The organism is Aeromonas sp. RU39B (assembly GCF_900156095.1).
Taxonomy (GTDB): domain Bacteria; phylum Pseudomonadota; class Gammaproteobacteria; order Enterobacterales; family Aeromonadaceae; genus Aeromonas.
In genome coordinates this window covers 1-201,188 of the sequence record NZ_FTMJ01000007.1, presented here as the reverse complement: position 1 = coordinate 201,188, position 201,188 = coordinate 1, and the positions used below count along the sequence as shown (strand labels likewise).

193 protein-coding genes, 2 pseudogenes and 1 riboswitch are annotated in these 201,188 nt (G+C 59.0%); of the genes and pseudogenes, 103 read left to right on the top strand and 92 right to left on the bottom strand.

What is annotated here, in order from left to right; genetic code table 11:
• Nucleotides 1-476 precede the first annotated feature (476 nt).
• Both rapA and BW958_RS11840 read left to right on the top strand, forming a co-directional pair.
• Entirely contained in the window at nucleotides 477-3,344 is a 2,868-nt protein-coding gene (gene rapA / locus BW958_RS11845) for an RNA polymerase-associated protein RapA (RefSeq protein ID WP_076575940.1), read from the top strand.
• Between the two features lie 13 nt (nucleotides 3,345-3,357).
• Nucleotides 3,358-4,017 carry a pseudouridine synthase gene (locus BW958_RS11840; protein WP_076575939.1) on the top strand — a complete coding sequence of 220 codons (660 nt, stop codon included), beginning with the start codon at nucleotides 3,358-3,360 and terminating at the stop codon, nucleotides 4,015-4,017.
• A 66-nt stretch (nucleotides 4,018-4,083) separates the two neighbouring features.
• Here the strand turns inward: BW958_RS11840 and BW958_RS11835 are convergent, their stop codons facing one another.
• From BW958_RS11835 to BW958_RS11825, 3 genes are all read right to left on the bottom strand, one after another.
• Nucleotides 4,084-4,269, bottom strand: a complete 186-nt coding sequence (locus BW958_RS11835) for a hypothetical protein (protein WP_076575938.1) — start codon at nucleotides 4,267-4,269, stop codon at nucleotides 4,084-4,086.
• 155 nt (nucleotides 4,270-4,424) lie between these two features.
• Nucleotides 4,425-6,062 carry a chaperonin GroEL gene (groL, locus tag BW958_RS11830; RefSeq protein ID WP_076575937.1) on the bottom strand — a complete coding sequence of 546 codons (1,638 nt, stop codon included), beginning with the start codon at nucleotides 6,060-6,062 and terminating at the stop codon, nucleotides 4,425-4,427.
• A 39-nt stretch (nucleotides 6,063-6,101) separates the two neighbouring features.
• Entirely contained in the window at nucleotides 6,102-6,395 is a 294-nt protein-coding gene (locus BW958_RS11825; RefSeq protein WP_005340573.1) for a co-chaperone GroES, read from the bottom strand.
• A gap of 172 nt (nucleotides 6,396-6,567) precedes the next feature.
• Between BW958_RS11825 and BW958_RS11820 the strand changes: the two genes are divergently transcribed.
• The gene (locus BW958_RS11820; protein WP_076575936.1) at nucleotides 6,568-7,926 is read left to right on the top strand and encodes an MATE family efflux transporter; all 1,359 of its coding nucleotides are present in this window, start codon (nucleotides 6,568-6,570) and stop codon (nucleotides 7,924-7,926) included.
• 28 nt (nucleotides 7,927-7,954) lie between these two features.
• Here BW958_RS11820 and BW958_RS11815 read toward each other — a convergent pair whose 3' ends face one another.
• Nucleotides 7,955-8,398, bottom strand: a complete 444-nt coding sequence (locus BW958_RS11815; RefSeq protein ID WP_076575935.1) for an FxsA family protein — start codon at nucleotides 8,396-8,398, stop codon at nucleotides 7,955-7,957.
• 393 nt (nucleotides 8,399-8,791) lie between these two features.
• On the opposite strand from BW958_RS11815, the gene aspA reads away from it, so the two are divergent.
• Nucleotides 8,792-10,231, top strand: a complete 1,440-nt coding sequence (gene aspA, locus BW958_RS11810) for an aspartate ammonia-lyase (RefSeq protein WP_076575934.1) — start codon at nucleotides 8,792-8,794, stop codon at nucleotides 10,229-10,231.
• Nucleotides 10,232-10,366: 135 nt separating this feature from the next.
• A complete protein-coding gene (locus BW958_RS11805; protein ID WP_076575933.1) occupies nucleotides 10,367-11,686 on the top strand; it encodes an anaerobic C4-dicarboxylate transporter in 1,320 nt (439 codons plus the stop codon).
• Nucleotides 11,687-11,751: 65 nt separating this feature from the next.
• Here BW958_RS11805 and mdtH read toward each other — a convergent pair whose 3' ends face one another.
• Nucleotides 11,752-12,948: a multidrug efflux MFS transporter MdtH gene (mdtH, locus tag BW958_RS11800; RefSeq protein WP_076575932.1), complete on the bottom strand. Its 1,197-nt coding sequence runs from the start codon at nucleotides 12,946-12,948 to the stop codon at nucleotides 11,752-11,754.
• 89 nt (nucleotides 12,949-13,037) lie between these two features.
• Between mdtH and BW958_RS11795 the strand changes: the two genes are divergently transcribed.
• From BW958_RS11795 to rimJ, 3 genes are all read left to right on the top strand, one after another.
• Complete coding sequence (locus BW958_RS11795; protein ID WP_076575931.1) at nucleotides 13,038-13,961, top strand: LysR family transcriptional regulator; 924 nt, start codon at nucleotides 13,038-13,040, stop codon at nucleotides 13,959-13,961.
• A gap of 71 nt (nucleotides 13,962-14,032) precedes the next feature.
• Nucleotides 14,033-14,587: a GNAT family N-acetyltransferase gene (locus BW958_RS11790; protein ID WP_076575930.1), complete on the top strand. Its 555-nt coding sequence runs from the start codon at nucleotides 14,033-14,035 to the stop codon at nucleotides 14,585-14,587.
• Nucleotides 14,587-15,150 carry a ribosomal protein S5-alanine N-acetyltransferase gene (rimJ, locus tag BW958_RS11785; protein ID WP_076575929.1) on the top strand — a complete coding sequence of 188 codons (564 nt, stop codon included), beginning with the start codon at nucleotides 14,587-14,589 and terminating at the stop codon, nucleotides 15,148-15,150. The genes BW958_RS11790 and rimJ overlap by 1 nt, the downstream gene beginning before the upstream one ends.
• A 43-nt stretch (nucleotides 15,151-15,193) precedes the next feature.
• On the opposite strand, the gene BW958_RS11780 is transcribed toward rimJ, so the two are convergent.
• Both BW958_RS11780 and BW958_RS11775 read right to left on the bottom strand, forming a co-directional pair.
• A complete protein-coding gene (locus tag BW958_RS11780) occupies nucleotides 15,194-15,439 on the bottom strand; it encodes a hypothetical protein (protein ID WP_076575928.1) in 246 nt (81 codons plus the stop codon).
• 321 nt (nucleotides 15,440-15,760) lie between these two features.
• Nucleotides 15,761-16,930 carry a multidrug effflux MFS transporter gene (locus BW958_RS11775; RefSeq protein WP_076575927.1) on the bottom strand — a complete coding sequence of 390 codons (1,170 nt, stop codon included), beginning with the start codon at nucleotides 16,928-16,930 and terminating at the stop codon, nucleotides 15,761-15,763.
• A 168-nt stretch (nucleotides 16,931-17,098) separates the two neighbouring features.
• Here BW958_RS11775 and BW958_RS11770 point away from each other — a divergent pair, with 168 nt between their 5' ends.
• The 5 genes from BW958_RS11770 to hemW all read left to right on the top strand — a co-directional run bounded on the left by BW958_RS11770 (nucleotide 17,099) and on the right by hemW (nucleotide 22,839).
• Nucleotides 17,099-17,800: a metallophosphoesterase gene (locus tag BW958_RS11770; RefSeq protein WP_076575926.1), complete on the top strand. Its 702-nt coding sequence runs from the start codon at nucleotides 17,099-17,101 to the stop codon at nucleotides 17,798-17,800.
• Between the two features lie 290 nt (nucleotides 17,801-18,090).
• The gene (locus tag BW958_RS11765) at nucleotides 18,091-18,978 is read left to right on the top strand and encodes a hypothetical protein (protein ID WP_076575925.1); all 888 of its coding nucleotides are present in this window, start codon (nucleotides 18,091-18,093) and stop codon (nucleotides 18,976-18,978) included.
• 9 nt (nucleotides 18,979-18,987) lie between these two features.
• On the top strand, nucleotides 18,988-20,931 hold the full coding sequence (locus BW958_RS11760) for a methyl-accepting chemotaxis protein (RefSeq protein WP_076575924.1): 1,944 nt from the start codon (nucleotides 18,988-18,990) through the stop codon (nucleotides 20,929-20,931).
• A 101-nt stretch (nucleotides 20,932-21,032) separates the two neighbouring features.
• Nucleotides 21,033-21,626, top strand: coding sequence for an XTP/dITP diphosphatase (locus tag BW958_RS11755; protein ID WP_076575923.1), 594 nt, complete (start codon nucleotides 21,033-21,035; stop codon nucleotides 21,624-21,626).
• Nucleotides 21,627-21,693: 67 nt separating this feature from the next.
• The gene (gene hemW, locus BW958_RS11750) at nucleotides 21,694-22,839 is read left to right on the top strand and encodes a radical SAM family heme chaperone HemW (RefSeq protein ID WP_076575922.1); all 1,146 of its coding nucleotides are present in this window, start codon (nucleotides 21,694-21,696) and stop codon (nucleotides 22,837-22,839) included.
• A gap of 16 nt (nucleotides 22,840-22,855) precedes the next feature.
• Here hemW and BW958_RS11745 read toward each other — a convergent pair whose 3' ends face one another.
• Nucleotides 22,856-23,071: an alternative ribosome-rescue factor A gene (locus BW958_RS11745; RefSeq protein ID WP_076575921.1), complete on the bottom strand. Its 216-nt coding sequence runs from the start codon at nucleotides 23,069-23,071 to the stop codon at nucleotides 22,856-22,858.
• Nucleotides 23,072-23,175: 104 nt separating this feature from the next.
• Complete coding sequence (gene zntR / locus BW958_RS11740; RefSeq protein ID WP_076575920.1) at nucleotides 23,176-23,613, bottom strand: Zn(2+)-responsive transcriptional regulator; 438 nt, start codon at nucleotides 23,611-23,613, stop codon at nucleotides 23,176-23,178.
• Between the two features lie 336 nt (nucleotides 23,614-23,949).
• Between zntR and purH the strand changes: the two genes are divergently transcribed.
• The 3 genes from purH (at nucleotide 23,950) to BW958_RS11725 (ending at nucleotide 28,386) form a co-directional block, all read left to right on the top strand.
• A complete protein-coding gene (purH, locus tag BW958_RS11735; RefSeq protein WP_076575919.1) occupies nucleotides 23,950-25,542 on the top strand; it encodes a bifunctional phosphoribosylaminoimidazolecarboxamide formyltransferase/IMP cyclohydrolase in 1,593 nt (530 codons plus the stop codon).
• A 69-nt stretch (nucleotides 25,543-25,611) separates the two neighbouring features.
• Nucleotides 25,612-26,904: a phosphoribosylamine--glycine ligase gene (gene purD / locus BW958_RS11730; protein WP_076575918.1), complete on the top strand. Its 1,293-nt coding sequence runs from the start codon at nucleotides 25,612-25,614 to the stop codon at nucleotides 26,902-26,904.
• A 117-nt stretch (nucleotides 26,905-27,021) separates the two neighbouring features.
• Nucleotides 27,022-28,386 carry a nucleobase:cation symporter-2 family protein gene (locus BW958_RS11725; RefSeq protein ID WP_076575917.1) on the top strand — a complete coding sequence of 455 codons (1,365 nt, stop codon included), beginning with the start codon at nucleotides 27,022-27,024 and terminating at the stop codon, nucleotides 28,384-28,386.
• A gap of 48 nt (nucleotides 28,387-28,434) precedes the next feature.
• Here the strand turns inward: BW958_RS11725 and BW958_RS11720 are convergent, their stop codons facing one another.
• Nucleotides 28,435-29,313 (bottom strand): KPN_02809 family neutral zinc metallopeptidase, encoded by an 879-nt coding sequence (locus BW958_RS11720; protein ID WP_076575916.1) that lies wholly within the window; start codon nucleotides 29,311-29,313, stop codon nucleotides 28,435-28,437.
• Between the two features lie 585 nt (nucleotides 29,314-29,898).
• Here BW958_RS11720 and BW958_RS11715 point away from each other — a divergent pair.
• The 5 genes from BW958_RS11715 to BW958_RS11700 all read left to right on the top strand — a co-directional run bounded on the left by BW958_RS11715 (nucleotide 29,899) and on the right by BW958_RS11700 (nucleotide 33,168).
• Complete coding sequence (locus BW958_RS11715; RefSeq protein ID WP_076575915.1) at nucleotides 29,899-31,146, top strand: L-lactate MFS transporter; 1,248 nt, start codon at nucleotides 29,899-29,901, stop codon at nucleotides 31,144-31,146.
• Between the two features lie 249 nt (nucleotides 31,147-31,395).
• The gene (locus BW958_RS20510; RefSeq protein ID WP_179078849.1) at nucleotides 31,396-31,569 is read left to right on the top strand and encodes a hypothetical protein; all 174 of its coding nucleotides are present in this window, start codon (nucleotides 31,396-31,398) and stop codon (nucleotides 31,567-31,569) included.
• Between the two features lie 170 nt (nucleotides 31,570-31,739).
• Nucleotides 31,740-32,114, top strand: coding sequence for a cytochrome b562 (locus tag BW958_RS11710; RefSeq protein ID WP_076575914.1), 375 nt, complete (start codon nucleotides 31,740-31,742; stop codon nucleotides 32,112-32,114).
• Nucleotides 32,095-32,619: a cytochrome b/b6 domain-containing protein gene (locus BW958_RS11705; protein WP_076575913.1), complete on the top strand. Its 525-nt coding sequence runs from the start codon at nucleotides 32,095-32,097 to the stop codon at nucleotides 32,617-32,619. The genes BW958_RS11710 and BW958_RS11705 overlap by 20 nt, the downstream gene beginning before the upstream one ends.
• A gap of 57 nt (nucleotides 32,620-32,676) precedes the next feature.
• Nucleotides 32,677-33,168 (top strand): NUDIX hydrolase, encoded by a 492-nt coding sequence (locus BW958_RS11700; RefSeq protein ID WP_076575959.1) that lies wholly within the window; start codon nucleotides 32,677-32,679, stop codon nucleotides 33,166-33,168.
• Here BW958_RS11700 and BW958_RS11695 read toward each other — a convergent pair.
• The gene (locus BW958_RS11695) at nucleotides 33,165-33,821 is read right to left on the bottom strand and encodes a ribonuclease T2 family protein (RefSeq protein WP_143233075.1); all 657 of its coding nucleotides are present in this window, start codon (nucleotides 33,819-33,821) and stop codon (nucleotides 33,165-33,167) included. The genes BW958_RS11700 and BW958_RS11695 overlap by 4 nt on opposite strands.
• A 78-nt stretch (nucleotides 33,822-33,899) precedes the next feature.
• On the bottom strand, nucleotides 33,900-34,808 hold the full coding sequence (locus BW958_RS11690; RefSeq protein ID WP_076575912.1) for an SAM hydrolase/SAM-dependent halogenase family protein: 909 nt from the start codon (nucleotides 34,806-34,808) through the stop codon (nucleotides 33,900-33,902).
• Between the two features lie 151 nt (nucleotides 34,809-34,959).
• Here BW958_RS11690 and BW958_RS11685 point away from each other — a divergent pair, with 151 nt between their 5' ends.
• The gene (locus tag BW958_RS11685; protein ID WP_076575911.1) at nucleotides 34,960-35,394 is read left to right on the top strand and encodes a hypothetical protein; all 435 of its coding nucleotides are present in this window, start codon (nucleotides 34,960-34,962) and stop codon (nucleotides 35,392-35,394) included.
• A gap of 42 nt (nucleotides 35,395-35,436) precedes the next feature.
• Here the strand turns inward: BW958_RS11685 and tpx are convergent, their stop codons facing one another.
• A complete protein-coding gene (tpx, locus tag BW958_RS11680) occupies nucleotides 35,437-35,940 on the bottom strand; it encodes a thiol peroxidase (protein WP_076575910.1) in 504 nt (167 codons plus the stop codon).
• A 422-nt stretch (nucleotides 35,941-36,362) separates the two neighbouring features.
• On the opposite strand from tpx, the gene BW958_RS11675 reads away from it, so the two are divergent.
• The 7 genes and pseudogenes from BW958_RS11675 to BW958_RS11645 form a co-directional block, all read left to right on the top strand.
• Nucleotides 36,363-37,874: a histidine kinase N-terminal 7TM domain-containing diguanylate cyclase gene (locus BW958_RS11675; RefSeq protein WP_076575909.1), complete on the top strand. Its 1,512-nt coding sequence runs from the start codon at nucleotides 36,363-36,365 to the stop codon at nucleotides 37,872-37,874.
• A gap of 184 nt (nucleotides 37,875-38,058) precedes the next feature.
• The gene (locus tag BW958_RS11670) at nucleotides 38,059-38,349 is read left to right on the top strand and encodes a YciI family protein (RefSeq protein ID WP_076575908.1); all 291 of its coding nucleotides are present in this window, start codon (nucleotides 38,059-38,061) and stop codon (nucleotides 38,347-38,349) included.
• A gap of 231 nt (nucleotides 38,350-38,580) precedes the next feature.
• Nucleotides 38,581-38,865 (top strand): hypothetical protein, encoded by a 285-nt coding sequence (locus BW958_RS11665; protein ID WP_076575907.1) that lies wholly within the window; start codon nucleotides 38,581-38,583, stop codon nucleotides 38,863-38,865.
• Between the two features lie 364 nt (nucleotides 38,866-39,229).
• Nucleotides 39,230-41,320, top strand: coding sequence for a pyruvate/proton symporter CstA (cstA, locus tag BW958_RS11660; RefSeq protein WP_076575906.1), 2,091 nt, complete (start codon nucleotides 39,230-39,232; stop codon nucleotides 41,318-41,320).
• Between the two features lie 45 nt (nucleotides 41,321-41,365).
• Nucleotides 41,366-41,563: a YbdD/YjiX family protein gene (locus tag BW958_RS11655; protein ID WP_076575905.1), complete on the top strand. Its 198-nt coding sequence runs from the start codon at nucleotides 41,366-41,368 to the stop codon at nucleotides 41,561-41,563.
• A gap of 12 nt (nucleotides 41,564-41,575) precedes the next feature.
• A complete protein-coding gene (locus BW958_RS11650; RefSeq protein WP_076575904.1) occupies nucleotides 41,576-42,583 on the top strand; it encodes a CobW family GTP-binding protein in 1,008 nt (335 codons plus the stop codon).
• Between the two features lie 7 nt (nucleotides 42,584-42,590).
• A pseudogene (locus tag BW958_RS11645) lies at nucleotides 42,591-42,698 on the top strand (SMR family transporter); the annotation flags it as partial.
• Nucleotides 42,699-42,818: 120 nt separating this feature from the next.
• Here the strand turns inward: BW958_RS11645 and dbpA are convergent.
• Entirely contained in the window at nucleotides 42,819-44,198 is a 1,380-nt protein-coding gene (dbpA, locus tag BW958_RS11640; protein ID WP_076575903.1) for an ATP-dependent RNA helicase DbpA, read from the bottom strand.
• 154 nt (nucleotides 44,199-44,352) lie between these two features.
• Nucleotides 44,353-44,925, bottom strand: a complete 573-nt coding sequence (locus BW958_RS11635) for a penicillin-binding protein activator LpoB (RefSeq protein WP_076575902.1) — start codon at nucleotides 44,923-44,925, stop codon at nucleotides 44,353-44,355.
• Between the two features lie 259 nt (nucleotides 44,926-45,184).
• Between BW958_RS11635 and BW958_RS11630 the strand changes: the two genes are divergently transcribed.
• Entirely contained in the window at nucleotides 45,185-45,676 is a 492-nt protein-coding gene (locus BW958_RS11630; protein WP_083687317.1) for a GNAT family N-acetyltransferase, read from the top strand.
• Nucleotides 45,677-46,397: 721 nt separating this feature from the next.
• Here BW958_RS11630 and BW958_RS11625 read toward each other — a convergent pair.
• The 8 genes from BW958_RS11625 to BW958_RS11590 all read right to left on the bottom strand — a co-directional run bounded on the left by BW958_RS11625 (nucleotide 46,398) and on the right by BW958_RS11590 (nucleotide 54,336).
• On the bottom strand, nucleotides 46,398-46,928 hold the full coding sequence (locus BW958_RS11625) for an REP-associated tyrosine transposase (protein ID WP_076575901.1): 531 nt from the start codon (nucleotides 46,926-46,928) through the stop codon (nucleotides 46,398-46,400).
• Between the two features lie 141 nt (nucleotides 46,929-47,069).
• Nucleotides 47,070-48,215: a 2-iminoacetate synthase ThiH gene (thiH, locus tag BW958_RS11620; RefSeq protein ID WP_076575900.1), complete on the bottom strand. Its 1,146-nt coding sequence runs from the start codon at nucleotides 48,213-48,215 to the stop codon at nucleotides 47,070-47,072.
• On the bottom strand, nucleotides 48,212-48,979 hold the full coding sequence (locus BW958_RS11615) for a thiazole synthase (protein WP_076575899.1): 768 nt from the start codon (nucleotides 48,977-48,979) through the stop codon (nucleotides 48,212-48,214). Before BW958_RS11615 ends, thiH begins: the two co-directional genes overlap by 4 nt.
• 1 nt (nucleotide 48,980) lies before the next feature.
• Nucleotides 48,981-49,181, bottom strand: a complete 201-nt coding sequence (gene thiS / locus BW958_RS11610) for a sulfur carrier protein ThiS (protein ID WP_076575898.1) — start codon at nucleotides 49,179-49,181, stop codon at nucleotides 48,981-48,983.
• Nucleotides 49,178-49,936 (bottom strand): HesA/MoeB/ThiF family protein, encoded by a 759-nt coding sequence (locus BW958_RS11605; RefSeq protein WP_076575897.1) that lies wholly within the window; start codon nucleotides 49,934-49,936, stop codon nucleotides 49,178-49,180. The genes thiS and BW958_RS11605 overlap by 4 nt, the downstream gene beginning before the upstream one ends.
• Nucleotides 49,926-51,491, bottom strand: coding sequence for a thiamine phosphate synthase (gene thiE / locus BW958_RS11600; protein ID WP_076575896.1), 1,566 nt, complete (start codon nucleotides 51,489-51,491; stop codon nucleotides 49,926-49,928). The genes BW958_RS11605 and thiE overlap by 11 nt, the downstream gene beginning before the upstream one ends.
• On the bottom strand, nucleotides 51,488-53,464 hold the full coding sequence (thiC, locus tag BW958_RS11595) for a phosphomethylpyrimidine synthase ThiC (protein ID WP_076575895.1): 1,977 nt from the start codon (nucleotides 53,462-53,464) through the stop codon (nucleotides 51,488-51,490). The genes thiE and thiC overlap by 4 nt, the downstream gene beginning before the upstream one ends.
• 199 nt (nucleotides 53,465-53,663) lie before the next feature.
• Nucleotides 53,664-53,776, bottom strand: a riboswitch (TPP riboswitch).
• Between the two features lie 47 nt (nucleotides 53,777-53,823).
• Complete coding sequence (locus BW958_RS11590; RefSeq protein ID WP_076575894.1) at nucleotides 53,824-54,336, bottom strand: hypothetical protein; 513 nt, start codon at nucleotides 54,334-54,336, stop codon at nucleotides 53,824-53,826.
• A 190-nt stretch (nucleotides 54,337-54,526) separates the two neighbouring features.
• On the opposite strand from BW958_RS11590, the gene BW958_RS11585 reads away from it, so the two are divergent.
• From BW958_RS11585 to BW958_RS11555, 7 genes are all read left to right on the top strand, one after another.
• A complete protein-coding gene (locus BW958_RS11585) occupies nucleotides 54,527-55,774 on the top strand; it encodes an MgtC/SapB family protein (protein WP_076575893.1) in 1,248 nt (415 codons plus the stop codon).
• 53 nt (nucleotides 55,775-55,827) lie between these two features.
• Nucleotides 55,828-56,421 (top strand): sugar O-acetyltransferase, encoded by a 594-nt coding sequence (locus BW958_RS11580; RefSeq protein ID WP_076575892.1) that lies wholly within the window; start codon nucleotides 55,828-55,830, stop codon nucleotides 56,419-56,421.
• 19 nt (nucleotides 56,422-56,440) lie between these two features.
• On the top strand, nucleotides 56,441-56,647 hold the full coding sequence (locus BW958_RS11575) for a hypothetical protein (RefSeq protein ID WP_076575891.1): 207 nt from the start codon (nucleotides 56,441-56,443) through the stop codon (nucleotides 56,645-56,647).
• Nucleotides 56,648-56,988: 341 nt separating this feature from the next.
• On the top strand, nucleotides 56,989-57,987 hold the full coding sequence (locus BW958_RS11570; protein ID WP_076575890.1) for a BMP family lipoprotein: 999 nt from the start codon (nucleotides 56,989-56,991) through the stop codon (nucleotides 57,985-57,987).
• 71 nt (nucleotides 57,988-58,058) lie between these two features.
• Nucleotides 58,059-59,615, top strand: a complete 1,557-nt coding sequence (locus BW958_RS11565; protein ID WP_076575889.1) for an ABC transporter ATP-binding protein — start codon at nucleotides 58,059-58,061, stop codon at nucleotides 59,613-59,615.
• Complete coding sequence (locus tag BW958_RS11560) at nucleotides 59,612-60,715, top strand: ABC transporter permease (RefSeq protein ID WP_076575888.1); 1,104 nt, start codon at nucleotides 59,612-59,614, stop codon at nucleotides 60,713-60,715. Before BW958_RS11565 ends, BW958_RS11560 begins: the two co-directional genes overlap by 4 nt.
• A 3-nt stretch (nucleotides 60,716-60,718) precedes the next feature.
• Entirely contained in the window at nucleotides 60,719-61,684 is a 966-nt protein-coding gene (locus tag BW958_RS11555; RefSeq protein ID WP_076575887.1) for an ABC transporter permease, read from the top strand.
• 63 nt (nucleotides 61,685-61,747) lie between these two features.
• Here BW958_RS11555 and ompA read toward each other — a convergent pair whose 3' ends face one another.
• Both ompA and yihA read right to left on the bottom strand, forming a co-directional pair.
• Complete coding sequence (gene ompA / locus BW958_RS11550; protein WP_076575886.1) at nucleotides 61,748-62,839, bottom strand: porin OmpA; 1,092 nt, start codon at nucleotides 62,837-62,839, stop codon at nucleotides 61,748-61,750.
• Between the two features lie 165 nt (nucleotides 62,840-63,004).
• Nucleotides 63,005-63,670 carry a ribosome biogenesis GTP-binding protein YihA/YsxC gene (gene yihA / locus BW958_RS11545; protein WP_076575885.1) on the bottom strand — a complete coding sequence of 222 codons (666 nt, stop codon included), beginning with the start codon at nucleotides 63,668-63,670 and terminating at the stop codon, nucleotides 63,005-63,007.
• Between the two features lie 139 nt (nucleotides 63,671-63,809).
• Here yihA and BW958_RS11540 point away from each other — a divergent pair, with 139 nt between their 5' ends.
• Nucleotides 63,810-64,427, top strand: a complete 618-nt coding sequence (locus BW958_RS11540; RefSeq protein WP_076575884.1) for a c-type cytochrome — start codon at nucleotides 63,810-63,812, stop codon at nucleotides 64,425-64,427.
• A 34-nt stretch (nucleotides 64,428-64,461) separates the two neighbouring features.
• Here the strand turns inward: BW958_RS11540 and BW958_RS11535 are convergent, their stop codons facing one another.
• Together BW958_RS11535 and BW958_RS11530 are read right to left on the bottom strand one after the other, a co-directional pair.
• Nucleotides 64,462-65,607, bottom strand: a complete 1,146-nt coding sequence (locus tag BW958_RS11535; RefSeq protein ID WP_076575883.1) for a molybdopterin-binding protein — start codon at nucleotides 65,605-65,607, stop codon at nucleotides 64,462-64,464.
• Between the two features lie 8 nt (nucleotides 65,608-65,615).
• Nucleotides 65,616-66,866 (bottom strand): HD-GYP domain-containing protein, encoded by a 1,251-nt coding sequence (locus tag BW958_RS11530; protein ID WP_076575882.1) that lies wholly within the window; start codon nucleotides 66,864-66,866, stop codon nucleotides 65,616-65,618.
• A 141-nt stretch (nucleotides 66,867-67,007) separates the two neighbouring features.
• On the opposite strand from BW958_RS11530, the gene metA reads away from it, so the two are divergent.
• Both metA and dtd read left to right on the top strand, forming a co-directional pair.
• Nucleotides 67,008-67,952 carry a homoserine O-acetyltransferase MetA gene (metA, locus tag BW958_RS11525; RefSeq protein ID WP_076575881.1) on the top strand — a complete coding sequence of 315 codons (945 nt, stop codon included), beginning with the start codon at nucleotides 67,008-67,010 and terminating at the stop codon, nucleotides 67,950-67,952.
• Nucleotides 67,953-68,023: 71 nt separating this feature from the next.
• Entirely contained in the window at nucleotides 68,024-68,461 is a 438-nt protein-coding gene (dtd, locus tag BW958_RS11520; RefSeq protein WP_076575880.1) for a D-aminoacyl-tRNA deacylase, read from the top strand.
• 6 nt (nucleotides 68,462-68,467) lie between these two features.
• On the opposite strand, the gene BW958_RS11515 is transcribed toward dtd, so the two are convergent.
• Nucleotides 68,468-69,124, bottom strand: coding sequence for a spermidine synthase (locus BW958_RS11515; protein ID WP_076575879.1), 657 nt, complete (start codon nucleotides 69,122-69,124; stop codon nucleotides 68,468-68,470).
• 52 nt (nucleotides 69,125-69,176) lie between these two features.
• Here BW958_RS11515 and BW958_RS11510 point away from each other — a divergent pair, with 52 nt between their 5' ends.
• Entirely contained in the window at nucleotides 69,177-70,079 is a 903-nt protein-coding gene (locus BW958_RS11510; RefSeq protein WP_076575878.1) for a bifunctional GNAT family N-acetyltransferase/hotdog fold thioesterase, read from the top strand.
• Between the two features lie 6 nt (nucleotides 70,080-70,085).
• Here the strand turns inward: BW958_RS11510 and BW958_RS11505 are convergent, their stop codons facing one another.
• The 4 genes from BW958_RS11505 to BW958_RS11490 form a co-directional block, all read right to left on the bottom strand.
• Nucleotides 70,086-72,212, bottom strand: coding sequence for an AsmA family protein (locus BW958_RS11505; RefSeq protein ID WP_076575877.1), 2,127 nt, complete (start codon nucleotides 72,210-72,212; stop codon nucleotides 70,086-70,088).
• A gap of 29 nt (nucleotides 72,213-72,241) precedes the next feature.
• Complete coding sequence (gene recG / locus BW958_RS11500; protein WP_076575876.1) at nucleotides 72,242-74,311, bottom strand: ATP-dependent DNA helicase RecG; 2,070 nt, start codon at nucleotides 74,309-74,311, stop codon at nucleotides 72,242-72,244.
• Nucleotides 74,312-74,415: 104 nt separating this feature from the next.
• Entirely contained in the window at nucleotides 74,416-75,765 is a 1,350-nt protein-coding gene (pssA, locus tag BW958_RS11495) for a CDP-diacylglycerol--serine O-phosphatidyltransferase (RefSeq protein WP_076575875.1), read from the bottom strand.
• A gap of 158 nt (nucleotides 75,766-75,923) precedes the next feature.
• On the bottom strand, nucleotides 75,924-77,285 hold the full coding sequence (locus BW958_RS11490; RefSeq protein WP_256701990.1) for a GntP family permease: 1,362 nt from the start codon (nucleotides 77,283-77,285) through the stop codon (nucleotides 75,924-75,926).
• Nucleotides 77,286-77,450: 165 nt separating this feature from the next.
• On the opposite strand from BW958_RS11490, the gene BW958_RS11485 reads away from it, so the two are divergent.
• Genes BW958_RS11485 through BW958_RS11475 form a run of 3 tightly spaced genes read left to right on the top strand, consistent with a single transcriptional unit; the run spans nucleotide 77,451 to nucleotide 80,415 of the window.
• The gene (locus tag BW958_RS11485; protein WP_076575873.1) at nucleotides 77,451-77,960 is read left to right on the top strand and encodes a gluconokinase; all 510 of its coding nucleotides are present in this window, start codon (nucleotides 77,451-77,453) and stop codon (nucleotides 77,958-77,960) included.
• The gene (gene edd, locus BW958_RS11480; protein ID WP_076575872.1) at nucleotides 77,957-79,753 is read left to right on the top strand and encodes a phosphogluconate dehydratase; all 1,797 of its coding nucleotides are present in this window, start codon (nucleotides 77,957-77,959) and stop codon (nucleotides 79,751-79,753) included. Before BW958_RS11485 ends, edd begins: the two co-directional genes overlap by 4 nt.
• Before the next feature lie 20 nt (nucleotides 79,754-79,773).
• A complete protein-coding gene (locus BW958_RS11475) occupies nucleotides 79,774-80,415 on the top strand; it encodes a bifunctional 4-hydroxy-2-oxoglutarate aldolase/2-dehydro-3-deoxy-phosphogluconate aldolase (protein ID WP_076575871.1) in 642 nt (213 codons plus the stop codon).
• A 66-nt stretch (nucleotides 80,416-80,481) separates the two neighbouring features.
• Here the strand turns inward: BW958_RS11475 and BW958_RS11470 are convergent, their stop codons facing one another.
• The 4 genes from BW958_RS11470 to gpmM all read right to left on the bottom strand — a co-directional run bounded on the left by BW958_RS11470 (nucleotide 80,482) and on the right by gpmM (nucleotide 85,779).
• Entirely contained in the window at nucleotides 80,482-81,489 is a 1,008-nt protein-coding gene (locus BW958_RS11470; protein ID WP_076575870.1) for a substrate-binding domain-containing protein, read from the bottom strand.
• Between the two features lie 60 nt (nucleotides 81,490-81,549).
• Nucleotides 81,550-82,770 carry an ammonium transporter gene (locus BW958_RS11465; protein ID WP_218641762.1) on the bottom strand — a complete coding sequence of 407 codons (1,221 nt, stop codon included), beginning with the start codon at nucleotides 82,768-82,770 and terminating at the stop codon, nucleotides 81,550-81,552.
• Between the two features lie 177 nt (nucleotides 82,771-82,947).
• Entirely contained in the window at nucleotides 82,948-84,240 is a 1,293-nt protein-coding gene (envC, locus tag BW958_RS11460) for a murein hydrolase activator EnvC (RefSeq protein WP_076575869.1), read from the bottom strand.
• A gap of 9 nt (nucleotides 84,241-84,249) precedes the next feature.
• A complete protein-coding gene (gpmM, locus tag BW958_RS11455) occupies nucleotides 84,250-85,779 on the bottom strand; it encodes a 2,3-bisphosphoglycerate-independent phosphoglycerate mutase (protein WP_076575868.1) in 1,530 nt (509 codons plus the stop codon).
• Nucleotides 85,780-85,991: 212 nt separating this feature from the next.
• Here gpmM and BW958_RS11450 point away from each other — a divergent pair, with 212 nt between their 5' ends.
• From BW958_RS11450 to gpsA, 3 genes are read left to right on the top strand one after another with little or no spacing between them, the layout of a single operon-like run.
• Nucleotides 85,992-86,423, top strand: coding sequence for a rhodanese-like domain-containing protein (locus BW958_RS11450; protein WP_076575867.1), 432 nt, complete (start codon nucleotides 85,992-85,994; stop codon nucleotides 86,421-86,423).
• A 51-nt stretch (nucleotides 86,424-86,474) separates the two neighbouring features.
• Complete coding sequence (secB, locus tag BW958_RS11445; RefSeq protein WP_076575866.1) at nucleotides 86,475-86,945, top strand: protein-export chaperone SecB; 471 nt, start codon at nucleotides 86,475-86,477, stop codon at nucleotides 86,943-86,945.
• A gap of 1 nt (nucleotide 86,946) precedes the next feature.
• Nucleotides 86,947-87,951, top strand: coding sequence for an NAD(P)H-dependent glycerol-3-phosphate dehydrogenase (gene gpsA / locus BW958_RS11440; protein WP_076575865.1), 1,005 nt, complete (start codon nucleotides 86,947-86,949; stop codon nucleotides 87,949-87,951).
• 62 nt (nucleotides 87,952-88,013) lie between these two features.
• On the opposite strand, the gene nfuA is transcribed toward gpsA, so the two are convergent.
• Entirely contained in the window at nucleotides 88,014-88,592 is a 579-nt protein-coding gene (nfuA, locus tag BW958_RS11435) for a Fe-S biogenesis protein NfuA (protein WP_076575864.1), read from the bottom strand.
• 93 nt (nucleotides 88,593-88,685) lie between these two features.
• A complete protein-coding gene (locus BW958_RS11430) occupies nucleotides 88,686-89,411 on the bottom strand; it encodes a ComF family protein (RefSeq protein WP_076575863.1) in 726 nt (241 codons plus the stop codon).
• Between the two features lie 38 nt (nucleotides 89,412-89,449).
• Between BW958_RS11430 and bioH the strand changes: the two genes are divergently transcribed.
• The 4 genes from bioH to BW958_RS11410 all read left to right on the top strand — a co-directional run bounded on the left by bioH (nucleotide 89,450) and on the right by BW958_RS11410 (nucleotide 91,662).
• Nucleotides 89,450-90,214: a pimeloyl-ACP methyl ester esterase BioH gene (gene bioH, locus BW958_RS11425; protein ID WP_076575862.1), complete on the top strand. Its 765-nt coding sequence runs from the start codon at nucleotides 89,450-89,452 to the stop codon at nucleotides 90,212-90,214.
• A gap of 72 nt (nucleotides 90,215-90,286) precedes the next feature.
• On the top strand, nucleotides 90,287-90,520 hold the full coding sequence (locus BW958_RS11420) for a flagellar basal body rod C-terminal domain-containing protein (protein ID WP_076575861.1): 234 nt from the start codon (nucleotides 90,287-90,289) through the stop codon (nucleotides 90,518-90,520).
• A 1-nt stretch (nucleotide 90,521) separates the two neighbouring features.
• Nucleotides 90,522-91,307 carry a putative metalloprotease CJM1_0395 family protein gene (locus tag BW958_RS11415; RefSeq protein ID WP_076575860.1) on the top strand — a complete coding sequence of 262 codons (786 nt, stop codon included), beginning with the start codon at nucleotides 90,522-90,524 and terminating at the stop codon, nucleotides 91,305-91,307.
• A 67-nt stretch (nucleotides 91,308-91,374) separates the two neighbouring features.
• Nucleotides 91,375-91,662 carry a hypothetical protein gene (locus BW958_RS11410; protein ID WP_076575955.1) on the top strand — a complete coding sequence of 96 codons (288 nt, stop codon included), beginning with the start codon at nucleotides 91,375-91,377 and terminating at the stop codon, nucleotides 91,660-91,662.
• 668 nt (nucleotides 91,663-92,330) lie between these two features.
• Here BW958_RS11410 and sgrR read toward each other — a convergent pair.
• The gene (gene sgrR, locus BW958_RS11405; RefSeq protein WP_076575859.1) at nucleotides 92,331-94,013 is read right to left on the bottom strand and encodes an HTH-type transcriptional regulator SgrR; all 1,683 of its coding nucleotides are present in this window, start codon (nucleotides 94,011-94,013) and stop codon (nucleotides 92,331-92,333) included.
• An 87-nt stretch (nucleotides 94,014-94,100) separates the two neighbouring features.
• Here sgrR and BW958_RS20505 point away from each other — a divergent pair, with 87 nt between their 5' ends.
• The 3 genes from BW958_RS20505 (at nucleotide 94,101) to BW958_RS11395 (ending at nucleotide 97,470) form a co-directional block, all read left to right on the top strand.
• Nucleotides 94,101-94,259, top strand: coding sequence for a hypothetical protein (locus BW958_RS20505; protein ID WP_179078848.1), 159 nt, complete (start codon nucleotides 94,101-94,103; stop codon nucleotides 94,257-94,259).
• 85 nt (nucleotides 94,260-94,344) lie between these two features.
• Nucleotides 94,345-95,613 carry an O-acetylhomoserine aminocarboxypropyltransferase/cysteine synthase family protein gene (locus tag BW958_RS11400; RefSeq protein ID WP_076575858.1) on the top strand — a complete coding sequence of 423 codons (1,269 nt, stop codon included), beginning with the start codon at nucleotides 94,345-94,347 and terminating at the stop codon, nucleotides 95,611-95,613.
• A 177-nt stretch (nucleotides 95,614-95,790) separates the two neighbouring features.
• Nucleotides 95,791-97,470, top strand: a complete 1,680-nt coding sequence (locus BW958_RS11395) for a methyl-accepting chemotaxis protein (protein WP_076575857.1) — start codon at nucleotides 95,791-95,793, stop codon at nucleotides 97,468-97,470.
• A 54-nt stretch (nucleotides 97,471-97,524) separates the two neighbouring features.
• Here BW958_RS11395 and BW958_RS11390 read toward each other — a convergent pair whose 3' ends face one another.
• From BW958_RS11390 to BW958_RS11285, 22 genes and pseudogenes are all read right to left on the bottom strand, one after another.
• A complete protein-coding gene (locus BW958_RS11390; RefSeq protein WP_076575954.1) occupies nucleotides 97,525-98,676 on the bottom strand; it encodes an iron-containing alcohol dehydrogenase in 1,152 nt (383 codons plus the stop codon).
• A gap of 147 nt (nucleotides 98,677-98,823) precedes the next feature.
• The gene (locus BW958_RS11385) at nucleotides 98,824-99,570 is read right to left on the bottom strand and encodes an SDR family oxidoreductase (RefSeq protein ID WP_076575856.1); all 747 of its coding nucleotides are present in this window, start codon (nucleotides 99,568-99,570) and stop codon (nucleotides 98,824-98,826) included.
• A gap of 30 nt (nucleotides 99,571-99,600) precedes the next feature.
• Nucleotides 99,601-99,840 carry a DUF3624 domain-containing protein gene (locus tag BW958_RS11380; protein ID WP_076575855.1) on the bottom strand — a complete coding sequence of 80 codons (240 nt, stop codon included), beginning with the start codon at nucleotides 99,838-99,840 and terminating at the stop codon, nucleotides 99,601-99,603.
• Nucleotides 99,837-100,313 (bottom strand): GNAT family N-acetyltransferase, encoded by a 477-nt coding sequence (locus BW958_RS11375; protein ID WP_143233069.1) that lies wholly within the window; start codon nucleotides 100,311-100,313, stop codon nucleotides 99,837-99,839. The genes BW958_RS11380 and BW958_RS11375 overlap by 4 nt, the downstream gene beginning before the upstream one ends.
• 107 nt (nucleotides 100,314-100,420) lie before the next feature.
• Nucleotides 100,421-101,371: an HTH-type transcriptional regulator Cbl gene (gene cbl / locus BW958_RS11370; RefSeq protein WP_076575854.1), complete on the bottom strand. Its 951-nt coding sequence runs from the start codon at nucleotides 101,369-101,371 to the stop codon at nucleotides 100,421-100,423.
• A gap of 9 nt (nucleotides 101,372-101,380) precedes the next feature.
• Nucleotides 101,381-102,448, bottom strand: a complete 1,068-nt coding sequence (locus BW958_RS11365; RefSeq protein WP_076575853.1) for a sulfate/molybdate ABC transporter ATP-binding protein — start codon at nucleotides 102,446-102,448, stop codon at nucleotides 101,381-101,383.
• Nucleotides 102,449-102,475: 27 nt separating this feature from the next.
• Nucleotides 102,476-103,354, bottom strand: a complete 879-nt coding sequence (gene cysW / locus BW958_RS11360) for a sulfate ABC transporter permease subunit CysW (protein WP_076575852.1) — start codon at nucleotides 103,352-103,354, stop codon at nucleotides 102,476-102,478.
• Nucleotides 103,351-104,190, bottom strand: coding sequence for a sulfate ABC transporter permease subunit CysT (gene cysT, locus BW958_RS11355; RefSeq protein ID WP_076575851.1), 840 nt, complete (start codon nucleotides 104,188-104,190; stop codon nucleotides 103,351-103,353). The genes cysW and cysT overlap by 4 nt, the downstream gene beginning before the upstream one ends.
• A gap of 158 nt (nucleotides 104,191-104,348) precedes the next feature.
• Nucleotides 104,349-104,927, bottom strand: coding sequence for an RBBP9/YdeN family alpha/beta hydrolase (locus BW958_RS11350; RefSeq protein WP_076575850.1), 579 nt, complete (start codon nucleotides 104,925-104,927; stop codon nucleotides 104,349-104,351).
• Between the two features lie 22 nt (nucleotides 104,928-104,949).
• Nucleotides 104,950-105,948, bottom strand: coding sequence for a sulfate ABC transporter substrate-binding protein (locus BW958_RS11345; protein WP_076575849.1), 999 nt, complete (start codon nucleotides 105,946-105,948; stop codon nucleotides 104,950-104,952).
• 130 nt (nucleotides 105,949-106,078) lie between these two features.
• On the bottom strand, nucleotides 106,079-107,452 hold the full coding sequence (gene hemN, locus BW958_RS11340) for an oxygen-independent coproporphyrinogen III oxidase (RefSeq protein WP_076575848.1): 1,374 nt from the start codon (nucleotides 107,450-107,452) through the stop codon (nucleotides 106,079-106,081).
• Nucleotides 107,453-107,473: 21 nt separating this feature from the next.
• Entirely contained in the window at nucleotides 107,474-107,920 is a 447-nt protein-coding gene (locus BW958_RS11335) for a DUF2489 domain-containing protein (RefSeq protein ID WP_076575847.1), read from the bottom strand.
• Nucleotides 107,920-108,462, bottom strand: coding sequence for a Der GTPase-activating protein YihI (gene yihI, locus BW958_RS11330; RefSeq protein ID WP_076575846.1), 543 nt, complete (start codon nucleotides 108,460-108,462; stop codon nucleotides 107,920-107,922). Before yihI ends, BW958_RS11335 begins: the two co-directional genes overlap by 1 nt.
• A 693-nt stretch (nucleotides 108,463-109,155) precedes the next feature.
• Nucleotides 109,156-109,449 carry a DUF1488 family protein gene (locus BW958_RS11325; RefSeq protein WP_076575845.1) on the bottom strand — a complete coding sequence of 98 codons (294 nt, stop codon included), beginning with the start codon at nucleotides 109,447-109,449 and terminating at the stop codon, nucleotides 109,156-109,158.
• A 24-nt stretch (nucleotides 109,450-109,473) separates the two neighbouring features.
• On the bottom strand, nucleotides 109,474-110,289 hold the full coding sequence (gene aroE / locus BW958_RS11320; RefSeq protein ID WP_076575844.1) for a shikimate dehydrogenase: 816 nt from the start codon (nucleotides 110,287-110,289) through the stop codon (nucleotides 109,474-109,476).
• A gap of 90 nt (nucleotides 110,290-110,379) precedes the next feature.
• Complete coding sequence (gene hemF, locus BW958_RS11315) at nucleotides 110,380-111,282, bottom strand: oxygen-dependent coproporphyrinogen oxidase (RefSeq protein ID WP_076575843.1); 903 nt, start codon at nucleotides 111,280-111,282, stop codon at nucleotides 110,380-110,382.
• 8 nt (nucleotides 111,283-111,290) lie between these two features.
• Nucleotides 111,291-111,848, bottom strand: a complete 558-nt coding sequence (locus tag BW958_RS11310) for an L-threonylcarbamoyladenylate synthase type 1 TsaC (RefSeq protein WP_076575952.1) — start codon at nucleotides 111,846-111,848, stop codon at nucleotides 111,291-111,293.
• Nucleotides 111,849-111,960: 112 nt separating this feature from the next.
• Nucleotides 111,961-112,467, bottom strand: coding sequence for a 5-(carboxyamino)imidazole ribonucleotide mutase (gene purE / locus BW958_RS11305; protein ID WP_076575842.1), 507 nt, complete (start codon nucleotides 112,465-112,467; stop codon nucleotides 111,961-111,963).
• A 68-nt stretch (nucleotides 112,468-112,535) separates the two neighbouring features.
• The gene (locus tag BW958_RS11300; RefSeq protein ID WP_076575841.1) at nucleotides 112,536-113,093 is read right to left on the bottom strand and encodes a DNA topoisomerase family protein; all 558 of its coding nucleotides are present in this window, start codon (nucleotides 113,091-113,093) and stop codon (nucleotides 112,536-112,538) included.
• 59 nt (nucleotides 113,094-113,152) lie between these two features.
• Nucleotides 113,153-113,626, bottom strand: a complete 474-nt coding sequence (locus tag BW958_RS11295) for a DUF494 family protein (protein ID WP_076575840.1) — start codon at nucleotides 113,624-113,626, stop codon at nucleotides 113,153-113,155.
• Nucleotides 113,619-114,736: pseudogene (dprA, locus tag BW958_RS11290) on the bottom strand (DNA-processing protein DprA). The gene BW958_RS11295 and the pseudogene dprA overlap by 8 nt, the downstream one beginning before the upstream one ends.
• On the bottom strand, nucleotides 114,717-115,787 hold the full coding sequence (locus BW958_RS11285) for a LysM peptidoglycan-binding domain-containing protein (RefSeq protein WP_076575838.1): 1,071 nt from the start codon (nucleotides 115,785-115,787) through the stop codon (nucleotides 114,717-114,719). Before BW958_RS11285 ends, dprA begins: the two are co-directional and overlap by 20 nt.
• Nucleotides 115,788-115,896: 109 nt before the next feature.
• Here BW958_RS11285 and def point away from each other — a divergent pair, with 109 nt between their 5' ends.
• From def to BW958_RS11260, 5 genes are all read left to right on the top strand, one after another.
• Entirely contained in the window at nucleotides 115,897-116,409 is a 513-nt protein-coding gene (gene def / locus BW958_RS11280; RefSeq protein WP_076575837.1) for a peptide deformylase, read from the top strand.
• Nucleotides 116,410-116,420: 11 nt separating this feature from the next.
• A complete protein-coding gene (fmt, locus tag BW958_RS11275; RefSeq protein WP_076575836.1) occupies nucleotides 116,421-117,365 on the top strand; it encodes a methionyl-tRNA formyltransferase in 945 nt (314 codons plus the stop codon).
• A 54-nt stretch (nucleotides 117,366-117,419) separates the two neighbouring features.
• A complete protein-coding gene (gene rsmB / locus BW958_RS11270) occupies nucleotides 117,420-118,712 on the top strand; it encodes a 16S rRNA (cytosine(967)-C(5))-methyltransferase RsmB (protein WP_076575835.1) in 1,293 nt (430 codons plus the stop codon).
• Nucleotides 118,713-118,719: 7 nt separating this feature from the next.
• Nucleotides 118,720-120,096, top strand: a complete 1,377-nt coding sequence (gene trkA / locus BW958_RS11265) for a Trk system potassium transporter TrkA (protein ID WP_076575834.1) — start codon at nucleotides 118,720-118,722, stop codon at nucleotides 120,094-120,096.
• A 96-nt stretch (nucleotides 120,097-120,192) separates the two neighbouring features.
• Nucleotides 120,193-121,635, top strand: coding sequence for a TrkH family potassium uptake protein (locus BW958_RS11260; protein WP_076575833.1), 1,443 nt, complete (start codon nucleotides 120,193-120,195; stop codon nucleotides 121,633-121,635).
• A gap of 49 nt (nucleotides 121,636-121,684) precedes the next feature.
• Here the strand turns inward: BW958_RS11260 and rmuC are convergent, their stop codons facing one another.
• Together rmuC and BW958_RS11250 are read right to left on the bottom strand one after the other, a co-directional pair.
• Entirely contained in the window at nucleotides 121,685-123,040 is a 1,356-nt protein-coding gene (rmuC, locus tag BW958_RS11255) for a DNA recombination protein RmuC (RefSeq protein ID WP_076575832.1), read from the bottom strand.
• On the bottom strand, nucleotides 123,037-123,252 hold the full coding sequence (locus BW958_RS11250; protein WP_076575831.1) for a hypothetical protein: 216 nt from the start codon (nucleotides 123,250-123,252) through the stop codon (nucleotides 123,037-123,039). Before BW958_RS11250 ends, rmuC begins: the two co-directional genes overlap by 4 nt.
• A 140-nt stretch (nucleotides 123,253-123,392) precedes the next feature.
• Between BW958_RS11250 and BW958_RS11245 the strand changes: the two genes are divergently transcribed.
• A complete protein-coding gene (locus BW958_RS11245) occupies nucleotides 123,393-123,902 on the top strand; it encodes a ferredoxin-type protein NapF (protein WP_076575830.1) in 510 nt (169 codons plus the stop codon).
• Between the two features lie 53 nt (nucleotides 123,903-123,955).
• Here BW958_RS11245 and BW958_RS11240 read toward each other — a convergent pair whose 3' ends face one another.
• The 6 genes from BW958_RS11240 to BW958_RS11215 form a co-directional block, all read right to left on the bottom strand.
• Nucleotides 123,956-124,414, bottom strand: a complete 459-nt coding sequence (locus tag BW958_RS11240) for an Rrf2 family transcriptional regulator (RefSeq protein WP_076575829.1) — start codon at nucleotides 124,412-124,414, stop codon at nucleotides 123,956-123,958.
• A 166-nt stretch (nucleotides 124,415-124,580) separates the two neighbouring features.
• Complete coding sequence (locus tag BW958_RS11235) at nucleotides 124,581-125,423, bottom strand: PfkB family carbohydrate kinase (protein WP_076575828.1); 843 nt, start codon at nucleotides 125,421-125,423, stop codon at nucleotides 124,581-124,583.
• Nucleotides 125,424-125,459: 36 nt separating this feature from the next.
• Nucleotides 125,460-126,431, bottom strand: coding sequence for a LysR substrate-binding domain-containing protein (locus BW958_RS11230; protein ID WP_076575951.1), 972 nt, complete (start codon nucleotides 126,429-126,431; stop codon nucleotides 125,460-125,462).
• Nucleotides 126,432-126,586: 155 nt separating this feature from the next.
• Nucleotides 126,587-127,318, bottom strand: a complete 732-nt coding sequence (locus tag BW958_RS11225) for a glutamine amidotransferase-related protein (protein ID WP_076575827.1) — start codon at nucleotides 127,316-127,318, stop codon at nucleotides 126,587-126,589.
• A gap of 23 nt (nucleotides 127,319-127,341) precedes the next feature.
• Nucleotides 127,342-128,835, bottom strand: a complete 1,494-nt coding sequence (locus BW958_RS11220; protein ID WP_076575826.1) for a CoA-acylating methylmalonate-semialdehyde dehydrogenase — start codon at nucleotides 128,833-128,835, stop codon at nucleotides 127,342-127,344.
• Nucleotides 128,836-128,852: 17 nt separating this feature from the next.
• Entirely contained in the window at nucleotides 128,853-130,184 is a 1,332-nt protein-coding gene (locus tag BW958_RS11215) for an omega-aminotransferase AptA (protein ID WP_076575825.1), read from the bottom strand.
• A 189-nt stretch (nucleotides 130,185-130,373) separates the two neighbouring features.
• Between BW958_RS11215 and BW958_RS11210 the strand changes: the two genes are divergently transcribed.
• The 7 genes from BW958_RS11210 (at nucleotide 130,374) to BW958_RS11185 (ending at nucleotide 135,973) form a co-directional block, all read left to right on the top strand.
• Nucleotides 130,374-130,916, top strand: a complete 543-nt coding sequence (locus BW958_RS11210) for a cupin domain-containing protein (protein WP_076575824.1) — start codon at nucleotides 130,374-130,376, stop codon at nucleotides 130,914-130,916.
• A 93-nt stretch (nucleotides 130,917-131,009) separates the two neighbouring features.
• Entirely contained in the window at nucleotides 131,010-132,506 is a 1,497-nt protein-coding gene (locus tag BW958_RS11205) for an aldehyde dehydrogenase (RefSeq protein ID WP_076575823.1), read from the top strand.
• A 135-nt stretch (nucleotides 132,507-132,641) separates the two neighbouring features.
• Nucleotides 132,642-132,812, top strand: a complete 171-nt coding sequence (locus BW958_RS20500; protein ID WP_179078847.1) for a hypothetical protein — start codon at nucleotides 132,642-132,644, stop codon at nucleotides 132,810-132,812.
• Between the two features lie 72 nt (nucleotides 132,813-132,884).
• The gene (gene rarD, locus BW958_RS11200; protein WP_076575822.1) at nucleotides 132,885-133,781 is read left to right on the top strand and encodes an EamA family transporter RarD; all 897 of its coding nucleotides are present in this window, start codon (nucleotides 132,885-132,887) and stop codon (nucleotides 133,779-133,781) included.
• Nucleotides 133,782-133,821: 40 nt separating this feature from the next.
• Nucleotides 133,822-134,625 (top strand): AraC family transcriptional regulator, encoded by an 804-nt coding sequence (locus BW958_RS11195; protein WP_076575950.1) that lies wholly within the window; start codon nucleotides 133,822-133,824, stop codon nucleotides 134,623-134,625.
• A gap of 66 nt (nucleotides 134,626-134,691) precedes the next feature.
• Nucleotides 134,692-135,270 carry a cysteine hydrolase family protein gene (locus BW958_RS11190; protein WP_076575821.1) on the top strand — a complete coding sequence of 193 codons (579 nt, stop codon included), beginning with the start codon at nucleotides 134,692-134,694 and terminating at the stop codon, nucleotides 135,268-135,270.
• A 70-nt stretch (nucleotides 135,271-135,340) separates the two neighbouring features.
• Complete coding sequence (locus BW958_RS11185) at nucleotides 135,341-135,973, top strand: LysE family translocator (protein WP_076575820.1); 633 nt, start codon at nucleotides 135,341-135,343, stop codon at nucleotides 135,971-135,973.
• A gap of 13 nt (nucleotides 135,974-135,986) precedes the next feature.
• Here the strand turns inward: BW958_RS11185 and BW958_RS11180 are convergent, their stop codons facing one another.
• On the bottom strand, nucleotides 135,987-136,586 hold the full coding sequence (locus BW958_RS11180) for a chromophore lyase CpcT/CpeT (protein WP_256701984.1): 600 nt from the start codon (nucleotides 136,584-136,586) through the stop codon (nucleotides 135,987-135,989).
• A gap of 172 nt (nucleotides 136,587-136,758) precedes the next feature.
• Between BW958_RS11180 and BW958_RS11175 the strand changes: the two genes are divergently transcribed.
• From BW958_RS11175 to BW958_RS11165, 3 genes are all read left to right on the top strand, one after another.
• A complete protein-coding gene (locus tag BW958_RS11175; protein WP_076575819.1) occupies nucleotides 136,759-138,054 on the top strand; it encodes a methyl-accepting chemotaxis protein in 1,296 nt (431 codons plus the stop codon).
• A 95-nt stretch (nucleotides 138,055-138,149) separates the two neighbouring features.
• The gene (locus BW958_RS11170; protein ID WP_083687316.1) at nucleotides 138,150-139,265 is read left to right on the top strand and encodes a YeeE/YedE family protein; all 1,116 of its coding nucleotides are present in this window, start codon (nucleotides 138,150-138,152) and stop codon (nucleotides 139,263-139,265) included.
• A 141-nt stretch (nucleotides 139,266-139,406) separates the two neighbouring features.
• Entirely contained in the window at nucleotides 139,407-139,793 is a 387-nt protein-coding gene (locus tag BW958_RS11165; protein WP_076575818.1) for a hypothetical protein, read from the top strand.
• A gap of 78 nt (nucleotides 139,794-139,871) precedes the next feature.
• Here the strand turns inward: BW958_RS11165 and BW958_RS11160 are convergent, their stop codons facing one another.
• Together BW958_RS11160 and BW958_RS11155 are read right to left on the bottom strand one after the other, a co-directional pair.
• A complete protein-coding gene (locus tag BW958_RS11160) occupies nucleotides 139,872-142,028 on the bottom strand; it encodes a hypothetical protein (protein ID WP_256701983.1) in 2,157 nt (718 codons plus the stop codon).
• A gap of 192 nt (nucleotides 142,029-142,220) precedes the next feature.
• Nucleotides 142,221-143,141 (bottom strand): DMT family transporter, encoded by a 921-nt coding sequence (locus BW958_RS11155; RefSeq protein ID WP_076575817.1) that lies wholly within the window; start codon nucleotides 143,139-143,141, stop codon nucleotides 142,221-142,223.
• A gap of 170 nt (nucleotides 143,142-143,311) precedes the next feature.
• Between BW958_RS11155 and BW958_RS11150 the strand changes: the two genes are divergently transcribed.
• A complete protein-coding gene (locus BW958_RS11150; protein WP_076575816.1) occupies nucleotides 143,312-144,175 on the top strand; it encodes a helix-turn-helix domain-containing protein in 864 nt (287 codons plus the stop codon).
• 213 nt (nucleotides 144,176-144,388) lie between these two features.
• Here the strand turns inward: BW958_RS11150 and BW958_RS11145 are convergent, their stop codons facing one another.
• Nucleotides 144,389-144,889, bottom strand: a complete 501-nt coding sequence (locus BW958_RS11145) for a DUF1993 domain-containing protein (RefSeq protein WP_076575815.1) — start codon at nucleotides 144,887-144,889, stop codon at nucleotides 144,389-144,391.
• A gap of 235 nt (nucleotides 144,890-145,124) precedes the next feature.
• Between BW958_RS11145 and ydfZ the strand changes: the two genes are divergently transcribed.
• Nucleotides 145,125-145,322, top strand: a complete 198-nt coding sequence (gene ydfZ, locus BW958_RS11140; protein ID WP_076575814.1) for a putative selenium delivery protein YdfZ — start codon at nucleotides 145,125-145,127, stop codon at nucleotides 145,320-145,322.
• 240 nt (nucleotides 145,323-145,562) lie between these two features.
• On the top strand, nucleotides 145,563-147,017 hold the full coding sequence (locus BW958_RS11135; protein WP_076575813.1) for a sensor domain-containing diguanylate cyclase: 1,455 nt from the start codon (nucleotides 145,563-145,565) through the stop codon (nucleotides 147,015-147,017).
• 356 nt (nucleotides 147,018-147,373) lie between these two features.
• Here the strand turns inward: BW958_RS11135 and BW958_RS11130 are convergent, their stop codons facing one another.
• Nucleotides 147,374-148,267, bottom strand: a complete 894-nt coding sequence (locus tag BW958_RS11130; RefSeq protein ID WP_218641761.1) for a LysR family transcriptional regulator — start codon at nucleotides 148,265-148,267, stop codon at nucleotides 147,374-147,376.
• Nucleotides 148,268-148,406: 139 nt separating this feature from the next.
• Here BW958_RS11130 and BW958_RS11125 point away from each other — a divergent pair, with 139 nt between their 5' ends.
• The 3 genes from BW958_RS11125 (at nucleotide 148,407) to BW958_RS11115 (ending at nucleotide 150,360) form a co-directional block, all read left to right on the top strand.
• Entirely contained in the window at nucleotides 148,407-149,030 is a 624-nt protein-coding gene (locus BW958_RS11125) for an NADPH-dependent F420 reductase (protein WP_076575812.1), read from the top strand.
• A gap of 107 nt (nucleotides 149,031-149,137) precedes the next feature.
• The gene (locus BW958_RS11120; RefSeq protein WP_076575811.1) at nucleotides 149,138-149,716 is read left to right on the top strand and encodes an ester cyclase; all 579 of its coding nucleotides are present in this window, start codon (nucleotides 149,138-149,140) and stop codon (nucleotides 149,714-149,716) included.
• Between the two features lie 173 nt (nucleotides 149,717-149,889).
• On the top strand, nucleotides 149,890-150,360 hold the full coding sequence (locus tag BW958_RS11115; protein ID WP_076575810.1) for a GNAT family N-acetyltransferase: 471 nt from the start codon (nucleotides 149,890-149,892) through the stop codon (nucleotides 150,358-150,360).
• A 148-nt stretch (nucleotides 150,361-150,508) separates the two neighbouring features.
• On the opposite strand, the gene BW958_RS11110 is transcribed toward BW958_RS11115, so the two are convergent.
• The 4 genes from BW958_RS11110 to uvrD all read right to left on the bottom strand — a co-directional run bounded on the left by BW958_RS11110 (nucleotide 150,509) and on the right by uvrD (nucleotide 156,197).
• A complete protein-coding gene (locus tag BW958_RS11110; RefSeq protein ID WP_076575809.1) occupies nucleotides 150,509-150,877 on the bottom strand; it encodes a hypothetical protein in 369 nt (122 codons plus the stop codon).
• A gap of 337 nt (nucleotides 150,878-151,214) precedes the next feature.
• Nucleotides 151,215-151,856 carry an STM2766 family helicase-associated protein gene (locus tag BW958_RS11105; protein WP_076575808.1) on the bottom strand — a complete coding sequence of 214 codons (642 nt, stop codon included), beginning with the start codon at nucleotides 151,854-151,856 and terminating at the stop codon, nucleotides 151,215-151,217.
• Entirely contained in the window at nucleotides 151,853-153,835 is a 1,983-nt protein-coding gene (locus BW958_RS11100) for an STM2767 family DEAD/DEAH box helicase (RefSeq protein WP_076575807.1), read from the bottom strand. The genes BW958_RS11105 and BW958_RS11100 overlap by 4 nt, the downstream gene beginning before the upstream one ends.
• Nucleotides 153,836-154,025: 190 nt before the next feature.
• A complete protein-coding gene (uvrD, locus tag BW958_RS11095) occupies nucleotides 154,026-156,197 on the bottom strand; it encodes a DNA helicase II (RefSeq protein ID WP_076575806.1) in 2,172 nt (723 codons plus the stop codon).
• A 178-nt stretch (nucleotides 156,198-156,375) separates the two neighbouring features.
• On the opposite strand from uvrD, the gene BW958_RS11090 reads away from it, so the two are divergent.
• The 9 genes from BW958_RS11090 to BW958_RS11050 all read left to right on the top strand — a co-directional run bounded on the left by BW958_RS11090 (nucleotide 156,376) and on the right by BW958_RS11050 (nucleotide 166,106).
• The gene (locus tag BW958_RS11090; protein WP_076575946.1) at nucleotides 156,376-158,358 is read left to right on the top strand and encodes a bifunctional 2',3'-cyclic-nucleotide 2'-phosphodiesterase/3'-nucleotidase; all 1,983 of its coding nucleotides are present in this window, start codon (nucleotides 156,376-156,378) and stop codon (nucleotides 158,356-158,358) included.
• A 206-nt stretch (nucleotides 158,359-158,564) separates the two neighbouring features.
• Nucleotides 158,565-159,725, top strand: a complete 1,161-nt coding sequence (locus BW958_RS11085) for a methionine aminotransferase (RefSeq protein ID WP_076575805.1) — start codon at nucleotides 158,565-158,567, stop codon at nucleotides 159,723-159,725.
• 8 nt (nucleotides 159,726-159,733) lie between these two features.
• Nucleotides 159,734-160,546: a carbon-nitrogen hydrolase family protein gene (locus BW958_RS11080; RefSeq protein WP_076575804.1), complete on the top strand. Its 813-nt coding sequence runs from the start codon at nucleotides 159,734-159,736 to the stop codon at nucleotides 160,544-160,546.
• Between the two features lie 33 nt (nucleotides 160,547-160,579).
• Nucleotides 160,580-161,353 carry an ABC transporter substrate-binding protein gene (locus tag BW958_RS11075; RefSeq protein WP_076575803.1) on the top strand — a complete coding sequence of 258 codons (774 nt, stop codon included), beginning with the start codon at nucleotides 160,580-160,582 and terminating at the stop codon, nucleotides 161,351-161,353.
• 467 nt (nucleotides 161,354-161,820) lie between these two features.
• The gene (locus BW958_RS11070; protein ID WP_076575802.1) at nucleotides 161,821-162,507 is read left to right on the top strand and encodes an ABC transporter permease; all 687 of its coding nucleotides are present in this window, start codon (nucleotides 161,821-161,823) and stop codon (nucleotides 162,505-162,507) included.
• Entirely contained in the window at nucleotides 162,504-163,223 is a 720-nt protein-coding gene (locus BW958_RS11065) for an ABC transporter permease (RefSeq protein WP_076575801.1), read from the top strand. Before BW958_RS11070 ends, BW958_RS11065 begins: the two co-directional genes overlap by 4 nt.
• Before the next feature lie 12 nt (nucleotides 163,224-163,235).
• Nucleotides 163,236-164,012, top strand: a complete 777-nt coding sequence (hisP, locus tag BW958_RS11060) for a histidine ABC transporter ATP-binding protein HisP (protein ID WP_076575800.1) — start codon at nucleotides 163,236-163,238, stop codon at nucleotides 164,010-164,012.
• A 60-nt stretch (nucleotides 164,013-164,072) separates the two neighbouring features.
• The gene (locus tag BW958_RS11055; protein ID WP_076575799.1) at nucleotides 164,073-165,005 is read left to right on the top strand and encodes an L-lactate dehydrogenase; all 933 of its coding nucleotides are present in this window, start codon (nucleotides 164,073-164,075) and stop codon (nucleotides 165,003-165,005) included.
• 30 nt (nucleotides 165,006-165,035) lie between these two features.
• Entirely contained in the window at nucleotides 165,036-166,106 is a 1,071-nt protein-coding gene (locus BW958_RS11050) for an iron-containing alcohol dehydrogenase family protein (protein ID WP_076575798.1), read from the top strand.
• Here the strand turns inward: BW958_RS11050 and BW958_RS11045 are convergent.
• Both BW958_RS11045 and BW958_RS11040 read right to left on the bottom strand, forming a co-directional pair.
• The gene (locus tag BW958_RS11045; RefSeq protein WP_076575797.1) at nucleotides 166,081-166,965 is read right to left on the bottom strand and encodes a LysR substrate-binding domain-containing protein; all 885 of its coding nucleotides are present in this window, start codon (nucleotides 166,963-166,965) and stop codon (nucleotides 166,081-166,083) included. The two genes, BW958_RS11050 and BW958_RS11045, sit on opposite strands and share 26 nt — an antisense overlap.
• A gap of 77 nt (nucleotides 166,966-167,042) precedes the next feature.
• The gene (locus BW958_RS11040) at nucleotides 167,043-167,933 is read right to left on the bottom strand and encodes a helix-turn-helix transcriptional regulator (RefSeq protein WP_083687315.1); all 891 of its coding nucleotides are present in this window, start codon (nucleotides 167,931-167,933) and stop codon (nucleotides 167,043-167,045) included.
• A 100-nt stretch (nucleotides 167,934-168,033) separates the two neighbouring features.
• Between BW958_RS11040 and BW958_RS11035 the strand changes: the two genes are divergently transcribed.
• Nucleotides 168,034-169,446: an MFS transporter gene (locus BW958_RS11035; RefSeq protein WP_076575796.1), complete on the top strand. Its 1,413-nt coding sequence runs from the start codon at nucleotides 168,034-168,036 to the stop codon at nucleotides 169,444-169,446.
• A gap of 50 nt (nucleotides 169,447-169,496) precedes the next feature.
• Here BW958_RS11035 and ascB read toward each other — a convergent pair whose 3' ends face one another.
• From ascB to BW958_RS11015, 4 genes are all read right to left on the bottom strand, one after another.
• Nucleotides 169,497-170,903, bottom strand: a complete 1,407-nt coding sequence (gene ascB / locus BW958_RS11030) for a 6-phospho-beta-glucosidase (protein ID WP_076575795.1) — start codon at nucleotides 170,901-170,903, stop codon at nucleotides 169,497-169,499.
• 17 nt (nucleotides 170,904-170,920) lie between these two features.
• Entirely contained in the window at nucleotides 170,921-172,795 is a 1,875-nt protein-coding gene (gene bglF / locus BW958_RS11025) for a PTS beta-glucoside transporter subunit IIABC (protein WP_076575794.1), read from the bottom strand.
• 157 nt (nucleotides 172,796-172,952) lie between these two features.
• On the bottom strand, nucleotides 172,953-173,801 hold the full coding sequence (gene licT / locus BW958_RS11020) for a BglG family transcription antiterminator LicT (RefSeq protein WP_076575793.1): 849 nt from the start codon (nucleotides 173,799-173,801) through the stop codon (nucleotides 172,953-172,955).
• A 150-nt stretch (nucleotides 173,802-173,951) separates the two neighbouring features.
• Nucleotides 173,952-175,895, bottom strand: coding sequence for an LTA synthase family protein (locus BW958_RS11015; RefSeq protein WP_076575792.1), 1,944 nt, complete (start codon nucleotides 175,893-175,895; stop codon nucleotides 173,952-173,954).
• Between the two features lie 705 nt (nucleotides 175,896-176,600).
• Here BW958_RS11015 and rbsK point away from each other — a divergent pair.
• The 6 genes from rbsK (at nucleotide 176,601) to BW958_RS10985 (ending at nucleotide 181,602) form a co-directional block, all read left to right on the top strand.
• Nucleotides 176,601-177,803: a ribokinase gene (gene rbsK / locus BW958_RS11010; RefSeq protein ID WP_076575791.1), complete on the top strand. Its 1,203-nt coding sequence runs from the start codon at nucleotides 176,601-176,603 to the stop codon at nucleotides 177,801-177,803.
• Nucleotides 177,804-177,848: 45 nt separating this feature from the next.
• On the top strand, nucleotides 177,849-178,772 hold the full coding sequence (locus tag BW958_RS11005) for a dihydrodipicolinate synthase family protein (RefSeq protein WP_076575790.1): 924 nt from the start codon (nucleotides 177,849-177,851) through the stop codon (nucleotides 178,770-178,772).
• A 48-nt stretch (nucleotides 178,773-178,820) separates the two neighbouring features.
• On the top strand, nucleotides 178,821-179,303 hold the full coding sequence (locus tag BW958_RS11000; protein ID WP_076575789.1) for a NanQ anomerase/TabA/YiaL family protein: 483 nt from the start codon (nucleotides 178,821-178,823) through the stop codon (nucleotides 179,301-179,303).
• Between the two features lie 5 nt (nucleotides 179,304-179,308).
• Complete coding sequence (locus BW958_RS10995) at nucleotides 179,309-180,607, top strand: MFS transporter (protein ID WP_076575788.1); 1,299 nt, start codon at nucleotides 179,309-179,311, stop codon at nucleotides 180,605-180,607.
• A 92-nt stretch (nucleotides 180,608-180,699) separates the two neighbouring features.
• The gene (locus BW958_RS10990) at nucleotides 180,700-181,278 is read left to right on the top strand and encodes a DNA-J related domain-containing protein (protein ID WP_076575787.1); all 579 of its coding nucleotides are present in this window, start codon (nucleotides 180,700-180,702) and stop codon (nucleotides 181,276-181,278) included.
• Nucleotides 181,279-181,353: 75 nt separating this feature from the next.
• On the top strand, nucleotides 181,354-181,602 hold the full coding sequence (locus tag BW958_RS10985) for a hypothetical protein (RefSeq protein WP_076575786.1): 249 nt from the start codon (nucleotides 181,354-181,356) through the stop codon (nucleotides 181,600-181,602).
• 31 nt (nucleotides 181,603-181,633) lie between these two features.
• On the opposite strand, the gene BW958_RS10980 is transcribed toward BW958_RS10985, so the two are convergent.
• Together BW958_RS10980 and zntB are read right to left on the bottom strand one after the other, a co-directional pair.
• Nucleotides 181,634-182,149, bottom strand: coding sequence for a mechanosensitive ion channel domain-containing protein (locus tag BW958_RS10980; RefSeq protein WP_076575785.1), 516 nt, complete (start codon nucleotides 182,147-182,149; stop codon nucleotides 181,634-181,636).
• A gap of 8 nt (nucleotides 182,150-182,157) precedes the next feature.
• A complete protein-coding gene (zntB, locus tag BW958_RS10975) occupies nucleotides 182,158-183,123 on the bottom strand; it encodes a zinc transporter ZntB (protein ID WP_076575784.1) in 966 nt (321 codons plus the stop codon).
• A gap of 95 nt (nucleotides 183,124-183,218) precedes the next feature.
• Here zntB and BW958_RS10970 point away from each other — a divergent pair, with 95 nt between their 5' ends.
• From BW958_RS10970 to BW958_RS10960, 3 genes are all read left to right on the top strand, one after another.
• Nucleotides 183,219-183,671, top strand: a complete 453-nt coding sequence (locus BW958_RS10970; RefSeq protein ID WP_076575783.1) for a YaiI/YqxD family protein — start codon at nucleotides 183,219-183,221, stop codon at nucleotides 183,669-183,671.
• A gap of 69 nt (nucleotides 183,672-183,740) precedes the next feature.
• Nucleotides 183,741-184,010, top strand: a complete 270-nt coding sequence (locus BW958_RS10965; protein WP_256701979.1) for a PepSY domain-containing protein — start codon at nucleotides 183,741-183,743, stop codon at nucleotides 184,008-184,010.
• The gene (locus BW958_RS10960) at nucleotides 184,003-184,581 is read left to right on the top strand and encodes a cytochrome b/b6 domain-containing protein (protein ID WP_256701978.1); all 579 of its coding nucleotides are present in this window, start codon (nucleotides 184,003-184,005) and stop codon (nucleotides 184,579-184,581) included. The genes BW958_RS10965 and BW958_RS10960 overlap by 8 nt, the downstream gene beginning before the upstream one ends.
• A gap of 80 nt (nucleotides 184,582-184,661) precedes the next feature.
• Here the strand turns inward: BW958_RS10960 and BW958_RS10955 are convergent, their stop codons facing one another.
• The 3 genes from BW958_RS10955 to BW958_RS10945 form a co-directional block, all read right to left on the bottom strand.
• Complete coding sequence (locus BW958_RS10955; protein WP_076575782.1) at nucleotides 184,662-185,867, bottom strand: NupC/NupG family nucleoside CNT transporter; 1,206 nt, start codon at nucleotides 185,865-185,867, stop codon at nucleotides 184,662-184,664.
• A 369-nt stretch (nucleotides 185,868-186,236) separates the two neighbouring features.
• Entirely contained in the window at nucleotides 186,237-187,415 is a 1,179-nt protein-coding gene (gene pncB, locus BW958_RS10950) for a nicotinate phosphoribosyltransferase (RefSeq protein WP_076575781.1), read from the bottom strand.
• A gap of 1 nt (nucleotide 187,416) precedes the next feature.
• On the bottom strand, nucleotides 187,417-188,052 hold the full coding sequence (locus BW958_RS10945; protein WP_076575780.1) for a nicotinamidase: 636 nt from the start codon (nucleotides 188,050-188,052) through the stop codon (nucleotides 187,417-187,419).
• 76 nt (nucleotides 188,053-188,128) lie between these two features.
• On the opposite strand from BW958_RS10945, the gene BW958_RS10940 reads away from it, so the two are divergent.
• Nucleotides 188,129-188,779 carry an NUDIX hydrolase gene (locus BW958_RS10940; RefSeq protein WP_076575942.1) on the top strand — a complete coding sequence of 217 codons (651 nt, stop codon included), beginning with the start codon at nucleotides 188,129-188,131 and terminating at the stop codon, nucleotides 188,777-188,779.
• A complete protein-coding gene (locus BW958_RS10935) occupies nucleotides 188,776-189,240 on the top strand; it encodes a 2-thiouracil desulfurase family protein (protein WP_076575779.1) in 465 nt (154 codons plus the stop codon). The genes BW958_RS10940 and BW958_RS10935 overlap by 4 nt, the downstream gene beginning before the upstream one ends.
• Here BW958_RS10935 and BW958_RS10930 read toward each other — a convergent pair.
• The 3 genes from BW958_RS10930 to BW958_RS10920 form a co-directional block, all read right to left on the bottom strand.
• The gene (locus tag BW958_RS10930) at nucleotides 189,237-190,187 is read right to left on the bottom strand and encodes an acyltransferase (RefSeq protein WP_076575778.1); all 951 of its coding nucleotides are present in this window, start codon (nucleotides 190,185-190,187) and stop codon (nucleotides 189,237-189,239) included. The genes BW958_RS10935 and BW958_RS10930 overlap by 4 nt on opposite strands.
• An 8-nt stretch (nucleotides 190,188-190,195) precedes the next feature.
• Nucleotides 190,196-191,092, bottom strand: a complete 897-nt coding sequence (locus BW958_RS10925) for an acyltransferase (protein WP_076575777.1) — start codon at nucleotides 191,090-191,092, stop codon at nucleotides 190,196-190,198.
• Nucleotides 191,093-191,161: 69 nt separating this feature from the next.
• Nucleotides 191,162-192,676: a YifB family Mg chelatase-like AAA ATPase gene (locus tag BW958_RS10920; protein WP_076575776.1), complete on the bottom strand. Its 1,515-nt coding sequence runs from the start codon at nucleotides 192,674-192,676 to the stop codon at nucleotides 191,162-191,164.
• A 399-nt stretch (nucleotides 192,677-193,075) separates the two neighbouring features.
• Between BW958_RS10920 and ilvG the strand changes: the two genes are divergently transcribed.
• The 6 genes from ilvG to BW958_RS10890 all read left to right on the top strand — a co-directional run bounded on the left by ilvG (nucleotide 193,076) and on the right by BW958_RS10890 (nucleotide 200,775).
• The gene (gene ilvG, locus BW958_RS10915; protein ID WP_076575941.1) at nucleotides 193,076-194,722 is read left to right on the top strand and encodes an acetolactate synthase 2 catalytic subunit; all 1,647 of its coding nucleotides are present in this window, start codon (nucleotides 193,076-193,078) and stop codon (nucleotides 194,720-194,722) included.
• The gene (gene ilvM / locus BW958_RS10910) at nucleotides 194,719-194,982 is read left to right on the top strand and encodes an acetolactate synthase 2 small subunit (RefSeq protein ID WP_076575775.1); all 264 of its coding nucleotides are present in this window, start codon (nucleotides 194,719-194,721) and stop codon (nucleotides 194,980-194,982) included. The genes ilvG and ilvM overlap by 4 nt, the downstream gene beginning before the upstream one ends.
• Nucleotides 194,983-194,993: 11 nt before the next feature.
• Nucleotides 194,994-195,917 (top strand): branched-chain amino acid transaminase, encoded by a 924-nt coding sequence (locus BW958_RS10905; protein ID WP_076575774.1) that lies wholly within the window; start codon nucleotides 194,994-194,996, stop codon nucleotides 195,915-195,917.
• Between the two features lie 133 nt (nucleotides 195,918-196,050).
• On the top strand, nucleotides 196,051-197,901 hold the full coding sequence (ilvD, locus tag BW958_RS10900) for a dihydroxy-acid dehydratase (RefSeq protein WP_076575773.1): 1,851 nt from the start codon (nucleotides 196,051-196,053) through the stop codon (nucleotides 197,899-197,901).
• Nucleotides 197,902-197,903: 2 nt separating this feature from the next.
• Nucleotides 197,904-199,430, top strand: coding sequence for a threonine ammonia-lyase, biosynthetic (gene ilvA / locus BW958_RS10895; protein ID WP_076575772.1), 1,527 nt, complete (start codon nucleotides 197,904-197,906; stop codon nucleotides 199,428-199,430).
• A gap of 121 nt (nucleotides 199,431-199,551) precedes the next feature.
• The gene (locus BW958_RS10890; RefSeq protein WP_076575771.1) at nucleotides 199,552-200,775 is read left to right on the top strand and encodes an MDR family MFS transporter; all 1,224 of its coding nucleotides are present in this window, start codon (nucleotides 199,552-199,554) and stop codon (nucleotides 200,773-200,775) included.
• Nucleotides 200,776-201,188 lie beyond the last annotated feature (413 nt).

Sequence of the window (201,188 nt, the reverse complement as noted above, 5' to 3'; positions counted from 1 at the left end):
TGGTCACTTCATCAGACATTGAAAATCAAAAATTGTTTTTGATGCTTCAATCCTGCGAGTGCCCACACAGATTGCTTGATTCAATTTGTTAAAGAGCTGCGCGATTCTCATCGCGACGGGAGTGGCATTCTACGCACATCCCGGTGTGAGTCAAGCCTTATTTCACAAGGCTTTTTCTCACTTCGACCGGCTCGCTGCCTGTGCGGCGTTGCCCTGTCGACGGAGGCGCATTATAGGGAGTGAGCCGGATTTGGCAACAGGGAATTTGAGAAAAATCACACATCGCAGTTCGTTCGCTCAAATTGCCAGCAATGCGCCGCAAATCTAAGCTAAAACGTCCCTACACAGCCGATATAGCGTGATGAGACATAACCTGCCGGTGCCAGCGTCAACTCCCTGATGATCAGCTGCGCCCCTTCGGGTAACATAGCGCCCCTTTACGTTTTCACCTCTATTACTGGGCTTTGGAGAGTTTGATGCCTTTTGCACTTGGCCAACGTTGGATTAGTGATACAGAAACTGATCTCGGTTTGGGGACGGTGGTGGCCGTCGAGGGTCGGATGGTGACTCTGTTGTTCCCTGCCTCCGGCGAGAACCGTATGTATGCCAAGGATGATGCCCCGGTGACGCGAGTCCGCTTCAACGAAGGAGACCAGATCGCCAGCCACGAAGAGTGGACCATGGTGATTGAAGCGGTTCATGAGAAAGACGGCCTTCTTATATATGCAGGGATCCGCACTGACACCGAGGAGCAGGTTCTGCTCAAAGAGGTGTTTCTCAGCAACTTTATCAAGTTCAACAAACCGCAGGATCGCCTGTTTGCCGGTCAGATCGATCGCATGTCGCGCTTCACCCTGCGTTATGAATCCCTGATCAATCAACATCAACGCCGTCTTAACCCCACTCGTGGTCTGGCCGGTGGCCGTGTCAGCCTGATCCCGCACCAACTCTATATTGCCCACGAAGTGGGGCACCGCTATGCACCACGTGTATTGCTGGCCGATGAGGTGGGTTTGGGTAAAACCATCGAAGCGGGCATGATCATCCATCAACAGCTACTTTCCGGTCGCGCCAAGCGAGTGCTGATCCTGCTGCCCGAAACGCTGCAGCACCAGTGGCTGGTTGAGATGATGCGTCGTTTTAGCCTGCACTTTTCCCTGTTTGATGAAGAGCGCTGCGTTGAGGCGTTTGCCGAAGCAGAGAATCCCTTCGAGACCGAGCAGTTGGTACTGTGCAGCATCGATTTCCTGCGCAAAAAACGTCGCCGCTTCGAACAGGTCTGCGAAGCCGAGTGGGATCTACTGGTCGTGGATGAAGCCCATCACCTGGAGTGGAGTGTCGATGCCCCCAGCCGTGCCTATGAAATGGTTGAAGCGCTGGCAGGCCAGGTCCCGGGCGTACTGCTGCTGACCGCGACCCCCGACCAACTGGGTCACCAGAGCCACTTTGCCCGGCTGCGTCTACTCGACCCGGAACGCTTCTATGATTACGACGCGTTCCTCGCCGAGGAGCAGGAATACGGAGCCATTGCCACTGCAGCTCAAGCGCTATTGGATGGCAGTGAGCTCAGCGGCGAAGCTAAAGCGTTGCTGGCCGAACAACTCGATGGTGTGGATCTGTCAGACATGGCGAGCCGCCAGCAGGCGGTAGGCAAACTGCTCGATCGTCATGGCACTGGCCGCGTGCTGTTTCGTAACAGCCGCGCCACGATTCAGGGCTTCCCCGAGCGCCATCTGAATGTTTATCCGATGGCACTACCGGAGCAGTACAAGACAGCGATCAAGGTGATGGGCATGATGGGCGGCAACACCGGCGATCTGCAGACCCGTGCCCTGCGCTATCTCTACCCCGAGAAGATTTTCCAGCAGTTTGAAGGCGATAGCGCCAGCTGGACCCAGTTTGATCCCCGCATCGACTGGTTGCTCGAATTGCTGTTGTCGGCGCGCCAACAAAAGGTCCTGGTGATCTGCTCCGAAGCCGCCACCGCCATCGCGCTAGAAGAGGCAGTACGCACCCGTGAAGGGATCCGCGCTGCAGTGTTCCACGAAGGGATGTCCCTGATCGAGCGGGACAAGGCGGCAGCCTATTTTGCCCAGCAAGAGGGCGGCGCCCAGGTATTGCTCTGCTCCGAGATTGGCTCGGAAGGCCGCAACTTCCAGTTTGCCAGCCATTTGGTGCTGTTTGATCTGCCGCTTAACCCGGATCTGCTGGAACAGCGTATCGGTCGTCTCGACCGGATTGGTCAACGCAACACCGTCGAGATTCATGTCCCCTATCTCGACGAGACCTCCCAACATGCCCTGCTGCGCTGGTATCACGACGGTCTGGATGCGTTTGAACAAACCTGCCCGACCGCGCGGCCGGTGTTTGAAGAGGTGCGTGACGACCTGTTCACCGTTTTGGCCGCTAACGACAGCAGTGACGAAGCGCTGCAGACGCTGCTTGATCGCACCCGCGCCATCCACGAACCGCTCAAGACCAAACTCGAATCCGGTCGGGATCGCCTGCTGGAAATCCACTCCAGTGGCGGCGATAAGGCCACGGCGCTTGTTACCCAGCTCGAAGCCGAGGATGACGATACCGGCATGGTGTCGTTTGCCCTGAAGATGTTCGACGAGATCGGTATCAACCAGGATGATCGCGGCGAGAATGCGCTGGTGCTCACTCCGGGCGATCATATGCTGGTTCCCTCGTTCCCTGGCTTGCCGCAAGATGGCATGACCGTCACCTTCGAGCGTGAGACCGCCCTCTCCCGTGACGACATGGCGTTCATCTCCTGGGATCACCCCATGCTGCGCGGTGGTATCGACCTGATTCTTGGCTCCGAGATTGGCTCTACCTCAGTCGCTCTGCTTAAGAACAAAGCACTGCCGGTGGGCTCCATTCTGCTGGAGCTGATCTTTGTGGCCGAGTCTGCCATGCATCCGCAACTCTATCGCTTTATGCCGCCGACACCGATCCGTCTGCTGCTCGATAAAGGCGGTAACGATCTCGGTGACAAGGTACCTTTCGATACCTTCAACCGCCAGCTGACGCCGGTCAATCGCCACCTCGGCAGCAAGCTGGTTACCGCTTCCCAGCCGCAGATCCATGCCCTGATTGGTAAAGGACAAGCGCTGGCAGAAACGCGCAAGGCAGATATCATGGCGCAGGCCTACGAACGGATGACCCGCACCCTTGGCGACGAACTGGCTCGTCTGACCGAGCTCAAGGCGGTCAACCCCAATGTGCGTGACAGCGAACTGGCCTATCTGCAGCAACTGCAGGCAGAATTGCAGCACCTGATCGCGCAGACCCAACTCAAGCTGGATGCTATCCGCTTTATCGTGGTCGCCCACCAGTAACAGAGTGAGAGAGATGATCGACTACCATCCGCCCAAAGAGCCATGGCTCGAGATCCTGCACAAGGATCGCGACATCATGGTGGTGAACAAACCAACCGGTCTGCTGAGTGTGCCCGGCCGTGGTGCCGAGTATGAAGACAGCGTGCTGTGGCGCGTCCAGCAGGAGGGATTTCCCCGGGCGGCGGCAGCCCATCGTCTCGATATGGCCACCAGCGGTGTCATCGTGATCCCGCTCAACCCCAACGCTCACCGCGAGTTGAGCCGTCAGTTCCGCGAGCGGGAGACCGACAAACACTATCTGGCTTGGGTGTGGGGCGAGATGAGTGAAGAGTGCGGTCAGGTCGACCTGCCTCTGTGTGTCGACTGGCCGAACCGGCCAAAGCAGAAGGTCGATTTTACGGAAGGCCGGCATGCCCTCACCCTGTGGCAAAAACTGAAAGTGGACAATGGCTGCACCCTGGTCAAGCTGACTCCGATCACCGGGCGCTCGCACCAGCTACGGGTGCATATGCTGGAGCTTGGCCATCCGATCCTGGGTGACAATCTCTATGCGCATCCACAGGCCCTGGCTGCCGCGCCGCATCTCTATCTGCACGCAGCCAGGCTGGCGTTTACCCACCCACGCAGCGGCGAGCGAGTCGCCTTCGAAGCTGCTCCACCGTTTGCACTCTGAGTGACGCCTGAATGCTCGAAAAAAAAGCCTCGGCCATGCCGAGGCTTTTTATGTTGCAGTACGTTATCAGACACGAATGTCGATATTGCTGCCCAGCGAACCACCGGCCGACTTGGGCGCCGGGGTGGATTGAGCCGCAGTTTCTAGCAGACTGAGCGCTGCTTGACCCTGTTGCTCCTGCTGTTTCTTGGCCAGGCTGGCAACCAGCGCTTCTTGGCCATAGCTGGCAGAGACGGACCCTGATATTTCCATGGTTTACCTCCTGTCCAAACCAAGTATCGGCCACTCACCCCATTCCATGACCCTTTTTTGGCCACATACGGGGAATTAGTTCATAACTGACTGTTTATAAAAACGAAAAAGGCCCTCATTCGAGGGCCTTTCAAGACAGGCTGGTTAGCGGGGCATTACATCATGCCGCCCATGCCACCCATACCGCCCATGTCCGGCATGGCCGGAGCGTCTTTCTTCGGCAGTTCGCTGACCATGCACTCGGTGGTGATCATCAGACCGGCGATGGACGCGGCGAATTGCAGGGCAGAGCGGGTCACCTTGGTCGGATCCAGGATACCCATCTCCAGCATGTCACCATACTGTTCGGTGTAAGCGTTGTAACCGAAGTTACCTTCGCCAGCCTTGACGTTGTTGGCAATCACGGAGGCTTCTTCACCAGCGTTATCAACGATTTGACGCAGCGGAGATTCCATGGCGCGCAGGGCAACCTTGATACCGACGTTTTGGTCTTCGTTGTCACCACGCAGGTTAGCCAGCTTGCCGGCTACGCGAACCAGGGCCACACCACCACCGGCAACCACACCTTCCTCAACGGCAGCGCGAGTTGCATGCAGGGCGTCTTCCACGCGTGCTTTCTTCTCTTTCATTTCGACTTCGGTGGCAGCGCCAACCTTGATCACGGCTACACCGCCAGCCAGCTTGGCCACGCGCTCTTGCAGCTTCTCGCGATCATAGTCAGAAGAGGTCTCTTCGATCTGTTGACGGATCTGGGCAACACGACCTTCGATAGCAGAGGCTTCGCCCACGCCGTCGATGATGGTGGTGTTTTCCTTGGTGATCACAACGCGCTTGGCACGGCCCAGATCTTCCAGAGCAGCCTTCTCGAGCTCAAGACCAACTTCTTCGGAGATAACAGTACCGCCAGTCAGGATGGCGATGTCTTGCAGCATGGCCTTGCGACGGTCACCAAAGCCCGGAGCCTTAACGGCAGCGACCTTGACGATACCACGCATGGTGTTGACGACCAGCGTCGCCAGAGCTTCACCTTCCACGTCTTCAGCAACGATAATCAGCGGCTTGCCAGACTTGGCCACGCCTTCCAGTACCGGCAGCATTTCGCGGATGTTGGAAACCTTCTTGTCTACCAGCAGGATGAACGGATCATCCAGTTCAACAGCGCCGGCTTCCGGCTTGTTGATGAAGTACGGAGACAGGTAGCCACGATCGAACTGCATACCTTCTACAACAGCCAGCTCATCTTCCAGACCTTGGCCATCTTCAACGGTGATAACGCCATCACGGCCCACCTTGTCCATGGCTTCAGCAATCAGCTTGCCGACCTTCTCGTCAGAGTTGGCAGAGATAGTACCAACCTGAGCGATGGCATTGTTGTCAGCGCAGGGGGTGGACAGCGCTTGCAGTTCAACCACAGCAGCAGTCACGGCCTTGTCGATACCGCGCTTCAGATCCATCGGGTTCATGCCGGCAGCAACAGCCTTCAGACCTTCGTTAACGATGGATTGGGCCAGTACGGTGGCGGTAGTGGTACCGTCACCGGCAGCGTCGTTAGCCTTGGAAGCGACTTCCTTGACCATCTGGGCGCCCATGTTCATGAACTTGTCTTCCAGCTCGATTTCACGAGCTACGGACACGCCATCCTTGGTGATGGTCGGTGCGCCGAAGGACTTGTCCAGCACCACATTACGACCCTTCGGGCCCAGGGTGACCTTGACCGCGTTGGCCAGGATGTTGACACCCTCGAGCATCTTTACACGAGCGTCGTTACCAAATTTAACGTCTTTAGCAGCCATCTTGTTCAATCCTTATCAATGAGTCGGTTAAGGGGTGAATTACTCTTCGACAATCGCCAGGATGTCGGTTTCAGACAGGATCAGTACGTCCTGACCATCCAGCTTCTCGGTCTTCACACCGTAGCCTTCGTTGAAAATCACCTTGTCACCAACCTTCACAGCCAGCGCTTTCACTTCGCCATTATCCAGAATTCGACCAGTGCCCACGGCCAGAACTTCACCACGGGTGGACTTCTGGGCCGCAGTACCAGTCAGCACGATGCCGCCAGCAGATTTGGCTTCGGCTTCGATGCGCTTGATGATGACGCGGTCATGCAGTGGACGAATTTTCATCGATAACTCTCCCAAAATGAGTTTTCTATGTTTGTTTACGAGTAGTGGCCATACCTGGCCAAGCTCTTCTAGATGTCTCAGATGTGGGGGCAGGGCTGCGACCTTCAAGGGTCGATGCAAAAAAAATTTTTTCACGTACCATTGAATCGCTTTATCGACTCAGGAGTTCCCCTTGTCTCTCGCCAATCCGTTGCACCACGCCCCCATACCGACGCTGCTGGCACGGATGACGATTCCCATGACCGTCGGCATCATTGCCATTCTTGCGTTTAGTCTGGTCGATACCTTTTTCATCGGGCTGCTCGGCACTGACGCTCTGGCTGCCGTCAGCTTCACATTCCCGGTCACGCTGCTGGTCACCTCGCTCATCATGGGACTGGGAACCGGGCTTTCCGCCGTGCTGGGACACACGCTCGGCCAGGGGAAACACCATGAGGCGGCGCTGCTGACCAGCGACACCCTGCTGTTGACCCTGCTGCTGATTGCCGGTTTGGGCGTGGTGGGCGCCTTGACGATTCACCCTCTCTTTACCCTGATGGGGGCGGCACCGGCGCTTATCGAGCTGATCCACGACTACATGCTGATCTGGTATCTGACGGTGCCGCTGCTGGCCATCCCCATGGTAGGGAATGCAGCAACGCGCGCCACCGGGGATACCCGAACCCCGAGCCTGGTGATGGCCGTCTCCGGCTTGGTCAACGGCATGCTCGATCCTCTGCTGATCTTTGGTTGGGGACCGGTGCCGGCCTATGGCATCAAGGGTGCAGCCATCGCCACCTCCATCTCCTGGTTGATGGCCATGCTGGTCAGTTTGCGGATCCTGCGCCGCCGTGACCGCTTGCTGGAGTGGCACGGCCATGGTTGGCAGGTGCGCTGGCAGCACTGGCGGCGGGTGCTCCAGATTGCGATTCCGGCGGCGCTCACCAATCTGCTCACACCACTGGCAACTGCGCTGCTACTGATGATCCTGGCCAGTCTCGGCACCGAGGTGATCGCCGCCTATGGCGCGGCTTCGCGGGTAGAATCTTTGCTGCTCATCGTCATGATGGCGCTTTCGTCGGTGTTAGCGCCGTTTGTCTCGCAAAATCTCGGCGCCGGTCAGCCGGCCAGAGCCCGCTCAGCGCTGCTGATTGCCATGCATTTTGCCCTTTTCTGGCAGGGAGGCATCGCCCTGCTGGTCTGGCTGTTGGCGCGGCCAATCGCAACCCTGTTTAGCGATCAGGCCACCGTCATTGATGCCATCAGCGACTACCTGCACTTGCTGCCGTTTGGCTATGGCGCCCAGGCGTTGGTGATGCTGCTGGCGTCGGCGCTTAACGGGATGCGCGCTCCGCTGATATCCCTGCTGTTCGGTGGTATCCGGCTGTTTGTACTACTTCTACCACTAGCCTGGCTCGGTGAGTGCGCCTTCGGTCTGCATGGCGTGTATGGCGGAATGCTGCTGGCCAATCTCACTGCCGGTGCGCTGGCCTATCTGTTTGCCCGCCGCCATGTCGATGCGCTCTGTCAGCGGCGCCTGGCCCAGATATGACAAGGGGACCGACCGGTCCCCTTGCTGCTTATTCCTTACGCTCATACTCACCCTCGATGGTGTTACCACCGGATGAGTTGCCTGGCGCTCTCGACCCACCAAAACCACCACCACTCGAGACAAAGCGGGTTGAGCCCAGCAGTTTGCCGGCAACCCAGTTGCGCAGCGCCGGTTGCAGCAACAGCACCGCCACCATGTCGGTGACAAAACCGGGGATGATCAACAGCAGTCCGGCCAAGGCGAGCAGCAGGCCGCTCAACATTTCACGCCCTGGTAAAATCCCTTGCTGCATCTTGCTCTGGGCCTCCAGCAGGGTTCGCACGCCTTGGCTACGCACCAGCGACGAGCCAACCACGGCGGTCAGGATCACCAGCGCGATGGTAGGGAGCGCCCCAATCACACCGCCCACCTTGATCAGGACCAGCATTTCCAGCAGAGCCAGACCGACCAGCCCGGCGAACAGTTTTCCCATGATGACCTCAGTGTTGACCTAGCCGGAGCATCTCTCCGGGCTCTTATCCATAAAATGGGGACGATTTAGCCACTTTCAATATGGAATGAGAGTTCAAAAAATCACGGTTTACCCCAATTATTTCGTCAAAATAAGAAGTAGTTAAAAAATATTTTATATAATTTCTGTTGATATTTTTGATAAGACTAAAAAAACGTGCCTGATTATCAAATTTAGTGATCAACGTCTGATTTCAATTTACCTCTGATGGGATAAGATGAGTCCAGTTTCAGGGGCCATTGCCCCACCTCCTGTCCCACACGACGTGAATAGCTTCAGGATGATCATTGCGCAAGGAACACGCAGCCACTCGGTGAGGAATGTTCAAACTGCTTTGATTTCTGAGGCAACAGAATGAGCGACAATAAGAACGTCCGCATTGAAGAAGACCTGCTGGGTACCAAAGAAGTATCTAACGATGTTTACTACGGTGTGCATACACTGCGAGCCATCGAGAACTTCAAGATCAGCACCCAGAAAATCTCCGACGTCCCCGAATTCGTTCGTGGCATGGTACTGACCAAAAAGGCAGCAGCCCTCGCCAACAGTGAACTCGGCACCATCCGTCCTGAGATCGCGGACAAAATCATCGAAGCCTGTGACCTGATGCTCAGCACCGGTAAATGCTTTGAGCAATTCCCGGTTGACGTCTTCCAAGGCGGCGCCGGTACCTCCGTCAACATGAACACCAACGAAGTGCTGGCCAACATCGCGCTTGAGCTGATGGGTCTGGAGAAGGGACGTTACGACGTCATCAACCCCAATGACCACGTCAACAAGTGCCAGTCCACCAACGACGCCTACCCGACCGGTTTCCGCGTTGCCGTGGTCAACAGCACCGACATCACCCTGTTTGCGCTGGAGTCCTTGATTACGGCCTTCGAGCAGAAGGCTCAAGAGTTCCGCAGCATTCTGAAGATGGGTCGTACCCAGCTGCAAGACGCCGTGCCGATGACCCTGGGCCAAGAGTTCCACGCCTTTGCCGTCACCCTGCGCGAAGAGATCAAGTCTATCAAGCGCTGCCAGGAGCTGCTGCTGGAAGTGAACCTGGGTGCCACCGCTATCGGTACCGGTCTGAACACCCCACCCGAGTACTCCAAGCTGGCGATTCAACGCCTGGCCGAGATCACCGGTCGTGCCTACGTTCCAGCAGAAGATCTGATCGAAGCCACCTCCGACTGCGGCGCCTACGTGATGCTGCACGGCGCACTGAAGCGCATGGCGGTCAAGCTCTCCAAGATCTGTAACGACCTGCGTCTGCTCTCCTCCGGTCCGCGTACCGCACTCAAGGAGATCAACCTGCCGGAGCTGCAAGCTGGCTCGTCCATCATGCCGGCCAAGGTCAACCCGGTTATTCCGGAAGTGGTCAACCAGGCTTGCTTCAAGGTCGTGGGTAACGACATCACCATCACCATGGCTGCCGAAGCGGGTCAGCTGCAGCTGAACGTTATGGAGCCGGTGATTGCACAGGCACTTTTCGAATCCCTGAGCCTGCTGGAGAAATCCTGTATCTCCCTGCGCACCAAGTGCGTGGAAGGGATCACTGCCAACCCGGAAATCTGCCGTAACCACGTGCTGAACTCCATCGGCATCGTCACTTACCTCAACCCCTTCATTGGTCACCATGAAGGTGATGTAGTCGGGAAGATCTGCGCCCAGACCGGCAAGAGCGTGCGTGAAGTCGTGCTCGAGCGTGGTCTGCTGACCGCCGAACAACTCGACGAAATTCTCTCCATCGACAACCTGATGAACCCGCAGTACACCGCCAAGCGTTACACCCGCGCAACGGTCTGACGGATAAAACGGGGTGGGCACCAGCCCACCCCGCAGAGCCGTTTCCCGGGATTCCTGTCTGCCATGCAGGGGACTCGGGAGTCGGCTTTTGCAGCACACAGCGTCATCAAAAACTAAAAAACATGGAGTCTATGTATGATTGGGATTGAGCTACTTGTCGTCCTCGCGGCGATCTATCTGGGGGCCAGAATTGGCAGTATCGGGATCGGCTTTGCCGGCGGTCTCGGTGTGCTGGTTCTGACTTGGGGTCTGGGCGTCAGCATCCCCAGCGACCAACTGGTTTCATACATCCCTTGGGATGTCATCATGATCATCGCCTCGGTGATCTGCGCTATCGCCTGCATGCAGCTGGCCGGTGGTATGGATTACCTGGTGCATCTGGCCGAGAAGGCTCTGCGTAAGAATCCCAAGCAGATCACCTTCGTGGCACCGGTTGTCACCTATCTGATGACCATGCTGGCCGGTACTGGCCACACCGCCTTCTCCACCCTGCCGGTGATTGCCGAAGTGGCCAAGGAGCAGGGCATCCGTCCGTCCCGTCCACTCTCCATCGCCGTTGTTGCCTCCCAGATTGCCATCACCGCCTCGCCGATCTCGGCCGCCGTGGTTGCCTTCTCCGGTATGCTTGAGCCGCTGGGTGTCGACTATCTGACCCTGCTGGCCATCTGCATCCCCTCCACCTTCATTGCCTGCATCCTGGGCGCCTTTGTTGCCAACATGCTGGGCAAGCCGCTGGAGCTGGACGAAGTTTATCTGGATCGCAAGGCCAAAGGTCTTATCAAACTGCGTGGCACTGCCCAAGTTGAAATCAAGCCGTATGCCAAGCTGTCGGTCTGGATCTTCATCGCTGCCATCGTTGCAGTCATGGCTTACGCCACCGCCATCTCTGGCAAGGTGGGTCTCATCACCAACCCGCCGATCCCGCGTGACGGTGCCATCATGGGCATCATGCTGGCTGCGGCCACCATCATGGCCCTGGTCTGCAAGCTCGACCCGACCCAAGTGACCAACATGCCGACCTTCAAGTCCGGTATGTCTGCCTGCATCTGCGTTCTTGGTGTCGCCTGGCTGGGTAACGTCTTCGTGAAGGGCAACATGGATACCATCCAGCACTTCGCCGGCGACCTGCTCAACCAATACTCCTGGCTGCTGGCCGTGGTGCTGTTCTTCGCTGCCATGCTGCTCTACTCCCAAGGCGCGACCACCAAGGCCCTGATGCCGGCTGCACTGGCTCTGGGTGTGAGCCCGCTGACTGCTATCGCCTCGTTCGCAGCCGTTAGCGCCCTGTTCGTTCTGCCGACCTACCCGACCCTGTTGGCCGCAGTCGAAATGGACGATACCGGTTCAACGCGTATCGGCAAGGCGGTGTTCAACCACCCCTTCTTTATTCCGGGTGTTGCGACCATCGCCATGGCGGTTGCACTGGGCTTCTTCTTCGGCGGCATGATGCTCTAATCCTGCCCCGACCAAACGAAACGAGCCGGCACATGGTTGCCGGCTCGTTTTTTTATCTGTATTTATCAGGCCATTGCCCGTATCCCCAGCTCAGGGCGTCTGGCAAAGCAGTGGATCAGCAGCAACAACGTCAACACACCGACCGTCCCCAATACCAGCCAGGGTAAGGCCGGCTGACCCTGTGCCAGTGCAAAGTCATAAAGCGACCCGCCACCGACATACCCGGTCATGCCACCGAGCGCCAGTCCAAGGCGGCTGAATCCCATGTAGCTACCCCGCGCTGCAGGATTGGCCAACTTGGTCATCAGCGTCTCACGGGCCGGTTCACAGATGATAATGCCCAGATAGAAGAAGGCCAGCAGCGTAAAGACGCCCGGCAGAGTGTTCACAAAGGCCACCAAGCCGATACCTATCGTCATCAGCAAGACCCCGGCCGTCACCCGGCTCTCCAGCTTGAAATGGCGCTCACCATAACGAGCCAGCGGATAGAGCAGCGCCAGTGACAGGGCCGTCTCCAGGCTATACATCCAGCCGACTGCCGTGGTCGTTCCCGCCATCTGTTTGACCAGGATCGGGAAAATCAGCATCACCTGAACCCACAGCATGTAGTAGCCGCTTAAGATCAGCACCAACCGGCAGAAGGCGCGGTCGGCCAGCACCTGGCTGAGCCCTTCAAACATCGGCGTTGGCTTAACCGAGATGCGATAAGCCGGCAGCAGCAGGGCGTTGCACAGGGCCGCTGCGACAAACAGGGCGGCGCCCAGCAAGCAGACATAGGTAAAATCAAAGCGCAGCAGCCAACTGCCAAGCAGCGCGCCCAGCACGGCGCCGGCACTTTCCAGCATCATCAGCAGCGAGATAAAACGGCCGCGCTCACGTGGACGGGTAAACTTGATCACCAGCGCCGCCCGCGGCGGGTCAAACAAGCAACCGCCGAGCCCGGAGAGGATACACGAAACCAGCAGCAGCATGCCGTTATCGGCCCAGGCCAGCGAGGCAAAGCCGGCAGCACGCAGCAGCATGCCGGTCACGATCAGCGGGCGGGCACCAAAACGGTCGGCCAGTGAGCCACCGAAAATACCCAGTCCCTGCTGGGTTAACTGACGCAGCCCCAGCGCCAGACCGACCAGGCCTGCCGCCCAACCGAGTTGGTCAACAAACCGCAAACTGATCATCGGCATCACCACACAGAACCCCAGAATCACCAGAGTTGTGTCCAATGCCAGAAACCAGCGCCCCCAATACCTTGCCCGCTCAACCATGATCCACCTCACATTAGAGGGGTTATTCTCGAGTATCATCAGATATAGTGGTAGCCAGGAACTGGTTATATTTCCTATAGGACAATCTTATGTCTATGGATCTCGATGACCTGCAGCTGTTGCTGGACGTGGCTCAGCTTGGCAGTTTCAGTCAGGCCGCAGCGATTCGCGGTTGGTCACAGCCTGTCGTCAGTCAGCGCATTGCTCTGCTGGAGCATCAGCTGGGCTCGCCGCTGTTTCGTCGCCATCGCCGTGGCGTGACGCCAACACCGGCCTGCGAGCAGTTTCTGCCGGCCGCTCGAACCGCCCTCACCGCCCTGTCTGAAGGGCGCTTGGCCATGCAGGGTGCGCCGGCCATGCCGCGTATCCAGTTAGCCAGCCTGCCTTCGCTCACCTCGGTGGTATTTAGCCCGTTATTGATGGAACTGGTCGATGGACCGTTCGAGATCCGCTGCGATAGCGACCACTCGGGCGGCATTATGCAGGCGCTGCTCAATGGCGGCTGCGACATTGGCTTCGTGCTCAAATGCCCACCGGTCGCCGGCATCCAGATGGAGTTACTCTGTCGCTCGCCGATCATCGTGGTGGCATCACCGCTGCATGAGCTGGCCGGGTGCCGCAATCTCACCCTGCACCACCTGGCGGACCAGCGTCTTGCGCCGCAGCAGTGGGGCGTGGCTTGTGATGTATTTATCCAGCAGTTGCGACGCTTGCGCCGCGCCACCAGCCCGCTGCACGCCATTCAGCCCGCCAGTGCGGCCCGTGAGTTGGCGCTCGAACACGGCTTTATCACCCTGATGCCGGCGCTGGCAGTGGCGCGCGACCTTGAGCTGGGCCGGCTGGTACGCCTCGATGTGGAGGGCTTACCGCAGGATCACTGGGACGTGATGATGGCCTGGCGCGGCGGCAAACGCCCCAATCCAGCCAAAGAGACAGTGCTGACCATCGCCCGCAAAATGGCCGAGCGTTGGCGTAACGATCCCCTGCGCAGCGCCACAGCAACCACCCCATAGTGCTTGCAGCCACGATTCCGGATTGGCTAAAGTGACTCGAAAGACGACCTCGCGAGGAACAAGGAGAGAGGATGTTCACCTGGCAACTCGATGACGAGCTGGCATTGCTGTTCCTGCAACCCGACATGACCAGTGAGCTGTTCAATCTGTGTCATGACAACCGTGACTATCTCAGTCAGTGGCTGCCCTGGCCGCCCTTTATTCGTAGCAGCGATGACACGGCACTCTTTATTCGCCGCGCTGTCGAGGGATTTGCCCGCGGCGAAAGCATGGCCTGTGCCATGGAATATCAGGGAGAAATGGTTGGCATCATCGGATACAACCAGATCGACCGCCAGCTGGGTCTGGTCAAGATTGGCTACTGGCTGGCAGAGCGCTGGCAGGGTAACGGCATCGTCACCCGCGCTTGCCGCGCCCTGATCCATCACGCCTTTGAAGAGATGGGCATGGAGAAAGTCGAGATACATGCCGCCGTCGAAAATGATGCGAGCCGCGCCGTCTGCGAGCGCCTTGGCATGCCGCTCGAAGGCATCATCCGGCGCAGTGAAAAACTAGCCCAAGGCGTAGTGGATCACGCCTGTTACGGGCTATTGCGCTGCGAATGGACCAGAGAGAGGGAGTTCTGATGCAACGGCTGCCTCATCTTGTTACCCCGCACGCCGAGTTGACGGTGCTACCTCCCGAGCGGGCCGAACTGGTACTCGACTATTACCTGCGCAATCGCGATCATCTGGAGCCCTGGGAGCCACTGCGCCCAGCCGGTTTCTATACCCTGACCTACTGGAACCACCGGCTGCGTGACAGCTATCAGCAGTGCTTCAATGGTTCGGCCATCAATCTGGCGGCCCTTGATGGCTCAGGCAACATGATTGCCAGCTGCAACTTCACCAACATCATCCACGGGGTATTCCAGGCCTGTTATCTGGGCTATTCCATCGATCAGCGCTATCAGGGCAAGGGGTTGATGCAAGAGCTGCTGACCAGCGCCATCGACTATATGTTCACCGACCAGCAGTTACACCGGATCATGGCCAGCTATATGCCGCGCAATGAACGCAGCGGCCGCTTGCTGGAAAAACTGGGATTCGAGAAAGAGGGTCTGGCGCGCGACTATCTGATGATCAATGGCCGCTGGGAAGATCATGTGATGACGGCGCTGATCAACCCCGCCAGCCGTCAGCGCAAATAGAAACGGGCCCTGCGGGCCCGTTTCTATCGACAGAATCGCCTGATTACTTCTTGGCTTCTTCGGTCTTGGCAGCATCGCTGGCTGCAGGAGCCGCGTCAGCAGCCGGAGCAGCTTCGGTCTTGGCGGCGTCAGCGGCAGGAGCAGCGGCTTCAGTCTTAGCAGCATCAGCGGCAGGAGCGGTTTGAGTTGCAGCCGGAGCCGGCTCAGCGGCCGGAGCCTTGGCTTCTTCTTTCTGGCCACATGCAGTCAACATCAAACCCAGGATACCGGCTACCAGTACTTTGTTCATTACTCATTCCTCAAACTTGGTTGAGAGAAGGGGGAAACCACCCTCTCTGTGGTCCGGATCACATCCGGCTTAGCACCCGTGCAATATATCTCTATGAAAAAAAGAGTAAAACGTGTCTTTCAATGAGATTTTTTGCTGCGCTGGATAAAAAATAGAGCTGATTGAGTATTCTTTAACAACTAACGTCGATTTATCGCGCAAAAGTCACAATAAATCACCATTAACGTTGACCAAATTAACAAAAAACACTCTTTCTAACTCTATTGTTATTAGTGTCTGCTGACAACATCAAAGACAGAATCTGACCTCACTGACCACCGGTTAGGCTTCTGCAACAGACAAACGTCGCCCGAACCGGGTCAATGACAGAACAAATGCCGGCACCAGCAGCCACATATGCAGCTCCAGTTGCTCAATCGTCGCGCCCGACACGATGGCGGTGAGCGAGACCAGTGCGCCGGCACCGCTCATCTGTAGCAATCCCAGCAAAGCCGATGCGGTCCCAGCACAATGCCCGAAGGGTGCCAACGCCATCCCCGCAGCCGAACCGAGCACCATGGCAAACCCGATGCTGGAGATAAACACCGGCCCCATCATCGCCAGCGGAGTCTGCATCCCTTTGAGCAGGGTCAGCAGCAGCGCCGAACTGCACAGCACCAGCAAGCCGGCGCGCAATGTGCGGCGGGCACCGAAGCGGCCAATCAGGCGCGGCGCCAGAAAGCAGGCCAGTATGTTGAGCACGGCGTTGCCGGTAAACCAGTGAGTAAACCCTGCCATATCCAGCCCCAGACGCACCATCAATTGCAGCGGCGCCACGGTGACATAAGCCAGGATCACCGCCATAGCCAGCATACAGAGCAGCGCATTAAACAGAAAACGCGGGTCAACCAGCACAGGGCGGTAGCGCTGCCAGCTGATCAGTGCCCCGTCGCTAAGCGTGTCAGCCGGTCGGGTCTCCGGCATGCGCAGGGCCAGCCAGGCACCGACCAGTAGCGCATAACCGGCCATCATCCAGAAGCTCGACGGCCAGCCAAAGTGGGCGGTCAGCCAACCGCCCAGCAGGGGCGCCAGCGCGGGGATAAAGCAGATCGCGCCATTGAGATAGGAGATCATCTGGCCGCTGCGCTTGGGACCATAGTGGTCACGCACCACCGCAAAGGCCGCCACCGAGGTCGCGCAAGCGCCCAATCCTTGCAGGATGCGGGCAACCATCAATTCGCCAAACGAGCTGGCAAGCGCGGCCAGCAGAGCACTGATGCCATAGAGCAGGATACCGGTCAGCGCCACCGGACGGCGGCCATAACGATCGGCCAGCGGGCCCGAGAGCAGTTGCCCAAGCCCCATACTAAACAGAAAGCCGGTGATGGTTCCCTGCATCTGTTGCACCGGCGCATGCAGCGCCTCTGCCATCTGCGGGATTGCCGGCAGATAGATGTCGATGGCCAGGGGACTGAACAGTACCAGCAAAACAAGCAGACTCAATAAGTGCACGGCAATGCTCCTCAACTAGCCGAACCGGAAACCGGGCAGTGTAATGGTTAAAAAGTGTGAGCTGAAATGGTCTTTTGTCATTACGGTAATTCCTGGAAGGAAACACCCCCTGCAACCTATTGTGCTTTGCGTTTATAGTGGCGACATCGGCACAAGGGGTGAAAACAGATGCTGCACCAGACGCTCAGGATTCAAGGTCGTGCCTGGTTTATGGGCGATTTGCACGGTTGCTTTGGCCAGCTGCGCGAGCAGTTGTTCGAGGTGGGTTTCAACCCCGGTCGCGGCGATGTGCTGATCGGCGTCGGCGATCTTATTGACCGTGGGCCGGATAATCTGGCTTGTCTCAACCTGCTACAACATAGCTGGTTTCACACTGTGCTCGGCAATCATGAAGATATGATGCTCGATGCCCTGCAAAGTGACGATCCTGACGCCAAACTGCTGTGGCAGCGCAACGGGGGCGGCTGGTTTTATCGACTGGCGGCCGACGAGCGTCAGCAGGTGCGTGACCTGCTGCCCAAGATGGCCACCCTGCCGCTGGTGCTGACCGTGGAGACCCCGGCCGGGCGCATCGGTGTGGTGCATGCCGATCCCGCCACCCACGACTGGCGAGAACTCGATGACACATTTTGCCAGCAGCATCGGCGCACCCTGCTCTGGGAGCGCAACCGCATCATGGAACTATTGCTCGGCGGCCGTTGCAATTCGGTGATCAGCGGCATCGATCGGGTGGTGCTCGGCCACACGCCGATGCGCGGCGACTGGTTGCAGCAGGGAAATCTGTGCTGGCTCGATACCGGCGCTACCTATCACGGCCATCTGACTTTACTGTGCGATGAGGAGCTACTGGCAAGCCAACCTTTCACATAATCTGCGGCGGGTTAACGCTGCACCCCATTCTTATATTTCTGCCCGGGCAACCCTTTCCTTCTTTTATCCTAAAGTGGCCGTTTTGCCGCGCCGATACCTATTATTAACAGCACAGCCTGTTGACTGCTTACTGCGAAGCGGCGCCTGACAAGGAGCCATTTGATGGCGCAAATGAATGAAATATAAACAAATTTGCCGATTTATAGGCAGTGCTGTATAAATCGGTCATCAGTCACAGGAAGTCGGCTGATCTATTTTGAGTGCGCGTATTACCATTTAGGAAGGACCCGATGAAAGGATGTCATTGGCCCGGATGGGCATTACTGGTCTGGTTTTTGGCACTGCCTCTGCATGCTGCGATCGTCAATCCCAACCACCTGTACCAAGAGACCGAACGCCTGCAGCAACGCCTCGCACTGCTACGGCAAAAGGCCGGATTACCCGCCGAGATCCCCCAACCCGGCATTCAGGACAACAAGCTTCCCATCCATCTCTATATCAAGGCCGGTGAAGTGCATGATTACGCCGCCGCCCTGCAACAGGCCCGCGGCCTCACTCCCTCTGCCCCGTTGCCACTACCCGATGCCTCCGTGCGCCCCAACATGGTGATGGACCCGCTGCAGCAGATTGAGCAGCAACTCGACTCACTACTGACCGCCAGTCAGATTCCGCTTCCCAGCGATGAGCCCGAGATGCCACTTGGCAAGAGCACCAACGATGTCTACCGCGCCCTGTGGCAACTGGCCAACGGCTTTGATGGCCTGGTCCCCGCCGCAGGAAACGCGCAAATCATCGCAGCCCTGACTCAGGTACAAAGCGGATTGGCACCGCTGGCTAAACAGCTTGGCAAAACCCTGCCCACCCCGTCTGCCGAGGCGGCGAGTGACAAGACTCCGCTCGATAACAATCTGGTGGCTTATCAGTGCTTGCACTTGATGGGCCGGCTGCTGCGCCAGCTCAATATCGAGCCGACCGCGCCCAGCCACTTCCCGGTGGGGAGCATCAGCCATCAGCAGGTCTACGACTCGGCCCTCAATCTGTTGGCCGAAGTGCAAAAGGCTCGCGCCTCACTAGGTATCACCGATGCGCTGCCTGCGGCTGCGCCACATCAGGCCGATGACAACCAGATCTATGCCCAACTGGGTCAGCTGCGTGCCACGCTGCTTGCTCTGCTGTAAGGAGGCGTCATGTTCAAACACCTTTCCCTGAGCAAGAAAATCGGCCTCATCCCGTTGGTCATTCTGCTGCTGATGGGGCTACTGCTCGGTTTTAGCGGCTATTGGCAACAACTGATTGGCAACAAGGCTCGCGCCTTTACCAGTGAAATTGCCCCGGTCGCGCGACTGTCCGGCGAGCTGGCCAACAATGCGCTGGAGCGCCAGGTCAGCCTGCGCGCTTACGTCGAGACCCATTCAGCCGACGATCTGGCCGCCTATCAGGCGCTGGCCAAGGCTAACCAAGCCTTGCTGGCCCGCCCCGAAAGCAGCCAGTTGCCCACTCGCAGCCAACTGGAGAGTTCGAGCCGCCAGCTCGATGATCTGTTCCTCAAGCAGCTAGTGCCGATGCAGCAGACACTCGCCCAGGATGAGGATCGGATCCTCAACCAATTGGTGCCCCAGGCACTGGCCGGCGCCTCAGATTTGTTAGCCAGTCTCGATGCCAGCACTGCCGGTGCGCTGCCCACCGTCACCGTCGCCTTTATGAATCACCTGCAGGCGTCCCTGATTGCCCTGCTCGGAAACCTCAATACTCCGTCGGCCACCCAGCTGGACCGTTTCTTGATGGAGCTGTATGGCGCTGAAAATGCACTGTTAGATCTGCAGCACAACATCCACAAAGAGGATCAGCAGGCGCTGCTCGGCCAGATTGCCAGCCAGCTCAAGACCTATCACGAACAGGGCCAGGCCCTGTTTACGCGCGATGCCGAGTTGCACCGTCTGCTCACCGAGCAGGTTGCCCCCACCACCCAGCAGATTGTCAGCCTCTCGACTGATTCCCAGCAGGGAATGTGGCAACGCCTTAACAGCGAAAGTCAGGCCATTGTCGAGGATCTCGGACAGATCCAGACCACCAGCCTGCTGTTCGGTCTGTTTGTGGTCGGGTTATCGCTGCTCAGTTATTGGGTGATCCTGGGATTGATCCGCCAGCCCATCAACCAGATGGTGCATGCCATGGAGGACATTGCCGAAGGTGAAGGGGACCTGACCCGCCGCCTCGACGTGGATGCCCGCGACGAACTGGGCCAGATGGCAGGCGCCTTCAACCGCTTTGTGGCCCGTTTGCAAGAGACGGTGCAGACCATTCATCGCAACGTCACCAGCCTCAACCAATCTGCCTCGACCTTGACCGGACTGGCCAGCCAGTCGGAGCAACAAGCCGACCATCAACGCAGCGAGTTCGGCCATCTGCGCGAGCAGATTGACCATCTCTCGAGCAGCTTTGCCGTGGTAGCTGACAACATGCAGCAGACCGCGCAATCGGCCGATGCCATCGGCCAGGCCTCCGATGAAGGCCACCTGCGGGTACGCCAGACCGAGCAGACCATTACGGCGCTCACCAGCCAGATTGAAGATACCGCCCACACCATGCAGCAGCTGGCTCAGGACAGCCAGAATGCGACCCAGGTGCTCGACGTGATCCGTGGCATCGCCGAGCAGACCAATCTGCTGGCGCTCAACGCCGCCATTGAGGCCGCTCGCGCTGGCGATCAGGGGCGTGGCTTTGCGGTGGTAGCCGACGAGGTGCGCACGCTGGCGATGAAGACCCAGGAGTCGACCAGTCACATCAACGATCTGCTGCAATCTTTAATCAGCGGCGCCAATGCCGCGCAGGAGAAGATGCAGCAGAGCCAGCAGCAAGCCACAGCCAGTCTGGCCCAGATGCACTCGATGAGCGCCTCGGTCAGCGATACTCACCGTCTGGTACAAGAGATTGGCGAGCGGGTGCAGCAGGTCAATCAGGCCAGCAACCAGCAATCGGACACCACCGAGCAGGCCGCACGACGGATGCAGGCACTGACCAGCGCCGTCTCGGCCAGTTGGGAATCAGCCCGTGGCACCGCCCAATCGGCGCGCGCCGTCACCCAGCAGGCCGAAGAGATCCGCCAACACCTTTCCCATTTCCGGGTATAACTATCGCCCGGCCGACCTTGGTCGTGCCGGGTGATACATTCCTGCTTTGCCAAAGGCCCGACCACGCATAGAATGCGAGCTTCATTTTCAAGGAGGCTCCGATGAACAAACTCGTACTGGCAACCGGCAACCAGAAAAAGGTCAAGGAACTGGCCGCCATGTTGGCCGATCTCGCTATCGAGGTGGTCCCCCAGAGCGAGTTTGCCGTCAGCGAAGTCGCCGAAACCGGCACCACCTTCGTCGAGAACGCCATCATCAAGGCGCGCCATGCCGCCCGTGCCACCGGTCTACCGGCTGTGGCCGATGACTCAGGCCTCGAAGTGGATCTGCTGCAAGGACGCCCCGGCGTCTATTCGGCCCGCTTCGCCGGTGAAGACGCCAGCGATCGCGACAACATCGACAAACTGCTGGGCGAGTTGAACGGAGCACCGAGCGATCTGCGTACCGCCCGCTTCTGGTGTGTGCTGGTCTATATGCGCCATGCCGATGATCCGACGCCGGTTATCTGCCAGGCCAGCTGGGAAGGGCTGATTACCAGTGATCTGCGCGGTCAGAATGGCTTTGGTTACGATCCGGTGTTCTTCGTGCCAAGCGAAGAGTGCACCAGCGCCGAGCTGCCGGCCGAGCGCAAGAACCAGTTGAGCCACCGCGCCCAGGCGCTGGCCAAGCTCAAACTCGCGCTGGCTGCCGACTAACGGCAACTCACTCACCTTGAGATAAACTGGGGGCTATCAGCCCCCATTTTCATTGATGGAAACGTCCATGCTGCAACTGCCACCGCTCTCTCTTTACATCCATATTCCCTGGTGTGTGCAGAAGTGCCCCTACTGCGACTTCAACTCCCACGCCCAGAAAGGAGAGCTGCCCCAACAAGAATATGTCGCAGCGCTGCTTGCCGATCTGGAGCAGGACCTGCCATGGGCCCAGGACCGGGCGTTACGCTCCATTTTCATTGGGGGTGGTACGCCGAGCCTGCTCAGCGTGACGGCCATGCAAACGCTGCTCGATGGCGTGCGCGCCCGCATCCCGTTGGCTGCAGAGTGCGAGATCACCATGGAAGCCAACCCCGGCACGGTCGAGGCCGAGAAATTTGCCGGGTTCCGCGCAGCCGGCATCAACCGAATCTCCATCGGGGTACAGAGTTTTCAGCAAGAAAAACTCACCCGCCTTGGCCGCATTCACGGCCCCGAAGAGGCGCAAAACGCGGCAGCGCTGGCACATGCCATCGCGCTGCCCACCTTCAATCTGGATTTGATGCACGGTCTGCCGGATCAGAGTCTTGATGATGCCCTCTACGATCTGGAACAGGCGATCGCCTGCGCTCCGCCCCACCTCTCCTGGTATCAACTGACCATCGAGCCCAACACGGCGTTTGCCTCCAAGCCGCCACGGTTGCCGGAAGACGAGGTGCTGTGGGATATCTATGAGCGCGGCCATGCCCTGCTGACCGCCAACGGCTACCGCCAGTACGAGATTTCTGCCTACGCCAAAGAGGGCTATCAGTGCCAGCACAACCTCAACTACTGGCGCTTTGGCGACTATCTGGGGATTGGCTGTGGCGCCCACGGCAAGCTGACCCTGGCTGGCGAGCAGACCATCATCCGTAGCGCCAAGATAAAACACCCCAAGGGCTATCTGGAGCCGGGCCGCGGTTTTCGCGATCAGGTGTGGCAGGTTGAGCAGGATGACCTGCCGCTCGAATATTTCATGAACCGCTTCCGCCTGTTTGAACCGGTGCCCAAGGCTGAGTTCACCGCCTACACCGGCCTTGAGCTGGAACGGGTTGAAAGCGTGCTCGCCATGGCGCAAACCAAGGAGCTCATCGTGGATCACGGGGAGAGTTGGCAGCTGACCACGCTGGGCCATCGCTACCTCAATGTACTGCTCGAACTGTTTATGGACGAATAAACGCGGGGAAGTGCGCTCAGCAAACGACGACCGTCATCGGCTGCTGACCGCACTCCCACCCTTTGCGGTGTTTCGGGGTACGCTGGAAGCTTCCCTTGCCCTTGCCGCTCTTTTCGACCCGCACCTGAAACAGCGGCGACGTGACCAGTGCCTTGAGGTGGTTGTCGTTAATGGTGCCGCGTTGATGTTCATGCTCGGCGGTCATCGCTGCCTGCTGCTTTTTCTTGGCCATGGCTGGCTCCTTTGCTGATAAACGATAAAAGTTGTTGCGTTAATCGCACTCACTTGGCGAAAACGTGCGCGATTGTAGCGCCAGCTGCCCGTGGCAGCCAGCACTCAGGCGCAATGGTCGTGATGTTCATGGCCTGCCGGCGTACCCGACTCCAGCGTTTCGAGAATGGCGCAGTGCTCGGCTGAGCGCGGCCCGCCGCAGCAGATGTTGGAGAGCTCGCGCAGGTTCTCGCGAAACCGGGTCAGTTCACGAATCTTCTCTTCCACCTGTTCCAGTTTGGTGTCCGCCACCGCCTTGACCTCCTGGCAGGTCACCCGCGCCTTGTTACGGTCCAGATCCAATAACTCGCCGATATCGGCCAGCGAAAAACCGACCGACTTGGCGCGCAGGATGAACTCCAGCCGCCGCCGATCCTCTTCGCTATAAAGACGATAACCGGCATCGCTGCGAATGCTTGGCGCGATAAGACTGTTCTTCTCGTAAAAACGCAGGGTATCGGCTTTGACACCACAAGCTTTGGCCAATTCACCAATCCGGTACATGATTGCTCTCCCAAGCTGTACTCCACCACTTTACACCGCAGCCGCCATTCCCCCAATCCTGCCACACAGAATGCAGTGCGGTGGAAATCGTTTGCTTCAAAATCAATGACAAACGTTTACTGCCGCGCCAGACAAGGGCTTTCGCCAGAAAAAATCCAGCAAGGCTCACATTTTTTGTGTAGAATGCGCGCCGACAACTGAGCACCACCCGCTTACGGGCATTTCCTAAAGCTGACTGCCGAAGTCGGCTTTATGAAATCCCCCCAATACCACAGTCAGGGGACTCCAGTTGCGCGCGCGTGCCCGAGTCCCCATCACCTTGAGGACGATAGAGTAATGGAACAAGCCAGGCCCATCCGCCGCGCCCTGCTGAGTGTCTCGGACAAAACCGGTATCGTTGAGTTCGCCCGCGCCCTGAGCGCCCGTGGCGTTGATCTGCTCTCTACCGGTGGAACCGCCAAGCTGCTGGCCGAAGCCGGACTGCCGGTCACCGAAGTCTCCGATTACACCGGCTTTCCCGAAATGATGGACGGCCGCGTCAAGACTCTGCACCCCAAGGTACATGGCGGCATTCTCGGTCGCCGCGACCGTGATGACGCCATCATGAGCCAGCACGGTATCACCCCCATCGACATGGTGGTGGTCAACCTCTATCCGTTCGCCGCGACCGTGGCCAAGCCCGGCTGCACTCTGGAAGATGCGGTGGAAAACATCGACATCGGCGGCCCGACCATGGTCCGCTCAGCCGCCAAGAACCACAAAGATGTCGCCATCGTGGTCAAGGCTGCCGACTATGACCGCGTCATCAGCGAGATGGATGCCAACGGCAACAGCCTGCGTCTGGCCACCCGTTTCGATCTGGCGATTGCCGCCTTCGAACACACCGCGGCCTATGACGGCATGATCGCCAACTACTTCGGCACCATGGTTCCCTCTTACGGTGACAACAAAGAAGGTGACGAAGAGTCGACGTTCCCACGCACCTTCAACAGCCAGTTCATCAAGAAACAGGACATGCGCTACGGCGAGAACAGCCATCAGGGCGCGGCCTTCTATGTGGAAGAGCGTGCCGCTGCCGGCAGCGTCTCCAGCAGCACCCAGCTGCAGGGCAAGGCTCTCTCTTACAACAACATCGCCGATACCGATGCCGCGCTCGAGTGCGTCAAAGAGTTTGCCGAGCCGGCTTGCGTCATCGTCAAACACGCCAACCCCTGCGGCGTAGCCATCGGTGATGACCTGCTCAGCGCTTATGAGCGCGCCTGGCAGACCGATCCGACCTCTGCGTTTGGCGGCATCATCGCCTTCAACCGCGAGCTGGACGGCGCCACCGCCAAGGCCATCGTCGATCGCCAGTTTGTCGAAGTGATCATCGCCCCGACCGTCAGTGCTGAGGCCCGCGCCGCCGTGGCCGCCAAGCAGAACGTGCGTCTGCTCGAGTGCGGTCAGTGGAGCGATGCTGCCAGCGGCTTTGACATGAAGCGGGTCAACGGTGGCCTGCTGGTGCAAGATCGCGATCTCGGCATGGTGACGCTGGCTGACCTCAAGGTGGTCAGCAAACGCCAACCGACCGAGCAGGAGCTCAACGACCTGCTGTTCTGCTGGAAGGTCGCCAAGTTCGTCAAATCCAATGCCATCGTCTACGCCAAAGATGGCCAGACCATCGGTGTCGGTGCCGGCCAGATGAGCCGCGTTTACTCGGCCAAGATCGCCGGCATCAAGGCAGCTGACGAAGGCCTGACCGTGGCCGGTTCGGTGATGGCGTCCGACGCCTTCTTCCCGTTCCGTGATGGCATCGATGCTGCCGCTGCGGCCGGCATCTCCTGCGTGATCCAGCCGGGTGGCTCGATGCGCGATCAGGAGGTGATCGATGCCGCCGACGAGCACGGCATGGCCATGGTGTTCACCAACATGCGCCACTTCCGCCACTGATCCTTTTGGCAGGGCATCGCCCTGCCTGTTATCACAAGCACAACGACGAACACAGAGCAGAAACAGACCATGAAAGTACTGGTGATCGGTAACGGCGGCCGCGAGCACGCCCTGGCATGGAAGGCCAAGCAATCCCCCCTGGTGACCCGGGTCTTTGTGGCGCCGGGCAATGCCGGCACAGCACACGAGCCTGGCCTTGAGAACGTCAACATTTCAGCCACCGATATTCCGGCTCTGCTCGCCTTTGCCAAGTCGCAGCAGATTGGCCTGACCATCGTCGGCCCGGAAGCGCCGCTGGTGAAGGGGGTGGTAGACACCTTCCGCGCCGAGGGTCTGGCCATCTTCGGTCCGACCGCTGCCGCTGCCCAACTGGAAGGCTCCAAGGCATTTGCCAAAGACTTCCTGGCGCGTCACGCCATCCCGACCGCGGAATACCAGAACTTCACCGAGGTGGAGCCGGCACTGGCTTACCTGCGCGAGAAGGGCGCCCCCATCGTGGTCAAGGCCGACGGTCTGGCTGCCGGTAAGGGCGTAATTGTCGCCATGACCCTGAGCGAAGCGGAAGAAGCGGTGCGTGACATGCTGTCGGGCAACGCCTTCGGTGATGCCGGTGCCCGCGTGGTGATCGAGGAGTTCCTCACCGGTGAAGAGGCCAGCTTTATCGTCATGGTCGATGGCGAGCACGTGCTGCCGATGGCGACCAGCCAGGATCACAAGCGGGTGGGTGACGGCGATACCGGCCCCAACACCGGCGGTATGGGGGCCTACTCCCCGGCTCCGGTGGTCACCCCCGACGTGCACCAGAAGGTGATGGAGCGGGTCATTCTGCCGACCGTGCGCGGCATGGCGGCCGAAGGCAACGTCTACACCGGTTTCCTCTACGCCGGTTTGATGATCGATGCCGACGGCAACCCCAAGGTCATCGAGTTTAACTGCCGCTTTGGCGATCCAGAGACCCAACCGATCATGCTGCGTATGCGCTCGGATCTGGTTGAGCTGTGCCAGGCTGCCTGCGCCGGCAAGCTGGATCGCATGGAAGCTAACTACGACCCCCGCGCTGCGATTGGCGTGGTGCTGGCCGCAGGCGGCTATCCGGGTGACTACGAGAATGGCAAGGTGATCAGCGGTCTGCCGGTCGAAGAGGCCAGCGGTGAGAAGGTCTTCCACGCTGGCACCCGTGTAGAAGGCAGCGACGTCGTGACCAACGGCGGCCGTGTACTGTGCGCCACCGCGCTCGGCCACACCGTCGAGCAGGCCCAGAAGCAGGCCTATCAGCTGGCGGCTCGCATCCAGTGGGATGGCGTCTTCTACCGCAAGGATATCGGCTGGCGCGCCATCGAACGCGAACAACAGGGCCAATAACGCCCACCCCGGCCAAGGGCCCGCAGCGATGCGGGCCCTTGTGCTTATGGCCTGGCCAACGTTGCCAATTGGGCCGCAAACGTTTTTATTCACAACTTGTATGGACAGAACGACACCATGAGCACCACCCCCACACACCGTCATGGCGATCTCATCTATGGACTGGAGAGTCGCCCGCCCCTGCCGCAAACCCTGTTTGCCGCCCTGCAACACATGCTGGCCATGTTTGTCGGTATCATCACGCCGCCGCTGATCATCTCCTCCTCCCTTGGCCTCAGTGCCGAAGAGGGGCGCTACATCGTCTCCATGTCACTGCTGATGTCCGGCATCGCCTCCTTTATCCAGACCCGCCGCTTCGGCCCGGTCGGCTCGGGACTGCTGTCGGTGCAAGGTACCAGCTTTAACTTCCTTGGCCCGATCATCGCCTCGGGGCTGGCTCTCAAGCAGGCTGCCTATCCGGAGCCGCAGATGCTGGCCACACTGTTTGGTACCACGCTGGTTGCCGCCTTGAGCATGGTGATTGTCAGCCGCTGCCTGCACCTGATTCGTCAGGTGATCACCCCGCTGGTGACCGGTATCGTGGTGCTGTTGATCGGTCTGACCCTGATCAAAGTCGGTCTGGTGAGCATGGGTGGCGGTTTTGCCGCCATGCAGGATGGCAGCTTCGGCAGCCTGCAAAACCTCGGCCTGTCACTGCTGGTGCTGCTTATTATCGTGGTGCTGCAACGCAGCCAAAACCCTTGGCTGCGCCTGTCAGCCATCGTGCTCGCCATGGGCATCGGCTATCTGGTGGCCTTCCTGATCGGTCGTGTCACCGTGCCGACCCTGCCAAACGAGTGGATCACCCTGCCGCGCATCCTGCACAACGGCCTCGGCTTTGACTGGTATCTGTTTATCCCGCTTACCGTGATTTTCGTGGTCACCTCGCTGGAGGCGATCGGCGACATGACTGCCACCTCCGATATCTCCGGCGAGCCGGTTGAAGGGCCGGTCTATATGGCGCGGATCAAAGGCGGTGTGCTGTCAGACGGCATCAACTCCATTCTGGCCGCTCTGGTCGGCACCTTCCCGATGTCGGTATTTGCCCAGAATAACGGCGTGATCCAGCTAACTGGCGTCGCCAGCCGCTATGTCGGCTTCTTTATCGCCGGCATGCTGGTGCTGCTTGGCTTGCTGCCGGGCGTCGCGGCGCTGATCCAGCAGATCCCCGAGCCGGTGCTCGGCGGTGCCACCATCGTCATGTTCGGCACCATCGCCGCCGCCGGGGTGCGTATCATCTCCCGCGAGACCCTGGATCGCCGCGCCCTGATGATTCTGGCCGTGTCGCTGGCCATGGGGCTTGGCGTGGCCCAGGTGCCGGAAGTGCTGCAACACCTGCCGGAGCTGCTCAAGAGCGTGCTCTCCTTCGGTGTGGCCACCGGTGGCATCACCGCCATGCTGCTTAACCTGTTGCTGCCGCGCCGCAATCCGGTGCACGCCTGATCGACCCCGCACTATGCAGAAGGGAGGCCACTGGCCTCCCTTCTGGTTTTAACGCGCTGCGGCAAAGGTGTTGCAGGCGGCCGGATCGCCCTGATCGAAACCGCGCTTAAACCAGCTATAGCGCTGGGCCGAGGTACCGTGGGTAAAGCTGTCGGGCACAACGCGACCACTGGATTGCTGCTGCAACTTGTCATCACCGATCGCTTCGGCGGCGTTGAGCGCCTCCTGCAGATCATCCGGGTCGAGCGCCTGCTCACCCTGCATGTAGTGCCCCCAAACCCCGGCAAAACAATCGGCCTGCAACTCCAGCTTCACCGACAGGCGATTCTGCGCCGCCTGATCCAGACCGCGCTGCTGCTCGCGCACCTGACGCTCGATGCCCAGCAGGTTCTGCACATGGTGACCCACTTCGTGCGCGACCACATAGCCTTGGGCAAAATCACCGGCTGCGCCCAGCTGATCACGCAACTGCTGATAAAACGAGAGATCGATATAGACACTGCGATCAACCGGGCAGTAAAACGGCCCCATCACCGACTGGCCCTGACCGCAACCGGTGCGGGTAGCACCCCGGTAGAGCACCAGTTTGGGCGGCTGATATTGCTTGCCAGCCTTGGCGAAAATCGCAGACCAGCTATCTTCGGTCGAGGCGAGCACCTTGGAGCTAAAGTGTGCCAGTGACTCTTCCTCTGGCGACGCCGCCCGACTTTGGTGGCTCTGGCTGTGGCTTTGAGTTGGCAGTGCACCCTCACCACCGAGTAGCGGGGTGAGATCAATGCCGTAATAGCCGGCCACCAGCACCAAAATCAGTACGCCCAACCCCCCTTTACCGCGCAGGGGCAGACCGATTCGGCCAGCACCATTACCGCCATCCTCACCCCGGCGATCCTCTACATTGTCGCTCTCGCGCCGATCATCCATCCGCATCGTCTTGCCCTCTCACTCATTACTGGCGGGCAAGGATAGGCGCGAGCGACTCTGCCGACTACCTTTTAACCACGCCAATGCTGCTAATGGGCGCCTCGCGCGTCATCTCCTGTCCGGTGAGCCGCCCCCGGTATCGCTTTACTCACGGGCGACTTGGCTGCGCCAAACCGGTGCTAGCACACTCTTATTCCGGCGCCAATCCCCTCTATTTGCCGGATTTTGCATGTCTAATCACTCAATGCCTGAATTATGCAAAATCCGTGATAGTTCCGCCGTTTTAACTGCATGTTTGCGCATCGTCCGGCGTGCACTCTGGCGGCGGTGCGCCTGATCGTAACAATCGCGCTGAATGGCGTGGATAAACCCATGAATAACAGTGAAAAAACGGCTTTTTTGCAATCATCGATGAATATCATGAAATCGCGATCCCGATTTGTCGCCCTGCGTGTGACTCCCTAGAATCGCCGCGTCTGAACCCCTTAACCCGGCGTCATGACCCCTCAGTGCCTGCGGGCCACCATAAAGAGGGGCGCGCCTCTGTACCCCTACCCCGAGCACTGCCCGCTACGCGCGCAGGAGGACCTCATGAGTATCATCAACAAGAGTGTGGCCGTTCTGGTGGCCGGCACCTGTATCAACCTCACCATTGGCGTGCTCTACGCCTGGAGTGTTATCAAGAAGGCGCTGGTCAGCGACTGGGGCTGGACCCACACCGACGCCTCCATGCCCTACAACGTGGCCATCGTGGTATGGGCGGTGGCGCTGCTCGCCGCCGGCATCATGCAAGACCGCATCGGTCCGAAGAAGGTGATCACCCTGGGGGTGTTTCTGGTCGGTAGCGGCATGCTGCTCTCGAGCCAGATGCCGCAAGACAGCGTATTGGGACTGACCATCACCTTTGGTGGCATCGTCGGCACTGGTATCGGCTTTGCGTATGCCTGCGTGACGCCAGCCGCCATGAAGTGGTTCCATGCCAGCAAGAAGGGGATGATCTCCGGTATCACAGTCGGGGGATTTGGTCTGGCTGCCGTCTATCTGGCGCCGCTGTGCAGCACGCTTATCAGCCACTTTGGCATCTCCCAGGCGCTACTGATCCTCGGTAGTGCCGTGCTGCTGATTGGCCTGCCACTCACCCGCATCATCAGCAATCCGCCCGCCGGTTATGTACCCGCCGCGCCGGCCAACTTGCCGGCTGCTGCCGCCAAACCGCAATCCCAGCGCGAGTTTTCCTGGCGCCAGATGGTGCGTACCCGTCAGTTCTATTTCCTGTGGCTGATGTTCGTGTTCTCCTCCTCAGCTGGCGTGATGATCATCGGCAATCTGGCGTCTATCGCCAGCGATCAGGCCGCGATCGCTAACCCCGCCTTCCTGGTCTCACTGCTCGCCATCTGCAACGCCAGCGGCCGGGTCGGCGGCGGCATGCTGTCGGACAAGATCGGCCGGACCAACACCATGCTGCTGGCCTTTGCCCTGCAAGCCGTGAACATGGTGCTGTTTGCCTCTTACCAAACGGAAGCGATGATCATCGTCGGGACCGTGGTCGCCGGAATCGCCTATGGCGCCCTGATGTCGGTATTCCCCTCCACCACCGCCGATTTCTATGGTCTGAAGAACTACGGGGCCAACTACGGCGTGCTCTACACCGCCTGGGGCGTCTCCGGTTTTGTAGGTCCGCTGCTGGCCGGTTGGGCGGTCGATACCACCGGCACTTACTCGCTGGCCTACACCATTTCGGCCGTCCTGCTGGCGGTGGCTATCGTGCTCGGTCTGATGACCCGCGCCCCAAAAGACGCGGATGAGCAAGAAGGCGAACTGGTCGCCGACAACGCCTGATAACGCCGTGCGGCGCTCTGCCAGCTTGAGCGCCGCACGAACAAAAAGAGGTCAGCGTGGTTGCTTTTTGTGCAGCGAGCCGTCAGAATGCGCGCCGGTCTCGAGACTGGTGCCCACCGCAACCAGCTCGCACCGAGGTGGAAAGTCCCATCAATCCCGTGTCACTGCTGATGCCATGCCGAACCGCCACCCGGCCACATCCGCCTTGCTAAGGAGTTAACTACGAACTGGAAAATTATTGAGGTTATTATGAAAAAGTCTCGTCTACACAAGCCATTACGTCGCTGCAAACCGCTCGATCTGCCCATGCTGGAAACCCTTCCCGAACAGGATTACCTGATTCAGTTCAGCACCGGCCTGTATGGCGGCTACGCCATCAACAATCAGGGCTGGCAGGGCGAATTCGCCATCATCGATCTCTGATCCCTGGCTTGGGTCGCAACTCACGGCGACCCCTTCCATCGCTGACACACTGTGTCACAAAAAAGTTGTCTCTCTTCACAACCGGTTCACCTTTTGTCATGGCATGATAACGCGGCACGGGTCCATGAAGGATTCTTGGGCATGTCGTCAAAATCATAAGGAAAAACCCCATGGTGAAATCATTTCGTCCCGTTCTCCTCTCCCTGATGCTGGGTGCACTGGCACTGCCTGCCGTTGCCGCCGATCTGGAACAGCCGATGAAGAAGATGGGCTTTAACTACAAGCAGGCCACCAAGGCAGATGATGCTGCCAGCATGACCAAATACATCGAGCAGATGAAAGCCGAAGTGGAGAAAGCCAAGAAAAGTGATATGCCTGCCGCCAAGAAAGAGAAGTTCCTCGAAGGGCTGGGCGAAGTGGAAACCGAACTGGATGCCAGCCTGACGGCCCTTAAGGCCGGTGATGAGGCGACCGCCCGTGCTCACCTCGACAAGGTCAATGACCTGAAGAAGGAGTACCACAAATATGCCAAGCAGAAAGGCTGATACCTTTCGCTGGGACCCGCTGGTACGGATTACGCACTGGGGCGTAGTGTTTTGCTGCGCCGCCAACCTCTGGTTTGACGAGGCCGGTGAGGATCTGCACGAACAGCTCGGCTACCTGGTGATCGCACTGATCGCGGTGCGCTGGTTGTGGGGTCTGAGTTTTGCTGACAAGTATGCCCGTCTGGCCAGCCTCTGGCCGACACGGGCAGAGCTGGTGCAGCAACGCAAGGAGATGAGCGAACGGCTGCCACCGGCGCCTGGCCATCACGGCACCGGCAAGCTGGCGGTGTGGGCCTTGTGGCTCACCATACTGGCGACAGCTGGCACCGGCTGGCTGCAAACCACCGAGCAGGGCATCGACTGGAGTGCTGACGACTGGCACGAATGGTGTACCTGGGCACTGCAGGGATTGATCGCCCTGCACCTGTCGGCGGTGGTTTACACCTCCTGGCGCCAGCGCAGTAATCTGGTCAAACGGATGCTGCCGGGACACCTCTCCCGCTGATCCGTCCCCCACCTTATGGCACACTGGGCTCCCTACTGCTTTCGGGAGCCCAACATGCTGCACTGCCCATCCTGCGCCCAACCCACCCTTGCCCTGATCGGTACGCACGAGCTGCGCTGCCCGTGTGGCTTTCACTATTTCCACAATGTGGCGGCGGCCGTGATGGTGGCGCTGTGCTGGCAAGATGAGGTGCTGGTCGCCGTTCGCGCCCGTGAGCCGGGCCAGGGGATGTGGGATCTGCCGGGCGGTTTTGTCGATCCCGACGAGTCGCTGGAGCAGGCGGTGCAACGTGAACTGCACGAGGAGCTCGGCTGGCAGCCGCCCCCCGAGTCAGTGCGTTATCTTGGCTCGTTTCCCAATACCTATCGCTACGACAACATCACCTACAAAACCTGCGACACGGTCTTTGTCGTAACGCTCAGCGACAAGCCGGCGCTGCAAGCCGCCGATGACGTGGCCGCTCTCTATTGGGTCAAGCGCAGCGAGCTGGAGCTTGAGCGCTTTGCCTTCCCCTCGACCCGCAACGCCATCATGCTGCTGACCCGTTAACGCACGCTGCGCACCACAAAATCGAGCTGGCCGCAGAGGCGATCTTCGCGCTGGCGCATCTCGATGGAGCAGGCTTGTGGTTGCGTGCCCAAGCGGTCAAAGCAGACATACATCTCCTTGAGAAAGCGTCCGCCAACACTGCACGACAGGGTAATGCTCTCGGCCGGCAGGTCGGGGTTGGCAGCCACAAACTCGCGGCGCAGGGCATCACTGCTACGGCGCAGCGGTTGGTCCGGCGCCCGATAGCTCTCTGGAATCACCAGCCGGTTTTTCAGGGTTTGCGCCAACTCGTGGTACGCCGGCTGACTCAGTCCTGAGCAGGTGCCGTGTTTTTTCCATTCGTGGCGGGCAAGAAAGCTGCTGGGATAGAGCCCGGCGTAACGTTTGAGTGTCCGCTCGTCCCAACTCTCATTGCTGCAATCGGTCGGGAAACCGCGCTGATATTGCGGCCACAGGCCATGCAGCACGAACCCGTAGCCACGACCGCACTGCTCGGCATCGGCTTTGCTGGCACAGTGATCCGGTGACCAGGAGAGGGAGAGGACGTAAAAATCGAAATTGCCCTGTTGATCCTTGGCCTGCAACGGCGCCGCCAACGGCAGGGTGATGAGCAGGCCCGCCAGCAGGCGGGCCAGAAATGGGGGAAGATGCATGCTACCTCACGGTTCGAGCGCCTTGATGCGTGCATCATAAGCGCTCACGGGCCGCAGATGAACCTCTCCCCTTAGCGGTCAATCACACTTCTTGAGATTTATGTGCCATTCGGAGCCGGAGAACACCTGCTTCTTCTCGGAGAAGCTGTCCATATTCAGCGCAACCGACACCTGCAGCAGGCTATTGAGATAAACCAGCGGCTGACCGTCCGGCACATCACCAAAACTGCTGACATAAGGGGCCTTGCCTTGCCAGGCCAGCTTGTCCTGATGCGTCACGCGGATGCAGAGGGTATCGCCCTTCTTCACACCGGACTTGGCCAGCAGATCGTCCCCGATGTTGGTCCAGACGTTACCGTACTGGATATCCAGGATCGGGATGGTGCCCTTGAGGGTGCCGTCTTTGTCGAGGCTGGCCTTCTGATAGGGAATCTCGACGACCTTGTTTGGTAGCAGCGGACCCACCTGCTCGAAGCTGATAGCACCGGAGGCCAGACGGGCGCCGGTGTAGGCGTAGACATCACGACCGTGGAAGGTATAAGACTTCTCGGAACCCTTGAGACGGTTCACCTTCTCGTCAATCTGGCGCACGGCTTCGATACCGAAGTGCTCGGCCACCAGCGTCAGGGTGCCGTTATCCGGCGACACCACATAGTGGCCGCTCTTGGTCTTGAGCACTACCGACTTGCGGTCAGTACCGACGCCCGGATCAACCACGCTGACGAACACCGTGCCCTTCGGCCAGTATTGCAGGGTCTGATAGAGACGATAGGAGGCTTCCCAGATGTTGTAAGCCGGAATTTCATGGGTCAAGTCATACAGCGGCAGGGTACGGTCTACACCGAACGCAACCCCCTTCATGGCCGAGACGGCGCCATCCTTGAGACCAAAGTCGGTTTGCAGCACCAGGGCTTCGTTGGCCGAGGCGAGCGTGCTGCCCAGCAGCAGGGTCAGCGCCACGGTGCGCGCCAAAATACGTGGGGTCATGTCAGCTCCTTGTTATTGACTCGTTTTTCATTATGGATTTCCAGACATCTAGAATGCCAAAACCAAAATAAAACTCAAGGGTCCATTGTGGGGTAGGCAAGGGCAAGTGTATGACGTATTAGTAAAAGAGTGCCGTTACGGAGTTCACGCCATGCCCACATTGATTCACCTGCAAATTGGCCCCGAGCAGTGCGACGTGACCCTGCCGGGTCAACCGCCACGCCAGATCAGCTTGCCGCTCGGCTCAACCTCACTGCCTCTGCGCCGCACACCGCCCACCCCTTATGAGTTGGAGCTGGCTATCGCCGAGATAGAAGACGTGCTGATGTATGAAAATCCGCCCCTACCGCACGGCGCTTCGTTGCATCTGACCAGCCAACAACCGCTGGCCGCCATTCTTGGCGCCCACGCACTGCAACGGGCCGACATCGAACGGGCCTTTGGCCAACTGGCAGCTCAACTGGAAGGGGACCCGCTGGCGGCCGGCCACTTTCCACTGGAGCCTGCCTTTGTGGCCGAACTGCTGATTTTGCGCGAGTGGATGCACCACCTCGACGCCCCTGAAGTCACCCTGCAACAGGTATGAAAAAACCCGCCGAATGGCGGGTTTGCTTTAACCGGGCAACGATCAGACCAGCGCTGCCAGTGCGGCCGCGTAATCCGGCTCCTGCGCCACTTCCGGCACCAGTTCGCTGTGCAGCACGTGGTCTTGCTCATCGAGCACCACGATGGCACGGGCGGTCAAGCCAACCAGCGGGCCGGAGGAGATGGCGACACCGTAATCCTGCATGAAATTACCGCTACGCAGGGTGGAAAGAGTCACCACCTTGTCCAGCCCTTCGGCGCCGCAGAAACGAGCCTGGGCAAACGGCAGATCCGCAGAGATGCACAGCACCACTGTATTGGCGAGCGCGCTGGCTTCGCCGTTAAACTTGCGTACCGACGCAGCGCACACCGGGGTGTCCACACTCGGGAAGATGTTCAGCACTTTGCGCTGACCGGCAAAGCTGGCCAGGGTCACGTCGGCCAGATCCTTGCCAACCAGGCTAAACGGACGAGCTTGCTCGCCCTTGACCGGGAATTCGCCAGCAACCGAGACCGGGTTGCCTTGCAGTGTGATGGTTTTGCTCATGTTCAATCCTTGTGGATTTGTTGTTGTGTACGTCGGCCAGTATAGGCCGTGCGCTGGCTGGATAACACCTGCAAACGGCAGGGATAACTCCACCAATGGTTAGCCGTAGCAAAAAGATCGCAAAAGAAACCCGAGAATAGATGCAATTATGGAATATCTCAGCCGAAAACTATTCTGAAATAACGGCTCACCCGCCACATAATAATGACAAAACTATCATCGAAATAACTTTTACCCTTGGATATAAAATCACAGGATTGTTTTACGACGTTTAATGAGAATATCCATAAGTGGATTCATTTTCTTCATGGAATAAAACTGCGAGTTAGATATCACTCTGATTCCTTTGTGATATATTCATTTGACAACCACTCATTAACAATAAAAAATAGTGCCCTTTCGTAAAAGGGATGTAAGTCGCCATGATGGAACTGGTGTTGCCGGGCTACCCTCTCGGTGGGGTCAGTTGGCTGCTCCTGTGCGGCGCTCTGCTAATATTTGCGCTGGCCTTTTACGCCGCGCGTCAACGTCACTATCCCGTAGCATATTGGCTCTCTTGGTTGATGCTCAGTATGGGCATTTATACCGGTGCCTATGCCTTTGAATTGGCCTGTGCCACACCACGGGAAGCGGATGCCTGGATCAGCATCGAATATATCGGCGCCTCCTTTATTCCCGCCTTTGCCATTTTGATGGCACTTAGCTATCGACAGCATGGCCGCCCTTCTGACGGCATGGTGCTCGCTTTGCTCGCCCCATCGTTTATTACCCTGGCCGTGGCACTGAGCAACAGCTATCACCACCTGAATCTGCGTGTCGACGATGTGTTACGGGTCGGTTCGCTCTCCATCAGCCAGCTCACCCTGGGTCCCTGGTACTACCTATACATGGCTTACCTCAATGTGGCCGCCATTGTGACCTTCTCTATCTACATTCATTGCTGGCGGATGGCGCATCCACAACACCGGCGCCAGGTTTTGCTGATCATCGCTGGCCTGCTGGCACCTTGGGTTCCTTATCTGTTCTTTCTGTTTGGTGCGACCCCCTACCAGCTGGACTTGAGTCCAGCTGGTTTTATGGTGTCGGCCCTGCTCTATTTCTTCGGACTCTTCCACCACCGCGTCACCACGCTGGCGCCGATCGCCCGGGATCTGGTGTTTAACCAGATCTCCGAAGCGGTTCTGGTGGTGGATAACAGCCTGCGCATCGTCGATTTCAACCGTACGGCAGATGAGCTGTTCGAGACCCTCGACACCCACTCCCTCGGCCAACCCTTATTGGTCGAACTGCCGCAACTGGAAGCTGCGTTGCAGCAAGAGAAGCAGCCCGGCCAGTTGTGGCTGGCGGACCGCCACTACGAGCTCAAGCTGCAACCGCTGTGCAACCACAGCGAGCATCCGCTCGGTTACTCACTGCTGCTGCGCGATATCACCCGCCGTCATCAACTGATAGAGACCCTGCGCCAACACGCCGAATATGACAGCCTGACTGGCCTATTGAACCGCCGCATGATCCTGCACCATCTGGATGAGGCCATAAACCTGGCAAACCGGCGGAAAAACCCCTTCTCACTGCTGCTGTTTGATCTGGATTATTTCAAGCAGATCAACGACAACCAGGGCCATCAGGCGGGTGATCAGCTGCTTATCAAGCTCTCGCGTCTGCTGCAAGAGCACAGCCGCGAGCAGGACCAAGTCGGCCGCTACGGTGGGGATGAGTTTATCGTGCTGCTGCCGGGCTGCCTGAGCGACGAAGCCCGGCTTATCGCCGAGCGGATCAATCAACTCTGCCAGCAGCATCTGGACATTAGCCTCAGCATGGGGCTGGCCACGTTGCGACCGGGGGAAGAGAGCAGCGCCTTGCTGCAACGGGCCGATGTCGGCCTCTATCAGGCCAAACTGGCTGGGCGTGCCCAGGTGGCGACAGCCAGCTAAAAAAACCTGAGTCTGATCTGCTGCTACGGATCTTTTTGTCATCACACCAAGGCATTGCAGAGCACATTAACTCATGGGCGGATAATAAAAGCGTTTTCCTTTTCGCAGCGACAAGAGGAAAGTAGGCTGCGACGACCCGGTCGTCACCTCGTCCCGTTATTCTTGCTATCTCTGTGAGGATGCCATGTTTGTGGTCTCATTGACCTATCAGTGCGAGCTGCACGAAATCGATGCCCATCTGCCCGGCCATATCGACTTTCTGGAACGCTGCTACAGCGCCGGCCTGTTTCTCGCCTCCGGCCGTAAGGTCCCGCGCACTGGTGGCATCATACTGGCCCACCACATGACCCGTGCCGAACTGGAGCAGTTGCTGACCCAGGACCCGTTCCACCAGCACAACCTCGCCAGCTACGATATCACCGAATTTGTGCCGACCAAGACCTGCGAGCAGTTTGATTTTCTGCGCCAAAGCTAGGTAACGAAACGGCCCATACCGACAAACACTGACGCGAATTAAACCTGCCAGCACTGAACCAGCTTTAGATAACTTGTTGTTATTTAATGCTTAGACAATAAAACGCCAACACTTGTCGCAAAGCACGGGCAGGCTCGATTGACTGTGCCGGCATAAGGCTTTTTGATGGCGGCAGATAGGGCGTTCCTTCGGACTGCCCGTGTATTCTCCCTGTCGTTGGAAGGTTTTACCGTGAAAAAGCACATGATCGCCCTGGCTGCTGCCGCTCTGCTCTCTACCATCACCGCCGCCCCGGCATTTGCTATCAACCACGCCCACAGCAAGACGCTGGCAGCCAGCAGCTGCACCCAGGTTGATGAAGCTCAAGGCCTCTGCACTATCGGCAAGAGCAGCAAGAAAGTCGTCAAGAGCGCCAAGCCCAAGGTTCACTACCTGACCAAGTCCGGCAAGCGTCTGCCGCGTTGTGAAGACGTAGGCGGCTCCCAAGCCGACAACGGCTCCTCCTGCTGGTACTGATATCCCAGTTCATACTCTGTCTCGCTTTTTTACGACCCGCCCCGGCGGGTCGTTTTTTTATTGCCGCCACCCACACCTGCACAGCCTGTACAGCCCTCCCCTTTGCGACTCACTTCTTCGGGTAGGATTGGTCGCCCACTGGCCACCACAATGTCAGCGCCACACCAAGGCTATTAACTAAAACCATTGTAAATTCAGGGATTTTCTTTGGTTTGCTACTTCGTGATCCCCTCGACATTCTGGAAAGAAATCACCCCGTTACGCCCGTTAACCTGAGAATCCGATTGAAGCTCGCAACCGGTTGTTATAAAGATAAAAATGCAAATAACTAACATATGCAACAAACCACTAACGGACGTGACTTATGGACAAGCTCGGGAAACACCTTGGCTGGGTGTTGCTGGCACTGCTCGGTGCCTTCGCCCTCGGCTATATTGCTCTCAATCGCGGTGAACAGATCAATGCCCTCTGGATCGTAGTGGCGGCGGTGTGTGTCTATCTCATCGCCTATCGCTACTACGGCCTCTATATCGCCCACAAGGTACTGGGCGTCGATGCCACCCGCATGACCCCGGCGGTGCGCTACAACGACGGTCTGGACTATGTGCCGACTGACAAGAAGGTCCTGTTCGGCCACCACTTCGCCGCCATCGCCGGCGCCGGTCCTCTGGTTGGCCCTGTTCTGGCAGCCCAGATGGGCTACCTGCCCGGTATGCTCTGGCTGCTGGCTGGGGTGGTGCTGGCCGGTGCAGTGCAGGACTTTATGGTGCTGTTTGTCTCGACTCGCCGTGATGGCCGCTCCCTCGGCGAGCTGGTCAAGGCAGAGATGGGCCCTGTCGCCGGCGTGATTGCGCTGGTTGCCACCTTTATGATCATGGTGATCATCCTGGCAGTGCTGGCGATGATTGTGGTCAAAGCGCTGACCCACAGCCCTTGGGGAACCTATACCGTCGCCTTTACCATCCCGCTGGCCCTGTTTATGGGGATCTACACCCGTTATATCCGCCCCGGTCGCATCGGCGAGGTGTCGGTAATTGGCCTGATCTTGCTGGTGTTTGCCATCGTCTCTGGCGGCTGGGTGGCAGCGAGCCCTACCTGGGCCCCCTATTTTGACTTTGACGGGGTACAACTGACCTGGATGCTGGTCGGTTATGGTTTTGTCGCCTCGGTGCTGCCCGTCTGGTTGTTGTTGGCGCCGCGCGACTATCTGTCGACTTTCCTGAAAATCGGCACCATCGTCGGGCTGGCCATCGGGATTCTGATCACCCAGCCAACCCTGCAGATGCCGTCACTGACCAAGTTCATCGATGGCACCGGCCCGGTGTGGGCGGGCGATCTGTTCCCCTTCCTCTTTATCACCATCGCCTGTGGCGCCGTGTCGGGCTTCCATGCGCTGATCTCCTCCGGCACCACACCCAAGATGCTGGCTAATGAAAATCAGGCCTGCTTTATCGGTTACGGCGGCATGCTGATGGAGTCCTTCGTCGCCATCATGGCGCTGGTCGCCGCCTGCGTGATCGATCCGGGCGTCTACTTTGCCATGAACAGCCCGATGGCAGTGCTGGCGCCGGCCGGAACGGCGGATGTGGTGGCGTCGGCTGCCACCGTGGTCAGTAGCTGGGGTTTTCAGATCACTCCCGATACCCTGACTCGCATCGCCTCGGAAGTCGGTGAACAGACCATCATCGCCCGTGCCGGCGGCGCTCCGACCCTGGCAGTCGGGATGGCGTACATTCTGCACGACGCCCTCGGTGGCCTGATGAATGTCGCCTTCTGGTATCACTTCGCCATCCTGTTCGAGGCGCTGTTTATCCTTACCGCCGTGGATGCCGGAACCCGCGCCGCCCGCTTTATGCTGCAGGATCTGCTGGGGGTGATCTCCCCATCCCTCAAGCGTACCGAGTCGCTGCCGGCCAACCTGCTTGCCACCGGTCTGTGTGTACTGGCCTGGGGTTACTTCCTGCACCAGGGCGTGGTCGATCCGCTCGGCGGTATCAACACCCTGTGGCCGCTGTTTGGTATCGCCAACCAGATGCTGGCCGGCATGGCACTGATGCTGTGCGCCGTGGTGCTGTTCAAGATGAAGCGTCATGCCTATGCCTGGGTGGCGCTGCTGCCGACCAGCTGGTTGCTGATCTGCACCATGACCGCCGGTTGGCAGAAGGTGTTTAGCGACAACCCGAAACTCGGGTTCCTGGCGATTGCCAACAAGTTCCAGACCATGCTAGACAGTGGCACTGTTCCGCCGCAGTACACCGAGTCGCAACTGGCACAGCTGGTATTTAACAACCGTCTGGATGCCGGGCTGACCCTGTTCTTTATGGTGGTGGTCGTGGTGCTGGCCCTCTTCTCGCTGAAGACTGCGCTCAAGGCATTGCAAAGTGGCGAGTCCACCGCCAGAGAGACCCCGTATCAAGCGATGCCGGGTGATGTGGCCCAGACCCGCTCTCATTGATCGTTGCCAGGGCCCCGGCGTGCCGGGGCCCTGTACGGAGGACCCATGTTCGATGCCCTGGCCAAGGCCGGCAAATATCTGGGACAGGCCGCCAAGCTGATGGTCGGCGTCCCCGACTATGACAACTATGTGCAGCACATGCGTCTGACCCACCCGGAGCAGACCCCCATGAGCTACGAAGAGTTTTTTCGCGAACGTCAGGATGCCCGCTACGGTGGCAAGAATGGCGGACGCTGCTGCTAGACAGGAACAGCCATGACTCAGGCGATTGCGGTCACCCTGCTGACCGGTTTTCTCGGCGCCGGCAAAACCACGCTGCTCAACCATTTCCTACGCCACCATCAAGGCCTGCCGGTGGCCATCCTTGAGAATGAATTTGGCGCGGCCAACATTGATGGTGCCCTGCTCGAAGGCGGCGCAGGTGTCAGTGTGGTCGAGCTTAGCAACGGCTGCGTCTGCTGCAGCGTGCGCGGCGAATTTGCCGCAGCCCTCGGCGATCTGCTGGCTCGCCGTGAACGCGGTGAAATCGCCTTCGAGCAGCTCATTGTCGAAACCACCGGTCTGGCCGATCCCGGCCCCATTATTCAGACCTTCTTTATCGAAGAGACGCTACGCGATGCGCTGCGCCTCGATGCTGTCATCACGCTGGCCGATTGCCAGCACATCGCCCGTCAACTCGACGAGCATCCGGTCGCGGCAGCCCAGCTCGGATTTGCCGATCGCATCTTGCTGAGTAAATGTGACCAGGTTGATGAGGCCACTCGCGAGGCCGCTATCGCCCGCATTCACCGCATCAACCAGAAAGCGGAGATCCTCGATGTGCAGCAAGGTGTCTGCCCACCAGCGCTGTGGCTTGGCCTGGATGCCTTTACCTTAAATGACGAGTTGGCCCTCAATCGCGGGGTGCGCCTGGTGCGCGCCAGCGGCAATGTTTTTGCGCCGTTGTCGGGACAGGCCCGCTCCTGGCACGACGCCATTCAGGCTCATCTGCTGGAAGGGGGAGAGCTGGATCTCAAGCGTATCGGCGCCTTTATGGAGCAGTGCATCGACCAGCATGGCAACGACATGCTGCGCTACAAAGGGGTGCTGGCCATCGCCGGTGAACCGCGCCGGCTGATCGTGCAAGGGGTACATAAGGTGGTGGGCTTTGACTACGGCTCGCCCTGGGGCGAGACGCCGCCGAGCTCACGGCTGGTGATCATCGGCCGTTATCTGCCGCTTGAGCGCCTGCACGCCGGCTTCGCTGCCAGTGAGGTAAGCTAGCCCAGCGGTGTCCCTTGGCTGTCATCGGGTTGTGCTAGAGGTGGGGTATCTGGTGGTCTTTTACTGCCTCTCGCTGACCCTTCGCACTATACCGGTCGGGATCGCTTACGCCGTCTGATCCGGAGTCGACATCGTGCTGGTGATGAACCTCTTCTCAACCTCGGTGGCGCAGTCACTTCCGCCCACCAAGCAAACAGCCCCGGCATGCGGGGCTGTCTGTTCAAGGCGTTTAGCATTAACCGAGCATACGCACCCGATAACTGCGGCCCTTGATCTTGCCATCGCTCAGGCGCTTGAGCGCGGCCTTGGCCTGGCCGCGGCGCACCGCCACGTACGAAAACTGATCCTGCACCTGGATCTTACCCACCTGATCGCCAGCCAGGCCGGTTTCACCAGTCAAGGCACCGAGGATATCACCCGGACGCAGCTTGTCTTTACGACCACCGCCGATGGAGAGAGTGGCAAACTCGGGCGCCACTGGACGGATCTCGCTGCCAAGGGTCGAGAGATCCGCCTGCGGCAGGGCACTGCCCAGATACTCTTCAATCAGGGTGACGCGCTGCGCCTCATTGGGCTGATAGAGCGACAGCGCCAACCCTTGCTGACCGGCGCGGCCGGTGCGGCCGATACGGTGCACATGCACCTCGGGGTCATAGGTCAGCTCGTAGTTGATGACGGCGCCCAGCTCCTTGATATCGAGCCCGCGCGCCGCCACGTCGGTGGCCACCAGAATGGCGGCACTACCGTTGGCAAAGCGCACCAGCACCTGATCGCGCTCACGCTGCTCCAGATCGCCGTTGAGCGCCAACGCCGAGAAGCCGCGACCAGCCAGATAGTCGGTCACTTCGCCGCAGGCGCGCTTGGTGTTGCAGAACACCACGCAAGAGGCCGGTTGATAGTGACTGAGCAGCCGCGCCAGCGCGTCGAGTCGCGTCCCGGGCGCCACTTCAAACAGCTGCTGGGCGATGGCATTTTCCTGATGAATCGCCTCAACGCTCACCTCGACCGGATTGCGCTGCACACCGCGGCTCATGTTGGCGATCCCTTCCGGGTAGGTCGCCGAGAACAGCAGGGTTTGGCGATCACGCGGGGCAAAGCGGATAACCTTGTGAATGTCTTCGCCAAAGCCCATATCGAGCATGCGATCCGCCTCGTCGAGCACCAGCGTGGTGAGCGACTCAAGGCGCAGCGTCCCCTGCTCGAGGTGCTTGAGCACCCGGCCCGGCGTGCCCACGGCGATGTGGGCACCAAAGCTCAGCGATGCCGATTGCGGCGCGGTCGGCACCCCGCCGCACAGGGTCACCAGCTTGACGTTCGGCAGGTTGCGCGCCAGTCGGCGGATTTCGGTGGCGACCTGATCGGCCAGCTCACGGGTCGGGCAGAGCACCAGCGCCTGCACCGACAGATTGCTCACGTCCAGCGCCGCCAGCAGACCCAGACCAAAGGCGGCGGTTTTGCCGCTACCGGTCTTGGCCTTGGCGATAAGATCCTTGCCCGCCAGCACCAGCGGCAGGCTCTGGGCCTGAATCGGCGTCATCTCCTTGTAGCCGAGGCTATCGAGGTTGTCTTGCAGGGCGGCAGGCAACCCCAGTTGGGAAAAGTCGGTGTGATTCACGGTTGGATCTCGCTGAGCCAAAAACAAGGGGCCGGAGCATAGCAGAAGTGGCGCGAAAACGCGCAGTTTTCGTGGCGATCAGCCGATGTTTTCCAGCGGCAGTGAGCAGAGAACATCGAGCGAGATCGGGCGATCTCGCTCGATAATCAGGACGTTAGCGACTACCGGTGCGACTGCCGCTCCACAATAGCTCGCCACTTTGCAGATCCATCAGGCTCATGGAGAGCGTGTAACGGCTCCCCTTGGGCGCCAGATCCCCATACAGCATATAGCCTGCGCCGGTCTGACGGCCGAGGCGCACCAGCGAGGCCGGGTTCATGCCTGCCTGCTGATACTCGAGCTGGCCGGTAATGGCAGCCACCTGGGCCGGATCGACAAAGCGAAATGCACTGTGCGACTGGATGCGCTTGCTCATGGCTGCGGCCATGGCGCGGGTATCGACCGGCTCTGCAGTGCCATTTTGTGGCGGGGTAAGCAACAGCACCGGCTGGCCACTTTGCGCTGCCGCCTTCACCGCCGGAGCCTGCACAAAGGCATCGGCCATGGCCAGCGCCAACGCAGTCGGCGCCACCGGCTTGGGCACCGGCGCCCCGGTTTCGGGCTTGCTGACCGGCGCCGTGGTCGCCTTGCCGGGCTTGCCCGCCGGCGCTGGCGAGCTCTCATAAGGAATAATGCTACAACCGCCCAGCAGCAGGGCGCTTAACATCAGCAGGGAACGCATTTTCATTGTCTTTTCTCCCCAATATCACCGTGGTCCCGGAGCCTGTTCTCCGTAACACTCTGATGCTAGAGACAAAGCCGCCACCGCGCGATGCAGCGCCCACCGCCATACGACAGGGATTGGCCCAGCGAGATGATGCGCCGAGCCTTGTTATCGCGCCCATTCCGGTGCGCCACGTAGCCCCCCTTCTGCCCGCCGCATATCGGGGTTACAGTCTGGCTATCAGGCGGCCCAGCGCCGCCCAGTCCGCTATCAGAGAGAGCCTATGCTTGCCGCCGCCCCCATCGAGATTGTTGCCGCCACACTAGAAGATGCCGCCGAGATCGCCCGCCTGTCGCTGGAGTTGGGTTATGCCACCGATATCGAGCGCACCCGCGCCAATTTGAGTGGGCTGTTAGCCTCAACGCGCTATCGGGTGGTGGTTGCCCGTAGCCAACCGTCTGGCCCGTTACTGGGCTGGCTGGTTGCCGAGCGCCGTCTGTGGCTGGAATCGGATGCAGGCATCGAGATCACCGGCTTGGTCGTCTCCCACTCCGCCCGCCGCCTCGGAGTCGGCCGTGCACTGGTCGCGGCCGCCGAACGCTGGGCCACCCAGCTTGGCCTTCCCGCCATTCGGGTTCGCTCCAATATCACCCGCAGCGAATCACACCCGTTTTATCAAGGTATTGGCTTTATCCACACCAAGACCCAGCACTGCTATGAAAAACCGCTAACGCCGATACAGGGATTGGCAACGGATGATGCAAACGAACAATAACGGCCAATAGTCCACTATGGGGTTGTCAGTACCGTAGGGTGCAATGAACAACGTGAATTGCACCGCTATCTTCACCCCAAACGGTGCAATGCGCTTCGCTTATTGCACCCTACGTAATACCCGGCTCGTCGGAGGCAATGAGATTTCCCCATGATGGAGGGTAATGACCAGAAGCAACCCGTTACCGTAGGGTGCAATGAACAACGTGAATTGCACCTCTATCTTCACCCCAAACGGTGCAATGCGCTTCGCTTATTGCACCCTACGTAATACCCGACTCGTCGGAGGCAATGAGATTTCCCCATGATGGAGGGTAATGACCAGAAGCAACCCGGTACCGTAGGGCGCAATGAACAACGTGAATTGCACCGCTATCTTCACCCCAAACGGTGCAATGCGCTTCGCTTATTGCACCCTACGTAATACCCGGCTCGTTGGGGGCAATGATATTTCCCCACGATGGAGGGTAATGACCAGAAGCAACCCGGTACCGTAGGGCGCAATGAACAACGTGAATTGCACCGCTATCTTCACCCCAAACGGTGCAATGCGCTTCGCTTATTGCACCCTACGTAATACCCGGCTCGTTGGGGGCAATGATATTTCCCCACGATGGAGGGTAATGACCAGAAGCAACCCGGTACCGTAGGGCGCAATGAACAACGTGAATTGCACCGCTATCTTCACCCCAAACGGTGCAATGCGCTTCGCTTATTGCACCCTACGTAATACCCGGCTCGTCGGAGGCAATGAGATTTCCCCATGATGGAGGGTAATGACCAGAAGCGACCCAGCGGTGAAATGTCGAGTAAGGCCAATCACCCGGGGCTGTCACCAAACCATGTTTGACGGGATTGCGGTGGATGTAATCGAGGTGGCGAACGAAATCTTCCTGATCGCGGATCAGATGCTCCCAATAACGTCGCTGCCAAATTCCTCGCTCGCCTCGCTTCCAGCGAGATTCACTGCGAGCTTCTTCATTAGCAATGGCTCTGGAAAATTGACTCTTAATTTGACGCCAGCGTAACGGGAAATCTGTATCTCCTTCCGGTAACTCCAGTAAAGCGTGGAGATGGTCGGGCAAGACGACCCAACCATGAATCCGAAATGGATGATGGGCCTTGACCTCACGGACAACTGACCTTAGCAAATCAATCTGTTCAACCAGCAGATGGCTGTTATGTCTATCAGCCAACACCACCGTAAAAAACCAAGTGCCTCCCGGTTGCCACATTCGCACATAGTTTGCCATCCGGTGCCAATCTCCTCGCTGCCATGCAGATAAATGTGGCTCATATGGCAGGATCACGTAGGGTGCAATGAACATCGTGAATTGCACCACTCAAAAGAGAGGTGCAATACGCTGCGCTTATTGCACCCTACGTTGCATCATTTACCTCCCGAGGAACGGCTCCCAATCTTTAAAAACCGGCTGCAACCCGGCTTGCCGCACGGCGGCGGCGACCACATCAACGCGGCGGTCGTCGTGGATGGCGAACTGCTCCAGCTCATCGCTATCCCCCTCGGCATAGCCGCCGGGTTGGGTGCGCGACTCGGCGGAGAGTTGGGTGATGCCAAGACGCATTGCGCCATTGCGAAAGGCCGGCGACTCGCGGGTCGAGAGCGACAAATCCAGCGTAGGCGAGAAGAGGCGCCAGGCGCAGATCAGCTGGGCCAGCTGGCGATCCGACATGATGACGCTAGGCTCCAGCCCGCCGGTGCAGGGGCGCAGGCGCGGGAAGGAGAGCGAGTAGCGGCTCTGCCAGTGGTGGCGCTCTAACCAACTGAGATGCTCGGCAACAAAGTAGCTGTCGGCGCGCCAATCCCTTGATAGACCAATCAGCGCCCCCAGCCCAATCTTGTCGATCCCGGCGCGGCCGAGCCGGTCCGGCGTGGCAAGGCGCCATGCCATGTCCTGCTTGTTACCGCGCAGATGGTGACGGGCATAGGTGGGGGCGTGATAGGTCTCCTGATAGACCATCACCGAGTCGAGCCCCAAGGTTTTTAGCTCGGTGTATTCATCTTGCGAGAGCGGCTGCACCTCCATTCCCACCGAACTGAAATGACGGCGGATCAGCGGCATCACGCGGCGAAAGTAGTCGATCCCCACCTTGGTTTCATGCTCGCCGGTCACCAGCAGCACGCTGTTAAAACCGCGCGCCTTGATGGCAAGACACTCGCGCTCAATCTCCTCTAGATTCAATGTCTTGCGCTTTAAGCGGTTGCTCATGGAAAAGCCGCAGTAGGTGCAATCGTTGCTGCAGAGGTTCGACAGATAGAGCGGCACATAAAAGCCGATAGTGTTACCAAAGCGCTGGCGGGTCAGCCGTTCGGCGGCAGCGGCCATGTCGCTTAGAAACGGCTCGGCGGCAGGCGAAATCAGCGCCATAAAATCCTGCAAGGTGCGCTGGCCGCTGGCGAGCGCCCGCGCCACATCCCGCGCGCTGCAGGCGCGGATCTGCATCCCCACATCATCCCAATCGAGCTGGCGCCAGCGGGAAACAAAACTCGCTTCGCGCTGCGGGTCGGCATGTTTCATAGGGCCTCCAGAAACGCGGTGAGCGGGCTGGACGCTTGCGCCTGCAGGGCGCGGGCACCGAGCCCGGCGTCAAAGGCGCTGCGACCGGCCGAGCAGGCCAGCGCAAAGGCGCGGGCCATCGCCACCGGATCACCGCTCACGGCGATGGCGGTATTAACCAGCACGGCATCGGCACCGAGCTCCAGAGCGGCCGCCGCATGACTCGGCGCGCCGATGCCAGCATCCACCACCACAGGTACATTGGCCTGCTCGACGATGATGGAAAGAAAATCGCGGGTCACCAGCCCCTGATTCGAACCAATGGGGGCACCAAGCGGCATCACGGCGGCGCAGCCCACCTCTTCAAGTCGCTTGCACAGCACCGGATCGGCGCCGCAGTAGGGCAGCACCACAAAGCCCTCTTGCACCAGTTGCTCGGCGGCTTTGAGCGTTTCGATGGGATCGGGCAGCAGGTATTTGGGATCGGGGTGGATCTCGAGCTTCAGCCAGTTCGTTCCGAGCGCTTCACGCGCCAGCCGCGCGGCAAACAGCGCCTCGGCGGCGGTTTTGGCGCCCGAGGTATTGGGCAGCAGCTTGACCCCGAGCGTCAAAAGCGGGCTCAGGATATCGTCGTGCGCCTTGCCCGGTTCAAGCCGCTTGATGGCCAGGGTCACCAGCTGGGAGCCGCTCGCCTCAATGGCGGAAGCCATCAGCTCGGCACTGGCAAACTTGCCGGTGCCGGTAAACAAGCGCGAGGAGAAGGTGTGATCGGCAATGGTCAGCATGTCAGCCTCCGGCAATCGCAGTAAAAAGATGCAGTTCATCCCCATCGTTGAGCAGGGTGTCAGCCCAGCGACTGCGCGCCAGCACCACGCCGTTGAGCGCCACCGCCACCCCTTGCTCCCTGACCCCTTGCGCAGCGAGCAGACTCGCCACGCTCTGCCCGGCGGGCAAGGCTATCTCCATGTCGTTAAAGCGAATTCTCATGATCGCGTCCTGTGTTGGCTGCCACACACCGGGCAGTCTGGATTGGCGGGTAGCGTGAAGTGTTGCCATTGCTGGGCCAGCGCATCGAAGCGGCGCACGGTACCGGCCACCGGGCTGGGTTTGCCGAGCAGCAGGCGAACGGCCTCCAGCGCCTGCAAAGAGCCCATTACTCCCACCAGCGGGCCGATAATGCCGCTGCTCGCACAGCTCTCGGCGCTGCGAGTATCCGGCGGGTAGAGGCAGGCATAACAAGCCTGACCGGCGCGCTCGCGCACCATCAGCTGCCCCTGCCAACCTGCGGCTGCGGCCGAGATCCAGGGTTTGTGCTGCGCCACGCAGGCGGCGTTGATCGCCTGGCGGGTTTCCAGGTTGTCACAGCAGTCGATGACCAGATCCACCTCGGCCACAAACTCCGGCAAGCTGGCGGCATCGAGTCGCTGATTGATGGCAATCAGCTCCACCAGCGGGTTGTGGGCGGCTAACCGCTCGCGGGCCAGCTCCGCCTTGGAGCGGTTGATCGCCTCGCTATCAAACAGGATCTGGCGCGGCAGGTTGCTCGAATCGACCGTGTCACCATCGGCCAGCCACAAGGTGCCGACCCCGGCTCCAGCCAGATAGAGGGCGAGCGGCGAGCCGAGCCCGCCGAGGCCGACGATCAGCACCGAGGCATTGCCCAGTCGCGCCTGTCCCGCCTCCCCTACCTCGGCCAGCATCAGCTGGCGCCCGTATCGCAAATATTCAGCATCAGAGAGCATGCTCTGCCTCCCTCATGGCAGTGGCCGAGTGTGGCTCATCCCCCGCCCCCACGGCAGCGAGCAGCCGCTCGGTCGCCCCCTGCCAATCTCGGCTGCCAGTAATGGCCGAGACCAGCGCGATGCTGCCCACCCCGCTCGCCTTGACCGCTGCCACCCGCGCTTCGCTGATGCCGCCAATCGCCACCGTCGGCCAGTCCGCCATCAGGGCGCGGTAGCGGTGCAGCCGCACCAGCCCCTGCGGGCGGGAAGGCATCGCCTTGGTGTTGGTTGGGAAGATATGGCCGAGCGCGATGTAAGAGGGGTTAAGTTCACACGCCCGCATCAGCTCAACATAGCCGTGGGTGGAGATCCCAAGGCGCAAGCCCGCCGCCTCAATGGCAGCGAGATCGGCGCTCTGCATATCCTCCTGCCCCAGATGCACGCCATAGGCGCCCGCTTCAATCGCCTGCTGCCAGTAGTCATTGATAAAAAGGCGCGCCCCGAAGCGACGCCCCAACGCCACCGCCTCGGCAATCACCGGCGCCACGTCAGCATCAGGCAGGTTTTTAATGCGCAGCTGAATGGTCTTGACCCCCAGCCCCAGCAGACGGCGCAGCCATGTGACCGAATCGACCACCGGATAGAGGCCGAGGTTGTGTTCGGTGGCGGCAAAAGGGCCCTCTGGCAGGCGGGTGGCACTCGCTTTATAAAGCCCAAAACGGCGATCGAGCGTTGAACCCGCCAACACAACGCGGGGAAAGTGGGCAAGACTGGCAGGCCAGCCTAGATGGGCGATGGGGCCGGGGCCCGCCCCCACCCCTTGCGCCGCCGCCAGCCCTTGCTGCAAATAGGCGCGAGCGAGCGTGATGGCGTCTTCCAGCGGATAATCCTGCGCGCACACGGCTGCAATGGCGCTGGCATAACAGCAGCCGGTGCCGTGACCGTGGCGGGTATCAAGGCGCGGCGCCGCCAGCCAGAATTCGCGCTGCGCGTCTTGGTAGTAATCGAGGCAGAGATCGCCGCTCCAGCCCAGATGGCCGCCCTTGACCAGCACGGCGCGAGCGCCGAGTTCGCGCAGACGGCGGGCGGCGAGGCGCACCAGCTCGGGGCTGCTGACCGGCAAGCCGGTCAGGGCTTCCAACTCGGGGCCGTTGGGTGTAATCAGGGAAAGACGCGCTAGCAAGTGCTCACGCACCGCACTCAGCATGGCAGGCTCTGCCATGGGGGTGCCACTGCTGGCGATGGCCACCGGGTCATAGATCACCCAAGGGGCGGCGATGGTATCGAGCCGGCGGGCCAGCACCTCCACATGCAGCCGGGTCGGCAGCAGGCCGATCTTGATGGCGGCAGGTGGCAAATCCACCGCAAGGGCATCGAGCTGGGCGGTGAAGGTCTGCATCAAGACCGGGTCAACCATCTGCACCGCTACCGAGTTTTGCGCCGTGATGGCCGAGATGACCGAGCAGCCGTGTACGCCAAGATCGTGCAATGTGTGCAAGTCGGCCTGAATGCCCGCTCCGCCGCCGGAGTCGGAGCCGGCAATGGTCCAGACAATGGGTGGGGTCTGCTCGCTCATGACTGCGCCTCGTGGCTAACACTGACCTGATGATAGAGCTCGCCACCCTTCTCGCGGAACGTGTCGGCCATTTGCGCCATCCCGGCCTCGGCCAGCATCTGCTCCTGTCGGCCATCCATACCGACCAGCGTGATCTCTACGGCTTCCAGTTCGGCGGTGTAGGCGCGCACATCCTGCGTGATCTTCATGGAGCAGAACTTGGGGCCGCACATGGAGCAAAAATGGGCCACCTTGCCCGACTCTTGCGGCAGGGTCTCGTCGTGGTAGGCACGGGCGGTGTCGGGATCCAGCGCCAGATTGAACTGATCTTCCCAGCGGAACTCGAAGCGCGCCTTGGACATGGCGTTGTCGCGGATCTGGGCGCCCGGATGCCCTTTGGCCAAGTCGGCGGCGTGGGCGGCAATCTTGTAGGTAATCAGCCCCTGTTTCACATCCTCCTTGTTGGGCAGGCCCAGATGTTCCTTGGGGGTGACGTAGCAGAGCATGGCGCAGCCGTACCAGCCGATCAGCGCCGCACCGATGCCGGAGGTGAAGTGATCGTACCCCGGCGCAATATCGGTAGTGAGCGGGCCGAGGGTGTAGAAGGGCGCCTCGTGGCAGTGCTCCAGCTGCTCGGTCATGTTGCGCTCAATCATGTGCATCGGCACATGGCCAGGCCCCTCGATCATCACCTGCACGTCGTACTCCCAGGCGATCTTGGTGAGCTCACCCAGGGTGCGCAGCTCGGCGAATTGCGCCTCGTCGTTGGCGTCATAAATCGAGCCCGGGCGCAGACCGTCGCCGAGCGACAGGGCTACGTCATAGGCGGCGCAGATCTCGCAAATTTCACGAAAATGCTGGTAGAGGAAGTTCTCTTTGTGATGCGACAGGCACCACTTGGCCATGATGCTGCCGCCGCGCGACACGATACCGGTGAGGCGCTTGGCCGTCATCGGCACAAAGCGCAGCAAGACGCCGGCGTGGATGGTGAAATAATCCACCCCTTGCTCGGCTTGTTCGAGCAGCGTGTCGCGAAACAGCGCCCAGGTCAGATCCTCGGCGATACCGCCCGTCTTCTCCAGCGCCTGATAGATGGGCACGGTGCCGATGGGCACCGGGCTATTGCGCAAAATCCACTCGCGGGTCTCGTGGATATAGCGGCCGGTGGAGAGATCCATGACGGTGTCGGCGCCCCAGCGGGTGGACCAGACCAGCTTTTCCACCTCCTCTTCAATGCTGGAGGTGACCGCCGAGTTGCCGATGTTGGCGTTGATCTTCACCAGAAAATTGCGGCCGATGATCATCGGCTCCGCTTCCGGATGGTTGATATTGCTGGGGATGATGGCGCGGCCGGCGGCCACCTCATCGCGCACAAATTCGGGGGTGATGTTCTGGGGCAGACGGGCACCAAAATCGCGGCCCGGATGCTGGGTACGCAACAGTTCAGAGCGCACCCGCTCGCGGCCCATGTTCTCGCGCAGGGCGATAAATTCCATCTCGGGGGTAATGATGCCAGCGCGGGCGTAGTGCAGCTGGGTGACCCGCCGCCCCGGCTTGGCGCGGCGCGGCTTCGGCAGATGCTCGAAGCGCAGGTGATCGAGCCCCTCGTCGGCCAGCCGCTCCTGAGTGAAGGTGGAGCTGAGCCCCGGCAGTTCGTCGGTGTCACCCCGCTCCAATACCCAGTTTTCCCGCAGACGTGGCAGGCCACGGCGCACGTCGATGGCGACCCCCTCCTCGCCGTAACGACCCGAGGTGTCGTAGATCGGCACCGGCTCGTTGGGCTCGAACTGGGGAGCGTCCTTGCTGCCACCGACCAAGGTGTCGGCCAGCTGAATTTCACGCAGCGGAACCCGGATATCGGGGCGTGAACCTTCGATAAAGATGCGGCGCGAGTTGGGGTGCGCCATCCCCTTGAGGCTATCGATAAAGTGCTGGGCAGCGGCGCGCTGTTCGCGGCGGCTCGGAGCCGGGTTGGACTGTGCTGGCGTAGACATAGCAAAACTCTCATTAACTGATTGAAGTTATGGGTGTTTGCTTGTCTGGAGTTCGAGGAGAAGATGAACCTGTGGGCAGGATGTGCTAGCGGGAGAGATCCACTCGCAGCGACTGCGCTAGCTGGATCTCTCCCGTGCGCCCCGGCCGAAGGTGGCACTTCGGCGGTGTGGGAAGTTATCTCTTCCCTGGCGCGGCAACCCACTGGTTACCCTTGTTCCCTTCGCAGGTATTAACCTGATCAGGTTCCACGGATCCCGAATAAACGGTCTCAGCCTCGCGTCGTTCGACGGTCGGCACTCCGACAAGATGGGCACCAGTATATGCCAGTCGCGGCGTCGCACAAGCGGGAAACTCCCGCTCACTGATCGGACCGGTCAACGTCATCATCCTCGGGATTGGGGATCAGCACGGCGATCGCCTCCCCCTGCAGGTTGCGCCGCAGCACCACTTCCCGCCCCGGCTGCAGGTCGGCCACCGAGCCGTTGACCCAGCGCACCGACGCTGCCAGCGGCACAGTGCCAAGCTGGCGTAGCCACAGCTTGCCGGATTCGAGCCGCACCAGTTGATCCTGCCCGCGCTGCCAGTCGGCGGGAAGTTTAGCCCCCTGCGCCTGCAACACCTCGATGCGGGTGGCCGCCCCGTTTTTCACCCACAATGCCAACCGTTCACCGGGTTTGAGCCGCTCATGACGCGGCGCACCCTGCTGCCAGACCGGCGCATTGCCACGCACCACGCCCGCACCTTTGAAGATCAGCTCGACACCATCATCCTCTTCCAGCTCGACTAACCACAACTCGTCAGCCGCTGCCAATCCGGCCCACAACGAGAGCGCTAGCCAGCCAGCGGTTTGCAACCCGGATCTGCACGCCATGACCTTGGCCTCCTTGCCGTATTCAGAGAGTTTGCACGGGAGTTAAAGCATGGTCGGCCGCGATAGATTTGCCGTCCGATGCCAACTGCGTTGCAAGATCTGTCAGGTGTCGCGTCGGACGTGATCGGCTGCGCGATTTCCCACCGCGCCCTGTGCCATGCTCAAGCCATCCCTTGCACAAGGAGGCGCCATGGATCTCAACAGTGAACCGCTCTACGGGGCATTGGTGTCGCTGGCCATCGGCCTGATTATCGGGTTGGAGCGAGGCTGGCAGATCCGCCTGCTCGGCGATAACCAGCGCATTGCCGGGATGCGAACCTACGGCCTGATCGGTCTGCTCGGTGGCGCCTGCGGGCTGCTGCTACCAAGCCTCGGCCCGAGCATCGCGTTGCTCGGGCTGTTGGCGATTCTGGGCGGCACCGTGCTCTCCATCTGGCTGGCGCAACGCTGGCAGGGGGAGTTTGGACTCACCAGCTCGGTGGCCATGGTGCTCACCTATCTGCTGGGACTGATGGCGGTGCTGCTCGGCCCGACCGAGGCGGTGGCCTGCGCCGTGCTGGCGGCGCTGCTGATGGGGCTCAAGGGCGAGATCCAGAAAGGGATGCTGTTTCTGAGCGAAGCGGAGTTTCACGCCACCTTACGATTTTTGCTGATCACGCTGGTGCTGCTGCCGGTGCTGCCCAACCACGAGATGGGGCCGCTTAACGCCTTCAATCCCTTCAAGATCTGGCTGATGGTGGTGGTGATCGCCGGGATTTCGTTTTGCGGCCACTTTGCCATTCGTCTGATTGGCACCCGCAACGGGCTGGTGCTGACCAGCATTCTGGCCGGCTTTGCCTCCTCCACTGCGCTGACCTTGCAGTTTGCCCGTCTCAACCGCGAACTGGCCGGGCTGGAGCGGTTGCTGGCGACCGGCATTCTGCTCGCCTGCGCCACCATGTGGCTGCGGGTGGGCGCACTGGCGCTGGTGATTGCGCCGCCACTGGCGCGCATCTTGATGTGGCCACTGCTGGTGCTGGCAGCGGTCATCTATGGCTTTGCCTTCTGGTTCTGGTATCGCCGCGAGACGGCGCCCGAGCCGGTGCAGCCGCAAACCCGCAACCCGCTCGATATGGTCACCGCCATCAAGTTCGGCCTGTTGCTGGCACTGATCGGTTTTCTGGCCACCCAATTGCAGCAGACGGTGGGGAACTCAGGGGTTTATCTGCTGGCCGCCGCATCGGGGATTGCCGACGTGGACGCCATCACCCTGTCGCTCTCGCACCTGGCCAATCAGGATCTGGCGCTGACGGTCGCCTCTCAGGCCATTTTGCTGGCCGGGGTGGTCAATTCGCTGGTCAAGGGGATGCTGGCGCTGGTGATTGGTGGGCGCGGTCTCGGCTGGCGGGTACTGCTGCCGCTGTCGCTCTCGGCCCTGTTGGCGTTGCCACTGCTGTAGCCCAATGACACCGGCCTGTTTCATAATGGCCCCACGCAACAGGGGGAACGCAGATGGCAAGTGAATGGGACCGCATTCTGGCAGGCGGCATGTTGGGGCAAAGTGACGAAGTGGCGCAAGATCGCATCCGTGGTCAGGCGCTGCTGCGCCAGCTCAACAGCATTCCAGCCGGTGACGAGGCACAGCGGCAGGCACTGTGTCGTGAGCTGTTTGGCCACTGTCCCGACTCCTGCTGGATCAGCACGCCATTTACCTGCGAGTTTGGTCGCAATATCCATATCGGCGAGAAGACCTTCTTCAACTTCAATGTCACCATTCTCGATGTGAACGAGGTGCATATCGGCAGCCATGTACTGCTGGCGCCCAACGTTCAGATCTACACCGCCACTCATTCGCTGGATTACCGCAGTCGCCGGCGTTGGGAGTCCTTTGGCAAACCAGTGCATATCGGTGATGACTGCTGGATTGGCGGCGGGGTGATTATCTGCCCCGGTGTCAGCATCGGCCCACGCTCGGTGATCGGTGCCGGCGCCGTGGTGACCCGCGATATTCCCGCCGACTCTCTGGCAGTGGGCAATCCGGCCCGGGTGATCCGTCAACTGACCGCACAAGACCCGCGTGATGAGCGGCTATTCCAGGTCGAATAATCTGCAAAGCGAGACAGTCATGGATATCTGGAGTGCCCTGGTGGCGATCGTGCTCATCAGCCTGCTGTTTAACTATCTGAACCGACGGCTGCGGCAGCAGGGATTGCAGCGCAAACAACGGGAACATCTGGCACAGCAACAGGCCGAGATCGATACACTGAAACGGCGGGTCGAGGCGCTGGAAAAACAGCAGGGAAAATGCGGCGAACAAACGTTGTCATCCTGACCTGGCACGGCTAAAAACCGTTTGTCCGGCCTCTTTTGCGACACTTTTGAGCTTCGTCATAAAAAATAAATAATCACCGACCCATTATTATCATCTATCTATAACCTTATGATTGTTAACACTATTGCCAAATTACAATCAAAAGCAACAGCATAAAATCTTGCTTAGTGGTTCAAAAGCAACAGCTTTCTCCATTATTTGCTGGTTTTTCAAACCGTTACCGAAAACGTTTTTCTATCATGATATCCTTGGAGGCGCTGCGCTTCTCCCTTAAAGTTAACGCGCAAACATGTCGCCTGCCCAGGCAGGCTGCGGCTCTCATAACAATCAAGGATACGATCGTGACTAAAGTACTTAAGCTGGCCACAGTGGCCGCCTTCACTCTCGCTGCCCTGTCCGCTCAGGCTGCAACCGAGCCTGCCGTCATCTATGACACCGCTGGCAAGTTTGACAAATCCTTCAACGAAGCCGTGTTCCGTAATGGCGTTGAGCTCTACAACAAGGACAAGGGCGTCAAGGTCAAGGAATTCGAACCGCAGAACGAAGCTCAACGTGAGCAGGGTCTGCGCCGTCTGGCCAGCCGTGGCAACAGCCCGATCGTAGCTGTTGGCTTCAACATGCAATCTGCGGTTGAAAAGGTCGCCACCGAGTTCCCGAAGGTTCAATTCACCATCATCGACTCTGTCATCGACAAGCCGAACGTACAGTCCGTCGTGTTCAAGGAACATGAAGGCTCCTTCCTGGTTGGTGCCCTGGCTGCCATGGCTTCCAAGACCGGCAAGGTCGGCTTCATCGGCGGCATGGACATCCCGCTGATCCGCAAGTTCCAGTGCGGTTTCGAGCAAGGTGCCAAGTACGTCAATCCGAAGATGGACGTATTCCAGAACATGACCGGTTCTACCCCGGCTGCCTTTGCTGACCCGGCCAAGGGTGCCGAGCTTGCCAAGTCCCAGTTCGCCAAGGGCGCTGACGTGGTATACGCCGCTGCTGGCGGTACCGGTATCGGTGTTTACCAAGCCGCTAAGGACGAAGGCAAACTGGCCATCGGCGTAGACTCCAACCAAAACCACCTGCAACCGGGCACCATGCTGACCTCCATGGTCAAGGCTGTGGGTCTGGCTGCTTACCAAACCTGGGATGACGCATCCAAGGGCACCTGGAAAGCCGGCGTGAAGAGCATGGGTCTGGCTGAAGGCGGCGTGGACTGGGCACTGGATGACAACAACAAGTCGCTGGTGACTGCCGACATGAAGACCAAGATGGACACCATCAAGGCCGATCTCATTGCCGGCAAGATCAAGGTTCACGACTACATGGCTGACAACAGCTGCAAGTACTGATCCGCAAAGACCGGCCGGCTCCTTGCGGGGCCGGCCTAACTTTTTCTTCATGACCAGCAAGGATTTGCATCATGGACCAAACAGATCGTTATGCCATCGAATTGAGTGGTATCGATAAGCGGTTCGGCGAAGTGCACGCCAACAAGCATATCGACCTGCAGGTTCGCCGGGGCTCGATCCACGGCATAGTGGGTGAGAACGGGGCTGGCAAATCCACCCTGATGAGCATCATTTATGGTTTCTACCACGCCGACAACGGTGAGATGCGGGTCTTTGGCCAGCCGTTCCGTCCGCACGGCTCCCAGGATGCCATCAAGTCCGGTATCGGTATGGTGCACCAGCACTTCATGTTGGTGAACAACTTCACCGTGCTCGAGAACGTCATTCTCGGGGCGGAAAATGGCTGGCACCTTGGCAAAAGCCAGGCCGAAGCCGAAAAGATTCTTGCCCAACTGGCGCGTGATTATGGCCTTGATGTGCCGCTGCACGAGAAGGTCGAAGATCTGCCGGTGGGGCTGCAGCAACGGGTCGAGATCCTCAAGGCGCTCTACCGTGGTGCCCGTATTCTGATCCTGGATGAGCCGACCGGCGTGCTCACACCGCAGGAAGCTGACCACCTGTTCGAGGTGCTCAAGAAGCTGCGTGACCAGGGCACCACCATTATTCTGATCACCCACAAGCTGCGTGAAATTCTGGCCATCACCGATCAGGTCTCCATCATGCGTCGCGGCGAAATGGTGCACCACGTACCGACCTGCGACACCGACAAGGAGCAACTGGCCGAACTGATGGTGGGCCGCAAGGTTCGCCTCAAGGTTGATAAGCAACCGGCCAACCCCGGAACTCCCCTGCTGCATGTGCAGGATCTGAGTTATGTCGATGCAACCGGTGTCGAGCGGGTCAAATCGGTCAGCTTCTCGGTGCGAGCCGGTGAAGTGGTCGGTATTGCCGGCGTCTCCGGCAACGGCCAATCCGAACTGCTTAGCTTGCTTGGCGGCATCCTCAAACCGAGCAAGGGTGGTTTCTCCATCGCCGGTCACGAGGTTAATGCCCAGCACAGCGCCGACCCACGCCAAGTGCGCGCCATGGGGCTTGGCCATGTGCCGGAAGACCGTCACAAAATGGGCCTTATCAACCGGTTTGAAGCCCAGGAAGCATTTATCCTCGGTTATCACCACCTGCCGGCCTACAACAAGGGGCTGCTGCAGGACAAAACCGCCATCCTAAGCGACTGCCAGGAGAAAATGGAGAAGTGGGACGTGCGCCCGCCCATCCCGACGCTGAAGACCGCCAACTTCTCCGGTGGTAACCAGCAAAAGCTGGTCATCGCCCGTGAAGTGGAGCAGGACCCGGAAGTATTGCTGGTCGGTCAGCCGACCCGTGGTGTCGATATCGGCGCTATCGAATACATCCACCAGCAGATCATCGCCATGCGCGATCAGGGTAAGGCTGTCCTGCTGGTCTCGGTGGAACTGGACGAAATCATGAGCCTCTCCGATCGCATCCTGGTGATGGCGGACGGCCGCGTAGTCGGCGAGCTCGATGCAGCCCGCGCCGACGAGAAGACCCTTGGCCTGATGATGGCCAACATTGTTCCTGATGACATTGCCCAGGAGGCACATTCATGAGCCAAGCGCGCGTCCCGGCCTGGATTTCGGTCGGTCTCATGCCGGCCCTGAACATTCTGATGGCCTTCCTGGTGTCGGCCATCCTGTTCGCCTATCTCGATATCAGCCCACTCGAAGCGGCCCAGACCATGTGGGCTGGCGCCTTTGAATCGGGTGAAGGCCTTGGCTTTACCCTCTACTACGCCACCGGCTTTATCTTTACCGGTCTGGCCGTTGCGGTCGCCTTCCACGCTGGTCTGTTCAATATCGGTGGTGAAGGTCAGGCCTATATCGGCGGTCTGGGTGTCGGTCTGGTCTGTCTGCTGCTGGGTGACGTATTGCCGTTCGCCCTGCTGTTGCCACTTGCCATCATTGTCGGCGGTCTGTTTGGTGCAGCCTGGGCCTTTATCCCGGCCTGGCTGCAAGCCAAGCGCGGTAGCCACATCGTTATCACCACCATCATGTTTAACTTCATCGCCTCGGCGCTGATGGCCTACCTGCTGGTGAACGTGTTCAAGCCGGCCGGCACCATGGCGACTGAAAGCCGGGTGTTTGCCGAAGCGAGCTGGCTGCCCAAGCTGAGCGATATCGGTGCCATGATGGGTATGACCATCCCGACCAGCCCGCTCAACATCAGCTTTATCTGGGCGTTGATCTGCGCCGTACTGGTCTGGCTGTTTATCTGGCACACCCGCTGGGGCTACGAGCTGCGCTCGGTAGGCGCCAGCCAAAGTGCGTCGGCCTATGCCGGTATCAGCTATCCCAAGGTGGTCATGGTCACCATGCTCATCTCCGGTATGCTGGCGGGCTTCTTTGCCCTCAACGTACTGCAGGGCGAGCTGCACCAAATCAAGCTCAACTTCGTGGAAGGCTTTGGCTTTACCGGTATCGCGGTGGCACTGATGGGGCGTAACCATCCGGTCGGCGTGATTCTGGCCAGCCTGCTGTTTGGCTTCCTCTATCAGGGCGGCGCCGAGCTGAGCTTCGAGTACGGAATCGACCGTAACATCGTGGTGGTGCTGCAAGGTCTGGTGATCCTGTTCTGCGGCGCGTTGGAGCACATGCTGCGTCCGCGTGTCGAGCAGTTCTACCTCTCTCTGGCCGCGAAAAAGGGGGCCTAAGCCATGTATGAAACTTTGATCCTGATGCTCGACGCCACGGTGCGAACCGCACCGCCGTTGATCCTGGCCGCCATGGCCGGCATGTTCTGCGAGCGCTCTGGCGTGGTCAACATCGCGCTGGAAGGGAAGCTGCTGGCAGCCGCCTTCGCCAGTGCCGCCGCGGCTGCGGTAACCGGTTCAGCCTGGATGGGTCTGCTGGTCGGCGTTGGCGTCTCGGTGCTGTTTGCCCTGCTGCACGGCTTTGCCACCATCACCCACCGCGGTGATCAGGTAGTGAGCGGTATGGCTATCAACATCCTGGCAGCCGGTCTGACCGTCACTCTGGGCCGTTTCTGGTTCGACCAAGGTGGCCAGACTCCGGCTCTGTCTGGTGCGGCCCGCTTCGCCCCCATCGACTTTCCGTATGCCAAAGAGCTGTATGACGTGCCGGTGATCGGCCAGCTCTACAGCGAGCTGCTGAGCGGACACTCCCTGCTGGAATACGTGGCGTTTGCCATCGTGCCGCTGGCCTGGTGGGTGCTGTTTCGTACCCGCTTCGGCCTGCGTCTGCGTGCCGTGGGTGAAGCCCCGGCGGCGGTCGATACTGCCGGTATCTCGGTGGTGCGGATGCGCTACACGGCTCTGCTGATCGGCGGCATCCTGGCCGGTATCGGCGGCACCTATCTGTCAGTGGCCCAAACCGCCCAGTTCATCCCCAACATGAGTGCGGGTAAGGGTTTTATGGCGCTGGCAGCACTGGTGTTTGGTAAGTGGCGTCCGTGGAACGCGCTGGCAGCCTGCCTGCTGTTCGGCTTCCTCGATGCGGTGGCCATCCGCCTGCAAGGCGTCACCATCGGTGGCTTCGAAATGCCGGTACAGCTGATCGAAGTGATCCCGTATGTGCTGACCGTCTTCCTGCTGGCTGGCTTTATCGGCAAGGCCGTAGCACCAAAAGCACTCGGTACCCCTTACGTCAAAGAGCGGGAATAACCGCGCTAAAGACAGACATGCAAAAGGCGGTGGAGCTTCCACCGCCTTTTCTTTTTGCGGCGTCTATTTCTGTGCAACACCGTCAAGAGTGATATCCACCCGGCGATCTTCAGCCAGACAGGAGACTAGCGCAGCGTGCGTGCTCTGATGGCAGCGATCGCCGGTGACCGGTGAACGCTCACCCATCCCGACCACTTCCACCTTGCCAGCCACCAGCCCTTTGCCAATCAGGTAATCCGCCACCACTTGCGCCCGCTGCTGCGACAGGCGCAGGTTGTACGCCTCACTGCCCAGACGGTCGGTGTGCCCGATGATCCGCGCAGTGCCATCGTGCGGATTAGCCGCGACCAGCTGACCAAACAGGGTATCGAGCTCCTGATGGGCAACCGGGCGCAGGCGGGCGCTATCAAATTCGAACAAAACGTCCGAACTCAGGCTAAAGCGATGGGGCGTCGGCACCAAAGCCGGCGCCGGTTGCACCGGTTGCGGTGCCACCACCGGTTCGGGCGCTGGCTGAACACGGCTACCAAAGCGGTAGATCATCCCGAGCGACAGCAGGCCGTTATTCATCTCGATTCCACTTTTATCGAGCGCCTTATCACCCAGTGGAGTGGTGTATTGGTATTCCAAACGCAGAGCCCAGTTGGGCTCGAACTCATATTCAGCACCAACAGCGCCAACAAATGCAGCGCCTGTATCGTCAGAACTATCGCTCACCCCTGCCGCCTGAATTTTGCTCTCCACTCTGGTATAAGCCCCACCAAGCCGGCCATAGAGATCAACGCCATTTTCGAGCGGGGCAATCAAGCGAACCGAGGCCTGCACCAGTTGTGCGGGGGCCTTGGCATCCAGATTAATGCCCCCGTAGCTTCCCTTAATGCGGTATTCCCCCAGCCAGTCATAGCCCACTTCAAACCCGACATGAGGATTGAGCTGGTAGCCAACAAAAGCCCCGAATCCAAAATCAGACGCATCGTTTTTGCGGGTTGTAAGGTTATCCAGAAGCTCAGAGGCGTCTGAGTTAATCTCTACGCTGTAAAACTTCGACCAACCCGCCTTGCCACCCAGATACCAGCTGTTATCCGGCGCAGCAGCCTGACTAGCACCACCTGCCAGCAAACCACCCAGTACCACTGCCAACGTTGTTTTTCTCATAGGTTTCTTTTCCTGCACATGAATCAGGGAGAGCGCACAATTGCAGCAATATTAAACATTGACCCAACAATTATTTGACCAACGGAAACCGAGAAATGTGATCGTGCTGACAAGCGAACATAAAAAAAGGAGCCATTGGCTCCTTTTTTTATGTTTGACAACGAGTTAGTCGTTATCTGGCAGTGTCTCATCGGTGGCCATATCGGCCGGGATATCCTGGCTTTCGCCATCGATATACCAGCCGGTCAGCACTTCAGCCAAGGTTTCAACCCCGATGTTGTTGAGCGAAGAGAAGGGCTCGACGCGGATATGCTCGCCAAAGGCGGCTGCGTCTTTACGCACCTTGATCACCTGGGTCTTGCGCGGGCCCGGACTCAGTTTGTCGGCCTTGGTCAGCAGCAGCAGTACCGGCAGATTACGGTGACGACTCCACTCCAGCATGTTCTGGTCGGTGTCTTTGAGCGGGTGGCGAATATCCATCAGGATCACCAAGCCTTTCAGAGATTCGCGGCGCTGCAGGTATTCAGCCAGGTGTTTTTGCCACTTGAGCTTCATTTCGAGCGGCACCTGGGCATAGCCGTAACCGGGCAAGTCCACCAAACGCTTACCCGGCTCCAGCTCAAACAGGTTGATAAGCTGGGTACGGCCCGGCGTTTTACTGGTGCGTGCCAGGTTCCTCTGCTGGGTCAGGGTGTTAAGCGCCGATGACTTGCCAGCATTGGAGCGACCGGCAAATGCGATTTCAATCCCGCCGTCATTGGGGAGATGGCGGATATCCGGTGCACTGGTCACAAAATGCACTTTTCTAAAGTTAAACACGGGTTTATCCAAGGTTATATCCCCATAAATTGAGCGGGCTAATTCGTTACTTTCTTGTAAATTAGTGTAAACTGATGCCGCAAATTGCTTATTTTAACATGCCTTCCACGGCATGGGATCTGGAAGCCGCACAACAAGAAAAGGGAGCGCCATGAAGCACCTTGCCTTTACCCTTCTCGTACTGGTTGGCATGACAGGCACGGTCCACGCCGCCGGTGACGCAACAGCCGGACAGGCTAAGTCGATGGTCTGCGCTGCCTGCCATGGACCGGATGGCAACAGCCCGGCCAACATTTATCCCAAGCTGGCTGGCCAGCACCCCGACTACCTCAAGAAGCAACTTGTTGAATTAAAGGCCGCAGTGTCAGGAAAACCGGGCCGCGCCAACCCCATCATGGGGCCGATGGCGATGCCACTCTCCGACAAGGATATGGACGATCTGGCCGCTTACTTTGCCAGTCAGCAGCCCACTCCGGTCGCCGTTCCTGACGAAGTGGTGGTGCAAGGTCGCGCACTTTACATGGGAGGTAACCCCGAGCGCAACCTGCCAGCGTGTATTGGTTGTCACGGACCGCGTGGTGAAGGGTTGGCACAAGCCAAATATCCCGCCCTGTCAGGCCAGCATCCGGCCTATATCAAGGCGCAACTGGAAGCCTTCCGCTCTGGCACCCGGGATAACGATCCCAACAGCATGATGCGCGATGTGTCCAACAAGCTGACCGACGACGATATCCGCATCCTCTCCCAATACGTGGCAGGTCTGCACTGATCCCTCGGGGCAGGCGGCACCCGCCCCTGCCCGCTTACCGCAGCCGGCTCTCCAAACGACGTAAGGTCTGATACTCCCCAAACGGCGACAGCCCATCGAGATGGCGGCGCAGCATATCGAGCGCGCAAAAAGCCAAAATCCGCTCGCGGCTGGCTCGATCCGGATGACGCACCTGCACCTTCTGCTCGAAGCGCTGGCCATTGATGTGAAGCAGCAGCGCCACCGCGTCGTCCTGTTCAGCGCCCACCACCAAGGTCACCCCGCACGATTCTGCCTGCAGCGCGCCCGGTTCAGCTGGCAACTGGCTCTCGAAGCGGGCGGTTAATTGGGGATAATCGCGGCAAAGCCGCTGCAGGGCACCACCGCTGGCGCACTCTTGCACGTAAAGAGGCGTGCCCGCCAGCCGGGAGAGAATGCTCTGCCAAGGCGGCGTATCACCACAACCCACCAACACCTCCTGCACCTGCTCCAGCAGCAGGGCTTCGGCTTGCTCCATGTCGGCGTCCGTGACGCCATGGCCGATCAGCTTGAGCTCAATCAGCGGCATGCTGGAGCGATAGCCCACCACGATGCCCTGTGGCCACGGCAGCGACGAGAGTCGATCACCCAGCGTCGATTCCGGCAACCCGAACGTATAGAAACGCCGTAACCGAGTCTGGATACCGGAATCATCTTGCAACCGTGGCAAGATCTGCTCCTCGACCATCTGGCGAAACTCAAACGGCACACCTGGTGTGAAGAACAAGCGGCAGGCGGCCTGCGTCACCATAAAGCCGCAGGCCGTGCCAACCGGATTGTCGAGCAGCACACTGCCACGGGGCAACCAGGCCTGCTTTTCATTGCTCGCTGACATGGGGCGGCCACGGCGGGCAAAGCGCTCGCGGATATTTTCCAGCCAGTCGGAGCGCAGCTCCAGCGGCGCGGCAAATGCCCGCGCCGCCGCTTCGGCGGTGAGATCATCCGTGGTGGGCCCCAGCCCGCCACAGACAATCACCACATCGCTGCGGCTGGCTGCGTCACTCAGCACTGCGATCAGGTCATTCATCTCGTCACCGACCGTATGGCGGCGGCGTACCTGCCACCCTCTTTCCAGCAGGAGGGCTGACAACCAAGCGGCATTGGTATCGACTACCAGACCGGTGACAATCTCGTCGCCGGTGCTGATCACTTCAATATGCATGGACGTCCTCACGTGGTGGCGTGTTCGAAGTAATAACTGATGCGGGTTCGCGGGTTGAGGTATTCAAAAATGGCCGGCGGCAATCGTTTGGGATGAATCACCTTGGCAATGGTTAGCCCCACCTGCTCCAGATCGATGATGGCGGCTTCGTGGCGCGGCACCCGTGCATCGTAGACTAGCACAGAGGGATAGAGCAGCCGCGAGGCATTGATCGACATCACTAGCCCGACCCGGCCATCGGAGAGCTGCACCACGCTACCCGGTGGATAGAGTCCGAGTAAGCGGACCAGTTTGGACAAATAGTGATCGTTGAACTGACTGCGCCGCTGTTTGTAGAGGCTACTGAGGGCCGAATAGGGCACCCGCGACTTCACATGACACAGATTGTCGTACTCGTTAACCAGCGATACCAGCTGGGAGAGTGGGTCAATCTGGTTGCCTTTCAGCCCGTCCGGATAGCCGCTGCCATCGAGGTATTCATGGTGGCGCAGCACGATTCCACGCGCCTCGTCGGGGAAATTCTTGGTCAGCGAGAGTAGCTCCAGCCCATAGCGCGGATGCTGCGCCATCAAGTTGATTTCGGGCATGGTCAGCGGCTCGGTCTTGCGCAGGATCTGGCTGGGAATTTTCAGCTTGCCGATGTCGTGGAACAGGGCGCCAAGCCCGACCAGATTGATCTGTTCGGCCTCCATGCCACTCTCGCGCGCCAACATCATGCTAAGCACGCAGACGTTGAGGGAGTGGAAGAAGAAGTTGTTACCGTCATCGCCGTCGGAGACCAGGTGCAGCACCATTTCATCGGCCGAGAGCAGCTGCTCGGTCATGCTGACCACCAACTCTTCAGCATCACTGATAGCGTTGAGCGGACGGCTCTGGATCTTGCCCATCAGTGCTCGCACCTGCGCCAGCGATTGCTGGAACTGCTTTTCACAGTGCTGCAGGCTGCGCCGGTACTGCTGCAGCTGCTCGATACGGCGATCTTTCTCGGCCAGCATGGCTGCCTGACGTTCAGCCAGGGCTGATTCATCTTCCTTATCAACAGTGTGAGTCTGCGCTTCCTGCAAGGGCAGCGGCGGCTTGTCACTCTTGTCGGGGATGATAACGACCTGTTTGAGGCCGAGCCGGCGAATCAGTTCGATCTGCTCCTGCTCTTTGATCAGAAAGCTGGAGAACAGAAAGGGGTGCTCCCGCCAGCCAAGAGGAAGCGAGACATAATTACCCACCTGTAATCGGTCAACAGAGATCTTGATGCCCGCCATACCAAGAGAATATCAGCCCCGTTACCGCTAATGCTAGATAAAGCCCGTTTTTGCGACAACGGTATAGATGACACTCGGGTTAGTTTGTAATAGGCTTCTGGATGTCCAGACATATTTACTGATGTAGTACAGGGAGTGAGCATGCCAATCAAGATTTCGGATCAGCTGCCGGCCGCCACCGTTCTAAGCGAAGAGAACATCTTCGTGATGACCGAATCGCGCGCCGTCACCCAGAACATTCGTCCGCTGCGGGTGCTGATCCTCAACCTCATGCCCAAGAAGATTGAAACCGAAATTCAGCTGCTACGCATGCTCTCCAATACTCCCCTGCAGGTGGATGTGGATCTGCTGCGCATCGATGACCGTGAATCACGCAATACGCCGCAAGCTCACCTCGAGAACTTCTATCACGACTTCGAGCAGGTTCGGCACAACAACTATGACGGCATGATCATCACCGGCGCACCGCTCGGTCTGGTGGAGTTTGAAGATGTGGTCTATTGGGAGCGCATCGATGAGATCATCCGCTGGTCGCACGAACACGCCACCTCGACCCTGTTTCTTTGTTGGGCGGTACAGGCCGCTCTCAAGGTTCTGTACGGCATGGAAAAACAGACCCGCAGCGAGAAGCTGTCCGGGGTCTACAACCATCGCCGACTGGTCGATCACGAACCGCTGCTGCGCGGCTTTGACGATGAATTCCTGGCACCCCACTCGCGCTATGCCGCCTTCGATGGCGAGCTGATCCGCACTCACACCGATCTCCAGATTTTTGCCGAATCGGACGAGGCCGGTGTTTATCTGGCAGCCACTCAGGATTGCCGTCAGGTGTTTGTCACCGGTCACCCCGAATATGACGCCTTGACTCTGGATCAGGAGTATCAACGCGATCTGGCTGCCGGTATCAACCCCAAGATTCCGGTCAACTACTACCCCGGCAACGATCCGGCGCAGCCGCCGCGCGCCAGCTGGCGCAGCCACGGCCATCTGCTGTTTACCAACTGGCTCAACTACTACGTCTACCAGCTCACCAGCTATCGGCTGGAAGACATCGGCAAGGTGTTTACCTACGGCAACAAGAACTAAACGCCAAGGGCAGACCCAACGACGCCGGGCTGTTATGCTCGGCGTTTTGTTTGATTGCGGGAGCGTTAACTGTGATTGCACTGATTCAGCGGGTGAGCGAAGCGAGCGTCACCATCGACAACCAAGTAGCAGGCGCCATCGGCCCCGGTTTGCTGGTGCTGCTCGGCGTCGAGCAGGGCGATACCGAAACCCATGCCGACAAGCTGCTGCACAAGGTGCGCGGTTACCGGATCTTCCCCGATGCGGACGGCAAGATGAATCTGAATGTGGAGCAGACCGGCGGCAGCCTGCTGATCGTCTCTCAATTCACGCTGGCCGCCGATACCCGTAAGGGAATGCGTCCGGGCTTCTCCACCGGCGCTCACCCGAGCGACGCCGAGCGGTTGTATGACTACTTTGTCGAGCAGTCACGCCTGTCAGGCATGCCGACCGAAACCGGCCGCTTTGCTGCTGACATGCAGGTATCGCTCAATAATGTGGGGCCGACCACCTTCTGGCTGCAGGTCTGATACCCGCTATGACATCTGGCCCGGATAGTCGAGCATTAGGATGCAGTTGCGATAGCCGGGCAGTGGCCACACCCGCGCCGGGCTCAACCAGCGTTCACACAGCGAGAGCACCCGCTCCAGCTCAAGCCCGGTGCGCGGCAGCAAGTTAATCAGCAGTCGCCCAGCCAGCCGTTCACGCAATATCTGGTAGATCCCCGGCTGAAACAGCAGGGGCGGGTTGCCATCCTGGCTGAACAGATCGAGCAAGATCAGATCGAACCGACCATCAGCCTGCAGCAAGAAGGCGTGAGCCTCCTGCAGATGCAGCGCCGGGCGCTCCTCCCCCTGAAAATAGTGGCGATAGAGCTCAATCACCTCGTCATCTAAATCGACGCAGTGCAGCTCGGCCGCCGGCCAACGCCCGGCCAAGTGGCGAATCATGTCACCACCGCCCAGCCCCAGCTCAAGGATCCGGCTTGCTTGCTCGGGTAACCACTGCACCAGCAGATCCTGATGCGGCAGGCACAAGCGGGATGGGTCACCATGACTGCGTACCGACTGCACCACTCCGTCGATTTCGAGCCAGCGATGCTGCTCGTTTTCAAGGACGCAGAGGCGCCGCCCCAGCCGGCAGGAGAGATGCAGCATAGTGTCGGCGTGGCGCCCTTCCAGATTGAAGTTCATGGCATTGCACGGCAAGATGGGTTTCCCTCCAGTTTAATCCAAGGAATGGTTCATGTACCGGGTGGTCACCCCGCAAACCGACGCCGAGCTCGACGCCTACTATCTGCTGCGCTGGGAACTGCTGCGCAAGCCTTTCAACCTGCCGCTTGGCTCCGAACGTGACGAATATGACACGGTGTCGCTGCACCGCATGATGCTGACCCCTGAAGGTCGCCCCGTCGCGGTCGGTCGCCTGTTTATCGGTGGTGACGAGGCACAGATCCGCTTTATGGCGATTCAGCCCGAGTTCCGTGGACTGGGGCTGGGCAGCCTTATGGTCGAGGATCTCGAAGAGCTGGCGCGCCAGGAAAATGTCAAACGTCTGGTGATGAACGCCCGCCAGGAAGCGGTGGAATTCTACCGCAAGTGCGGCTTCCTTGAAGTGGGTGGTGGCCCGATGACCCTCGGCCACATCCCCCATCGTCAGATGATCAAATCACTGACCCCGCTACAGACTATCCGCTATCGCTCCGAGTGGTGCCAGGATCTGGCCACCCGCTGGTCCCGTGGTATTCCCATGTGCGACCGAATGGGCATCAACATCACCCATTATGACGGCCAGACCTTCCACCTCACTGCCAACCTGGCCGCTAACCAGAACGTGCACGATACCATGTTCGCTGGCAGCGCCTATGGTATGTGCGTGCTGGCCGGCTGGGGCCTGATCTGGCTGCAGCTCAAAGAGGTCGGGCTGGTTGGCGATACCGTGCTGGAAGAGGGCAATATCCGCTACTACCGCCAAATAGACGAATACCCGGAAGCCCGGGTCGCCCGGGAAGGATTACCGGCAGTGCTGATGCCACTGCGCGGTGGCGAAGCAGCCCGCTTCGGGTTGGCGATTCAGCTCTACAGCGGTGACAAGCTGGCTGCCGAGTTTACCGGCCACTACGTGGTGCAGCCGGTTCGCAAGATCTGATTATCCTTATTGCACGCTGCTGGCGGCACTGACGGCCTCTGCCACCTTACTGGCAGGGGTCGGCTGACTGGCCAGCTCGGCTGACGGCGCCGCCGCGGCCGTCTCGTCGTCAACCTGACGCAATCTGCCGGCACGGCCCTGATCCGGGAAAGGCACGCCCAACCGGTTCCAGCTGCATTCACTCTTCTCGGCCGGGAAACGCCAGGCGACGGTTGGTTCGCGCCAGGGGCCACGCCACTCGCTGACCAGCTCGGCGCAGCCCTGACGGTTCAACACGCCGAGATCGATGCCCCACTGCTGGGTCGTCAAATCAACCTGACCCCGCGCGGCAATCAGGTGGGTGATGGTCGTCCCCGCCCCGCCATCGAGAGTCAGCTTGCCAGCACTAGCCTGTCCTTTGAGGGCAATCCGGTAGAACGGGGTATCCCCCTGCTGCATCGCTTTCCACAGGGCAGCCACATCGAGTGATGGTGCTGCCTTTTGGCTAAACCATTGATCGAGCAGAGGATCAATCTTGACTCCCTCCCAGAAGGGCTCATCAAGAGTGAGACTGAACGGACCGGTCAGGTTCTCGCGCCAGCGGCTGCTGTCACTGCTTTGCAGATCCAGCGCCAGATCGCCCTTGCCAGCCCACGATACCGGCGAGTGGGTAATCTTGCCCCACTGCTCCAGATCCAGTTTTTTTCCATCAAGGGTGATGCGCCCGGTCTGGCCAGCCACAACTCCCCAGTTACCGGCCAGCTTGAGATGCCCATCATCAGGCAGGCCACTTTCCAGATTGCGCAGCTGCCACTGCTCGGGAGTGAGTTCGAGCAGCAGCTCACCCTTGCGGCTCGACAGGCCGTCCCACACCAGCTCTTCCCAGTGACTTTCGAGACGGGCGCGGCCAATCAGCGGCACCACTTGGTTGTCCTGCAGACGAGCATCGTTAAGAAACAGCTGCCAGTTGATCAGCGACAGCGGCACCGCGTCGTCAAACGAGAGCACCCGCATCCGATCCAGCGCAATGCGGCGCACATCGAGGCGCGACGGGCGCCAGCTCTGCCATGACTGCCACCACCCCTCGGGCAGCGAGACTTCCATGCCGCTCAGGGTGAGATCCTTGATGGTCCATTCCGAGCGAGCCGGTGCGGCGCTTAGCTCAAGGTTGAAATCGCCATCATAGGCCTTGCCCTTGAGCTCGGCATCGATGCGATCCGGATACATGGCAAAGTCTGCATTGATCCCTTCGAGCTGAAACAAGCCACTGCCGATTTCGCCAAGCGAGCCATGGATAAAACCGGTTGGGCTCTGGCCACGCTGCCACTCAATGCCGCCAAGGCTCACATTGATGTCGTTAAGGCCAATGGACTGGGTCAGCGCATTGAGGCTGACCTGCACCAGCTCACCGTGGCTGATGGAGACCTGATCGAGCGGAAACTGCAATTTGTTGAGATCGCCCAGCTCGATGTTCATGCCAGTGGCCTTGAAGCGATCGAGCTGCAGGCTGCGCGCCCCCCAGTCGAGCACCATGTCGGTTTCGAGCATGCCATCAAAGGCGTTGGCCACCAGCTTGTCTACCGACAGCTTCTGCCCCTCCAACCGGCCGGTCAAAGAGAGTCGTGACAGGGCCAGCCAGGGCGTTTCCAGCGCATTGATAGAAAGAGTGAGATTAGCCTGCGGAGGGTGACCCTGATCGATCAGCTGCCAGTCGCGGATCCCGGCTGAAAGGCCCGTCACCTTGCCCAGCGGCCCACTCAAGGAGAGGCGATCGATACGGCCATCGGCCACGCTGAGGCGATTGATCGGTAGCGTCGGCAGCCCTTCCGGCAAGGGCAGGGTGATTTGTGGGCGAATCAAATCAAGGTGTGCCAGTCGCACATCGCGCTGCAGCCAGTCCACCGACTCCACTTCCACATAGAGCTTGTCGAGTGTCAGGGCATTGCCCACCTTCACCTGCTCGGCAAGCAGGGTGTAGGGGTGCAGTGGATTGAACATCAACTTGCCGATGGTGACCGGCTCTCCGCTTTGGGTCGATAACCAGCGGGCCAGCGGCTCCTTGGCGCGATCGGCATCAAACAGCCCTAAGGCAACCCAGATGAGCAGCATCAGGAAGGCAAAGGTGTACATGAGGGCTCGTAGCCAGGACTTCATCGCTTCTCCTCCCGGGATTCTGGTCGCAATCAGACCGCCGAATAGTGTTCACGCACCCCGAGCCAGCGGCGGATCAGGGGATCGACCTGACTGGCATGGTGATCCATCAGGTAACGGGCCAGCTTCTGCACCTGGGGTATCAGCGGCTGGTCACGCACCAGATCGGCAATTTTCAAATCAGCCAGCCCGGTCTGGCGGGTCCCCAGCAACTCGCCGGGGCCACGCAGCTCAAGGTCGCGCTGGGCAATCACAAAGCCATCGTTGGTTTCACGCAGCACACCAAGCCGGCTCTGCGCCGTTTTTGACAAGGGGGCGTGGTAGAGCAGTACGCAGTGGGAGGCGACCGCCCCCCGACCGACCCGGCCACGCAGCTGGTGCAATTGCGCCAGACCAAGCCGCTCGGGGTTTTCGATGATCATCAGGCTGGCATTGGGCACGTCCACCCCGACTTCAATCACGGTGGTCGCCACCAGCAGTTGCAGGATACCGGCCTTGAACTCCTCCATGACCCGCTGCTTCTCGACCGGCCGCATGCGGCCATGCACCAGCCCGATATGCAGTCCGGGCAGCAGGCGCTGCAATTCGGCGGCCGTGTCTTCGGCTGCCTGACACTCCAGCACCTCAGACTCTTCGATCAGGGTGCAGACCCAATAGGCCTGTTTGCCCTCGCTGCAGGCCAATTTCACCCGCTCTATCACATCGCTGCGGCGGGTGTCCGGCACCGCGACCGTGGTGATGGGCGTACGGCCCGGCGGCAGCTCGTCGATGATCGAGGTATCGAGATCGGCATACGCGGTCATCGCCAACGTCCGCGGGATCGGCGTCGCGGTCATGATCAGCTGGTGCGGATGCACGCCATCACGCTCGCCTTTCTCACGCAGCGCCAGCCGTTGATGCACCCCAAAGCGGTGCTGCTCGTCGATGATGACCAGCCCCAGACGCTGAAAGTTGACCTGCTCCTGAAAGATGGCGTGAGTGCCCACCACCATGGCGGCCGAGCCATCGGCAATGGCGGCCAGAGCACTCTCGCGCGCCTTTCCCTTCTGCTTGCCCGCCAGCCAGCCGACCTGAATGCCGAGCGGCTCGAGCCAGCGGGCAAAGTTGATGGCATGCTGCTCGGCCAATAGTTCAGTCGGCGCCATCATCCCGACCTGATAACCGTTGCCAATCGCCTGCAACGCCGCCAATGCAGCCACCAGCGTCTTGCCCGAGCCAACATCCCCCTGCACCAGCCGCATCATGGGATGGGAGCGCTGCAGATCGACACTGATCTCGGCCACCACCCGTTGCTGAGCACCGGTTGGGGTGAACGGCAAGGCGGCAAGCAGCTGATTGACCAGATCCGGTGCTGGCGGCAGCGAGACCGAACGCTGGGTCTGCGCCTTGGCGCGCACCTTGAGCACCGAGAGGTTGTGCGCCAGCAGCTCTTCCATCACCAGTCGCGACTGGGCTGGATGGCGACCACTCTCGAGCTGATCAAGTGCCACATCAGGCGGCGGACGGTGCAGCAGACGCAGCGCTGCGCCAAGCGAGATCTGGGTCGGATAGAGTCCGGCAGGCAGCAGCTCCTCCACACCAAACTCATCGAGCAGAGCCAGCGCCTGATCGGTGAGACTGCGCAAGGTCTGCTGACGCAACCCTTCGGTGGTGGGATAAACAGGGGTGAGCGCCTCTTCGATCTGGCCAGCCTGGGTCTCGTCGAGCAGCTTGTATTCGGGGTGGATAATTTCGAGGCCAAACTTGCCGGGACGGATTTCGCCAAAGCAGCGGATCAGGCGTCCGGCAGTAAGGCTGTTTTTCTGGGCGGCGGTGAAATTGAAAAAGCGCAGAGTGACGGTGCCAGAGCCATCGCTGACGCGGCACACCAGCATGCGCTTGCGTCCCATCACCAACTGGTTGTCCTGGATCTCCCCCTCGACCGCACAGGTCGAGCCGGGCAGCAGATCGCCGATCGGCCAGACCCGGGTGCGATCCTCATAGCGGTGCGGCAGATGAAACAGCAGATCCTGGACCGTGGCCAATCCCAGCCGCTCCAGCTTCTCCTGCATCTTGCCGCCCACCCCCTTGAGGCTGTCCAGCGGGATTTTATCCAATTTCATCAACCAGATGCCCGACGATACTGTAAATATGTCCAGAGAATAACAAAGGCCTGCCGAAAACGGGAGGCCTTTGGAATGTGGTCGGGGTGCCCTGACGGGCCAAATCAGATGATGCGCTTGAGCAACAGGTGAGCCTTGACCCGGTGGATACGCGCCAGCAGGCGACGCACCTGCTCCGGATAATCACTGATCTGCTCCACGTCATCGAAGTGGGCCACCCGGCGGGTATGCTGCAGGATATTCTCTTTCTCACGGCCAAAGCGTTCGCCGAGCAGACGCTGGCTATCCTGCACCAGAATGCCGTTTTCCAGATCCAGTGCCCAGGCGCGCGGGTTGAGGTTGTTACCGGTCAACAGCGCCCATTCACCATCGACGAACATGCCCTTCAGGTGATAGGAGTGACGCTCGTGACACCAGAGCTGCATATTGAGCAGACCGTTGTCGATAAAGCGCTGATTACGCTGGGCAAACTTGCGCAGGTTCGCCTCATACAGATAAGGCAAACCACCGATGGTCGAAAACTTCTCTTCCGGCGGAATGTAGAAATCGTTCGCGGTCTTGTCACCCACCACTATGGTGACCCGCTTGCCATAACGCAGCAGCCGCTCGATATCACGGGCCAGCTCTTTGGGCAGGTTGAAATAAGGCGTGCAGATAAAGATCTCGCGCTCGCAGCTGCGCACCAGATTGCGGATCATCCAGTTGAGCTCGTTGCGGCGTTTGCCAAGACCGACCAACGGCGTCACCGCCACTTCGCCCTCACCGGCCAGGCCGGAGTTAAAGTGATAGTGACTGCTGGCCAACATCCCCTTGAAGCGGCGGATCGCGCCCTTGAGCTGCTTGGCGGTGGGCACAGCCGGACGATCCAGTCGCTGCACCGCCTCGCTGGTGAGAAAATAATCGTTCACGTAGCGCACCATGGCGCCAGCCAGTTCAGCACTCTGAATCTGGTGATAGCGGTCGAAACGGTAGCGATCCTGCTGATGCAGGTAGACATCGTTGAGACTGGCGCCCGAATAGAGCACGCTGTCATCGAAGATAAAGCCCTTGAGGTGCAGCACCCCCAGCAGCTCGCGCCCTTTAACCGGTACGCCGTAAATCTCGATGTGTTCTTTGTGCTCGGCAGCCTGCGCCTGATAAAGCAGATGATTGCCGCCTTGGGCACCTTTGCCAATCAGGCCGCGCTGGGCACGGTGGAAATCGACGAACACCTTCACATCCAGCGCCGGATTGCGCGCCTTGGCGGCATACAGGGCAGCCAGGATTTCACGCCCGGCAGCGTCATCTTGCAGATAGAGCGCCACCAGATAGATGCGCACGGTCGCCTGCTCAATCAGGGAGAGAATGCGCTGCTTGAAATCTTTGGCGCTGTAGAGCACGTCAACACGATCAGCCGCTACGGCGATCTTGGGAAGCTGTTCAAGCAGCTGTCGGTAATGAGCCGGAAAATGCATAGAAAGACCTGAAATCACTGCGTTACACGTTCCACTCGAAACGAGGAATGGGCAATTCTAGCAACGTGTGGCTCTGCTCCCAAGCAAGAATCGATAAAAAGTCGATACAGACAACAGAACAACAGGGCCGGTTTGGACCCGACCCTGTCGTTCTCTGGTTAGAACACGATGCTGGCCAGTGCCACAATCGTGAACGACACCGTTCCTAAAAGGGTTTCCATTACAGTCCAGGTTTTAAGGGTGGTTTTCTCGTCCATGCCAAGGAAGCGCCCCACCAGCCAGAAGCCGGAATCATTAAAGTGCGACAGCACAGTCGAGCCGCCGGCAATGGCGATCACGATAAAGGTCAGATCCAGTTCACTGAGCCCGGCAGTAGCTGCCACGGTTGGCGCCATCAGGGCTGCCGTAGTGGTCAACGCCACGGTCGCAGAGCCTTGCGCCACCCGCAGTGCAGTGGCAACCAGGAAGGCGGCCAGAATGACCGGCATGCCGGTATCGGAGAGTACATCCGCCAAGGCAGCACCAATGCCACTGGCACGCAGCACACCGCCAAACATACCACCGGCACCGGTCACCAGAATCACCGCACAAACCGGACCGAGTGCGTCGTTACAGAACTTCTCGAGCTGAACCTTGCCCTGGGTCAGGCGGAACATCCAAAGGGAGTACATCACGGTGATCAGCAGCGCCACCGGGGTTTTACCCACCATTCGAAGTATGTTCACCCAGTGGGCACTCTTGTCGACAATGCCCATGGCGCCGAGGGTGTTAAGCCCGGTATCCATGAAGATCAGCACCAGCGGCAACAAGAGCACCGAGATAACCTGACCAAAACTCGGCGCATTGGTGTGCTTGACCTGCTCGTCGGCTACATAGGTCGCTGGCAGCGGGATCTCGAACTTTTTACCGGCCCACAGACCAAACAGATAGGCACCGATATACCAGGTCGGGATGGCAACCAGCAGCCCAACGACAGTCAGCAAACCAATGTTGGCACCCAGCAGTTCACTGGCGGCAACCGGGCCCGGATGGGGCGGCAAAAAGGCATGCATCACCGCAAAGGCACCGGCCGATGGCAGGGCATATTTGAGCACCGAGCCACCGAACTGTTTTGCCACACTAAAGATGATCGGCAGCATCACGATTAGGCCCGCATCAAAGAAGATGGGGAACCCGAACATCAGGGAAGCCACACCCAACGCCATCGGTGCACGGTGCGGTCCGAAACGGTTAATCAGGGTATCGGCCAGCACTTTGGCGCCACCGGTCATCTCGAGGATCCGGCCAATCATGGCGCCGAGACCCACCAGCAAGGCAACCGAGGCCAGCGTGGCCCCAAAGCCGCTCAGCAGTGTCGGGATGACCTGGTCATAGGTCACTCCAGTCGCCAACGCAGTGATCAGGCTGACCAGCGTCAAGGCGACAAAGGCGTGCACCTTGAATCGCATGATCAGCACAAGCAGCAAGACGATGGCACCACCCGCAACGGATAGCAGATATGCCACATCGGGTGTGTTCACCGCTCCATCCATATTTATGTCCTCAATTGGTTCTTGTTGTTACTCTGCACTTTTATGTGCTCCACTTCACACTGCGTAACGTTACCGGTAACATGTTACCGGTAACGTGGTAACTTAGAACCCATCCGACACGTGATTTTTAAGAAGTGAGATAGAGGTCAAATTATGGCGGGAAAAAGCATTATCGTGATGGGAGTGTCCGGCAGCGGCAAATCCTCGGTAGGAGCCAAGGTGGCGCAATGTATCGGAGCCAAGTTTATTGATGGCGATGATCTGCACCCGCGCGCCAATATCCAGAAGATGGCCAGCGGCAATCCCCTTGACGATAACGACCGCATTCCCTGGCTCGAGCGAATCCGCGATGCGGCTTACAGTCTGGAGCACAAAAATGAAGTGGGTGTGATCGTCTGCTCGGCCCTCAAACGCCAATACCGCGACCTTATCCGCGACGGCAACAGTTCGGTGCGCTTTCTGTTCCTCGATGGCGAGTTCAGCCTGATTCTCGAGCGCATGAAAGGGCGCCAGGGTCACTTTATGAAAGAGGCCATGTTGCAAAGTCAGTTTGATGCACTGGAGCGGCCACAAGGCGAACCCGGCGTCATTTGTATCAACATTGAAGGCAGCTTCGATCAGGTTGTGGAGCGTGCCGTTCATGCCCTGGAGGCAGAGTCATGATTCATCCCGTTATCGCGCGAGTCACCGACCGCATTCGCGAACGCAGCCAGAGCCGCCGCGCCGCCTATTTGGCCCGCATGCAGCAGATGGCCAGCAAGGGCAAGGTGCGCGCCGGCCTGGCCTGCGGCAATCTGGCCCACGCCGTTGCCGCCTGTGACAGTGACGAGAAAGCCCGCATCCTCGATATGACCCGGGCCAACATCGGCATCGTGACGGCCTATAACGACATGCTGAGCGCCCACCAGCCCTACCAGGCGTACCCGGACATCATCAAGGCGGCGCTGGCCGAGCTGGGCCACAGCGCCCAGGTCGCCGGCGGCGTACCAGCCATGTGTGACGGCGTCACCCAGGGTCAGCCGGGGATGGACATGTCCCTCTTCTCCCGCGATTTGATTGCCCAGGCCACGGCGCTTTCCCTGTCGCACAACACCTTTGATGCCACCCTGCTGCTCGGTGTGTGCGACAAAATCGCCCCGGGTCAGTTGATGGGCGCGCTCTCCTATGGCCATCTGCCCACCGCGTTTGTACCAGCCGGCCCGATGGCCACCGGCATCAGTAACGACGAGAAGGTAAAAATTCGCCAGCACTACGCGGCCGGGCAAGTGGGACGCGATGCCCTGCTGAAAATGGAGTGCAACGCCTACCACTCGGCCGGCACCTGTACCTTCTACGGCACCGCCAACACCAACCAACTGGTGTTTGAAGCGATGGGGCTGATGCTGCCGGGCTCAGCGTTTGTGCATCCGCACAGCGAGCTGCGCCATGCCCTGACCCGCGAGGCGGCCCAGCGTATCAGCGCCATGACCGGGGGCTCGGGTCAGTTCCGTCCGCTGGCCGAAGTGCTCGACGAGCGCAGTCTGGTCAACGGTCTGGTGGCCCTGCTCGCCTCTGGCGGCAGCACCAACCACAGTATCCACATGGTCGCGATTGCCCGTCAGGCTGGCCTGCTCATGACCTGGGATGATTTAAGCGATCTCTCCGATGCGGTGCCGCTGCTGGTGCGGATGTACCCCAACGGTCCGGCCGACATCAACGCCTTCCAGGAAGCGGGCGCGGTACCGGGCCTGCTGCACCGGTTGGCTGAGCTGAACCTGCTGCATCTCGATGCCACGCCGGTGTTTGGATCCATGGCTGATTACCTGAAAAACCCGGAGCTTGAGCAGGACCAGCTGGTGTGGAAAGAGGCCGGAGAGAGCCGTCATCCGGACGTGCTGGCCGCCAGTGGTCAGCAGTTTCAGTCGATCGGCGGTCTCAAGGTGCTCGATGGCAATCTGGGACGCGCCGTGATCAAGGTATCGGCGGTCGCCGCCGAACATCGCCTGATCGAGGCACCCGCGCGGGTGTTCTCATCACAGCACGCGGTAGAAGCAGCTTACAAGGCAGGCGAGCTCAATCAGGATGCAGTGATCGTGGTGCGCCACAACGGCCCGGCAGCCAACGGGATGCCCGAACTGCACAAATTAATGCCGATTCTCGGCAACCTGCAAAAAGCCGGTCACAAGGTCGCGCTGGTCACCGATGGTCGCCTCTCCGGCGCCTCGGGCAAGATCCCGGCCGCGATCCACGTCACCCCGGAAGCACTGCACGGTGGCGCCATCGCGCTGCTGCGTGACGGCGATCTGCTGCAGCTGGACGCCGAGCGGGGCAGCCTGACCTGCCTGAGCGATCTCGGCGGTCGTGAACCGGCCGCCATTGATTTGAGTGCCGAGCAGGATGGTTGGGGACGCGAGCTGTTTGGTGTGATGCGCCGCGCCGTCTCCAGTGCCGAGTGCGGCGCCACCATTTTCGAGTAAGCGTAACCAAGGAAATCATGATGCAGAATTGGAACCTCTCCCCTGCCGCCGTCTTTGCCGCCTCGCCGCTGGTACCGGTGATGGTCATCAACGAGCTGGATCAGGCCTTGCCAATGGCAGAAGCGCTGCTTGCAGGTGGCATTGCGGTGTTCGAAATCACCCTGCGCACCCCGGTGGCACTGGCGGCCATCGAACGCATCGCCAAGGCAATGCCCGAAGCGATGGTGGGTGCCGGCACCGTTATCAATGCCGATCAATACGATGCGGCGGTTGCGGCGGGCTCACGCTTCGTCATCTCCCCCGGCATGACCCCTTCCCTGCTGGCCCACGCCGCCAAGGGCAGCGTGCCGCTGATCCCGGGCGTTGCCACGCCTTCCGAAGTGATGCAGGCGCTTGAGGCCGGGTATGATCATCTCAAGTTCTTCCCCGCCGAAGCCAATGGCGGCGCCAAGGCACTGGCTGCCATCTCGGCGCCGCTGGCGCAGGTTCGTTTCTGCCCGACCGGCGGTGTTGGCCCGAACAACGTGGCCAACTATCTGGCCCTGAAATGCGTCGCCACCGTTGGCGGCTCCTGGATGCTGCCAGCCGAGGCGATTAAAGCAGGCAACTGGCAGGAGATCACCCGCCTCACCCGTGAGGCGGTTGCTCTGACCCAGCGCTAAGCGCCCCATCTGTAGCAATGACGCAGGCCACCGCGGGGTGGCCTGTTTGGTTATGACATCGGGTGGCTAGCCCAGACTTTCCCCTTCAAACAGGGTGAAGCCAAGATCACGCACTGGTTGGTCAATCGGCTGCCCGCCGAGGCGGGCAAGCAGCAGGGTGGCCGCCTCACGCCCAATCGCTTCACGCGGCGTGACGATACTGGCCAAGCGGGGAGAGATGGCGCGACCGATGTTCAAGGAGTTCGAGCCTGCGATCGCAATCTGCTGCGGTACCGCGATGCCACGTGCCTGAGCCCGCATGATGGCACCGACCGCCAGGTCATCATTGGTGCAAAACAGGCCGTCCAGATCGGGCCAGCGCTCCAGCGCCTGCTCCAGCAATTCGCCGCCGAGGGTAAAGGTGGACGAGTTGCCAGTCAGCAGGTGACGACCCTCCAGCCCAGCTGCCTGCATGGCATCGTAATAGCCTTCCATCCGTAGCCGGGTACGCACATCGAGCCGCGCCCCGAGATAGACGGTGCGGGTACGCCCACGCGCCAACAGCAGATTGGTCATGCCACGGGCGGCGGCGCGGTGATCCATCCCCACCACCATGTCGATGGGATCGCTGGGGAAATCCATGGTCTCCACCACCGGGATCCCGGCCGTGGCAATCATCTTGCGCGTGCGCTCGGTATGCTGGCTGTCGGAGAGGATCAAGCCATCCACGTGATAGGAGAGCAGAGAGGCAATCTGCTCCTCTTCCCGCTCGGGACTGTAGCCATAGTGAGCCAGCAAGGTCTGGTAGCCGGCTGGCCGGGTGACCGACTCGATCCCCTGCACGACGGCGGCAAAAACCTGGTTGGAGAGAGAGGGCAACAGAATGCCGATGGCGCGACTGGTGGCGTTGGAGAGAATATCTGGCGCCCGATTCGGGATATAGCCGAGGGACTCCACGGCCTCAGCGATGCGCAGACGTGTCGCCTCGGCGACCGAGGCGGGGTCACGCAGGTAACGGCTGACCGTCATCTTGGTCACGCCGACCAACTCGGCAATATCTTGCAGGGTCGGGCGGCGTTTGCGATTTTCGTTCATGGCAGGTCCGGCGGAAAATGTTACGTGTAACATACCCGTTCCCGGACCCAAAGTCAGCCGTCAGAGCGGCGCCTTCTCCTGATTGGTGGCGGCGATATGGTGGATGGCGAGGTCGGCACCGATAAACTCTTCCTCTTCGCTCAAACGCAGACCCACCAGCTTTTTCATCAGGCCATAGACCAGCGCGCCGCCAATCAGGGCGACCGCGATCCCCATCAGGGTGCCGAGCAGCTGACTGGCGAAGCTGACGCCGCCCATGCCACCCAGATAAGGATGACCGAAGATACCGGCGGCCAAGCCCCCCCAGGCCCCACACAGACCATGCAGCGGCCACACACCGAGCACGTCATCGACCCGCGGCACCTTGCGCTGCAGCCAGGTAAACGCACCGATAAAGATACCGCCAGCCACGCCACCCACCAGCAGCGCGCTGATCGGGTGCATCAGGTCGGAGCCGGCGCAGACCGCCACCAGACCAGCCAGCGGGCCGTTATGGATAAAGCCGGGGTCATTGCGACCAAGCAGCATGGCAACCAGCGTACCGCCGACCATCGCCATCAGCGAATTGAGCGCCACCAGCCCGCTGATCCCGGCCAGTTTCTGGGCCGACATCACGTTAAAACCGAACCAGCCAACCGTCAGCACCCAGGCGCCCAGCGCCAGCATCGGAATGTTGGAGGGAGCAAAACCGACCGGCTGACCACCACGGATGCGACCACGCCGCATCCCAAGCAGCGCCACGGCCACCAGACCAATCCAGCCACCCACGGCATGCACCACCACCGAGCCGGCGAAATCATGGAAGGGGTGACCAAATTGCTGCTCCAGCCAGGCTTGAATGCCATAGTTGCCGTTCCAGGCAATCCCCTCAAATACCGGATAGACCAAGCCAACGGTCAGACCCGAGCAGAGCAGCATGGGATAGAAGCGGGCCCGCTCGGCCACGCCGCCACTGACGATGGCCGGAATCGCGGCAGCAAAGGTCAGCAGGAAGAAGAATTTGACCAGTTCATAGCCCTGTCCCACCGCCAGCGTCGGCGCATCGGCAAAGAAGGTGCGGCCATAAGCGATCCAGTAGCCGATAAAGAAGTAAGCCAGGGTCGAGATACCAAAATCGGTGATGATTTTGACCAGAGCGTTGACCTGGTTTTTGCTGCGCACTGTGCCTAGCTCGAGAAAAGCAAAGCCCGAATGCATGGCGAGCACCATGATGGCACCGCCGAGCACGAACAAGGTGTCCGCGCTCTGGGCCAGCGTGGCGATGGCGTTGTTATCCTGCACTGTGTGTCCCTCATTCCATTTGTTGTTATCTGCTACCCACATCGAGGTGAGCAGCAACGGCAAGGGGCCAGCACAGCAGGAGTCGTGCCATGGAAAAGGGCCCTAAAATGGGCCCCAGTAGAAAGCATTGAGTCATTTTGGTGCCCCACTAGAAGGCGAAGCACCAAGATCGGGCAACTAACCGCCGCGCGCCAGCCACTTGGCCGGATTGATGGCTTCACCCTGATAGCGAATCTCGAAGTAAAGTCCGGTCTGATCCTGGCCACCGCTGTTACCGACCAGTGCCACCGGCTCACCCTGTTCAACCTTCTGACCCACCTTACGCAGCAACGACTGGTTGTGGCCATACAGGCTCATGTAGCCCTTGCCGTGATCGATGACCAGCAACATGCCAAAACCATCCAGCCAGTCGGCATAGACCACCTTGCCGGGCGCAACCGCCTTGACCTGAGCCCCTTCAGCGGCACCGATCAGCGTGCCCTTCCACTTGAGCTCGGCAGTGCGGCGGGTGCCATAAGAGATAAGAATGGGCCCTTGCACCGGCCAATTGAGACGGGCACTGGTGCTTAGCCCCGAGCTGTAACGGCGGGTGGCGGTCTCTTCCTGATCCAGTTGTTTCTGCTGGCGGGCCAGCTCGCGCGCCTCATCCTGCTTGGCATGCTCGGCCTGTTTGCGCAGCCGCTCCTTCTCGGCCTTGATCCTGGCCAGACGCTCCTGTTCGCGGCGCTCAGCCTCTTCCTGCTGGCGACGCAACTCTTCGAGACGCGCTTTCAGCTTCTGCTCGGCCTTAAGCAGCCTGCCCAGCTTGGCTTCGTCGCTCTGCACATCCTGCTGCAACTGCTGACGGGTCTTCTCGCGGGATTGCTGACTGGCCAGCAGGCTTTGGTGCTGCTGTTTCTGGTCATCGAGCAGCGCCTGCTGCCGGGCGAGCATCTCTTCACTCGCCTTCTGGTTAGCGGTGATCTTCTGCTGGGTCGTGCGCAGGGCTTCGATGGATTCAATACGCGCCTTGTTGAAGTAGGCGTAAAAATCGAGAGTACGGCTGATACGGTTGGGATCTTGCTGATTTAGCAGCATTTTAAGGTAATCGTGTTCACCCGATATAAAGGCACTTTGGGCCTGTCTGGCCAGCATCGCCTTCTGGCGCGTGGCCTGACGCTCCAGCTCCTGCTTTTCACGGGTGAGGGTCTGGATGCGGGCTTCACTTTGTTTGAGCTGGGTTTGGGTATCACTGAGTTTGGCGGCAGCACTGGAGACCGCCTGCTCATCACTGCGCAGCTGTTCGGCCAGTTTGGCCAGCTCCTGCTTACCCAGTTTGACGGTTTTCTGCTGCTCTTTGATCTGCCCTTGCACCTTGCCAAGGTCGGCGGTGGGGGCTGGCGCAGCCGTGGTAGTGAGGCAATAAAACAGCGCGCCGGCCAAGAGGCCGACGCGACAGAGGTATCTTGAAATCAGTGTCCGTCCCCGCATGGGGCGGAATTATTTCAAATTCACCAGGGGCTTACCAGTCATTTCCGGCGGTACCGGCAGACCCATCAGGGTCAGCATGGTCGGAGCCAGATCAGAGAGCTTGCCACCTTCAGCCATTTCAGCCTTGCGACCGAAGTAGATGAGCGGAACCGGCAGATTGGTGTGAGCGGTGTGCGCTTGACCGGTCTCTTCATCCATCATCTTCTCGGCGTTACCGTGGTCGGCAGTGATCAGGCACTCGCCACCCACTTCGGCCAGCGCGTCAGTGACGCGACCGATGCAGTGGTCAACCGCTTCACACGCCTTGACGGCCGCATCGAACACACCGGTGTGGCCAACCATGTCGCCGTTCGGGTAGTTACAGATGATGACGTCGTACTTGCCGCTCTTGATGGCAGCAACCAGCTTGTCGGTCAGCTCGCCAGAGCTCATTTCCGGCTGCAGATCGTAAGTAGCAACCTTCGGGCTGGCCACGATTTCGCGATCTTCACCCACGAAGCAGGACTCTTCACCACCGTTGAAGAAGAAGGTGACGTGAGCATACTTCTCGGTTTCGGAGATGCGCAGCTGGGTCTTGCCCTGCTTGGCCAGCCACTCGCCCAGGGTGTTAACCAGAGCAGTCGGCGGGTAGGCACAGGCGGTCTTGATGTCGGCGGCGTACTCGGTGAGCATCACGAAGTTCAGGGCCGGAGTCGCTTCGCGGGCGAAACCGGTGAAGTCGGTATCGACGAAGGCGCGGGTGATTTCACGGGCGCGGTCGGCACGGAAGTTCATGAAAATCAGGGCATCGCCATCAACCATAGGGGCGGCTTCACCGATACGGGTGGCTTTGACGAACTCGTCGTTCTCGTCACGCGCATAGGCAGCAGCCAGCGCTTCGGTGGCGCTTTCGGCGGTGAACTCGGCCTTACCCTGGGTCATCAGGTCATAAGCCTGTTGTACGCGATCCCAGCGGTTGTCACGGTCCATGGAGTAGTAACGGCCAATCATGGAGGCGAAGCGACCCTTGCCAAGTTTGGCAAACAGGGCATCGAACAGCTCGATGGAGCCTTGGGCAGAGCGCGGCGGTACGTCACGGCCATCCAGGAAGGCGTGGAAGTAGATCTTCTCGGCGCCACGCTTGGCAGCCATCTCGATCATGCCCATGATGTGCTCTTCGTGGCTGTGTACGCCACCCGGAGACATCAGGCCCATGATGTGCACGGCCTTGCCGTTGGTCACGGCAGAATCAACAGCCTTGGCCAGCTCGACGTTCTCAAAGAAAGGACCGTCTTGGATGTCCTTGGAGATGCGGGTCAGCTCTTGATACACGATGCGACCGGCACCGATGTTGACGTGACCCACTTCGGAGTTACCCATCTGACCGTCGGGCAGACCCACATCCAGGCCGGAGCCGGAGATCAGGGTGCTGGTGTAGTCACGGGCAAGACGCTCGAGGTTCGGCTTCTTGGCGGCGGCCACAGCGTTGAACTCGGTCTTTTCGCTGTAACCCCAGCCGTCCATGATGATCAGGACCAGGGGTTTCTTGGCTGTTGACATAAGACTATGTCCTCTCGGATTGATATCAATTATGGGGAAACGAAACTAGCGTAATATTACTACATCCGCCGAAATAGTCACCTGATCCGCCAGCCCCCGGCACAGCGCGCTGAGAGCCCGCTCCCGCTTTGCCAGAATGAAGGCTGATCTTCTCAACTGCCCCATGTATACTCGGGCCCTTGTCACGAATTTGGTTTTGGATTGTAGGAAAGATGCAAGAGTATCTGGATTTTGCGACCCGCAACCCGCTGCTGACTGCAGCCTGGTTCGGTCTTGCCGGCACCCTGATCTACACCACGGTGCGCTCGGCTTTCTCCCCCATCAAGAGCGTCAACAACCACGGCGCTACCATGCTGATCAACCGCGAAAATGCTGTTGTCGTTGATGTCCGTACCCTGGATGAATTTGGTCGTGGCCATCTGGCTGGCGCCCACAACATCATCCAGAGCGACATCGACAGCAACAATCTCGGTCAGGTCGACAAGCACAAGGAAGACCCCATCATCGTGGTCTGCGAAACCGGCATGAGAGCAGGTGCGGCTGCGCGTACCCTGAACAAGCACGGCTTCAAGCAGGTATACATTCTGGCTGGCGGCATGGCCCAGTGGCGCGCCGACAATCTGCCGGTCACCAAGAAGCGCTAAATACGAAGACAGGGCTGTCGCCCCGTATCGCTCATCAAAGGAATCAAGTAAATGGCTGAAGCAATCAACAATCAGGAAGTCCAACCCGAATTCAACATCCAGCGCGTCTACATCAAGGACGTCTCCTTCGAAGCACCGAACACCCCGCACGTGTTCCAGCGGGAGTGGCAGCCGGAAATCAGCCTGGACATGGACACCAAGACTAACCTGCTGGCTGAAAGCATCTATGAAGTCGTGCTGACCGTGACTGTCACCTGCAAGCTGGGTGAAGACACCGCCTTCCTGTGCGAAGTGCATCAGGCCGGTATCTTCACCATCGGCAACATGCCGGAAGCCCAACTGGCTCACTGCCTGGCCGCCTTCTGCCCGAACATCCTGTTCCCGTATGCCCGCGAAACCGTGGCTGCGCTGGTTAACCGTGGTTCCTTCCCGCAGCTGAACCTGGCGCCGGTCAACTTTGACGCGCTGTTCGCTCAACACGTGGCTCAACTGCAGGCACAACAGGCCACCGCGGAAGCCTGAAATGAGTGACAAGGCTGCGATTTCGGTCTTGGGGGCGGGGTCTTATGGCTCCGCCCTTGCCATTTCTCTGGCCCGTAACGGCCATCCAACCCTGCTTTGGGGCCACGATGCCGCCCACGTGGCAGAGCTGACACAAGACCACTGCAACAAGGCATTCCTGCCGGATGTCCCCTTCCCTGACTCACTGCTGCTGACAGCCGATCTGCACGAGGCCGTACAAGCCGCCCCCGTGCTGCTGCTGGTCGTACCGAGCCATGTATTTGGCGACGTGCTGACCCGGGTCAAGCCATTCTTGCGCCCCGACAGCCGGATTGCCTGGGCCACCAAGGGGCTCGAGCCTGACAGTGGCCGCCTGCTGCAAGAGGTCGCCAGAGAAGTGCTGGGTGAGGCAATGCCGCTGGCGGTCATCTCCGGTCCGACCTTCGCCCGCGAGCTGGCTGCCGGTATGCCAACGGCTATTTCCGTCGCATCGACCGATCCGGCATTTGCCGAAGATCTGTCACATCTGCTGCACTGCGGCCGCTCGTTCCGCGTCTATACCAACCCGGATTTTGTCGGGCTGCAGTTAGGCGGCGCGGTGAAGAACGTCATCGCCATCGGTGCTGGTCTCTCCGATGGTCTGGGTTTTGGTGCCAACGCCCGTACGGCTCTGATCACCCGTGGTCTGGTCGAGATGCAACGCCTTGGCGTCGCGCTCGGCGCCGATGCCAAGACCTTTATGGGAATGGCCGGACTGGGCGATCTGGTGCTCACCTGTACCGACAACCAGTCACGCAACCGCCGTTTCGGCCTGGCGCTGGGCGCTGGCAAAGGCACCCAGCAGGCAATGGACGAGATTGGTCAGGTGGTGGAAGGCTATCGCAACACCAAGGAAGTACATCTGCTGGCGGCCCGCTGTGGCGTCGAGATGCCGATCTGCGAGCAGATCTACAAGGTGCTGTATGAGGGTAAAAACCCGAAAGAGGCCGCTATCGCCCTGCTCTCGCGCGACAAGAAAGACGAATAAAGTCTTTCTGCACCATGTAAAAGGCCCCACCAACTGGCGGGGCCTTTTGTTTGAATCGCCGATCAGTAGTAGGAGTGTTCGCCACGCGAGTGCTCAGTGGCATCCTTGACACCCTTGAGCTCGCCCGGGAATTTCTCAAGCAACTGCTTCTCGATCCCTTCTTTAAGGGTGTAATCGACCATGGAGCACCCGTTGCAACCACCACCAAACTGCAGGATGGCAAAGCCATCATCGGTCAGCTCGGTCAGGGTGACCTTGCCGCCGTGACCTGCCAGCATGGGGTTGACCTCGGAGAGCAGCACGTACTCGATACGCTCGATCAGCGGCGCATCATCACTCACCTTGCGCATCTTGGCGTTGGGCGCCTTCAGGGTCAGCTGGGAACCCATCTGGTCAGTGACGAAATCGATGCTGGCCTCTTCCAGAAACGGAGCGCTCAGCGCGTCGATCATGGCATCGAAGCCACTGAACGGCAGATGCTGATCATCCGGATCCACGGCATCAGGCGGGCAGTAGGAGACACCGCATTCGGCGTTGGGCGTACCGGGGTTGACGACAAACACCCGGATATTGGTCCCGTCCGGTTGTTTCTCCAGCAGCTTGCGAAAATGAGCCTGTGCGGCTTCGGAGATGGTAATCATTACTGTCCTCATAAACCTGAGTGAACGACTAGGGTATTTATGATACTCCGGTTGCTGCGTGATGGGTAGCAACGCAATCACACAGCGTGACCCTCAGCTCAGATGGCGCTGGGTGCGGCACAGCGCCCACACGTCTACTCGCTCGACTCCGCTTTTTAGTAACAGACGGGTCAACTGTCCGGCCGTGGCACCGGTGGTGACCACGTCATCGAGCAGCGCCACATGACGATAGCGATGGGCTGCCACCTCAAATGCACCTTTCAGGTTGCGTCGCCGCGCGCCAGCCGTGAGGCTGGCCTGCTGCGGAGTATGACGAATTCGCCTGAGCAAACGGCCATCCACCGGGATGCCGGTCAGGGCACTGAGCTCTACCGCCAATAGCTGTGACTGGTTAAAGCCGCGTCGCAGCCGGCGCCACCAGTGCAGAGGTACCGGCACAATCACCTCGGGTGGCGCAGCCAGATCCAGATGATCGGCCAACAACCTGGCCAGAACCGGGGCCAGCATAGTCTGCCTGGCATATTTAAAGCGCGGCACCAGCACGGGCCAAGGCGCTTGGTAATCCCCGACCACCTGCAATCGCTGCCAAGGCGGTGGGCGCCGCTGACAGCGACCACAGAGCCGCTGCTCATCCGGCAGCCATGGCGGCAGAGGCGCGGCGCATCCCTGACAGCGCGATTGGGATTGCTGCAGCGCCAGCCGGCAGTCATCACACAGTAGCGGCCAGTGGCTGGGCAGGTTACAGAGCAAACAATGACCCGTCCAATCGACCGATGAGCCCAGCCAACCCTTTGCTTTGTCAATCCAGCCCTTTACCATGCAGCACCAGAATTTGCAGCAACAGGACATGAGTGTAGATGAGCATTAGCGTCGAACAGATGGGAGCGGGCCCGGATCTGGTCCTGCTGCACGGGTGGGGAATGAACAGCGCCGTTTGGCAGGGCATTGCCCCAACGCTGGCAAAACACTTTCGGCTGCATCTGGTGGATCTGCCTGGGTTTGGCCACTCACCGCTCGCAGAGGACAGTGACTACACCCTGCCGTGGCTGGCCGAGCGCGTTGGCGAAGTCATGCCTGAGCACGCCACTGTGCTGGGTTGGTCGCTTGGTGGCCTGGTCGCCAGCCAAATTGCTCTCGACCGCCCGACCCAAGTAGCGCAACTGGTCACCCTCGCCAGCTCTCCTTGCTTTGTTGCCCGTGACGAATGGCCGGGCATTGCCCCCAAGGTGCTCGATAACTTCCAGGCCATGCTCGGCCATGATTTCAGCCTCACCATCGAGCGCTTTCTGGCGATTCAGGCGCTTGGCAGTGAACATGCCCGCGATGATATTCGCCAACTCAAAGAGTGGCTGGCGCAGCGCCCTGCTCCCCATCCACGGGCACTGGCGGCCGGGCTCGAGATTCTGGCCGACGCCGATTTGCGTGATGAGATGCTGCGCTGGCAAGGCCCTTGGCTGCGCATCTATGGCCGACTGGACTCGTTGGTGCCTAAGGCCACGATCCCCCTGCTCGATCAGCGCTATCCGGCCAGCCGCAGCATTCTGTTCGAGAAGGCGTCACATGCGCCCTTTATTTCCCATCCGGATGAGTTTTGTCAGCGTCTACTGACCGAGATCGTCTAAAAAAACACCATCGCGCTTCATTTCTCGGCATCGCTGACGGATAATTGATCTATCCGGATAAGGAGAAACACCATGCGTATTGATTCCGCCATGAGCAGCGGTGTGCTCGGCTATCAGCGCGCCGAGCAGACCGTCGACAAGGCATCTGATGCCATTGCCCGGCTTAACACCCCGAGCGGCGACAAGGTCAATGTCACCGACGAGTTGGTCAACCTGAAAAGCGGTGAGCTGCAAGGTGAAGCCAATGCCAAGGTCATCAAGACCGCCAGTGACATGATGGGGACCCTGATCGACATCCGGGTGTGACATGAACGTCAATGTCACCCTGCCCAACCTGATTCCCAATCATCTGTATCCACAGACGGAATCGGCGCGAGCAGACAATCGTAAAGCTGAGTTTATCCCCCAGCCGGCCAATTCACGTGCCGGTTCGCCGAGTGGTGAAACCGGCAGCGACCAGCAAAAAGAGAAAACCAGAAGCACTGCCAATAACGCCGATACGGTCGTCACCCTGCGTGACAACCGCAATGAATCCCTGCTCCAATCCCGCTATCTGGCTGATGCCATCGATCCTGATGCCGGCCGCCAACAAGGCCAGCAGCAGTCGTCGCAGCAACAGCGCGATGATCAATACACGCCCCAACAACAGGAAGAGCTGCAACAGCTGCAGGAGACTGATCAGGACGTTCGTGACCACGAACAGGCTCATCAACGTGTCGGCGGCCAATATGCTGGCTCGCCGGTCTACAGCTATACCAGTGGGCCGGATCGCCAGCGATATGCCACCTCGGGTGAAGTTGAGATCGATATTTCCGAGGTGCCGCACAACCCTCATGGCACCATCGACAAGATGCAAATTGTTCAGGCCGCCGCCCTGGCGCCCGAGCAACCCTCTTCCCAGGACTATTCGGTCGCACGTCTGGCTGCCGAGAAAGAGGCCAAGGCCCGTGGCATGCTGCGCCAGCGCCAGATCCAGGCCTTTTCTGGCGGGACCCTCGACACCTATCTGATCAATCGCAATCAGGTGATAGCCAACCGTTATCAGAGCGCTGTCACCCCTGCTTCCTCCAGCGCCGTCGATCTGACTGCTTAGGAATCCACCACTTTCTGTCGCTATGATCTATCTTGAAGATCGGTCCACCCGTCATAGCGAGGCCTACATGAACTTTAATGAAGTAAAACCCGAAGATTTCACCACGTTTTCCCGCGTTCCTCCGCCCCATCTCCAGATGGAACAGCTCTTGATGCAACTTGGCGGTGGCGGAACCGAAGGCACAGCATTCAAGAAGAAGGTCATGCTGGCCGCTGGCTGGAGTCACACCGGGGTTGTATCGTTTGGCAAATACCCTCAGGAAGCCTGCAACGCCTTCAACCGGCTGCGTGACGGGCTGGCAAAGACTCAGGACCCACAAGAGTTGCTGGATTTACTTGGTAAGGAAAGCCAATAAATTCAAATAATTAATGATGTATCTCGGGCATGGCGCGCCGTCTGGTGAACTTTTTTCATGTTTGAATGGAACCTCCCGTGAAAACCGCTGACTAACTGTATAGTTGAGGAAGTGCTAATAAGTCACCTTTTGAATACGCCCCGAATTCTTTCGGGGCTTTTTTTATCATAATGATTTATAAAGAAAATATTTTCAGTCACAGTTTGTGAAAGTAACTTACAAAAATTACTTTCATTTTCCACATCCTTGCAGTAAAGTTGAACGCGTAGGGTACAGAGGTAAGATGTTCTATCTTTCAGACCTTTTATTTCACGTAATTGAATGTGGCTGAATAGCAGCCCCGTAGAGTTTGACCTCTTCGGGGCGTTTTTTTGCCTGCAATTTAGAGCAAATACTTTAAAGCTGTTGCTATTCTGGTATAATTCAGGGGTTTCTTGAGGAAATTCAATCGTCGAGTTCTCAAGATTTAGCTTCTTCCCTATTAAATTTGATCGTCATGGGCCGGTGCCAAACAGGTGACCGGCTTTTTTTTATTCCAGATTTTTTTGAAATTTTATTACAGTATGGTAATTCTGGAGCGAAACCGACCATCCAGCCGGAAAACGTGACGCCCGACAGCGCCATGTTAATTCGCAACATGAAACAAGCCGTTTTGCCTTTGTCAGCGATTAAACCTCCGGCTTGATCCAGGCACGCTGAAAATCAAACCACCCCAGCGCTGTCATGCGCACACCATGCACGCCCACCCGACTCTCCATCGACAACCAGTGATGAAACAGCGGCATAAACCAGCCCTCATTCTGTAGACGAAGTAGCAGTCTGCGCGGCGAATGTTCTTCATCAGACAAGCTGCGCCAGTCGGTTAACCCGCGCCACAGCCAAGGCTCAGCCGACCAGATCCGATGCAACAGCGGAATCCCCTGCAGCCAGGCATAAGCAGCAAAATCGCGCTCGTGCTCCATGTTGACGGTGCCGAGCCAAAGATCGACATCCTCAGCCTGCCCGCTGGCCCATTCGGCGTAATCCAGCTCACGCAGCTCAAGGGCAATATCAAACTGGCCCAGGCAGGTCACCATCGCCCGAGCCAGCTCCTCGAACTCGAGATGCTGGTTAAAGCAGGCGATCACCAACCGGCCCGGCAGCGCCTCGGGCATGGGAGGCACGGCAAGCTCACCGCCATCGCGCCAGTGAGGCAACAGACCACGTGCCGGCGTCAGCATCTGCTGCATCTGGCGATCAACCCGCCCCAGCAACTCGGCACCATTGAGCCGATAAGCCAACCAGCGGCGCAACACCGGATCCCTCAGCGCCGGCGAACGGCCATCCGCCAGCAGGAAGTAGCAACCTGACTCCAGCTCCGACTCCGCACGCATCTGGCCCAGTTCGGGGCGATCTTGTCCCACCGTCAGTTGATAAGTGAGGCGCTCGGCCAACTCGGGCATCATCCAGATATCGATCTCATCGAGCAGGGCGCGCAAACCGAAATAGTCGTCAAAGGCCTGCAAGCGCAGTCGCCTTGCATCGTTGGTGACCACCCGGTAAGGGCCGCAGCCGATGGGATTGAGCGAGAAGCCAGCCAGACCAGGCCACTCATGCGGCAGAATAACCGCCTGTGGTTCGCATAGCAGTTGTGGCAACCAGGCATCTGCATCACCAAGATGCAGATCGACCGTTCTCGGGTTGATCACCTCGCAGTGCTGCAGATGGTCAAACAGCGGCTCGCAGCGCAGTGCTTCGAGCGACGCCACCACATCCTCGGCGGTGAGCAGGCGGCCATGATGAAAGCGCACCACTGGCCTTAGATAGAAGCGCCAGTGCCGGGGAGTCAGCGCTTCCCAGTGATGTGCCAGATCCGGTTCGACTTCCCCATTTTCCTCATTTCGCCGCACCAGGCCGCTGAAGATCTGCCGCACCAAATGGATCTCGGAGCGGCGCAAAGCGGGTCCCGGTAACAGATGCGGCAAAGGGCGATAGTAGGGCACCCGCAGGATTTGCCGCCCCTCAGCCGTCATGCCGGTACCAACCTGCAACCAGGGGATCAGACGCTCGGCCCGTCCCTCCACCCACTGCATCGCCTGCTCCAATTTGCCTTGGCGGATCAGCTGCAGCAGCTGCTGTTGACGAAAGGCCTGGGGAATATCATGCAGGGTCAAGGTGGCGCGGCGGCCACGTCCGGCGCTCGCTTGCCAGCTCAACCAGCCTTGTTCCTGCATGCGGCCAAGCAGCACTCTGGCATTACGCGGCGTGCAGCAAAGCAGGTCGGCCACCTGGGTGAGTGTCATCTGGCGGCTGCGTTCCGGAAGCTGGGCAGCCAGCCGTTCAAACTGCTGGTAGAGGCGTGTGGTGGGCATAATTGGGGAAATTAATGATTTAACATGGTCAGTTTTTGTCTTCCTATTTTATGACAATACTGTCGCCAGCCAAGAGGAGAAAACACCATGTTACCGACCTACGCCCTGCCTTTCTGGCGCAGCTACTATCGCCGCATCAAGGCCTACCTGCCGGCCTGCCAATCCGATCCTGCGCACTACCTGACCCAGTTAATGCAGTGGGATCTCTCTTTTATCGATGAGCAGACGTATCGACGCAGAACGTAATTGCATTGCCAATCTGTGCAGTTTACAGCGGCCGCGTGGCAGCATAGAGTGGACGTCTATCCGTCCAGAGAATAAGGAATATTCCATGCAAGACGCGACCCTGGCCCTGCACCATGGTTTTAGCAACGATCCGACCACCAAGGCGGTGGCCGTCCCCATTTATCAGACCGTTGCCTACGAATTTGACAGTGCCCAGCACGGAGCCGACCTCTTCAACCTGGCCGTGCCCGGCAACATTTATACCCGGATCATGAATCCGACCAACGATGTGCTGGAGCAGCGTCTGGCTGCACTGGAAGGTGGCGTCGCTGCACTGGCTGTCTCCGCCGGCTCGGCCGCCATCACCTATGCCATTCAAGCGCTGGCGGCGGTGGGTGACAACATTGTCTCCACCCCGCAGCTCTATGGCGGCACCTACACCCTGTTTGCCCACATGCTGCCAAGCCAGGGCATTGAGGTGCGTTTTGCCCGCGATGACAGCGCCGAGGCGATCAGCGAGCTGATCGACGAACGTACCAAGGCGGTTTATTGCGAGAGCATCGGCAACCCGGCTGGCAACATCGTCGATCTGACCGCACTGGCCAACGCCGCCCATGCCAAGGGGGTTCCGCTGATCGTCGATAACACCGTCGCCTCACCGGTGCTGTGCAAACCGATCGCCCACGGTGCCGACATCGTGGTGCACAGCCTGACCAAATACGTTGGCGGCCACGGTAACTCCCTGGGTGGCATCATCGTCGATGGCGGCACTTTCCCCTGGGCCGAGCATGCCGAACGCTTCCCGCAGCTGACCCAGCCCGAACCCTCTTATCACGGAGTGGTCTACACCGAGGCGTTTGGTCCGGCGGCCTTTATCGGCCGGGTGCGTACCGTGCCGCTGCGCAACACTGGCGCCGCGCTCTCGCCGTTCAACGCCTTCCTGATCCTGCAAGGCCTGGAGACCCTGAGCCTGCGCATGGAGCGACATGTGGAGAATGCCCTCAAGGTGGCGACCCACCTCAAGCAGCACCCCAAGGTGGCCTGGGTCAGCTATGCCGGCCTGCCGGAGCACCCGCACCACGCACTGGCCGAACGCTATATGGGCGGACGTCCGTCGGCACTGCTCTCGTTTGGTCTCAAAGAGGGTTATGAGGCCGGCGTGCGCTTTTACGATGCACTGAAGATCTTCAAGCGACTGGTTAACATAGGTGATGCCAAGTCGCTGGCCTGCCACCCGGCATCCACCACCCACCGCCAACTGAGCGAACAGGAGCAGGCCAAGGCCGGGGTCAAGCCGGAGATGATTCGCCTGTCGATAGGAATCGAGGATATCCGCGATCTGTTGGCTGATTTGGATCAGGCGCTCGAAGCCTGAGCGAACAACGCATAGCAAGGCGCCTGCGGGCGCCTGTTTTATTAAGGCCCCATAGGAACCCACAACTAATCAAATAATGAAATAAATCACTAGCAACCGTTTGATCTGGCTAACATTAATCTAAAACGCCGGTTCGTAATATGGGGAGAGCACCACCACGGCAGCAAGGTAAGTCACATGCAGATAAAGAACCTCTCCATCCGGACCAAGACCCTCATTCTCGCCATCATTCCCCTCCTTCTGATGACCCTGACACTCAATATCAGCCTCTGGTTGCGCCAGCAGAGCGCACTGGAACAGCAACTGATCGCGTTTCGTGACCAAGCGCTGGCACAGAAGAAGACCGAGCTGGCCGAACACGTGTTGATGGCGCAGACCGCCATCGCCCATCTCACCCAGAGCAACACACCCGAGGCGCAGTCCGAAGCCAAGCAGATTCTGCGTGCTCTGCGTTATGCCAAGGATGGGTACTTCTATGTCTACGATACTCGTGGCATCAACATTGCCCACGGCATCAAACCGGAACTGGAAGGCAAAGACTTGTCTGGCATGACCGATAGCGCCGGCAACAAGGTGATTCAGGACATCATCAGTGCCGCCCGCTCTGGCGATGGCTACTCGCGCTTTGTCTGGAACAAGCCTTCCAAGGGCAGCGATCAGCCCAAGCTGGGCTACGGCGTCGTGGTGCCACAGTGGAACTGGATCATCGGCACCGGCTTTTATATCGATGATATTGACGATGCGGTGATCGCCGCCCGTGAAGAGGGCGAAACGCAGCTACACCACATGATGCAGACCACTCTGCTCACCTCACTGGCGCTGACACTGCTGGCGATTCTACTCGGCCTGTGGGTTTCGCGGCAGATCACCCGGCCGATCCACACCTTGGTCAGCAGCTTTCATGATCTCTCCCACGGTGAGGGCGATCTGACACGCCGCATAAATCTGAACCAGCACGATGAACTCGGCCAACTGGCTAAAGGGTTCAACGACTTTATCGACAAGATCCACCATCTGGTCGAACAGGTGAGCCAGGCCTCTCACCGGGTCTACCAGTCGGTCGAGGCTCTGCAATCCCAAACTCGCTACTACCTGCAGCAGATGCAGTCACACCACAGCGAGACCGAGCAGGTCGTGACGGCGATGACCGAAATGAGCGCTACCGCCCAGAGCGTCGCCGCTAACGCCGGCGATGCCGCACAAGCCACCAGCAGCGCCGATAACGTGTCGCGCCAGACCCGTTCCGTCGTAGTGCGCGCCACCGATGGCATCCATATGCTGGTGAGCGATCTCAACGGCATCCACGATCAGATTGGCACCCTGACCCGAGAGACCGACCGCATTCAGGATGTGGTGAGCGTCATTGCCGGGATTGCTTCGCAGACCAACCTGTTGGCACTCAACGCCGCCATCGAAGCGGCTCGAGCTGGTGAACAGGGCCGCGGTTTTGCGGTGGTGGCCGATGAGGTGCGCCAGCTCGCTTCACGTACTCAGCAGAGCACGGTAGAGATTGGCAACATGCTGCAAAACCTGCAGGCGATCGTGCATCAGGCGGGCGAAATGATGGAAAGCAGCCAATCGCGCCACGGCGCTACGCTAGCCGAGACCGAGGCGCTAGTGAACAATCTCGATAACATGGGCGCTGCCATTACCACCATCAATGACATGAACCTGCAGATCGCCAGCGCAGCCGAGCAGCAAAATGCGGTGACCGAAGAGATTAACCGCAACCTGGTCGCCATTCAGCAGATCGTTCACACCCTCAATTCGGGTGCCGAAGAGACCCGTAAAACCTGTGACGAACTGGCCAGCTCCGGCTCGCAGCTCAACCTGCTGGTCGAGCGCTTTCAGATATAATCCACCAAAAAGACCAAGGCCGGCATCTAGCCGGCCTTTCCTTTGGCAGCACCGCTACAACGCCTGCTGCAGGATGCGGGCAACTCGCTCGGGGTCGATATCCTTGTGTTCACCTAATGCGGTCAGGCCAAACCGCTTGAGGTTGGAGCACACCGCAGCGATACACCCTTCGTGCAAACCGTAGTCGGTGAGGCGAGTGGCCACCCCCATCTGACGGAAGAAGTTGTCGATACGCAAAATCGCCTCCTCCACCTGCAGGGCGCGATCCTCACGGGCATTCCCCCACACCCGGCGCGCCAGCTGGCAGAGTTTATCCTGCTTGGCATCGGCCATCTCGCGCAGCAGTGACGGCAGTACCACGGCCAGACTCTGGGCGTGATCCAGCCCATACAGGGCGGTCAGCTGATGGCCGATGGCATGGCACGACCAATCCTGCGGCACACCCCGGCCAATCAGGCCGTTCAGTGCCAGGCTGGCGGCCCACATGATATTGGCGCGCACCTCATAATTATCAGGCTCTTTCAGGGCGCGTGGACCATTGTCACGCAGCACCATCAACAGCCCTTCGGCGAGCCGGTCCTGCACGTCACCGCCCACCGGATAGGTCAGATACTGCTCGAGCACATGCACAAACGCATCGACCACCCCGTTCCCAATCTGGCGAGGCGGCAGGCTGAAGGTGACGCTCGGATCGAGCACGGCAAAACGCGGTTGAACCTTGGGCGAGCGAAACGAGAGCTTGGCCTTGCCACGACTGATGACCGACACCGGATTGCTCTCCGAGCCGGTCGCTGGCAGTGTCAGCACACAGCCAAGCGGCAGCGCCGACAGCACCGGCTCCCCCTTGGCCAGCAGATCCCAGGGATCGCTCCCCTCATAGCAGGCGGCGGCAGCCACAAATTTGCCACCGTCGATCACGGAGCCGCCACCCACCGCCAGCACAAAATCGAGCTGCTCACGGCGCACCAGCTCCACCGCTTGCATCAGCTGTTCATATTGCGGATTGGGAGAGACGCCAGGCATGGCTTGCCATTGATGGTTTGCCAGCGCCTGCTGGAGTTGTTCATAGACACCGTTCTGCCTGATGCTGCCGCCACCATAAAGCACCAGAACACGGGCAGTTTGCGGGATCTGATCGGCAATCGTGGCGATCTCTCCCCGGCCAAAGCAGATACGGGTTGGATTGTGAAACTGGAAATTGTGCATAACCATCCCCTGTTTGCGGCTCCCGGGCATTGTGCGACAGCGCACTCGGGGCCTCAAAACAGTGAGTTATAACTCAATTGTCGGTCGCATACCGGGAGGCAGAGCACGGTACGGCACATGGCCGTACCGCGATGCAGCAAGAGAGGATTACTGACGCTTGACCACCAGCGGGCCGAAACTTTGGGCGACGGGCATCACTTCGATGCTGTTGACGTTGAAGTGGGCCGGCTGCTGGCTGATCCACAGCACGGTATTGGCGATATCTTCCGGCTGGATAAACTCCACGCCCTGATACACGGCGGCCGCCTTGGCATCATCGCCGTGAAAGCGCACGTTGGAAAACTCGGTGCCGCCGCACATACCTGGCTCCACGTTGGTCACCCGGATCGGGGTACCGGCCAGATCGGCGCGCAGGTTGAGGCTGAACTGCTTCACAAAGGCCTTGGTCGCGCCATACACATTACCGCCCGGATAGGGATAGGTGCCGGCGATAGAGCCGATGTTGATCACATGGCCACGGCCGCGCTCGACCATGCCGGGCAGCAGCAGGCGGGTCACACGGGCCAGCCCCATGACGTTGGTGGCAATCATCTGTTCCCAGTCTTCCATGCTGGCCTTGTGGGCCGGCTCGAGGCCAAGCGCCAATCCGGCATTGTTGACCAGCAGATCGACCGCCTGCCAGTCGGCGGGCAGAGCGGCGATGGCAGCTTCCGTCGCCGCGCGATCCTGCACATCAAACACCAGTGGCAAAAAGGCGTCGCCCAGCTCGTTTTGCAGCGTCTGTAGCCGCTCGGCACGGCGGCCGCTACCGATCACCTTCCAGCCGTTTGCCACCAGCAGTCGGCTGATGGCCATCCCGAAGCCGGCGCTGGCGCCGGTTACCAATGCAATCATGACAAGCCTCCTTCGCTTGAGAATGGGGTGCTAATCCAGCTCCCGCCCGGTCAGGCGACGCCAGACAAACACCAGCAGATGCATGAGGAATAATCCCCAACCGGACAGGGCAAACAGCGCGCCGACGAGTGCATTAACCGAGGTGTTCGCCCCCTGCCACCACCAGACCAACGTCCCCGCCAGACCAATGAAAAACGTGAGCATGGCGCAGGTTCGGCAGCGGCCGAGCTTGGCCTTGATCCCGTCTAACAGGCAGTCATCGCAGCTCATAGCGTCAACACCCTGCGCTGACCATGATGGCCCTCGCCGTAGTAATCCGGCAGCACAGTGACGCAGGCAAAGCCGAGCTTGTCGTAAAGCGCCAGCCCCTCCGGATTGCGATCGCTCACTTCCAGCCGGATGCTGCGCCACCCCTGGCTGCGCGCCTCACGGATCAACTGCTCAAGCAGCCAGCGCGCCCAACCCACACCGCGAATGCGCCAGTGAATGGCCAGCGTCTGCACCACCACCCGCCGCCACCCCTTGTGCTCAAGCATGCAGAGATAGCCGAGCAGCTCGCCACTGGCATCGAGCAGCAGCCAGGTGCGGCCACTGGAGCGAGCCAGCAGATAGCGCCAACGCTCGAGGCCGAAGGCAATTTCAGGGCTGAACATGTAACGCTCGAGGCGGACGATCGCCGCCAGATCGTCTGGCGTTGCATCACGCAGGGAGAGGTAACGGGGTAGCGCGGCTTGGCTGGGCATCATCAGCACCCAAAAGCGACGTTTGCCACTGGGAGTCCGGTCATCATGGTCACTAATGTAACCCGTATACCGTCCTTGGCGCCACGCTTGAGAGGGGATAAGCGGACTCAGATTTGATAATCGAGCGAGTTTTCGACCGCTCCCATCACCCGCGACTGAATATCGGTCAGCGAAAGGGCAGGATTACACAACTGAATGAACTGCCAGACAAAATTGTGTTGGAACTGTCCCTGCTTGAGGCCCAACCAGGCGGTATGCGGTGCAAACAGGTGACTGCCATCGAGCTGTACCAGACCGCTGTCACGATTGGCATCAAACGCCATGTCGGCCAAGATGCCGACCCCCATATCGAGCTCGACGTAGGTTTTGATAACGTCGGAATCTTGCGCCGTCAGCAGGATTTCCGGCTCGATCCCGGCGTTGGCAAACGCCTCATCGACCCGGGCACGCCCGGTCAAGCCAGACTGATAGGTGATGATCGGCCACTGCGCCAACTGCGCCAACGTCAGATCCGGTTGCCCGGTCAGCGGATGGCCGGCCGGCACCACCACATTGTGGTGCCAACGATAGTAGGGAAACGCCACCACGCCGTCACTGTGATCGAGTCGCTCGCTACTGATCCCGATATCCACTGCACCGGCCTGCAACAGCCGCACGATCTCGTCCGGTCCGCCCTGATGCAACTCCAGCTGCACCTGTGGAAACTGCTCGCGAAATGCCTGAATGACGCGCGGCAGGGCATAGCGCGCCTGAGTATGGGTTGTCGCCACCAGCAGCCGCCCCGACTCGCGGTTGGCAAACGAGCTGGCCAGTTTGCGGATGTTGTGGGCATCACTCAGGATGCGCTCGGCCAGCACCAGCAACTCCTTACCCGGCTCGGTCATTCCGAGCAATCGCTTGCCGTGACGCACAAACAGCGCAATGCCAAGCTCCTCTTCCAGCTCGCGAATATGGCGGCTAACGCCGGACTGTGAGGTGTAGAGCGCATTGGCCACCTCGGTCAGGTTGCAGTCGCGACGTGCGGCCTCGCGGATGATGCGCAGCTGTTGAAAATTCATGATCTCTCCCTAGATCTGATAGTCCGGATAGAACTGGGCCTGTCTGGCGACCAGACGCACTGCCTGCCCCGGTTGCAGGGTGGCGGCTTGCTCCTTGCCGATCTCCGCTTCATACAGGCGGGCGGCCTGAGCACCCTGTCCGCGTAGCTCGACGCGAATTCGGGCACCGACCGGCAGCAGACGAGCAATCACCGCCGGCACGCCTTCCCCTGCACTGCCCGGCGCAATCTCCAGCTCGTGCGGACGCACATAGGCGACCGCCGCACTGCCTGGCGCCAAGGTTTGCGGCACAGCGCCACGGATCAGCTGATCGTCGATCCCCAGCCCCAACTCAGCCACGCGGCCATGGAACAGGTTCACACTGCCGAGGAAACTGTGCACAAAGGGGCTGGCCGGCTGCTCATACACCTCGGCCGGCGAGCCAATCTGCTCGACGCGACCGGCGTTCATCAGCACCACCCGGTCGGCCACTTCGAGCGCCTCTTCCTGATCGTGGGTGACAAACAGACTGGTGACGTGCAGCTCGTCGTGCAGCTCACGCAGCCAGCGGCGTAGCTCTTTGCGCACTTGGGCATCGAGCGCACCAAACGGCTCGTCGAGCAGTAATACCTTGGGTTGCACCGCCAGTGCACGGGCCAGAGCCACCCGCTGGCGTTGTCCACCGGAGAGCTGGGCCGGATAACGACCCGCCACATGACCCAGTTGCACCAGTTCGAGCAGCTCATTGACCCGGCTGCTGATGGTGCGCTCATCCGGCCGCTGACCACGGGGTTTGACCCGCAGACCAAAGGCCACGTTTTCAAACACCGTCATATGGCGAAACAGGGCGTAGTGCTGGAATACAAAGCCGACGTTGCGCTCACGCACATGCAAATCCGAGGCATCTTCGCCGCGAATAATGACGCGCCCGCTATCGGCCTGCTCGAGACCGGCAATGATGCGCAGCAGGGTGGTTTTGCCGCAGCCCGAGGGCCCCAGCAGGGCCACCAGCTCCCCGTCATGGAAGTCGAGATTGATATCCTGCAGGGCGGCGTACTGATTGAAATGCTTGTTAAGTTGCTGAACCTGGATGCTCATGGGGTCCCCTTCACGTCCGCAGGAATATCACTGTTTCTGCCCGGCGCCACGCAGGCGCGAGAGCAGGGTTTCACCGATCAGGGTCACTATGCCGAACAGGGCGAGCAGGCTCGCCACCGCAAAGGCAGCCCCGGTCTGGTACTCGTTGTAGAGAATCTCGATGTGCAGAGGCAGGGTGTTGGTCTCGCCGCGAATATGACCGGATACGACCGACACCGCGCCAAACTCGCCCACCGCTCGGGCCGTGGAGAGCAGCACGCCATACATCAGGCTCCAGCGGATGCCGGGCAGGGTCACCCGCCAGAACATCTGCAAAGCGCTGGCTCCCAGCATCATGGCGGCCTCCTCCTCTTCCGGGCCACGCGCCTCCATCTGCGGCAGCAGCTCACGCACCACAAACGGCACAGTGATAAAGGTGGTGGCCAAAATGATCCCCGGTGTGGCGAAGATGATCTTGATGTCATGCGCGCTCAACCAATCCCCAAACCAGCCGCGACTGCCAAACAGCAGTACGAACATCAATCCGGCGATCACCGGTGAGACCGAAAACGGCAGGTCAATCACAGTGATCAACAGTTGCCGGCCGGGGAAACGAAAGCGGGCAATCGCCCAAGCAGCCGCCAGCCCAAACAGCACGTTGAGCGGCACCGAGCAGAGGGTCACCAATGCGGTCAGGCCGAGCGCGCTGATGGCGTCGGGCTCGCTGATGGCCTCCCAGAAAAAACGCAGCCCCGGCGTGAGCGCCTGTATAAAGACCGTCGCCAGTGGCAACAGCAGCAGCGCTGCAAACCAGCCCAGACCCAGCATGATCAGCAGTACCTTGACCCAGCGTGGCTCGCGGGTCACCACCGGAGCCTGCGCCACCGGAGTTGCGGCAGCCGTGACCGTCAGTGTTATCTCACTCATACCCGGCTTCCTCCAATACGCTGCCAGCTCCAGGCCTGCAGTTGGTTAATCAGCAGCAGCAACAAAAACGACAGGGAGAGCATCACCACCGCGATGGCCGAAGCACCGGCATAGTCGTACTCCTCCAGGTGACTCATGATCATCAGGGGGGCGATCTCCGACACCATCGGTAAGTTTCCGGCAATGAAGATGACCGAGCCGTATTCACCGACAGCGCGGGCAAACGCCAGCGCAAAACCAGTCAGCAGTGCCGGCAGCAAGGTCGGCCACAGCACTCGGCTGAAGGTTTGCCAGCGGTTGGCGCCAAGGCAGGCCGCCGCCTCTTCCTGCTCGGTCTCCAACTCGCGCAGCACCGGTTGCAGGGTGCGCACCACAAACGGCAATCCGATAAAGGTCAGTGCAATCACCACCCCGACCGGGTTGTAAGCCATCTCAATGCCCAGCGGCGCCACCAGCTTGCCAATCCAGCCGTTGGGGGCAAAGATGGCGCACAGGGCGATGCCTGATACGGCGGTTGGCATGGCAAACGGCAGATCGATCAAAGCATCGACCAGACGGCGGCCGGGGAAGGTGTAACGCACCAGCACCCAAGAGAGGATTAACCCAAACAGGGCATTGAGGGTGGCCCCGATAAGGGCGGCGACAAAACTCAGACGAAACGAGGCAACCACCCGTGGCTGGCTCACGGCCTGCCAGAACTCGGCCGCGCTTAAGTGATTGACCGAATAGAGCACCAGTGCCGAGATCGGCAGCAGCACCAGCAATCCCAGATAGGCCAGCGTGAAACCGAGGGTGGGACCCAGTCCCGGAAGTACTGAATAAGAACTGGATCGCATAACGACTCCATTCGTTATAAAAGTTAACACTAATTTTGCGGCGCGGCAGGTGCGATGACAAAGATCGATTCCAGCTTTGCTATTCCACTTTTCTGCTAACGCAGTGCGGACATAAAAAAAGCAGGTCAGCGACCTGCTCTTTTCTCCAATCACTTCTCTTAACCCGTCAGACTGGCTCTCCAGCTACGCTGCTGGCGGTGATGGGAAAAATAGCGATAACGCTGCTGCCGACCATGCAGATCGGCAAGCAGCGCCAATCCATCTCCCCACTCACCGTGACCCGATTCGACGTTGATATGGCCAACGGCTCCTGCATCAAACAGGGGCGTCTGCCACAGCCGACTCCAGCGACTGGCTCGCTCGAAGGACATCCAGGGGTCGCTGCGGCTGGCCACCAACAGCGCCGGCGCGGGCAGCGAACCACTTAAGCGCCGCTCCACAATACCAAAGCGCTCCGGATCGGCCGGTGCCGCCAGAAACAGGGAGGCCACCTTGTCCGGCTGCAACCGACTGGCGGCGACCGCAGTCAACGTGCCAAAGGAGTGGGCTACCAGATGCACCGGCTCCGGACTCTGCGCCAACACATCAGCCAGCCGCTCGCTCCAGATGGTGAGATTGGGCTGATCCCACGGCAGGCCGTCTAAACGTTGCCAAGTGGGAAAACGCTGATGCCACTGGCTCTGCCAGTGTTCCGGACCGCTGTTATGCAGACCGGGAACCAGAAGGACGCGATGCATGGTGTGCCTCCAGAGAAGCGGGTCAGCGACCCGGTTGGTAGAGCTGATCGAACAGACCGCCATTGGCAAAGTGATGCTTCTGCGCCTGATCCCAATCCCCTTCAATATCTTTCAGGGTGAACAGTTTCAGCGCCGGGAAGCGATCCTTCACCTCGGCAGCAACCTTGGGATCGGTCGGTCGATAGAAGTGTTTGGCGGCGATGCGTTGGCCCTCTTCCGAATAGAGGTAGGCCAGATACGCCTTGGCCAACTCTTCGGTGCCGTGCTTTTTGGCAACCTTGTCGACCACGGCAACCGGCGGCTCGGCCAGAATCGATACCGACGGCACCACCAGCTCAAACTTGTCGGCAGTCTGCGGTTGCGACAGCACTAACAATGCCTCGTTCTCCCACGCCAGCAACACATCGCCAATTCCACGCTCGACAAAGCTGGTGGTCGCGCCACGGGCGCCGGAATCGAGTACCTTCACATGCTTGTAGAGATCGGTGATGAACTGCTTGGCCTTCTCTTCACCCCCCTGCTGCTTGGCGTAACCCCAAGCGGCCAGATAGTTCCAACGGGCACCGCCCGAGGTCTTGGGATTGGGGGTCACGATGGAGACGTCATCACGCACCAGATCGTTCCAGTCCTTAATGGCTTTGGGGTTGCCCTTGCGCACCAGGAATACGATGGTGGAGGTATACGGCGATGCGTTGTGCGGCAGCGCCGATTGCCAGTTCTCCGGCAGCAAGCCCGCCTTGGCGATGGCATTGATGTCGTAACCCAGGGCGAGGGAGACCACGTCGGCCTCCAGACCATCGGTCACCGCACGCGCCTGTTTACCCGAGCCACCATGAGACTGTTTGACGGTGACGCTGTCACCGGTTTTGCCCTGCCAATAGCTGGCAAACGCGCTGTTGTAATCCTGATAGAGCTCACGGGTCGGATCGTAAGAGACGTTGAGCAGTTGGCGTTCGGCAGCCTGCAGCGGACTCCAGGCCAAGGCTGCAAGCAGGGAGAGGGTGACAACAGACGCTTTCATGGTGACGCTCCTTATCGGTTAATGGGAGCAGCATGCCGTGAGAGCTTATATATGAGAACGAATAAGTTGCGCTTTGCTTATCTCAAAAATAAATAAGGACCGCTTGGCGGTCCCTATGTGAGACGGGCCATCAGATGACCCGGGAGAATTGCTGCTGCCGCGCCTTGCGTCGCAGGTACACATCAAAGCACATGCAGATGTTGCGAATAAGCAGGTGACCAGTTGGCGCCACCTCGATACGCCCCTCATCCAGCATGACCAGACCATCGTCGACGAAGGTCTTGAGCAGGGCCAGATCCTCGGCAAAGTAATCGGCAAAGCGCAGATCGTAGCGCTGCTCAATCTCGGCAAAGTCGAGACGAAAATTGCAGATAAGTCCCTTGATAACATCCCGGCGGATCAGGTCATCCCGGTTAAGGGCGCACCCCTTCCACTGGGCATGGCCGAGCGTATCGATCTGGGCGTAATACTCTTTGAGATCTTTCTGGTTCTGGGAATAGGCATCCCCCAGCATGCTGATCGAGGAGACTCCGAGCCCAAGCAGATCGCACTCGCCCTGGGTGGTGTACCCCTGAAAGTTGCGATGCAGCTTGCCCTCACGCTGGGCCACCGCCAGCTCGTCATCGGGTCTGGCAAAGTGATCCATACCGATAAACTGATAGCCACGGCCGGTGAGAAATTCGATGGTCTCCTGCAGCATGGCGAGCTTCTCGCGCGGCGCTGGCATCTCTTCTTCTTTGAGCTTGCGCTGGGCGGCAAAGCGGCTTGGCAGGTGGGCATAGTTGAAGATCGACAACCGCGCCGGCTCGGTGCCCAGCACCTCTTCGAGCGTATGGCGGAAGCTCTCACGGGTCTGGCGTGGCAGACCGTAGATGAGATCGAGGTTGGTTGAGCTAAATCCCAGCGCACGGGCGCGCGCCAGCATGGCATGGATAAAGTCGTTGTCCTGCTCGCGGTTGACCGCCTCTTGCACCGACTTGTTGAAATCCTGCACCCCTAAGCTGATGCGGTTAAAGCCGACGTCACGCAGCACATCGAGCATGGAGAGCTCGATCTCCCGCGGATCGACCTCGATGCTGATTTCGCCCACCTCGGCAAAGTGGAAGTGCTCGCGCAGCATACTCATCAGGCGGCGAGTCTGGGTTTCGGTCAGATAAGTCGGTGTGCCGCCACCCCAGTGCAGCTGGGTCACGGTGCGATCGGCAAAGCGCGGCGCCAAGGCGCGAATTTCGCGCTCCAGATAATCGAGATAGTGGTCGGCTTTGTGCTGGTGACGGGTGATCACCTTGTTGCAGCCACAGTAGTAACAGAGCTTGTGGCAGAACGGGATATGCACATACAGGGAGAGTGGACGGGCAGGATATTGACCGGCAGCAGTCACAAACTGATCAAAGCCGAACGCCTCATCAAATTCGAGCGCCGTCGGATAGGAGGTATAACGGGGGCCGCTGTAGTTGTATTTCTCGATCAGCGCCTGATCCCAGACAATCTTCTCTGCTTGCACATCACGCTCCTCATGATGGCCTCATCCCGGCAGCGTGAGACGGGCCAGTTTTGCCAGATCATCGTGGATCTGATCGTTATAGTCGGCTTCATGGCCAAGTCGCCGCACATCCTGGCGCATCCGCTCCTGCTTGGTCAGCTCACGGCGCGCCGCATGGGTCGGCAGATCTTTGATCTTGTCATACAGCCCGTACAGACCGGGATACATCACGGCCAGCGGCTGTGGCGGTGTCCATTGCAGAGCATCGAGCAGATTGGTGAGACGAATCGCCCCTTCCGACAACTCGCATTGCCCCTCACTCACGGCACGGGCGATCAGTTGAACGCTGTCCAGAATGCGCGTATTGCGCTCCCGAATGGCCGTGTTGCGGGCCTGACTCTGACGCCGCAGCTGGCGCAGCAGACTGGCGGCATATGCCGCCAGACCTAGCAAAATCACCGCCCCGCTCAGTGCCAGAGCCGTCAACATCACGGCTTGGGCTCGGGCTTGTAGTCAGAGTCGAGGAAGCGATCCCACAGCTCGTCATCGCTGGCGGGCTCGGCGTCATCTTCGTCTTCATCGTCCTCTTCCACCAGACCCAGCTCTTCCATCAGTTGCTGGTGACGGGTGACCTGCTGCTCGACCCAGGCTTGATCCGCCGGGCTCAGGGTCTCGCCCTCATCAAGGCGATCCATCAGCGCATTGAGACGATCATCGTTCTCGATCATGGCCAGCTCCTGCTCGGGAGTGAGCGGCAGCGGCTTCTTCTCTTCTTTGACCGGCTTGCTCTTGGCAGGCTGCGGCTTGGGCGCTTCAACAATCAGTGCTACCGGAGTACGGGAACCGATACGCGGATCCTTCTTCTCCTTCTTGCCAGACTTGCCGCCGTTATCGGCAACCGAGTGGCGGGAGCCCGCCTTCAGCCCTTTACGCTTGGCGATACGCTTGCGCTGACGCCCGGCCAGGGCGCTCTCTTGGGACTCTTTCTTGCCGCCGCTCTTGGGCTTGCGAACAGGTTGTTTGGCCGACATGACTTCACTCCAAAAAAAGACAACGGAACCAGACTGAAGATGCCATGGAAGGGCATCTTAACGGGACGTGGAAAGAGGGTACAGGAGAGAGGCGCGGGATTGGGATCCGGCGCGGATTCTGCCTTGCTTTACAACGGTACACCGGCCGGGAAAAGGCACAGACTGGGTTTGATGGTGACTATTTTGACACAAAAAGGGGTCAGCGGTTAATCGCCAGACAGAAAAAAGGCAGCGCGCGCTGCCCCTTGAGATCCTGATGCCCGATGCATCGTCCGCGCCTCATTCACACTGCGGTGAGGTACAGAGAGTCTCCCTGACTCGTAACATAATTTATTGTGTTTGTATGATTTGCGTGTGCTTGCTTCTTTTTTACCTGGCCTGCTGGCTCCTGCCTGCGGCCCGGGAAGGCGGCGTCATGCCTTGACCTCTCTTCTTGAAAGGGCACCACTCCCTTGATGCGAGCGTCGCGGTACCGGAAGGACCAAGGCGACGAGGTGCTCTCACTGACTAATATACATTAGACAAAAGCGGGCTCAACGACCTTTACCAATGATTAAACATCATAAAAACCATAAAAAGCCTCAGAGCATTGAAAAACAAAGGCTTGTTGCAGCAAATGGATTCAAAAAGAAAACGTTGTCAGACCACTGAAAAGGCAATTTCCTACAGCAAACAGGTAAGAAATCTACCTTTTCACGGCGTTCCCCGATAATGAGCGCTGTGTTGACCAATATAAATACCGCCATCGGCAGCAAAGTTCTGCTCCTCGATAGCGGAGCTAGCCATCTCTTCGATATCAAAGCGCAGAGAATCAAACGCCCGCATCACATCCGCCTCGGCCAACAGAGGCAGGCCGGTCATATGTTCCAGCTGGGATTTGCTGATATAGCACTGGATCAGGGCTCCGCACTGCTGGGCAGGAAAGCTCACCAGCTGGCTGCTGCCATGCCACTCCTGCAGGTCGGGAAACAGAATGTCTTGGTTCATGGTGTTCCTCGCAACGACTCTGGCTTAACCCAGATTACGACGCAGCTCGCGCAGCACCTGACGAGTGCCCGGGCGAATACCGCGCCACAGGGTGAAGGCCTCGGCCGCCTGCTCCACCAGCATGCCCAGTCCGTCGATCACCCGCTCCGCCCCCAGTTGACGCGCCCAACCGTTAAAGGCGGTATCACCGGCGCCATACATCATATCGTAGACGGTCAGGCGTGAATGGATCAGGTCAGCGGCTAACGGCGGCAACTCACCCGCCAGGCTGGCCGAGGTGGAGTTGATAATAAGATCAAATGGCCCTTCTAGCGCCGCATAAGCCGACGCCTGCACAGCACCCAGATCGGCAAACTCGCTGGCCAGTTGTTCGGCCTTGGCCTGGGTGCGATTGGCAATCACCAGTTGGCGGGGACGCTCGGCCAGCAGCGGCGCCAGTGCGCCACGCGCCGCACCACCAGCCCCCAGCAGCAGAATGCGCGCCCCTTCCAGCTCGACCGATTGTTGCTTGAGGTCAGCCACCAGACCGGCACCATCAGTGTTATCACCGATCAGAACACCGTCATCGGTCATCTTGAGGGTGTTGACCGCGCCGGCGCGGCGCGCGCGCGGGGTGAGCGAACCGGCCAGCGCAAAGGCCTGTTCCTTAAACGGCACCGTGACGTTACAGCCCTTACCACCGCGGACAAAAAACAGATGCAGCGCATCGGCAAAACCGTCCAGCGGCGGCTCGCACAGGGAGTACTCCATCTGCTGCATGGTCTGGCGGGCAAACAAGGTGTGGATGAAGGGTGATTTGCTGTGGCGAATCGGGTGGCCAAATACGAGATAGCGGTCCATCGGAAATATCCTGTTACGGCTGATGGTCCGATTTAACGGCTTTTTGCCGGCTGCCACAAGCAAAACGGCCCCAGCGCGGGGCCGCCTGCGTCACCATTCGCGTGCCGTCAGATAGTCATTCAAGCGCGCCTCGGCGCTGCCGGGCTCGGCCTGCCAGTCATACTCCCAGCGTGCCAGCGGTGGCATCGACATCAGGATCGACTCGGTGCGACCACCGGTCTGCAGACCAAACAGCGTGCCGCGATCGTAGACCAGATTGAACTCCACATAGCGGCCACGGCGATAGAGCTGGAACTGCCGCTCGCGCTCACCGTAGGGCACCTCTTTGCGCCGCTCGATGATCGGCAAATAGGCGGCCAGGTAGCCCTCGCCCACCGCCTGCATAAAGTCAAAGCATTGCTCGAACGGCCAGCGGTTGAGGTCATCGAAGAAGAGTCCACCGACACCGCGGGTCTCGCCGCGATGCTTGAGATAGAAATAGCGATCGCACCAGGCCTTGTATTCGGGATAGACCTGCTCACCAAAGGGGGCACACAGGTCACGCGCCACCTGATGCCAGTGGCGGCAATCTTCCTCAACCGGGTAAAACGGCGTCAGATCGAAACCACCGCCAAACCACCAGATGGGCGCCTCGCCCTCTTTCTCGGCAATGAAAAAGCGCACGTTGGCGTGACTGGTCGGCACATGGGGATTGCGCGGATGGATCACCAGTGACACCCCCATCGCCTCAAAGCGGCGGCCGGCCAACTCGGGCCGGTGGGCGGTGGCAGAGGCGGGCATGGCATCACCGAATACGTGGGAGAAGTTAACGCCCCCCTGCTCGATGATTGCCCCTTCGCGCAGCACCCGGGTGCGACCACCGCCGCCACCCTCCCGCTGCCAGGCATCCTCGACAAAACGGCCCGTACCATCGGCCTGCTCCAGCGCCGCACAGATCTGGTCTTGCAGCGCCAGCAGATACGCCTTCACCCCGCTCACATCGGGTCGGTTCATGGCGCCTCCTAGGATGCTCGCAGCAGTGCACCGGTGCGGGCATCGCGGATTTCGGAAGGATTGGTCCGCCCGCCAACCTGGCCGGGCAGAATGAAATCGAGCCGGTCGCTCAAAGCAGCCGCCACATCGGCCGTCGTGCGCCCCGGCTCTTCACCGCTCAGATTAGCACTGGTAGAGACCAGCGGTTTGCCGAAGGCGCGGCACAGTGCCTGCACCTGGGGATGCGCCGTAACCCGCACGGCCAGGGTATCAAACTGGCCGGTCAGCCAGTTGGGCGTGGTGGCGCGTGCCGGCATCACCCAGGTAAACGGGCCGGGCCAGCTGGCCTCAACGTGGGCGCGCTGCTGCTCGGTCAGTTGATCGATGGCGATGTAGGGCAGCAGTTGCTCGAGATCGGCGGCGATCAGGATCAGCCCCTTTTCGACCGGGCGCTGTTTGATAGCCAGCAATTTGTGGACCGCGGCTTCGGAGTCAGGATCACAGCCGACGCCAAACACGGCTTCCGTTGCATAGGCGATCACCCCTTCCTTGCGAAGGACGCTGACCGCTTGTTCAAGTTCATTCATGTTCATATTGCTCACGCTCAATTTTTTATTGTCACGACGAATCCGTCGCGCCGAGCCCGCCCAGATAAAAAAACGGCGGCCCGAAAGCCGCCGTTGTTGTGACACGTTCTGATTACTTTTTCAATTGTGCTTGCAAGGCGGCGTCTTTGGCCATGACCTCTTCGGCGTTCTTCTGACGCTCGGCACGCACACGAGCCGCCAGCTCGTCATCGCCCACCGCCAGCATCTGGGCCGCCAGATACGCAGCATTCTTGGCACCGGCTTTGCCGATAGCCACGGTGGCAACCGGCACACCGCCAGGCATCTGCACGGTAGAGAGCAGCGCATCCAGTCCCTTGAGCGGGCCACCATCGATCGGCACACCGATCACCGGACGGGTAGTGATGCCGGCAACGGCACCCGCCAGGTGAGCTGCGAGACCTGCCGCGCAGATAAAGACGCGGCAACCGCGCGCTTCGGCGTCGGTTACATAGGCGTGGGTGGCAGCAGGGGTCCGGTGGGCGGAAGTCACCTTCACCTCGACCTGGATATCAAACGAATTGAGCACGTCCAGGGTCGTCTGCATCACGGGGAAGTCGGAATCAGAGCCCATCAGGACTGCAACAAAGGGTTTGGTCATAGCGGAAAATCCTTACTCCAAGTGGGGGCTAAACCTTGCCGCAAACGTTTACCGGCGCGGCGTGGCGATTATAACCGCTCCACTTGTCTGCCGCATGCTTTTTGCGGACAGACCCAGCGCAGGGTGCCACGCACCCGTTTTTCCACCATGATGCTCCAGCCGCAATCGGGACAGCTCATCGCAACCGGCTTGTCATTGACCACGTATTTGCACTCGGGATAGCAGCTGCAGGCATAAAACTGCTTGCCATAGCGCGAGGTGCGGCTCTCCAGATGCCCTTGGCCACAACTGGGACAGGCAATCTGGGTATCATCTTTCTCCTGCAGCGATTCGATGTGCTGGCAGAGGGGATATTGGGTGCAACCGACAAACAGGCCGTAACGCCCCTTCTTGATGGCCAGCGGCTGACCACACGCCGGGCATTGAGAGCCTTCCAGCACCTTTTCGATATCACGTCCAGAAGGGCTCAGGGAACGAATGAAGTCACAGGCCGGATAGGCACTGCAACCCAGGAAGGGACCATGCTTGCCCTGGCGGATCACCAGCTCGGCGCCACATTGCGGGCAGGGGTCACGCTCGAGAGCGTGCTCGTGCGCAGAGAACAGGTTGGGATCAATTTTGGACATGAGTCACCGCGCTTGCCGAATCCGGAATGGCCGGATTCTAGCAGCGCGGCGCCATGGTGTCAGTGAATCACGCCATCCGACTCGTCAAACACCAGCTCTTCCATCTGCTGGTAGGCGTTTTCGCTGCCGGGAACGTTGAATAGCACCATCATCACCACCCACTTGAGGTCATCGAGCTCAATCTCGGGGCTGTCGAGCTCCAACAGACGTTCGATGACAATCTCGCGGGTTTCAGCGTTGAGCACATTAGCCTGCTCGAGGAACATCAAAAAGCCACGGCACTCGACACTGAGCCGGGCCAGCTCCTGCGGGGCATAGATGCGCATTGAACTGGGGGCACTGCAGGTGACGTAGGTTTCACGTTCGCTGTCATGCAGACTGGCCAAACGCTCCAGCCATCCCAGTGCTTTGTAAATTTCATCCTGATGAAAACCGGCGCGTGTCAGCTCGTCGGTCAGTTGGTCCTGATCGATCATGACCTCTGCATCGCTGTGGATGTAGGTCTCGAAAAGGTACATCAATACATCAAACATGATTCACCCTCCCCTTCTGACATATCCACCGGCGACCGCCTCCACCAACCCTTCCAGCTCCAGTTCGACCAGCTGTCCGAGAACAACATCGACCGGGAGACCGGCTCTGGCGGCAACGACATCCACACTTGTGGCCTCATAACCTACGTTATCCAACAAACCGGGTAATGGCAATCGACAGCTCACCTCACCATCCATTGTCGCGACCGATGAATGACAACCTGATGACCATCCCAGCTCTTCCACTATATCGGCTGCCTCGAGCACAAGTTTCGCGCCCTGCTGGATCAATTTGTTGCAACCGAGCGCCTGAGCGTTTTGCCGGGCGCCCGGCACCGCAAACACATCACGCCCTTGCTCAAGGGCAAAACGGGCCGTAATGAGCGACCCGCTCTGCTCGGCCGCCTCAACCACCACCACCCCGAGCGACAATCCACTGATGATGCGGTTACGCCGCGGAAAGTGCTCCGGCAGCGGCCCTTGCGCCGGAAAACACTCGGAAACCAGCGCGCCGCCTCGCGCCAGAATCTGCTCGGCCAGCCCCTTGTTACGAGCCGGATAGACCATATCCAGTCCCGAGCCGAGCACAGCCACGGTCTGGCCACCACCATCGAGCACCGCCTGATGACAGATGGCATCGATTCCCAACGCCAGCCCGGAGGTGATGGTGAGACCCGTGGCAGCAAGGTCACTGGCCAGTTGCCGGGCATTGTCGCGGCCAGCATAGGTCGGATGGCGGGTACCCACCATGGCCAGTTGGCTGTCTGATAGGCGCGCTGGCTGGCCACGGCACCAAAGTAGCAGCGGCGCCGCAGGGATGGCCCGCAGCAGCGCCGGATAGTCGGGGTGATCGGGGGTTAACAGATGACAATCCTCGGTCTGGCACCAAGAAAGCCCATCCGACTGTTCGGCCAAGGGGCGGCGCAGAGCTTGCAACTGCTGACTGTTAAGCCCCCATTCGCGCAGCGCCGCATCCGGCATGGCCAGCAGCGCATCGATGTCGTCCTCAACCTGTTCGAGTAATCGCCAGGCACGCACCGGCCCAATCCCCGGCAACCCGGCCAGAGTCAGCCACTGCGCTGCGCGTGCCTCAGGGGGCGGTAACGGCATAGCCCACCCGCACCAGATCCTGGCTGTGCATAATCAGGCCGTAACTCAGGGTGGGATACACCTTGAACAGCATGATGGTGGCGATCACCTCAGCCGGCAGGCGTGGATTTTTCGCCGGTGCCGCTTTCGCCTCGGCAAAACGCTCGACCGTCGCATGATTAAGCAGCGCACCGGGACGCCAAGCGTGCAACAACATGCCCGGTGTCAGCGCTTCACGTGCTCCGCGGTTGATCAGCACCACATCTAACCGGCTGCCGGTAACCCGCTGCCCGGGCAGCCCGATAATCTCGCCCCCTTGAAGCGAAGCGGCAGGCCGTGGATCGAACTGCGCCTGCAATGTGGGGTCGGCCGGAAGCGGCAGCAAGCGATCGCCCTCACGCACCTCTTCCCGGTTGGAGAGCAGCGTCACCCGGCTCATCCCCTCGCCTGCCACACTATCGGCGCGCACCACGCCAGTGAGGTTGGCCACCTGACCCAACCACTCACCGCTGTGAGGATCGTGAAATTCACTGCCCACACGATAGACGCCATAGCGCTGCCCGGTTTGCAGAACCCCTCGCACATAGAGGATGGCTGGCGCCAACAAGGCTCGCTGACCGGAGTTATTGCCCAAGACCATCGGCGCGCCATCGCGCTGCACCTGGCTGGCAAACAGCAGGTCCTGGGTCAAAAAGGGCTCAATAGCCGCAAGCGGCAAGGCGGGGATAGCATCATTGGCAGCTTCGCGCCGCACCTTGGGTGACAGGGTTATCACCGGCTTGGCAAACGCGCCACTGCGTACCAGTCGGGGAACACCGTTTTGCCACTGCAGGGCCAGTTGATCGCCAGGATAGATGCGATGCGGATTGGCAATCTGTGGGTTCGATTGCCACAAGATTGGCCATTGCCACGGTTTCTGTAGATAATGTGCGGCTATATCCCACAATGTATCGCCCTGCTGCACCACATAGGTGGCCGGGTAATCCGGCTGCAGCAATGGGGATTCGTTTGCCAGTGTCAGTGGCGAGCACCCCAGCCAGAGCAGCAGGGGGATGATTGGTTTCAGCTTCATGGCACTCCTTGTGTGTAACACAGGGTGAGTGACTGTTTTTTGGCGGCGTAAATGACTAGAATTACGCCAGCTTCAACCCTTTTTTTGCATAAGGCTCAACAGATTATTTATGGCCATTCTAGACGTATTGCGCTTCCCCGATGAGCGACTCAGAACTGTCGCTGCCTCAGTCGAGGCCTTTACTCCCGAACTACAGAACATTGTAGATGATATGTTTGAGACCATGTACGCCGAAGAGGGCATCGGTCTGGCGGCAACCCAGGTCGATATCCACCAGCGTATCATCGTCATCGACGTCTCTGAGGAGCGCAATGAGCGACTGGTGCTGATCAACCCGGTGATGCTCGAGCAGTCCGGTAGCACCGGCATCGAAGAGGGCTGCCTGTCGGTACCGACTTGCCGCGCACTGGTGCCTCGCGCCGAATGGGTCAAAATCCGCGCCCAAAATGCCAAGGGTGAGTTCTTTGAACTGGAAGCCGACGATCTGCTGGCCATCTGCATTCAGCACGAAATGGACCATCTGATCGGCAAGCTGTTTGTCGATTATCTCTCTCCGCTCAAACGCCAGCGTTTTCGTCAGAAGCTGGAAAAGATGGCACGAGAAGATCGCAAGAACGCCTGAGGATACCCCGCTTGAGCAAACTCAAACTGATTTTTGCCGGTACTCCCGACTTCGCCGCCCGTCATCTGGCGGCGTTGTTGTCTTCCGGCCACGAGGTTGTGGCCGTCTATACCCAGCCGGATAAACCCGCCGGTCGCGGTCAAAAGCTCACAGCCAGCCCGGTCAAAGAGCTCGCCTTAGCCCACAATCTGCCGGTCTATCAACCGGTTAGCCTGCGCAATGAAGAGGCGCAAGCTGAACTGGCGGCGCTTGGTGCCGACCTGATGGTGGTGGTGGCATATGGCCTGATCCTGCCCAAGGCCGTGCTCGATACCCCGCGTCTGGGCTGCATCAACGTACACGGCTCCCTGTTGCCGCGCTGGCGTGGTGCCGCGCCAATCCAGCGCTCCATCTGGGCCGGTGATGCCGAAACCGGTGTCACCATCATGCAGATGGACGTGGGCCTTGATACCGGCGCCATGCTGCGCAAAGTGAGCTGCCCGATCGCTGCCGACGAAACCTCCACCAGCCTGTATGACAAGCTGGCTGAGCTCGGTCCGCATGCGCTGGTCGAGACTCTCGACATGCTCGCTGCCGGCACCATCAGTGCCGAGGTGCAGGATGATGCCCTGGCCAACTACGCCCAGAAGCTCTCCAAAGAGGAAGCACGCATCGACTGGACACTGGATGCCGCCGCCATCGAGCGCTGCACCCGCGCTTTCAATCCCTGGCCTATCAGCTGGTTTGATGTGGCTGAGCAGACCATCAAGGTGTGGTCTGCCCAAGTCATTGCCGACGATCATGGCAAGGCACCCGGCACCCTGCTCAAGGCCGATCGCGATGGCATCGACGTGGCCACCGGCAACGGTGTATTGCGCCTGCTGACCCTGCAACCGCCCGGCAAGAAGCCGATGAGCGTGCAGGATCTGCTTAACTCCCGGCGCGACTGGTTCACCGTCGGCACTGTACTGGCGTAAGGATGATGGGCGCCCGCCGCCCGTCACCGGCAAGGTTTCAATCAAGGTAAGCGTATGAAAACTCGTGCTCAGGCCGCTTTGGTCATGCAACAGGTGCTGGATCACGGTCACTCTCTCTCCGCGGCGTTGCCCCCGGCTCAGGATCTGGTTGCGCCCCGTGACCGCGCCCTGCTGCAGGAGCTTTGCTACGGCACCCTGCGCTGGTTGCCGCGTCTTGACGCCGCAGTCGGCGAGATGATGGACAAGCCGCTCAAAAACAAGAGCCGCGTCTTTCACTATCTGCTGCTGGTCGGTCTCTACCAGCTCATCTATACCCGCATTCCGCCCCATGCGGCCGTGGCCGAGACCGTCAACGCCACCAAGCTGCTGAAAGGACAAGCGCTGCGTGGCCTGATCAATGGTGTGCTGCGCAATTTCCAGCGCAGTGCCGAAGTGATTCTGATGCGGGTGGATCGCAATCCCAGCGTCCGCCTTGGCCATCCGGAGTGGTTAACCAAACGCCTGCGCCAAGCCTATCCAGAGCAGTGGGAAGCAATTCTCGATGCCAACAACCAGCGCCCGCCCATGTGGATCCGCAACAACGGCAGCCGCCAAAGCCGCGATGCCATGCTGGCGCGGATGGCCGACACTGGCCTGGAAGCCACAGCCGGCAGCGAAGGGGACCAATCCATTCTGCTGACTCGCCCCTGCGATGTGGCCAAGCTGCCCGGCTTTGAGACCGGCGACTGCTCGGTACAGGACGGCGCTGCGCAGCAAGCCGCCGCACTGCTCGACCCGCAGCCGGGCGAGTGGGTGCTCGACGCCTGCGCCGCCCCGGGCGGCAAGACCGCACATCTGCTGGAGCGCCAGCCGGCGCTGGCCGGTGTGGTCGCGGTGGATGCCGATGGCGAGCGCCTCAAGCGGGTGCAGCAAAATCTGGATCGTATCGGCCTGCAGGCTCAGCTTATCCACGGTGATGCCAGCGCGCCGGACCAATGGTGGCAAGGGCCGCAATTTGATCGCATTCTGCTTGATGCCCCCTGCTCGGCCACCGGCGTTATCCGCCGCCACCCCGATATCAAGTGGCTGCGCCGCGATCAGGACATCCGCGAGCTGGCCCAGCTGCAACGCCAGATTCTGGGCGCCTTGTGGTCGAAACTCAAAAGCGGCGGTACGCTTTTGTATGCCACCTGTTCGGTGCTGCCGGACGAGAATCGCGATCAGATCCGCGCCTTTCTCGCTGCCACTCCCGATGCCACGCTGGTTCCGCTGCACGCTGGCGATACGCCGCAGATGCCGGGGCGCCAGTTCCTGCCGGGAGAGGGTGAGATGGACGGCTTCTATTACGCCAAGTTGAAGAAGCAGTGAGCCAACGATGAAGATCATCATTCTGGGCGCCGGCCAAGTCGGCGGCACGCTGGCAGAGAATCTGGCCGGTGAGAACAACGATATCACGCTGGTCGACACCGACAGCGAACGGCTGCGCGAGCTGCAGGATCGCTTCGACCTGCGGGTGGTGAACGGCCACGGTGCTCATCCCAAGGTGCTGCGCGAAGCCGGCGCTCAGGATGCCGACATGCTGGTTGCCGTGACCAACAGCGATGAAACCAACATGATCGCCTGTCAGGTGGCCTACTCCCTGTTCAACACCCCCAACAAGGTGGCGCGGATCCGCTCTCCGGCCTATCTGGCCGAACGCGATCGCCTGTTCTTGCCCGAGGCGGTGCCGGTCGATCACCTGATCGCCCCCGAGCAGTTGGTGACAGACTATATCCGCCGCCTGATCGAATACCCCGGCGCCCTGCAAGTGGTCGACTTTGCCGGTGGCCGGGTAGGTCTGGTCGCGGTCAAGGCCTACTACGGCGGTCCGCTGGTCGGTAATGCGCTTTCAACCTTGCGCGAGCACATGCCCAACATCGAAACACGGGTGGCGGCGATTTTCCGTCAGGGCCGTCCGATCCGCCCGCAAGGGACCACCATCATCGAGGCCGATGACGAAGTCTTCTTCGTGGCCGCCTCCGGCCATATCCGCGCCGTGATGTCGGAGCTGCAACGCCTCGAGAGCCCCTATCGCCGCATCATGATCGTCGGTGGCGGCAACATCGGTGCCGGTCTGGCGCGTCAGCTCGAGAAGCGCTACAGCGTCAAGTTGATCGAACGCAGCCCCAAACGGGCCGAGCAGCTCTCCGAGCTGCTTGAGAACACCATCGTCTTCTGTGGTGATGCCGCCGATCAGGAGCTGCTGGCCGAAGAGCATATCGACCAGACCGACGTCTTCATTGCCGTGACCAATGAGGATGAGGCCAATATCATGTCGGCCCTGCTCGCCAAGAAGATGGGCGCCAAGAAGACCATGGTGCTGATCCAGCGCGGTGCTTATGTGGATCTGGTACAAGGCGGCTCCATCGATATCGCCATCTCACCGCAACAGGCCACCATTTCTGCCCTGCTCACCCACGTGCGGCGTGCCGACATCGCCAACGTTTACAGCCTGCGCCGCGGCGCGGCCGAAGCGATTGAAGCGGTAGCCCACGGCGACGAGAACAACTCCAAGGTGGTGGGTCGCACAGTAGGCGAGCTCAAACTGCCGCCCGGCACCACCATTGGCGCCATTGTGCGTGGCGAAGAGGTGCTGATCGCCCATGACCGCACCGTTATCCAACAGGATGACCATGTGGTGATGTTCCTGGTCGACAAGAAGTACATTCCCGAAGTAGAAAGGCTGTTCCAACCCAGCCCCTTCTTCCTGTAACGCGACCATGACTCAGCGCATCCCGCATCAGGCCCGGTCAGCTCTCTTTAGGGAGAGCGCCGGGCCTTGTGTTAATCAACGACCAGGCTGCCACTCATGATCAAGCTGCGTCCCATCCTGTTCACCCTTGGACTGGTGCTCTCCAAGCTGGCCCTCTTCATGTGGCTGCCCACCCTGTTGGCGCTAGTCACCGGCACGGAAGGGGTGGCCGAGTTTCTCAAGTCGGTGCTGATCACTCACGCCGCGGCCTTCCTCTGCCTGCACTACGGGCGCAAGGCGACATTCCGGCTCGGGGTGCGCGAGATGTTCCTGCTGACCACCTTGGTGTGGGCGGTGGTCTGCATTTTCGGCGCCCTGCCGTTTGTGTTTATCAACCACATCAACTTTACCGACGCCTACTTCGAGACCATGTCGGGCGTGACCACCACCGGCTCGACCGTGCTCTCCGGCCTCGACACCATGGCCCACAGCATTCTGTTGTGGCGCTCCATCCTGCAGTGGCTGGGTGGGGTTGGTTTTATCGTGATGGCGGTGGCGGTGCTGCCTTATCTGAACGTGGGCGGCATGAAGCTGTTCCAGACCGAAAGCTCGGACTGGTCGGATAAAAGTGCTCCGCGCGCCAAGACGGTGGCCAACCATATCGTGCTGGTCTATCTGGTGTTGTCGATGCTCTGCGTGCTGGCCTACTGGGCCAGTGGCATGACCATCTTCGAAGCCATCAACCACTCGATGACCACCCTCAGCACCGGCGGTTACTCCACCTCGGATCAATCCATGTCGCACTTCTCCAATGCGGCGCACTGGGTCGGAACCCTGTTTATGTTCCTTGGTGGCCTGCCGTTCCTGCTCTATGTGCAGAGCCTCTCGCGCCGTGATGCCAGCTTGTTTCATGATGCGCAGGTGCGGGGTTTCTTCTGGTTGGTGCTGGCAACAACTGCGGTGCTGACCCTCTATCTGTGGCACCGGAATATTTTCGGTTTCTGGGATGCGCTGCGGATCAGCTGCTTTAACATCGTGTCGGTGCTGACTACCACCGGTTACGGGCTGGGTGACTTCGGTACCTGGGGCCCGCTCTCCTTTATTCTGTTTTTATGCCTGTTAGGGATCGGCGCCTGCTCCGGCTCAACGGCCGGTGGCCTCAAGATCTTTCGGATCCAGCTCTCGTTTGCGCTGTTTCGCAAGCAGATGCTGCAACTGATGCACCCCTCCGGCGTGTTCCCGCAGAAATTCAACGGCCGCCCGGTCAACGAAAGCATCATCCGCTCGATGATAGCGTTTGTTCTCTCCTACGTGGCGGTGATCCTGTTTATCGCTGCGCTGCTGGCTTTTATCGGGCTCGATCCGCTGACCTCGATTTCCAGCTCCATTACGGCGGTGGCTAACGTTGGCCCGGGCATGGGACCGATAGTGGGGCCAAGCACCAACTTTGCCAGCTTGCCCGAATCGGCCAAGTGGATCCTGTCCTTTGGCATGATGCTGGGGCGCCTCGAAATCCTGACGGTGGCGGTACTGTTCTTCCCCTCCTTCTGGCGTCAGTAGCAACGGAGCCAGAACCAAAGAGGCAGCCCATCGGCTGCCTCTTTGTCATTCAACTGTTGAGCGCCGGGGGCGTCTGCTCATCCGCCTGCTCCAACGCCTGCTCGACCAGCGCTTCAGGGAGCGGTTTGGGCACCTCAACGCCCAACTCACGCAGCCGCTCGGCCTGCATCAACAGATTGCCGCGCCCTGAGGCGAGCCGCCCCATCGCCTTGTCATAGCTCTCGTTGGCGCGCTGCAAACTACCGCCCAGGCTCTGCATCTCCTCGACAAACAGCCGCAGTTTTTCGTAGAGCCGCCCGGCACGCTCGGCAATCAGGCGGGCATTCTGATTCTGCCGATCCACCCGCCACAGGTTCTCGATGGTGCGCAGCGCCACCATCAGGTTGGTCGGGCTAACCAGCAGAATGTTGTTCTCCAGCCCGTAACGCACCAGTGAAGGGTCAGCGTCCAGTGCCACCAGAAATGCGGGCTCGACCGCCACAAACATCAGTACATAGTCGAGGGTTCGCACGCCAGGCAACTGCTGGTAATCCTTGCGGCCCAACTCGCGGATGTGACCGCGCACCGACGCTACGTGCTCTTTGAGCGCGACCGCTTTTTCCAGCTCGTCATCGCTGTTGAACCAGCGCTCATAGGCGGTCAGCGAGACCTTGGCATCGACGATGATGTCCTTGCCCTGCGGCAGATGCACTATCACATCCGGCTGATAGCGTTGCCCCTTGTCGGAGGTGAGGCTGACCTGGGTGTCGTATTCGTGCCCTTCGCGCAGGCCGCATTCGCTCAGAATACGCGCCAGCACCACTTCACCCCAGTTGCCTTGTTGCTTGCTGTCGCCCTTGAGCGCCCGGGTCAGGGCTGCCGCCTCTTCAGTCATACGGGCGTTAAGCTCGGCCAAACGTTCCAGCTCGAATCGCAGGTTGTGGCGCTGCTCGCTCTCCTGGGCGTGGGTCTCGCCAATCTGGCGGCGAAAGGCATCAATCTGCTCGCGCAGCGGTGTCAGCACCCGATCCAGACTGTGTTGGTTTAGATCGCGAAACTGGGATGAGTTCTGCTCGAGCAGGCGGTGGGAAAGGTTCTCGAACTGCTGCACCAAACGGGCTTCAGCCTGCTGCTGCAGTTGCAGTTTCTCGGCCATGGCTTGGCGCTCGCTGCGTAGCTGCGCTTCGCCCTCCTTGACCCGGGCGGTCAGGCGGGTGATCAGCTCACGGTGCTCCTCCTGCTTGTCGAGCAGATGCTGGCGCTCGTCACTTAGCTCATCCTGGCGCAGCAGTAGCGCCTCGTTTTTGCCTTGCAGCTGGGCCAGCTCGTCACTTAAAAGACGCTGTTCACGCCGTCCGGCCAGCCACCCGCCCACGGCACTGAGCACCACGCCGGCCAGCAGCAAGGCCCACAGCTCGAGGCTCATCGCCGACCCCGCCGCCGCAGCAGACGACTCAAGGTACGGTTCACGATCACCCAGAACACCACATAGACCAAATAGGCCGCGATAATCACCCACTTGTGGTGATTTACGCCGTCGTCCACGGTGCTGAAAGGGAGATCAGCCACCCGCATGTAGAGCAGGATGATGAGGGGAAACACCAGCAGCAAAGAGGCACGCCAGAAAAATAGCAGCATAGGATTTCAGATTCAGCTAGGAATGACGCTGCTAGCTTACATCAAGCGGGGGGAAACTGGCGAATGAGGGCTCGTTTGGTTCTGGATTAGCCACTCACAGTCGCCTACAATTACCCCTAATTAGGTAAAAGTGAGTCTGTATGGATCAAACGCTCTATCAGTGGCTGCAGCAGTCGCTGGTCCATGCCAAAACGACGCCCCAGCGCCAGGATCCCAGACCGCCCTGGGCCATTGAGGAGTCCCAGTTTCTCGCCCTCTGCAGCCACTGCGGCGAGTGCGCCAACGCCTGTCCGCAGGGCGTGATCCGAATAGCGAGCCGTGAAACCTATCTGGGTACTCCGCTGGAGGGAACACCGGTGCTGGATCTCTCCTGCGGTCGCTGCAACTTCTGCGGTACTTGCGCCCGCAGTTGCCCGACCGGGGCGCTCGATCTGACGCTCGGACGGCAGATCCAGGCCAGAGTTAAAGTCGAAGAGAGCTGTCAGGCCCGCCTCGGTTTCTACTGCCTTTTGTGCGAGGATGCCTGCCCGCAGTTTGCCATCACCCTCACGTCGGACGGTGTGCAGATAAATCGTGAAGCCTGCGATGGCTGCGGTGCCTGCGCCATCGCCTGCCTGCATGGCGCGATCGCGCTGGTGCCGGTGCCCTGAATGAAGAAGCGGAGCCATATCGGGCTCCGCCTCATGTCTGCACACTCATGCTCTCAACCGGCGATGGCGATCAACTTGTCGTCGTGTTCCATCCCCAGCAGGTGACAGAGACGCTCAGGATCGCGCACGACATCGGCCAGGGTGTACTCACCCAGCACGTCGAGAAAGGCGTTCATCGCCTTGCGCAGGATACCCTGAATCCGGCACCCTCCGGCCAGTCGGCAGTTGTCGCTCTTGCAGTAGGCGGGACAGAGAATGTTCTCCATATCCACCACCACATCGCGCAAATTAATGGAGACGGTCGCCCGCCCAAGACGGATGCCACCATGCTTGCCACGAACCGTCTCGATGTACCCCTTGACCCCCAGCTGATGAACGATTTTCACCACATGATTGCGGGAAATATCGAACGTTTCGGCCACTTCGGTAATGGTCGACAGGCGATCGACAGGTTGCACTGCCAAAAAGGTGAGGGTTCGCAGAGCGTAATCGGTAAAACGCGTCAATTGCATATCATGCTTGCCTCGTAGCTACGCCAAACCTGCTGCAACGGCTCCACATGGAGGCGATATACAGAGGTATCAGGCAAGGTTAAGAGGTGAGCGATGGGGTGTCGATAAAGATAGAAATAAATCGACACTTTCTTTGATTGATCGCAAAAATGCCGGGGAGTGGCCGTTAGCCCCGCTGTTCCAGCCACTTTTTGAGGGTATCGGGCGGTAATGAGCTGTCGGCTGCCACTGCCAGCGCACCCCAACTCACGGCCTCTTGCAGTGCCTGCGCCATGGGAATGCCACGCATCAACCCATCCAGTAATCCGGCGGCAAATGCATCGCCGGCACCGGTGCTATCGACCACCTCGACCGGCTCGGCCGCCACACGCACCGTTTCACCGTCGCGGCGAATCGCCAGTGCGCCGTCGCGCCCTTCAGTCAGCACCAGCCAAAGCAGGCTCTCACCAGCCAGATCGCGGGCGTGCTGCCACAGGTTGCCGCTCGCCGCGAGATCGCTGTGCGAGGCGATCATCACATGACATGGGCGCTGCCAGGCACCGCCCTTGGGGTATTGCGCCACCACCAGCGTCTCGGCCAGCAGGGATTGCATGTAAGGCACCACATCCATGCCGGGATGATTAACGTAGAGACAGTCAAAGCCGCGCTGCGGCAACGGGCTCATTGGTTGTTCATCCCGAGGCTGGCGCAAAATGGTGCGCTCGCCCTGACTATCCACCAGCAACAACACTTCACCAGCTGGCTCGTCGCAGCGCTGCACCCAATGGCAATCCAGGCCAATCGCCTGCGCCTGGGCCAACAGCCAGTCGCCCACGTCATCACGACCCAAGCGGGTTGCCACCATCACCTCATGACCGGCCCACACCAGACCAAGTCCGGTATTAGCCGCTCCGCCGCCCAGGCGTCGCCCGTGGTCACGGTAGTGCAGCCGCGAGCCAGCCTTGAGCGGATCGCTTAAGGTCAGCACATGGTCACAGTTGAGATGAGCAAGCAGCAGAAGACGGGACATGGGTACCTCGAGGCATGGATCAGGCAAGTGCCGGCATCAGTATACCGGCAGCTCCACACCTTTGAGCAACTCATCAATACGGGCTTGGGTCGGTTGCTGCATCACATTCTGGATCACCTCTTTGGTCAGGTGCGGCGAGAACGAGCTGATAAAGTCATACATGTAGTTTTGCAGCAGAATACTCTTGCTAAAGCAGAGCTGGGCCGGGCAGGGCTTGAACAGGTGCTCGAGGTTGATCGACACCAGATTGGAACCTTCCCGATCGTTGGCCACCAGCGACGAGACGATCCCGATGCCAAAACCCAACTCCACGTAGCGCTTGATTACCCCGGCATCCATCACGGTCATGTAGTAGTTGGGGGTGAGCCCCGCCGCCTGAAACGCCTCATCCTGTGCCCGGCGGCCAGTGGCCCCGCTCTCGTAGCTCAGGATCGGGTATTGGCACAGCTGCTCCAGCGTCGGCCGTTTACTGCTGGCCAGCGGGTGATCTTCCGGCACCACCAGCGACAGGGTCCACAGGTAGGCGGGCAGCACGATGAGATCCTTATCGAAGCCAATCTCGTGGGCGACGATGGAGAAATCCGAATACCCCTTGCTGATCGACTCGCGATTGGCCGACATCACCGGATGCAGGTGGAACGAAATCTTGGGGTACTTCTTGGTGAAGTAGGTGACACTTTTGGGCAGCAGATAGCGCGCGATGGTGTGCGTGGTGTGTATGTTCAGGGTGCCCACGGTCGGGTCGAGGTATTCGCGGGATATCGCCTTGATCTTGCTCTCGATATTGAGCATCGACTCGGCGCAGCGGATGATCTCCTCCCCGACCGGCGTGATGCGGTGCAGGTGCTTGCCGCGCCGCTCGAAGATACGCACACCCAGCTCACTTTCGAGCAGGCCAATCTGTTTGCTCACCCCGGGCTGACTGGTATAGAGCGCTTCCGACGCCGCCGACACGTTGAGATTGTGGTCACGAATCGCGATCAGATACTTCAACTGTTGTAGTTTCAAGGCGGCATCCTCACAGACTGACAGGGCGGGCAGGCGATCGCAAAAAAAGGCCACCCGAGATGAGCCAGTGTATCACCGACCTCATCCCGGGCGTCTAACGTTCGCTTAAATTGCCAGAAAATCTAGCAGTTACGAAAGGGCTCTGACAAATGGCGTCAGGCAGGCTGGCCCTGCTCGACTGGCAACAATCCAAGAAACTTAAGGATCCATGACAGGACCAGGGTCGAGTCAACTCCCTGTTCAAGGGTCTCCAAGCAGAACTGGTAACGCGCTTCACCGATGGTGGCGCGGCGCCGCTCGATCAGGGCGCGGTCATAATCGACGGAAAACTCCGGATGCCCCTGAATCGCCACCACATTGTCGCCACGCTGGAACATAAAGTTGGGGCAAAAGTCATTACCGGCAAGGCGCACCGCGTCAGGCGGCAGCGATTCGACCTGATCCTGATGGCTGGCCAGAATGCGGATCTGCTCGCGGGATGGCACCATCCAGGGCTGCTCGGTCAGCACCGGATTGGTCGCCACTCCCAGTCCCCACCCCTTGGCTGACTTGTTCACCTGACCGCCCAGCGCCTGGGCAATCGCCTGATGACCAAAGCAGACGCCCGCCAGCGGCACACCGGCCGCATCGGCGCGCACGATCCAGTCGCGCAGCGCCACAACCCAGGGCACATCGCTGTAGGCATCGTGCCGGGAGCCGGTAATCAGCCAGGCATCACAGGCCTGAAAATCCTGCGGTAACTGGCCATCACAGGCGACCCATACCTCGAACTCCAGCTGCGGTTGCAGCGCCTGAAACCCGCTAATAAACATCTCGGAATAGACCCGGCCGAACCGTTCGGCCAAGTCGGCATCCAGCCGGTCACAGTCGAGGATACCCAAACGCATCGATAACACTCCTTGTCATGCAGTTACTTCATGGTCGGCATGATAAAACTGGCGCCCCCTGCATCACCTTCCGGCCAGCGGGCGGTCACCGTCTTCATCCGTGTGTAGAAACGTACCCCGTCCGGCCCGTGCATGTGAAGTGCCCCAAACAGGGAGCGCTTCCAGCCACCAAAGCTGTGAAAGGCCATCGGCACCGGGATCGGCACATTGACCCCTACCATACCGACCTGAACGCGTTGGGTGAAGTCCCGCGCACACCCGCCGTCACGAGTAAAGATAGCGGTGCCGTTGCCATACTCGTGTTCATTGACCAGTTGCAAGGCCGTTTCATAGTCCGCAACCCGCACCACGCACAGCACCGGCCCGAAGATCTCTTCGCGGTAAATACGCATCGCGGGGGTCACCCGGTCAAACAGGCAACCCCCGATAAAATAGCCACCTTCGCTTGCCAACATCCGGCCATCGACCACCAGCGCAGCCCCTTCAGCCACGCCCTGATCCACATAACCACGCACCTTGGCCAGATGCTCGCGGCTAATCAGCGGCCCCATCTCGTTTTCCGGGGTGACACCAGCGCCCGGCCCAACCCGCAAGGCGCGCACCTTGTCACCAAGGCGCGCCACCAACGCATCGGCCACCTCATCCCCCACGGCGACGGCCACGGACACCGCCATGCAGCGCTCGCCTGCCGCGCCATAGGCCGCCCCCATCAATGCACTGACCACGGCATCGAGATCGGCATCGGGCATCACCAGCAGGTGATTCTTGGCTCCGCCCAGCGCCTGCACCCGTTTGCCATGGGCTGAGGCGGTGGCATAGATGTATTGCGCAATCGGCGTCGAGCCGACAAACGACACCGCCTGCACCCGCGGGTCGGTCAGCAGCACATCGACCGCCTCTTTGTCGCCGTTGATGACGTTGAACACGCCGTCCGGCAGCCCCGCCTCCTTGAGTAACTCCGCCATACGCAGAGCCAGGCTGGGGTCTTTCTCGGAAGGCTTGAGCACAAAGGTATTACCGCAGGCCAGCGCCACCGGGAACATCCACAGCGGCACCATGGCCGGGAAATTGAAGGGGGTGATGCCGGCGCACACCCCAACCGGCTGCATCAGCGACCAGCTATCGACGCCGCTGCCCACATTCTGGGAAAACTCCCCCTTCTGCAGGTGGGGAATCCCGCAGGCAAATTCGACCACTTCGAGACCGCGGGTCAGCTCGCCCTGGGCGTCACTTTGCACCTTGCCGTGCTCACGGGTGATCAGGGCGGCCAGCTCGCCGCGCTGCTGCTCAAGCAGCGCCTTGAAGCGAAACATCACCCGCGCCCGCTGCAGCGGCGGGGTCTGCGCCCAGCCGGCAAAAGCTTGCTCGGCGGCCGCGATGGCACTCTGGCACTCCTGCACCGATGCCAGCGCAACCCGGCCAATCTCCTCGCCGCTCGCCGGATTGAAAATAGCGCTGCTGCGCTCGCTATGACCGGCAACCCGCTGGCCCCCGATAAAGTGTCCCAGAGTGCTCATGTCTCCTCCCTAAGTGGTTAGGCTTGTGCCTGCAAGGCATCCTGCAGCAGGCTGAACAGTTGATCGATATGCTCGCGCTCGATAATGAGCGGCGGTGACAGGGCAATGATGTCGCCAGTGACGCGGATCAGCGCCCCCATCTGGAAGCAGCGGACAAACACCTCATAGGCACGCCGTCCGGGCGCTCCGGTCATGGACTCGAGCTCGATGCCCGCGACCAGTCCGTAGTTGCGGATATCCTTCACATGCTTGCAGCCGCGCAGGCTGTGCACCGCCTCTTCCCAGTAGCCGGCCATCTCATGGGCACGGGTCAGCAGCTGCTCACGCGCATAGATATCGAGGGTGGCGAGTGCAGCGGCAGCGGCCACCGGATGGCCGGAGTAGGTGTAGCCATGGAACAGCTCAATGCCCCCTTGCCCAGCCTGCATCAGATCCTGATAGAGCCAATCTTGCACCAGCACCGCCCCCATCGGGATGGCGCCGTTAGTCAGCCCCTTGGCGCAGGTAATGAGATCGGGCTGTACCGCAAACTCCTGGGCCGCAAATGCAGCACCAAGGCGACCAAAGCCGGTGATCACCTCGTCAAAAATCAGCAGGATGCCGTGCTTGGTGCAGATCTCGCGCAGCCGCTTGAGGTAACCCTTGGGCGGCAAAATCACCCCCGTGCTGCCGGCAATCGGCTCGACGATCACCGCGGCAATATTGCTGGCATCGTGCAGCGCCACGATACACTCCAGCTCATCGGCCAGCGCATCGTTCTCGTTGGGCAGACCACGGGTAAAGGCATTGCGGGCAATATCGAGGGTGTGCGGCAGATGGTCCACCCCGGTCAGCAGGGTTCCGAAGTGTTTGCGGTTGGTCACAATGCCGCCGACCGAGATGCCGCCAAAGCCGACCCCGTGATAACCGCGCTCGCGGCCAATCAGACGGGTGCGGGTTCCCTGTCCACGCGCCCGCTGCCAGGCCAGCGCGATCTTGAGGGCGGTATCGACCGACTCGGAGCCCGAGTTGGTATAGAAAACGTGTTTGAAGCCGGGTGGCGCGATATCGACCAACCGGTCGGCCAGCTCAAACGGGAGCGGGTGCCCCATCTGAAAGGTTGGCGCAAAGTCGAGACGGGAAATCTGCTGCGACACCGCTTGCGCGATCTCGCGCCGACCGTGGCCGGCGTTGCAGCACCAGAGCCCGGCCGTACCATCCAGTATCTTGCGGCCGTCCTCTGAGTAATAATGCATCCCCTCTGCCGAGGCGAGGATGCGTGGTGCCGCCTTGAACTGCTGGTTGGCCGTAAACGGCATCCAGAAGGCAGACAAGTCGGCAGGGGTGGTGATCTCGTTGACAGGTCTCATACTCACCTCATCCTAAGGTGTTTAGTAATTTTTGTGATTTCGACTATTAAATTAAACACCGGATGGCGGTATAAGGGGGCCGTCCTGCCCCCTGTTTGGTTGGTCCAACCGGTCACGGTGTTATACGATAATTAACACATTTCAAATAATAGTAAACAAGCAAGTAACAGACAGACGGAGTCTCTATTGATGGATATCGGCAACCGCCTCAAGGCGGTACGTACCCGTGCCGGACTTTCCCAGCGCGAGCTGGCGAAACGCTCCGGGGTGACCAACGGATTCATCTCGCAAATTGAAAAGAACCAGGTGAGCCCCTCGGTGGCCTCACTGCGCAAAGTGCTGGAAGGCATCCCCATGACCCTCGCCAGTTTCTTTACCGAAGAGACCGAGATGGATACCGAGGTCATCTTCCGCGCCGAGGATATGCCTGACCTGGGCTCGCACCCCATCAGCTACCGCCTGGTCGGCCACAGCCGGGCCAATCGCGCCATCGGAATGCTCAAGGAAGTGCTGCCACCGGGCGCCGATACCGGGGCCGAGATGCTGACGCACGACGGTGAAGAGTGCGGCATCATCATCGCCGGCCACGCCGAGGTGACGGTGGGTGAGCATGTCTATCTGCTGCAGCCGGGCGATGGCTACTACTTCGACAGCCGAACGCCGCACCGTTTTCGCAACGTCGGCGAGCAGGAGTGCGTGCTGATCTCGGCCAATACCCCGGCGACCTTCTGACCCTGTTTACCGAATTGTTACAATCCGGATTTACAAGGGGCGGAATGTTTAGCATAGTGATGCAATCATGAGCCTATTGTTCAAGGAGCGAACATGACCACTCTGACGCTGGCCGACTGGCAACGACGCGCCGCCGATCTCGCCATCGAAGGCCGCGCCTTTATTGATGGCGCCTATGTTGCAGCCCGCTCGGGCGCGACGTTTGATTGCATCAACCCGGCCAATGGCCAACTGCTGGCCAAGGTGGCCTCATGCGATGCTGCCGATGCCGAGCTGGCGGTACAGGCCGCCCGTCGCGCCTTCGAGGCCCGCACCTGGGCCGGCCAATCCCCCAAGCAGCGCAAGCTGGTGATGCAGCGTTTTGCGGCGCTGATGCACGATCATCTGGAAGAGCTGGCACTGCTTGAATCTCTTGATATGGGCAAGCCGATCGGCGATGCCATGGGCTATGACGCCCCGGCCTCGGCCAACTGCATCGCCTGGAATGGCGAGGCAATCGACAAGATTTATGACCAGGTGGCGCCGGTGGAAGAGTCGGCGCTGGCGCTGGTCACCCGTGAGCCGCTCGGTATCGTCACCGCCATCGTACCGTGGAACTTCCCACTGGTGATGGCCTGCTGGAAGCTCGGTCCGGCGCTGGCGACCGGTAACTCGGTGATCCTCAAGCCGTCGGAAAAATCCCCGCTTACCGCCATCCGTATCGCGGCGCTGGCTAAAGAGGCCGGCATCCCCGATGGGGTGTTCAACGTGCTGCCGGGCTTTGGCCACAGCGTGGGCGAAGCGCTCGCCATGCACATGGACATCGACTGCATCACCTTCACCGGCTCGACCAAGGTCGGCAAGCATCTGATGGAGTGCGCCGGCAAATCCAACCTCAAGCGCGCCTTTATGGAGTGTGGCGGCAAGAGCCCCAATATCGTGCTGGCCGATGCCGCCGATCTCGATCAGGCAGCCCGCAGCGCCGTCGGTGCCATCTTCTACAACCAGGGTGAAGTGTGTACGGCGGCCTCGCGCCTGCTGGTGCAAAACAGCATCAAGGCCGAATTTGTGGCCAAGGTGGTGCACTACGCCCGCGAGTGGGTCAGCAGCAATCCGCTCGATCCAGCCACCCGCATCGGCGCCATGGTTGATGAGGTGCAGATGAATCAGGTGCTGCGCTACATCGAATCGGGCAAGGAGCAGGGCGCGACGCTGCTGCTCGGCGGGGAGCGAACCCGCGTTGAGAGCGGCGGTTACTACATCAGCCCAACCCTGTTTGATAACGTCACCCCGGATATGCGCATCTTTCGCGAGGAGATCTTCGGCCCGGTACTGGTGATCACCGGTTTCGATACGCTGGATGACGCCATCCGTCTGGGCAACGACACCTGTTATGGGCTGGCAGCCGGAGTCTGGACCAGCAACCTCGATAACGCGGTGAAGGTTTCGCGCGCCCTGCGCGCCGGCACCGTCTTCGTCAACAACTGGGACGGTGGCGACATGACCATGCCGTTTGGCGGTTACAAGCAATCCGGTAATGGTCGCGACAAGTCTATTCACGCCCTGGAGAAGTACACCGAGTTAAAAAGTACCTGGATCCAGCTCGGTTAAGGTCATTTCTGCTATCTGTCAGCAAAAAGGGATGCAATTCCCCTTTTTCCATTTCTGGCCCTTCCCTCATCGGACCTGTTCGATATAATCGACGTCGAAGCAAACCATTAAATCTAAACGAAAAATTAAAAAACCATGCTGTTCTTTATGGGAAGTGTGCTGTTTCTGGTGATCGGCCTGCCGCTGCTGTTTTATGCGCTCGGTCAGGGCGAAGCCTACATTACCTGGGGCCCCTGGATATCGGGGATAGCCCTGATGTTGTGGCTGCTTAAGGATGTGGCCAGCATCCGGCGCGGCGGCCGCTAACAATGCTTTAACTCGATACCGGCTTGCGGTTACAGTACCCCTTTGTGATCTTCATCACCAAGGCGTCGTTTCATGCAACCTGCCATCCAGCGCCAGGGCGTTATATTCGCTCTGAGCGCCTATACCCTGTGGGGTCTGGCCCCCATCTACTTCAAACATCTAACCGAAGTGCCTGCCGGTGAAATCCTCACCCACCGCATCATCTGGTCGTTCGTCCTGCTGCTCGTTCTGGTGCTGGCTAAACGCCAGTGGCACAAGGTACAGATGGTGCTGGGCCGGCCGCGTCTGCTGCTGTTATTGACCCTCACCTCGCTGCTGATCGGCGCCAACTGGCTGCTGTTTATCTGGGCCGTTAACAATGGCCATATGCTCGACACCAGCCTGGGCTATTACATCAACCCGCTGCTCAACGTGGTGCTGGGGATGTTGTTTCTCGGCGAACGACTGCGCCGCCTGCAGTGGGCGGCCGTTGCGATGGCGGCCATCGGGGTTGGTGTGCAGCTGATTGCCTTTGGCTCCCTGCCGTGGATTGCGCTGGTGCTGGCGGTGTCGTTTGCCTGCTATGGCCTGATCCGCAAAAAACTGGCCCTCGATGCCTTGACCGGTCTGCTGATGGAGACGCTCGTGCTACTGCCGGCTGCGGCCATCTATTTGTGGGGCATTGCCGACAGCGCCACCAGCCACATGGGCGACAATGCGCTGAGCCTCAATCTGCTGCTGATCGCCGCGGGCCTGATTACCACGGCGCCGCTGCTCTGCTTCACCGCAGCCGCCACCCGCTTGCGCTTCTCGACCTTGGGCTTTTTCCAGTACATCAGCCCCAGCCTCACCTTCTTGCTGGCCGTCACCCAATATGGCGAACACCTCAGCCACGACAAGGTGATTACCTTCGCCTGCATCTGGAGCGCGCTGGTGCTGTTCAGTCTTGATGGCATTCGCAGCGGGCGCCGCGAGCAACCGGCGCAATAATTTACAAGCCGCCGGCCAACAACTGGGCTATGAATGGAAGATGCAAAGCGCCAACCCTTCCATCCGTTACTGGCAGACGCCCCACCTTCCCGGGGTGGAGCTCTGCCGTGCCCATCATCGGGAGTTCAGCTATGGCCGCCATGTGCACCTCGATTACCACATCGGGCTGGTGCAACAGGGTGGGCAGAAGTTTATCCACAAAGGCGGCAGCCACGAACTGGTGAGCGGCCGCTTGTCGGTGGTCAATCCGGATGAGATGCACGATGGCCTGAGCCTGATGCCGGAAGGCTATACGGTGCGGGTATTTTCCATCAACCCGGCGCAGATGCTTGGCTGGCTAGGTGAGGAGCGCTTTTTCACCACGCCACTGCTCGAGCGTCAGGATCTCTATCAAGGGTTTGGCCGATTGCATCAGGCGCTGGAACATCCGACGTGCGATCCGCTGCAAGCAGAAGGCATGCTGCTGGAACTGCTCGAGCGCCTGTTTGCTCTGCCGGCGGCTCCTCATGCGCTGGCCGATCCTCAACTGCATTACCTGCGCGATATGCTGCTGGCCAACCTTGATGCTCGCCACGCGCTGGAAGATCTGGCTGCTCACATCGGGATGGAGCGCTTTGCCTTTCTGCGCCAGTTCAAAAAACGCACCGGTCTCACCCCCTATGCCTGGCTCAAGCGGCTGCGTCTCGAGCAGGCCAAGCGCCTGCTAACCAAGGGCATGTCAGTAAGTGAAGTGGCGCTGGCGGTGGGCTTTTTCGACCAGAGCCATTTTCACCATGGCTTTCGACTGGCGTTTGGCCTCACTCCGGCCCAGTTTCGGGAGCAAATGCTACCGACTAAGTCCTGATGGATTGTTGAGCGCACCTGAGAATGCCTCCTGTGCCACACTGGGGAGCAATCCTTGGAGGACAACATGAAAACAGCGCTACTCGCTATCGACTATCAGATCGACATCATGCACCCGGACGGCAAGGTCGCCCGCTCGGCACCCCAAGCCCAAGAGCGCGGCGTGATTGCCGTTGCCAACCGGCTGCTGGCCCACGCCAGCGTGGCTGACTGGTTACCGATTCTGGTGCGGGTTGGCTTTCAGCCTGGTTACGGGGATCATCCTGCCCACTCCCCTTTCTTCGGCCGGGCCCGCAGCGCCGGCGCACTGGAACTTGGTACCCGCGGCACCGATTTTCATCCGGATCTGGTGATTCCACCCCATGCCATCATCATCGACAAACCGCGCATCAGCGCCTTTTACTCGACCCGGCTGGAAGCGGTACTGCGCGCCAACGGCATTGAACGGTTGATCGTCGCCGGGGTCAGCACCGCCTGGACCGTGCAGAGCACGGTGCGTGAAGCCCATGACCGCGACTACCGGGTGGTCGTGGTGGAAGATGCCTGCGCCGCAGCCACACAAGAAGAGCACCAAAGCTCGCTGTCCCTGCTCGGGGCGCTGGCCGAGATCCGCCAAAGCCATGAGCTGATTGGCAACGCGCAATAGTTTACAAGCCAGCGCATCCCCGCCTTGTCACACTGGGACGGTTATCTGCTAAAAAGAGAGCCGTCCCATCATGCACACCACCCTGTTTCTCACCCTTGGCGCCATTCATCTGGTTGCGCTGGCCAGTCCCGGCCCTGATTTTGCGCTGATCCTGCGCAGCTGCCTGCAGCGTCCACGCGCCCTCGGCGCCGCCATCGGTATTTCGCTGGCAATCCTGCTGCACGCCACCTTAAGTCTCACCGGCATCAGCCTGCTGATCGCCAGCGCGCCGTTGCTGTTTGTGGCGGTCAAGCTGGTTGGGGCGATCTATCTGGGAAAACTGGGTTGGGGAGCCCTGCGCGCAGCCAGCGGTCAAGACGCAGGCTGGGAGGCCTCTGGCCGTGGTGAAGGCACACTGCTGCTGGGTGTGCGTCAGGGGATTGCCACCAATCTGCTCAACCCCAAGGCGCTGATCTTTTTTATCGGCCTGCTGGCGGCCATGGTGACACCCGAGGTGGACATGACCACCCGTTTGCTACTGGCCTTTGAGCTGTTTGTGCTCTCACTGCTCTGGTTCGGGGTGCTGGCCTGGACCCTTTCGACAGCGCGCGCCCAGCGTCTGCTGAGCCGGCTACAACGGCCGCTCAACCTGGTCACTGGCATGCTGTTTATGCTGGTGAGTGTCTCCATCCTGTGGGAGAGCGCCAAGGCGTGGCTCGGGTGACGGCGCAGCGGCATCACTGGCGCTGGTAGTAGTACCCCTCACCGGGGCTGCCCCAGCGCAACATGCCGTCTTGATCATAGCCGCGATCGAGCATACGCAGGTAAAGCGGTCCCACCCACAGATATTGCACCAGCGTGTCGGCACCGGCGAAGTCGGTGCGGCATTCACCCACCCGGTTTCGCCCTTCATAATCGCCGGTCGGCAGGCGACGCAACACAATATCGCACCCTTCGCGGCGTGACAGTTGGGCTTCCGAGAGATTGGCCAGCAAGGCGGGATTGCGCCAGGCACCACGAAAATCGCTGGCTTTGGGCATGGTGTATTCGGTCATGCGCACCTCACCGAAGCTGCCGGCGCGCAAGCGAAAGATACGCTGACGAAAAGGATGGGCCGCCTTTTGCTGCAAGGTCTGTTCGAGATAGATCCAGCGATCGCTCTCCTCTCCCTGCCAGATCTCGCGACTGTGCAGTTCCACGGCGGCAAAACGCTCATCACTCTCTGCCTGCTGGCGGGTAGAAAAAGAGCCCGTCAACCAGCCGGTCAGTGGATCAAGCTCGGCGCCCCATCCCGGCGAGAACAGAAACCAGCACGCCATCCAGACCAGCCTTCGCACAAAAACTCCATTTCCTCAGCGACTTGGCCGCCATTATAGGATTTTGTGCGCGCCCGTTCTGTCGATCAGCTCAAAACCTGACCACACTGATGACAACACGCTTCACAAACTGGCACTATGCCCACAAACAAGAGTTAAAAATAAATGTTTAGGCTATCGCGAGGAACATGAGATGTTTTGGAATCGAACGACCCAGGAATCTGAGCAACTGAAGGCAGAAAATCAGGCACTACAGGCCTTTCGTCGCGCCATCGAGTCATCGGTACCCTTTATTCAATTCACCCCGGAAGGGACGGTCACCGCCGTCAACGAGCAGTTTCTCGCCATCATGGGCTATCGCCGTGAAGAGGTGATGGGCCAGCACCACCGCACTCTCTGTCTTTCCGAAGAGGTGCAAAGTAACCGTTATGAAGCCTTCTGGCGTGACCTGCGCAGCGGACAGGAGCAGCATGGCCGCTTCGCCCGCAAGGCCAAAGATGGCCGCACCGTCTGGCTGGAGGCGAGCTATTTCCCCATCATCGAAGCGGGGCGAGTGGTCGGTGTGGCCAAAATTGCCGCCGATGTGACCGCCCGGCAGGAGGCCGCCGAGCGTGCCCAAGCGCTGCTGAGTGCGCTGGATCGGTCACTGGCCACCATAGAGTTTGAGCCCGATGGTCGCATCATCACCGCCAACCAGAACTTCTTGCGCTGCTTTGGCTACAGCCTGTCCGATATTAGTGGCAAGCATCACCGCATGTTGTGCGATGACGCCTTCTACCGCGACAACCCGCGTTTCTGGCAAGAGCTGGCAGCCGGCGATCTTAAGTCTGGGCTGTTTATGCGCATCGGTCGCGGTGGTCAGCCGGTTTGGCTGGAGGCCACCTACAACCCGATCCTCGATCACGACAACAAGGTGATAAAAGTGGTCAAACTGGCCAGTGATGTCACCGCCCGGGTGGAAGAGGCCAATGCCGCCCGCGAAGTGTCGCAGCAAGCCGGCGCCGTCACCGCCACCACATTGACGGCAGCCAATCGCGGCAAGACGCTGACCGATCAGGTGCTCGCAACCTCGCGCGATATCAACGGTACGGTGCAGCAGGTCTCAGCGCAGATTGAGCAGCTCAACGCCCAGTCCCGCAACATCGAGGCGATCATCTCGACCATCAGCAGCATTGCCGATCAGACCAACCTGCTGGCACTCAACGCGGCCATCGAAGCCGCCCGCGCCGGGGATCAAGGACGCGGCTTTGCCGTGGTAGCCGACGAAGTTCGCCAGCTGGCGGCCCGCACCTCCAGCTCCACCAGCGAGATTGCCACCGTGATCAGCAAAAACTCCGAGATCACCTCAGGTATCACCCAGACCGTGGCGTCGGTCAGCCAAAAGGCCGAGACCGGCCAAGAGCAGGCCAATAGCATTGCCAGCGTGATGGAGGAGATCATCGAGGGCGCCGAGTCGGTGTCGCAGACCATCCGTAATCTGTCGCGTTAAGAGGCGCCAATCGCTGACAAGTTGACCTCCGTCATGGGGAGGCCGGCTCAACCTGCCTAGGATGCTCCGACTTTTTAGCACCACGGAGTTTCAACATGTCCCGACAATGGTCGCTCCCCATCGCCGCTCTGGCGGGGGGAGCGCTTTATTATCTCGGTATCCATCAGGGCGCCCAATGGGTGTGGATGGCACTGATTGGTCTTGGTCTCGGATTTACCCTCTCTTTCAGCCGCTTTGGCATTGTTTTTGGTTGGCGTGAGCTGCTGGCCCGTCGCAACAGTTACTATGTGCGCATTCACCTGCTCACCATCGCCATCGAACTGCTGCTGTTCACCACCGCACTCTCCTTTGGCCACTCCCTGTTTGACGAGCCCATGGTCGGCAATATCGTCCCCATCGGGATTCCCTTTGTCGGCGGCGCGTTCCTGTTTGGTATCGGCATGCAGCTGGCCGGCGTCTGCGCCACCGGCACTCTCTATCGCTGTGGTGAAGGACAACCCCGTTTCTGGCTAGTGCTGCTCTGCTACTGCATCGGCACCCTGATCGGCGGCTCACTCAAGCCCTGGATGGCCAGCCATTTTGTCAGTAACCCGATCCTGTTCAAGCAACTGACCGGCGGATTGTGGAGCGGCATGCTGCTCAACTTCGCGCTGATCGCACTGCTCTATTTCATCTTCCGTCAGGTCGAACTCCGCCGACACGGCACGCTGCAGCCCTTATGGAGTCAGGGCAATCCCTTCTGGCGTGACGGCCGCTTTACTGTGCTTACCGGCGGGATCATCATTGCCCTGCTCAACTCCAGCGTAGTGGCGCTGCATGGTTCGGCCTGGACCATCACCGGCGCGCTCTATGATCTCTCCCTGCGCGTTGGCTCCCTGTTCGGCCTGTTTGCCGGCAACCCCAAGCTGGCGCAGCCCCTGCTGGCCAACCCAATGATCGGCATGTTTGTTCTCGGTGTGCTCGGTGCGGCGCTGGCGCACTGCCTCAGTGGCGCTCCCAAAGCAGGCCCGACCCACAACGGCGCCATTCTGGCTGGCATGCTGGGCGGGATCCTGATGGGGGTCGGCGCCATGTACAGTCTGTGTAACCTGGGGGGTTATTTTGATGGCACCGCGTCAGGCAGTCTGCACGGCTGGCTCTGGATGTTGATGGCTCTGGCTGGCAGCCTGATTGGCCTGCGCCTGCGGCCACGTTTCGGTCTCTCGGTTTAGACAATCCCATGCGCTCGGACAGGCTCTGTCCGAGCGTATTGCCTTCCTCTTCATCAGCACCCAAAACGGTGCACTCCCCATTGTCGCCGCCATCGCCGCTGCCTAGAGTGGCTCCTTTGCCATTTCCTGAGAGGCGCCCTTATGCGTACCTGTTTACTGCTGGCAGGCAGTGCCCTGCTGATGACCCTGGCAACCGCGACCCAGGCAGCCCCCTCATCCTTGGCGGCACGAGCCACTGCGCCCACCCGCCTGCCAGCCTTTCAACTGCTCTGCCGCGACGGTGAGATGGCCGAACCCGCCATCAGCCACGGCGACGGTTTTCTGCATTTTTATAATGAAAAATTGCCACTCAAGCAGTTAGGTCCCGACCACTATCAGGCCAGTGCCAAGGCGATCGTGGTGGACATCAAACAGGAGAGTGATGGCCGCTTCAGCGGTCAGTGGACCCTCAAGAGTGGCGAGAGCAGCGGCCCCTGCACGCCGGTACCGGTTGATGCCAAGTACAACCCGCAAGCGGCCGGCGTCTGAGTGAGTTGATCTGACAGCACAAAAAAATAAGGGGCGCTGCTGCGCCCCCGTTCATATCCAGCACACCTGTGCACGCACCTAATCCTTCGGATTGAGGGTGACGATGCGAGTCTTGCTGACCTTGTGACGGTAGATTTCACGCAGGTACTGCACCGCTTTTTTCACACACTCACGGCTCAGGCGGATGTCGTTGATCGACACGAACTTCTCCTTGTCGCGGATCAGTTCACGATACTTCTTCTCATACATCGGCTTGATGGCGTACCAGTTGGTATCCAGAATCTTGGCCGGATTCTCATACTCGTTGAGCATCTCTTCCATCAGCGACTCATCAAACTCCTCGGCACGGATCATGTCGAGGATCGCCTGATCGAGGTGCTCGCCGAAGCGATAGTGATCGCGGGCAAAGCAGCGTTTGATAAAAGAGACGATGAGAGTGAGGAAATCGTCGCTCAGGCACGGGCTCTTGACGATCAGGGTGGTCAGCGAAATGTTGGCCGACGCACCAATCACCAGAGCATAGCGCTTGAGGGTGGTGTTGGGGAACAGGCCGTTGAGGTGTGATTTGAGCCGGTTCAGATCCATGTAGGAGAGCTTGTACTCTTTGGGCAACGAAATGATCGACACCACCGACGAGCAGTTCTTGAAGAAGTGCAGCTCGCTCAACTCATCCGGGTTGTAGCCGCTCTTCACATAACGGTCGAGGCTTTCACGGTAGTGGTTGGCCTCGATGGGCAGCAGGCTGATCCCCTCGATAGCCTGGGTGTTCTTGTTAAAGTGCGGCAACTCGATAGAGCGCGAGAAGAGATCGTCGATATCCAGTCCACCACTGCGGTCGAACAATTTTATCTTGTCGGCCAGCGCACCGCCGGTATCCGGGATCACCGACTCGGCATAGGCCACCGCCACCGGGCCCGCCAGGCTCATAAACAGATCGTTGGCATCGAGACGGATAGTTTCGCTGATATCGATACCGGCGCGGCGGAAGTAGTTTTCGTCGTAGTCGGTGGTGACCGCCTGAGCCGTCAGGATGTTGAAGATCTGCTGGGAGATGTACTGGTTGGCGTACTTCTCCATGGTGTTGACGTCGATATGCTGGATCTCGCCGTCATCGCTCTCCTCGGCATAACGCATGATGTCGTTGGAGATCAGCATCATGGCGTTCCACGGGCGGATTCGCTTCATCATGCTGATGTCGCTGGTCTGCTCGTTGTCGAAGTTGTAAGAGAAATCCCACTCTTCCGACAGGTACTTACACAGCAGGCGTCCGGCGTTGATATGCAGCGCTTCGGAGATCTCGACCCCGCGATCACAGATGTTGGGCAGGATGCAGATGCCGCTGGTGAAGATGGGGTCAAACATGAAGTGCTGACCGAGCGACAGCTCATCATCCTCACTCGGCGGCGAGAAGGTCTTGCTCATGTAGGAGTATTGCTGGGCCAGACCGAACTCCGAGGCCATCCCCGAGCCAGTACCGCCGCCGGCACTGAAGATGTAGAAGTAGAGCCGCGACTGGTTGGCTTTGATGCCGCACGAATCCACCAGATAGGAGTGGATATACTGCCAGTCGGAGTTGGCGAAATACTGGGTGTTCTTGTTGAGGATGATCTTGGCCAGATACTGGCCGAGGATCGGGGCGTTACCGGCACCGCCTGCGTGGATCTCGGAGAGATCCATCACCTTCATCTTGGAGTAGTCGTTCAGGAAACCGCCCTGTCCGGCACGGTGCGACAGGCGGATACGGCCATCGATGTCTTTGTCGAGATCCCCCAGCATCACCAGCGGCTCAATCAGAAACACCGGCTTGGCCGAGTTGTTCTGCATCCGCAGATTACGCCGGATCCAGCGTACCGGACCAAACTCTTTCTCGCGCCGCTTCTGCTCTTCGCTCTTGAATTCGTCCAAGTAGAAACTGCGCGCGTTATACACCAGCGAGGCCACATCCAGCGCAATGTTGGAACCGCAGCGCCCCAGCCCCACCAGGCACACCGCCGGGAAGTGGGGGTGGGCATGCTCGGTCGAGTCATTGGCTGGCGACATGGAGGGAAAGACAGAGCCGCGCAGCAGCTCCAGGTTGTTCAGGATGCGTCCCAGATCGCTCTCGGTGTAATAGAGATAGCGCTCTTGGCTGACTACCTCGGCCAGCGCTGCCGGTTGTTCGACAACATCGCTGACCTCTGTCGTTTCCGGTTCACTCAGCATCGTCTGCTCGAGATCGTCGTGTTGGGTGGTCATAGTGGGGCATCCTCCGTCTGTAGCGCACACTGCCAGGGAGAGACGGTTGTTTGTTCGCTTAATGTCTCTTTACCCATAACCAACAAAATTTAGACGATTTTGAAGCAGTTACATTGCAGTTATTAATCAGACTGTGAGCCGGGGCATATCTCGCAGCATAAAGTGTGAGATGGCGCCACTCAGCACCACCCGTTAGCGCGTGGCGCTGTCCAGTGCCGGACGAGTCAACCTGCTCAATGGCCAACGGAGCAGATGTGGAAACATCGCCAGATTACCCACCAGGATCAGCACCATGCCGAGCACGCTGCTCAGCTGCCAGTGATAATCCTCAAACAGGGTCGATACGCTCAGCGCCACTAGCGGGAACAGTAGGGTGGAGTAGGCCGCCTGGCTGGCACCAATCCGCTTGAGCAGCTGAAAGTAGGCAGCAAAAGCGACAATCGAGCCAAACAGCGCCAGATAGAGGAGCGCGCCAAGATAGGAGGGGCGAGTATCGAGCGTCAGTGGCAAACCCTGCCCCACCACCAGCAATCCGGTGAACAGCGCGCCATAGCTCATGCCCCAGCCGTTGGTGGTCCACAGATCCAGCCCATGACGCTGATGACGGGCACTGATCATATTGCCCAGCGAGAAACAGTAGGTGCCAAGCAGGCTCAGTCCGATGCCGATAAACAGACCCGGCTCGGGGTTGGCGCTGGCAAGTTCGGGCCAGAACAACGTCAGCATACCGCTCAGGCCGAGCAGAGCGGCCAACCAGAAACCGCGCTTGATCGGCTGCCGAAAAAACAGCGCGCTGCTGAGGGCATTAAACAGCACCGCCATCGAAAAAATCACCGCCTCCATGCCGCTGCTGATATAGCTGACCGCGTGATAGAAGCAGTAAAAATTGAGGCAAAACACACTCGCCCCTTGCGCCAGACACCAGAGATGGTCGCGCCCGCGCAGTGGCTTGAGGCGGCCACTGAGCAGCAGCGTCACCATCAGCACTCCGGCGGCCAAGACAAAGCGGTAGAACACCGACACGGTGGGATCGACCACCCCTTGTTGCATGACGATGGCGATCCAGGTGGTGCCCCAGATCAGCACCACGGTGACGTATAACAGAAGGCTCATGGCCAGACTCCCTGCGTGACGGATGAACCACTACCCTATCGGGTGCGCGGGCCGTCCGCTGTCAGGGGATTGCGCCACTTGCAGAATCTTGCGCTTTTTTCATGCCAGCGGCTGGCTGTGAGCCGCACCCGCTCGCTAAACTGGCTCTCCGGCATTATCAGGAATGAGCCATGACCTACCAGGCCTTCGCACAGCTGCATCAGCACCACGCCGAGCTGCACGACAGTCTGGAGCTCGACTCCGGCGTTCAACTGGCCGCTTGGACCAACCGCAACGACCGCATCACTCAGCAAGCCAATCATCACACCCTCAGCCTCTATGTGGCCGATGGCTACCAGTGCTATCACAAGGGACGGGTGGGCTGGCACAACGGCGGTGCGCCGGATCGTTTCTGCTTTATGCCCAAGGAGAGCGAATCGGTCTGGGATGTGCGTGGCGCGGTGAGTTTTGTTCATCTTTACTGCACTGATCACCACCTGATGACGCTGGCCGAGCAGACCTTCGATCGCAGTCCGGCATCGCTGCGACTCGACAAACGGGTGTTTGCCAACGACCCGCAGATCACCAGCCTCTATCGCCAGTTTCTACTCGGCCACGCTTGGCAGGAGAAGAGCAACCGACTGCTGCTCTCCAGCACGGCCAACCTGCTGCTTAACCATCTGCTGAGTCGCTATTGCGAGTTTGACTGGCGCCTGCCGGCGGTGCGTGGCGGTCTGGCGCCTAACGTAGCAAGGCGGGTGTGTGAGTATATCGAACAACATCTGGATCAGCCGCTGCCGCTCAGCGTGCTGGCAACCGAGGCGGGATTGAGCGAATACCACTTCGCCCGTATGTTCAAACAGAGTCTGGGGCAAAGCCCACACCAATATCTGCAAGCACGGCGGCTGGCACGCGCCGACACCCTGCTCACCGCCAGCGCACTCTCTATCACCGAGATTGCGTTAGCCTGCGGGTTTAGCTCAACCAGTCACTTTTCCAACTGCTATCGCACCGCCCGCGGGCAGACACCATCAGCCCTGCGGCGCAATCGCTAACCGGCGGGTTTGGCATAACAGATGTCTGAGGCGATAGACGCAGCAAAAATCCAGCCAGAAATGAGAGGGTATTGTGGGAGGTAGTGCGGTGATCTCACGTAATGATCACCAGCATATCGCCTCCTGCGGCCGGTGAGGTGTGGCAGTCAGAACGACCGCCACAGTGCAGCGCCCTGCCATTGCCTGCATTGGCAATGACAGGGCAGAGGCAACTTATTGCATGTTCAGCGCGCCCAGATAATCGCGCTTGCCGAGATCCACACCGGCGCGGCGCAGCAGGGCATACACCATGGTCAGGTGGAAGTAGAAGTTGGGGATGGCGTATTCGTGCACGCAGGTGTGGCCATCCATCGCTTTGCCACCGGCCCAATGCGGGGCGTAGCGGCCACTTTCAAACCGGCTGAAGTCGGCGTCGAGCTTGCTTTGCAGATAGGCGATGGTCTTCTCTACATGGGCACGCAGATCCGCCATGGTCTTGGGGTCATCACCCAGCACCGGTACGTCGCTGTGGCTGGCAGTTGCCACGCCGGCACGGGCGGCGTCACAGCAGATCAGCACCTGTTTGCTAAACGGCAGCATATCGACGATCAGGCGATCGCCAAAGAAGTTGTCCACATTGAATTTCTTTGCCTCAGCATGCTCGGCCGCCTTGGCCAGGCAGTGGTCGAGGTTGGTCAGCATCTTGATAAACTGGGCAGCGATATCACGATTCATGGTGCGTTCTCGTTTGGTTAAAGGCTGGTTTACAAGCGGCCATCACTATACTCCATCCCCTTGCTGGATCACCGCAAAAAGCACAACACGTCCTCCTGCCGCTCTCATCACCAACTGGTGAAGAATGGGGACCGTTTGGGGTCTTGCTGGTCCTTTTTTGATCTGTGACATAAATCTCACTTTTTGCGGGGCGTAGTCTGACTGGGCTTTCTGGACATACGATAAGGAGGATGCAATGAAGATCTATGACCGGAACCGAAATGCACTGACCATCGGCCAGCGCGTCATGATTGCCGCCACCGGCACCGTGGATTACCTCAAGGAAGCTCACACCGACAATATGACGGCCTATCAGGCGGAGCATGAGAAGTGTGTGCAACTGGAACACGCCGAAGAGCGCTTCGCGCCCATCGAGTTGATTAGACTAGGCTGATAACGACTGTCACCCTACTCTTTACAATTCACCTGGCAGTAAGACGCGCAATACGATTGCTGCCAGGTTTTTGATGGTCTGCTTCTGATTGCTCTTCTGCGCTGCATCATCTGGGTACGCCTTTGGCCACACCTTGTTTTTTATCGTCTTTTTACTCAGCCCCCGGTTGCATCGCTCGATCATTCTCCGTTACGCTGGCGCCCGCTCTTGTGAAGGGCAAACGTTTAACAGGGAGTGCAAATGCCGAGCCGGTTATGGACGGACAAACGCAAGCTGGTGTGGCTACTCAGCTTGTTGCTGTTGTCGGCCTTTTTCTTGATCAGCTGGAGCAGCTATCGGGTTGCTCACAACTCGCTACGCGAACAGATTGAAACCAATACCCTGCCGCTGACCAGCGACAACATCTATTCGGAAATCCAGCAGGATTTGCTGCGGCCCATCTTTATCTCGTCACTGATGTCGCACGACACCTTTGTGCGCGACTGGGCGATGACCGATGAACAGAACCCCGCGCCGATGATCCGCTATCTGAAAGAGATCCAGGATCGCTTCGGCACCATCACCAGCTTCTATGTGTCGGATAAAACCCGCCGCTATTACCACTCCACCGGCCTGCTGAAAACCATCAGTCAGCGCGACCCGGCCGATGCCTGGTATTTTCGCGTGCGCGATCTCACCCCCGGCGAGGAGTATGAGATCAACATCGATACCGACACGGCGGATCGCACCAAGACCAATGTGTTCGTCAACTACCGGGTCTATGACTTCGATAAAGGGCTGATTGGGGTCACCGGTGTGGGGCTGGGCGTCGATAAGGTCAAGCAGCTGATCGAAAAGTACCAGCAGCGCTATAACCGCACCGTCTATTTCGTCGATAGCAACGGCAAGGTCACATTGCATGGCAGCCAGTTCCACGGGGCGGCAGACCTGCACGATGATCCGGCGCTCTCGCCGCTGGCAACCCGCATCCTCACCTCGCCAAGCAGCTCGTTTCAGTACGAGCGCAACGGCCGCGACGTCTATCTGAACAGCCGGCTGGTGCCGGAGTTCAAGTGGTATCTGATGGTTGAGCAGACCGAGCACGAATCGGAATCAACGCTGCAGACCACGCTGCTTGGCAACCTGCTGGTCAGTGCACTGGTCACGCTGGCGATTCTGGTGGTGGCTAACCTGACGCTGGGCCGCTATCAACGCCGCCTGGAGCAGATGGCCAGCACCGACAAGCTGACCGGCACCCTCAGTCGGCAGGTGTTTCAGGTGACCTTTGACCATGCCCTGTCTCAAGCCCAGCGTCAGCAGCAGGTGACCTCGATCCTGCTGATGGACATCGACCACTTCAAACAGATCAATGACAAGTTTGGCCATGAGGTGGGCGATATGGTGCTGCGCCGCGTTGCCCAGGAGATCCGCTCAACCTTGCGCGCCTCGGATATCCTCTGCCGCTGGGGCGGCGAGGAGTTTATCGCGGTGCTGGTCGATTGTGACGGGCTGGCCTGCGCCAGTATCGGTAACAAGATCCGCGAGGCGGTGGCGGCGATGAGCTTTGAGGTCAACGGCGCCAGTGTTGGCGTGACGTTGAGCGCCGGCGCGGCTGAGTATCACGACAACGAAGCCAGTCTGGTGATCAACCGGGCCGACAAGGCGCTCTATCGAGCCAAGGCCGAAGGCCGCAACCGCGTGGTGCTATCGACCTAAACGCGGCGCTGGCAACCCGCACCATAGCGTAATCACATCACGGCCACCCTCGGGTGGCCGTGATGCTTTTCAGAGAAGGATCTGATTAGCCTGATGGGATGCTTATCAATAAAACAGGAACCTAACGAACCGGTGGCAACGCGCGAATCCACTGCCTGATTGCCGTTGCTACTGCATATGCGCCCTGTGCATCGAGCAAAAAATCATGGTCTGTCGGCCAACTTCGCACCATGCCTTGACGCGCTGTCCCGGCATATTGATGAAGCGGGTTCGCGGATCGGCCGCCTGGGTTAACAGACGCATTCTCGATGCCCTTAGCAAACCCCCCTTTCTAACGGATCATAGCCGCCAGCCAATTAACGCTGCGCGGCTTGCTCGGCCATAAAGTCGATAAACGCCCGCACCTTGGCAGACAGGTGCTTGCGACTGAGATAGAGGGCGTAGAGATAGAATCGCCCCATCGACCACTGCGGCAGGATGGGCACCAGCTCACCGCGCGCCAGATAGGGGGCCAGAATAAAGTCGGGCTGCACGATAATGCCGGCGTCATCCAGTGCCAGGGTGGTCAACAGCTCGCCATTGGTGGCCTGCACCGTCGGGTGAACGCGAATACTCACCTCACTGCCATCCTGATGGGTAAATGCCCAGTTCTCACCGGTCGAAAGGTATGAATAGTTGAGAATGGCATGCTCGCTCAGATCGTCCGGGCTCTGCGGGCAGCCATGCTGCTTCAGATAGGCCGGGGTGGCGCAGACAATCATGCTGATTTCGTGCAACCTTCTGGCAATCAGCTGTGAGGTGAGCGCGCGCGAGATACGCAGCGCCACATCAATGCCCTCGTTGGCGAGATCAACTACCCGATCTGACAGATCGATATCAAGACGCAAATCGGGATATTGCCGCCGAAACACCGTCAACAACGGGGCCAGTTCATGAATCCCGTAAGAGTGTGGCGCGCTGATCCGTAGCATCCCTTTGGGTTGCAGCACCTCCTGCCCGGCCATCGATTCAGCTTCGGCAATATCACTTAAGATCGACTGCGAGCGGGAGTAGAACTCCTGCCCGATATCCGTGAGCGACAGGCGCCGGGTGGTGCGATGCAGCAGACGCACCCCAAGATGAGATTCCAAGCCACTGATTTGGCGAGAAATCGCCGCCGTCGATGTATCCAGCATCTCAGCGGCCGAGACAAAATTTCCCTTATCCACCACCGCAACGAACGCCTGCATGGCCTTGGTGATATCAATCATCCCCTCACCTCACTATTACATTAAACGTAACAATCAATTGCCGATGCTGCGCTTTTTAGTTCGATTATTGCAAGTAGTATTAGCACCAAGGTCATCAACAACCTGATGACAACGACACATTCACCGAGGGGAAACGATCATGAAAGTATCCGTAATTGGCGCAGGCAACATGGGTTCCGGTTTCGTTAAGCAATTTGCTCAGGCAGGCCACACCGTTCTGGTCACCGCCATTGACGGCGAGAAAGCCGCCGCGGTGGCAAAGGCTCATGGCGCCACCGCCGTCGATGCCAAAACCGCTGCCAGTGCCGACCTGATTGTGCTGGCTACCGCTGCGGGCGATGCCGTCACCGCGCTGCAATCACTGGGTGATATCAGCGGCAAGACCGTTATCGATATTACCAACCCGCTGACTGCCGATTACATGGGGCTGACCATTGGCCACAGCACCTCCTCGGCCGAAGAGATCGTTAAAGCCGTGCCGGGCATCAGGCTGGTGAAGGCATTTAATACCGTCTTTGCCCAAGTGTTGGCCGGTGGTGCCAAGCTGCCGTCCGGTGAACAGGTACAAGTCTTTGTCGCCAGTGACGATGCCGCCGCGAAAGCCAGCGTCACCAGCGTGGCTGCCGATATGGGCTTTAAGGTGGTGGATGCCGGCGGTCTGAAAAACGCCCGTTATTTGGAAGCTGTGGCCGGTTTCAATATTTACCTGGGTTATGGCGCGGGTCTGGGCACCGCCATCGCACCAGTCTGGGCTGGCCTGTAATTCACATCACGCACACCAATATGGCGGGCGGCCTTGCGATAACGCGGCGGCCCGCTCACCCACCCCTGATATCGGGTTGAGTCATCTTCATTGATAAGGGATATATGATGAACGCAAAATGGGTTTATATCGCTTCGGCACTGTTGGTCGGCAGCATCACCACTCAGGTCTCTGCCAAAGAGTTATCCAGTGCAGAAAAAGCCGAGCTGGCCGCATTAAAAGCTCAAGTCGCAGAAATTGCCAAAACCAGGGCAACCGAGCAGGCCAATTTGAAGAACTTTGATGATCTCGACTTCAACGTTTATAGCGGTCAGAAGTGGGATGAATTGGGTAAATCCCACGCCAAGAACATCACGGTGCATTACCCTGATGGTCGGGTTACCAAAGGGCTGGCCAGTCATATTGAAGAGCTGAAACCCATGTTTGTGTTTGCGCCGGATACCCGCATCAAAGAGCATCCAATCCGCATCGCCTCAGGTGAGTGGACGGCGGTTTCCGGCACCATTACCGGCACCTTCTCCAAGCCTATGCCGATTGGTAATGGCAAGACCATTGCCGCCACCGGCAAGCCCTTCAGCATCGGCATGATGACCATAGGTCACTGGAATAAAGCGGGTGTGATGGATGAAGAGTGGCTGATGTACGACAACCAGTCGTTTATGAAGCAAATTGGTCTGGCCCAATAAGCAATCACATTGCCAAGCAGTCGTTACGACGCGCAAAAGACCTGACACCGGCGATAAGCCGGTGTTTTTTTAAACGCCCATCATTTATCCACACTCAGGCCAGCGGGACAGTCGGCCGCGCTTTCGAGTAAGCTGGGGCAATGCGCAAGCACCACCCGAGAAAGGATTGCCCCATGATGCTATTAAGGCCGATGCGCGCCGACGAGTTTGCCGCCTATCTCGACTACTTTATCCCCGACTACGCCGCCGAGATTGTAGCGAACTACCGGTTATCCGAAAGCGAGGCGCGAGAGCAGGCCAGACGGGAGATCAGTGTCAGCCTGCCCGACGGGGTCAACAGTGCCGGCCATGTTCTGCTCTGCCTGGTCGATTCGGCCAAGCACCCGGATAACGCACTGGGTTATCTCTGGTACAAGGCCGACGCGGCGATGCGTGAAGCCTTTATTTACGATTTTTATATCCACCCCGACCATCAAGGGAAAGGGCTGGGCAAACAGGCGCTGCAACTGCTGGGGGAGGCCCTCAAGGCGCGTGGTTTTGCACAAATCAAACTGCGGGTGGCCGGTGATAATGAGCGCGCCCGCCATCTGTATGAGGTCAGCGGTTTTCAGGTCACCGGCATCAATATGAGCAAGCCGCTATAACGCATCAGCACCGCGAGATCTCGGGCTCTTGATAACAAAAAGTGGCGCCCGACCGGGAGCCACTTTTATCGGAAATTACGGACTTAATTCCGAGAAACGGGATTGGCGTGAGTTGGTCACCCCTTGTCATGTCCGCTTGGCGAGCCACTTATTGCAGGCACTGATAACTGCCATCCGGGAAATCTTTGTATTTGCTGTGGCCAAAATCGATCCCGCCACGGCAGGTCGCGTAATTATATTCACCGACCACGTCGATATCATAATCCTGCCCCGGCGCAAGATTGTTGGAGTGGGTATAGAAGCCGCCATCCGGCCCATCGCCGCAGCGTTGGTTGGAGTATTTCAAATTGCCACACCACAAGACAAAGATCTGTTCATCACAGGCGTTGTGGAATATAACCTTCTCCTCGCCATTGCTGACCGTTAGGCAATCTTTGGCATCTTGCCCCGGATTGGCATAGGCGCTAAGGGTTGAACACAGGCTCAACGTCAGGCCAATTGCGATATTTTTCAACATGCTACAGTTCCTTCTGCTGCTATGGATGGACGCGCTTAACGCGCTCGCCCACCAAAGATAGCAGCCCCTCCACCACCTTGCGCCGCAGCGGCCGGAACGTATGAACGTAGGGTGCAATGAACGCAGTGAATTGCACCAATGGTGGCCCGCAAAAGCGTTACGTGTTGGTGCAGCCCGTGCGGAGCTCGATTAGCGAGCGGTGCAATGCGCCGCGCTTATTGCACCCTACACCTGCTCCCCCCCCTTGGCGCAACGCCTTAAGCCAAAGCACCCACTACGCCACGGTAAAAAAGGTGAGGTTACAATTTATTTCCGTAGACACCTAAGAGTATATTTGCTACTTAATAATAAACGGCCTATCTTTTTGCAAATCAAACAAATCAATAAAGAAAGGTGCCTCCACATTTTCTTCTACGCCAATTTTAATGCCCGATGAATTCGTACAGAAAAAATCAAAATGATATCGTGGATGAATTTTTTTGTTCGCATTATCCATATCATCATCAAATCTAAAGTATCCATGTTCTTTTAGTAAAAGAGATGATAACATATCTGAATATAAAATAGCCTCATTGAAGTCTAGGCCAAAACTTTCATGCAGTGAAAACACCACATTATCATTACAGTATGTTCCTTCTCGACATGTATTTATTGCATTTTTTAGATAGTAAGTTGTCGCAGAATCTATCACCAACCCAAACTCATCGTAATTAAAAACAACATTTAAGCCATGATCAATCAGCTGAAAAGGCAAGCTCATAGTAAAAAAACCATCCCTTTTTTTTACCAACACTCGCTTAACATCTCCAGTGAATATCGCAAGATCAAATGCACCAGGGTAGTTAACTCGAGAGTAAGAACAACTATTTAATGCCTCGACAACATTGAGTAGATTCTCTAAGTTACTGTAAGTATCTCTCACGGCGACAAATTTATCCATGTGCGAATGGGGAATTTCATTAAAGAAATACGCACTCATAGCACCTTATTCCTTTGATATTCCAGCTCGATTATACCCTGAACGTAATCAGTATCATAATCATCAATTTCTGACAATATCTTTGATACATTGTTAATTATTTTCGCAATTAATCTCGGACTTGATTTACGCCCTGCACAGTATCGTTTAACAAGAGAGTCCAGTGAAATCTCTTCATCTAGCACGATGAAATCTTTTTGCTTATCTATTTCTTCCTTAGTCGGCAGACGAATGTCCATATAATTATTTTCCGTCAAAAACTCTAACCCTTCATTGATATTCCTAAGAACATCCTTATCTGTTGTACTACCAAGAATCAAATGACTTTCTAAGAAAGAACGAGTCATCATTGTATACAATGCGTTCCTGAAAGAAGAGCTTCTAGTCAGATTCTTTGCAAAACAGATTACAAAGGGAAATTCCAATCCTTTAGCATTGTTTATATTTGATATGAAAAATTTATTGGACTCCCTTGATTTACTCTCAAAAGACACATTGGAGTCCCACCCAAGGTTTGCCTTAACAGTTCTAGCTAACTTAGAAACCTCATCATAGATATATCGCTCCGTATCTAAAAATATAACAGCCACATCCCCTTGGGTGAGCGTGGGATGCCTGAGCTTCATGCCACTTATAATATCTATTATTGAATTTGACAAATCGCTATCGTTATCTATTTCATGTAGTGATGTGCTTTTAAAATTTTGTGGTATATCTTCAAAACGTCTAAGTGGGTCTCGTGAGAGATGCACTCTCCCTTTAGTTTCTTTATGGTTGTAGCCACAGGCATCCCATTCAGCATTTTTTAACCAACGAAGAACCGGTTTTTCATACAACCCCATACCCAATGCATGTGAAAACATGAGGTTTTTAGGGTCAGTTCTATAACATTTCTTCAACACCATGTCGGCGCGATTAACATTATCAGCTATTGGTCTAAAGATATTTTGGAAAACATCACCAGCAATAAAGACCTTTTTTTCGGTAACCAATTCACACAGATCAAGAAAACTTTGAGGAAAATCTTGGCTCTCATCAACAAAGACATAGTCAAAGGCTTTTTCTTTTTCCCATTTTTTACTTTTTATATCATCGATTGCTTTTTTACAGAGCCATTCAAAGGAACCGGATGAAAATGTACCAAAGGGGATATCATAGTAATGGCAAATATAGCGATACATACCTGAATTTGGTTCTCTGCCACTTCCCCAAGAATGGAAGCAAAAGAGTTTATTACCCCAATCAATTTGTCTCTCAACCCTCATAAAATCAAAAAAATCAGGTATTCTAGTTTTCATTGTAGATGCTAGGATTTTATTAAAGCAAGTAAAGGCAATTTTAGCTTCAGAGTTCTTTGAATATATCTCCTTTAGTTTATGAAGCAACAATTCTGTCTTACCAGAGCCAGCAAGCCCCTGAATAACATATTTCTTTCCGAACCCAGCTTTAAATACAAAACTAGTCTGATCTGTATCAAAAAGAATAATTTTTGACTTAACTGAATCCAAAATGTTATCCGCATCCAAGTTAATCTTAGACATATCATTAATACTTCCGACTATTAATGATATGATCAAATCCACTATCCTCGATTCTTTTTTATCTAGTTTTAAATCCTTAAATGAAAAATCCTCTATCCCTACTGATTTAAAAAGACTTTCCCACTTCTTTTTTCTACCTATTTTGTCCCGATATTTGAACTTTTCCGACAGATATGCGACATCCTCAAGAAAATCATCAACATACTCTTCAAAAGCCTCCTCATCTCCATCAATATTAACAAAGCATGGACTTATGCCAGCAGAAAAAATCACAATTGCACTTTCGTAATCATAACTGGAATCATCCTTTGAAAGAGGACGACAGAGGACATATGTTTGCTTTTTCTTCGTTTTGGCAAACAAATCAATGTCAGATTTGATACCTGACTTTTCAGCAAGAACTAATGCGTCATCAGAATAAAAACAATAGTTAGACATGAGGTTAGCCTTTCTGTTGAGAATCCCTTAGCCTTATGAGCAAAGATTACCAATAAACTGCATGAACAATCTAGCATCGTGGATTAGAATATCTAAACGTGTTTGTTGCATCACATCATTAAAGCTAAAACGTGATGGATATAAAAAACCCAGCCTAAGCTGGGTTGGTTCATTAAAAATCCTACTCTATTCAGAGCGCCTCCAACCTCGCATACGCCGCCACCAGCCATTTAGCGCCGGAGTCGTCGAAGTGGATCTGCACCCGGCTTTGTGGGCCCACCCCTTCGTAGTTCAGAACCGTGCCTTCACCAAACTTGGGATGGCGCACGCGCTGGCCGAGGTTGAAACCACTCTGGCTAAAGCTCTGCTGCACTTCGCTCTGGCTAAAGCGGCCGTACTGGGTCGGGCGGCTGACCTGGGTGCGCAGGCGGATCTCCTCCAGGCACTCGGCGGGCATTTCGCGGATAAAGCGGCTCGGCTTGTGGAACATCTCGCGGCCATAGATGCGGCGGCTCTCGGCATAGCAGAGATAGAGCTTCTCCATGGCGCGGGTCATGCCGACGTAGCAGAGGCGGCGCTCCTCTTCGAGACGGCCGGCCTCTTCGGTGGTCTGTTGGCTGGGGAACATCCCCTCCTCCACCCCGACCATAAACACCATGGGAAACTCCAGCCCCTTGGCGCTGTGTAGCGTCATCAGCTGCACCGCATCGGCGTGTTCGTCGGCCTGCCCTTCACCGGCCTCGAGGGCGGCGTTGGCGAGAAACGCCGAGAGATCGCTCATCTCGTCGGCCTCTTCCGGACGGGTGAACTGGCGGCAGGCGCTCACCAGTTCCTCCAGGTTTTCTACCCGCGCCTGGGATTTCTCCCCCTTCTCGGCCAGATACATGGCCTTGAGGCCGGAAGCCTGAATGGCGATATCGGCCTGCAGGTGCAAAGGTTGCAGGCTGATCTGCTGTTCGAGGGCATCGATCAGCTCGACAAAGCCACCCACGGCATTACCGGCGCGGCCCGACAGCACCTTGTCATTGAGCAGCTCACGCGCCGCCTGCCACAGGTTAAGGGCGCGATCGCGGGCATGACCACGGATGATATCGAGAGTGCGATCGCCAATGCCACGGGTCGGGGTGTTGACCACCCGCTCGAAGCTGGCGTCGTCGCCTCGGTTGTTAATCAGGCGCAGATAGGCGAGCGCGTCCTTGATTTCCTGCCGTTCGAAGAAGCGCAGACCGCCATAAATGCGATAGGGCATGGCGTCTTGCATCAGGGCTTCTTCCAGCACCCGCGACTGGGCGTTAGAGCGGTAAAGAATGGCGCAGTCGGCCAGCAGGCCGCCCTTGTCGCGCCACTCTTTCAGGCGCCCGACCACGAAGCGCGCTTCGTCCACCTCGTTAAAGGCGGCATACAGAGAGATGGGTTCGCCCTCGACGCCTTCGGTCCACAGCTCTTTGCCCAGGCGCTCGGCGTTGTTGGCGATCACCTGGTTGGCGGCCTTGAGGATGGTGGCGGTGGAGCGGTAGTTCTGCTCCAGCCGGATGGTCTCTGCGCCGGGATAGTCGCTCAGGAAGCGGTGGATGTTCTCAATCTTGGCGCCGCGCCAGCCATAGATGGACTGGTCATCGTCACCGACGATCATCACCTTGCCGCTGTCGCCGGCCAGCATGCGCAGCCAGGCGTACTGCACGCCGTTGGTATCCTGAAACTCGTCCACCAGAATGTTCTGGAAGCGGTCGCGGTAGTGCTCGAGGATATGCGGGCGGTTGAGCCACAGCTCGTGGGCGCGCAGCAGCAGTTCGGCAAAGTCCACCAGCCCAGCGCGATCACAGGTCTCCTGATAGGCCTGATAGATCTTCTGGTAGGTGCGGGTCACCGGATCGCCGTAGAGATCGATATCGCCGGGGCGCAGCCCCTCGTCTTTCTTGCGGTTGATATAACCGGTCACCTCGCGCGGCACCCAGTGCTTCTCGTCGAGGTTGAGGGCGCGGATCACCCGGCGCACCAGCCGCAGCTGATCGTCCGAGTCGAGGATCTGGAAATCCTGCGGCAAATTGGCGTCGAGGTGATGGGCGCGCAGCAAACGGTGGGCAATACCGTGGAAAGTGCCAATCCACATGCCGCGCACCGCACCGCCCAGCACCCGCTCGACCCGGCCACGCATCTCTGCCGCCGCTTTGTTGGTAAAGGTGACCGACAGAATGGAGAAGGGCGAGCACTGCTCGACCTGCATCAGCCAGGCGATGCGGTGCACCAGAACCCGGGTCTTGCCCGAGCCGGCTCCGGCCAGCACCAGCAGGTTGCCGCGCGGTGCTGCCACCGCATCCCGTTGCTTGTCGTTAAGGCCATCGAGCAGGCTTGAAACGTCCATCACCACTCCTGTTTATTTATACAGCGTGTCATTATACGGAAGTGGCGGCGGATGACCATCACCGTTGCACATCCCCATTCGGTCGCAATACAGGAGCCTGTTGGCACTGTCACAAAAATTCATCGTTAATCCAATTACAATCCGCCGACTGGCAACATAACGATGAGAAATCAATATGATGGTTCTTTCCACCCGCCTTGGCGCCGTGGCGGCCGTGCTGCTGCTCGCTGGCTGTCAGCAGGCCACACCCCAACCGGGCGATGTCACCCTGCGCCTGATGCAGACCTCCGATATTCACTCCAACCTGCTCGGCTTTGACTACTACCAGAACAAGGAAAACCCCAAGTTCGGTCTGTCGCGCACCGCCCTGCTGATCCGTCAGGCGCGCAGCGAAAACCCCAACAGCGTGCTGCTCGACAACGGTGACCTGATCCAGGGCTCGCCGCTGGCAGACTATGTGTTTGCCCAGCAGGAGAAGAGCGGTTATCTGGCCCGCCAGCCGCATCCGGTATTCAAGGCGATGAATACGCTCGGTTATGACGCCGGTAACCTCGGCAACCACGAGTTCAACTATGGCCTGAACTATCTGTCGCAGACCCTCAAGGGGGCCAACTTCCCCTATGTGAACGCCAACGTCTTTGATGCCGGCGCTTTTGGCCGTGACGGCAAGGGGCAGATCGCGTGGAACAAAGCGCACTTCACCCCATATCTGCTGCTCGATCGCAAGGTGATCGACAGTCAGGGCCATGAACAGAGCATCAAGGTCGGGGTGCTGGGGCTGACGCCGCCGCAGGTGATGCAGTGGGACAAGCGCCATCTCGAAGGCAAGGTGGTGGTGGCCGATATGGTGGAAACCGCCGAGCACTACATCCCCGAGATGCGCGCCAAGGGTGCTGATGTGGTGGTGGTGGTCGCTCACACCGGCATTAACGCCAACAGCCGCGAGCAGCTGATGGAGAACGCCGCTTACTATCTGGCGCAGGTGAAAGGCATCGACGCCCTGATGCTGGGCCATGCCCACAAAAACTTCCCGGGCGACTATCCGGATATCGCAGGCATCGACAACCAGAAGGGCACCATTGCCGGGGTGCCGACCGTGATGCCGGGCTTTTGGGGCAACCACCTCGGCATTATCGATCTCAAGCTGACCTATCAGCAGGGCCGCTGGCAGGTGGCGGGCAGCCATGCCCAGCTGCGCCAGATTGACAGCAGCGCCGGCAGCCCGGTCGATCAGCAGGTAGTGCAGAATGTTCAGGCCGACCACGAGGCGACCAACCGCTGGCTCGACTCGCCGCTCGGCCGCATCACCACGCCGCTACAGAGCTTCTTTGCACTGGTACAGGATGATCCGTCGGTGCAGATCGTCAGCGATGCCCAGCTGTGGCACGCACAAAGTCTGCGCCAGAGCGGTCTGCTCAAAGAGTCGTGGCCGCTGCTCTCGGCCGCCGCGCCGTTCCGTGGCGGTCGCAACGGCATCACCGATTACACCTGGGTGCCGGCCGGCAGCATTTCGCTGCGCAACGTATCGGATCTCTATATCTATCCCAACACCCTGCAGGTGGTCGCCATCAACGGCGCGACGGTGAAGGAGTGGCTGGAGATGAGTGCCGGTCAGTTCAACCGCATCGATACGGCCAGCAAGGCGCCGCAGGATCTGGTGAACAAGGGCTTCCCCACCTACAACTTCGACGTGATTGACGGGGTGCACTACCAGATCGACGTGACCCAACCGGCCCGCTATGACAAGGACGGCGCCAAGGTGAGCGACGGCCAGCGTATCCGCCAGCTGACCTGGCAGGGCAAACCGGTCGATCCGGCCCAGATGTTCTATGTGGTCACCAACAACTACCGCGCCAGCGGTGGCGGTCACTTCCCGGGCATCAACGGCAAGGTGATCGTGCACGAAGATCCCAAGGAGACCCGCGAGATCATCTCGGAATATCTGGTCAAGCTGGCCAAGGATCATCCGCAGGGCTTTGCGCCGCGCGCCGATGGCAACTGGCAGATGGCGCCGTTGCCACAAGGGGCCGATGTGCGCATCTACTCCTCGCCGCGTGCCGAGGCCCGCGCCGAGGCCGGCCAGCGTCTGCACTATTTGCATACACTGCCCGAGCAGGATACGGCCAATCCGGGCTATGGGGTTTATCGTCTGACCCACTAAGGTGCAAATCAGCGTGCAACAGGGCGGCCATTGTGCCGCCCTGTTTTGCTCTGGCGCAGCACCGAATTTAAATAAAAAGCGGCCCAATCGGCATGGTTATGCAAAAAACTCATGCCTGCCATGAAAAATTATCGATAGTGGGTCACCCCGTTCTCGCGTTCAATGCCACTATCCCCGTGACGACGCTTTAGAACGGATACCCAACAATGCAAACCCCGGTCCAGTTGCGCTCCAAACTCCCCGATGTGGGCACCACCATTTTCACCGTGATCGGCCAACTGTCGAACCAGTATCAGGCCATCAACCTCTCGCAGGGCGCGCCCAACTTCCCGTGTGATCCCAAGCTGGTCCAGCTGGTCAATCAGGCGATGGAGCAAGGCCGCAACCAGTACGCGCCGATGACCGGCTTGCCGGCACTGAAAGAGGCGATTGCCGCCAAGGTGGCCGAGCTCTACGGCCGTCACTATGACGTCGGCAGCGAAGTGACCATCACCGCCAGCGCCAGCGAGGGGCTCTATTCCGCCATCTCGGCACTGGTGCATCCGGGCGACGAGGTGATCTATTTCGAGCCGTCGTTTGATAGCTATGCGCCGATCGTGCGACTGCAAGGCGCCCATCCGGTGGCGCTCAAATTGTCGGTGCCAGAGTTCACCATCAACTGGGACGAAGTGCGCGCCGCCATCACGCCCAAGACCCGGATGATCATCGTCAACACCCCGCACAACCCGAGCGGTCAGGTGTTTACCGCCGATGATCTGCAACAGATGGCAGATCTGCTGCGCGGCACCGATATCGTGGTGCTGTCGGATGAGGTGTATGAGCACATGGTGTTCGACGGCCAGCGCCACCACGGCATGGCGACCCATCCCGAACTGGCCGAGCGCAGCGTGATTGTCTCGTCATTTGGCAAGACCTTCCACGTAACGGGCTGGCGGGTGGGCTATTGCGTGGCACCGGCCGCGCTGATGGACGAGATCCTGAAAGTGCACCAGTTCATGATGTTCTCGGCCGACACCCCGATGCAGTACGGCTTTGCCGAATACATGCGCGATCCGGCCACCTATCTGCATCTGGCCGATCTCTATCAGGCCAAGCGCGACCTGATGGTGAAACATCTTGCTGACAGTCCGTTCAAGCTGCTGCCAAGCCAAGGTTCATTCTTCCTGGTCGCCAGCTATGGCCACTTTAGCAGCGAGCCGGACAGCCAGTTCGTGCAGCGGCTGATCACCGATTACCGGGTGGCGACCATCCCCATGTCAGCGTTTTACACCGACGGCACCGATAACCGGCTGATCCGCCTCTCGTTTGCCAAAGACGATGCCACCATCATCGCCGGTGCCCAGGCGCTGTGCCGGGTCAAGGTGTAAGGAGCGGCATGATGCAGCCACATCACAAGGTCGCCGCCATCCAGATGAACAGTGGCGCCGTGCTGGCCAATAACCTGGCCCGTGCTGGCGAACTGGTGGCCGAGGCCGCGCAAGCTGGCGCCAGTCTGGTGTTGCTGCCGGAGTATTTCTGCCTGATGGGCGAGCACGACAGCGATCGGGTTGCCATCGGCGAGCCGTTTGGCGATGGCCCAATCCAGCGCTTTTTGTCAGATCTGGCCAAGCGCGAACAGGTGTGGCTCTCCGCCGGGACCGTGCCGCTCATCAGCTCCGAGCCTGGCAAGGTGTTTAACAGCAACCTCTGGTTCGACGATCAGGGCCAATGCGTCGGGCGCTACGACAAGATCCACCTGTTCGGTTTTGATAACGGGCAGGAGTCCTATCTGGAGTCCGCCACGCTGGCGGCGGGTCGCACCATCACCACGGTGACCACCCTGGTCGGTGAGGTGCGCGCCTCGGTCTGCTATGACCTGCGCTTTCCCGAGCTGTATCGCCAGCAGAGCGGCTATGCCGTGATCACCGCACCGGCCGCCTTTACTTACACCACGGGTCAGGCGCACTGGGAGTTGCTGCTGCGCAGCCGCGCGGTAGAAAACCAGTGTTATGTGGTGGCTGCGGCCCAAACCGGAATTCATCCGGGTGGCAAACGAACCTTTGGTCACAGCATGATTGTCGATCCTTGGGGAAATATTCTCGATTGCCGTGAAGAGGGTGAGGGAATAGTGATTGCAGCGATCGATTTTTCCCATATGATGAAAATTCGCCAGCAACTTCCGGCACTGAAAAACAGAATTTTTAATTGAGCATCGTCACTATTGTCTGAGAGGGAACTCGTCATGAAGAAAATGAATCTGCTGTTTATTTCTTTGGGTCTGTTGTCGTCTGCCAGCGCGCTGGCAGCGGAAATGCGTTTTGGTCTGGAAGCGGAATACCCCCCGTTTGAAAGCAAGAACGCCAAGGGTGAGCTGGAAGGCTTCGACATCGAGCTGGGCAACGCCATTTGTAAAGTGGCAGAGCTCAAGTGCAGCTGGGTAGAGAGCAGCTTCGACACCCTGATCCCGGCGCTGCAAGCCAAGAAGTTCGATGCCATCAACTCGGCCATGAACATCACCGACAAGCGTAAGCAAGCCATCGACTTCACCAACCCGATCTACCGGATCCCGACCCAGCTGGTCGCCCGTCCGGAAGCCAAGCTGGCACCGACCGCCGACGCCCTGCAAGGCAAGAATATCGGTGTGCTGCAAGGCTCTATCCAGGAGGTCTATGCCAAGGCCCACTGGGAGCCGAAGGGCGTAACCGTCACCTCCTACAAGGATCAGAACCAGGTCTATAGCGACATGGCCAGCGGCCGTCTGGACGGGACGCTGGTGATGTCTGCCGCCGGTCAGGAAGGCTTCCTGGCCAAGCCGGAAGGCAAGGGCTTTGCCTTTATCGGTGACCCGGTAGACGACGCTTCCATCCTCGGCAGCGGCATCGGTTTTGGTCTGCGCAAGGGCGATGAAGCCTTGAAGACCAAGCTCAACGCCGCCATCGAAAAGGTAAAGGCTGACGGCACCGTGACCACCCTGGCCAAGAAATATTTCACCGGCTTTGATGTCAGCGTGAAATAAATCGGCGCGACGCCATAAAATATCCAGCCGGCCGCCGGATTGTGCGGCCGGATTATTTTATGAAGCGCCGCAATGATGAATTTATCGCGTGACCATCAGCGCGCTAAAGAGTGAAAAACGGGACATCTTTATTCCCCCGTTATTCCGAAGATGGACAGTTCTCACGCTCTTTGCTCCCTATTTGACAGTGGACCAATAGTGGCCTGATTGCACCGAATTGGCCGCCATTGCCCGCAAAACGGGCAGAGCAGGGAGCGCAGCGGCAGTCGCGTTGTTGCCCTGAATCTTTTTTGGTAGAGTGACCATAAATCCGATTTTATATGCAACAAATTCAAGATTATATTCATTAAAAATCGGTCGGCGCTGGCATGCTCTCTGCATCGGCGCAGGCGCCCGGCTCTGCACACCGCCACCGAGTCAGTGGCAGGCGGCGGGCGTCAACGGATAGTCAGTTCAGGAACGCACATATGCTGTACGGATATGGCCAGATCATCTGGCTCGGTTCACAAATCACCATTCAGCTGGCCCTCTGTTCGGTCGGCGTGGCCATCTTGCTCGGCCTGCTTGGCGCCACCGCCAAGCTGTTCGGCTCGCGCCCGCTGGCGCTGCTGAGCGACTGCTACACCGCGCTGATCCGCGGCGTCCCCGATCTGGTGCTGATGCTGCTGCTGTTTTACGGGCTGCAGATCGGCGTGAACGCCATCACCGAACACTTCGGCTGGGCCCAGTGGGACATCGATCCCTTTATCGCCGGGGTAGTGACCATCGGCTTTATCTATGGCGCCTACTTCACCGAGACCTTTCGCGGCGCCTTTATGGCCGTGCCCAAGGGACAACTGGAAGCTGGCGTCGCCTATGGCTTCACGCCGTGGCAGGTGTTTCGCATGATCCTGTTTCCGCAGATGATGCGCTTTGCCCTGCCCGCCCTGTCCAACAACTGGCTGGTGGTGCTCAAATCGACCGCGCTGGTGTCGCTCATCGGTCTGGCCGATGTGGTGAAGGTCACTCAGGATGCCGGCAAAGGCACCTATCACTTCTTCTTTTTCACCATCGTCGCGGCGGCTATCTATCTGATGCTGACCACCCTCTCCAACCTGGTCTTCTTCTGGCTGGAGCGGCACTACGCCATGGGACAGCGGAGGGCCGGCCTGTGATCGAGATTTTGCAAGAGTACGGCAAGTCATTGCTGTGGAGCGACGGCTACCGCTTTACCGGCGTGGCGGTCACCTTGTGGCTGCTGGTCGCGTCGATCGGTATCGGCTTCTGCCTCTCTATCCCGCTGGCGATGGCGCGGGTCTCTGCGAAGAAGCGCTACCGCTGGCCGGTGTGGCTGTTCTCCTATGTGTTTCGCGGCACCCCGCTCTATGTGCAGCTGCTGGTGTTCTACACCGGGGTCTACACCCTGGAGTTTGTGCGCGCTACCGACTTTCTGAACTGGTTCTTCAAAAGCGGCTACAACTGCACCCTGCTGGCGCTGGTGCTCAACACCTGTGCCTACACCACCGAGATCTTCGCTGGCGCCATCCGTGACACCGCCTATGGCGAGGTGGAGGCGGCCCGGGCTTATGGCTTTTCCGGCTGGAAGCTCTATCGCACCATCATTCTGCCGTCGGCCCTGCGCCGGGCGCTGCCGGCCTACAGCAACGAGGTGATCCTGATGCTGCACGCCACCTCGCTCGCCTTTAGCGCCACGGTGCCGGACATTCTCAAGATTGCCCGCGATATCAACGCCGCCACCTATTTGTCGTTCCATGCTTTCGGCATTGCGGCCGTGCTCTATCTGGTGATCTCGTTTTTGCTGGTGGCGCTGTTCAGACACGCCGAGCGGCGCTGGCTCAAGCACCTTAAACCCGTCGCTGCCCATTCGTAACAGGTTGAATTCATGAGCAATACCAAACTCGAAGTCAAAGAGCTGCACAAATATTACGGTCAGCACGAGGTTCTCAAAGGCGTGTCGCTGGCGGCTCATGCTGGCGATGTGATCAGCATCATCGGCTCGTCCGGCTCGGGCAAAAGCACCTTCCTGCGCTGCATGAACTTTCTGGAAAAGCCCACCGAGGGCTCGATCTACATGAACGGCGACGAGATCCGCATGGTGCGTGATCCGACAGATGGTCAGTTGCGGGTGTTCGATCGCAAGCAGCTGCAACTGCTGCGTACCCGGCTGACCATGGTGTTCCAGCACTTCAATCTGTGGAGCCACATGAACGTGCTGGAGAACGTGATCGCCGCGCCGGTGCATGTGCTGGGGATCAGCCGCGAAGAGGCACAAGCCCGTGCCCTGCGCTGTCTGGAAAAAGTGGGGATCGATGCTCGCGCCCGGCAAGCCTATCCGGCTCACCTCTCGGGTGGCCAGCAGCAGCGGGTGTCGATCGCCCGCGCTTTGGCCATGGAGCCCGAGGTGCTGCTGTTTGACGAGCCCACCTCGGCACTCGATCCCGAGCTGGTCGGCGAAGTGTTGAAGATCATGCAGCAACTCGCCGAAGAGGGCACCACCATGATTGTGGTGACCCACGAAATGGGCTTTGCCCGCCATGTATCCAACCACGTGATGTTTCTGCATCAGGGGCTGGTTGAGGAAGAGGGTAGCCCGGAGCAACTGTTTGGCGATCCGCGCAGCGACCGTCTGCGCCAGTTTCTCTCCGGCTCGCTCAAGTAATACCGGTTCACTTCATCCCCGACGCGGCAGACCGCTCTGCCGCGCCACAAGGACATCGCAATGCGCACTCCACGCAAAATGGGCGTGATCGGGGTCGGTCACGTCGGCGCACACGTCGCCAGCCAACTTATCAGCCGTCAGGTGTGCGACCAGCTGATCCTGCTCGACACCGATGCGACCAAGGTGGCAGCTCACGCCCAGGATCTTAACGACAGTGCCGCCTTCAACCGTCATCCAGTGCAGGTAACGGTGGGGGATTATCAGGATCTGGCCGATGCCGACATCGTGGTGGTCAGTGCCAGCGGCCCGCTGTTTCGCGAAGATCGCCTCGAAGAGCTCAACGACAATCTGGCGGTGATGGACAGCATCATCACCGGGCTTAAGTCGGTCGATTATCGTGGCCTGCTGATTGCGATCACCAATCCATGCGACGTGATTGCCTGGTATCTGGCCAAGCACAGCGGCTGCACCGTGCTTGGCACCGGCACCTTGCTCGACTCGGCGAGGCTGCGCGCGGCGCTGGCCCGTGAAACCGGCGTAGCGCCGCAGAGTATTCAGGCCTATTGCCTTGGCGAGCATGGCGACAGCCAATTGATCGCCTGGAGCAGCGTCACCCTGATGGGCATGCCGCTGACCGAGCTGGTGCAGCGTCTGCCCGAGCGCTTCGGCCACCTCGATCGCGCCGCCATCGAGCGTGAAGTGATCGGCGCCGGCTGGCAGATTGTGCTGGGTAAAGGCGCCACCGAGTTTGGTATTGGCGCCGCCACCGCCGAGCTGGCACTGGCGATCTTGCACGACGAGCAGCGCATTTTGCCCTGCTCGGTGGCGCTCGAGGGTCACTATGGCGAGCAGCAGGTCTATGCCAGCGTGCCCTGCCTGATTGGACGGCGCGGCGTGGTCGAGATCCTGCCGCTGCCGCTGGATGAGCGCGAACAGCAGGCGTTTGCCCACAGCTGCGCCAGGTTGCGCAGTTTTCACCCCGTTTTGCGTTAACCGTTGGCGTTAACTATCCAAGGAGTTTTCATGCCGCATACTCTCTCTTTCCCTGCCCATCTGGTGCGTGGCGCCGGTGCCGGCAACGAGATTGCCAGCTGTGTAGCCCGCTTGGGCGAGCGCGTATTTGTACTGGGCGGCGTGAAGGCGCTGGCCGCCGCCGAATCCTGGTTAAGCGGGCAGCTGGCTGAAAAAGTTGTAGCGCGTGCTCACTATGGCCGTGATGTCACCTGGGCCGCCATCCACGCTCTGACCGAGCAGGTGAAGGCCAGCGGCGCTGACGTGCTACTTGGGGTGGGCGGTGGCAAGGCGCTCGACACCGCCAAAGTGGTGGCCGAGCTGGCCGGTCTGCCGGTGGTGATGCTGCCAACGCTGGCCGCCACCTGCGCCGCCGTGTCGGCGGTGTCGGTCATCTATGACGAGCAGGGCCACTATGTGGGTCTGCACAAGCTGGCCAAGGCGCCGGATGCAGTGATCCTCGACCCGGCACTGATCGCCACCGCGCCGGTGCGCTGGCTGGCGGCGGGTCTGGGCGATACCCTGGCCAAGCTCTATGAGTACCGCGCCATCTCGGGCGGCCAGCCGACCCTGAGCGTCAATATGGCCGCCTATCTCAACGGTCAGCTCTGCTATCAGCTGATTGCCCGCCACGGTAAAGAGGCCTGCGCCGAAGTGACCACTGGCCAACCCGGCTTTGCTCTCGAGCAGGTGATGGACGCGATTTTCCTCTACGCCGGATTTACCTCGATCATGGGCGTTGGCGATCACGTCGCGGCGGCGCACGCCATCTTCGACGGCTTTACCGCGCTGGATAAAACCCGCGAATTTGGTCACGGCTTGTTGGTGGGATTTGGCAACCTCTGCCTGTTGGCGCTGGAGCAGCGCAGTGATGACGAGATTGCCGAGGCGATTGCGCTGGCACGCGATTGTCAGGTGCCGGTCGCACTCGATGAGATTGCATCGCTCGATGCCGCTGAATTGAAGGTGGTGGCCGATGCGGCCTGCGCGACGCCAGACATGGGCAATATGCCGGCCGCGGTCAGCGCCGAGGCACTGATCGCCGCCATGCAGCGGGTCAGCGCGCTGGCACAGCGTCGGTAAACCAGCCGGTCAGGGTCTCTAGCAGGCCCTGCTTGCTGCTGGCGGGGCGGTGCAACAGATAGTAGGCCGCCCCGGTTGCTACCGGCTCGTCATAAGGCATCACCAGGCGCCCCATCCGTACATCCTCGGCCACCAGCAGCACGTCAGCCATGGCAATCCCAAAACCTTGAATCGCAGCGCTGATGGCCAGATCCATGGTGTCGAAATGCTGGTGTTTGCGCATCTCCACACTGTCCCGGCCAGTCGCAGAGAGCCACAACAGCCAGTCGCGGCGATCGCGAGTCGGGTGCAGGAAGGTTTGATTAGGCAGAGTGTGAGCATCGGTCAAAGGGCCCAGTCGCTCGCTTAAAGATGGAGCCAGCACCGGGGCGATGCGCTCATCAAACAGCCGGATTCCACCTGCCGGCGGCTGGCCATCGGCCACAAACACTACGGCCGCATCAAACGGTTCGCTCTTAAAATCGATGCCATGGCCGGTGGTGGTGGTCAACGCCACCTCCAGTTCGGGGTGCAACTGCTCCAGATGCAGCAGTTGCGGTACCAGCCAGCGCATGGCGCAGGTGGGCGCCTTGAGCGTCAGGGTGCCGTTTTCCAGCGTGGCCCGCTGGGTGGCGCGCAGCAGTTGATCAAACGCCCCTTCCACCTCCGGCAGCAGATCACTGCCGCGCTCGGTCAGATTAAGGCCGCGGGCATGGCGCTGAAACAGGGGAAAGCCGAGAAACCCCTCCAGCGTGGCGATCTGCCGACTGACCGCCCCTTGCGTCACGCACAGCTCCTCGGCCGCCCGCGTCAAATTCAGATGGCGGGCCGTCACCACAAAAGCGTGCAGGGCATTAAGAGGCGGGAGGCGCTTGGTCATGAGAGTTCCGGTTATGATTTTTTCTCATAACGATTATGGCAAGGAAGGGCGGCAGCAAACAACCTCCCGCACCCATCCTAATCGTCAGACGGCCTTGCCAATTGCTGCAAAGCCAGCTCGCCCGCGGCATCCACCGGGGAGTAGACCAGCATACGGTTGCCGTTACGCGGCGCAGACCACCAGTTGGTCTGCTGCAGCGCAACGATGCCGATACCGGGCAGATCGAAGCGCTTGATGCGGTTTTCAAACCCGAGCACCTCCTGGCGCTGCCAGATCTGCTGAAACTCGGGACTGGCATCAAAATAGCGTTGCAACTGCTGCTGCCACACCGGTTCGTCGAGGTGCTCGGCCATGGCAGTGCGATAGAGCGCCGCCCATTGGGGAATCATCTGCGACCAGTCCACCAGCCGGGCACGCCATACCGGATTGGTCAGGGCTTGCAACAGGCAGTTGCGCTCTTCAGGTGGCAGGCTCATCACCGATAATCCCAGCAGCCGGTCATAGGCGCGATTGCACGCCACGATATCAAACCGTGCCGTCTGCAGCAGGGCGGGCAGAGGGTCGAGGTGATCGAGAATGCTCTGCATGGCAAACGTGGCTTGCTGGCAACTGTACTGCTGACGCGGCGACATCTGCCCCAATCCTGCCAACGTAAACAGGTGCTGGGTTTCGGTATCACTGCACTGCAGTGCCGAGGCAATGCCACTCATGACCTTGGGTGACACGCGGATCGGTTGCCCCTGCTCAAGGCGGGTGTACCAGGTCACGCTGATATCGGCCATCTGCGCCACATCGTCACGGCGCAGACCGGGGGTGCGGCGCCGGCCTGAGCTGATCACGCCAAGCCGGACAGGGTCGAGGCTTTCGCGGCGCGCCCGCAAGAAAGCGCCCAGCGCCAGCCGGCGTGACGCTTCATCATCTGGCAACACGTCATCGGGATAGGGGGAAGGCGTGAGATAAGCGACCATTTCGCGATTCCTGTCACAATTTATCCTAGGCTAGTCAGATTCTTGTACCACCCTCAAGCCCTTTCTACAGTGCACTCCTGATTCTTTGTGGAGTTGAACCATGCACACCCCTGCTCCCACCCTTGGCAAAGCCGGCCTTTGGGTATTGTTATGCGGCATGTTGCTGCCGCAGATCGACTTCTCCATCGTTAACGTGGCACTCGATGCGATGGGGCTCTCTTTGCATATCACCCCGGTCCAGCTGGCGCTGACGGTCACTGTCTATGGTCTCTGCTTTGCCATTGCCCTGGCACCGGGAAGTCTGCTCGGCGATCGTTACGGTCGCCGCAAAATATTTATGCTGGGTATCGCCGGCTTCGGCCTCGCCTCATTGGCCTGCGGCTTGGCCAGCACACTGACGACCCTGCTGGTCGCTCGCGCTATTCAGGGGATCACCGCAGCGCTGATCGTTCCCCAGGTGCTCGCCACCATCCATGTCACTTTGAGCGGAGAGCATCACTCGCGGGCGGTTGGCTACTACAGCGCCATCGGCGGTCTGTCGTTTGTCATCGGCCAGGTCAGCGGTGGGTTGCTGGTGTCGGCCGATATTGCCGGGTTGGGCTGGCGCAGCGTGTTTCTTATCAACCTGCCGCTGGCGGTGATTTTGTTGCTGATTGTACCGCGCTGCATCCCGGAAACGCGCAGTGAGCATTCGCATTCTGTGGATTGGGCGGGCGCCATGTTGCTGGCCGGTTTTGTCTTCTCCCTGCTGCTGCCACTGACCGTGGAGATGCCGCTGTGGCAACATCTGCTGATCCTGCTGCTGGCAGCAATCTGCCTGACCTTGCTGATGATCGTGAGCCGCACCCGTGAGCAGCGCGGCCGGATGCCGCTGCTGCCCCCTTCTTTGCTGCGCATTCCGACACTGCGCCTGGGCCTGCTGGTCAGCATTCTGTTTTTTGCCTGCTGGAGCGGTTTCATGTTTACGCTGGCGCTCACCCTGCAAGGTGGCGTAGGGCTGAGCTCACTGCAATCTGGTAACGCCTTTATCGCCCTTGGCCTCAGCTATTTTGCTGGCGCCATGCTGAGCAGTCGCCACGCCGGGCAGATCCCGCGCACCCGACTCCTGCTGTGGGGCTGCGCCATCCAGATGCCGGGGCTGATGCTGTTGATGCTGACGCTGTATTGGGGCTGGCAGCATGTCGGCATTGTGCTGCTGGCGCCCGCCACCATGCTGATTGGCTTTGGTCAGTCCTTTATCGTCGGCAGTATCTATCGCATCTGTCTGACCAATATCTCAGCGGCTCAGGCTGGCGCCGCCAGCGCCACGGTCAATACGGTCATTCAGATTGCCTCTGGCCTGGGTGCCGCCTTGATGGGCTCGCTGTTTGCCCGCCTGCTCGGTTCTGACCAGCACTACCAATACGCCATGTTGGGCTGCCTGCTGTTAGAGCTGATCCTGATGGCGCTGGTGGCCATGTTGGTCTGCCACTACCGCCGGGGCGAAGTGCGGCTGGCCGCCGCCCAAGCCTGACATACAACAAAGGAGCCCACGGGCTCCTTTGCCATACCATCCGCTGTGCGTTACTCCTGCACCGGCTCTGCCAGTGAGGCGCCCTGAGTGGCGATCACCTTCTGATACCAGAAGAAGCTCTGCTTGCGGCGCCGCTCCAGCGTACCGCGCCCCTCGTCGTCACGTTCGACGTAGATGTAACCATAACGCTTGCTCATCTGGGCGGTGGAGGCGCTGACCAGATCGATCGGGCCCCAGCTGGTATAACCCATCACCTCGACGCCATCTTCAATCGCCTCGGCCACTTGCAGCAGGTGCTCACGCAGATAGTGGATGCGGTACGGATCGCGGATGCTGCCGTCGGCTTCCAGCTTGTCCTTGGCACCGAGACCGTTCTCGACGATAAACAGCGGTTTTTGATAGCGATCCCACAGCAGGTTGAGCAGAGTGCGCAGGCCCACCGCATCGATCTGCCAACCCCATTCCGAGGCCGGCAGGTGCGGGTTGGTGATGATGTTCAGAATATTGCCGCGGCTGTATTCGTGCGGATCAGCCGAGGCGCAGCCGGTGAAGTAGTAGCTAAACGAGATGAAATCCATGGTGTTGCTGGCCAAAATCGCCTCATCACCCGGCGCAAATTCCACCTTGATCCCCTCGTCACGCCAGGCGCGCAGCATGTAGCCCGGATAGCGGCCACGCACTTGCACGTCACCGAAGAACAGCCATTCGCGGTTCTTCTGCATCGCTTCCAGCACGTCGTTGGGCTTGCAGGTGAGCGGGTATTGCAGGCCGCCGAGCAGCATGTTGCCGATCTGCGCATCCGGCAGCAGCTCGTGGCAGGCCTTGACGGCCAGAGCACTGGCCACCAGCTGGTGGTGGATCGCCTGATAAATAGCCTGCTTGCTGCTCTGGTGCGGCAGCCCCACCCCGGTGAAAGGCGCGTGCAGCGACATGTTGATCTCGTTAAAGGTGAGCCACAGCTTTACGCGCTGACCATAACGGGTGAACACGGCGCGGGCGTAGCGCTCGAAGCACTCGATCACCTTGCGACTGCCCCAACCGCCGTAGTGCTCGATAAGGCCAAGCGGCATTTCATAGTGAGAGAGGGTGATCAGCGGCGTGATGTTGTGCTTCTCCAGCTCATCGAGCACCTTGTCATAGAAGGCCAGACCCGCTTCATTCGGTTCGGCTTCGTCCCCCTGCGGGAAGATGCGGCTCCAGGCGATAGAGAAACGCAGGCAGCCAAACCCCATTTCGGCAAACAGGGCGATATCCTCGGCATAGCGATGATAAAAATCGATGGCGAGATCCTTGACGTTAAAATCCCCCGCCACCCGCGTGACGTTGCCGCCAAAGATGCCCTGCGGCTGGATATCGGAGGTGGTCAGCCCTTTGCCATCGGTCAGATAGGCCCCTTCAACCTGATTGGCCGCGACGGCGCCGCCCCACAAAAACTCTTTCGGAAACAGACTATTCATTGCGTACTCCAGGTGTTTCAAAGGGTGACTGTCAACAGTTGCAGACCGGCCTGCGCCTCGCTACCCGAGGCGGTTACCGTGACCGGTGCACCGCTGCTCTGATTGATGACCATCGGCGTGGTGATGTCATACCCCGCGGCGACGATCGCGTCGAGATCAAATTCGATAAGCAGGTCCCCGGCTTCGATCCGATCGCCCAGTTTTACCTTGGGGGTAAAGAACTGGCCGTCGAGTTTGACCGTATCGAGACCGACGTGGATCAGCACATCCAGTCCGCTGTCGGTGGTGATGCCGATGGCATGGTGGGTGCGAAACAGAGAGGCGACTTCGCCACTGACCGGTGCCACCACCCGACCGCTGCGCGGCACAATGGCAATGCCCTGACCGAGCAAGCCGCTGGCAAAACTCGGATCGCTGATCTCGGCAAGCGGCAGCACAGCGCCATCTTGCGGTGCTAACAGGGTGACGGCGTCGGTGCTGGCCTGCGGCGTGGTGACCTTGGCGTCGACCGGTTTGGCCGAGCTGGTGGCATCGGCCGGCACGCCAAACAGCCAGGTCAGCACCAGTGCAATGGCCGCGCCGAGCAGGGTGCCGACGACCGTGCCCCATACCGTGCCATCCATCCCGGTCGGCGGAATAATCTGGGTAAAGGTGAAGATATTGACGAAGCCAAACGAGTAGACGGCAGTATGGCTCAGTCCGACCATGGCCCCCCCGATGGCGCCGCCCAGACAGCCGAAGGCAAACGGACGACGCAGCGGCAGGTTGACGCCATAGATGATGGGTTCGGTGATACCGAAGATGCCGGCTGCGGCGGCAGAGCCAGCCAGGGTCCGACGCTTGGCATCGCGGGTTTTCAGCATCACCCCGGCGCACGCGGCGACCTGGGCCATGATAGCGGGCAACAGCATCGGCATCATGGTGTCATGGCCAAGTACGCTCAGGTTGTTGATCATCAGCGGCACCAACCCCCAGTGCAGGCCGAAAATCACGAATATCTGCCAGCAGGCGCCCATCACTGCGCCGGCAACGGCGGGCGCCACGGTATAGATCGCCTGATAACCATTAGCCAGGCCATGGCCAATCGAGGTGGCCAACGGGCCAATCAGCAGGAAGGTGAGCGGCACCACCAGCACCATGCAAAACAGCGGGGTGAAGAAGTTACGCAGCGCCGAAGGCAGCCACTTCATCAGGAGCGGTTCGAGCTTGCAGCTGGCCCAGGCCGCGAAGATCACCGGCAACACCGACGAGCTGTAGTTGATAAAGGTGATGGGAATACCGAGGAAATAGAGGGTTTCTGCCCCCGGCTGACCTGCCGCCTGAAACGCGGCGATCATACTCGGATGCACCAGCGCACCACCGATCATCATGGTGGTAAACGGGTTGCCGCCAAACTTCTGTCCGGCGGTGTAACCGAGGATCAAGGGGAAGAAGTAGAACAGGGCATCACTGGCGGCAAACAGCAGCTGATAAGTGCCGCTTTGTGGCGTGGTCCATTGGCAGACCAGCGCCAGTGCCAGCGCCCCTTTCAGAATACCGGTGGCTGCCATCACTCCGATAAAGGGGGTGAAGATGCCGGACACGACATCGATGATTCGATTGAGCAGCGGACCACGCTCGCCCTCTGCCACCGCTTGCGCATGGCTATCTGGCACCAGCTGGCGCACCGCCTGATAGACCTGGTGCACATGATTGCCGATCACCACCTGAAACTGGCCGCCACTTTCGACCACCATGATGATGTCTTCACGCGCCTTGAGACTGGCGGCATTGGCTTTGCTTTTGTCTTTCAGCTTGAAACGCAGCCGGGTGGCGCAGTGCATCAGGCTGACGATGTTGTCCCGTCCGCCGACCCCTTCGACAATCGCGCTGGCCAGATTCTCTGTTGCCATGCTTGCTTCTCCTGATTTACCGGTGCGCTGCGGGCATAAAAAAACCTGATGCTCCGCCTCCCGAATAAGGAGGAAGAGACATCAGGTCTTGCCTGCCGCAGCAGTCACAATCCTGCGGGCGAATCGCCCTTGTTATTAACCCGTTAGACGGCCCGGTTTATACCCGGGCGGCGCCCTCGCTCTCTTTTCTCACCCGTTCGATATGAATGGCGAGAAACATGATTTCGGCCTGGCTGAGTGCCCGCTGATATTGGGCAGCCAGAAACCGGTCAATCTTTTCAGCACACTGCCAGGCCTTGGGATAGCTAGCCTGAATGGTTTGCGGCAACTCGGGATCGTCATCCACCACCACATTGCGCGACAGCATACGCTGGGCAAAAAACTTGAGATGGGTGACAAAGCGACTGTAGCTCAGCCCCTGCTCCTGATACTCGATGCGCAGGTCATATTTGACGATGTGCAAAATATCCTGCAGCACCTTGGTAATGTGCATCACCTCGGGCATCTCGCCACCGAGCTGGGCATTAACCAGATGCAGGGCGATAAAGCCCGCCTCATCCTCTGGCAGGGTCACCCCCAGCCGCTCGCTGATCAGCGCCAGCGCCTGCTGCCCCAACGCAAACTCACGCGGGTAGAGGTTACGGATCTCCCACAGCAGCGCATTGCGGATCACCGCCCCGCTGCGCATCCGTTCGATGGCAAAGTGACAGTGATCGGTGAGCCCGATATAGAGACTGTCGCTAAGCGGCCCCAGCGTAGTGCGTGCCAGCGAGATGATCCGATCGCACACCGCCATCACCTCGATGGGGATGCGCGACAGCAACTCGCCCAACTGGGAGACCAACCCCTGATCCTGCAGGGCAAACACCTTCTCGATGGCGGCCCTGTCCAGACAGTCCCCCGGCCGCCTTTGAAAACCCAAGCCACGCCCCATCACCACCTGCTCGCGCTGGTGGTCATCGAGTACGACAACAACGTTGTTGTTGAGGATCTTGGCTATCTTCACGCTGGCCCCGAAAACAAAAAAACCCGGCCGCCCGATGGGCCGCCAGGTTTTGCCTGCCGTAGCAGTAACAATCCGATGGCTGGACTTTATCCAGTGCAGGTGGCGGGCTCAAGCTCGCAACCTGCAGAGTGTGAGCTGACGCACATCAGCCTACTGCGCCAGCCGATACAGCTCCTTCTGGTATGCCATACCGCTCCAGAGCGACCAGCCCAGAGCACGCTCCTGCAGATCCTTGCTCTGCTCGGCAGCAACCAGCCGCTCGCCGACGCGATCATAGGTAAACCCTTGCGCAGCCTGCTGTGGTTGCAGAATCACGACCTGATTGCCCTCCATCAGGGCAAAATTCTTGTCGTACTGCATCAGGGCTCGTCCCGGCCAGTTGGCCGGAGTCTGGGTCAGATCCCGGCCCAGCATGGGATATTCACCACTGATCCCCATCAGTGAGAGCAGCGTCGGCGCCATATCAATCTGGCTCACTACCCGCTCGTCCTGACGCGCTGGCACCCCATCACCGACAATCACGCCCGGGATATGGAAACGCGGGATTGGCACCAGTTCGGCGCCACCAACCCGACTGTCATGATCGGCAATCACCAAAAACAGGGTATCTTTCCAGTAAGGCGCGGCGCGGGCGGCCTTGAAGAACTGACCCACGGCATAATCGGCATACTTGGCGGCGTTATTACGGGTCGCCTTGGGCTGCTCATAGAGCTCGATACGACCATCCGGGAACTCGAACGGATCGTGGTTGCTAGAGCTGAACACCAGACTGAAGAAGGGTTTGCCCTCGTCATGCAGGCGAGTGAACTCCTCGTTAGCCTTATTCATCAGATCTTCGTCACTGGCCCCCCAGGAGCCGACAAAAGCTGCGTTACGAAAATCCTTCTGATCCACCACCCGGCCAAATCCGTTGCCGAGGAAGAAGCTGCGCATGTTGTCAAAATGACTCTCGCCGCCATAGAGGAAGCTGGTGTCATAGCCGTGCTCACGCAGCAACCCGGCCAGTGTAAAGAAGCCGGTCTGGCTCTTGTCGAGTTTGACCACGGCCTGCGCCGGGGTCGGCGTGAAGCCGGCAACCACCGCCTCAATCCCACGCACCGAACGGGTGCCGGTGGCGTAAAGCTGGCGGAAATTCCACCCTTCACGGCTCAGGGCATCAATATTGGGCGTGAGCGGCAGGCCACCCAGATTACCGACAAAACGAGCGCCAAGACTCTCTTGCAGTATGATGACCAGATTCTTCGGCTTACCCTGCCAGGTGGCTTGGTTGCGACTCATGGAAGGCAGTTCAGGGGAGACAAAGACATCGGCAGGGCGGCCGCTGGCTTCACGCATCAGCGCGATCACTCGCTCCGAGGGTAGCTTGCCATAATACTGGGATGGATCTTCTTCATTACCCAATTGCTTCAAGGCAAACATCACCGAATAACCCGAGTTAAGCGGCAGGGTATTGACCAGCGGATCGGTGGAAAACGCCACCAGTGCCGGATTGAGGGCGCGATGGCCCAGTGTCGAACGCCCACCCATCACCGCCAGAGCAATCACCAGCACCGCCAGCACCGGGCGCCAGTACCAGCGCGGCATAACCAGAGAGCGGGTGACCCGACCCGACAACCACCAGCCACTACCCAGCAGAGCCACCGTAGCCAGCACCGCGATCAGCAACTCACCCTTGTGGCCACTCCAGAGCATGGAGATCACCTCTTTCGGATAGATGAGGTACTCCACATAGAGGCGATTGGGACGAAACCCGTATTCGGAAATAAATGAAGGGGTCGAGATCTCAAGAAACAGCAGCAGCCACCAGCCCAATGTCAGCCATAGCCGCAGCACCGCTCGCCACAACCGGCCGATAAGATGCTCCCCACCCAACACGACCGTCAGCAGCATGGGGATGCCCCACAACCAGCAGACCGTCGCCACATCGACCCGGAGCCCTTGCAGCAGCACCGGCAGCCATCCATTCACTGCAGTCACCCGCTCGGCTTGCCAGCCGGATAGGCCGAGCCGGAACAGTGACAGAGCCAGCATGGTGGTCAGGGCGAACACCCCCACCGGCCACAACGGGCCCATTCGCTGTTTCCAGCGCGACATGTTTGTTTCGTACATTCCTTGAGAACCGCTTGTATGAGTTAAGGCGATGGTTAGACCACGTAAAGCAACATCTGTTGCATTAACGGAGCACTTTGTTTTTTGCCTACAAAGAGGGTTTGAACACAGATCACATTTTCTAAAAAATGAAATATATCAATTATTCGTATCCAAGGGTGCAATCTTATGCGAGATAACGCCCTTACACAATTAACTTTTAACACAATACCAAAAAGGTAAGAGTACGATTCACTATCATAGTGACGACACGAAAGAGTGCCACCTTCCAGCCCTATACTTGAGAATAGAACAGTGAAAGCACTTTCATTTGAGCCTCGTTCCCTACACCAACCTCAGCACATCATCACACCACGGTTTTCCACATATCAAAATCGATATATCTTTGAAAAATCAATATATTAAATATCAATGATTACCGACCTTTCATTAAAATTCAGTGTTTGGCCACATAACAATCATGTTTTTTACGTGGGAACATGATGTAAAAAATAATCAAGAACTCAAGATAACGCACCAACAAATGACAGCTTACATAATATGAACTAATGATAGAAAACGCTTTTCAAACTACCGTTCTGTGACACTCGCTTTGTTTTTGTTTGCTTTTGTTTTTGCCCGAAGCCTGAGAATCTAGTCACTTTTCAAGCCACCTGATTCACATAATCTTTCTGCATGGCTGAGGTGTTTATGTTTCTTGAAGAAAGAAGAAATCAAATTCTAAATTATCTGGACGAGCATGAACGAGCAACGGTTGATACCTTATCTGGTCTGTTTAGCGTGACGAGGGAAACTATTCGTTCAGACCTTGGCGCCTTGGCAAAAAAAGGATTGGTACAACGTTGTCATGGTGGAGCAATCATTGTTCGCCGGAATATGCAGGCAAAATTGATCGGTGAATCAGGCGGTCATTTTGAAGTCCTGCTACAACGTCTGGAACAACAACGTCAACATCGTTCACAAGGCAAAAAGATGCGTGGCAACGTTTGTATTCTCGGTTCGTTCAACGTAGATATCGTCGCCAAAGTGGATCGTTTTCCAAAAGGGGGCGAGTCACTACTGGCCACTGCCAGCACACTGGGACCTGGTGGAAAAGGCGCTAACCAAGCCATGGCTGCAAGTCGGGCCGGAGCCCGCGTCCACTTTGTTGCCAAAGTTGGAACAGACCAATTCAGTCAATTTGCCTTCGACCACTTGTCGGCCTCGGATATTCACTCCTTCAGGCTTTATCAATCAGAAGTGGCCCCCACAGGAAGCGCCATTATTTACGTCTCACAACAAGATGGCGAAAACATGATTGCCATCTATCCCGGCGCCAACAAAACACTGAGTGATGACGAGATTGCTGAGATGACTCATGAGCTTTCGCAGGCAGATGTGCTGCTGGTTCAGCTGGAGAACAATTTTCCCGCCACTCTCAATGCGATTAAATTAGCCCATACATTGGGAGTAAAGGTGGTGATGAACCCGGCTCCCTACGCCAGTGAAGTCGTCGATTTGTTGCCCTATATCGATGTATTAACGCCCAACGAGACAGAAGCCTCACTGCTTTCTGGAATAGACATCATCGATATATCCAGCGCCCGCGAGGCAGCCCGCACCATCATCGAGCGTGGAGCCCAACGCGTGATCATTACGATGGGTTCGCGTGGTGCTCTTATTGCTGATAGTGACCAGTATAAGCATATACCTGCATTCCCTGCGGTCAGTATTGACACCACTGGTGCGGGAGACGCATTTAACGGCGCGTTTGCTGCAGCTATCGCCAACGGGAAAACGATCATTCAGGCTGCGACCTATGCAGCAGCCTTTGCTTCACTGGCTGTCGAGCGCGAAGGCGCTTCCAACATGCCGACCCACGAGCAGGTTGCCATACGACTTGCTCAAAGATAACACCATGAATTTATTGAGTTCAGCCACTGCTGACAGGAGTAAGAGATGAAAGCGATCGAGGGTATCGTACCGGTCATGCTGACCCCCTTCACAAGTGACAATCAGATTGATTATCCGGGGCTGGCCCGCCTGATAGACTGGTATCTGGAGCAAGGTGTGGATGCGCTGTTTGCTGTTTGCCAGTCAAGTGAAATGCTCTTCCTAACTCTGGAAGAGCGTGTTGAACTGGCTCGCTTTGTGGTCGCTCACGTCGCAGGACGCATCCCTGTTATCGCATCTGGGCATATCAGCGATCCGCTCGACCAGCAAATTGCCGAGCTTACTGCCATGGCAACCACTGGCATTGATGCGCTGGTCCTGGTGACCAATCACCTTGATCCGGAAAACAAGGGTACCGAGACCTTCCTGTCAACACTGCAAACATTGATGGATGCCTTGCCGGCTGAGCTGCCATTAGGCTTGTATGAGTGTCCGGCGCCATGGCGCCGTCTGCTGAGTGATGCTGAATTCAGCTTCTGCGCCAATAGCGGTCGATTTGTCGTGCTCAAGGATGTCAGCTGCGATCTGCCAACTGTAGAGCGTCGGGTCAAACTGGCTCAAGGCACCCCGCTGCATGTGATCAATGCCAACGCTGCAATTGCTTGGCCCGCGATGCAAGCTGGTTCGAAGGGATTCAGTGGCGTGTTCACCAACTTCCATCCCAATCTCTACCATTGGATCTATCACCACGGAGCCGCACACCCACAATTGGCCCACGAATTATCGTTGTTCCTGTCACTAGCTGCCGTCACTGAAACGCTCGGTTATCCGAAGAATGCCAAGGTCTACCACCAGCGTCTGGGAACTTTTGCCAGTGATCATTGCCGTGTCACCCGCGATAACGTACTTGAGAAATATTGGGGGCTGGGCGTATTGCTGGAGCAAATTCAGGCTGGCAGTGATCTCTGGAGTGCTCGCCTGACCCGCTAAAAATATTGGGGCAGATACTCTTCTGCCCCTTCTGAATAAGGACATACCATGATTGTTTGCGATCGCCATGACTGGGCGAGGGAGCGTTATGCTTTTCATCCGGTCATTGACCAAGCCATAGAGTGGATAGCCACCACCGACTTCGCTCAATTAACCTTGGGTAAGTACGACATTTTGCCAGATGGTAAAATGTTTTGCCTATTACAGGAAATGGAAACCGTTGCGCCGAATGATATGCGTGCAGAATCCCATTTTGACTATGTAGACATTCAGTATTTATTAAGTGGAAGAGAAGTAATCGGTGTAGCAAGGAGTAATCCAGAACATATCCTCGTTGAGGACAGACGCCCTGATAATGATATCGTATTTTATAACACCACTATAAACGAATCGATGATTGCCCTTGAGCCCGGAATGTTTGCTGTGTTCTTTCCGCATGATGTTCATCGACCGTGTTGTCACCTTTCTAGTCCGGCAAAAATCCGCAAAGCAGTTATAAAAATTCATTTAAATCTCTTTGTTGAAGGATAAACATCATGAAGTCTGCAACCTCGCCTTACACTGATTCGGTGAATGAATCGGTTATCCCTGCCGGGAATATCGGCCGCCTGCGATGGGGGATCATTCTGATCTTGCTGCTGGGGGCCGTCGTCAATTATCTGGACCGGGCTAACCTCAGTATTGCAAATACAACTATTGCTGCAGAATTCGGTTTCTCCCAAACTGAAATGGGCATGCTCCTGTCAGCCTTTCTGTGGCCTTATGCACTGGCTAACCTGCCCGCGGGCTGGCTGGTAGACCGTTTTGGCCCCCGTCGTATGTTCTCGTGTGCACTCGGGCTGTGGTCTGGCTTCACCGTGTTGGCTGCGTTTGTCAACAGCTATACGTTTTTCTATGGCCTGCGCATGATGCTCGGAATCTCTGAATCACCATTCTTTACCTCAGGGATTAAAATCACTCACCGCTGGTTTGGCAAAAATGAGCGCGGATTGCCCACGTCCATCATCAATACTGGCTCACAGATCGCCAATGCTATCGCACCTCCTATTCTAACCGTGCTGTTACTCTCGTTTGGCTGGCGCGGCATGTTTGCTGCCATCGGGTTGCTCGGTTTTCCTTTGCTGCTAGCCTGGATAAAATTCTACCGCGACCCGACCGCTCGCGAAGAAGCGCTTATCCATGCGGGCATTCGCAACACTCCTTCCAGCAGTGAAAGCCAGCAGGCCAACTGGGGATCGCTGTTCAAGCACTCCACCACTTGGTTCATGGTTCTGGGCAATTTCTCCATCATGTTCACCATCTGGGTATATTTGACCTGGCTGCCGAGCTATCTGGAAAAGAGTCTGGGCTTTAGCCTGAAGGCAACAGGCTGGATTGCATCCATCCCATTCCTAGCCGGGATTCTGGGTGTGCTGGTCGGTGGTATGCTTTCAGATCGACTGACCCGTCGTGGCGTAAAAGCGATCACTTCGCGCAAGATCCCCATCGTCCTGGGTGCTGCGCTGGCCGCTTGCTTCGTCGCTCCGATTCCATTTGTAAACAGCACTCCGATGGCTATCACCTTGCTGACGGTCGGCTATTTCTTCTCACAAATGCCGCAAGGCGCTATCTGGACACTGGCCACCGACATTGCTCCCAAGGCACAGGTTGCCTCTTTGGGCTCCATACAAAACTTTGGTGGTTTCCTTGGTGCGGCAACGGCGCCAATCGTGACCGGTATCATTCTCGACACCACGGGCAAGTTCACCAACGTCTTCTTGCTGGGTGCTGCGTTGCTGATGCTTGGCGCATTGAGCTTTGGTCTGTTTGTGCGTAATCCCATCACCAACAAGTAATCTCTGCAGCGGGCAGCAAGGCTGCCCGCTCCTTCCTTGGCAACCCACCTCTTCCCCGCTAGGCTGTTAGCGTCCTTCAACGCAGGTTTGCCATGTCGCCCACCTTCCCCACTCAACCTGATAACCCCCTGATGGCACCACTGCTGGAGCGGTTGCAGCAACCGGGCTGCCGCTGGAAGGTGCATCACCTTTACAGTGAGTTGCAAAAAGCGGCGCTACTGCCGTGCCTGTCGGATGATGCAGAGGTGCAGCTGTTTCGCTGTAATTTTCTGATGATGAACGCCCTCTATCGTTTGCAGGAGGAGTTACAGGGCGATGGGTGGTGGTTGCAACTGGAGGCGCTGGATATCGCACTGTTGCCCTATCAGCCTTCGGCAGTGCCAGCAGCGGCATCGCCGCTACGGGATTATTACCTGGACTGGAACGTGTTCTGGCAAACCGATCGCGATGAGATTGAAGCGCTGCTCACTGACTTCTGGCGCCGGCTGGCGCGGCTGCCTGACCAGAGCAAGCGAGAAGAGGCGTTACGCCTGTTTGAACTGGATAGCGATGCCGACAGCCAGGCGATTCGCCGCCGCTGGCGTGAGCTGGCACTGACCCATCATCCGGATCGGGGCGGTGATGCCGAGACCTTTATCCGCCTGCGCTGGGCCTGGGAGCAGCTGCGCTGACCCGAACGGCAGTGGTCGTACTGCGTTGCGTCCCGCTACACTCATAAGGGAGAGTCATGCGCCAGGGAGGTCATTATGACGGCAAGCGAACTGCACGCACTCTATCTCAAGGGAACGCTCAATCAGGCTGAGATAATCCGCGACTCCATCATGCCGGGTTGGCTTATCGAATTTCGCGACGTGAGTGGCCGCATCTTCGAGTTAACCGATACGCTGGGCTGTCCGGTCAGTTTTAACTGCGTGGCCGATGCCCGTGAGCGAGTCCACCAAGTGGCAGACTGCGCCATTCAGGAAGATCACCTCTACCGTTTTTACGATCGCTAAACAGCAGTGCGGCTCCCTCGGGAGCCGCTTTTTACTGTTCCGACAAATGCGAGTCCATTCCTTCCAGCTTGCGCACCGGTTTTTGCAAAAACAGGTTGGCCGGGTAGGTCACGCTGTCGCCGTTGTCACTGCGTAAGCGCACGTAAAACAGGCCAATTTCACTGATCACTCCGGTCACCGAGTCATCCTTGTCGAGGATGCGAATGCGATCGCCAATCCGGTAGGGAAATGCGAAGAAGATGGTAATGCTGGCGGTGATGTTGGAGAGGATCGACCACTGCGCCACCATGGCCACTCCGAGCACGGCAAAGAAGGAAGAGGCGAGCACCACCAGCCGGGCAAAATCGAGCCCCCACACCCCGGCCAGTACCAAGAGGGTCGCTGAGCCGAGCAGGAAGTGGAACACGTGCTCTACATAGATGACCCGTGTTTCACTCATCTGCCGTGACTGGCCGATGGCAATCAGGCTGCGGTGAATAAGATGACGAAGCCCCATGTGCGCGGCGATCAGCAGCAGAGTTAGACCAAACGAGTACCAAGCAGTCATGGGCTCTCCTACCACCAACGCCGTAACTTAAGCCAGACCGCCAACGCCACAGCCAGCCCCAGCAATGAGATGCAGAAGACCCAGAAGGCCGTTGGGCTATTCGCCCCCGGCATGCCACCGAGATTGATGCCAAACAGACCGGTCAGAAACGAAGCAGGCAGGAACAGCAGCGCCATTATCGACATCTGATAGGCTCGCCGGTTGGTGGCTTCCGCCATCAGATTATTGATCTCGTCGGCCAACACGGCAGTGCGCGCCACCCCGGCATCAAGATCATCGAGCCAGCGCCGAAGCCGGTCGGCAATATCGAGCAGGCGGCGCCGATCATCCTCTTCCAGCCAGCTGATCTTTTCGTTGGCCAGACGCGCCACCAGATCGCGCTGGGGCGACAGGTAACGGCGAATCATGATGAGCTGCTTGCGAATGCGCGCCAACCGACCATTACCCGGCATCTCACGCGCCAGCACCGACTCTTCCAGCTCGAGGATTTCGTCATGCAGACCGTCGATAAACTCACCGGCCCGGTCGGTCAGCGCATCACAGATCTCCACCAGCCAGTCGGCGGGGTTATCCGGGCCGATGCCTTTCCCCAGATCAGCAAACACATCCTGTTCGGATAACAGAGGGCGCCTTCGGCTGCTAATGATGAGATCGGGGGTGATAAAGATGCGCAGTGCCACCATCTCTTCAGGGCGATGACCCTGGTTGTGATTCACACCGCGCAGGATCAGCAAAATGGTCTCACCCAGTCGAATCAGTTTGGGGCGACTGCTCTGACCGAGCAGCGCTTCGCGCTCGGTCTCACCCAACAAAGGCGTGTTGATCAGCCAGCGGGCGGCATCGGGATTGCCGTAATCAAAATGGAGCCAGCTGGCTGCATCCGACGGGATCTCGGCACCCACCTCCAGCGGTAGCATGCCCCCCTGCCCGTTGAGGGTCAGCCGGTAGATGGTCTCTGCGGGTACGCGATCCATGAATTCTCCTCGACATGTGAGGCCCCAGCTTACACAAAAAGGCCAGCGCAGGCAGCCCATGCTATGATGGCGCTTTTGTTCCAAGGAGCCTGCCCATGACCATCTGGGTCGATGCCGATGCCTGCCCGGTCGCCGTCAAGGAGATCCTCTATCGCGCTGCTCACCGCACTCAGATCCCGGCGGTATTTGTGGCCAACTCACCACTGCGTTTGCCCCCTTCTCCCTGGCTGAGTACCCGCCAGGTGCCCAAAGGGTTCGACGTGGCGGATCATCTGATCGCCACCTCGGTGGTGGTGGGCGATCTGGTGATCACTGGCGATATTCCGCTGGCTGATCTGGTTATCAGCGCCGGAGGCGAAGCACTGAATCCGCGCGGTGAGGTCTATACCCGCGAAACCATCAAGGCCCGCCTCGGGATGCGCAATTTTATGGAAGAGCTGCGCTCGGCCGGCGTGCAAACCGGTGGCCCGGCCCCGCTCAATCAGGCCGACCGTCAGCGTTTTGCCAACGCGCTCGATCGCTGGTTGCAACGTGGAAAATTATCCTGATCCACTTAATGGTTTCTTAAGCTTTGCCCCGCACACTCGCTCCTGACACTCACCCAAGGAGCGATTCCCATGAATGCAAAGATGCTGCTCGTCCCGGTACTGCTGGCTGCCCCGCTGGCCATGGCAGATCCCCAATGCACCACTGCTGCCAAAGACAAATGGCTGTCTCAGTCTGAGGCTCGCCAGAAAATTGAAGCAATGGGCTACCAGATCAAGAAATTCGAGACCACCGACACCAGCTGCTATGAAATCTACGGCTGGGATAAAGAGAAGCATCGCGTGGAGATCTATTTCGACCCGACCAATCTGAAGATGGTCAAAGAAGAGGTCGATGAATAAGGGGATCGCCATGCACAGCACAGTTCAATCACAGCGGGTCTGGGACCCGCTGGTTCGCATCTTTCACTGGAGCACGGTTCTGCTCTGCTCTCTCAACTGGTTTGTACTGGAAGAGGGGGATACCGCCCACCGCTGGGTCGGCTATGCGGTCGGCATCTTGCTGATCATCCGCCTGGTGTGGGGATTGGTGGGCAGTTACTACGCCCGCTTCGGCCAGTGGTGGCCAACCCCTTCGCGGCTACGCCAATACCTGCAGGCCATGCGCGCCCGCCGTCACCCTTACTATCTGGGCCACAATCCGGTGGGATCGCTGATGGTGTTGGCTCTGATGCTGGGGCTGTGTGGCACTGCACTGACCGGCTGGATGACCACCTGGGATGCCTTCTGGGGGGAAGATTGGCTGGAAGAGCTGCACGGCTTCTTTGCTAATGGAGTATTGACGTTGGCAGGTATTCACGCTGCCGTGGTGCTGCTGCTTGATCGCCTGACCCGCAGTGACCTGCTGCATGCCATGGTCTTTGGCAGCAAGCGGGTTCCTCCCGGTATCAAGGTTGAAGATGCCCGTCCGTGATAAGCCGCTAGGCTACATAGATAAAAAAGGGCCCACGACCTAAGTCGCGGGCCCACGAGGTGACCGTGTCACCTGGAGGATCAGAGCATGACGCCGGTAATCACTGCAGAGAGCAGACTGACCAGAGTCGAGCCATAAACCAGTTTCAGACCGAAGCGGGACACCATGTTGCCCTTCTCTTCGTTCAGCGCCTTGACCGCACCGGCGATGATGCCGATGGAGCTGAAGTTGGCGAACGATACCAGGAATACCGAGAGCATGCCCAGGGTACGCGGCGACAGGTCAGCAGCCAGCTTACCCATGTCCATCATGGCCACGAACTCGTTGGTCACCAGCTTGGTAGCCATGACGCTACCCACTTGCAGCGCTTCACCACTCGGAACACCGATGATCCAGGCGATCGGGTAGAACAGATAGCCCATGACGTGCTGGAAGTTAACGCCAAATGCCGCTTCAAACAGGTAGTTAATAAGGGCGATCAGGGCGATAAAGCCGATCAGCATGGCGCCCACAATCACCGCCACGGTGAAACCGGCCATGATGTACTCGCCCAGCATCTCGAAGAAGTTCTCCTTCTTCGGGGTATGGTGCTCGTCACCTTCAGCCGCAGCCTTGGCGTCGGTCACGGTGTTATCCGGCTCGTACGGGTTGATCAGGGAGAGCACCACGAAGGTACTGAACATGTTGAGTACCAGCGCAGCCACCACATAACGCGGTTCAATCATCTGCATGTAGGCACCGACGATGGACATTGACACGGTGGACATGGCTGTGGCCGCCAGGGTGTACATCTGCTTTTCGTTCATGTGCGGCAGAATATTCTTCAGCGCAATGAAGTTTTCCGACTGACCAACAATCATCGAGCTGATGGCATTGAAGGATTCAAGCTTGCCCATGCCGTTGATTTTTGCCAGAACAGTGCCGATACCACGAATAATCAGCGGCAGCAGACGGATATATTGGAGAATGCCGATCAGCACCGAGATAAATACAATCGGCATCAGGACCAGCAGGAAGAAACTGAACGCCCCTTCATTCAACAGACCACCGAAAACAAAGTCGGTACCTTGCTTGGCAAATTCCAGCAATTTGCCGAAACCGGCAGCAAATCCGCTAACAATGGCCAGACCAATCTGCGAGTTCAGCATGAACCAAGCCAGCGCCAGCTCCACCACCAGCAGTTGACCGATATAGCGAACCTTGACGTTACGCCAGCCATTACGATTGGCAAGCAGTGAGAGCACCGCTACCAGCAGCAGCCCGAGTACAAAGTGAAGATATTGCATACCAGAAAAGCCTGTAGGTTGTATTTTGACGGGCGCCATCATAGTCAGCTAAAAAATAAAAAAGCGGACCACCGTCACAATATAACGGAAAAAGATGCACATCAAATAATACAAACGTTTTTCGGGACTCGAATAAAAATCCAAATTAAATTCAAACCACACAATTTAATCGAGATTAAATATTCAAACGATGTTGTTGCCAGAAGCCTAGCGGCAGGGCGCAGAAATATAAAACGATTGCGCAATCGTTAGCAATCTATATTTTAAACAGACCATTTAATTAATTAAATGCGAAACGTTTATCTATTAATTAATTATTGAGCAGAGATACAAATGATAATGAAAACCCGGCGTCAGCCGGGTTTTCATTTACAGGGAGAGCTGGAATGCCTGCCTGAGACGGCGGATGAACTCGGCATCGCGGCACAGGGTCTTGCCGGCACTGTCGGAGATCTTGGCCACCGGCCCGCCGTTACACTCCACCAGCTTGAACACGATGTTCATTGGCGAGGCGCCGGGCAGATCGCAGGTGAGATGCGTTCCGATCCCGAAACTGGTGTTGATCCGGCCGCGAAAATGCCGGAACAGAGCCACCGCCTTGTCGAGATCCAGCCCATCGGAGAAGACCAGCATCTTGCTGCGCGGATCGATACCCAGTCGCTGATAGTGGGCAATTGCTTTTTCCCCCCACACCACCGGATCGCCAGAGTCGTGGCGCAGACCCTGATAACGGCTGGCCAGCTCAAAATCGAAATCACGCAAAAAGGCATCCATGGTGATGCAATCGGTCAAGGCGATGCCAAGGTGATCGTGGAACTCATCCAGCCAGGTGGTGAGCGCAGCCCGCTGGCTTTGCTCAAGGGCAAAGCCGAGCTGCTGGTGGGCCTGGAACCACTCGTGTGCCTGGGTGCCTACCGCCGGCAGCTGGTATTTTTGCGCCAGCATGTAGTTGCTGGTGCCGCAAAAGGCTGGCAAACGCTCCTGCAACCGACCGACCACCGCATCCTGCACTGCGCGCGAGAAGCGGCGACGGGTGCCGAAATCGATCAATTTGAATTCGGCCATCTCGTCCGCCGAGAGGTTCTCTTGCAGGCGATCGATCTTCTGATCGAGCCGGGCCAGAGCCTCGGCGACCCCAAGCTGGGGATAACGGAAGCGGTTACGCATCTCACTGATGGTGGCGAGGATCGGGATTTCCCACAGGATCACGTCCTGCCACAGACCGCTGACCCGCACCGACAGGCGCCCCTCTTGCTCATGCACTTCCAGCAGGGAGGCATCGAGCGGCTTGTGGCTGAGGTGCTCGATATAGTCGCGGCTTAGAAACGGGCGCTGGGCCAGGAAGTTGGCCTCTTCCCGGGAGAGACGCAGCCGGCCGGCACGGCGCAGCTGCGCTTCTATCTGTCCCATCAGCGGCAGCAGGTCCTCGTCGTTGCGACTGTGAAACTCCGCCACCACCTCGGCTTCCGGATAGTGATGGAACACCGCCTGCTGCATGTGCAGCTTGTAGGCGTCGGTATCAAGCAGACTGGACAGAATGGCGGACATCTCAGCACCCCAGCAGACGTTGAACTTCCTGCAGATCGACCGCCAGCTCAGCACCGGCAGCGCACATCTGCTGCTGCGCCAACGCCACGGTCTGCTCAGCAATGCCGCGGCAGGCGGCCAGATGCACGATGACCCGCAGGCCAGCCGCACGCAATTGCAGCACCGTGGTTTTGACGCAGTAATCAGTGGCCAGACCGCCAACCAGCACGGTCTCCACCTCATGAACCTTGAGAAACTCGATAAGCCCGGTCGAGCGGCGACCGGCCAGATCGTGGTAGCAGGCACCGTACGGATGCAGATCCGGCTCGATCCCCTTCCAGACGAAGAAGTCGTAATCAATCGGCGCTGGCAAACCATCGAGCAGCTCAAAACCGGCGGTGCCCGGCACACAGTGCGCAGGCCAGCTCAGGTCGGCATTGGGTAGCGTCAGCGGCTGCAGCGGCGCACGCTCGCCCCCGGCAACCCAGTCGGCATTGCGCGGGTGGGCATCTTTACTGCCAATGCGCAGTTGCGCCAATGCCGCCTGCCCATTGAGGGCCGCCACGATGGCATCACCACCGGGAACCGGCAACTCGTCAGGGCAGAGCGGGGTAAACCCTTTCTGCGCATCGATATCCAGACTGGCGATGATTCCCATGATCGGCTCCTGCACCACATATTATTCTTGTGATATTATCTACCAAACATTTTTGGAAGGCGAGCGTCGAATTCGCATGATGAGGATGAGTCTGGACGCCGTGGTGCTGCGATTGCAGGACGAACGGCTGGAGCTGCTGCTCGAACCCCGCCAGCGCTCTCCCCACGAGGGGACGCTGCAACTGCCGGCCCTGCGCATTGACGAAGAGCGTGATCGCGATCTGGAGTGCGGTCTCGACCGGCTGCTGCAGGAGTGGGGACTGGGCGAATGTTATCGGGAACAGGTGTGCAGCCTGGGGAGCCACGACCGCGATCCGCGCGGCTGGTCAACCACGCTGGTCTATCTCTGCCTGGTCGATCCTGAAATTCAGCTGCAACGCGGTCTGTGGCATCCGATCCAGTCGCTGCCGGGGCTGCGACTCGCCTTTGACCATGTGCAACTGGTGGCGCGTGCGCTGGAGCGGCTACGCGTCAAAAGCCGCTACAGCACCCTGCCGGTTCACCTGCTGGGGGTCGAGTTCACCCTCTCCGAGCTGCAGCGCGCCTACGAGATCATCTTGCAGACGCCGATGAACACCGCCGCCTTTCGCAAGCGCATCCACCGCGCCAACATCCTGCTTGATACGGGCCGTAAACGTACCGGCAAGCAGCGTCCGGCGATCCTCTACCGCCACGCTGCGTCATCCTGTGTCATGTTCGATCAGGTGATGCATGGGGCCGAAGCATGAAAATCCTGATCAGCGCCTGCCTGCTCGGCATGCCGGTGCGCTATGACGGTCAGAGCAAAGGGGTGGTCAGCCATTGGCTACAAGGGTTAGGTGCCGAGGGGCGCCTGCTACCCTTCTGTCCGGAGGTCGCGGGCGGTTTGCCAACCCCGCGGCCGCCCGCCGAGCGGCAGGGCGAGCACGTCATCACTCAAGGTGGCAAGGATGTCACGACCGAGTTTCTGCGCGGCGCGCAATTGGCGCTAGCGCTGTGTCGGCAGGAGGGTATCCGGCTGGCCCTGCTCAAAGAGGGCAGCCCGTCTTGTGGCAGTGGCCGCATCTATAACGGCCAGTTTACCGGGGTGAGCATGGCAGGCGAGGGCTGCACCACGGCGCTGCTGCGCCGCCATGGCATCGACGTGTTCAGCGAAGATCAGTTGGCGCAGCTGGCAGAGCGGCTGCGCCAGCTACAGTCCGCCGGTTAGAGCGGCGCCTCACTGCGAGCAGCCACCTGCTCGTCATCAACGACAGGGGCCGACTCCGGCTCCCCTTCCCAACGCGCCAGACGCGCATCCTTGGCAGCCCACAGCCCATTGAGCCATTGATGGAACTGGCGCTTGAACGGCTTGTCGTTGAAGTAATCCCCCACCATCTCGGGCCCGATGGGCAACTCTTCAATGTGCACCCGGATACGGGTCATTCGTCCCATCAGAAAATCACGAAACGGCTTGTCGCTGTTGTCGGGATAACTCAGGGTCACATTGATCATTTTGTCGAACTGCTCACCCATCGCGGCCAGCGTAAAGGCCAGTCCGGCCGCTTTGGGTGCCATCAGATGGCGATAGGGTGAGCGGGTCTGGTCACGCTTCTCTGCGGTAAAGCGGGTGCCTTCCACGAAGTTGATGACGGTGGTGGGCACATCACGAAACTTCTGACAGGCAGTGCGGGTCGCCTCGATATCCTTGCCACGCAGATGCGGGTTACGCAGCAGATATTCGCGTGAATAGCGGCGCATAAATGGCATATCGAGCCCCCAGCAAGCCTGCCCGATCAACGGCACATAAATGAGCTCGTGCTTGAGGAAGAACTTGGGCACCGGAATGCGGCGGCGCAACAGGTGACCGAGCACCACGATGTCGGTCCAGCTCAGGTGGTTACACACCACCAGATACCAGCCGTCGCTGCGCAGTTCGGTTTCGTCCTCAATCTCCCACTCAATTCGGTTAAGCAGGTGAATGAGCAGGGTGTTGCACTCCAGCCAACCACGCATCAGCAGGTTGTTGATATGAGTGCACAAGCGCGCCAACGGCGGCACCGGCAGGAACTTGACCAGCGACAGCAGGAAAATCAGGGTCGCCCAAAATGCAGTGTGGGCGATGGTCAGCAGAATACTGATGACGAGAACCAGAGGTCCGGGCAGAAAATTGAGCATGATGTCGTTTACTGTCCAGGCATGTGCAGCTCCGCCAGGGTCTTATCCTTTTCCGACCACAGGCAGTTCAACCACTGCTGGAACGTCTGTTGAAACTCGGGATTGTTGAAGTAATCACCCACCAACGTCCTGTCGATAGGCAGAATGCGTACCTTGACCCGCACCTCGTTGACCCGGCCGCACACATAATCCCAAAAGGTGGGAATGCCGTTCGGGTAGCAGATGGTCACGTCCACCAGCCGGTGCAGCTGATCACCCATGGCCGCCAGGGTAAACGCGATGCCGCCCGCTTTCGGTTGCAGCAGGTGACGATAGGGCGATCCTTGCTGCTCATGCTTGCCACGGGTAAAGCGGGTCCCTTCCACGAAGTTCATCACGCTGACCGGAATATGGCGAAACTTGGCGCAGGCCTTGCGGGTGGTCTCAATATCCTTCCCTTTCAGATGCGGATGTCTTTCCAGGAATTTTTTGGAATAGCGCCGCATAAACGGGAAATCCAGCGCCCACCAGGCCAGTCCAAGAAAAGGTACCCAAATCAGCTCTTTCTTCAGGAAAAATTTCAGAAAGGGGATTTTCCGATTGAAAATCCGCTGCAAGACGAGGATGTCTACCCAGGATTGATGGTTGGCAACCACCATATACCACTCGCTTGGGCTCGCCTTGTCCACTCCGACCACGTGCAATCGGGTGCCAGAGAAGACTTTTTGCACCAGATTGTTGAAACTGATCCAATAGGTGGCACAGCCATCTAACAGCCAGTTACAGCCGCTGCGAAAGGCCTTTAAAGGCACGATCAGCTTGGCCAGACCCAGCGACAGCACTGGGGTGAACCAAAACAGGGTGTTACTCACAATCAGCAGGGTCGAGAGGCTACCGCGCAGCCGCCCGAACAGTTTATGCGCCATCAACAGGCTCCTTGGTACTTCTGGTCTGACCTCGCATGATACCAGCCAGCGCGGCGTCCGCCTATGCGGTCAACTTTGTCGCAGGCGGGCTAGCAGCCGATCCATAGCGCGATAACCCAGCGCCTCAACCAGGTGGGGTTTGCCAATTTCTGGCGCACCGGCCAGATCGGCGATGGTACGCGACACCCGCAAGATGCGATGCCAGGCCCGGATACTAAGTCCGAGCTTCTGTATCGCCTCCTCCAGAAACAGCGCATCGTGCGGCGATAATCGGCAAACTTCTTCAATTTCACGGCTATCTAGCCACTGATTGACCTTGCCGGAGCGCTGCTGCATGCGTTCGCGGGCGGCCAGCACTCGCTCCCGCACGGTCGCGCTGCTCTCACCGCGCTCTGGCGTGCCGGTCAGGCTCCCTTTGGGCAGGAGCGGTACCTCCACGGTGAGATCGAAACGATCGAGAAACGGACCGGACAGGCGGCCGAGATAACGCAGGATCTGATCCGGGCTGGAGCGCGTCTGGCCGTCACCATAATGACCACAAGGGCTGGGATTCATCGCAGCCACCAGCTGGAAGCGAGCAGGAAACTCCACCTGCCGCGCCGCCCGACTGATCACGATAGCGCCGTTTTCCAGCGGCTCGCGCAGATTGTCGAGCACTTTGCGCTCAAACTCGGGCAATTCATCAAGAAACAACACCCCGTGATGCGCCAGCGAGATTTCACCGGGACGCGGTGAACTGCCTCCCCCCACCAGCGCCACCGCCGAGGCACTGTGATGCGGATGGCGATAAGGGCGCTCAAACCAATGCCGGCGCTGCTGGCCCAGCCCACCGAGGGAGTGAATGGCGGCGCTTTCCTGCGCTTCGTGCTCGTCAAGCGGCGGCAAAATACCGGGTAAACGGCTGGCCAACATGCTTTTGCCTGTGCCGGGCGGTCCGATAAACAGCAGGTGATGCCCGCCAGCCGCCGCGATCTCGAGCGCCCGCTTGGCCTGGGTCTGGCCGATCACCTCCTGCAGGTCTGGCTGGGGCGGTAGATCATAGGGAGCGTCCGGCTGCGGGTGTGGCAGCGGCGCCCGACCGCAGAGCCAGCCAGTCACCGCCAGCAGCCCGTTCGCTATGCGCACCTCGGCATCGCCAATCAGCGCCGCTTCGGGGCCATTTTCCTGCGCCACGACCAACATCCGGCGAGCATCACGACACGCCAACACGGCCGGCAGCACCCCCATCACCGGGCGCAACTCGCCGGTCAGCGCCAGCTCTGCCACCAACTCCAGTTGGGCCAGCGACGCTGCCGGCACCTGATCCGATGCGGCGAGAATGCCGATGGCAATGGCCAGATCGAAGCGGCCGCCCTCTTTGGGCAGGTCCGCTGGCGCAAGGTTGACGGTGATACGGCGCGCCGGAAACTCGAAGTTGGCATTGAGCAGGGCACTGCGCACCCGCTCACGCGACTCTTTAACCGAGGTTTCCGGCAACCCGACGATATTGAACGCCGGCAGTCCGTTAGAGAGGTGAACTTCGACTGTCACCAAGGGCGCCTCAATCCCGAGGCTGGCCCGGCTATAAACGACAGCTAATGACATGATTCCCGTCCCTGAGTTTATTTTGTTTCACAAAACAAAATAAAGATGGATAGATCATCTGGTTTGGCGCCGCCACCACGACAATATTCAGAAACTTGTCATGAAAAAAAGTCTTGCCCATGCTGACGTGCCGTGCTAGTTCTAATAGCCATTCGCGGTCATGCCGCCCGATATACACCGAATTAACTGGATTTTGTCATGAGCCTGGTCTCCCGTTTCGTCAGCATTATTGTGGTCCTAGTGGTGATTATTATTACACCGCTCGGGGCTCGTTTGGCTGCACGGAATAAGGGATAACCCACACCGGCAGAACCGAAGAAAACGACCCCCGAGCTCCTCAAGGACTCGGGGGTTTTTCTTTAGGCTCAGAACAGTAAGGATAGGACAGGAAGTATGCAGATGAATGGCGCTCAGTACGTGGTTTCCGCCCTCAAGCAACAGGGCATCACCCAGGTGTTCGGTTATCCCGGCGGCGCCATCATGCCTGTCTATGACGCACTCTACGACGGTGGCCTGTCTCATCAACTGTGCCGCCACGAACAGGGCGCAGCCATGGCCGCCATCGGTTACGCCCGCGCCAGCGGCAAAGTCGGGGTCTGCATCGCCACCTCTGGTCCCGGCGCCACCAATCTGGTCACCGGTCTGGCCGAAGCCCTGCTCGACTCGGTGCCGCTGGTTGCCATCTCGGGTCAAGTGCCCTGCGCCGCCATCGGCACCGACGCCTTTCAGGAAGTGGATGTGCTGGGATTGTCGCTGGCCTGTACCAAACACTCCTTCATGGTAGAGAGCGTGGAAGAGCTGCCCGAGATCATCGCGCAAGCCTTTGCCATCGCCTGCGAAGGACGGCCGGGGCCGGTGCTGATCGACCTGCCCAAGGATGTGCAGCTGGCCAGCTTCAGCCCACGCGCTCCGCTTGCCACCGTTGCTACACCCGAGCCCTTGCCGCAGGCAGCTATCGCTCAGGCGCGCGCCCTGATTGCCGCCGCCGAACGACCGCTGCTCTATGTCGGTGGCGGTGTCGGTATGGCCAACGCCGACGCCGCGCTGCGTGACTTTGCGGCCACAACCGGCATCCCGGCCGTGACCACCCTCAAAGGGATCGGCACCCTCGACCCGGACTCGCCGGTGTTCCTGGGCATGCTCGGCATGCATGGCACCAAGGCCGCCAACTACGCGGTGCAGATGTGCGACCTGCTGATTGTGGCCGGCGCCCGTTTCGACGATCGGGTAACCGGTAAGCTCGACGAATTCGCCGCCAAGGCCAAGGTGATCCATCTCGATGTGGATGCCGCCGAACTGGGCAAACGCCGCGAGCCGGAAGTCGGCATCACTGCCGATCTCAACGCCGTGCTGCCGGCGCTTTGCATGCCGCTGGATCTTGGCCCCTGGCGCGCTCACTGCGCGGCCATGGCGCGTGACTATGCGTTTCGCTATGACCATCCCGGCCAAGCCATCTATGCCCCGGCGCTGCTGCAGCGACTGAGCCAGAAGCTGCCGAAGGATACCGTCGTCGCCTGTGACGTGGGCCAGCACCAGATGTGGGTAGCCCAGCACATGCGCTTTGATAATCCACGCAACCACCTCTCCAGCGCCGGTCTCGGCACCATGGGGTTTGGCCTGCCGGCCGCCATCGGCGCCAAGATGGCTCGCCCGGACGATGAGGTGGTACTGGTGAGCGGCGACGGCTCATTCATGATGAACGTACAAGAGCTCGGCACCATCCGCCGAGCCGGCCTCAAGGTGAAGATGGTGCTGCTCGATAACCAGCGCCTCGGCATGGTACGCCAGTGGCAAGAGCTGTTCTTCGACGGCCGCTACAGCGAAACCAACCTGTCTGATAACCCCGATTTTGTGACCCTCGCTGCCGCATTTGGTATTGCGGGCGAGACCATCACATGCAAGGAAGAGATTGAACCGGCTCTTGAGCGCCTGCTGGCGCATCCGGGCGCCTATCTGCTGCATGTGGCGATCTCAGAGGAAGAGAACGTATGGCCCCTGGTGCCGCCAGGAGTCGCCAACCACCAGATGATGGAGCAACGCCCATGAATCAACATACCCTGCAGATCCATGCCCAACCCAGACCGGAAGTGATGGAGCGCGTCCTTCGGGTGGTTCGCCACCGCGGTTTCAATCTGTGCGCCCTCAATATGGAACAAGATTGCCAACAGCTGCGGATCACGGTTACTGTCGCATCCAGCCGTCCAATCCAGCAGCTGTGGAGCCAGCTGGCAAAACTGGTGGACGTCTCTTACGTCGACACCTGCCAGCAGCGCAGTGAGGAACCCTTGTCGAGCCTTCGTGCATAAGGAACACGCCCATGTCTCAGCCACAATATATCTGGTTCAACGGCCAACTGGTTCCCTGGGAAAGCGCCCAGGTTCACGTTATGACCCATGCCCTGCACTACGGCTCATCCGTATTTGAAGGGGTGCGGGCTTATGACACACCGCGTGGCACCTGCATCTTTCGTCTCAAGGAGCACACCCGCCGCCTGCTCGACTCTGCCAAGATCTACTGGATGGATCTCCCCTACGACGAGGCGGCGATCAACGAAGCGTGCCGCGCCGTGGTACGGGAGAACGGGCTCAAGAGCGGCTACCTGCGCCCGCTGGCCTTTATCGGCAATGTCGGGCTCGGTCTCACTCCGCCCAAGGATGCCAAGGCTGAACTGATTGTGGCGGCCGTGCCTTGGGGTGCCTATCTCGGTGAAGAGGGACTCAAGAACGGTGTGGATGTCTGCGTCACCTCCTGGAGCCGGCTTGCCCCCAACACCATCCCGACCGGCGCCAAAGCAGGTGGCAACTATCTCTCTTCCCAGCTCATCAGCCGCGAGGCCAAGCGCAACGGTTATGCCGAAGGGCTGGCGCTGGATGTGAACGGCTACCTGAGCGAAGGGGCTGGCGAGAACCTGTTCCTGGTGAAAAACGGCGTACTGTTCACCCCGCCGGCGACAGCCGCCATCCTGCCTGGCATCACCCGCGATACCATCATGACGCTGGCACGGGATCTTGGCATCGAAGTGCGCGAGCAGGCGCTGCCCCGTGAGGCGCTCTATGTGGCCGACGAGATCTTCATGACCGGAACGGCCGCCGAGGTGACACCGGTGCGCTCGGTCGATCGCATGACCATAGGTGCCGGTTGCCGTGGTCCGGTGACCGAGCAGCTGCAAAATGCCTTCTTCGGCCTGTTTAATGGTCAGACCGAAGACAAATGGGGTTGGCTCACGCCAGTTCAGGATTGATGACAGCGGGGAGGTGGCAACACCTCCCCGAGTCGCTCGGGGCCAGCCCGTTTAGACCGGCTGACCCGGATCGATTCCATTCGTTACATTATCGAGAGCCCAGAAGGGCCACGTATTTCAGGGAGTAGAGACAATGCCGAAGCTGCGCTCAGCCACCACCACCCACGGCCGTAACATGGCCGGCGCCCGCGCCCTGTGGCGCGCCACCGGCGTGAAAGAAGAGGATTTCGGCAAACCCATCATCGCCGTGGTTAACTCCTTCACCCAGTTTGTGCCCGGTCACGTGCACCTCAAGGATCTCGGCCAACTGGTTGCCCGCGAGATTGAAGCGGCCGGCGGAATCGCCAAAGAGTTCAACACCATCGCCGTGGATGACGGCATCGCCATGGGGCACGGCGGTATGCTCTACTCCTTGCCGTCACGCGAGCTTATCGCCGATTCGGTGGAGTACATGGTCAACGCCCACTGCGCCGATGCCATGGTCTGCATCTCCAACTGCGACAAGATCACCCCGGGGATGCTGATGGCCGCCCTGCGCATCAACATTCCGGTGATCTTCGTCTCCGGTGGCCCGATGGAAGCCGGCAAGACCACGCTCTCTGACCAGATCATCAAGCTCGACCTGGTCGATGCCATGATCCAGGGCGCCGACCCCAAGGTCTCCGATGCCCAGAGCGAGCAGGTTGAGCGCAGCGCCTGCCCCACCTGTGGCTCCTGCTCCGGCATGTTTACCGCCAACTCCATGAACTGCCTGACCGAAGCGCTCGGCCTCTCCCAGCCGGGCAACGGTTCGCTGCTGGCGACCCATGCCGACCGCGAACAGCTGTTCAAACTGGCTGGCCAGCGCATCGTCGCGCTGACCAAACGCTGGTATCAGCAGGACGATGCCTCGGCGCTGCCGCGCAATATCGCCACCAAGGAAGCCTTCGAGAACGCCATGTCGCTCGATATCGCCATGGGTGGCTCGACCAATACCGTGCTGCACCTGCTGGCTGCGGCGCAGGAAGCCGGTGTCGATTTCACCATGACCGACATCGATCGCCTGTCACGTCAGGTTCCGCAACTGTGCAAAGTGGCGCCGTCCACCCAGAAGTACCACATGGAAGATGTACACCGCGCCGGTGGCGTGGTGGCCATTCTCGGTCAGCTCGAGCAAGCCGGTCTGCTGCACACCTCGGTGCGTAACGTGCTCGGCACCTCTCTGGTAGAGCTGCTGGCCGAATATGACATCAGCCGCCAGCCGAGTGACGAAGTAGCCAGTTTCTTCCGTGCCGGGCCGGCCGGGATCCGCACCACTCGCGCCTTCAGCCAGGATTGCCGCTGGGACGAGCTGGATCTGGATCGCGCCGAAGGTTGCATCCGCTCGCGTGAGCACGCCTACAGCCAGGATGGCGGTCTCGCCGTGCTGACCGGCAACATCGCGCTCAAAGGTGCCATCGTCAAGACCGCCGGTGTAGATGAAGAGAACCTCACCTTCCGCGGTCCGGCTCGCGTGTTCGAGAGCCAGGAAGATGCCGTAGCCGGCATTCTCGATGGCACGGTGCAAGCCGGTGAAGTGGTCGTCATCCGCTACGAAGGGCCGAAAGGTGGTCCGGGTATGCAGGAGATGCTCTATCCGACCTCTTATCTGAAATCCATGGGGCTGGGTAAGAAGTGCGCCCTGATCACTGACGGGCGCTTCTCGGGTGGCACCTCGGGTCTCTCCATCGGTCACGTCTCACCGGAGGCCGCTGCGGGCGGCACCATCGGTCTGGTTGAGACCGGTGACATTATCCGCATCAATATCCCGACCCGTGAAATGGAGCTGGAAGTATCCAATGACGTGCTGGCGCTGCGCCGCACCGCCATGGAGGCCCGTGGCAGCAAGGCGTGGAAGCCGGTAAACCGTGAGCGTCCCGTATCGCTTGCCCTGCGCGCCTACGCCATGCTGGCAACCAGCGCCGACCAAGGCGCGGTGCGCGATCGCAGCAAGCTGGAGGAGTAATCATGGTGTCTGCGGCCGATTATCTACGCAAAATCCTGCTCTCTCCGGTCTATGAAGCGGCGCGGGTCACCCCGCTGCAGCCGCTCAAGAAGCTCTCGGAGCGCCTTGGCAATCACGTCACCCTGAAGCGGGAAGACCTGCAGCCGGTGCATTCGTTCAAGCTGCGCGGTGCTTATCACAAGATCGCCACCCTCACGACCGAACAAAAGGAGCACGGCGTCATTGCCGCCTCCGCCGGCAACCACGCTCAGGGTGTGGCGCTCTCTTCGGCCAAGCTCGGCATCAAGGCGATTATCGTGATGCCCAAGACCACGCCGGATATCAAGGTCGATGCGGTGCGCCGTCTCGGTGGCAACGTCATGCTGCACGGCAATAACTTCGATGAAGCCTATGCCGAAAGCCGACGCCTCTCCGACGTCGAGGGGTACACCCTGATCCCGCCGTTCGACGATGTGGAAGTGATCGCCGGACAAGGAACCATCGGCAAGGAGTTGCTTGAGCAGGATACCCGCCTGACCCACGTGTTTGTGCCGGTCGGTGGTGGTGGTCTGGCCGCCGGGGTGGCGGTCTACCTCAAGCAACTGCTACCCGACATCAAGGTGATCGGTGTCGAAGCGGACGGCTCGGCCTGCCTTAAAGCGGCCATGACCGCCGGGAAGCCGGTGTCGCTGGATCGCGTATCGCTGTTTGCCGATGGCGTGGCGGTACGCCGCATTGGTGAAGAGACGTTTCGTCTGTGTGATCAATACCTTGACGAAGTGGTGACCGTTTCCAACGACCAGATCTGCGCCGCACTGAAAGACATCTTCGATGACTGCCGTGCCATTGCCGAACCCTCGGGCGCCCTGTCGCTAGCCGGTCTCAAGGCCTATTGCGAGCGTGAGCAGATCAAGGGCGGACGGATGGCGGCTATCCTCTCTGGCGCCAATGTCAATTTCCACAGCCTGCGTTATGTTTCGGAGCGCTGCGAGATTGGCGAAAAGCGCGAAGGAATGCTGGCCGTCACCATCCCTGAGCGTAATGGCGCCTTCCTCGATTTTTGCCGCAACCTCGGCCCGCGCATGGTGACCGAGTTCAATTACCGCTACTCCCACGCCGAGCAAGCTACTCTGTTTGTCTCGGTACGGCTGACCGGCGGCGATCAGGAGCTCGGCCAAATCCAGAGCCAGCTGGAGCAAAACGGCTATCCAGTCGTCAACATGACTGAGAGTGAGCTGGCCAAGAACCACGTGCGCTACATGATTGGTGGACGGCCACCACGGCAGCTGCACGAGCGGCTCTACAGCTTCAAGTTTCCCGAGCAACCCGGCGCTCTGATGCGCTTCCTCGAGACCCTTGGCTTTCGCTGGAACATCAGCCTGTTCCATTACCGTAACCACGGCGCCGATTATGGTCGGGTGCTGTGCGCCTTCGAACTGCCGGATCAAGATGTGGACGCTTTCCACACCTATCTGCGCGAGATTGGTTACGCCTGGAAAGAGGTCGGTGACGATCCGGCTTACCAACTGTTCCTATCCAGCAACCGTTGAGCTAAAAACAGTGATAATCAGGGAGGCAGCGGCCTCCCTGCTTTTTTCTACCCCCAGCCAAGCGTTGTCAGCGAGCCTCCCGGTCTGTTACAACAGAGAGCCACGCCGACAAGGAGTTGTCATGTCGCCCGCCCTGTTACGTCAGTTTCCCCCACTGGTCTGGATCGTGGTGTTCGGAACGTTTCTAATCCGCACCGGTTTCTACATGGTGTGGCCCTTTATCTCGATCCTGCTCTACCGCGAACACGGCATGAGTGCCGGTAATATTGGCCTGCTGCTGGCTGGCACGGCGCTGGTGTCGACCGTGGTCGGTTTCTATGGCGGCTGGCTGTCAGACAAATTTGGCCGTCGCCTCATTCTGCTGCTCGGCTGCCTGATTTCTCTACTCTGCTACGCCCTGATCGGAATCAGCCATCATCTGCTGCCATTAGGGCTGGCGGTGGTTGGTAGCGGGCTCTCTTCCGGCATGATTGACGCACCGGGCAAAGCACTACTGGCCGATAGCCTCGAATCACCCAAGGCCCGCGAACTGGCGCTGCATCTGCGCTATTTCCTGCTCAACCTTGGGGCAGCGCTAGGACCGCTGCTGGGCGTTACACTCGGCATCAGCGCCCGTCAGCAGACCTTCCTGCTGCTGGCTGGTTGCTATGGTGTACTGGGGCTGGCCTTTGTATGGGGCTTTCATACCCTAAACCACAAAACCGGCGGATCAGTACCAAAGCGTTCTGGAACTGGCCTTCGCGATGTGTTTGCCGTGTTGCGCCGTGATCCCGGCTTTATGCTGCTTATTCTGGCTAATTTGCTGATGACCAGCGTCTATGCCCAGTTCAATTCTCCGCTGGTGCAATATCTTGATCGCGCCGGTACCCCAGATGTTGCCAAGCTGATTGCGCTACTCATTACCCTGAATGCAGTGACCGTGGTGACATTGCAATTTCCACTGCTCTGGTTGCTGCGCAACTGGCCAATCCGGCGTTGCCTGCAACTGGGGATCACCCTGTTTATGGGGGCACAACTGCTGTTTGCCGGAGGCGATACCGGCTCTTGGCACTCCTGGATAATGGCGACCATTCTGCTCAGTAGCGGCGAGGTTTTGCTATTCCCACTGCTTAACGTGCTGATCGACCAGATGGCCCCACCTCACCTCAAGGGCAGCTATTTCGGCGCCGGCGCACTAGCCGGTCTCGGCACAGCCGGAGGTACCTGGATTGGTGGTCTCTTTATCTCCGGTCTCGGTGGTCCGGCGCTCTATCTGCTGATGGCATGTATCTGCCTGTTGATAGCCCTGCTCTACGGCTGGAGCGCTCGCTACCCAAGGCCCTATACGCAACCCGTAGCATCCTGATGGCGTCGCGAAGCAAAGCTCTACGTTCTGTCTGAAACCAGACACTGAAGGCCTTCCCGTTTGGGAAGGCCTTCTCTATTCAGTGGCACAGTGGCAGCCGCGCTAGCGGCTGAACGCGGAGGACGTCAGTCCGACTTCCTCACGTCATCCAGCGACGCCGCGTTAAAAACAAAAAGCCCAGTCGCAAGACCAGGCTTCGTATTCAGTGGCGGGGTGGCAGCCGCGCCAGCGGCTGGGAGCGGAGGACGCCAGTCCGACTTCCTCACTGTAATGACCCACTGAAATCCTGCTCAGGTCATAATGAATGGAGATAACAGACATGAGCATCACGATGGACGAAGAAATCAAACGTTGGACGGCCAAGCGCAAGTCCGCCTTGGTCATGGAAATCATTCAGGGCAAGACCACCGTCG

What these genes read in the sequence shown, in the direction of transcription:
- BW958_RS10985 (WP_076575786.1), top strand. Translation starts at nt 181,354, where the DNA reads ATGACGGCAAGCGAACTGCACGCACTCTATCTCAAGGGAACGCTCAAT.
- BW958_RS11190 (WP_076575821.1), top strand. Translation starts at nt 134,692, where the DNA reads ATGAAAACAGCGCTACTCGCTATCGACTATCAGATCGACATCATGCAC.
- BW958_RS11615 (WP_076575899.1), bottom strand. Translation starts at nt 48,979, where the DNA reads ATGCTGACCATTGCCGATCACACCTTCTCCTCGCGCTTGTTTACCGGC.
- BW958_RS11210 (WP_076575824.1), top strand. Translation starts at nt 130,374, where the DNA reads ATGGATATCGGCAACCGCCTCAAGGCGGTACGTACCCGTGCCGGACTT.
- BW958_RS11005 (WP_076575790.1), top strand. Translation starts at nt 177,849, where the DNA reads ATGAAAGCGATCGAGGGTATCGTACCGGTCATGCTGACCCCCTTCACA.
- BW958_RS11470 (WP_076575870.1), bottom strand. Translation starts at nt 81,489, where the DNA reads ATGAACGAAAATCGCAAACGCCGCCCGACCCTGCAAGATATTGCCGAG.
- BW958_RS11590 (WP_076575894.1), bottom strand. Translation starts at nt 54,336, where the DNA reads ATGGCGTGCAGATCCGGGTTGCAAACCGCTGGCTGGCTAGCGCTCTCG.
- hisP (WP_076575800.1), top strand. Translation starts at nt 163,236, where the DNA reads ATGAGCAATACCAAACTCGAAGTCAAAGAGCTGCACAAATATTACGGT.
- BW958_RS11165 (WP_076575818.1), top strand. Translation starts at nt 139,407, where the DNA reads ATGCGTACCTGTTTACTGCTGGCAGGCAGTGCCCTGCTGATGACCCTG.
- nfuA (WP_076575864.1), bottom strand. Translation starts at nt 88,592, where the DNA reads ATGATTACCATCTCCGAAGCCGCACAGGCTCATTTTCGCAAGCTGCTG.
- BW958_RS11365 (WP_076575853.1), bottom strand. Translation starts at nt 102,448, where the DNA reads ATGAGCATCCAGGTTCAGCAACTTAACAAGCATTTCAATCAGTACGCC.
- mdtH (WP_076575932.1), bottom strand. Translation starts at nt 12,948, where the DNA reads ATGGTTGAGCGGGCAAGGTATTGGGGGCGCTGGTTTCTGGCATTGGAC.
- BW958_RS11400 (WP_076575858.1), top strand. Translation starts at nt 94,345, where the DNA reads ATGCAAGACGCGACCCTGGCCCTGCACCATGGTTTTAGCAACGATCCG.
- BW958_RS11070 (WP_076575802.1), top strand. Translation starts at nt 161,821, where the DNA reads ATGCTGTACGGATATGGCCAGATCATCTGGCTCGGTTCACAAATCACC.
- BW958_RS11335 (WP_076575847.1), bottom strand. Translation starts at nt 107,920, where the DNA reads ATGTTGACGGCTCTGGCACTGAGCGGGGCGGTGATTTTGCTAGGTCTG.
- BW958_RS20500 (WP_179078847.1), top strand. Translation starts at nt 132,642, where the DNA reads ATGCTGTTCTTTATGGGAAGTGTGCTGTTTCTGGTGATCGGCCTGCCG.
- BW958_RS11720 (WP_076575916.1), bottom strand. Translation starts at nt 29,313, where the DNA reads ATGCGGATGGATGATCGGCGCGAGAGCGACAATGTAGAGGATCGCCGG.
- edd (WP_076575872.1), top strand. Translation starts at nt 77,957, where the DNA reads ATGATTCATCCCGTTATCGCGCGAGTCACCGACCGCATTCGCGAACGC.
- BW958_RS11430 (WP_076575863.1), bottom strand. Translation starts at nt 89,411, where the DNA reads ATGGTAAAGGGCTGGATTGACAAAGCAAAGGGTTGGCTGGGCTCATCG.
- uvrD (WP_076575806.1), bottom strand. Translation starts at nt 156,197, where the DNA reads ATGGACGTTTCAAGCCTGCTCGATGGCCTTAACGACAAGCAACGGGAT.
- BW958_RS11555 (WP_076575887.1), top strand. Translation starts at nt 60,719, where the DNA reads ATGTATGAAACTTTGATCCTGATGCTCGACGCCACGGTGCGAACCGCA.
- BW958_RS11710 (WP_076575914.1), top strand. Translation starts at nt 31,740, where the DNA reads ATGGTGAAATCATTTCGTCCCGTTCTCCTCTCCCTGATGCTGGGTGCA.
- BW958_RS11145 (WP_076575815.1), bottom strand. Translation starts at nt 144,889, where the DNA reads ATGAATCGTGATATCGCTGCCCAGTTTATCAAGATGCTGACCAACCTC.
- rbsK (WP_076575791.1), top strand. Translation starts at nt 176,601, where the DNA reads ATGTTTCTTGAAGAAAGAAGAAATCAAATTCTAAATTATCTGGACGAG.
- BW958_RS11765 (WP_076575925.1), top strand. Translation starts at nt 18,091, where the DNA reads ATGAAAGGATGTCATTGGCCCGGATGGGCATTACTGGTCTGGTTTTTG.
- BW958_RS11035 (WP_076575796.1), top strand. Translation starts at nt 168,034, where the DNA reads ATGCACACCCCTGCTCCCACCCTTGGCAAAGCCGGCCTTTGGGTATTG.
- rapA (WP_076575940.1), top strand. Translation starts at nt 477, where the DNA reads ATGCCTTTTGCACTTGGCCAACGTTGGATTAGTGATACAGAAACTGAT.
- BW958_RS11675 (WP_076575909.1), top strand. Translation starts at nt 36,363, where the DNA reads ATGATGGAACTGGTGTTGCCGGGCTACCCTCTCGGTGGGGTCAGTTGG.
- BW958_RS11285 (WP_076575838.1), bottom strand. Translation starts at nt 115,787, where the DNA reads ATGAAGCTGAAACCAATCATCCCCCTGCTGCTCTGGCTGGGGTGCTCG.
- BW958_RS11815 (WP_076575935.1), bottom strand. Translation starts at nt 8,398, where the DNA reads ATGGGAAAACTGTTCGCCGGGCTGGTCGGTCTGGCTCTGCTGGAAATG.
- cysW (WP_076575852.1), bottom strand. Translation starts at nt 103,354, where the DNA reads ATGAGTGAGATAACACTGACGGTCACGGCTGCCGCAACTCCGGTGGCG.
- BW958_RS11630 (WP_083687317.1), top strand. Translation starts at nt 45,185, where the DNA reads ATGCTTGCCGCCGCCCCCATCGAGATTGTTGCCGCCACACTAGAAGAT.
- BW958_RS11670 (WP_076575908.1), top strand. Translation starts at nt 38,059, where the DNA reads ATGTTTGTGGTCTCATTGACCTATCAGTGCGAGCTGCACGAAATCGAT.
- BW958_RS11110 (WP_076575809.1), bottom strand. Translation starts at nt 150,877, where the DNA reads ATGTTGAAAAATATCGCAATTGGCCTGACGTTGAGCCTGTGTTCAACC.
- BW958_RS11205 (WP_076575823.1), top strand. Translation starts at nt 131,010, where the DNA reads ATGACCACTCTGACGCTGGCCGACTGGCAACGACGCGCCGCCGATCTC.
- zntR (WP_076575920.1), bottom strand. Translation starts at nt 23,613, where the DNA reads ATGTACCGGATTGGTGAATTGGCCAAAGCTTGTGGTGTCAAAGCCGAT.
- thiS (WP_076575898.1), bottom strand. Translation starts at nt 49,181, where the DNA reads ATGAGAATTCGCTTTAACGACATGGAGATAGCCTTGCCCGCCGGGCAG.
- BW958_RS11155 (WP_076575817.1), bottom strand. Translation starts at nt 143,141, where the DNA reads ATGAGCCTTCTGTTATACGTCACCGTGGTGCTGATCTGGGGCACCACC.
- thiH (WP_076575900.1), bottom strand. Translation starts at nt 48,215, where the DNA reads ATGAAACATGCCGACCCGCAGCGCGAAGCGAGTTTTGTTTCCCGCTGG.
- BW958_RS10930 (WP_076575778.1), bottom strand. Translation starts at nt 190,187, where the DNA reads ATGCTCAATTTTCTGCCCGGACCTCTGGTTCTCGTCATCAGTATTCTG.
- sgrR (WP_076575859.1), bottom strand. Translation starts at nt 94,013, where the DNA reads ATGCCCACCACACGCCTCTACCAGCAGTTTGAACGGCTGGCTGCCCAG.
- BW958_RS11755 (WP_076575923.1), top strand. Translation starts at nt 21,033, where the DNA reads ATGAACAAACTCGTACTGGCAACCGGCAACCAGAAAAAGGTCAAGGAA.
- BW958_RS11135 (WP_076575813.1), top strand. Translation starts at nt 145,563, where the DNA reads ATGCCGAGCCGGTTATGGACGGACAAACGCAAGCTGGTGTGGCTACTC.
- BW958_RS11475 (WP_076575871.1), top strand. Translation starts at nt 79,774, where the DNA reads ATGCAGAATTGGAACCTCTCCCCTGCCGCCGTCTTTGCCGCCTCGCCG.
- BW958_RS11715 (WP_076575915.1), top strand. Translation starts at nt 29,899, where the DNA reads ATGAGTATCATCAACAAGAGTGTGGCCGTTCTGGTGGCCGGCACCTGT.
- BW958_RS11635 (WP_076575902.1), bottom strand. Translation starts at nt 44,925, where the DNA reads ATGAAAATGCGTTCCCTGCTGATGTTAAGCGCCCTGCTGCTGGGCGGT.
- purD (WP_076575918.1), top strand. Translation starts at nt 25,612, where the DNA reads ATGAAAGTACTGGTGATCGGTAACGGCGGCCGCGAGCACGCCCTGGCA.
- BW958_RS10920 (WP_076575776.1), bottom strand. Translation starts at nt 192,676, where the DNA reads ATGTCATTAGCTGTCGTTTATAGCCGGGCCAGCCTCGGGATTGAGGCG.
- BW958_RS10965 (WP_256701979.1), top strand. Translation starts at nt 183,741, where the DNA reads ATGAATGCAAAGATGCTGCTCGTCCCGGTACTGCTGGCTGCCCCGCTG.
- ilvG (WP_076575941.1), top strand. Translation starts at nt 193,076, where the DNA reads ATGAATGGCGCTCAGTACGTGGTTTCCGCCCTCAAGCAACAGGGCATC.
- BW958_RS11530 (WP_076575882.1), bottom strand. Translation starts at nt 66,866, where the DNA reads ATGGCGGGCATCAAGATCTCTGTTGACCGATTACAGGTGGGTAATTAT.
- BW958_RS10980 (WP_076575785.1), bottom strand. Translation starts at nt 182,149, where the DNA reads ATGACTGCTTGGTACTCGTTTGGTCTAACTCTGCTGCTGATCGCCGCG.
- BW958_RS11705 (WP_076575913.1), top strand. Translation starts at nt 32,095, where the DNA reads ATGCCAAGCAGAAAGGCTGATACCTTTCGCTGGGACCCGCTGGTACGG.
- BW958_RS11175 (WP_076575819.1), top strand. Translation starts at nt 136,759, where the DNA reads ATGTTTTGGAATCGAACGACCCAGGAATCTGAGCAACTGAAGGCAGAA.
- BW958_RS11390 (WP_076575954.1), bottom strand. Translation starts at nt 98,676, where the DNA reads ATGCACAATTTCCAGTTTCACAATCCAACCCGTATCTGCTTTGGCCGG.
- BW958_RS11655 (WP_076575905.1), top strand. Translation starts at nt 41,366, where the DNA reads ATGTTCGATGCCCTGGCCAAGGCCGGCAAATATCTGGGACAGGCCGCC.
- BW958_RS11125 (WP_076575812.1), top strand. Translation starts at nt 148,407, where the DNA reads ATGAAAGTATCCGTAATTGGCGCAGGCAACATGGGTTCCGGTTTCGTT.
- BW958_RS10940 (WP_076575942.1), top strand. Translation starts at nt 188,129, where the DNA reads ATGATGAGGATGAGTCTGGACGCCGTGGTGCTGCGATTGCAGGACGAA.
- BW958_RS11345 (WP_076575849.1), bottom strand. Translation starts at nt 105,948, where the DNA reads ATGAAAGCGTCTGTTGTCACCCTCTCCCTGCTTGCAGCCTTGGCCTGG.
- BW958_RS11725 (WP_076575917.1), top strand. Translation starts at nt 27,022, where the DNA reads ATGAGCACCACCCCCACACACCGTCATGGCGATCTCATCTATGGACTG.
- BW958_RS11245 (WP_076575830.1), top strand. Translation starts at nt 123,393, where the DNA reads ATGGATCAAACGCTCTATCAGTGGCTGCAGCAGTCGCTGGTCCATGCC.
- BW958_RS11650 (WP_076575904.1), top strand. Translation starts at nt 41,576, where the DNA reads ATGACTCAGGCGATTGCGGTCACCCTGCTGACCGGTTTTCTCGGCGCC.
- envC (WP_076575869.1), bottom strand. Translation starts at nt 84,240, where the DNA reads ATGCGGGGACGGACACTGATTTCAAGATACCTCTGTCGCGTCGGCCTC.
- BW958_RS11090 (WP_076575946.1), top strand. Translation starts at nt 156,376, where the DNA reads ATGGTTCTTTCCACCCGCCTTGGCGCCGTGGCGGCCGTGCTGCTGCTC.
- ompA (WP_076575886.1), bottom strand. Translation starts at nt 62,839, where the DNA reads ATGAGAAAAACAACGTTGGCAGTGGTACTGGGTGGTTTGCTGGCAGGT.
- BW958_RS11325 (WP_076575845.1), bottom strand. Translation starts at nt 109,449, where the DNA reads ATGAACCAAGACATTCTGTTTCCCGACCTGCAGGAGTGGCATGGCAGC.
- BW958_RS10925 (WP_076575777.1), bottom strand. Translation starts at nt 191,092, where the DNA reads ATGGCGCATAAACTGTTCGGGCGGCTGCGCGGTAGCCTCTCGACCCTG.
- BW958_RS11835 (WP_076575938.1), bottom strand. Translation starts at nt 4,269, where the DNA reads ATGGAAATATCAGGGTCCGTCTCTGCCAGCTATGGCCAAGAAGCGCTG.
- rmuC (WP_076575832.1), bottom strand. Translation starts at nt 123,040, where the DNA reads ATGAGCCTCGAGCTGTGGGCCTTGCTGCTGGCCGGCGTGGTGCTCAGT.
- yihI (WP_076575846.1), bottom strand. Translation starts at nt 108,462, where the DNA reads ATGTCGGCCAAACAACCTGTTCGCAAGCCCAAGAGCGGCGGCAAGAAA.
- BW958_RS10945 (WP_076575780.1), bottom strand. Translation starts at nt 188,052, where the DNA reads ATGGGAATCATCGCCAGTCTGGATATCGATGCGCAGAAAGGGTTTACC.
- cstA (WP_076575906.1), top strand. Translation starts at nt 39,230, where the DNA reads ATGGACAAGCTCGGGAAACACCTTGGCTGGGTGTTGCTGGCACTGCTC.
- BW958_RS11745 (WP_076575921.1), bottom strand. Translation starts at nt 23,071, where the DNA reads ATGGCCAAGAAAAAGCAGCAGGCAGCGATGACCGCCGAGCATGAACAT.
- BW958_RS11585 (WP_076575893.1), top strand. Translation starts at nt 54,527, where the DNA reads ATGGATCTCAACAGTGAACCGCTCTACGGGGCATTGGTGTCGCTGGCC.
- BW958_RS11770 (WP_076575926.1), top strand. Translation starts at nt 17,099, where the DNA reads ATGCTGCACCAGACGCTCAGGATTCAAGGTCGTGCCTGGTTTATGGGC.
- BW958_RS11685 (WP_076575911.1), top strand. Translation starts at nt 34,960, where the DNA reads ATGCCCACATTGATTCACCTGCAAATTGGCCCCGAGCAGTGCGACGTG.
- BW958_RS11515 (WP_076575879.1), bottom strand. Translation starts at nt 69,124, where the DNA reads ATGAACTTCAATCTGGAAGGGCGCCACGCCGACACTATGCTGCATCTC.
- thiE (WP_076575896.1), bottom strand. Translation starts at nt 51,491, where the DNA reads ATGAGCGAGCAGACCCCACCCATTGTCTGGACCATTGCCGGCTCCGAC.
- BW958_RS11415 (WP_076575860.1), top strand. Translation starts at nt 90,522, where the DNA reads ATGAACGTCAATGTCACCCTGCCCAACCTGATTCCCAATCATCTGTAT.
- BW958_RS11170 (WP_083687316.1), top strand. Translation starts at nt 138,150, where the DNA reads ATGTCCCGACAATGGTCGCTCCCCATCGCCGCTCTGGCGGGGGGAGCG.
- aroE (WP_076575844.1), bottom strand. Translation starts at nt 110,289, where the DNA reads ATGGACCGCTATCTCGTATTTGGCCACCCGATTCGCCACAGCAAATCA.
- BW958_RS11105 (WP_076575808.1), bottom strand. Translation starts at nt 151,856, where the DNA reads ATGAGTGCGTATTTCTTTAATGAAATTCCCCATTCGCACATGGATAAA.
- rarD (WP_076575822.1), top strand. Translation starts at nt 132,885, where the DNA reads ATGCAACCTGCCATCCAGCGCCAGGGCGTTATATTCGCTCTGAGCGCC.
- BW958_RS11695 (WP_143233075.1), bottom strand. Translation starts at nt 33,821, where the DNA reads ATGCATCTTCCCCCATTTCTGGCCCGCCTGCTGGCGGGCCTGCTCATC.
- BW958_RS11540 (WP_076575884.1), top strand. Translation starts at nt 63,810, where the DNA reads ATGAAGCACCTTGCCTTTACCCTTCTCGTACTGGTTGGCATGACAGGC.
- BW958_RS10935 (WP_076575779.1), top strand. Translation starts at nt 188,776, where the DNA reads ATGAAAATCCTGATCAGCGCCTGCCTGCTCGGCATGCCGGTGCGCTAT.
- BW958_RS20510 (WP_179078849.1), top strand. Translation starts at nt 31,396, where the DNA reads ATGAAAAAGTCTCGTCTACACAAGCCATTACGTCGCTGCAAACCGCTC.
- BW958_RS11100 (WP_076575807.1), bottom strand. Translation starts at nt 153,835, where the DNA reads ATGTCTAACTATTGTTTTTATTCTGATGACGCATTAGTTCTTGCTGAA.
- BW958_RS11215 (WP_076575825.1), bottom strand. Translation starts at nt 130,184, where the DNA reads ATGAGACCTGTCAACGAGATCACCACCCCTGCCGACTTGTCTGCCTTC.
- purE (WP_076575842.1), bottom strand. Translation starts at nt 112,467, where the DNA reads ATGACCAAACCCTTTGTTGCAGTCCTGATGGGCTCTGATTCCGACTTC.
- cysT (WP_076575851.1), bottom strand. Translation starts at nt 104,190, where the DNA reads ATGCGATCCAGTTCTTATTCAGTACTTCCGGGACTGGGTCCCACCCTC.
- gpsA (WP_076575865.1), top strand. Translation starts at nt 86,947, where the DNA reads ATGAGTGACAAGGCTGCGATTTCGGTCTTGGGGGCGGGGTCTTATGGC.
- def (WP_076575837.1), top strand. Translation starts at nt 115,897, where the DNA reads ATGGCCATTCTAGACGTATTGCGCTTCCCCGATGAGCGACTCAGAACT.
- BW958_RS11625 (WP_076575901.1), bottom strand. Translation starts at nt 46,928, where the DNA reads ATGGCAAACTATGTGCGAATGTGGCAACCGGGAGGCACTTGGTTTTTT.
- gpmM (WP_076575868.1), bottom strand. Translation starts at nt 85,779, where the DNA reads ATGTCAACAGCCAAGAAACCCCTGGTCCTGATCATCATGGACGGCTGG.
- BW958_RS11160 (WP_256701983.1), bottom strand. Translation starts at nt 142,028, where the DNA reads ATGACCACCCAACACGACGATCTCGAGCAGACGATGCTGAGTGAACCG.
- BW958_RS11575 (WP_076575891.1), top strand. Translation starts at nt 56,441, where the DNA reads ATGGATATCTGGAGTGCCCTGGTGGCGATCGTGCTCATCAGCCTGCTG.
- BW958_RS11220 (WP_076575826.1), bottom strand. Translation starts at nt 128,835, where the DNA reads ATGAGCACTCTGGGACACTTTATCGGGGGCCAGCGGGTTGCCGGTCAT.
- BW958_RS11825 (WP_005340573.1), bottom strand. Translation starts at nt 6,395, where the DNA reads ATGAAAATTCGTCCACTGCATGACCGCGTCATCATCAAGCGCATCGAA.
- BW958_RS11580 (WP_076575892.1), top strand. Translation starts at nt 55,828, where the DNA reads ATGGCAAGTGAATGGGACCGCATTCTGGCAGGCGGCATGTTGGGGCAA.
- BW958_RS11535 (WP_076575883.1), bottom strand. Translation starts at nt 65,607, where the DNA reads ATGCATATTGAAGTGATCAGCACCGGCGACGAGATTGTCACCGGTCTG.
- BW958_RS10970 (WP_076575783.1), top strand. Translation starts at nt 183,219, where the DNA reads ATGACCATCTGGGTCGATGCCGATGCCTGCCCGGTCGCCGTCAAGGAG.
- BW958_RS11510 (WP_076575878.1), top strand. Translation starts at nt 69,177, where the DNA reads ATGTACCGGGTGGTCACCCCGCAAACCGACGCCGAGCTCGACGCCTAC.
- BW958_RS11195 (WP_076575950.1), top strand. Translation starts at nt 133,822, where the DNA reads ATGCAAAGCGCCAACCCTTCCATCCGTTACTGGCAGACGCCCCACCTT.
- BW958_RS11080 (WP_076575804.1), top strand. Translation starts at nt 159,734, where the DNA reads ATGATGCAGCCACATCACAAGGTCGCCGCCATCCAGATGAACAGTGGC.
- ydfZ (WP_076575814.1), top strand. Translation starts at nt 145,125, where the DNA reads ATGAAGATCTATGACCGGAACCGAAATGCACTGACCATCGGCCAGCGC.
- metA (WP_076575881.1), top strand. Translation starts at nt 67,008, where the DNA reads ATGCCAATCAAGATTTCGGATCAGCTGCCGGCCGCCACCGTTCTAAGC.
- bioH (WP_076575862.1), top strand. Translation starts at nt 89,450, where the DNA reads ATGAGCATTAGCGTCGAACAGATGGGAGCGGGCCCGGATCTGGTCCTG.
- BW958_RS11385 (WP_076575856.1), bottom strand. Translation starts at nt 99,570, where the DNA reads ATGATTGCATTGGTAACCGGCGCCAGCGCCGGCTTCGGGATGGCCATC.
- zntB (WP_076575784.1), bottom strand. Translation starts at nt 183,123, where the DNA reads ATGGATCGCGTACCCGCAGAGACCATCTACCGGCTGACCCTCAACGGG.
- BW958_RS11450 (WP_076575867.1), top strand. Translation starts at nt 85,992, where the DNA reads ATGCAAGAGTATCTGGATTTTGCGACCCGCAACCCGCTGCTGACTGCA.
- BW958_RS11115 (WP_076575810.1), top strand. Translation starts at nt 149,890, where the DNA reads ATGATGCTATTAAGGCCGATGCGCGCCGACGAGTTTGCCGCCTATCTC.
- BW958_RS11410 (WP_076575955.1), top strand. Translation starts at nt 91,375, where the DNA reads ATGAACTTTAATGAAGTAAAACCCGAAGATTTCACCACGTTTTCCCGC.
- hemF (WP_076575843.1), bottom strand. Translation starts at nt 111,282, where the DNA reads ATGAACCGACCCGATGTGAGCGGGGTGAAGGCGTATCTGCTGGCGCTG.
- ascB (WP_076575795.1), bottom strand. Translation starts at nt 170,903, where the DNA reads ATGAATAGTCTGTTTCCGAAAGAGTTTTTGTGGGGCGGCGCCGTCGCG.
- BW958_RS11560 (WP_076575888.1), top strand. Translation starts at nt 59,612, where the DNA reads ATGAGCCAAGCGCGCGTCCCGGCCTGGATTTCGGTCGGTCTCATGCCG.
- BW958_RS20505 (WP_179078848.1), top strand. Translation starts at nt 94,101, where the DNA reads ATGTTACCGACCTACGCCCTGCCTTTCTGGCGCAGCTACTATCGCCGC.
- BW958_RS11050 (WP_076575798.1), top strand. Translation starts at nt 165,036, where the DNA reads ATGCCGCATACTCTCTCTTTCCCTGCCCATCTGGTGCGTGGCGCCGGT.
- BW958_RS11235 (WP_076575828.1), bottom strand. Translation starts at nt 125,423, where the DNA reads ATGTCCCGTCTTCTGCTGCTTGCTCATCTCAACTGTGACCATGTGCTG.
- BW958_RS11840 (WP_076575939.1), top strand. Translation starts at nt 3,358, where the DNA reads ATGATCGACTACCATCCGCCCAAAGAGCCATGGCTCGAGATCCTGCAC.
- BW958_RS11760 (WP_076575924.1), top strand. Translation starts at nt 18,988, where the DNA reads ATGTTCAAACACCTTTCCCTGAGCAAGAAAATCGGCCTCATCCCGTTG.
- BW958_RS10960 (WP_256701978.1), top strand. Translation starts at nt 184,003, where the DNA reads ATGAATAAGGGGATCGCCATGCACAGCACAGTTCAATCACAGCGGGTC.
- BW958_RS11250 (WP_076575831.1), bottom strand. Translation starts at nt 123,252, where the DNA reads ATGCTGCTATTTTTCTGGCGTGCCTCTTTGCTGCTGGTGTTTCCCCTC.
- bglF (WP_076575794.1), bottom strand. Translation starts at nt 172,795, where the DNA reads ATGGCAACAGAGAATCTGGCCAGCGCGATTGTCGAAGGGGTCGGCGGA.
- BW958_RS11380 (WP_076575855.1), bottom strand. Translation starts at nt 99,840, where the DNA reads ATGAGCTGCGATGACTGCCTGTTAGACGGGATCAAGGCCAAGCTCGGC.
- BW958_RS11185 (WP_076575820.1), top strand. Translation starts at nt 135,341, where the DNA reads ATGCACACCACCCTGTTTCTCACCCTTGGCGCCATTCATCTGGTTGCG.
- BW958_RS11055 (WP_076575799.1), top strand. Translation starts at nt 164,073, where the DNA reads ATGCGCACTCCACGCAAAATGGGCGTGATCGGGGTCGGTCACGTCGGC.
- BW958_RS11310 (WP_076575952.1), bottom strand. Translation starts at nt 111,848, where the DNA reads ATGAATGAACTTGAACAAGCGGTCAGCGTCCTTCGCAAGGAAGGGGTG.
- BW958_RS10905 (WP_076575774.1), top strand. Translation starts at nt 194,994, where the DNA reads ATGTCTCAGCCACAATATATCTGGTTCAACGGCCAACTGGTTCCCTGG.
- pncB (WP_076575781.1), bottom strand. Translation starts at nt 187,415, where the DNA reads ATGTCCGCCATTCTGTCCAGTCTGCTTGATACCGACGCCTACAAGCTG.
- secB (WP_076575866.1), top strand. Translation starts at nt 86,475, where the DNA reads ATGGCTGAAGCAATCAACAATCAGGAAGTCCAACCCGAATTCAACATC.
- BW958_RS11295 (WP_076575840.1), bottom strand. Translation starts at nt 113,626, where the DNA reads ATGTTTGATGTATTGATGTACCTTTTCGAGACCTACATCCACAGCGAT.
- BW958_RS10990 (WP_076575787.1), top strand. Translation starts at nt 180,700, where the DNA reads ATGTCGCCCACCTTCCCCACTCAACCTGATAACCCCCTGATGGCACCA.
- groL (WP_076575937.1), bottom strand. Translation starts at nt 6,062, where the DNA reads ATGGCTGCTAAAGACGTTAAATTTGGTAACGACGCTCGTGTAAAGATG.
- BW958_RS11350 (WP_076575850.1), bottom strand. Translation starts at nt 104,927, where the DNA reads ATGCATCGCGTCCTTCTGGTTCCCGGTCTGCATAACAGCGGTCCGGAA.
- BW958_RS11790 (WP_076575930.1), top strand. Translation starts at nt 14,033, where the DNA reads ATGTTCACCTGGCAACTCGATGACGAGCTGGCATTGCTGTTCCTGCAA.
- BW958_RS11375 (WP_143233069.1), bottom strand. Translation starts at nt 100,313, where the DNA reads ATGCCCAGCCAAGCCGCGCTACCCCGTTACCTCTCCCTGCGTGATGCA.
- BW958_RS11485 (WP_076575873.1), top strand. Translation starts at nt 77,451, where the DNA reads ATGGCGGGAAAAAGCATTATCGTGATGGGAGTGTCCGGCAGCGGCAAA.
- BW958_RS11225 (WP_076575827.1), bottom strand. Translation starts at nt 127,318, where the DNA reads ATGCGTTTGGGTATCCTCGACTGTGACCGGCTGGATGCCGACTTGGCC.
- BW958_RS11085 (WP_076575805.1), top strand. Translation starts at nt 158,565, where the DNA reads ATGCAAACCCCGGTCCAGTTGCGCTCCAAACTCCCCGATGTGGGCACC.
- BW958_RS11420 (WP_076575861.1), top strand. Translation starts at nt 90,287, where the DNA reads ATGCGTATTGATTCCGCCATGAGCAGCGGTGTGCTCGGCTATCAGCGC.
- purH (WP_076575919.1), top strand. Translation starts at nt 23,950, where the DNA reads ATGGAACAAGCCAGGCCCATCCGCCGCGCCCTGCTGAGTGTCTCGGAC.
- ilvM (WP_076575775.1), top strand. Translation starts at nt 194,719, where the DNA reads ATGAATCAACATACCCTGCAGATCCATGCCCAACCCAGACCGGAAGTG.
- BW958_RS11805 (WP_076575933.1), top strand. Translation starts at nt 10,367, where the DNA reads ATGATTGGGATTGAGCTACTTGTCGTCCTCGCGGCGATCTATCTGGGG.
- BW958_RS11150 (WP_076575816.1), top strand. Translation starts at nt 143,312, where the DNA reads ATGACCTACCAGGCCTTCGCACAGCTGCATCAGCACCACGCCGAGCTG.
- BW958_RS11795 (WP_076575931.1), top strand. Translation starts at nt 13,038, where the DNA reads ATGTCTATGGATCTCGATGACCTGCAGCTGTTGCTGGACGTGGCTCAG.
- BW958_RS10955 (WP_076575782.1), bottom strand. Translation starts at nt 185,867, where the DNA reads ATGCAATATCTTCACTTTGTACTCGGGCTGCTGCTGGTAGCGGTGCTC.
- rsmB (WP_076575835.1), top strand. Translation starts at nt 117,420, where the DNA reads ATGAAAACTCGTGCTCAGGCCGCTTTGGTCATGCAACAGGTGCTGGAT.
- BW958_RS11120 (WP_076575811.1), top strand. Translation starts at nt 149,138, where the DNA reads ATGAACGCAAAATGGGTTTATATCGCTTCGGCACTGTTGGTCGGCAGC.
- BW958_RS11045 (WP_076575797.1), bottom strand. Translation starts at nt 166,965, where the DNA reads ATGACCAAGCGCCTCCCGCCTCTTAATGCCCTGCACGCTTTTGTGGTG.
- BW958_RS11000 (WP_076575789.1), top strand. Translation starts at nt 178,821, where the DNA reads ATGATTGTTTGCGATCGCCATGACTGGGCGAGGGAGCGTTATGCTTTT.
- BW958_RS11565 (WP_076575889.1), top strand. Translation starts at nt 58,059, where the DNA reads ATGGACCAAACAGATCGTTATGCCATCGAATTGAGTGGTATCGATAAG.
- aspA (WP_076575934.1), top strand. Translation starts at nt 8,792, where the DNA reads ATGAGCGACAATAAGAACGTCCGCATTGAAGAAGACCTGCTGGGTACC.
- BW958_RS10995 (WP_076575788.1), top strand. Translation starts at nt 179,309, where the DNA reads ATGAAGTCTGCAACCTCGCCTTACACTGATTCGGTGAATGAATCGGTT.
- BW958_RS11040 (WP_083687315.1), bottom strand. Translation starts at nt 167,933, where the DNA reads ATGGTCGCTTATCTCACGCCTTCCCCCTATCCCGATGACGTGTTGCCA.
- tpx (WP_076575910.1), bottom strand. Translation starts at nt 35,940, where the DNA reads ATGAGCAAAACCATCACACTGCAAGGCAACCCGGTCTCGGTTGCTGGC.
- BW958_RS11780 (WP_076575928.1), bottom strand. Translation starts at nt 15,439, where the DNA reads ATGAACAAAGTACTGGTAGCCGGTATCCTGGGTTTGATGTTGACTGCA.
- thiC (WP_076575895.1), bottom strand. Translation starts at nt 53,464, where the DNA reads ATGTCTACGCCAGCACAGTCCAACCCGGCTCCGAGCCGCCGCGAACAG.
- BW958_RS11015 (WP_076575792.1), bottom strand. Translation starts at nt 175,895, where the DNA reads ATGTCGCGCTGGAAACAGCGAATGGGCCCGTTGTGGCCGGTGGGGGTG.
- BW958_RS11260 (WP_076575833.1), top strand. Translation starts at nt 120,193, where the DNA reads ATGATCAAGCTGCGTCCCATCCTGTTCACCCTTGGACTGGTGCTCTCC.
- ilvA (WP_076575772.1), top strand. Translation starts at nt 197,904, where the DNA reads ATGGTGTCTGCGGCCGATTATCTACGCAAAATCCTGCTCTCTCCGGTC.
- BW958_RS11300 (WP_076575841.1), bottom strand. Translation starts at nt 113,093, where the DNA reads ATGTCCAAAATTGATCCCAACCTGTTCTCTGCGCACGAGCACGCTCTC.
- recG (WP_076575876.1), bottom strand. Translation starts at nt 74,311, where the DNA reads ATGAAATTGGATAAAATCCCGCTGGACAGCCTCAAGGGGGTGGGCGGC.
- BW958_RS11690 (WP_076575912.1), bottom strand. Translation starts at nt 34,808, where the DNA reads ATGACCCCACGTATTTTGGCGCGCACCGTGGCGCTGACCCTGCTGCTG.
- ilvD (WP_076575773.1), top strand. Translation starts at nt 196,051, where the DNA reads ATGCCGAAGCTGCGCTCAGCCACCACCACCCACGGCCGTAACATGGCC.
- BW958_RS11075 (WP_076575803.1), top strand. Translation starts at nt 160,580, where the DNA reads ATGAAGAAAATGAATCTGCTGTTTATTTCTTTGGGTCTGTTGTCGTCT.
- BW958_RS10890 (WP_076575771.1), top strand. Translation starts at nt 199,552, where the DNA reads ATGTCGCCCGCCCTGTTACGTCAGTTTCCCCCACTGGTCTGGATCGTG.
- trkA (WP_076575834.1), top strand. Translation starts at nt 118,720, where the DNA reads ATGAAGATCATCATTCTGGGCGCCGGCCAAGTCGGCGGCACGCTGGCA.
- pssA (WP_076575875.1), bottom strand. Translation starts at nt 75,765, where the DNA reads ATGCATTTTCCGGCTCATTACCGACAGCTGCTTGAACAGCTTCCCAAG.
- BW958_RS11240 (WP_076575829.1), bottom strand. Translation starts at nt 124,414, where the DNA reads ATGCAATTGACGCGTTTTACCGATTACGCTCTGCGAACCCTCACCTTT.
- cbl (WP_076575854.1), bottom strand. Translation starts at nt 101,371, where the DNA reads ATGAATTTTCAACAGCTGCGCATCATCCGCGAGGCCGCACGTCGCGAC.
- BW958_RS11505 (WP_076575877.1), bottom strand. Translation starts at nt 72,212, where the DNA reads ATGAAGTCCTGGCTACGAGCCCTCATGTACACCTTTGCCTTCCTGATG.
- BW958_RS11130 (WP_218641761.1), bottom strand. Translation starts at nt 148,267, where the DNA reads ATGATTGATATCACCAAGGCCATGCAGGCGTTCGTTGCGGTGGTGGAT.
- rimJ (WP_076575929.1), top strand. Translation starts at nt 14,587, where the DNA reads ATGCAACGGCTGCCTCATCTTGTTACCCCGCACGCCGAGTTGACGGTG.
- BW958_RS11605 (WP_076575897.1), bottom strand. Translation starts at nt 49,936, where the DNA reads ATGCTCTCTGATGCTGAATATTTGCGATACGGGCGCCAGCTGATGCTG.
- hemW (WP_076575922.1), top strand. Translation starts at nt 21,694, where the DNA reads ATGCTGCAACTGCCACCGCTCTCTCTTTACATCCATATTCCCTGGTGT.
- BW958_RS11395 (WP_076575857.1), top strand. Translation starts at nt 95,791, where the DNA reads ATGCAGATAAAGAACCTCTCCATCCGGACCAAGACCCTCATTCTCGCC.